Raw genomic sequence first — 182,771 nt, forward strand, 5'->3', positions numbered from 1 at the left:
CGCGCCGCCGGGGCACCGTGATAGGCATCGAAACCGACATTATCGAGGTTGGCAGCAAAGCCGAATTTCGAGCCGTCGGTGGCGTTGGGACGAAAATCCAGCAGCACGTTGCGCAGTCCGCCCGTCACCTTCAGGTGGTCGACGACCGTGGCGACGCTTTCGGGCAATGGCCCCAGCGCATTGAGCAGCGGCGTGATCGGCGTCAGATCGAGGCGGTCGGCCTGCAAGTGCCATAGCTCATCGGTTTTATCGGTGGCCACCGTCTGCTTGAGCTGCACACGGGATTCCCAGCGGGTCTCGCCAAAGTTCATCGCCAGCGAATCGAGAGTGACAATCGCGCCCTCGTCATCCCGCTGGTAATAGCCGTTGAGCGCCAGATTGCTGATCTTGATCGGCTTGCGCTCGGCATAAGCGCCGGTCACCTGTGGTGCGTTCAAACGGAGGGCGGCGCTTTGCAGAGCGCCGTCGTTCCAGTTCACCCACAACTCGCCGCCAGCCTTGATCTCGGAAAAATTCCACTGCTGGGTCACACGCTCCGGCAGCCACTTTGACCAGTCGCTTTGCGGCAGGCTGACGTAACCCTCCACCGAACTGTCCGGCAATTGAGAGGGGCGAATCCGCGTACGCAGGCTCATCGCCACCGGTTGCCCGTCGGGCAAGGTCAGACGAGCATCGAGACGCTGACGGCTGCTGCCGGTTTTCAGATTGAGGCCGACGTAGGTAAAGGTCATCGGCGCCTGATCCAGCGGCTGCACGGTCACCTGACTGTCGAGCACCGACAGTTGCTGAACCATCTGCGAGCGCTTGAACAATTGCTCGGGATCAAGCGGCTGGTCGTTCTGCACCGGCAGGCCTTCCAGCGCCCAGGTGCCGTCCTGCGCTTCCTTGACGCTGATCTTCAGGCCGTTCAGTTCCAGATGGGCGATGCGGACTTCACGCGCCAGCAGACTGGCCCAGAGATCAGGCACCACGCGCACCCGATCCAGACGCAAGGCATTGGCGCCGTCACCGACCATCACGTCATGGGCCAGCAGAATCGGTGCGAAGCCGCTCCAGTTGCCTTCCAGTTCGCCGATCTGCAACGGCATGCCGAGCGCAGCCGTGGCCTTGTCTTCGATATCGGTGCGGTATTCCGCCACCAGCGGCGCCAGTTCCCGACCGAGGCTGACGTACAACGCCATCAACACCAGGACCAACGCGCACAGGCCCAGCCCCCAGCGGGTCAGTGCGGCCAAAATGCGTGTCAGACGCTCCATGTCAGTTGGCTCCCATGGCAAAAAAACTACTAAAAGCTGAGGCCAGCCGTTGTGGATTAAATGTGCTGCAGGGGTTCAGAGCAGCACCACGTCATATTGTTCCTGCGAATACATGGTCTCGACCTGAAAGCGTATGGTGCGGCCAATAAACCCTTCAAGCTCGGCGACGTTACCGGATTCTTCATCGAGCAAACGGTCCACCACTTTCTGGTTCGCCAGCACCCGGTAACCCTCAGCCTGATAGGCGCGGGCTTCGCGCAGAATCTCGCGGAAAATCTCGTAACAGATGGTTTCCGGGGTCTTCAGCTTGCCACGCCCCTGGCAACTGCTGCACGGTTCGCACAGCACTTGCTCAAGGCTTTCGCGGGTGCGCTTGCGGGTCATCTGCACCAGGCCCAACTCGGTGATGCCGATGATGTTGGTCTTGGCGTGATCACGTTCGAGCTGTTTTTCCAGGGTGCGCAGCACCTGGCGCTGATGCTCTTCATCTTCCATGTCGATGAAGTCGATGATGATGATCCCGCCCAGATTGCGCAGGCGCAGCTGCCGGGCAATCGCGGTGGCGGCTTCGAGGTTGGTCTTGAAGATGGTTTCTTCGAGATTGCGATGGCCGACAAACGCGCCGGTGTTGACGTCGATGGTGGTCATGGCTTCCGCCGGATCGACCACCAGATAACCGCCAGACTTGAGCGGCACTTTGCGTTCGAGGGCTTTCTGGATTTCGTCTTCGACGCCATACAGGTCGAAAATCGGCCGCTCGCCCGGATAGTGCTCCAGACGATCGGCGATTTCCGGCATCAGTTCGGCGACGAACTGCGTGGTTTTCTGGAAAGTTTCCCGGGAATCGATGCGGATTTTCTCGATCTTCGGGCTGACCAGATCGCGCAAGGTGCGCAGGGCCAGACCGAGGTCTTCGTAGATCACACTCGGCGCGCCGATGGTCTTGATCTGCGCATTGATCTGATCCCACAGACGGCGCAGGTAGCGGATGTCCATGAGGATCTCATCGGCCCCGGCACCTTCGGCGGCGGTACGCAGGATGAAGCCACCGGCCTCCTTGATCCCTTCCTTGGCCACACAATCGCTGACCACCTGTTTGAGGCGCTCGCGCTCGGCTTCGTCTTCTATTTTCAGGGAAATGCCGACGTGGGCGGTGCGCGGCATGTACACCAGATAACGCGACGGAATCGACAACTGCGTGGTCAATCGCGCACCTTTCGAGCCGATCGGATCCTTGGTCACCTGCACCACCAGGCTCTGACCTTCGTGCACCAGCGCGCTGATGCTTTCCACCGCCTGGCCTTCGCGCAGGGAGATTTCCGAGGCATGGATGAATGCCGCACGATCCAGACCGATGTCGACGAATGCCGCCTGCATGCCCGGCAGCACCCGGACAATCTTGCCCTTATAGATGTTGCCGACGATCCCGCGTTTTTGCGTGCGCTCAACGTGGACTTCTTGCAGCACACCGTTTTCGACCACCGCCACGCGCGATTCCATCGGCGTGATGTTGATCAGAATCTCTTCACTCATGGCAGGGTCTCGTTCAGGCATGTTCACGATAATGGCCGCATCTTGATTCGTACGACGCTCATTGCGCGTTCAGGTTTTGCCAACAGGGTATGCCGAAATGGCCCAACAGTTCTGCGGTTTCGCAAACCGGCAGCCCGACCACGGCCGAATAGCTGCCATTGAGCCCGGCGACAAACACCGCGCCGAGGCCCTGAATGCCATAACCACCGGCCTTGTCCCGGGGTTCGCCACTGGCCCAGTAGGCCGCAGCTTCTTCGCGGCTGATCGGCCGGAACCGCACCAGACTGCGCACCACGCGCGACTCGCAACGCTCGCCTTCGAGCACGGCGATGGCGGTCAGCACTTCATGCTCCTTGCCGGATAACATCATCAGCATGGCGCATGCGTCGGCTTCGTCCACCGGTTTGCCAAGAATTTTGCCATCGAGCACCACCGCAGTGTCCGCGCCCAGAACGCAAAACGCCGCGTCGGACACCCGCGTGCGTCGACCGGCCTCGGCCTTGCCACGCGCAAGGCGTTCGACATAGGCCGAGGGCGACTCTTCAGGGAGCGGGGTTTCATCGATGTCCGCACTGATGGCGGAGAACGGCACGCCGATCTGCGTGAGCAACTCACGCCGACGCGGCGAACCAGAGGCGAGGTAAAGCGGCTTCATCAAGACATCTCCCTTGTCGAGGTGCGGGCACATGCCTGACCGAATCAGTTGATTTTGTAGCGCCGGCGCAATCCACGCAAAGCGAAGCTGACCCAAGGCCAGAGCAAGGCACTGACCAATGCCGGCAGTACCAGCGCCAGGGTTGGCTGACGGTTGCCAGTCAAGGCACTGAGCCACAATTGAACCAGTTGGGCGAGGCCGAAGATCACCAGGATCACCAGGCACTGCTGCCACATCGGAAACATCCGCAGGCGCTGCTGCAAGGACAGCACGAGGAAGGTGATCAGCGTCAGGATCAAGGCGTTCTGGCCGAGCAGATCACCCTGCAGCACGTCTTCGGCCAGCCCCAGGCAGAACGCAGTGACCATGCCGACCGTATGCGGCATGTACAACGCCCAGAAAGTCAGGAGCAAGGCCAGCCACAGCGGGCGGAGGATTTCCATGAACATCGGCAGCGGTGAAACACTGAGCAGGATGCCGACGACAAACGTCAGCCAGACAATCCAGCCGTTACGCGAAGCAGTAGCCCCGACCATTATTCTTGCCTCCCGGTATTGGCCGGCGCAGTGGCGGGCGGTTTAGCCGCCGGTCGCGCAGCCGGCTGGGATGCTGGCGGCTTGCTCGCCGCCGCTGGCTTGGCCGCAGGTTTGGCCGGCGTAGTGCTAGCCGCGGCAGCTGGAGCTGGAGCGGCCGGTGCAGCGGGTGTTGCCGCCGCTGCCGGTGCGTTGACGACTTTCGGCACCGTGGCCGGAAGCATCGGGCCACCGCCCTGTGCATCAAGATTTTCCTGGGCCTGGGCCGCATCGTTGGCGCGCTCTTCAGCGGTGCGGTTGTCACTGAATACCAGCAGCAGATAACGGCTGCGGTTCAACGCAGCGGTCGGCACCGCGCGGACAATCGCGAACGGCTGGCCGGAATCGTGGATGACTTCCTTGACCGTCGCCACCGGATAACCGGCCGGGAAGCGCTGACCGAGGCCGGAGCTGACCAGCAGATCGCCCTCCTTGATGTCAGCGGTATCGGCAACATGCCGCAGTTCCAGACGTTCCGGGTTGCCGGTGCCGCTGGCAATTGCCCGCAGACCGTTACGGTTCACCTGGACAGGAATGCTGTGAGTGGTGTCGGTCAGCAGCAGTACACGGGAGGTGTACGGCATCAACTCGACCACCTGGCCCATCAGGCCGCGTGCATCGAGCACCGGCTGACCGAGCACTACGCCATCGCGCTCACCTTTATTGATGATGATGCGATGGGTGAAGGGATTGGGATCCATGCCGATCAACTCGGCCACTTCGACCTTTTCGTTGACCAGTGCGGAGGAATTGAGCAACTCGCGCAGCCGCACGTTCTGCTCGGTGAGGGCGGCAAGTTTCTGCATGCGCCCCTGCAACAGCAGGTTCTCGGTCTTGAGTTTTTCGTTTTCGGCGACAAGCTCGGTGCGGCTGCCGAACTGACTGGCGATCCCTTCCCACAGCCGTCCGGGCAGGTCGGTGATCCAGTAGGCGTCCATCAACACCAGCGACGCTTGTTTGCGCGCGGGTTTGAGCAGGTCGAAGCGGGCATCGACCACCATCAGCGCGACCGACAGCACGGCCAGCACCAACAGGCGCACACCCAACGAAGGGCCTTTGGCGAAAAGCGGTTTAATAAGCCGCTCCTCCCAGGCAAATGTTCTGTTTATTCATACGGCATCAAACCGGCCTGGATGAAGACTGACAGAAGATAAACGCCAACAGGCAGCACTGCAAAGTGCTGCCTGTGCGCTCACCCACGTATTGCAAACCGGCGCTTATTCGCTGGAGAGCAGATCCATGGTGTGCTTGTCCATCATTTCCAATGCACGGCCACCGCCGCGAGCAACGCAGGTCAGCGGATCTTCGGCAACGATCACCGGCAGACCGGTTTCCTGGGCCAGCAACTTGTCGAGGTCACGCAGCAGTGCGCCACCACCGGTCAGCACCAGGCCACGCTCGGCGATGTCGGAAGCCAGTTCCGGCGGCGATTGCTCCAGCGCGCTTTTCACGGCCTGAACGATGGTAGCCAGAGACTCTTGCAGAGCTTCCAGCACTTCGTTGGAGTTCAGGGTGAATGCGCGTGGAACGCCTTCGGCCAGGTTGCGACCGCGAACGTCGACTTCGCGAACTTCGCCGCCCGGGTAGGCCGTACCGATTTCCTGCTTGATACGCTCGGCAGTCGATTCACCGATCAGGCTGCCGTAGTTGCGGCGCACATAGGTGATGATCGCTTCGTCGAAGCGGTCGCCGCCCACGCGGACGGATTCGGCATAGACCACACCGTTCAGGGAGATCAGCGCAATTTCAGTGGTACCACCACCGATATCGACGACCATCGAACCGCGTGCTTCTTCAACCGGCAGGCCGGCACCGATCGCTGCAGCCATTGGCTCTTCGATCAGGAACACTTCACGGGCACCGGCGCCAAGGGCCGATTCACGGATGGCACGACGCTCAACCTGGGTGGATTTGCATGGAACGCAGATCAGCACACGAGGGCTGGGCTGCAGAAAGCTGTTTTCGTGAACCTTGTTGATAAAGTATTGCAGCATCTTTTCGCAGACGCTGAAGTCGGCAATCACACCGTCCTTCATCGGACGAATGGCAGCAATGTTGCCCGGCGTACGGCCGAGCATGCGCTTGGCCTCGGTGCCGACAGCGACGACACTTTTCTGGTTACCGTGTGTCCGAATGGCCACAACCGATGGCTCATTCAGGACGATACCGCGCTCGCGCACGTAAATAAGGGTGTTGGCAGTGCCCAGGTCAATGGAAAGATCGCTGGAAAACATGCCACGCAGTTTCTTGAACATGGGAAAGGGACCCTAGGCAACGCGTGGGTAAAAAAGTGCGGCAAACTCTAACAACGACAGGGATTTTGGGCAAGGCGCCAATATGTTAAATTGGCCGCTTTTCTGTGCACCAAGCCCCACAATCGCGGCCTTATGACCGTAGAAGTGCGGTAGTGTTCCGACAATCTAACACACGGACGCCGTCCGTTCTGTTTTCCACTGGAGAATCCCGATGGCGCTAGAACGCTCCGACGTGGAAAAAATCGCACATCTGGCCTGCCTTGGCCTGAATGATGCCGATCTTCCGCACATTACTTCCGCCCTCAACAGCATTCTCGGGCTGGTCGACGAAATGCAGGCCGTCGATACCGACGGTATCGAGCCTTTGGCCCACCCGCTGGAAGCCAGTCAGCGCCTGCGCGCCGACGTCGTGACCGAGACCAATCACCGCGAGGCCTATCAGTCCATCGCACCAGCGGTCGAAAACGGCCTGTATCTGGTTCCGAAAGTCATCGACTAAAGGGAAAGAGCCTGCAATGCATCAAATGACTCTGGCCGAGATCGCCCGCGGTCTCGCCGATAAAAAGTTTTCCTCCGAAGAGCTGACCAAAGTCCTGCTGGCGCGTATTACCCAGCTCGATCCGCAGCTCAACAGTTTCATCAGCCTCACCGAAGAGCTGGCGCTCGAGCAGGCGAAAGCCGCCGACGCGCGCCGGGCCAACGGTGAGAGCGGCGCCCTGCTCGGAGCGCCGATCGCCCACAAGGATCTGTTCTGCACCCAGGGCATCCGCACCAGCTGCGGCTCGAAGATGCTCGACAATTTCAAAGCGCCGTACGACGCCACCGTGGTTGCGAAACTGGCCGCTGCCGGCGCCGTGACACTGGGCAAGACCAACATGGACGAATTCGCCATGGGTTCGGCCAACGAGTCGAGCTGGTACGGCGCGGTGAAAAACCCGTGGAACCTGGAACACGTGCCGGGCGGTTCATCCGGCGGTTCGGCGGCGGCGGTTGCCGCGCGTCTGTTGCCGGCGGCCACGGCCACCGACACCGGCGGTTCGATCCGTCAGCCGGCGGCGTTCACCAACCTGACTGGCCTGAAACCGACCTACGGTCGTGTTTCGCGCTGGGGCATGATCGCTTACGCCTCCAGCCTTGATCAGGGCGGCCCGTTGGCGCGCACGGCTGAAGACTGCGCAATTTTGTTGCAAGGTATGGCCGGGTTCGACCAGAACGACTCCACCAGCATCGATGAGCCGGTTCCGGACTACTCCGCCAGCCTCAACACTTCGCTGCAAGGCCTGCGCATCGGCGTGCCGAAGGAATACTTCAGCGCCGGTCTCGACCCGCGCATCGCCGAACTGATCCAGAACAGCATCCAGGAGCTGCAGAAGCTCGGTGCCGTGATCAAGGAAATCAGCCTGCCGAACATGCAGCACGCGATTCCTGCGTACTACGTGATCGCCCCGGCCGAAGCTTCCTCGAACCTGTCGCGTTTCGACGGCGTGCGTTTCGGCCATCGCTGCGAGAACCCGGAAAACCTGATCGACCTGTACAAACGCTCGCGCGGCGAAGGCTTCGGGCCTGAAGTCCAGCGCCGGATCATGGTCGGTGCCTACGCGCTGTCCGCCGGTTACTACGACGCCTACTACCTGAAAGCGCAGAAGATCCGTCGTCTGGTGAAGAACGACTTCATGGCGGCCTTTAATGAAGTCGACATCATCCTCGGCCCGACCACGCCGAACCCGGCCTGGAAGCTCGGCGCCAAGAACAGCGACCCGGTCGCTGCCTATCTGGAAGACGTCTACACCATCACCGCCAACCTCGCGGGCCTGCCGGGCCTGTCGATGCCGGCCGGTTTTGTCGACGGTCTGCCGGTTGGCGTGCAGTTGCTCGCGCCGTATTTCCAGGAAGGCCGTTTGCTCAACGTTGCCCACCAGTATCAGTTACACACTGACTGGCACACCCGCACCCCGCAGGGGTTTTGAAACTGCTGCGCTCGGTAATGCTGCGTTGAAAACTGGCTCGTAATGCTCATTGACTAAAGTCAACTCCGCTTACTCGCCAGTTTTCGCCTTGCCTTACCTTCGCTCGCGACGTTTCAAAATCCCCAGCAAAAGGCTAGGAGACACACATGCAATGGGAAGTCGTGATCGGGCTGGAGATTCACACTCAGCTCACTACCCGGTCGAAAATCTTTTCCGGTAGTTCCACCCAGTTCGGCTCTGAGCCGAACACCCAGGCCAGCCTGATCGACCTGGGCATGCCCGGCGTGTTGCCGGTGCTGAACCAGGAAGCGGTGCGCATGGCGGTGATGTTCGGTCTGGCGATTGACGCCGAGATCGGTCAGCACAACGTGTTCGCGCGTAAAAACTACTTCTACCCGGACCTGCCGAAGGGCTACCAGATCAGCCAGATGGAGTTGCCGATCGTCGGCAAGGGCCACCTGGACATCGCGCTGGAAGACGGCACCGTCAAACGTGTCGGCATCACCCGCGCGCATCTGGAAGAAGACGCTGGCAAGAGCCTGCACGAAGAATTCAACGGTGCCACCGGTATCGACCTGAACCGTGCCGGCACGCCGCTGCTGGAAATCGTTTCCGAGCCGGACATGCGTAGCGCCAAGGAAGCCGTGGCTTACGTCAAGGCGATCCACGCGTTGGTACGTTATCTGGGTATTTGCGACGGCAACATGGCCGAAGGTTCGCTGCGTTGCGACTGCAACGTCTCGGTACGCCCGAAAGGCCAGGTCGAGTTCGGCACCCGCTGCGAGATCAAGAACGTCAACTCGTTCCGTTTCATCGAGAAGGCTATCAACTCCGAGATCCAGCGTCAGATCGAGCTGATCGAAGACGGCGGCAAAGTGATCCAGCAGACCCGTCTGTACGATCCGAACAAGGACGAGACCCGTCCGATGCGTTCCAAAGAGGAAGCCAACGACTACCGTTACTTCCCCGACCCGGATCTGCTGCCGGTGGTCATCGAAGAGTCGTTCCTCGGCGAGGTGCGCGCCACCCTGCCGGAACTGCCACCGCAAAAACGCGAGCGTTTCCAGAGCCAGTTCGGTCTGTCGGCCTACGACGCCAACGTGCTGGCCACCAGCCGTGAACAAGCGGATTATTTCGAGAAAGTCGCAGCCATCGGCGGCGACGCCAAACTGGCGGCGAACTGGGTGATGGTCGAGTTGGGCAGCCTGCTCAACAAGCAAGGCCTGGACATCGACGAGTCGCCGGTTTCCGCTGAACTGTTGGGCGGCATGTTGCAGCGCATCAAGGACAAGACCATCTCCGGCAAGATCGCCAAAGTGGTGTTCGAAGCGATGGCCAACGGCGAAGGCACGGCGGACGAGATCATCGACAAGCGCGGTCTGAAGCAAGTGACCGACAGCGGCGCGATCTCGGCGGTACTGGACGAAATGCTCGCGGCCAACGCCGAGCAGGTCGAGCAATACCGCGCGGCTGATGAAGCCAAGCGCGGCAAGATGTTCGGCTTCTTCGTCGGTCAGGCCATGAAGGCTTCGAAAGGCAAAGCCAACCCGCAGCAAGTGAACGAACTGCTGAAAAGCAAGCTCGAAGGCTGACCACAATGGAGCCAGCATTTGTTACTGGCTCTGATCCCCTGTGGCGAGGGAGCTTGCTCCCGCTGGTCTGCGCAGCAGCCCCAAGTCGGCAATCGCACTCTTTCAGAAAGAATGCGGTTGCTGGTTTTGCGACCGCTTCGCGGCCGAGCGGGAGCAAGCTCCCTCGCCACAATTATTCTGGGAGCTTTCGAATGAAACGTCTGCTCGGCGCCTGCGCCCTGCTCTCCTTGCTCGCCGGTTGCGCCAGCAACGACATCATCGACCCGCACGGTTACGACCAGACCGGTGTCGCCTCCTATTACGGTGCCAAGCACCACGGTAAACGCACCGCCAGTGGCGAGCCGTTCAACCAGAATTCCCTGACCGCCGCCCACCGCCAATTGCCATTCGGCACACGGGTGAAGGTCACCAACCTGAAAAACGACAAATCCTGCGTTGTGCGCATCAACGATCGTGGCCCGCACACCCGTGGCCGCTTGATCGATGTCTCGCGTGAAGCTGCCGAACGCCTCGGCATGCTCGGCAGCGGCACGGCGCGGGTGCGCATACAGGCCCTCGACGACTGATGGAGCGCTGACCATTTTTGCTCTAGCCGACTTACCGCTGATCAACGTGATCGAGCTGCTCAGCGGCCTGATCCTGCTGATCCTCGGCGCCGAACTGATGGTGCGCGCCGCTGTGCGTCTGGCCGCGCGCCTGCATGTGCGACCGCTGATCATCGGTCTGACCATCGTCGCCCTCGGCAGCAGCGCCCCTCAGATGGCGGTCAGTCTGCAAGCGACCCTGACGCACAACCCCGACATCGCCGTCGGCAGCGTGATCGGCAGCAGTATCTTCAACATCCTCGTGACCCTTGGTCTGTCGGCGCTGATCATTCCGCTGCGGGTCTCGCGGCAACTGGTGCGTCTGGATATTCCACTGATGATCGGCGCCAGCCTGCTGGTGTTCGTCCTCGCCTGGAACGAACAGATCGGTCGCTTCGACGGCGTGCTGTTGCTCGCGGCACTGGCGTTGTATCTGGGCCTGCTGCTGCGCCAGTCGCGGCACTCGGCGCGCCCGCATTCGGAGTTGCAGCAAGCCCCGCAGGTGCCGTGGTTCAGCAGTCTGCTGATGATCGTTGTCGGCCTCGCGCTGCTGGTGTTCGCCGGGCATTTGCTGCTCGGTGCAGCGGTGGCGGTGGCGACGGATCTGGGCTTCTCCGAGCGGGTGATCGGCCTGACCGTGGTCGCGGTCGGCACCTCGCTGCCGGAACTCGCTACCTCGCTGATCGCGGCATTGCGCGGGCAACGCGATATCGCCGTGGGCAACGTGATTGGCGCCAACCTGTTCAACCTGCTCGGGGTGCTCGGGGTCACTGCATTGATCGCACCGACGCCGTTGTCGGTCTCGCCCAACGCGCTGGATTTCGACTTGCCGGTGATGCTCGGCGTCGCCGCGCTGTGCCTGCCGGTGTTCTATTCCGGCTACCGTGTGACCCGCGCCGAAGGTTTACTGTTGCTCGGTTTGTACGCGGCTTACGGACTGCACGTGGTGTCGTTCACCACCGGCATGCCGCTGGCCGGCAAACTGGAAAAGTTGATGCTGTTCTACGTGCTGCCGACGCTGCTGGCGTTTCTGTTGTTCACGTCCGTACGCGCCTGGCGCCGCCAACACCACAAGAGGGATGTGCCATGACCGATTCGCAGAAAACCGGGGTTGAAATCCGCCGTCAGGTAATGGGCGATGCGTTCGTTGATCGCGCGCTGGGCAACGCCACCGAATTCACTCAGCCGTTGCAGGATTTCGTCAATGAACATGCTTGGGGCGGCGTGTGGAATCGTGAAGGTCTGCCGCTGAAAACCCGCAGCCTGATCACCCTTGCTGCGCTGACCGCGTTGAAGTGCCCGCAGGAACTGAAAGGCCACGTGCGTGGCGCGCTGAACAATGGCTGCACGGTCGAGGAGATTCGCGAGGCGCTGCTGCATTGCGCGGTGTACGCCGGCGTGCCGGCGGCGATTGATGCGTTTCGCGCGGCGCAGGAAGTGATCGACAGTTACCAGAAACCCGAGTGATCGAACTGACGCTTTCGCGAGCAGGCTCGCTCCCACATTTGGAATGCATTTCCCTGTGGGAGCGAGCCTGCTCGCGAAGAGGCCCTTTCCGCCACTGAAGATCTGTCAGTCAGATCCACCCACCCCACTGCAACAGAAAGATCCCGATATTGGTGGTCACCGCCGCCATCAGCGTGGTCAGCACAATGATCGCCGCCGCCAGCTCATGATTGCCTTGCGCCGCCCGGGCCATGACGAAACTGGCCGCCGCCGTCGGGCTGCCGAAGTACAGAAACAGAATCCCCAGTTCCGCGCCACGAAAGCCCCACAGCCACGCGCCGAGCGTCGCCAGCACCGGCAGGCCGATCATCTTCACCAGACTCGAACTCAGCGCCATGCTGCCGCTCTTGCGCAGCGCCGCCAATGACAGCGTGCCACCGATGCAGATCAGCGCCAGCGGCAAGGTGGTTTGCGCCAGATACTGGCCGGAGGTTTCCAGCCAGCCCGGCAGGCTGATCTGGAAATAGGCGAACGGCGCCGCCGCAATCACGCTGATGATCAGCGGGTTGCTGAACACGCTTTTGCAGATGCTCCACGGATCGGACTTGATCACCGGGCTGTACACCGCGAGCACGACGGTCGACAGGGTGTTGTAAAACAGGATCACCAGCGCCGCGAGAATCGCTCCGAGGGAAATCCCGTAGTCGCCGTACATGCTCGCCGCCAGCGCCAGACCAATCACCCCGTTGTTGCCGCGAAACGCGCCCTGGGTGTAGATGCCGCGATCTTCGCGCGGGCACTTGATGATCGCCCAGCCCCAGGCCAGGGCAAAACTCACCAGCGTGGCGACTGCAAAATAGATCAGCAGCGCCGGTTGCAGCGCGGCGTGCAGATCCGCATGCAGGATCCCGAGAAACAGCAGCGCCGGCATGCTGACGTTGAACACCAGCGCCGAGGCGGTGTGGATGAAGTTGTCGTTGATCCAGTCGATGCGCTTGAGCAATACCCCGAGGAACAGCATGGCGAATACCGGCGCGGTGATGTTCAAGGTTTCGAGGAAGATTGCCAGCATGCCGGGGGAGCCTTTGGGTGAGCGTCGTCAGGGCTTAATGATAAGCCACTGAGTTGCTATTGAAGATCAAAAGATCGCAGCCTGCGACGGCTCCTACAGTGAAATTCGCATTTCCCTGTAGGAGCTGCCGCAGGCTGCGATCTTTTTTGACCTCAGGTAATCGGCGCCGGATTGAACAGGGTGATGTCGTTATGCAGCTTGTGCTTCTCCGCCCACGTCTGCTGCTTGCCGCTCGCCACATCCAGATAGTAGTGGAACAACTCCCAGCCCAATTCCTCGATGGTCGCGCGCCCAGTGGCAATCCGACCGGCATCGATGTCGATCAGGTCCGGCCAGCGCTGCGCCAGCTCGGTGCGGGTCGAGACCTTGACCACTGGCGCCATCGCCAATCCATACGGCGTGCCACGCCCGGTGGTGAACACATGCAGGTTCATGCCCGCTGCCAACTGCAAGGTGCCGCAGACAAAATCACTGGCCGGGGTCGCACAGAAAATCAAACCCTTCTGCTTGAAACGCTCGCCCGGGCCGAGCACGCCATTGATCGCGCTGCTGCCGGACTTGACGATCGAGCCCAGCGACTTCTCGACAATGTTCGACAACCCGCCCTTCTTGTTGCCCGGCGTAGTGTTGGCACTGCGATCCGCTTCACCTTTGGCCAGGTAACGGTCATACCAGTCCATCTCGCGCACCAGTTCCTGCGCCACGGTCTGGGTCTCGGCACGGGAGGTCAGCAGATAGATCGCATCGCGCACTTCGGTGACTTCGGAAAACATCACCGTCGCCCCGGCGCGCAGCAGCAAGTCCGAGGCATAACCCAGCGCCGGGTTGGCGGTGATTCCGGAGAACGCATCGCTGCCGCCGCACTGCATGCCGAGGATCAGCTCGGACGCTGGCACGGTTTCGCGACGGCGCTGGTCGAGCTTCTTCAACCGGACTTCGGCCAGCGCCATGATCTGCTCGATCATCTCGGTGAAACCGTGACTGGAATCCTGCAGGCGATACAGCCATGGCTCGCTGAGATCGACCGAAGCGTCGTCCTCGTGCATCACCTGCCCGGCCTGCAATTTCTCGCAGCCCAGACTGATCACCAGTGCTTCGCCACCCAGGTTCGGGTTGCGCGCCAGATTGCGCACGGTTCGGATCGGGATGTAGGCGTCGGTGGCGGTAATCGCCACGCCGCAGCCGTAACTGTGGGTCAGCGCCACCACGTCATCGACGTGCGAATACTTCGGCAGCAACTCGTCCTTGATGCGTTTCACCGCGTGATCGAGCACGCCGGTCACGCACTGCACCGTGGTGGTGATCCCGAGGATGTTGCGCGTACCGACGGTGCCGTCAGCGTTGCGATAACCCTCGAACGTAAAGCCTTCCAGCGGGGCCTGCGCGGCCGGCACTTCGGTGGACAGCGGCAAGCTGTCCAGCGGCGGCGCGGTCGGCATGCGCAGTTGATCTTCCTTGACCCAGCTGCCACGCGGAATCGGCTGCAACGCGTAGCCGATGATCTGGCCGTAGCGAACCACCTGGCCGCCCTCGGGAATGTCCTCGAGGGTGACCTTGTGGCTCTGCGGCACAAAATCCACGGTCACCAGACCGTCCGGAAACTCGGTGCCGGCCGGCACGCCCTGGTCGTTGACCACAATCACTACATTGTCCCGCTCGTGCAGGCGGATGTAGCGCGGCGAGTCGGAATGTTCAATCAACTGCATGACGCCGCTCCTCAGGAATGCGCTTGAGACAATTTGCCGGTGATTTCAGAACCACCGTTGGTTGGCGGCTCTTTGAGCACCACACGTTTGATCGGGCCGACAATCACCAGGTAGCTGAACACCGCGACCAGTGCGTTGGCACCGACGAACACCAACGCCCACTTGAACGAACCGGTGGAGCTGATGATGTAGCCAATCACGATCGGCGTGGTAATCGAGGCGATGTTGCCGAAGGTGTTGAACAGGCCGCCGCTCAAACCGGCGATCTGCTTCGGCGAAGTGTCGGACACCACCGCCCAACCCAATGCGCCAACGCCCTTGCCGAAGAAGGCCAGCGCCATGAAGCCAACCACCATCCATTCAACATCGACATAGTTGCAAGCGACGATGCTGCTCGACACCAGCAGCCCGGCGATGATCGGTGCCTTGCGGGCGAAGGTCAGCGAATGCCCTTTGCGCAGCAAGTAATCGGAAATCACCCCGCCAAGCACACCACCGATGAAACCGCAGATTGCCGGCAGCGAGGCGATGAAACCAGCCTTGAGAATGGTCATGCCACGCTCTTGCACCAGATACACCGGAAACCAGGTCAGGAAGAAATAGGTGATGCCGTTGATGCAGTACTGGCCCAGATATACACCGAGCATCATGCGGTTGGTCAGCAGCTGACGGATGTAATCCCACTTCGGCCCGTCGGCTTTTTTGCCTTGCTTGACGTCCATGTCGACCATGCCGCCGTTGTCGGCGATGAACTGCACTTCGGCTTCGTTGGCCAGCGGATGTTGACGCGGGCTGTGGATAACCTTCAACCAGACCAGGGAGAAGATGATGCCAAGAATGCCCATGACGATAAACACGTGCTCCCAGCCGAAGCGATACACGATCCAGCCCATCAGCGGTGCGAACAACACGGTGGCGAAGTATTGCGCCGAGTTGAAGATCGCCGAGGCGGTGCCGCGTTCCGCCGTCGGGAACCAGGCGGCCACGATGCGTGCATTACCGGGGAACGATGGCGCCTCGGCCAGGCCCACCAGAAAGCGCAGCATGAACAGCGCAACGATCGCCGTGGACATGCCGAACTCACCGACAAAGCCTTGCAGCACGGTGAACAGCGACCAGGTGAAAATGCTCAGGGCATAGACTTTTTTCGAGCCGAAGCGATCGAGCAGCCAGCCACCGGGAATCTGCCCGGCAACATAGGCCCAACCGAAAGCGGAGAAGATGTAACCGAGGGTGACCGCGTCGATACCGAGGTCTTTTTGCAGGCTGGAACCGGCGATTGCGATGGTCGCGCGGTCAGCGTAGTTGATCGTGGTCACCAGAAACAGCATGAGCAGGATCAAATAGCGGACGTGAGTCGGCTTGGACGATTGCATGTAGATGTACTCCCACTGATTATTTTTATGCGCGGGTGAATCTTCTTTGGTCTTGCATTTATTCCCTGTAGGAGCTGCCGAAGGCTGCGATCTTTTGATCTTCAAAAGCAAAGATCGCAGCCTTCGGCAGCTCCTACAGGGGGGCGGTGTCGGGGTCGACACCGCGTGCTCCTTCAGGAACCGATGTAGCTGGTCTTCACGACCGTGTAGAACTCTTGCGCATAGCGCCCTTGCTCACGTGAGCCATAGGATGAACCCTTACGGCCACCGAACGGAACGTGATAATCGACACCGGCGGTCGGCAGGTTGACCATCACCATCCCGGCTTGCGAATGGCGCTTGAAGTGGTTGGCGTACTTCAGCGACGTGGTGGCGATGCCGGCCGACAGACCGAACTCGGTGTCGTTGGCCATCGCCAGCGCCGCCTCGTAATCGGCCACGCGAACGACGTTGGCCACCGGGCCGAAAATCTCTTCACGGCTGATGCGCATCGAGGCTTCGCTGTCGGCAAACAGCGTCGGCGCGAGGAAGTAGCCTTCGGTGTCGCAGGTCACCAGACCACCGCCGCTGACCAGACGCGCACCCTCGGACTGGCCGATGTCGATGTACTTCATGTCCTGTTCAAGCTGCGCCTGGGAAACCACCGGACCAATATCGGTGCCGGATTTCAGCGCGTGGCCGACCTTGATCGACTGCATGCGCTCAGCCATGGCCTCGACGAATTTGTCGTGAATCCCGGCGGTGACGATCAAGCGGCTCGACGCCGTGCAACGCTGGCCGGTGGAGTAGAACGCGCTCTGCACCGAGAGCTCGACCGCTTGTTTGAGGTCGGCGTCGTCGAGAATGATCTGCGGGTTCTTGCCGCCCATTTCCAGCTGCACCTTGGCCTGGCGCGACACGCAGTTGACTGCGATCTGCCGACCCACGCCGACCGAACCGGTGAAGCTGATGCCATCGACTTTCGGGCTGTTGACCAGCGCTTCGCCGACTACGCGACCACTGCCCATCACCAGGTTGAACACGCCGGCAGGGAAACCTGCGCGGGAGATGATTTCCGCCAGTGCCCAGGCGCAGCCCGGCACCAGATCCGCCGGTTTCAGCACCACGCAGTTGCCGTAGGCCAGGGCCGGGGCGATCTTCCACGCCGGGATGGCAATCGGGAAGTTCCACGGGGTGATCAGGCCGACCACGCCGAGGGCTTCGCGCGTCACTTCAACATTGACGCCCGGCCGCACCGACGGCACGTAGTCGCCGGACAGACGCAGGCATTCACCGGCGAAGAACTTGAAGATGTTGCCGGCGCGGGTCACTTCGCCGATGGCTTCGGGCAGGGTCTTGCCCTCTTCCCGGGCCAGCAGGGTGCCGAGTTCTTCGCGACGAGCGAGGATTTCCGTGCCGATTTTATCCAGTGAATCGTGACGGGCCTGAATGCCGGACGTCGACCACGCCGGGAACGCGGCGCGGGCCGCATCGATGGCGGCGTTAACCTGAGTCAGGTCAGCCTTGGCGTAGTCGCCAATGGTGTCGCTCAACTCGGACGGGTTGATGTTCGCCGAGTAATCGGCACCGGCGACCCATTCACCGTTGATGTAGTTGTCGTAACGCTTGGAAGCAGCCACAGAAAATTCTCCTCTCTACGCAAAAGCCGCTGATTGCTCAGCGGCCTCTTGGGTCGGTGTTTATTGCGCGCCTTGCTTGTCGATCAGCGCAGCGAGCATTTCGTACTCTTCGCCGGTCAGGTCGGTCAGCGGCGCCCGCACCGGACCTGCGTCATAGCCGGCGATCTTGGCTCCCGCCTTGACGATGCTCACGGCGTAACCGGCCTTGCGGTTGCGAATGTCGAGGTACGGCAGGAAGAAGTCGTCGATGATCTTGCCGACGGTGGCGTGATCTTCGCGAGCAATGGCGTGGTAGAAATCCATCGCGGTTTTCGGGATGAAGTTGAACACCGCCGAGGAGTAGACCGGCACGCCCAGCGCCTTATAGGCGGCGGCGTAGACTTCGGCAGTCGGCAGGCCGCCGAGGTAGCTGAAGCGATCACCGAGGCGGCGACGGATCGACACCATCAACTCGATATCGCCCAGACCGTCCTTGTAGCCGATCAGGTTCGGGCAGCGCTCGGCCAGACGTTCCAGCAGTGGCGCGGTCAGGCGGCAGACGTTGCGGTTGTAGACCACCACACCGATGTTCACCGATTTGCACACCGCTTCAACGTGGGCGGCAACGCCGTCCTGGCTGGCTTCGGTCAGGTAATGCGGCAGCAGCAACAGGCCTTTGGCGCCCAGACGCTCGGCTTCCTGGGCGTACTCGATGGCTTGACGGGTCGAGCCGCCGACGCCGGCCAGAATCGGCACACTGGTCGCGCAGGTATCGACTGCAGTCTTGATGATTTCCGAGTATTCGCTGGCTGCCAGGGAGAAGAACTCACCGGTGCCGCCGGCGGCGAACAATGCCGACGCGCCGTACGGGGCCAGCCATTCCAGACGCTTGATGTAGCCAGCGCGATTGAAATCGCCCTGGGCATTGAAATCGGTGACCGGGAACGACAGCAGACCGGCGGAGAGGATGGACTTCAGTTCTTGTGGATTCATTTTTCGAACACCCTGGGTAGCAACATTTTTTGTGAGTTTTATGGTTCAGCCAGCGCTGAAGTTGTAGGTCATCGTACAACTTAAAAGATAACCGTCAACTGCATTTCATCGCTGCCCCGCACTTTTTGTCGGACAAGACTCGTTCTTGACGTAGGAAAAATCTGGGCTAGGCTCGATTTAACTGTATATCCATACAGCTAAAAATAAATCCACCGACGACATATCAAGGAGCCAGAAATGTCCGGACTTCACGCAAAACCACAGGAAAGACCCAAGCCGGTCATCGCCCGTTTCGATGATCTTTTCACGATCAATGGCCTCCACTTCAGCGCCGACAATCCGCATCTGCTGCTGCACATCGCCGACGCCCACAGCGATGTCGACCCGGCCACCGGCCTCGCCGGCAAAGCCTTGAGCATTCGACCGCCACTGCGCTTCGAAGGCGCGGAACACACGGCCATCGGCGACAACACCTTGCTGCGCTTCAGCGAAAACGCCGAACCGATTCGCGCGCAAAACGTGCCCTTGCACTTGCCCAACGGTCTTGCGCTGACCTACGGCCAGGTGGTGGCGCTGGCTGGAGATTTCTACGGCGTGGTTGATCGACCGATCAACGAAGGCGCGACCCCGGCCGATCGCCTGAACCGTTTCAAAGCCGCCTTCGACTCTCTCGCCGTGCTGCCGGACTCCCGCGCCGAGGCCACACAGATTCTCGCGGTCATGCAAAAAGAGATCGACGCGGTTAAACAGGCGATCAAAGACGGTAAACCAGCGCACGACGCCTACGACGCGCTCGGAGATACGTTGTCCGAAGAGTGGAACAAGATCACCGGTGGTGGCAGTTTTGTCTCCGCGCTGTTCCCGCTCGGGCGTTATCTGAAACTGGCGGCGAACAACGCCGACCACTTCGGCGAATGGGCCAGACTGGCCTACATCGCCGGGCACACCGCCGCCCTGCAAACCGCGGTCGCGGCCCGCGCCACTCACGATGCACAACAACTGGAACGGGCCTACGCGATGAACGCGTTCGCCGATCACTTTCTCACCGACCTGTTCTCTGCCGGCCACCTGCGGGTGCCGCGTAAAGAGATGGCGGCGGTGGTCACGCCGAGCGATCTCGGCTCGCTGGTAACCCGTTTCATGCACGACGAGGACAGCAAATTCGGCCTCAAGGTGCGCAACGCTCATGGCGATCAATGGCGCGCCTACGGCGACAAACGCTACTTCGACGCCAGCGATGCGGACAACCGCACCCAGGTCAATCTGGCGGTGCAGGCCTCGGCGGATGAAATCTTCGCCGCCTACCTCAGCGGCATCGTGCCCGCCCCTTCGACGTTTGCCGCGCTGCAACGGCTGCCGGATCTGACGGCGGTGCTGAATCTTTCCAGCAATTTCTCGCCGCTGTTCCGCGTCGAGGGCGGCAAGGTGCTGCGGCGCAAAGACGTGAACAACCTCAACGACACCGCCACAATCGATGACTGGTGGGGCTGGAGCACCTACCTGCTGCTCAAGGACTACCACCCGACGGGCAACGTCAATCAAGGAGAATGAGCATGACGATCACATTGAAACTGGAACTGGCGTCGGGGCAGTCGCTGCAAGGCGCACCGCTGGAGTTGCTGGCGGATGGCAAGCCAATTGCGCGAGGGGTTGTGAATCAATCAGGCGAGGTGGCGTTTGTTGCCAGGCCGGGGAAAGCGCAACTGGCGGTGAGGGTGGATCGCTCGATATTGCCGCGCTGAATTCACCGGCCCCTTCGCGAGCAGGCTCACTCCGACACAAAGATGTGATGAACACTGGGTGTGTGAACGACATCAATCATTGCAGGAGTGAGCCTGTTCGCGATAGCGGTGTATCAGCCCACATCTGACTCAGGCCTGCGGATTCATCCGCGCTGCGCCTGCGCCTCTTCATGCGCCTGACGCAACCGCTCACGGCTGTTGGTCAGGTGCAGGCGCATCGCCGCCCGCGCCGCATCGGCATCCTGACGGGCAATCGCCTCGTAGATTTCCTCGTGCTCACGGCTCAGGCGGTTCATGTAGTGCTGCTGATCATCGTGGGCCAGGCGCGCCGAGTTCAACCGCGTACGCGGAATGATGCTGGTGCCCAGGTGGGTCATGATGTCGGTGAAATAGCGGTTGCCGGTGGACAGGGCGATTTCCAGGTGGAAAGCGAAATCCGAGGCCACCGCATCACTGGCGTGGGCCACGCTGTCGTTCAGCGCATCGAGGGCGGCACGCATGGTCGCCAGTTGCTCGGGGCTGCGGCGTTGCGCGGCGAGGCCGGCAGACTCCACTTCCAGACTGATGCGCAACTCCAGAATCGCCAGCACATCACGCAGGGTGACGACCGTGGCCGGGTCGATGCGAAAACCGCTGGGGCTCGGCGTGTCGAGCACGAAGGTGCCGATGCCGTGGCGGGTTTCCACCTGGCCGGCGGCCTGCAACCGGGAAATTGCCTCGCGCACCACGGTGCGGCTGACGCCATGCTCCTGCATGATCGCCGACTCGGTGGGCAATTTGTCGCCGCGCTTGAGCAGACCGTCGCGGATCTGTTCGGTCAGCACCGTCACCAGCTCCTGGGCCAGGCTGCGGCGCTTGCGTGGGAGGCGTGGGGTGTCGATCGGGTTTTCCATAGTTAACGTCTGGTCTCGAAAATTCGGCTTGGTGAGCATCATAGCTCAGGCGGGTTGTACGATCACCGTCGAGTCAAAACACCGCCCCTGCCGCAGGCTGCGATCTTTTGATCTTAAAAACAACATCAAAAGATCGCAGACTGCGGCAGCTCCTGCAGGGGCATTGTGGTGTTTAAGCGGTCACGGCCTGTTCTACCAGATGCCCGCTGTCGATCCGCACATGCCGTGGATGGAAGCGTTTCAGGCTGCTGCGGTGGCCGACGCTGACGATGCTCAGGCCCGGCAACTGATCGATCAGCACCTGATACAGCGTCGCTTCGTCCTCTTCATCCATCGCCGACGTCGCTTCGTCCATGTACAGCCATTGTGGTGCGTAAAGCATGGCACGGGCGAAGGCCAGGCGTTGCTGCTCACCCGGCGACAGCATGCGCTGCCAGTGATTGGCTTCATCCAGGCGTGCGACCAGATGCGGCAGACGGCAAGTCTCCAGCACCTGCGCGTAACGCTCCGTCGCGTAGGTGTCGCCCGGTTGTGGATAACTCAAGGCCTCGCGCAGGGTGCCGATCGGCAGATACGGCTTCTGCGGCAGGAACAGATAACGCGCCGCCGGCAGGCGAATATTGCCGTGGCCCGCTGGCCACAAATGCCCCATCGCCCGCAGCAACGTGGACTTGCCGCTGCCGGAACGACCGCTGAGCATCACCCGCTCGCCCGGCTCCACCGTCATGTCGGCGTTGGTCAGCAGGTGACGACCATCGGCCAGATCCAGGCCAAGGTTGTGCACTTGTAATTCACTGCCCTGATTCTGCACATCGATGGCCGGAACGCGCTGCTCGTTATCGGTCATGGCCTGACGGAAGCTCAGCAGACGATCACAGGTGGCGCGCCAGGACGCGAGGCTCTGATACGCACTGATGAACCAGCTGAAGCTCTCCTGGACATTGCCGAACGCCGAGCTGATCTGCATCAGCTCACCGAGCTCGATCTTGCCGGCAAGGTAACGCGGCGACGCAACGATAAACGGGAAAATGATCGCAGCCTGGCTGTAACCGGCGGTGAAGAAAGTCAGACGCTTGGACACTTTCATGATGTCCCAGAAGTTATGCCAGACATTGCCGAAGCGGCCGCTCAAGCGGCGATTTTCGTTCGGCTCGCCGTTATACAACGCGATGCTCTCGGCATTCTCGCGAATCCGCACCATGGAAAAACGCAGGTCGGCTTCGAAGCGTTGTTGTTGGTTGTTCAGGCCGATCAAGCGACGACCGATCAAATGCGTCAGCCAACTGCCCACCACGGCGTAGACCAGCACGCACCAGAACATGTAGCCGGGAATGGTGACGCCATAGACTTCAATGCTGCCCGACACGCCCCACAGAATGATCGAGAACGACACCAGGCTGACGATATTGCGCAGCAGGCCAATCCCCAGCTCAAGGGTATTGGAGGTGAAGTTGTTGAGGTCTTCGGAAATCCGCTGGTCCGGGTTATCGGTGTAACCGCCCTGCTCCAGCTGATAGTAATTCTTGTCGGCGAGCCAACGGGAGAAATGCTTTTCGGTGAGCCAGGCCCGCCAGCGAATCGTCAGCATCTGGGTCAGATACAGCCGGTACACGGCACCGACAATCGCCACCGCTGCAATCGCGCAGAAATACAGAATCAGTTGCCAGAACGCCGCTTCATCTTTCTTCTGCAGCGCGTTGTAGAAATCCTTGTACCAGGTGTTGAACCACACCGAGATCCCCACGCTGAGCAACGACAGCGCGATCACGGCGATCAGCAATGTCCAGGCCTTGCCCTTCTCTTCACTGCGCCAGTAAGGCGTGATGATCCCCCACACCTTGCGAAAAAACTGCCCGCGCACAGCATCGTTGACCGCGGAATATTCAGCGTTCTGATTCATGAAAAAGGCTCGATAAAGAAAAGAACAGACACGCACCGATCATAGATGATCGGTGCGCGTTATCGCGAGAGCTGGCGATGGCCGTTCAGCGCAGGTTCAGCGACGAACCGGACGCTTCTGCAGTTTGCGCTGCAGGGTACGGCGGTGCATGCCCAGGGCGCGGGCAGTGGCGGAGATATTGCCTTCGTGCTCGGTCAGCACACGCTGGATGTGCTCCCACTGCAGACGGTCAACCGACATCGGGTTTTCCGGCACCAGGCTGTCGAGGTCGGCGTGCTCGGAGAGCAGCGCGGCCAGTACGTCGTCGGCGTCGGCCGGTTTGCACAGGTAGTTGCAGGCGCCGCGCTTGATCGCTTCGACCGCGGTGGCAATGCTCGAATAACCGGTGAGGATCACCACGCGCATTTCCGGGTCCAGTTCCAGCAGCTTGGGCAGCAGCACCAGACCGGAGTCGCCGTCCATTTTCAGGTCCAGCGCGGCGTAGTCCGGCAGATCGGCCTGGGCGATGGTCAGGCCTTCCTCGGCGGAACCGGCAGTGCTGACGCGAAAGCCACGGCGGGCCATGGCACGGGCCATCACTCGGGTGAAGGTCGCGTCGTCGTCGACCAGCAGCAAATGCGGCAGTTCTTCGCCTTCGACTTGGATTTCGTCACTCATGTTGGTCTCCTCGGGCGCCGTGGGGCAGGCGCAGCTCGGTGAGCGTGCCGCCTTCCTCATGACTATAGAGTTTCACTGAGCCGCCGGCGCGTGTCACGCTGGCCTTGCTCAAAAACAGGCCCAGGCCGAAACCTTTGCCCTTGGTGGTAAAAAACGGTTTGCCGATCTGCTCGGCGATGGCCAGCGGCACACCGGCGCCGTGGTCACGAATGCTGATGGTCAAGGTTTCCGCATCCCAGTCCAGCGTCACCTGGAGATTTTCCGGGCAAGCGTCGGCGGCGTTGTTCAGCAGATTGAGCAGCGCCTGGGTCAGATCCGGCGGCGGTGCCATGCGCGGGACTGCGCCCTGGCCGAGACGCTGGAAGCGATAACTGGCTTCCGGACGCATCAGGTGCCAGCGGTTCAGCGCTTCGTCGAGCCATTGGGTGACGTCCTGCATCTCCACCGCCATACGCCGGTTGGCTTCGGCGGCGCGCACCAGTTGCTGCAAGGTTTCTTTGCACAGTTTGACCTGATCCTGCAGCACCTTCAGATCGTCCTGCAGCATCGCGTCGGGGTGATCCTGCTGCATCTCCTTGAGCAACACGCTCATGGTCGCCAGCGGCGTGCCGAGTTCATGCGCGGCGCCGGCCGCCTGGGTGGCGACGGCGAGCAATTGCTGATCGCGCAGGCCTTCTTCGCGACGAATCGCGCGCAACTCTTCCTGACGACGCAGCTCTTCGGCCATGCGCGCAGCGAAGAACGTGATCACCGCAGCAGCGAGGGCGAAGCTCAGCCACATGCCGTAAATCTGCAGGTTCTCGCGGGCCACCGGCAGGGTTTCCAGCGGGTAGAAACGTGTGAGCATCACGGTGTACAGCGCCAGCGCGATGCCGGACAGAATCACCGAATAACGCCATGGCAGCGTCACCGCCGCGATGGTCAGCGGCACCAGATAATAGGAAACGAACGGGTTGGTCGAACCGCCGGAGAAATACAGCAACGCACTGTGGATCACCAGATCGCACGCCAGTTGCAGCGCATATTCGAGTTCAGTCACCGGCCACGATGTACGCAGCCGCACAGCAGTGAACACGCACAGCAGAATCGAGCAGCCGAGGGTCATCGCCAGTTGCACCCACGGCAACGGCAGCAGTTGCAGCCAGTAGGCCAGGCCAACAGAACCGGCCTGTGCGGCAAGCACCAGGGTGCGAATGAAAGTCAGCCGCCAGAGGTTCTGGCGAGTGGCGGAAGTCAGTTGTACGGGGGCGAGCATGAGCTCTCCTGATGAGCGCTCCAGGCGGATCGCACGGAGTATAACCAAGCCGCGGCTTTGAGAGGCGAAAGTGCGGCAAATGACCACATGGCGAAAACAATTTCGGCGGCTATGAGGACGCCTTCGCGAGCAGGCTCGCTCCTACAGGGGAATGCATTTCAAAAGTGGGAGCGAGCCTGCTCGCGGATGGCTGCGCAGCAGCCCCGGCTATCTGTATAGAAGTTGTAACTGGGCGAACCGGAGCATAAAAGCTAGAGTCTGATGGTTTCACGCAGGGACGAACCAACACCTGCGCATTATTCAAGGAGCTTTCATGCACACCTTTCGCCGCAGCGCCGCCCTTCTCGCCCTGACCGTCGGCAGTATCGCCAGCCTTCCGGCGCTGGCTGCCGATGAGCTGCACTACAATCAGATTTCCCTGCGCGCCGAAGTCAGCCAGGAAGTCGCCCGCGACCTGATGATCGTGACGCTCTACACCGAAGAGCAAAACACCGACCCGGCCAAACTCGCCGCCGACGTCAGCACCACCATGAACAAGGCACTGGCCCAGGCCAAGCAAATCAAAGACATCACCCTGCGCCAGGGCAGCCGCAACAGCTACCCGATCTACGACACCAAGGGCCAGAAAATCACCGGCTGGCGTGAACGCGCCGAACTGCGCCTGGAAAGCGCCGACTTCGCCGCCCTGTCCAAACTCACCGGCGAACTGCTGACCGACCTGAAAATGGGCGGCATGGACTTCGCCATCGCCGAACCAACCCGCAAGGCCAGCGAAGACCAACTGCTCAAGGAAGCCGTCAGCGCCTTCAAGGCCCGCGCGCAACTGGCCACCGATGCACTGGGCGGCAAGGGCTACAAAATCGTCAACCTGAACCTCAACAGCAACGGCTTCCCACAACCGTACATGCGCGCCCCGATGATGATGAAAGCCGCCGGCATGGCGGATTCGGCACCGGTCACGCCGGAAGTTGAAGCCGGCACCAGCCAGGTCAGCCTGACCGCCGATGGCTCGATTGAAGTGCTGATGCAGTGAATTGATATGGGCTGAATGAAAAACCGGCGATCAGAGGATGATCGCCGGTTTTTTTGTGCCTGGATTTTTGCAGACTCATCTGGCGCCATCGCGAGCAGGCTCACTCCTACAGGGGTAATCCATACCAAATGTGGGAGCGAGCCTGCTCGCGAAGAACGATGACGCGGTCTCAGGCTTGTGGATCAACCCGATCCAGCACCCGATTCACCGCCAGCTCGGCCAGCATGATGATCTGCTGAATCGCCAGCGCCGTATTGCGCTGCGGGCGACTGAGCTGATCGGCGAAATCACTGGCCATGGTGTTGGCCGACGCCAGGGACTCACAGGCATGCGCCAGCAGACTTTCGGTGTCGATGCCCGGATGGACGAGGAACATCGAACTGGGTGGACGCGGTTTTGCAGCTTCGGGGCTGAGGTAGAAGTCGAGGGCGCGCTTGATCGCTTCGCGGTTTTTTGCGAGGTCTTCGGCGTGGAGGGCTTCGGTGAGTGGGGTTGTTTCTGGAGGGGGATCGGGGACTGGCTTGGACATTGATAGCGTTCCTAATCAATAGCCATTCACTCGCCGTTTCTCACGCGGCGGAGTGGTGGCAGCAATGTGCGGGGTGAGAAACCGGTAGGAACAAGCCCGGCCGGACCGAAGCCCGCCCGCACACAGCCGCCATAGAACATTGCAGCAGCAGAAATGCCGGCGGCAATTATGGTGGTACTGATTGTGGATTAACAGTTCCTACGGGTTCTCACACCCGATCGCTGAATCTTCAGCGACATCTAAAGGCTAGAGAGCTGACGTCCGAGGGACAACCTGAAAACCTTGTGGGAAGGTTCTGGTTTGCTCACACACTTTTAAACACAACCCCACACACTGTAGGAGCTGCCGAAGGCTGCGATCTTTTGACTTTGACGTTGGCTCTGGCTCTCACAACTCAAAAGCAAGATCAAAAGATCGCAGCCTTCGGCAGCTCCTACAGGGGGACCGGGTTCAGTCAGTCAGAGACAGGTCGGCTGTCAGGCCGCCATCGCCAGCAAGCCAGCTCCCACAGAAGAGCAAAAGCAAAAATCAAGATCAAAAGATCGCAGCCTGCGGCAGCTCCTACAGGGAAGATAAGTACAACCCACATGCGGCGCAGCCGCCCCACTCCAGGATGAGCGCAAGCTCGGCTGCAGCTCTTGATCTTGATCCACGGGCGACGTCGGAAGGCTGAGTGGAGGGATTGATCCGGGGGTGGGAGCGCAGCGACCGTTTGGCGAAGCCAAACACAGCGAGAGGAGGTGCAGCGAAGCAAACCGTAGGCGCTGCCCCCGGATCAATCCCGGAGCGAAGGAACCCCGAGCTTTAGCGAGCGGGCCGAACGTAGGAGCAAGCGTTTTTGGTTACTTTTTAGGCGTTTGTAAAAAGTGACCCGCCGTAAGGGCGGAACCATAAGCCGCAGCACCCGAAGAAACGGATATGCCCAAACAGCGCTGGATATACCGAGATAGACGCACCCCCTCAAAAAACGATATTTCCGAACACCCCCGAATCCCCGCTAACCTCAAGGAACAACCACCTCCAGACCCACGGGCCAGACATGCAAAGATCCACCCTCAAACCACTCTTGATCACCCTGGCCCTGACCGCCATAACTCCAATCGCCAACGCAGCCACCACCCTGGTCTACTGCTCCGAAGCCAGCCCCGCAGGCTTCGACCCCAGCCAATACACCAGCGGCACCGACTTCGACGCCTCCGCCGAAACCGTCTTCAACCGCCTCACCCAATTCAAACGCGGCGGCACCGAAGTCGAACCCGGCCTGGCAACCAACTGGGACGTAAGCCCGGACGGCCTCCAGTACACCTTCCACCTGCGCCAAGGTGTGAAGTTCCACACCACCGACTACTTCAAACCCACCCGCGATTTCAATGCCGACGACGTGCTGTTCACCTTCCAGCGCCTGCTCGATCCGGATAACGCCTTCCGCAAGGCCTACCCCGCCGAGTCCCCGTACTTCACCGACATGGGCCTGAACACCACGATCAAATCGGTCGAAAAACTCGACGACAACACCGTGCGTTTCAACCTGAACAACGTCGACGCCGCGTTCGTGCAAAACCTCGCCATGAGCTTCGCCTCGGTGCAGTCAGCCGAATACGCCGCCCAGTTATTAAAGGAAGGCAAAGCCGCCGACCTCAACCAGAAACCGGTGGGCACCGGCCCGTTCGTGTTCAAGCGTTACCAGAAGGACTCGCAGATCCGCTACGCCGCCAACCGGGCCTACTGGAAACCCGAAGACGTGAAGATCGACAACCTGATCTTCTCGATCACCCCCGACGCCGCTGTACGCCTGCAGAAACTCAAGACCGGCGAATGCCAGGTCAGCGGCTACCCGCGCCCGGCCGACATTGAAGTGATGGAGCAAGACCCGAACCTGCGCGTACTCAAGCAGGCCGGCTTCAACCTCGGCTTCCTCGCCTACAACACCACCCATCCACCGCTGGATCAGCTCAAGGTCCGTCAGGCGCTGGACATGGCCATCGACAAACCGGCGATCATCAAAGCCGTTTACCAGAGTGCCGGACAGTTGGCGCAAAACGCCTTGCCCCCAGCGCAATGGTCATATGACCCGAACATCAAGGACGCACCGTACGACCCGGTGAAAGCCAAGGCGCTACTCAAGGAAGCCGGGGTTGCACCGGGTACAACCATCAACTTGTGGGCGATGACCGTGCAGCGTGCGTCCAACCCGAACGCGCGGATGTCGGCGCAGATGATCCAGCAGGATTGGGACAAGATCGGGATCAAGGCCAACATCGTCAGCTACGAGTGGGGCGAGTACATCAAACGTGCGAAAAATGGCGAACACGACGCGATGATTTATGGTTGGACGGGTGACAACGGCGATCCGGACAACTGGCTCGGCGTGCTCTACAGCTGCGCTGCGGTCAAGGGCAGCAACTACGCCAAGTGGTGCGACCCGGCCTACGACAAACTGGTGCAGCAGGCCAAGGTGACCACCGACAAGGCGCAACGGGTAAAACTGTATCAACAGGCGCAACTGATCCTTAAACAGCAGGTGCCGATCACACCGATCGCCAACTCCACGGTGTTCCAGCCGCTGCGCAAGGAAGTGACCGACTTCAAGATCAGTCCGTTTGGCCTTACGCCCTTCTATGGCGTGGGTATAAATAGGTAACACCAAGCCCCAAGGCGGCGCGCACAACGTGACTGCTGCACCGTTTTGGGGCTTGGTTTGCACCGTAAAAAACGGCCGCAAACGGTCAAATGCGTCAACTCTTATACAAATGCGACATTAAGGTACGTTCGTGCCACGCTTTGAGGCCGGCAGCCGCTCTGGATCTTGCATTGGGTATGGCCCCTGCATAAGTATCCGCAGGCACGACTCACGAGGTCGTACCTCAATATTAAAAAATGACAACAAATCATGAGGCCAACATGCTTAAACACGCGGTCATTCCGTTTTTAGTCGGCGCAGGCTTGTTAGCCTCCGCACCTTTCGCATCCGCTGCGACTAACCTGGTGTTCTGCTCCGAAGGGAGCCCGGCCGGTTTTGATCCAGGCCAGTACACCACCGGAACCGACTTCGACGCCTCAGCCGAAACCATGTTCAACCGTCTGAGCCAGTTCGAGCGTGGCGGCACCGCCGTTATCCCGGGCCTGGCCACCAGCTGGGACATTTCCCCGGACGGCCTGACGTACACCTTCCACCTGCGCGAAGGCGTCAAGTTCCACACCACCCCGTATTTCAAGCCGACTCGTGAGTTCAACGCCGACGATGTGCTGTTCACCTTTAATCGCATGATTAACAAGGATGACCCGTTCCGTAAGGCGTACCCGACCGAATTCCCGTACTTCACCGACATGGGGATGGACACCAACATCACCAAGATCGATAAAGTCGACGACCACACCGTCAAGTTCACGCTGAAAGAAGTCGACGCCGCGTTCATCCAGAACATGGCCATGAGCTTCGCCTCGATCCAGTCCGCCGAGTACGCTGCCCAGCTGCTCAAGGAAGGCAAGGCTGCCGACATCAACCAGAAGCCGATCGGCACTGGCCCGTTCGTGTTCAAGAGCTACCAGAAAGACTCCAACATCCGCTATACCGGCAACAAGGACTACTGGAATCCTTCCGACGTGAAGATCGACAACCTGATCTTCGCCATCACCACCGACCCGTCGGTCCGTATCCAGAAACTGAAAAAGAACGAGTGCCAGGTCACCCTGTTCCCGCGTCCGGCGGATCTCGCGGCGCTCAAGGCCGACAAGACCCTGAAGATGCCTGACCAGGCCGGTTTCAACCTGGGCTACATCGCCTACAACGTGATGGACAAGGTCAAGGGCAGCAACGAGGCTAACCCGCTGGCTGACCTGCGCGTACGTCAGGCACTGGACATGGCGGTGAACAAGCCGCAGATCATCGATTCGGTTTACCAGGGCGCCGGCCAGTTGGCCGTCAACGCCATGCCGCCGACCCAGTGGTCCTACGACACCACCATCAAGGACGCCAAGTACGATCCTGAAAAAGCCAAGCAACTGCTCAAGGAAGCTGGCGTCAAGGAAGGTACCGAGATCGTGCTGTGGGCAATGCCGGTGCAGCGTCCGTACAACCCGAACGCCAAACTGATGGCTGAAATGCTCCAGTCCGACTGGGCCAAGATCGGCTTGAAAGTGAAGATCACCAGCTACGAGTGGGGCGAGTACATCAAGCGCTCCAAAGGTGGCGAGAACCAGGCCATGATCATTGGCTGGAGCGGTGACAATGGTGACCCGGACAACTGGCTGAACGTGCTGTTCGGCTGCGACTCGCTCAGCGGCAACAACTTCTCCAAGTGGTGCGACAAGAAGTTCGACGGCCTCGTCAAGGAAGCCAAGCGCACGACCGACCAGGGCAAGCGCACCGAACTGTACAAACAGGCGCAACACGTCCTCAAAGATGCAGTCCCAATGACACCTATCGCTCACTCGACGGTGTACCAACCCATGCGCGCCAACGTGCAGGACTTCAAGATCAGCCCATTCGGCTTGAACTCCTTCTACGGCGTCAGCGTCAGCAATTAAGAAGATACAGCGGCGACGTTTCAGGCGGCGCCGCTGTTTTTTTTCTGCCGACTAGCCAGGAATTTGCCTACAGCCATTTCCACCCTGCTCTGACAGGGAGGTTCATGACATGTTGCTTTTTCCTACGAGTCTTTAGGACTCAGCGCATTTACTGCCAGACCCACGGCCCCTACCGTCGGGTTCTGACCAGTTTCTGCGTGGGCCATCGGCTTGCTGTACGTACTGGATTGAGCTCAATGCAACCTCAACGTCCCTGGAGGGGATCGCGGTGCATTGAACACCACAACAAAAAGAGGGAGCGTCATGCGCCATACCTTGGTTTTTTCCGCATTGCTGGGCGCCGGCCTGTTGGCCGCCACGTCCGCCAGTTACGCCGCCAGCGACAGCCTGGTGTTCTGCTCCGAAGGCAGCCCGGCGGGTTTCGATACCGCGCAGTACACGACCGCGACCGATAACGATGCCGCCGAACCGCTGTACAACCGTCTGGTCGAGTTCGAAAAAGGCGCGACCAACGTCGTACCCGGACTGGCAACCAAGTGGGATATTTCCGAGGATGGTCTGAAGTACACCTTTCACCTGCGTGAAGGTGTGAAGTTTCATACCACGCCGTACTTCAAACCGACGCGCGACTTCAACGCCGACGACGTGCTGTTCACGTTTAACCGCATGCTCGATCCGCAACAGCCATTCCGTAAGGCTTATCCGACCGAATTCCCGTATTTCAACGGGATGAGCCTGAACAAGAACATCGCCAGGGTTGAAAAGACCGGGCCGCTGACCGTGGAGTTCACGCTCAACAGCGTCGACGCCGCGTTCATCCAGAACATCGCCATGAGCTTCGCTGCCATCCTGTCCGCCGAATACGCCGACAAGCTGCTGGCCGAAGGCAAGCCGAGCGACATCAACCAGAAACCGGTCGGTACCGGACCGTTCGTGTTCAAGAGCTATCAGAAGGATTCGAACATCCGCTACACCGGTAACGAGCATTACTGGGACCCGAGCCGGGTCAAGCTGAAGAACCTGATCTTCGCGATCAACACCGACGCTTCGGTGCGCGTGCAGAAGCTCAAGGCCGGCGAATGCCAGATCACCCTGCATCCGCGCCCTGCCGACGTCGAAGCGCTGAAAGCCGACTCGAAACTGCAGCTGATTTCCAAGCCCGGCTTCAACCTCGGGTACATCGCCTACAACGTGCGCCACAAGCCCTTCGATCAGCTTGAAGTGCGTCAGGCGCTGGACATGGCGGTGAATAAACAAGGGATTCTCAACGCCGTTTATCAAGGCGCCGGGCAACTGGCCGTCAACGCCATGCCACCGACCCAGTGGTCCTACGACGACACCATCAAAGACGCCGCCTACAACCCGGAAAAAGCCCGCGAGCTGCTCAAGGCTGCCGGCGTCAAGGAAGGCACCGAAATCACCCTGTGGGCGATGCCGGTACAGCGTCCGTATAACCCGAACGCCAAATTGATGGCCGAGATGCTCCAGGCTGACTGGGCGAAGATCGGTCTGAAAGTGAAGATTGTCAGCTACGAATGGGGCGAGTACATCAAGCGCACCAAGAATGGCGAGCACGACATCAGCCTGATCGGCTGGACCGGCGACAACGGTGATCCGGACAACTGGCTGGGCACCCTGTACAGCTGTGACGCGATTGGCGGCAACAACTATTCCATGTGGTGCGATCCGGCTTACGACAAGCTGATCAAAGAGGCCAAGGTCGTCACCGACCGCGACCAGCGCACCACGCTCTACAAACAGGCGCAGCAGTTGCTCAAGCAGCAAGTGCCAATCACGCCTGTGGCCCACTCGACGGTCAACCAGCCGTTAAGCGCCAGGGTTGAAGGCTTCAAAGTCAGCCCCTTCGGTCGCAATGTGTTCTCGGGCGTCAGTATCGATTAACCCAACCGATTAGCCGCAACGCTGAGGGGGACCGTCTACCCCCTCACGCAAGCGCTTTGCCGAAATTCGCCAATCAGGTCTTTTGCAAACGTTTGCGATGTGTGAAATGAGTTCTAAACCAATAACCGGCCAACCCATAAAAGCCGGCATAAAAAGAAAGTAAAGGAGCTTCACCCATGAAACTGAGCAGCACCGCGATCCTGGCCCTGGCCATAAGCAGCATCACCGCTACGGCGTACGCAGAACCTGTAAGTCAGGAATTCGTACCGACCACTCTGGCCGGCAGCAGCGCCCAAAGCGAGGCCAAAGGCTTTATCGAAGGTCAAAGCCTGGGCGGCACCACACGCAACTGGTACGCCAACGAACTGAAGCGTCGGGATGACACCTTCAGCTACGTTAAAAACAGCGACAAGAACACATCGCCATTGGTGAAAACACCGACCCCACGTCGTATCAACTGGGTTCAAGGCACCATCGTCAACTACACCTCGGGCTTCACCCAAGGCACCGTCGGTGTCAGCACTGAAGTGGCCGCCTACAACGCCATCGTCCTGGACCGTGACCGCAAGGACATCGCCGGCGGCTCCAACCGCACCCTGGCGCACTCCGACGGCGACGCTGTCGACCAGTGGAGCAAACTGGGTCTGGCCAACGTCAAGTTCCGTGTTTCCAACACCACGCTGACCGCGGGTCGCCAGAACTTCAGCACACCGATCGTCGACGTTATCGGCAACCGTCCGCTGCCTTCAAGCTTTGAAGGGATCAGCCTGCACAGCGAAGAACTGAACAACCTGTCGTTCGACCTGGCCGGTTTCGACCGTGTTTCGCCTCGTACCGAGCAGAGCCTGTCGAAGTTCCGCACCGAGTACTCGGCCACTGGCGTTGAAACCGACAAGGTTTACACCGCTGGCGTGAACTACCAGCCTCTTAAGAGCCTGAAAACCAGCCTCTACGTAGCCAACGTTGAAGACTTCTGGAACCAGTACTACTTCGGCGGCACCCACGAACTGGGTGATAGCCAGGTGCTGAGCCTGACCACCGGCCTGAACTACTACAAGACCGTCGACGAAGGCAAAAAGTTGATGGGCAACATCGACAACGACACCTACTCGCTGTCGTTCGGCCTGACTCACCAGGCACACAGCCTGACCTTCTCCTACCAGCAAGTGAACGGTAACGAGTACTTCGACTACCTGCACGAAACCAACGGCATCTACCTGGCCAACTCCCTGCTGTCGGACTTCAACGGCCCGAACGAGAAATCCTTCCAGATCGCCTACGGCATCAACATGGCCGAATACGGCGTACCAGGCCTGAAGTTCAACATCTACCAGGCTCGTGGCTGGGGCATCGACGGTACTCACTACACCGGCACCGCCTACACCGATCCGGGCGCCAAGCGCGGCGACCTGAGCCTGATGGACGGTGAAAGCCACTACGAATACGGTGTCGGTGCTTCCTACGCTGTGCAGAGCGGCCCTCTGAAGGCCACCGCGATTCGCGCGACTTACACCACTCACCGCGCGAGCGAGCACCAGGCTGACGGCAACATCAACGAGTTCCGTCTCGTGACCACGATTCCATTCAACATCCTGTAAAAACCGCCAACCGACGGCTGGCTCATGACGAGTCGGCCGTTCGGTTTTTGTCTTCAACCGATTGCAGAGGGTTATCGATGAAAATGCTTCCCCTACGTGCGGCCGTTGCTGCCGCGTTGTTGAGCGCCGCCATCGGCGTCTCGGCCAAACCCTTGGTGGTCTGCACCGAAGCCAGCCCGGAAGGCTTCGATATGGTCCAGTACACAACTGCAGTCACTGCCGATGCGGTGGCCGAAACGATCTTCAATCGTCTGGCGGACTTCAAGCCCGGCACCACCGAAGTGATTCCGGCGCTCGCCGAGTCCTGGGACATCAGTGAAGACGGCCTGACCTATACGTTTCACCTGCGCAAAGGCGTCAAGTTTCACACCACCGAATACTTCAAGCCGACCCGCGACATGAACGCCGACGACGTGGTCTGGAGCTTCCAGCGTCAGCTGGACCCGAATCACCCATGGCACAAACTGTCGAGCGTGGGCTTCCCGTACTTTGAAAGCATGGGCTTCAAGGAACTGCTCAAAAGCGTGGAAAAAGTCGACGACAACACGGTCAAGTTCACCCTGACCCGCCGCGAAGCGCCGTTTTTGGCCGACATCGCCATGGCGTTTTCCTCGATCTACCCGGCCGAATACGCCGACCAGTTGCTCAAGTCCGGCAAGACCGGCGACCTCAACAACAAGCCAGTCGGCACCGGCCCGTTTATCTTCCAGCGCTACGCAAAAGATGCGCAGGTGCGCTTCAAGGCCAACCCGGACTACTTCCGTGGCAAGGCACCGGCCGACGCGCTGATCCTGGCGATCGCCACCGACAACAACGTGCGCCTGCAGAAGCTCAAGGCCAACGAGTGCCAGATCGCGCTGTATCCGAAACCGGACGACATCCCGAGCATCAAGAAAGACAGCAACCTGAAAGTCGACGAACTGGATGCGATGACCGTCTCGTACATCGCCATGAACACCCAGCACAAATACATCAGCGACGTGCGCGTGCGTAAGGCCATCGACATCGCCTTCGACAAGGAAGCCTACGTCAACGCGCTGTTCGGCAAAGGCAATGCCTCGGTGGCGGTCAACCCGTACCCGCCGACGCTGCTGGGCTATAACCACGACCTGAAGAACCCGCCACGCGATCTGGACAAGGCCCGTGCCCTGCTCAAGGAGGCCGGGGTTCCGGAAGGCACCGTGTTTACTCTGTTTACCCGTAACGGCGGCGGCCCGACCAACCCGAATCCGATGCTCGGCGCGCAGATGATGCAGGCTGACCTGGCGAAAGTCGGAATCAAGATCGACATCCGCGTCATGGAATGGGGCGAAATGCTCAAACGCGCCAAGGCCGGCGAGCACGACATGGTGTCGGCCGGATGGGCGGGCGACAACGGCGACCCGGATAACTTCCTGACGCCTATGCTCAGTTGCGAAGCGGCCAAGAACGGCGAAAACTACGCGCGCTGGTGCAACCAGAAATTCCAGGCACTGCTCGACGAAGCACGGGCTAAAGTAGATCCGGCCGAACGCGCCAGACTCTATGAACAGGCTCAGGTGCTGTTTAATCAGGATCAACCGTGGATCAGCATGGCCCACACCCGTATGTTTACCGCAATGCGCAACAATGTAGAGGGTTATCACATCAGCCCTCTCACAACCAATAACTTCGCCACCACCCAGGTGAAGTAGATAAGAAACTCCCGGCCTCCCTGACCCCAGGGTCGCCGGGCACGCCTAACCGGCTGATGAGGTACCACACACGATGTTTAGTTTTATTGCCCGCCGACTGGGGTTATTGATCCCCACGTTTTTCGGCATCACCTTGCTGACTTTCGCGTTGATTCGCATGATTCCGGGCGACCCCGTGGAAGTGATGATGGGCGAACGTCGGGTCGACCCCGAAATGCACGCTCAGGCAATGGAACGCCTAGGTCTGAACAAACCGCTGTATGCCCAGTACCTGGACTACATCGGCAAACTGGCCCACGGCGATCTCGGCGAATCCCTGCGTACGCGTGAAAGCGTATGGACCGAGTTCACCTCCCTCTTCCCGGCGACCCTGGAACTGTCCATGGCCGCCCTGCTGTTCGCCGGCATCCTGGGTCTCCTGGCCGGGGTGATTGCGGCTCTAAAGCGAGGATCCCTGTTCGACCACGGGGTGATGGGCATCTCCCTGGCGGGGTATTCGATGCCGATCTTCTGGTGGGGCCTGATCCTGATCATGTTCTTCTCGGTGAGCCTGGGCTGGACCCCGGTGTCCGGGCGGATCGACCTTCTCTACGACATCGAGCCGCGCACCGGTTTCATGCTGATCGACACGCTGCTGGCCGATGACATGGGCGCGTTCCTCGATGCCCTGCATCACCTGATCCTGCCGGCCATCGTGCTCGGCACCATTCCGCTGGCGGTGATCGCGCGGATGACCCGCTCGTCGATGCTCGAAGTGCTGCGCGAAGACTACATCCGTACCGCCCGGGCCAAAGGCCTGTCGCCGTCGCGCGTGGTGTTCGTGCACGGCCTGCGCAACGCGCTGATTCCGGTCCTGACCGTGGTCGGCCTGCAAGTCGGCACCCTGCTGGCCGGTGCAGTCCTGACCGAAACCATCTTCTCCTGGCCCGGCATCGGTAAATGGCTGATCGAAGCCATCGGCGCCCGGGACTACCCGGTTGTGCAAAACGGCATCCTGTTAATCGCCTGCCTGGTGATTCTGGTCAACTTCGTAGTGGACATCCTCTACGGCTTTGCCAACCCACGCATCCGTCATCAGCGCTGAGGTCCATACCATGAGCACTCCAACATCCTCAGTAGCCACTTCCGCGCCGAGCGCGGATCAAAGCCTGCTGTACCCGTCACCGTACAAAGAATTCTGGCAAGCCTTCTCCAGGAACAAGGGCGCGGTTGCCGGCCTGCTGTTCATGCTGCTGGTGATTTTCTGCGCGATCTTCGCGCCGTGGGTCGCCCCGCATAACCCGAGCGAGCAATACCGGGACTTCCTGCTGACGCCACCGGCGTGGCTCGAAGGCGGGCAGATGCAGTTCCTGCTCGGCACCGATGAACTCGGTCGTGACCTGCTGTCGCGGTTGATCCAGGGTTCGCGCCTGTCGCTGCTGATCGGTCTGTCGTCGGTGGTGATGTCGCTGATCCCGGGGATCCTGCTGGGTCTGTTCGCCGGTTTCTTCCCGAAAATGATCGGCCCGACCATCATGCGTCTGATGGACATCATGCTGGCCCTGCCGTCCCTGCTGCTGGCTGTGGCGATCGTCGCCATCCTCGGCCCTGGCCTGATCAACACCGTGATCGCCATTGCTGTGGTATCGCTGCCGTCCTACGTGCGTCTGACCCGTGCTGCGGTGATGGGCGAACTCAACCGCGACTACGTGACCGCCGCACGCCTGGCCGGTGCCGGTCTGCCACGCCTGATGTTCATTACCGTGCTGCCCAACTGCATGGCACCGCTGATCGTTCAGGCAACTTTGAGCTTCTCCTCGGCGATTCTCGACGCTGCGGCGCTGGGCTTCCTCGGCCTTGGCGTACAACCGCCAACCCCTGAGTGGGGCACCATGCTGGCCTCGGCCCGCGACTACATCGAACGCGCCTGGTGGGTCGTGAGTCTGCCTGGTTTGACCATTTTGCTCAGCGTGCTGGCAATCAACTTGATGGGCGACGGCCTGCGCGATGCGCTGGACCCGAAACTCAAGAACGCCGCCTGAGGAGATTCCCATGTCACTGCTAGAAATCAAGAATCTCAACGTTCGCTTCGGCGACAAAACCGCTACACCCGTTGTCGATGGCCTCGACCTGAAAGTCGACAAAGGCGAAGTCCTGGCGATCGTTGGCGAATCGGGTTCGGGTAAATCCGTGACCATGATGGCGCTGATGGGCCTGATCGAGCATCCCGGCATCGTCACCGCCGACTCGCTCAGCTTTGACGGCAAAGACATGCTCAAGCTGAGCAATCGTCAGCGTCGGCAAATCGTCGGCAAAGACCTGTCGATGGTGTTCCAGGACCCGATGACCGCGCTCAACCCGAGCTACACCGTCGGCTTCCAGATCGAAGAAGTGCTGCGCCTGCACCTGAAAATGTCCGGCAAGCAAGCGCGCAAACGCGCCATCGAACTGCTGGAAAAAGTTGAAATCCCGGGGGCCGCCAGCCGTATGGACGCCTACCCGCACCAGCTGTCCGGCGGTATGAGCCAGCGTGTCGCGATCGCCATGGCGATTGCCGGCGAGCCGAAACTGCTGATCGCCGACGAACCGACCACTGCACTGGACGTGACGATTCAGGCACAGATCATGGATCTGCTGCTGGCGTTGCAGAAAGAACAGAACATGGGCCTGGTGCTGATCACCCACGACCTCGCCGTCGTGGCTGAAACCGCCCAGCGCGTGTGCGTGATGTACGCCGGACAAGCGGTGGAAGTCGGTCAGGTACCGCAACTGTTCGACATCCCGGCGCACCCGTACAGCGAAGCGCTGCTCAAGGCGATCCCCGAACACAGTCTGGGCGCCTCACGCCTGTCGACCCTGCCGGGCATCGTTCCGGGTCGCTACGACCGTCCGCAGGGTTGCCTGCTGTCGCCGCGCTGCCCGTACGTGCAGGACAGCTGCCGCGCGCAGCGTCCGGCCCTTGATCCGAAAAGCAACAGCCTCGCTCGCTGCTTCTTCCCGCTGAACCAGGAGGTGGCGTAATGGCCGTCGTACTTACCGCCCGCGACCTGACCCGTCACTACGAAGTCTCCCGTGGCCTGTTCAAGGGCCACGCGACCGTGCGCGCCCTCAACGGCGTATCGTTCGAACTGGAAGCCGGCAAGACCCTCGCTGTCGTAGGCGAATCGGGTTGCGGCAAATCCACCCTCGCCCGCGCCCTGACGCTGATTGAGGAGCCGTCGTCCGGCTCGCTGAAAATCGCCGGCCAGGAAGTCGCCGGCGCCGACAAGGCCCAGCGCAAACAACTGCGCAAAGACGTGCAGATGGTGTTCCAGAGCCCGTACGCCTCGTTGAACCCACGGCAGAAAATCGGTGATCAACTGGCCGAGCCGCTGCTGATCAACACCAACCTGAGTGCCACCGAACGTCGCGAGAAAGTCCAGGCGATGATGAAGCAGGTGGGCTTGCGTCCTGAGCATTACCAGCGTTATCCGCACATGTTCTCCGGTGGTCAGCGCCAGCGTATTGCCCTGGCCCGGGCAATGATGCTGCAACCGAAAGTGCTGGTGGCGGACGAACCGACCTCGGCGCTGGACGTGTCGATTCAGGCGCAGGTGCTGAACCTGTTCATGGACCTGCAGCAGGAATTCAACACCGCCTACGTGTTCATTTCGCACAACCTGGCCGTGGTGCGTCACGTTGCTGATTCGGTGTTGGTGATGTACCTCGGCCGGCCAGTGGAAATGGGCCCGAAAGAGGACATCTACACCCGTCCCCTGCACCCATACACCCAGGCCTTGTTGTCGGCAACGCCAACGATCCATCCGGATCCGGACAAGCCGAAAATCAAGATCGTCGGCGAACTGCCCAACCCGCTGAACCCGCCACCGGGCTGCGCGTTCCACAAGCGCTGCCCGTATGCGACCGAGCGTTGCAGCACTGAGGAGCCGCTGTTGCGTGAATTGGATAATCGCCAGGTGGCCTGCCACTACGCCGAGCAGTTCCTCGACGGCGTCGTGTAGGCAGAGCCTGAGACCGACACCAAACCTGTAGGAGCTGTCGAGTGAAACGAGGCTGCGATCTGTTGATTTTCAGCATCAGGATCAAAAGATCGCAGCGTGCCGCAGCGCCTACAGGGATCGTGTCTATCCGAAAAATAATGGGTTAACCCAACCCCTTCGTCCTCGATTGCGCATCAGTCGTGGAAGAAGGGGTTTTCTTTTGCCTGCGATCTACGTCTGGCTGTCGCCTTCGTCGTCCGGCTCATCGGTGGTCGAGTCGTCATCATCGGCGCTGCCACCCTGCCCCTGATCGCCTGGCTCTGATTCCGACTTGGCGAGCATCAAGCCGTTGTGTCCGACCTGGCCGTTAAAGGCCTGGGAATCGTGATCCTCGCACTCGGCCCAGGCCGTCGCGGTGCCGAGGGACAGCATGACCATCACTTTCAAAAGCAATAAAAACCGTAGCAACCTGCTTTTCATAGCTGACTCCATCCATTTTCAGGTGAGACATGCGTGCCTGACTGGCGCTGTGTGAAATCTAGTTCCGATCCGGCGGCTTCACCAGATAGGACGCTAACGCGCGGGCAGAAATGCCCTTCGCAGACAGACAGGTTTCGAATAACACCTATCGCGGAATCAACTAAGCGGACGGGTCGCTTGCCACGTCAAGGGAATCGACATCAACACCAGTGCGGCGCTGGCCAGCCAGACACTGTGGCCACCGAAATTGCCGTACAACTGACCGCTGAGCACCGGCGACAACAACGCACTGGCGCTCCAGCTCATAAAGAACAGACCAAAGTACTGGCCGCTTTTGCCACGCTGAGCAAATTGCATCGCCAGCACATTCAGCGGCGGCATGAACAACGCCTCGCCCAAGGTCCAGATCACCGTCGACAGGCAGACGAACGCCAGCCCGGATCCGAACGGCAACATGCCCAATCCACCGGCCAGCAACAAACTCCCGGCGAGCATTTGCCGCCGCGTGCCCCAACGCTCGCCGCAGTGTGACAACGGAATCTGCAGCGCGATCACCAGCAACGCATTGAGCCCGAACTGCCAGCCGATCGCCTCGGTGCTCAAGTGGTAGTAATCACGCAGATAATTGCCCAGCGTGCTGTAGACCGTGTCGAATGCAATGCCAAGCACGGCCGTCGCCGCGAGCAGCCAGAGGAACGGCTTGTCGCGAAACGGCACGCTTGAGCCATCGACGGATTCGTCCTCAACCACCAACACCGGCCGCCGCCACGTCGTACGCATGAACCATAGCAGCGCCAGCATCGTCATCGCCGCACTGACAAAAAACACCCAACGGAAATCCGCCTGCGCCAGCACCCCGCCCGCCACCCCGGCAGCCGCCATACCCAGATTGCGCGCCACCCGGCTCAAGGCCTGCGCGCGAGAACGCTGCGCCACCTCGCAATATTCCATGATCAGCCGCTGATGCAACGTACGAATCGCCCCGTCGATCACACCGCTGAGCAACAACAAACCGGCGAGCCACGGCACCTGCGTCACCAGCCCCAACAGCATCAGCACCCACACCGACACGAAAAACAGCGCCGCCGTCAGCCGCGCCGTGCGCACATGATCACTGAGCCAACCGCCAAGCATCGAACCGACCAGCAACCCCGCGCCATAAGCCGAGAGCAACCAGCCGACGGTTTCAATCGCCAGCCCCAACTCCTGACGCAAGTACAGCGCCATGAAGAGTTTGACCATGGCGCTGAGGCGATTGATGAATAAAAGAGCTGCAAGGACCCAAGACATTGGGGAGAAATAGCCTTTCAGACGCATCAGTTGAGTCAGTCCTTTGATCATGTAACGTCCGCTGCGGCGAGGGTTCGCTGAACAGTAGACGGGTTGAATTGGAAAGTCGTGTGGGCGGAGGTTTTGAAATGTAAATGCAGAGCCGGATTACGCTCATGAAGCAGACAACTGACGGACATTTCCTCAAACGCACCACTCAACCGAGGTGAGTCGCCATTGCCGCAACAACATGGGTAATGTATCGCTGAACATTCGGAAAAAGGCTACTGCCATGGACCTGTCAAAAACTCTGCTGGATCTCGAACAATCTCTGCTATCGCAAGCTGTACGAAGCAATGCCGAAGATCTTTCGCGCTTGATCGCCGACGAGTTTGTCGAGATTGGTGCTCGCGGCGATAAATGGTCAAAGGCAGAAGTAATCGAGCAATTGCCACTACAGACCTTTACGCAGCGCACCATCAGTCAATTCAGCAGTAGATATCTGTCGGACGACATTGTGCTGGTGACCTATCACTGCCAGAACGTGGATAAGGCTCAAGGTGTCACGGTCAACACACTGCGTAGCTCGATCTGGCGCAAACAGGCCGAGCAGTGGCAGATGTTCTTTCACCAGGGAACACTGCTACCGGCGCAGTGAACCGGCACAACGGCCGGGATCAACAGCTCCCTACCCTAGCCATCGTCAATCGGGTGATATGACCCATGAACTGATGGCCAGCATCCAGTTTGTAGCGCTCAAGAGCATCGCAGCCACAAAAAAGGATCCGCCCCACAACCCTCTGTAGCCGTCGGTCGGTCGCTCGCTCGTTCGATTGAGTGCACTCAGTTAGAAAATGGTTGGCTGTCAGGTCGCCTTCGCCAGCAGGCTGGCTCCTACAGTGAGATTGAGTGCAGGCAGTTGGAAACTGGTTGGCTGTCAGGTCGCCTTCGCCAGCAGGCTGGCTCCTACAGTGAGATTGAGTGCGGGCAGTTAGAGACTGGTTGGCTGTCAGGTCGCCTTCGCCAGCAGGCTGGCCCCTACAGTGAGATTGAGTGCAGGCAGTTGGAGACTGGTTGGCTGTCAGGCCGCCATTGCCAGCAGGCTGGCCCCTACAGTGAGATTGAGTGCTGCCAGTTGGCGACTGGTTGGCTGTCAGGTCGCCTTCGCCAGCAGGCTGGCTCCTACAGTGAGATTGAGTGCAGGCAGTTAGAGACTGGTGGCTGTCAGGCCGCCATCGCCAGCAGGCTGGCTCCTACAGTGAGATTGAGTGCGGGCAGTTAGAAACTGGTTGGCCGTCAGGTCGCCTTCGCCAGCAGGCTGGCTCCTACAGTGAGATTGAGTGCAGGCAGTTGGAGACTGGTTGGCTGTCAGGTCGTCTTCGTTAGCAGGCTGGCCCCTACAGTGAGATTGAGTGCAGGCAGTTAGAGACTGGTTGGCTGTCAGGCCGCCATCGCCAGCAGGCTGGCTCCTACAGTGAGATTGAGTGCAGGCAGTTGGAGACTGGTGGCTGTCAGGCCGCCATCGCCAGCAGGCTGGCTGCTACAGTGAGATTGAGTGCAGGTAGTTGGAGACTGGTTGGCTGTCAGGCCGCCATTGCCAGCAGGCTGGCTCCTACAGTGAGATTGAGTGCAGGCAGTTAGAGACTGGTTGGCTGTCAGGCCGCCTTCGCCAGCAGGCTGGCTCCTACAGTGAGATTGAGTGCGGGCAGTTGGAGTGAGATTGAGTGCAGCCAGTTAACGCTTGGTCGGCTCGCAGGCCGCCATCGCTGGCAAGCCAGCTCCCACAGAAGAGCCAGAGCCGAACGCATGCTCTTCACCACTCAATGGCCGAGTGTCAGCTCGCCGAAAGCTTTTGATCTTGATCCACGGGCGACATCGGAAGGCTGAGCAGAGGGATTGATCCGGGGGTGGGAGCGTAGCGACCGTTTGGCGAAGCCGAACACAGCGAGAGGAGGTGCAGCGAAGCAAACCGGAGGCGCTGCGCCCGGATCAATCCCGGAGCGAAGGAACCCCGAGCCCCAGCGAGCGGGCCGAACGTAGGAGCAAGCCTTTTTTTGCTTACTTTTTTGAGGCGTTTGTCAAAAAAGTGAGTCGCCGTAAGGGCGAAACCCTAAGTAGCCATTACCCAAAAAACAGATATGTACACAAGAAAACCCAAAGCCTGGCCGGCCCAAAGGCCGCCAAGACCAAAGCCCAAAAAAAAGCCCCCAAGGCCTACACCTCAGGGGCTTTCGAACAAACCAGCTCAGCGCTTAATGATGCTCACGCGTCGCACGGAACTTCACATCCGGCCAACGCTCTTCCATCAACGCCAGATTAACCCGCGTCGGCGCGAGGTAGGTCAGGTGCCCACCGCCATCCAGTGCCAGGTTCTCCACAGCCTTGTTGGAAAACTCCTCAAGCTTCTTCTTGTCGCTGCATTCGATCCAGCGCGCGGAATAGACAGTGATCGGCTCGTAAGAGCACTCGACCTTGTATTCCTCCTTCAAACGACTGGCGACCACATCGAACTGCAGCACACCCACGGCGCCAAGAATGATGTCGTTGCTGCGCTCCGGGAAGAACACCTGGGTCGCGCCCTCTTCAGCCAACTGCTGCAGACCCTGACGCAATTGCTTGGACTTCAGCGGATCACGCAGACGCACACGACGGAACAGCTCCGGAGCGAAGTGCGGGATACCGGTGAAACCGAGGACTTCGCCTTCGCTGAAGGTGTCGCCGATCTGGATGGTGCCGTGGTTGTGCAGACCGATGATGTCGCCGGCGTACGCCTCTTCCAGTTGCTCACGCTCGGAGGAGAAGAACGTCAGGGCGTCGCCGATGCGCAAGTCCTTGCCGGTACGCACGTGGCGCATCTTCATGCCTTTCTCGTATTTGCCCGAGCAGATGCGCATGAAAGCGATGCGGTCGCGGTGCTTCGGGTCCATGTTCGCCTGGATCTTGAAGATGAAGCCCGAGAACTTCTCTTCCACCGGCTCCACGGTACGCTCGTTGGCGACACGGGCCAGCGGACGCGGGGCCCAGTCAACTACGGCGTCGAGCACGTGGTCGACACCGAAGTTACCCAGTGCGGTACCGAAGAACACCGGGGTCAGTTGACCGTCGAGGAACTCCTGCTGGTTGAACTCGTGGCAGGCGCCCTGCACCAGTTCCAGCTGTTCGAGGAAGCGCTCGTACTCGTCGCCCAGATGCGCGCGCGCCTCGTCGGAATCGAGCTTCTCGATGATCTTGGTTTCGGTGCGTTCGTGACCGTGACCGGCGGTATAGACAATGATGTAGTCGTCGGCCAGGTGGTACACGCCCTTGAAGTCACGGTAGCAACCGATCGGCCAGGTGATCGGCGCAGCCTTGATCTTGAGGACGGCTTCGATTTCGTCGAGCAGTTCTATCGGGTCGCGGATGTCACGGTCGAGTTTGTTGATGAAGCTGACGATCGGCGTGTCACGCAGACGGCAGACGTCCATCAGGGCGATGGTTCGTGGTTCAACACCTTTACCGCCATCGAGCACCATCAATGCCGAGTCGACCGCGGTCAGGGTGCGGTAGGTGTCTTCGGAGAAGTCTTCGTGGCCCGGGGTGTCGAGCAGGTTGATCATGTGTTCGCGATACGGGAACTGCATGACCGACGTGGTAATGGAAATACCCCGCTGCTTCTCCATCTCCATCCAGTCGGATGTCGCATGGCGGTCGGATTTACGGGATTTCACCGTGCCGGCCACTGCAATCGCCTTGCCCATCAACAGGAGCTTTTCGGTGATCGTGGTTTTACCGGCATCGGGGTGGGAAATAATGGCGAAAGTGCGGCGTTTCGCGACTTCGGCGGCCTGGTTGGTCATGGGAAATCGCCTGGCGGTGATTCAAAAAAGGGCGGCGAGTATAGCTTAAAAAGTGATCGCCAGACCACCGTCCCTCGGACCCGCTAAACCCTGCAGGAGCTGCCGCAGGCTGCGATCTTTTGATCTTGCTCTTAACAACAAAATCAAAAGATCGCAGCCTTCGGCAGCTCCTACAGGTGGCCAAACAGTGTCTAACGTGGGAACCTTTTAAAGCACGGAGACGTCCATCCCCTGTTACGACATTTCGTCAGGGGCTGAAAAATCAGCAAGTTAGCCTGACGAGGCTGCGCTCATGGCTCGCTTTCAGACCGCTTGTTGCCGGTGCTGAGGGAGCTGCTTCTCGCGAACGTTTATTTCCCGGCAGCCAGGCATGGCATGCCACTCGGGACGGCGTTCGCCGACTACAAGAAAAGGAGTCCGCCTGTGGCTATCCGCTATGGCAAAGGGCTGATGGGAGGTGCGGTGGTTATCGCGCTCCTGGCCCTGCTGGTCCACTGGATCGGCATCAACACGATCGAACACTACCGCGACGATTTGTTGTTTTACCTGCAAGCTCATCTGATTCTCGTCCTCGCTTCAATGCTGGCCGCCCTTGTCGTGGGCATCCCCGCCGGTATCTTCCTCAGCCGCCCGACCATGGTCGGCCGTGCTGAACGCTTCATGCAAATCTTCAATATCGGCAACACCGTGCCACCGCTGGCCGTACTGGCGATTGCCCTGGGGATTCTCGGCATCGGCAGTGGCCCGGCGATCTTCGCTTTGTTCCTCGCATCCCTGTTGCCGATTGTGCGCAACACCTACGAAGGCCTGAAAAACGTCCAGGGTTCGCTCAAGGAAGCCGCCGTCGGCATCGGTATGACACCGCGCCAGGTGCTGTGGAAAGTCGAATTGCCCAATGCGGTGCCGATCATCATCGGTGGTGTGCGCGTGGCACTGGCGATCAACGTCGGCACCGCGCCGCTGGCATTCCTGATCGGCGCCAACAGCCTCGGCAGCCTGATCTTCCCTGGCATCGCCCTGAACAATCAGCCGCAACTGCTGCTCGGCGCCGCGTGCACCGCGCTGCTGGCCCTGCTGCTCGATGGCGTGGTCACCCTCGCCAGCCGTCTCTGGCTGGAACGCGGTTTGCGCCCGTCTTAAGGCTCTTGCGAAGGAATATTTATGAAACGACTTAGCTTGATCTCAGGCCTGTTCCTGAGCAGTGCCCTGCTGCTTGCAGGATTGGCGCAGGCCGCCGAAAAACCGCTTATTCGCCTCGGCGCCCGGGTCTTCACCGAGCAGACCCTGCTCGCCGAAATCACCGCGCAATACCTGCGCGGCAAAGGCTACGACGCGCAGATCACTGGCGGTCTGGGCAGCAACCTGGCCCGCAGCGCCCACGAAAGCGGACAACTGGACATGCTCTGGGAATACACCGGCGTGTCACTGGTGGCCTACAACCATGTCACCGAAAAACTCGACAGCGAACAGTCCTACGCCCGAGTCAAAGAACTCGACGCGAAAAAAGGCCTGGTCTGGCTGACCCCGTCTAAATTCAGCAACACCTACGCCCTCGCCCTGCCGAAAAAAATCGCCGAGGAGTATCCGCAGATCAACAACATCAGCCAGTTGAACGAAGTCCTGCGCGCCGAAGCCAAGACCAATCATCTGGTGGCGCTGGATACCGAGTTTGCCAACCGCTCCGACGGTCTGGACGGCATGGTCAAGCTCTACGACATGAACCTCACCCGCAAGAACATCCGGCAGATGGACGCGGGGCTGGTCTACACCGCGCTGCGCAACGGCCAGGTGTTTGCCGGTCTGGTCTACACCACCGACGGCCGCCTGAATGCGTTCGGCCTGAAACTGCTGGAAGACGACAAGCACTACTTCCCCGACTACACCGCCGCGCCGGTCGTGCGTCAGGCCTACCTCGATGCGCACCCGCAACTGGCCGAGCAACTCAAGCCGCTGGCGCAACTGTTCGACGACGAAACCATGCGCCAGCTCAACGCGCGGGTCGACGTCGATCATGAGAGCCCGTCGAAAGTCGCCGCCGATTTCCTGCGCCAGCATCCACTCAATTAAGGAGGAAAAGTCATGGAATTTCTGAACGCCTTTTCCCACCTCGACTGGCAGCAGGTGATGCACCTGACCTGGCAGCACATCACTCTGGTCGGCATCGCCGTGACGCTGGCGATTGTCGTTGGCGTGCCACTGGGCATTCTGATGACGCGCTTCCCGAGCCTCGCCGGCCCTTTGCAGGCCAGCGCCACGGTGCTGCTGACCGTGCCGTCGATTGCGCTGTTCGGCCTGCTGCTGCCGTTCTACTCCAGGTTCGGCCAGGGCCTCGGGCCAATGCCGGCGATCACCGCGGTGTTCCTTTATTCACTGCTGCCGATCATGCGCAATACCTACCTCGCCCTGACCGGCGTCGAACCGGGTATCCGTGAAGCCGCCCGCGGCATCGGCATGACCTTCGGCCAGCGCCTGCGCATGGTCGAATTGCCGATTGCGGTGCCAGTGATCCTCGCCGGGGTGCGCACCGCCGTAGTGATGAACATCGGCGTAATGACCATCGCCGCGACCATCGGCGCCGGTGGCCTCGGTGTGCTGATCCTCGCCTCCATCAGCCGCAGCGACATGTCGATGCTGATCGTCGGCGCGCTGCTGGTCAGTCTTCTGGCGATCTTCGCCGACCTTCTCCTGCAGTGGCTGCAACGTACGCTGACTCCAAAAGGACTCCTCAAATGATCGAACTTCAAAACCTCAGCAAGACCTTCCAGAGCAACGGCAAAGATGTCAAAGCCGTGGACTCGGTGAGCCTGACCGTCAATGAAGGCGAAATCTGTGTGTTCCTCGGGCCATCGGGTTGCGGCAAAAGCACCACGCTGAAAATGATCAACCGCCTGATCAAGCCGACCTCGGGCAAGATCCTGATCAACGGCGAAGACACCACCGATCTCGACGAAGTCACCCTGCGCCGCAACATCGGCTACGTGATCCAGCAGATCGGCCTGTTCCCGAACATGACCATCGAAGAGAACATCGTCGTGGTGCCGAAACTGCTCGGCTGGGACAAACAGAAATGCCACGACCGCGCCCGCGAACTGATGAGCATGATCAAGCTGGAACCCAAGCAGTATCTGCATCGCTACCCGCGTGAACTGTCCGGCGGCCAGCAACAGCGTATCGGTGTGATCCGCGCCTTGGCCGCTGATGCGCCACTGTTGCTGATGGACGAGCCGTTCGGTGCGGTCGACCCGATAAACCGCGAGATGATCCAGAACGAGTTCTTCGAGATGCAGCGGGCGCTGAACAAGACCGTGATCATGGTCAGCCACGACATCGATGAGGCAATCAAACTCGGCGACAAGATCGCGATCTTCCGCGCCGGCAAACTGCTGCAGATCGATCACCCGGACACCCTGCTCGCGCACCCGGCAGACGATTTCGTCAGCAACTTTGTCGGCCAGGACAGCACCCTCAAGCGCCTGTTGCTGGTGAAGGCCGAAGACGCGGCGGACAACGCGCCATCGGTCAGCCCGGAGACTCCGGTGGCCGAGGCGCTGGAATTGATGGACGAGCATGACCGTCGCTACGTGGTGGTCACCTGTGCCGAGAACAAGGCACTGGGCTATGTGCGTCGTCGCGACCTGCACCGCCAGACCGGTACCTGCGCGCAGTTTCTGCGCGAGTTCAACGCCACGGCGGCGTACGACGAACATTTGCGCATCCTGTTGTCGCGCATGTACGAGTTCAATCGTTCGTGGCTACCGGTGATGGATGCCGAGCGGGTATTCCTCGGCGAGGTGACGCAGGAGTCGATTGCGGCTTACTTGAGCTCGGGTCGCTCGCGCGGGATGAAGACCAATATCGTCTCGCCGGCTGAGGCCGTGGTCGCCTGATCGATTAAAAAGTCGAACATCTACCCTGTGGCGAGGGAGCTTGCTCCCGCTGGGTCGCGCAGCGGCCCCTCTTTAAAAAAAGCGGGGACTGCTTCGCAGTCCAGCGGGAGCAAGCTCCCTCGCCACATTTTTTTGTGTTTTCAAAGACTGGAAAAAAATATCAACACCGAGGTGAGCTCTGTCACTGCTAAAGCACCCGCTACACTTATCAAAATCCCTCTCACACCCGCCTCTCGCCGCCAACGTCGCCGATGTTGCGCCGATCACACTTATCCACTAATTAGTCGACAAAAGCTGCGAACGTGCAGGTATTTTTAACACTCGAAAATTCTCGGGGAACATCTGTCCGTCATCTCGGTCGGCTACAAAGAGTGATATCCGCGACGCACGTCAGAAGCGTGCAAAAACGCGACATTTTTAGTTGATCTCAGGCCCCTCACGCCCTAAAGTTCGCGCCGAACGTCCATGCTGGAAACGATCCATCCGGCTCAAGTACTGACGACGAGACAGCAAGGCCAAGGGCAGTTACGCCCGTGGCCTTTTTGCTTTCGGCGACATGCCTTGGGAAGTAGGCGAACCAAAGTGGGGATACGGAGGGCGTTCATTTGCACCCATTGTTTTTACGAGTTTGCCCATAGGAGCTACCAGCATGTCGATCCAGGTCGAAGACTATTTCGCGCGCGAAACCTTTCAGAAAATGAAGGCGTTCGCCGACAAACAGGAAACCCCGTTCGTGGTGATCGACACCGCGATGATCAGCCAGGCCTATGACGACCTGCGCGCCGGTTTCGAATTCGCCAAGGTCTACTACGCGGTCAAGGCCAACCCGGCTGTCGAGATCATCGACCTGCTCAAAGCGAAAGGCTCGAGCTTCGACATTGCCTCCATCTATGAGCTGGACAAAGTGCTGAGCCGTGGCGTCAGCCCGGACCAGATCAGCTACGGCAACACCATCAAGAAATCCAAGGACATCCGTTACTTCTTCGAGAAAGGCGTTCGTCTGTACGCCACCGACTCCGAAGCCGACCTGCGCAACATCGCCAAGGCTGCACCGGGTTCGAAAGTCTATGTGCGCATTCTGACCGAAGGCTCGACCACCGCTGACTGGCCGCTGTCGCGCAAGTTCGGCTGCCAGACCGACATGGCCATGGACCTGCTGATCCTTGCACGCGACCTGGGCCTGGTGCCGTACGGCATCTCGTTCCACGTTGGTTCGCAGCAGCGCGACATCAGCGTCTGGGACGCGGCGATCGCCAAGGTCAAAGTGATCTTCGAGCGTTTGAAAGAAGAAGACGGCATTCACTTGAAGCTGATCAACATGGGCGGCGGCTTCCCGGCCAACTACATCACCCGCACCAACAGCCTGGAAACCTACGCCGAAGAGATCATCCGCTTCCTGAAGGAAGACTTCGGTGATGACCTGCCGGAAATCATTCTGGAGCCGGGCCGTTCGCTGATCGCCAACGCCGGCATCCTGGTCAGCGAAGTGGTACTGGTTGCACGTAAATCCCGCACCGCCGTCGAACGTTGGGTCTACACCGATGTGGGCAAGTTCTCCGGCCTGATCGAAACCATGGACGAAGCGATCAAGTTCCCGATCTGGACCGAGAAGAAAGGCGAGATGGAAGAAGTGGTGATCGCCGGCCCGACCTGCGACAGCGCCGACATCATGTATGAGAACTACAAGTACGGGCTGCCGCTGAACCTGGCCATTGGTGACCGTCTGTACTGGCTGTCGACCGGTGCGTACACCACCAGTTACAGCGCTGTCGAATTCAATGGCTTCCCACCGCTGAAATCCTTCTACGTGTAACCCGCTGTAATTTAAAAAAGGCCCATGTTTTCATGGGCCTTTTTTATTTCCTTCGATTATCACTATCGACTATTTAGTTACAACGCCGACCGTCTAACCCAGAACAAAACTTAATCAGCGCCGACAATTCGCGCCAATACGAAGCATTTCAAACAATCACAAACAATAACTAACAACCCGTCACACTCAATACATGTACTCAACTGCCACTTCGAATTTACCCTGAGGGTTCAAACCACACCTAAAGGGAATTTAAAGTGCAACCAAGCCAGAATCCGCTTATTACTAAAGATGACGTCAGAAAAATAAAAAACTACGTCTCCGCGACCAAAACATTGCCACGCAATATCGAGGATCTAGAAAAACAATTACAAACAAAACAGACAGGCATTGTCGGGCTTGAGCTGATCGACATTGTCGAACTCTATATATCGATCATCAATAACGCCAGTTCCTGGGCAGACATCGAATACTCGATGAAACGTGTGGCCAGTAGCCTGGCAACTTTTTCGGAGGACCTTGAAAGCTTCGGCCAGGACATTATCAATGCCATCATGACAATGCCGGGCTACGTCAACTATCTTGGCACCATCGATTCGCTGACCGAGGAAGAAATAAACAAACTTCCGCCATTGGAAATCGGCGAAGAGGAGAAAAATCGCTTTGGCTCCATTCAGGAGGCGCTGGCGTTCATCGCAAGTTCGATCAACCAGAAAAAACTCAGCAGCCAGGACGTCAGCGAGCGTCTGAAATACTTCAAGTCTGACCTTAACGATAAGGTTGCCGTCAATATTGGCAAGAAGTTGAAGTTGGCCGGCGATGAGCAAATCAACCAACAGTTGACTGAACTGAACGCGGCGATCGATCTGGCTCAGCAACGTATCGATGAAAAGGCCAAGGAAACAGAACCCAACTTTTTCGACCACATTCTTGGTTTTATCGTTGCTATCAACGGCAGCCCGTCAGTTTGGTATCAACATCTCGAACGTCAACAATCGATATATTTGAAGCCCTTGCTTGATCAACGAGAGTTACTGGCTGCGCAAGTCAAGCAGAAGAATATCCTTGCCGGCACACTCATGGAATTCCAGGCGGGTCTGGATAGCATGTCGCTCTATGTAGAGGGCGCGATCCAGAGCACTTCGCAACTGGAGACACTCTGGATTTCCATTACCGATTACATCAGTTCCTCGCAGAACAAAGTCATGGATATGCACGAGTTTCTGACGCTCAGAAGCTTTGTATCGAGTTTGAACGTTGTTCTGAAAAACTGGAAATCAGTGCAAATCAACGCAAACCAGCTTATCAGCGCTTTCGACTAAAAATCACTTAACCAACAAGGAAGAATTATCCATGACAACTGTTTCCTATATGCAACCCGACTTCTCCCGCCTGCAAGAAAGCCGCGAGGCTATCCGCTATCAGGCAATCGTAGGTTCTGCAAATCTCTATATCAAAGCCCTCAGCGATGAGTTGCTCGGTTTGAACGCTGCCATCGGTGAACTGGATCTCATGGCTGCCAACACCATCACGTCGGCCATTTCGACACTGGAGACTGACGAACTGCACGAAAACCTGCAAGCGTTGGGCAATATCAAGGGTGATGATGCCAACGCTGACGTCGAAAAAGCACGCCAAGTGTATTCGCAGATTGTCACGCAACTGATCAAGTTGAGCAGCGAGCAAATGACCCGCTTGCACTCGTCACTGCACAACGGTGTGTTTGGTGTACAGAGCATCACCATCAGCAATAACCGTTTCAGGCTCGAAGAATTGGCCGCTGCCAAAACCAGTCTGGACCGCGAATACAGTGCAGAAAGTATCCCACTGGCTCAACTGAAAGACGATGAGGCGGTTCTCAATCTGGCGATCACGGAGTTTGAAAAGCTGACATTCATTGATCGCGTCAAACCGTTGCTCGCACAACTGAAAGCCATCTTCGGCGGCAAGCCAAAAACCCCTGAAAGTGCAGCACTGGAAGCCGGACTGATTGTTGCCAACAAGTTTCTTGACGAAGCCAATGAGCTGATCAAGTACAACGACCTGATAAAGGCGCGGCAAATCATTCAGACCCGCCTCGCCCAGCGTGAGGAGCGTGTGGCCTCCCTGGCAAAACAACTGCGCGAAAACGACGACAAGACCCGCCAGTTGAACGACACGCAAAAGGTTGTGCCGCATCAGCAAACCTACGTCAGTGAGACCGGCAAACTGACGGACGCGTTATCTGCGTTTCTCGCTGCGGTCATCGCTACGCCGAACGAAGACGTTCAGCTGCATGGTGAACGAGTGCTCCAAAACAGCGAGGCCTTGCGCAATTACCTGATCCCGCTACAGGGTCGCTGGTTGCGCGGTTGACTGATGGCGCCTGCCCTTCATGACTGATGGAGGGCAGGCACCTCGGCGTCGAGGGTCGCCAGGCGCTGACGGTACTCGGCGCCCATGGCGCGTATCTGCGGATGCGCGGATGCCAGCAGCGATTCGCCGCTGATGCGCAAGAACTTCGCATTGCCAAGCAACAGCGCCTTGCGCAGCCATTGCAGCGCCTCTTCGATTCGCCCCGCTTGGGCCAGAATCGCGGCGTGACTGAACTGCCCACGGAAATCGCCGCCCTCGGCGGAGCGTCGATACCAGTCATGTGCCGCTGTCAGATCCCTCGGACACACCCGCCCTTCTTCCAGATAACGTCCCAACAGGTTCATTGATTTGGCGTGGCCGGCTTCAGCGGCGCGTCGATACAGGTCCAGTGCCTGAAGTTGATCCTCAGGTATCCCACGCCCGGTAGCGAGCAGATTGGCCAGGTTGTACATGGCCCAGTCCAGCCCATTATCTGCAGCGACCCGGTAATGCTGCGCGGCAACCGCAGCATTGGCGACACAGCCCCAACCATGCTCATGACAACGACCCAGCATGTTGCGCGCCATCAGATGCCCTTGCCCGGCGGCAATGCCAAACCAGCGTAGCGCCAGCGGCTGATCCTGAGCGATGCCACGGCCATCGAGCAGGATCTGTCCGAGCAGCGCCTGCGCTTCAACAATGCCCTGGCCGGCTGCAAGCAGAATCGCCTGCGCTGCGCGCGCCGGACTTTCTTCGAGCATGGCGCTGAGCTGCGGGCCGTCGAGCACTTCCTCGCGTCGCAGTTGAAAACTCATACCTCGACCCAGCGCCGCAGCAGATTGTGATAGGTGCCGGTGAGGCGGATCAGCGACGGGTGATCAGGCATGTCCTGGGTGAGCTGCTGGATCGCCCCGTCCATCTCGAACAGCAAGGCGCGCTGGCTGTCTTCGCGCACCAGGCTTTGCGTCCAGAAGAACGACGCATAACGCGCGCCGCGGGTGACGGCATTGACCTTGTGCAGGCTGGTGCCGGGATACAGCACCATGTCGCCGGCGGGCAGTTTCACCCGTTGCATGCCGAAAGTGTCCTGGATCTCCAGCTCGCCGCCGTCGTAATCCTCGGGTTCGCTGAAAAACAGTGTGGCCGACAGATCGGTGCGCACCCGCTCGATGCTGCCTTTGGGCTGGCGCACGGCGTTGTCGATGTGAAAGTCGAAACTGCCGCCCGCCGTGTAGCAGTTGAGTAACGGCGGGAATACCTTGTGCGGCAGCGCGGCGGACATGAACAGCGGATTTTTCCACAGCCGTTCGAGCATCGCTGCGCCGATTTCCTTGGCCAGCGGATGGCCTTCCGGCAGTTGCAGATTGTGCTTGGCCTTCGCCGACTGATAGCCGGCGGTGATCTTGCCATCAGCCCAATCCGCCTGCTCCAGCGCCTCGCGGATGCGCTGCACTTCTTCTTTGGCGAACAGGCCGGGGATGTGCAGCAACATGGCGATCGTACCTGATGGTAAAGGGGTGCCAATGGTATTGATTCTTATTGGCCGTGTAAAACCCGCACGACGGATGAATCGGCTAAAACCGTAAGGCTAAATTGTAAAGAATGTAAATTCGTCGCGAATAACAATGTTTCGCAATTGATACGAATACCCGTTTACCCTATATTCCGCGACCTCAAATCCTTGGGGAGGGGAATAAAAATGTCACGTCAACACGCACAATTGCCGGTCAGTTCACCACGTTTGCTCGCTTCGGCCATTGGTGTCGCCATCACTGCCGGTTCCGCTGGCCACATGGTGTTCGCCGCAGAAAAGACCGACAGCAAAGCCTCCGGCAATGCCATCGCTCTGGACGCTACCGCCATCACCGGCGAAGCTCAGGACCCGACGTCCTACCAGGTCGAAAAAGCCTCCTCGCCCAAGTACACCGCGCCGCTGGTCGATACCCCGCGCTCGGTCACCGTCATCCCGCAACAAGTCCTCAAGGACACCGGCGCCCTGAACATGCAGGACGCGCTGCGCACCGTGCCGGGCATCACCTTCGGTGCCGGTGAAGGTGGCAACCCGCAGGGCGATCGTCCGTTCATTCGTGGTTTCGACGCCCAAGGCGACACCTACCTCGACGGCGTGCGCGACACCGGTTCGCAGAGTCGCGAAATCTTTGCCGTGGAAAACATCGAAGTCAGCAAGGGCCCGAACTCGGCCATCGGCGGTCGTGGCGCGGCCGGCGGCAGCATCAACCTGGTGAGCAAGAAAGCGCACCTGGGCAACTCGTTCGACGGTGGTTTCACCTGGGGCTCCGACCAGACCCAGCGTTACACCCTGGATGGCAACTACCAGTTCAGCGACACCGCTGCCGGCCGCCTGAACCTGATGAGCCACGAGAGCAATGTCGCCGGCCGCGACAAGGTCGACTACGATCGCTGGGGCATCGCGCCGTCCCTGGCGTTTGGCCTGGGTACCGACACCCGCGTCAACCTCGACTACTACCATCTGGAAAGCAACGACACCCCGGACTCGGGCATTCCTTACACCATTCCAAAGGCGGGTTCGGCTGCCCGCACCAAGTCCAACCCGGACAAGCCGTACGCCGGTGGCGATCACAGCAACTTCTACGGTCTGGATCGCGATTTCCGCAAGGGCCGTACCGACACCGCGACCTTCGCCATCGAGCACGACCTGAGCGACTCGCTGACCATCAAGAACACCCTGCGCCACGGCACCAGCATGCAGGATTACATCCTCACCCAGCCGGACGACAGCAAGGGCAACGTCAACAATGGCAGCGTCTGGCGCCGTGCCAACACGCGGGTCAGCAACACCGAGACCACCACCAACCAGACTGACCTGTTCGGCAATTTCTACATCGCCGGCTTCAAGAACAGCTTCTCGACAGGTGTGGAATACACCCGCGAGGAAGGCCAGAAGTCTTCGTACAACGTCAACACCGACACCACGCCGCGCACCAGTGCCGTGACCAACACTTGCACCCCGTCGATGATCGGCGCGTCCAGCGGCTACAACTGCACCTCGTTGTCGAACCCGAATCCGAACGATCCGTGGAACGGCGCGATCTCACGCAACTACGCCGGCACCGACACCAAGGCCAACACTTACGCGCTGTATGCGTTCGACACCCTGGAGCTGTCCGAGCAGTGGCTGGTGAACATGGGCTTGCGTTACGACCACTTCGACACCGACTACAAGACCTACAACAACGCCGGCACCACCACCTCCAAGGGTGATGACACCAGCGAGTTCGTCACCGGTCAGTTCGGCGTGGTCTATAAACCGGCGCCGAACGGCAGCATCTACGCCTCCTACGCGACCTCCGCGACGCCACCGGGCAACACCCTGGGTGAAGGCCAGGAAGGCAACCCGCTGGGCGGCACCCCGGATCGCAATGGCAACCTGCTCAAGAGCGACATGGAGCCGGAAACCACCAAGAACTACGAAATCGGCACCAAGTGGGATCTGTTGAACGATCGTCTGTCGTTGACCGCTGACGTGTTCCGCACCGAGAAAGAAAACGCTCGCGTGCAAGTCGACACCACCTCCTACGAGAACGCCGGCAAGACCCGCGTGCAGGGTATCGAGTTGTCGGCCAGCGGCAAGATCACCGACAAGTGGCAAGTGTTCGCCGGCTACGCTTTCATGGACAGCGAACAAGTCGACGGCGGCCCGATGGGCAGAGCCAACGACGGCAACGAACTGCCGAACACGCCGAAAAACAGCGCCAGCCTGTGGACCACTTATCAGGTCACGCCAAAGCTGACCCTCGGTGGTGGTGCCTTCTACGTCGACGACGTGTACGGCAGCGTGGCCAACACCACGATGGTCGATTCCTACGTACGTTACGACGCGATGGCCGCCTACAAGCTGAGCAAGAACGTCGACCTGCAACTCAACGTGCAGAACCTGACCAACGAAACCTACTACGACAAGGCCTTCTCGACCCACTTCGCCAACCAGGCGGCGGGCCGTACGGCACTGTTGAGCACCAACTTCCACTTCTGATCCTGTAGGAGCTGCGGCACGCTGCGATCTTTTGATCTTGATTCTTAAAAACCAACATCAAAAGATCGCAGCGTGCCGCAGCTCCTACAAAGAACAAAGCCCCGGTCATTCATTTGAACGGGGCTTTTGTGCGTAATCAAAGAAGCTCTCGACAACCCACGGCATAATGCGCGCCGTGAAACATATTTCGAACGGACAAGGCGAGCGACGTGTTGAAGAAAACCCTGTTCCAGTTGCACTGGTTTTTCGGCATCACTGCCGGGCTGGTGCTGGCCCTGATGGGCATTACCGGTGCCGCCTATTCGTTCCAGGACGAAATCCTGCGGGCGCTGAACCCGTCGGTGTTGCAGGTGGAAAAGCAGGTCGCTGGCGTCCTGCCTCCCGTCGAGCTGGTGGAACACATCGAAGCGACTTCCGGCAAGAAAGTCGCGATGCTCTGGGTCGAGACCGACAGCGGCAACGCCGCACGCGTCTACTTCACCCCGCCCAAAGGCGAACGTCGTGGCGAGATGCGCTACTTCGATCCGTATACCGGCAAGTTCATGGGCGACGCGGTTGGCCAGGATTTCTTCGGCCTGATGCTGCAACTGCACCGCTTCCTCGCCATGGGCGATACCGGGCGCAACATCACCGGCGCCTGCACCCTGATCCTGCTGTTCTTCTGCCTCTCCGGGCTGTACCTGCGCTGGCCGCGACAGTGGAACAGCTGGCGCGTGTGGCTGACCCTCGACTGGAAGAAAAAGGGCCGCAGCTTCAATTGGGATCTGCACTCGGTGGCCGGCACCTGGTGTTTGCTGGTGTATCTGCTGCTGGCGTTGACCGGGTTGTCGTGGTCGTACGAGTGGTACAACAAGGGTCTGACCAAACTGCTTTCCGACGCGCCGCAAAACGAGCGCGTGCGCGGCGGTCGCGGGCCGGCGCCGGAAGGCCCGGCACCGACGGCCGACTACGCGGCGATGTGGAGCAGCATCTACAGCGCTGCCGGCCCGGGCCTGTCGGCCTACAACATCCGCATGCCGCCAGTGGCCGGGCAACCGGCGACCGTGTTCTATCTGCTCGACAGCTCGCCGCATGATCGCGCGCTGAATCAGATCACCCTCGACCCGGCCACCGGCGTCGTCAAACGCGTCGACCGCTATGCCGACAAGAGCTTCAAGGCGCAGCTGTTGACCAGCATTTACGCGCTGCACGTCGGCAGCTATTTCGGCCTGGTCGGACGAATCATCGTCACCCTCGCCGCCGTGTGCATGCCGCTGTTTTTCATTACCGGGTGGCTGCTGTATCTGGATCGCCGACGCAAGAAAAAGCAGATTCAGGACGCGCGCAAAGGTCTTCAGGCACCCGCCGCTGATGAACCGGCATGGCTGGTGGGTTTCGCCAGCCAGAGCGGTTTTGCCGAACAGTTGGCGTGGCAGACCGCCGGGCAATTGCAGGCCGCCGGCTTGCCGGTGAAGGTGCAGCCACTGGCGAATGTCAGCGCAGAAGATCTGCGCGAATCGAACCACGCGCTGTTCGTGGTCAGCACGTTCGGCGACGGCGAAGCACCGGACAGCGCGCGCGGTTTCGAGCGCAAAGTACTGCGCGATGCCGCCAGCTTCGACAGCCTGAACTATGCGGTGCTGGGCCTCGGCGACCGCCAGTACCAGCATTTCTGCGGCTTCGCCCGACGCCTGCATCAGTGGCTCGGCGAGCACGGCGGCAAGACCCTGTTCGCCCCGGTCGAAGTCGATAGCGGCGACCCGTACGCCCTGCGTCACTGGCAGACGCAGCTCGACCTGATCACCGGACAAGCGCCAGTCGACACCTGGCAAGCACCGAGCTACGACAACTGGACGCTGCTGCGCCGCCACCTGATGAACCCCGACAGCAGCGGCGCGCCGGTGTACCTGTTGGGCCTGAAGGCGCCGAGCACCAGCAGCTGGCTGGCCGGCGACCTGGTGGAAGTGCTGCCGCGCAACTGCCCCTGGGCCATCGAACACTTCCTCGACGGCCTCGGCATTCGTGGCGAAACCACGGTGAAGATCAACGGCCTCGAAGAGCCACTGGAAATCGCCCTCGCCAGCCGCCAGTTACCCGAACATCGTGCGCATCTGGTCGGCCTGCATGCGCAAGCGCTGGTGGATGCGATGGTGCCGCTGGCCATGCGCGAATATTCGATCGCCTCGATTGCCGCCGACGGCGTGCTGGAGCTGATCGTGCGCCAGGAACAACACGCCGATGGCAGCCTGGGCATTGCTTCCGGCTGGCTGACCGAGCATGCGTCCGTGGGCGGCAGCATCAGCCTGCGCGTACGGCGCAACAGTGGCTTCCACCTGCCGAACCAACCAGTGCCGATGATTCTGCTGGGCAACGGCACCGGCCTCGCCGGGTTGCGCAGTCTGCTCAAAGCACGCATCGCCGACGGTCAGCAGCGTCACTGGCTGCTGTTCGGCGAGCGCAATCGCGAGCACGATTTCCTCTGCCGGGCGGAGCTGGAAGAGTGGCTGATCAATGGTGATCTGACACGACTGGATCTGGCGTTTTCGCGGGATCAGGCGCAAAAGATTTACGTCCAGGATCGCCTGCGCGAATCTGCTGACGAACTGCAGAAATGGCTGGCTGAGGGTGCGGTGATCTACATTTGCGGCAGCCTGCAGGGCATGGCTTCTGGCGTCGATCAGGCACTCAACGACATCCTCGGCGCCACCGAAGTCGAACGCCTGATCGAACAGGGCCGCTATCGCCGCGACGTGTACTGACTGACTCCTGTAGAAGCTGCCGCAGGCTGCGATCTTTTGATCTTGTTGTTGAAAAATCAAAAGATCGCAGCCTGCGGCAGCTCCTACAGGTGGAGTGATCAGACGGGCTGCAATTTCTGCTCGAAAACCGCTACCCCATTCAAATCCCGCAACACCACACTCATCTCCCCGCTCTGCCCTTCGATGTTCACCTCGCCAAAGAACTGAAACCCGGCAAACGGTGAAGCATTCTGGGTCGGCGGGGCCTTCTGGAACACCACTTCCGGGCCGAAGGTCTTGTCCAGCGGATTAGGCCCGAAACTCCCGGCGTTCAGTGGCCCGGCGACAAACTCCCAGAACGGTTCGAAATCCTGAAACGCCGCACGGTCCGGGTGGTAATGATGCGCCGCGCAGTAATGCACGTCGGCGGTCAGAAACACGAAGTTGCGCACCTGCTGCGCCCGCAGAAAACCGAGCAGCTCGGCGACTTCCAGCTCACGTCCCTGCGCCGGGCCGGGATCGCCGTTGGCCACGGCCTCCCAACGTGCGACGCCCGGGCTGACCTCTCCGTCGGGCACGCCGAGGCCGATCGGCATGTCGGCGGCGATCACCTTCCACTGCGCCTTGGAGTGCTTCAAGCCACGCTTGAGCCAGTCCAGTTGCTCACGCCCCAAAAACGGTTTTGCCGCGCCGAGATTGTCGTCGTTGGCCCCGCGATAGCTGCGCATGTCGAGCACGAACACATCGAGCATCGGCCCGTAACCGAGCTTGCGATAAATCCGCCCGCCACCGTCGGCCGCCTGCAAACGCATCGGCGAATATTCCAGCCAGGCCTTGCGCGCACGGCCGACCAGGGTGTGGATATCTTTTTCCTGATAACGCTCGTCGAGCTGCTTGCCCGGCGACCAGTTGTTGACCACTTCGTGGTCGTCCCACTGCCAGATCTGCAGGACTTCGGCGTTGAAGCGACGGATGTTTTCGTCCATCAGGTTGTAGCGGTAATTGCCGCGATAATCGTCGAGGGTCTGCGCGACTTTGCTCTTGGCTTCGGTAGTGAGGTTGCGCCAGATCCGCCCGCCTTCGGTGGTCAGTTGCGCCGGCACCGGGCCGTCGGCGTAGATGGTGTCGCCGCTGTGGATAAAGAAGTCCGGCAGGCGCAGGCGCATGGATTCGTAGATGCGCATGCCGCCGATGTCCGGGTTGATGCCGAAGCCCTGGCCGACGGTGTCGCCACTCCAGACGAAACGGATATTACGCCGCGCCTTCGGAGCGCTGCGCAAATGGCCGAGCCACGGTTCGCTGGCGACGCCGGATTGTGCGTCCTTGAAATACACCCGATAGAAAATTGCCTGATCGGCGGGCAGCCCGGTGAGTTCGACGCGGGCGGTGAAGTCGGTGCGCGCATCGGCCAGTGGCGAGACTACACGGCGCGGGTGACGAAACTGACTGCGGGTGTCCCACTCGACCACCATCCGCGCCGGACGGTCGCTGCGGCTCCAGATCATCGCGCGGTCGCCTTTCAGGTCGCCGGACTGCACGCCGTCGGTGAGTTGCGGCCGATCCTTGACCGACGCGATCACCGCCGGCGCCAGCCCCGGCATCAGCAGCCCGGCACCGACAACCTGCATGACCCGCCGACGACCGATGTTGAAATCGCTCATGCTGTTCTCCCTGGAAAAAGGAAAACTTAAGCACGCCTGTATGAACTCGCCATGACACCACTAACCATTGTGGGAGCGAGCCTGCTCGCGAAAGCGGTGTACCAGTCAACATACATGTCGCTGGCAGATTGCATTCGCGAGCAGGCTCGCTCCCACAGGGGGATTTGCGTTGCCCGTCAGGCCTTCGCCGGTTCCAGCGCCAGCTCGACGGCTTCCGGGCGCTTGACCGTCGCATAGACAACGGCCGTCAACAAACTCCCCGCCACAATCGCCAGCAAATACAGCAACGCATGATTGATCGCATTCGGGATCGCCAGCACAAACAAGCCCCCGTGCGGCGCCATCAGTTTGCAGCCGAAGTACATCGACAAGGCGCCGGTCAACGCACCGCCGGCGATGCTCGCCGGGATCACCCGCAGCGGGTCTTTCGCGGCAAACGGAATCGCCCCTTCGGAGATGAAACACAGCCCCAGCACCAGCGCCGCTTTACCGGCCTCGCGCTCGGTCTGGGCGAACTTGCGGCGGGCGATGAACGTGGCGATGCCCAGCCCGATTGGCGGCACCATGCCGGCAGCCATGGTCGCGGCCATCGGCGCGTAACTCTGCGAAGCCAGCAGCCCGACCGAGAACGCATACGCGGCCTTGTTGATCGGTCCGCCGAGATCGACGCACATCATGCCGCCGAGCAATACACCGAGCAGGATCGCGTTGGTGGTGCCCATGCTGTCGAGAAAATGCGTCAGCGCCGCGAGCATCCCCGCGACCGGTTTACCGACCACGTAGATCATCACCAGACCGGTGATCAGGCTGGCGAACAACGGAATGATCAGAATCGGTTTCAGCGCTTCAAGACTTTGCGGCAAAGCGACGTAGCGACTGATGGCCTTGGCCGCATAACCGGCGATAAACCCGGCGACGATCCCGCCGATGAACCCGGCCCCCAGCGTACTGGCGAGCAAGCCACCAATCATCCCCGGCGCCAGGCCCGGGCGGTCGGCGATCGAGTAGGCGATGTAACCGGCGAGCAGCGGCACCATCAGCTTGAACGCGGTCTCGCCGCCGATCTGCATCAACGCCGCCGCCAGCGTGCCCTCTTCCTTGAACGCGGTGATGCCGAAGACGAACGACAAGGCGATCATCAGACCACCGGCCACCACCATCGGCAGCATGAACGAGACACCGGTCAGCAGGTGTTTGTAAACGCCGGTTTTCTCTTGCCTGGCCGGCGCCTTGCCGTCGCTCGCAGCGCTTTCCACCTGAGCTTCGGCGAGGGCTTTTTTCAGTGTGGCTTCGGATTGCTTGAGCGCAATGCCGGTGCCGCAGCGATAGATTTTCTTGCCGGCAAAACGCTCGGTGGCGACTTCGATGTCCGCCGCCAGCAACACCACGTCAGCCTCGGCAATCGCCGTCGCGCCGAGCGGGGTTTTCGCGCCGACCGAACCCTGGGTTTCGACGTGCAGTTCATAGCCCAGACGCTTGGCCGTCTGCTGCAACGCCTCGGCGGCCATGAAGGTGTGGGCCACCCCGGTCGGGCAAGCAGTGATCGCGACGATGCGTGGCGCACGTGGCGCAGCGGCAACCGGGGCGGCTTCGCTGGCGACGTAAACTTCGGCCTCTTCGGCACCGCGACGCAGCACCGCTTCCACATCCTGCAGGGCTTGCGCCGGGGCGATGCGGAATACGCGCTTGCCGGCAAAACGACGCATGTCGACGTCACCAGTGGCGACCAGCAACACCCACTCCGCCGCCTCAATGGTGGCGGCCGACAATTCGCGCTCCGGGTGCGCCGCATCGACCACTTCAACGCTGGTGCTCCAGCCCTGACGCTGGGCCGCCGCATCGAGCAGGCGGGCGCACAGCACACTGGTGACCATGCCGTTCGGGCAGGACGTGACAATGGCTAATTTCATGACAAACCCTCTTATTGTTCTGTCAGGGGACGCACGCGTACGCCCTGTTCGAGCTGCGCCAGTTGCGCCGCATCGTTGATGCCGAAACCGATCTGCGTCACCGCCATCGCGGCAATCGCCGTGGCCGTGCGCAGGGTCTGCTCGGGAGTATCGGCACTGAGCAGACCGTGGAGCATGCCGGCCAGCAGCGAATCGCCGGCCCCTACCGTGCTGGCAACAGTCACCTTCGGCGGCGTGGCATGCAGCGCCGAGCCGACGCTGAACCAGTTCACACCGTCGGCACCGTGGGAAATCACCACGTGCTCGATGCCCTTGGCGTGCAGGCACGCCGCTGCCTGCGCTTCGGCGGCGTGCGAAACCACATCGCAATCGAGCGCATCGGCGAGTTCTTCGGTGTTCGGCTTGATCAGCCACGGGCGCGCTTCAATGGCCGCGCGCAAGGCTTCACCACTGCTGTCGAGGGCGACCTTCAGACCGAGGCCGTTCAGGCGTTCGATCAACTCGCGCAACCACTGCGCGGTGACACCGCGCGGCAGACTGCCGGCGACCACCACCGCGTCATGCCCCGGGGCGATCTGCAGCAGACGCTCAAGCAACGCCTGCTGCGCCGCCGCGTCGACAACCGGCCCCGGGCCGTTGATGTCGGTGATGCGACCGTCGTGCTCGGCGACCTTGATGTTACTGCGCGTCTCCCCCGGCACGCGGATGAACGCGTCGATAAAGCCGCGCTTGGCGAACAGGGTTTCGAAGGCTTGCAGATTGTCTTCGCCGAGAAAGCCGCTGACCGTCAGTTGATGCCCGAGGTCTGCGAGTACCTGGGCGACGTTCACGCCTTTGCCGGCGGCGTGGGTGTGCATCTCGTCGCTGCGGTTGACCTGACCGGCCTCCAGGCGTGACAACTCGACCGTGAGGTCCAGCGCCGGATTGAGGGTCAGGGTGAGAATCTTGGCCATTACAGGGCCTCCACTAATGCACGCACTTCATTCGCGCTGCCCACGGTGAGGGCTTGTTGAGCAAGGGTTTGCGCCTGGGTCAGGCTGAGTTCGCGGATGCGTGCCTTGACCTCGGCGATGCTGCGACCGGACACGCTCAGCTCATCGACGCCAAGGCCGACCAGCACCGGCACCGCCAGCGGATCCGCCGCCAGTTCGCCGCACACACCGACCCATTTGCCATGGGCATGCGCGGCGCGCACGGTGATGTCGATCAGTTGCAACACCGCCGGGTGCAGGCCGTCCGCTTGGGCCGAGAGTGTCGGGTGACCGCGGTCGATGGCCAGGGTGTATTGCGTCAGGTCGTTGGTGCCGACACTGAAGAAGTCGACTTCCTTGGCCAATACCGGCGCCAGCAATGCAGCGGACGGCACTTCGATCATGATCCCCAGTTGCAAGTCAGCGACCGGGATTTCCAGGCGCAGACGCTCGGTCATGTCGCGGGCCTGACGCCACTCTTCGACGCTGCCGACCATCGGGAACATGATCCGCAGCGGACGGTTGTCCGCCGAACGCAGCAAGGCGCGCAACTGCGCTTCCATGACCTGCGGGCGCTGCAACGTCAGGCGAATGCCGCGCACGCCGAGGAACGGGTTTTCTTCCTTGGCGATCGGCCAGTACGGCAGCGGTTTGTCGCCACCGACATCGAGGGTGCGCACCACCAGCGGTCGCCCGGCAAGGCCGTCGAGAACGCGGCGGTATTCGGCTTCCTGAGTGGCTTCATCCGGCGCCTGCGGGTGGGCCATGAAAATCAGTTCGGTGCGCAGCAGACCGATGCCTTCCGCGCCCTGCTCCACTGCGGCGGCGACACCGGTGCTTTCACCGATGTTGGCGAACACTTCCACGGCGTGACCGTCAGTGGTGTGCGCCGGTTGATGACGTTGTTCGGCGGCAGCCTTGAGGCGCTGCTCACGGGTGTCGCGTTCTTCGGCGGCACGTTGCAGGGTCGCGGCATCGGCGTCGACGTGCAGGCGACCGCGCTGGCCGTCGAGCAGCAACGGCGTGCCCGGTGCCAGCAGCAACACCGCGGCACCCGCACCGACCAGCGCTGGAATTCCGAGAGCACGGGCGACGATTGCACTGTGCGCCGTGGCGCCGCCGCGAGCGGTGAGAATCCCCGCCACCCGCGCCGGATCCAGCCGTGCGACGTCCGACGGGCCGACCTCGTCCATCACCAGAATGTACGGTTGTTCAGGCTCGTTCGGCGTTTGCACACCGCAAAGTTGCGCCAGCACCCGGCGCCCGATGTCCCGCAGATCCGCCGCCCGCTCAGCGAGCAATGCGTCCTGCAGCGATTCCTGTTGCTTGGCCGCTGCTTCGATCACCGCCATCCACGCCGCTTCGGCGCTTTCGCCCTGCTTGAGGCGGGTGTCGACTTCGTCGGTCAGTTCCGGGTCGTCGAGCATTTCCTGGTGGGTGATAAAGATCTCGCGGATGGCCTTGGCCTTGCTGCGTTCGATCAGGCCTTGGATGTCACGGCGCACATCGCTCAGCGCTTGCTTGAGGCGCTCGCGTTCAATGGCGGCGGACTCACCGCGCAACGGGTAATCGATAGCCTGCTGCACCTGAATGTGCGCTGGCCCAATGGCGATGCCCGGTGCAGCAGGGATCGCCTGCAACTGCGCGCCGGACGCCGGGGCGATCAGCACCTCGGCGATTTCGGCGATGACTTCGCGTTGCTGGCTCACGGCCGGCAGCGGTTCGACTTCTTCGCCGAGGCCTTCTTCGATAGCGGCCAGCAGCGCCGGCAAGGCGTCGGCGGCGATGCTCGGTTCGGCGATCAACTCCAGCACCTGACCACGCCGCGCGCCGAGGCTCAGCAGCTTGCTCAGGCTTTTCACCGACACGGCGCTGTCTGCGCTGTCGACGATGCGCACACGGATTTCGCCGTCAAAACTCTTCGCCAGTTGCGCAAGAATCTTCGCCGGACGAGCATGCAGACCGTGGGCGTTGGCCAGGGCAATACGCGCGCTCGGCCAATCGGCGGGCAATTCGCCGCCGAGCACTTCAAGGACTTTACGACTGCTGGTGGCCCGGCCCAACTCATGGCCGCGCCCTTCAATGAGCAATGCGCACAGACGCTCAAGCAGCGCCTGATGCGCCTCACCCAAACTGGCCAGACAAAACAGACCGCTCAGTGGCTGACCGAGGTAACGCATCGGTTTGTCCGGGGTGACGAACGCCAGGCCCGGGCGCTTCACGGTTTGCTCGCTGTGCAGCCACCAGAGGCCATCGCCCAGCGGCAGCGCCTCGACTTGTTGCAACACACCGGCAAAACCGTTGCTCACACAATCGGCCTGCCGCAGCAGACGCGCACCACGCCAGACCAGTTCTTCGAAATCGTCAGCCGACACGCCGAGGCCGATCATCTGCGCATCCAGCGCCAGTTCCTGCGGCGCACCTTGCAACAGTTTCAGCAGCGCTTCCGGCGAGCTGGCGCGGCGCAGGGCCTGACCCAGATCGGTCTCGCCGAGGGCGCGAGTCAGCAGTTGCAACAGGCGCAGGTGTTCGTCGGATTTGGCGGCGATGCCGATCGCCAGATAAACGATCTGGCCGTCACCCCAATCCACGCCCTCGGGAAACTGCATCAGCCGTACGCCGGTGGCGAACACTTGATCGCGGGTCTCGGGCGTACCGTGGGGAATGGCAATACCCTGGCCGAGAAAGGTCGAGCCTTGGGCTTCCCGGGCCTGCAAGCCGGCGAGGTAGCCATCGGCGACCAGGCCATCGGCCACCAGATGATTGGCGAGTAGTTGCAGGGCGGCGGGTTTATCCATAGCCGATTGGCCCATGGATATCTGCTCTATAGTGAGCTCGAGCATGCGATCTCCTTTTTGGCACATGGATGCGCCAGGATATTGTTTTGAATGGTCACAGCTTAGGCGCTGGTCAGCCTGCTTTTCAGCGGAAGTTTTGGCGGTTTCACGGCAGAACCGGCCAAAGGCGTCTAAAACGTAGAAAATACGCTTGCTGAAACGTTTAATCTAGATTGATCGGCACGTTACTCGATAATGTCTCATCCTTGAAGTCCAACTTGTCGGATGCGCTGCGACAATAGTCGTCTGCCCGAATCGGGTAGGATTGGCGAAAATGTGGCGGCAAGCTCGAAAAAACAAGGAAATACCGGGTTGAAACTCAGTGATATCGCGCGGTTGGCCGGAGTGTCCGTGACCACCGCCAGCTACGTCATCAACGGCAAGGCCGAACAGCAACGCATCAGCAACGCCACGGTCGAGCGGGTGCGTGCGGTCGTCGAACAGCACGGCTTCACCCCCAATCCACAAGCGGCCGGGTTGCGCAGTCGGCACACCCGCACGTTGGGTTTTATTCTGCCGGACCTGGAAAACCCCAGTTACGCGCGGATCGCCAAACTGCTCGAGCAAGGCGCGCGCGCGCGCGGCTATCAGTTGCTGATTGCCAGCTCCGACGATGCGCCGGACAGCGAGCGCCAGTTGCTGCAACTGTTCAAGGCGCGCCGTTGCGATGCGCTGATCGTCGCCAGTTGCCTGCCGGCCGGTGACGACAGCTATCACCAGTTGCAGGCCAAGGGCTTGCCGATCATCGCCATCGACCGGGTCATGGAACCCGAGCACTTCTGCTCGGTGATCAGTGACGACCGTGAAGCCAGTCTGCACCTGACTCAGAGCCTGCTCGATCCGCAGCCGAAACAGATCGTGCTGCTCGGCGCGCGTCCGGAGCTGAGCATCAGTCAGGAACGTGCTGCCGGCTTCAAGCAGGCACTGGTCGACTTCAAAGGCGAAGTGCTGATCGAGCACGCCGAGTCCTTCAGTCGCGAATGCGGCAAGCAACTGATGGAAGAACTCCTGCAACGTCTGGGGCATTTGCCGGATGCGCTGGTGACCACGTCCTACGTGCTGTTGCAGGGCGTGTTCGATGCGCTGCATGACTTCCCGCTCAAATCCCGCCCGCTGCGTCTGGGCACCTTCGGCGACACGCAGTTGCTCGACTTCCTGCCGCTGCCGGTCAACGCCATGGCCCAGCAGCACCAGTTGATCGCCGACAAGGCCCTGGAACTGGCGCTGGCCGCCGTCGAGCAATCGCAATACAAGCCTGGCGTGCAGGCCATCGCGCGGACCTTCAAGCAGCGCATTCACCGGGACTGAACCGTGGAGCTGATCGACAGCCACACCCACCTCGACTTCCCCGACTTCGACGCCGATCGCTCAGCCTTGCTCGCCGAAAGCCGCGCCCTCGGGGTGCGGCGGATGGTGGTGCTGGGGGTTTATCAGGGCAATTGGCAACGGGTGTGGGAGCTGGTGCAGAGCGATGCCGACCTGTATGCGGCATTCGGTCTGCATCCGGTGTACCTCGATCAGCATCGCCCCGAAGATCTACGCGCACTCGGCGACTGGCTGACACGGCTGCGCGGCCATCGGCAACTGTGTGCGGTAGGCGAGATCGGTCTGGATTACTTCATCGAAACCCTCGACCGCGAACGCCAGCAGGCACTGTTCGAGGCCCAGCTGCAACTGGCGGCAGATTTCGAACTGCCGGCGCTGATCCACGTCCGCCGCAGCCACGCGGCGGTGATCGCCACGCTCAAACGCTTCAAGCTCAAGCGCGCCGGAATCATTCACGCCTTCGCCGGCAGCCGCGAAGAAGCACGCGAATACATCAAGCTCGGTTTCAAACTGGGTCTGGGTGGCGCGCCTACCTGGCCGCAGGCGTTGCGCATGCATCGGGTCCTGGTGGATCTGCCGCTGGCGTCGATCGTACTGGAAACCGACTCACCGGACATGGCGCCAGCGATGTTCCCCGGAGTACGCAATACCCCGGCGCACTTGCCGGCGATCTGTGCGGCGCTCGCCGAACTGATGAACATCAGCCCGAAACAACTGGCCGCGACCAGCACCGCCAACAGCTGCGAAGTGTTCGGTTGGTAACACAACCTCTGTAGGCGCTGCGAAACGCTGCGATCTTTTGCTCCTGGTTTTAAAAACAAGATCAAAAGTTCGCAGCCTCGTTTCGCTCGGCAGCGCCTACAGTCAGTTCGCGTGCGCCCTGTGGTGAGGGGATTCATCCCCGATGGACTGCGCAGCAGTCCCTGATCACTTACGGGCATGGGGAGACGCTTCGCGTCCCATCGGGGATGAATCCCCTCGCCACTGGGTCTTCCGCTGGGTCAGGATTCAGACGCGGAACGCGCTTATCAGTTGTTTCAGTTCCACCACCTGCGCCGACAGTGCCCGGCTGGCGTCTTCGGTCTGGTGCGCACCCTGCGCCGTGCGCTCGCCGGCGCGGTTGATCTCGACGATGTTCTGGTCGATGTCATGGGCCACGGCAGTCTGTTGCTCCACGGCGGCAGCGATCTGCTGGTTCTGATCGACGATCATGCCTACCGCGCCGAGGATGTTTTCCAGCGCCTGCTGAACCTTTTCCGACTGCCCGACCGTGCCGTTGGCCATCTGATGGCTGACGCCCATGGCTTTCACCGCCGCGCCGACGCCGCCATGCAGTTTGGCGATCATCTGCTCGATTTCTTCGGTCGATTGCTGGGTGCGCTTGGCCAACGTACGCACTTCGTCCGCCACCACCGCGAACCCTCGCCCCTGCTCGCCGGCCCGGGCCGCTTCGATGGCGGCATTGAGCGCCAGCAGGTTGGTCTGTTCGGCAATGCTTTTGATCACTTCCAGTACGCGACTGATCGACTGGCTGTCGCTGGCCAACTGGTTGATCACCAGCACCGATTGATCGATCTCGCTGGCCAGCGCGGCAATGCTGCCCTGCTGCGACTCCACCAGTGTGCGACCGCTGACGGTTTCATCGTTGACGCTGTGCGCGCTGCTCACCGCTGCCGCTGCGCTGCGTGCAACTTCCAGCGAGGTCGCTGACATCTGGTTCATCGCGGTCGCCACTTGCTCGATCTGCGTGCGCTGCCCGGCCACCGCCTGATTGCTTTGCGCCGAGACAGTCTGCACCTGCCCGGCCTGGCGTTCGACCTCTGCCACCGTATGGCCGACCCGCTCGATCAGGTCGTGGATTTTCCTCACCGTGCCGTTGAACACCTCACCCAGCTCGCCCAGTTCATCGCGGCTGCTGGCCTTGAAATTGACCGTCATGTCACCGGCGGCAACCTTGTCCATCATCGCGCCCAGGCGCTTGAGCGTGGTGCGGGTCGAGGCGTAGAAACCAGCGTAGAGATAGAAAATCAGCACAAACACCACCGCCAGCGCCACCGCTTGCAACACCATGTGCGTGCGGTTTTGCGCCAGGCGCTGCTGCAGTTGGGTATCAAGGAATTTCAGGGTCGCGTCATTGAGCTGGTAGGTCTGCGCCATCAGCCCGGTGACCTGATCGTAAAACGCCTGCCACGGGGTATCGAGGGTCTCGGCCACCACGACTTTCGCCTCAAACAGTTCACTGGCCTGTTTGAGCGACGCCTTGCTGCTGTCGGCCGGTGCGCTGAGGCTGGCGCGCGCGGCCTGGCTGGAGTCGAGGGCGTCCTGCAATTTCAACGCGTATTCGGCCTGGAGCTTTTCGATCTGCGCCAGCAACTCGTCGAAACGGGTGCTCGACGAACTGTTGAGAAAGCCCTGCCCCAACGAATACGACCCAATGGCCCGACCTTCGCCCAAGGTCTGGGACACGGCCGGGGTGATGTTGGTGAGCAGCTCGCTGAGCTGGCGGATGTCGCTCTGATTGTCGCGGCTCAAACCGGCCTGACTGGCGATGATCTGGCTGAAAATCTGCGCGTTGCCAAGCAGTTTGCCGATCATCGCGCTTTTGCTTTGCAGGGAGCTTTCCGCCTGTTGGGCCTTGAACGCGCTGGTCATTTCATCGCGTTTGCCGTCGAACAGTTTGATCTGCTCGGGATCGTCGGTCATCGCTTGCAGACCTTGCAAGCGTGCCAGCACGGTTTGCTCCAGGCTGCTGATCTGCGCTTCAAGATTGTCGGCTTTGCCGGACTGGCCGAGGGTGACGTTGATCTGCACCAGATTGTTCAGCGTCTCCAGATCCCGGCGCAGGCTCAGGCTGCTGCCCAGCAGATCGAGGCTCTGCAACTCGACCCGGGTGCCCTGAAATTCACGATAGGAGTCGCGCACCAGATAAAAATTGGTCACCAGCATCGGCACGAGGAACAGCACGCTGATCAGGCTGAACTTCATGCCGAAGCTCAGACGGTTCATCAGCGAGACGGCGGGATAGAGCAAGCTCTTCACTGGAAGTCTCCCTTGGCTTTTCTTGTTTTTATTGGCAGGCGCGGGGCGAAAGCAGATAGCCACTATCGGCGCTGTCTCTGTATAGCTCAAATCGGCGGGAGGTTTTGTAACTTAAGGTTAACGACAAAAAAGATCGCAGCCTTCGGCAGCTCCTACAGGAAAACCACGATCCCGGTGTAGGAGCTGCCGCAGGCTGCGATCTTTTGATCCTGCTTTAAAGTCAGTGGATCAGCACGGTCCACAAGGCAAAACCGGCATACCACAGCACCGCCGCGCGCAGCAGCAGTTCCCACAGGCAATCCAGCGTGTTGATGCCTTCAGGACCGACCACCGGCGGCGGGATCTCACCCGCTGCCAGCCCGACCTTGTTGATCAGCTGCGCGGCGCTGATGTTCCAGTTCAGCAGCTCATGCAACATCACCCGGCTGACCGCGACGAAGTTGCCGACCAGCGCAAGGCTGGCAGCCAGCAGGCGCACCGGCAACCAGTCAAAGGCGTGACGTAACTGGCCGGCACGTTCGGCGAGCGCCGGGTTCTGGCTGTTTTCTTCAGCCAATGCGAGCAAGCGATAAGCCAGCGCCGCGACCGGACCGAGCACGAAGTACCAGAAGATCACCGCGAAGAAACTCTGGTAAGCCTGCCACAACAGATGGCCTTGCACCTGATCCAGCAATTGCTCACCACTGTCGGCACAGATATCCAGATCACGCTTGGCCACATGCGCGGCCGCTTGCAGGTCTTCGCGCCGCCAGGCGTCACGAAATGGCCCGAGGCCACCGAGCAGATCACCGCGCCCCAGCGCGTAAATCACCACCAGCAAATGCACCGGCAATGCCAGCAAGCCGTACGCAACGGGTTCCAGTACCACCAGCAACAAGCCGAGCAGCGCCACCGGCAGCAACACCAGAATCGTCAGTACCAGCCATGGTCGCCGGGCCAGGCGCTCGCTGGTTTCGAGTTTGTGCAGTTCGCGGATCCATCCGCCATCGCGTTGAACCCGATGGCGCAGGGCCGAGAATTTCTCGATCCAGACCGCCAGCAGTAACACCAGAAAACTCATTGTCCTTCCTCTTGTGCCAGGGCTGCGCGGTAACGCGCCCAGTCGAATGCCGGGCCAGGATCGGTCTTGCGCCCGGGTGCGATGTCGCTGTGCCCGCAGATACGGGCGCCGGTGATGGCCGGAAATGCTGTTTGCAGCTGACGCGTCAGCGTGATCAGCGCCTGATACTGCGCATCGGTAAAGGGCAGATCATCAGTGCCTTCGAGCTCGATGCCCACGGAAAAATCGTTACAGGTTTCCCGGCCTTCGAACATCGACACGCCAGCATGCCACGCCCGCTCAAGACAGGAGACAAACTGGGTGACGCTGCCGTCACGCTCGATCAGAAAATGCGCCGAGACGCGCAGGTCGGCAATTCCTGCAAAATAGGGATGCTCGGTGACATCCAGACGATTCTGGAAAAATTCCTGCACCTTGCCGGTGGCGAACTGCGCCGGCGGCAGGCTGATGTTGTGGATCACCAACAGGGAGATTTCGCCCGCAGGGCGTTCATTGAAGTTGGGCGATGGGCAGACCTGTACCCCGTGACACCACCCGCTAGCGGGATCCAACTGCATACCGATTCCTTCAACGCCGACTGTGTTGGCGCCCAGTATGCCGTGATCGGCCCCCGGCGCGCGATCACTTGCCGCGATTGAGTCGCCGCAGATTGCCGAGCACCGACTCCAGCGCCCGATCGAACAGCAAGGTGTCATCCAGTGCTCGCACCGCGCCACGACGAAACTCAAGGGCCAGTTCGACGCGGCTGCGCTCCAGTACTTTCATCCCGGTACGGTCGACAAACACGTATTTGCCGGTGGCTTCGATGATTGCTGCCAGTTTGCAGCGCAGGCTGTGCTCGTCGTCTTCCTGGAACGCGACCCAACTGCCCAGGCGCAGTTGCTCCAACTGACGCAGCCCCGGGTCGTCATGCGCCAGGCCGCTGGCATTCAGGCCGATCGCGCCCTCATCAGCGCTGCGCAGGGTAATGTGCTGCGACACCTCCACCAACGCCGGCGCATCGGCCGGCGGCTGCTCGGTTGAGGGTTCAAGCACCCGCACATGCAGCGCTTCCAGCTCGCTGAAAAATTCGCTGGTGGCGAACGGATCAAACGCCGAACTGCTCAGGCCATCACGCAATGATTTGAGCAAACCGGGCACCAGCGCCAGCAACTGCAGACCGGCGTCCTCCTCGTCGTGACGCTGCACGCTCCAGATCAATTGTTCCATGGTCTGCACATCGGCCTGCCATTCAGCGCAGTGGTCGCCATGTTTGAGGCAGGTCAGCAGCAGCACTTTGCTCCACGCATCACGTACAAAGGTCACCACCGACGGCGGCAGGACTTTACCCAGCAACGCCTGATTCAGCACATGCTCGACTCGCTGCCGAGCCAGTTCGGTTTTCGCCCGCCCTTCCTCGGCATCGCGCAAACGCTGTTCGAGCAATTCGCTGCGCCGCCGCTCATCACTGGTGAAGGCCAGGAAATCAGCGAGCAACTCGGAGAAAATCGCCGGGTCGTCGACGAAGTCACTCAACAGGCGCTGCACCACTTGTTCAATGCGCAGATACAGGCTGTCGCGCGCTTCGCCATTGCAATCGCCCCAGCCCATGGCGGCATCGGCGATTTCATTGAGCAGGCGCCGAGCCGGGTGGCTGCTGCGGCTGAAGAAGCTCTTGTCGAGTACTGCCACCTTGAGCATCGGAATCTGCAAACGGGCGATCAACGCCTTGAGCGAACCCGGCAGGTTACGGTCTTCGAGGATGCAGTCGAAGACCATGGCGATCAGGTTGATCACGTCTTCATCCGCACCGTCGACGATGCGTGATTTGCCGCTCCTGACGCTGACCCGCGTCAGCAGCTGCTCAAGCTGATTGCGCAGATCGAAATCGTCCTGCGCCGCCAGCGCCGGGACGTATTGCTGCAAATGCGACAGCAGGCGCAGCAGGTCGCGGGTGGTAATCGGTTGCGCCGCCGCACTCGGTTCCAGGGTCGGCGCGACGCTGCCGCGCACGTGCAGCAGCAGTTCCTGCAACGCGGCGAAGACCTCCTGCACGCTCTCGTCGGCGGGCGCGGGTTCGTCACTTTCTTCACTGCTGATGCTTGCGGCCGCACGCTCGATTGCGCGGCGTGCAGGCGCCGGTTTCAACTCGGGCAACACGCCGGTGGCCACCAGCAATTGATTGGCTTCGGCGTACAACTGCTCGGTATCGGCCAGCACGTAGCGTTCGAACAGCTTGAGCAGGATCAGCTTGACCTTGATCTCCACGCCCAGGTTACGTCCGGCCTGCAGAAAGAACTCGCAGAGCATCGCCGGGCCGAGCGGGTTGTGTTGGTTATCGAAATCCTTGCCCAGCAACACGTTGAGCCGCGCGGTCAGCTGATCAAGGGCAAAACCGTCGCGCTTGAGCACCCGACCGACCATGGTTTCGACCGCCACGCTGCGCTCCATGTCATCGGTACGCGGTGCGCAATCCTCGAATATCAGCGTGCCGGGCAATGTGGGTTGTACGACTTCGTATTGAATCAGCGCGACGAAGGCTTCGAAGAATTGCTCGAGAAAACCCCGTTCGATGTTTTTGCGCTTGAGGCGCAGGTCGCGCATGGCTTCGAAAAAGATGTTCTGTTCGACATCGTTACGCGCCCGGTCGGCCATTTCGAACAGGGTGTCGTCAGCGTTATCAAACAACTCCTGCAAGCCGTGACGCAGTTGCTGGGCAGCCTTGTCGCGGACCTGAAGCAGAATCACAGGCAGGCGGGCGAGCGGCGAGTGATTCGCCTGATCGGTAGCAGCCTTGTGCAAAGGCACTACATTCCCGTCGTTCTGCATCCAAGCCTCCTGTAACGGTGATTTCACTGGTCGCAAACATCGAGTGCACCGACCACAACACACGTGTCGTGAACCAGCGCAAATCCCTGTAGGAGTGAGCCTGCTCGCGATAGCGGTGTGTCAGTCGCACCAATGTCGCTGCCAGAATTTCGCGAGCAGGCTCGCTCCTACAGTGGTGAATAGGGGCGTCAGATGAACGTCAAAGCTATGACGTCAAATGCAAGGCGAATTATCTTGCAAAACTTGTCCCCGGCGCTATAGCCGTCAGGGTTTCCCCTATGTCCGCGACACCTTCCAGTGACCACGAAAACGGCGCTTTGCTCACAGAAAATCGACCAGTTGCAGTCAGGCACGCGCGTTCTCGCCTTGGGTTGGCTCCTGCCATGCCCCTATAATCGGCGCACTTAGTTTGTGGAGCCCGTTATGCCGAATCTACATCTCGCCGATCTGACCGCCGAAATCGAAGCCAACGTGCGCCGTGCGTTGTTCGAAGATGTCGGCAGCGGCGACATCACCGCGCAACTGATCCCGGCCGAACGTCTGGCCAAAGCCACCATCATCACTCGCGACGAGGCGGTTATCTGCGGCACGGCGTGGGTCGATACGGTGTTTCGCCAGCTCGATCCGCGGGTCGCGGTGCATTGGCAGGTAAGGGACGGTGAACGGGTCAAACCCAATCAGCCGCTGTTTCATCTGGAAGGCCCGGCCCGTTCGTTGCTGACTGGCGAACGCAGCGCGCTGAACTTCCTGCAACTGCTGTCCGGCGTGGCAACGCGTGCGCAGTATCTGGCGGACTTCGTGGCCCAGACCCAGGTCAAGCTGCTGGATACCCGCAAGACCCTGCCGGGCCTGCGTCTGGCGCAAAAATACGCAGTGACCTGCGGCGGTTGCCACAACCACCGCATCGGCCTCTACGACGCGTTCCTGATCAAGGAAAACCACATCGCCGCCAGCGGTGGCATCGCGCAGGCCATCGCCGCCGCGCACAAGATCGCGCCGGGCAAACCGGTGGAAGTCGAAGTGGAGAGCCTGGAGGAGCTGAAGGAGGCGCTGGCAGCCGGCGCCGATATCATCATGCTCGACGAGTTGAGCCTGGACGACATGCGCGAAGCCGTCCGCCTGACTGGCGGCAAGGCCAAACTGGAGGCCAGCGGCGGCATCAATGAAAGTACGCTGCTACCGATCGCCGAGACCGGGGTGGATTACATCTCGATCGGTGCGATGACCAAGGATGTGAAGGCAGTGGATCTGTCGATGCGTCTGAGCCTCTGAGGCCGTCACGCCATAAAAAACGCCAGCCCGATTGAGGCTGGCGTTTTTGTATCAGACCACCAGATTATTCATCTCGCAGTACTCGTCCCACTCGACGCCCAACACTTCGGCCGCCTCCTTGTGCAGCTCCAGGCGCTTGGCCTCAAACTCTTCAGGGGTGCTGGTGTACTTGAGCGTCAACTCCCACGGCTGCAAGCCCTGGGCTTCAGCTTCGTCCTCGAATGCCCACTGGACCTGATCCTTCTGATCATCAGGACTCAAGTCCTTGATCTCTTCCAGCAGCTGGGGCGCGTCGAGCTTGTATTTCTCCAGCGCTTGTTCGTGACGTTGCTCTTGAGTTAATTCGGTCATGGCGTTCTCGCTGATCGTAAGAATGGAGGATGGATCTGGATCATCAAGGATCTCTCTGACGCGGATTGTCCGGCCTTCGGAACCATTCGGGATCATCTGAAAACTGCTAAGCGATGCTCATGCAGGCACCGAATATAGGACGTTTGCATGACGAATTACACGGCTCTTTACATCTCTCGCACAAAAACTTTGACCTGGGAGACATAAATCGCGGGATTGCGTGAGGGGATGGTGCCCGAGACAGGAATCGAACCTGCGACCTTCGCGTTACGAGTGCGCTGCTCTACCGGCTGAGCTACACGGGCGGTGGGCTAAACCTAGCACCGGTTTTCATAAAAGCAAAGATCGCAGCCTTCGGCTGCTCCTACAAAACAGGTGTGATACCGATCGTGTAGGAGCTGCCGCAGACTGCGATCTTTTGATCTTTAAGCCTGACAAAAAAATGCCCCGCCGTTTTCACGGCGGGGCATTTTCATTGCGCTAAAGCTGTGGGGTGATTAAACGCCCGAAGCCTTGGCCGCTGCCACGTCTTTGATGGACAGCTTGATACGGCCGCGGTTGTCCACGTCCAGTACCAGCACTTCCACTTCCTGGCCTTCTTTCAGGATGTCGGTGACTTTCTCAACGCGAGCGTCGCTCAGCATCGAGATGTGTACCAGACCGTCCTTGCCCGGCAGGATGTTGACGAATGCGCCGAAGTCGACGATGCGCTCAACCTTGCCGACGTAGATCTTGCCGATCTCAGCCTCTGCAGTGATGCTCAGAACGCGCTGACGAGCAGCTTCTGCGGCATCCTTGGTTTCGCCGAAGATCTTGATCGAACCGTCGTCTTCGATGTCGATCGAAGCCTTGGTTTCTTCGCAGATCGCACGGATGGTCGCGCCACCTTTACCGATAACGTCACGGATCTTGTCGGTGTCGATCTTCATCGCGATCATGGTCGGAGCGTTGGCCGACAGCTCGGTACGCGACTGGCCGATGATCTGGTTCATCTGGCCGAGGATGTTCAGGCGCGCTTCCAGGGCTTGGCCCAGAGCGATTTCCATGATTTCTTCGGTGATGCCCTTGATCTTGATGTCCATCTGCAGCGCAGTAACGCCTTTGGCGGTACCGGCTACTTTGAAGTCCATGTCGCCCAGGTGGTCTTCGTCACCCAGGATGTCGGTCAGAACGGCGAACTTCTCGCCTTCTTTAACCAGACCCATGGCAATACCGGCAACCGGCGCCTTCATTGGAACACCAGCGTCCATCAGGGCCAGGGAAGCGCCGCAAACGGAAGCCATCGAGCTCGAACCGTTGGATTCGGTGATTTCCGAAACCACACGGATGGTGTACGGGAACACGTCAGCGGCTGGCAGCATGGCCGAAACCGAACGACGGGCCAGACGGCCGTGACCGATTTCACGACGACCGGCACCACCCATGCGACCACACTCGCCCACCGAGAACGGAGGGAAGTTGTAGTGCAGCATGAACGGGTCTTTTTTCTCGCCTTCCAGGGTGTCCAGCAGCTGTGCGTCACGGGCGGTGCCCAGCGTCGCAACGACCAGAGCCTGGGTCTCGCCACGGGTGAACAGCGCCGAACCGTGAGTCTTCGGCAGAACGCCGACTTCGATGTTCAGCGGACGTACGGTACGGGTGTCGCGACCGTCGATACGTGGCTTGCCGTTAACGATGTTTTCGCGAACGGTGCGGTATTCGATTTCACCGAAAGCGGCTTTGACGTCAGCAGCCGAAGGCTGGCCTTCTTCGCCGGACAGCTTGGCGACAACCTGGTCTTTCAGCTCACCCAGACGTGCGTAGCGGTCAGCCTTGACGGTGATGGTGTAAGCCTGGGAGATCGCTTCGCCGAACTCGGCACGGATCGCGCCCAGCAGTTCGGTGGCTTCTGGAGCAGGCGCCCAGGTCCAGGTTGGCTTGGCAGCTTCAGCGGCCAGTTCTTTGACGGCGTTGATCACCACCTGGAACTCGTCGTGAGCAAACAGTACCGCGCCCAGCATCTGGTCTTCGGTCAGCTCTTTGGCTTCCGATTCAACCATCAGTACGGCGTCGGAAGTACCGGCAACGACCATGTCCAGGCTCGAAGCAGCTTGCTGCTCGTAGGTCGGGTTCAGCAGGTAGCCGGTGCTTTCGTGGAAAGCGACACGAGCGGCGCCGATCGGGCCGTCGAACGGAATGCCCGAGATGGCCAGGGCAGCCGAGGTACCGATCATCGCAGCGATGTCCGGATCGGTCTTCTTGCTGGTGGAAACGACGGTGCAGACAACCTGCACTTCGTTCATGAAGCCTTCTGGGAACAGCGGACGGATCGGACGGTCGATCAGTCGGGAAGTCAGGGTTTCTTTCTCGGAAGGACGGCCTTCACGCTTGAAGAAACCGCCAGGGATCTTACCGGCAGCGTAAGTCTTTTCCTGGTAGTGAACGGACAGAGGGAAGAAGCCCTTGCCCGGATCGGCTTGCTTGGCACCGACTACGGTCACCAATACGCTGACGTCGTCGTCAACGGTGACCAATACTGCGCCGGAGGCCTGACGGGCGATACGGCCAGTCTCGAGGGTAACGGTCGACTGACCGAACTGGAATTTTTTGATTACCGGGTTCACGGTGTCCTACCTTCTTTGTGGCTCTTGGGGGAACTGGTTTCTTGCGAAATTCTTGGGCAATGTCGGGAATCGGCCCGCTGACTGTCCGGGTAAAACGGTAGTGCAGATAAAACTTGAGGCTGGGAGCCTGCCAGCCACCAGCGGAAAACCGCTGATGCCTGACAGACAACCAACCTCATAGCGCAATCGCTGATTAGCGACGCAGACCCAGGCGGCCGATCAGAGCGCTGTAACGGCTCAGATCTTTGCCTTTCAGGTAGTCCAGCAGCTTACGACGCTGGTTTACCATGCGGATCAGACCACGACGGGAGTGGTGGTCTTTACCGTTGGCCTTGAAGTGACCTTGCAGTTTGTTGATGTTGGCGGTCAGCAGTGCAACTTGCACTTCTGGCGAACCAGTATCACCAACAGCTTGCTGGTAGTCGGCAACGATTTGAGCTTTTTCTTGAACGTCGAGAGCCATGAGGCAATCCTTTTATCAGGAAACTGTTTCAAAAACAGTTTCAACAGGCCAGGGACAAATCCCTGTATCTATAAATGAGTAGTGACCGTGCCTGTTAACAGCCACACTCGTTCGGTCATTCTGACCGAATCAGTCGACGCGGCGCGATGCGCCCGTCTTCGCTCACTTCACCGATACCGATGAAGCGACCATTGTGATCCTGTACCCGTACCATGCCGAACTTCGGAGCATCCGGGGCACGTACCGGCTGGCCGTTGAGCCAGTAGAACGCACTCGCTTCGGAGAAGTGCAGCAGCGGCCAATCCTGCAGGCCGCTGTCCGATGGCATCAGGAAGCGGTCGACCGCTTCGTTGCCGCCTTCGGCATGTACCGCTTCCAGCTCTTCGAGGGTCACGGTCTGCGCCAGGGTGAAAGGCCCGGCCTGGGTACGACGCAGTTCCGCGACGTACGCACCACAACCGAGTTGCTCACCGATATCCTCCACCAGGGTTCGAATATAGGTGCCCTTGCTGCAATCCACCGCAAGACGCGCAGTATCGCCTTCGAAGGCCAGCAATTCCAAGCGCGCAATAGTAACAGAACGCGGTTCGCGCTCCACTACTTCGCCTGCACGAGCCAGCTTGTACAGCGGCTGACCGTCACGCTTGAGCGCCGAGTACATCGGCGGTATCTGACTGATTTGCCCACGAAATTTCGGCAGAACCGCTTCGACATCGGCGCGACCAACGGTCACCGGACGCTCCTGCAAAACCTCACCCTCGGCGTCCGCCGTGGTAGTGGTCTTGCCCAGTTGCGCCAGGGTTTCGTAACCCTTGTCGGAGTCGAGCAGGTATTGCGAGAACTTCGTTGCCTCGCCAAAGCACAGCGGCAAGACACCGGTGGCCAGCGGGTCGAGACTGCCGGTGTGACCGGCCTTCTCGGCGTTGAGCAACCAGCGAACCTTCTGCAACGCGGCGTTGGAGGTGAACCCCAGCGGCTTGTCGAGCAGGATGATACCGCTGACGTTACGACGGATACGTTTGACCTGAGCCACCGAATTACTCCTTGGTGTCTTCAGGTGCAGCGACCACGTGCTGATTGTCCTCAGCCACGGCGCGCTCGATCAGGGCCGACAGATGCGCGCCACGCACGACGCTTTCGTCGTAGTGGAAGTGCAATTGCGGCACGCTGCGCAACTTCATTTCACGGGCCAGCTGCATGCGCAGGAAACCTGCGGCAGCGTTGAGCACCTTGATGCTTTGCGCGATGTCTTCGGCGTTGTCCTGCCCCATCACGGTGATGAAGATCTTCGCGTGACCGACGTCACGGCTGACTTCCACTGCGGTAATGGTAACCAGACCAACACGCGGGTCTTTGACTTCACGACGGATCAGTTGGGCCAGCTCACGCTGCATCTGATCGCCGATACGTTGGGTACGGCTGTATTCTTTTGCCATGATTTTGTTACCTGTTACTGCCCCACGGTGAAACCCGCAAGGTCTGAAAGCGGCAAACGCCCGGCCTGACAAAAGCCAGACCGGGCGTTGCGTTTAGAGTCCTGACGCCGTGGCGCGCATCTGCATGCGGCGGCTCGGCGTGGCCCTTGAAGTGCGCGAGTCAGAGGCTGCGAGCAACCTGAACCTTCTCGAAGACTTCGATCTTGTCACCGACTTTGACGTCGTTGTAGCTCTTCACGCCGATACCGCATTCCATGCCGGCACGTACTTCGGAAGCGTCATCCTTGAAGCGGCGCAGGGATTCCAGCTCGCCTTCGAAGATAACGATGTCTTCACGCAGTACACGGATCGGACGGTTACGGTGCACAACACCTTCGATCACCATGCAACCGGCGATCGCGCCAAACTTCGGCGAACGGAACACGTCGCGCACTTCGGCCACGCCCAGGATGTTCTCGCGAACATCGCTGCCGAGCATGCCGGTCAGGGCTTTCTTGACGTCTTCGATGATGTCGTAGATCACGTTGTAGTAACGCATGTCCAGACCTTCCTGCTCGACGATCTTCCGTGCGCCAGCATCGGCACGCACGTTGAAGCCGAACAGTACAGCGTTGGAAGCCAGTGCCAGGTTGGCGTCGGATTCGGTGATACCACCGACACCGCCACCGACTACGCGCACTTGCACTTCGTCGTTGCCCAGGCCGTTCAGAGCGCCCTGCAAAGCTTCCAGCGAACCACGGACGTCGGATTTGAGGACGATGTTGAGCGTCTTCTTCTCTTCCTGGCCCATGTTTTCGAAGATGTTTTCCAGCTTGCCGGCGTGAGCGCGAGCCAGTTTGACTTCGCGGAACTTGCCTTGACGGAACAGAGCCACTTCACGGGCTTTCTTCTCGTCGGCAACCACGCTCATCTCGTCGCCAGCGTCCGGCGTACCGTCAAGACCCAGGATCTCGACCGGAATGGCCGGACCTGCTTCCTTGATCGGCTTGCCGTTCTCGTCGAGCATGGCGCGCACGCGGCCATAGTTCGAGCCGACCAGCACCATGTCGCCTTGACGCAGCGTACCGTCCTGAACCAGCACGGTGGCCACCGGGCCACGGCCCTTGTCCAGACGCGATTCGACTACAACACCACGGCCAGGAGCCGATGGAGTGGCGGTCAGTTCGAGCACTTCGGCTTGCAGCAGAACGGCTTCGAGCAGTTCGTCAACGCCGGTACCCATTTTCGCCGAAACCGGTACGAATGGCGTATCGCCGCCCCACTCTTCGGAAGTCACGCCGTGAACCGACAGTTCGCTACGGATGCGATCGAGGTCGGCACCTGGCTTGTCGATCTTGTTCACCGCAACCACCAGAGGAACGCCAGCCGCCTGAGCGTGCTGAACAGCCTCGATGGTTTGCGGCATCACGCCGTCGTCCGCCGCAACCACCAGGATCACGATGTCGGTCGCCTTGGCACCACGGGCACGCATTGCGGTAAACGCAGCGTGACCAGGGGTGTCGAGGAACGTCACCATGCCGCGGTCGGTTTCAACGTGGTAGGCGCCGATGTGCTGGGTAATGCCGCCGGCTTCGCCTGCTGCTACCTTGGCACGACGGATGTAGTCGAGCAGGGAAGTCTTACCGTGGTCAACGTGGCCCATGACGGTCACGACGGGTGCACGGGAAACTGCCTCACCTTCAAACTTCAGGGACTCGGCCAGGGAATCTTCCAGGGCGGTGTCACTGACCAGGGTCACTTTGTGGCCCAGCTCTTCAGCTACCAGTTGAGCAGTTTCCTGATCGAGAACCTGGTTGATGGTCGCTGGAGTGCCCAGTTTGAACATGAACTTGATGATTTCAGCAGCCTTGACCGACATCTGCTGGGCGAGATCGCCAACAGTGATGGTCTCGCCGATCTTCACTTCACGCACGACAGGACCGGTAGGGTTCTGGAAACCGTGAGCGTTGCGCTTCTTCAGCTTGGCCTTGCCGCGACCACCACGACGGAAGCCATCGCTTTCTTCGTCGGTAGTGCGTGGCGCCACACGTGGAGCCGGCGCTTTTTCTTTGACCGATGCGCGATGCGGAGCGTTTTTGCGCTCGCCATCGCCACCACCGCGACGATTGTTATCGTCGGCACGTGGTTTGTCCGGGCGGCGCTGTTCGTCACGCTTGCGAGTGTCGGCAGCTGGCGCAGCAGCAACCGGCGCGGCGTCGCGCACAGGTTCAGCGACCGGCGCAGGAGCTGCAACAGCTTCGGCAGGAGCGGACGGCGCAGCAGCAGGCTGGCGACGCGCTTCTTCTTCAGCGCGCTGCTTGGCTTCTTCTTCAGCCTTCTGACGGGCAGCATTTTCTACTGCGCGACGCTCTTCCAGTTCACGCTTGCGCTCGGCTTCGATTTCTTCCGGGCTACGCTGTACGAAAACTTTCTTTTTGCGAACTTCAACGCTGATGCTCTTGCTACCAGCCACACGCAGGGTGCTGGTGGTTTTACGCTGCAGCGTGATCTTGCGTGGTTCTTCCACTTTCGCCTTGTGGCTGCTCTTCAAGTGAGTCAGCAGGGATTGCTTCTCACTGTCAGTCACATTTTCTTCGGCGGCGGTGTGCGGCAGACCTGCCTCACGCATCTGCTGCAACAGGCGCTCTACCGGTGTTTTGACCTCATCGGCCAGTTGTTTCACCGTGACTTGCGTCATGCACTTCTCTCCTCAGGCCGCGCCTAATTACTCGAACCAGTGGGCTCGGGCGGCCATGATCAACTTGCCGGCACGATCATCGTCAATGCCGTCGATGTCGAGCAGGTCGTCAATAGACTGCTCGGCCAGGTCTTCGCGGGTAATTACGCCGCGCACCGCCAGTTCCATCGCCAAATCCTTGTCCATACCCTCAAGCGAGAGCAGGTCTTCGGCCGGATGGGCGTCTGCCAGCTTTTCCTCAGTAGCGATGGCTTTGGTCAACAAACGATCCTTGGCACGAGCGCGAAGCTCGTTGACGATATCTTCGTCAAAGCCGTCGATGTTGAGCATTTCTTCCAACGGTACGTAGGCAATCTCTTCCAGGCTGGTGAAGCCTTCATCTACCAGCACCTGAGCCAGCTCTTCGTCGACTTCCAGCTCGTCGATGAAGTTGCGCAGGATGTCACCGGTTTCTGCTTGCTGCTTAGCCTGGATGTCCGATTCGGTCATCACGTTCAGGGTCCAGCCAGTCAACTGGCTCGCCAGACGCACGTTCTGACCACCCCGACCGATGGCCTGAGCCAGATTGTCTGCGCCAACGGCGATGTCCATTGCATGGGCATCTTCGTCAACGATAATGGCCGCCACTTCTGCCGGCGACATGGCATTGATCACGAACTGCGCCGGGTTATCGTCCCACAGGACGATATCGACACGCTCGCCACCCAACTCGCCCGACACGGCCTGGACGCGCGAACCGCGCATACCGATGCACGCGCCCTGCGGGTCGATGCGTTTGTCCTTGGAACGGACAGCGATCTTGGCACGCGAACCCGGATCACGGGACGCCGCCATTACTTCGATCAGGCCTTCAGCGATTTCCGGCACTTCGATACGGAACAGCTCGATCAGCATTTCCGGCGCGGTACGCGACAGGATCAGCTGCGGGCCGCGGTTCTCGGTGCGGATTTCCTTGAGCAGTGCACGCAGACGCACACCGACACGGAAGGTTTCGCGAGAAATGATGTCTTCACGGGCCAGCAACGCTTCAGCGTTGTTGCCCAGATCGACGATCACGTTGTCGCGGGTGACTTTCTTCACGGTGCCGGAGATGATTTCTCCCAGGCGCTCGCGATAGGCGTCGACCACTTGAGCGCGCTCGGCTTCACGCACTTTCTGCACGATGACCTGTTTGGCGGTCTGTGCAGCAATGCGGCCGAACTCGATGGATTCGATCTTTTCTTCGACGACGTCGCCGACCTTGGCGCCCGGATGCGTTTCGGCAACCTTGCTTGGCCAGGTTTCGATCGCAGGATCGTCGAGATCATTCTCTTCGACGACTGTCCAGCGACGGAAAGTCTCGTAGGAACCGGTGTGGCGGTTGATTTCCACACGCAGGTCAACTTCGTCTTCAAAACGCTTTTTGGTAGCAGTGGCCAGAGCCAGCTCCAGCGCTTCAAAAATCACGCTTGCCGGTACGCCCTTTTCATTGGATACCGACTCAACAACCAGCAGTACTTCTTTGCTCATCGTACGCCTCGCCTTTCGCAAGCCATTGGATCCGCGGGATCCGCGTCTCAGTCAAAACTGGGAATAATGTTGGCCTTGTCGATCATATCGATCGGCAACAGGAATTCATGGTCTTCTACCTGCACCACGACATCCTGTTCTTCTACACCGCGCAGAAGGCCCTGAAAGTTGCGTCGACCTTCAAAAGGCGAGCGCAGCTTGATCTTCACTTGTTCACCGGCAAATTTTGCAAACTGCTCAAGAGTGAACAGTGGGCGTTCCATGCCAGGCGAGGAAACTTCGAGGGTGTATTCAACGGAGATCGGATCTTCAACATCCAGAACACCGCTGATCTGACGGCTGACAATGGCGCAATCGTCCACCAGCACGCCACCCTCTTTATCGATATAAACACGCAACATCGAGTGACGACCTTGAGCCGAAAACTCGATACCCCAGCATTCATAGCCTAGGGCCACGACCACCGGGGCCAACAAGGCCTGCAACTCTTCTAGCTTGCTCGACACCTGAACCCCCTCGTGCATGTAAATGCATGCGCTGCAAAATAAAAAAATGGGCGAAACGCCCATCCTTGAAACGCCGTCGAACAGCGGCGCAGAAAGTGTCCAGCTAACAAAAAGCCCCTGAAAAGGGGCTCCTTAAACTGGTTGCGGGGGCCGGATTTGAACCGACGACCTTCGGGTTATGAGCCCGACGAGCTACCAGACTGCTCCACCCCGCGACAAAGCTGGGGCGGAAGTATACGACCGATCCCTTATAGGGTCAATGTAACCTTCCACCTGCAAGAAAGCCCGCAACAGCGGGCTCTCCTGACTAATTGGTACCGAGAAGGGGACTCGAACCCCTACACCCTATGGGCACAACCACCTCAAGGTTGCGTGTCTACCAATTCCACCACCTCGGCAAAACTACGTTTGAAACTCTTCTTACTTCTGCTCTTGAGCTGGAGGTACGTCAGTCGCTGGAGTAGCCGACTTTTGCTCTTGAAGCACCGGGACATCATCAGAAGCCGGTTGTTGTTGCTTAGGTACTTCCAACACTGCTGGATCTGGCAAACCTGCTTGAGTCAGCTGATGAGCCTTCTCTTTAGCAAAGTAACCTAACCCCAAGCTGGTTATGAAGAAACCGGCGGCAAGTATAGCAGTAAACTTACTAAGAAAGGTAGAGGAACCTTGGCTTCCGAACACAGTATTTGAAGCACCTGCTCCGAAAGACGCGCCAGCGTCCGCACCTTTACCCTGCTGCAGCAAAACCAGAGCAACTACGCCCAATGCACCCAGCAGATGAAAAACGACTACGACTGTTTCCAGCATTTTTTCAGTTTCCCGCGGCGCGACAAATCGCACCGAACTCATCTGCATTCAGGGAGGCTCCACCAATGAGCCCCCCATCGATATCCGGCATGCCGAACAGTTCGACCGCATTGGCCGCCTTCACGCTGCCGCCGTATAGAAGCCGCACACCTCGTGCGACTTCAGAATTCTCTGCCGCCAACTGCTCGCGAATGGCTTTATGCACATCCTGAGCCTGTTGCGGCGTTGCAGTCAGTCCGGTACCAATGGCCCAGACAGGCTCGTAAGCAATGACTGCCTTGGCAAAGGCACCAACACCCAGCTCCTCGATGATGCTGCCCAGCTGACGCCCGACAACCTCAAGAGTTTTTCCGGCTTCGCGCTGTTCGAGGGTTTCCCCTACACACAACACCGGAATCAAGCCACATGCCTGTGCCGCTGCGAACTTGCGATTCAGCATTCCGTCTCGCTCGCCCATTATCTGGCGGCGTTCGGAGTGCCCGACAAGCACCAGGGAACAACCTGCATCCACCAACTGACTCGGTGCAATTTCACCGGTCAATGCACCTTGCATGGATTCCACCGCAGAATTCTGCGCACCGACCGAAATCGATTTACCTTTCAAGCCATCAATCACTTGATTGATATGCAAGCAAGGCGGGAATACCGCGACATCAACACCGCTTGGCAAGGCCAGATGACGAAGGCCGTTGATCAGCTCAGCGACGCTGGCGCGGGTACCGTGCATCTTCCAGTTACCAGCTACCATAGGGCGACGCATGCTGTACCTCGTCGGTCAAAGTGGGCGCAGATGTTACCCAACACAATCATGGCTGGCAAGCCGAATCAGGCAGAAACTTCACTTACCAGTTTTGCCAGTTCTTCGGCATAGGTACGAACCTGAGTTTCATCCTCACCTTCGACCATTACGCGCACCAAAGGCTCTGTACCGGACTTGCGCAAAAGTACCCGGCCACGCCCCGCCATCGCCTGGGTGACACGCGCACTGGCTTCCTTGACAGCCGGATGCTCAAGCGGGCTTTCGCCGCCACCGAAACGCACGTTGATCAGCACCTGAGGGCACTTGCGCAAGGCCTGCCGCGTTTGCGCCAACCCTTCATTGCGAGCCTTCAGTGCCATCAGCACCTGGAGCGCAGCAATGATCGCATCACCGGTGGTGGTGTGATTGAAGCAGACGATATGCCCCGAGTTCTCACCACCGACCAGCCAGTTACGCTCGAGCAGCTCAGCGATCACATAACGGTCGCCTACGTTGGCGCGAATGAACGGAATCGAGAGCTCAGCAAGTGCCAGCTCCAGCCCCAGGTTGCTCATCAGCGTGCCGACTACGCCGCCCTGCAATTTGCCACGCCCGTGCAGATCACGCGCGATGATGAACAGCAACTCGTCACCATCAACGATGGCGCCCGTATGATCAACCATCAGCACCCGATCACCGTCACCGTCAAAAGCGATACCCAGATCAGCGTGCTCAGCGAGAACCGCGGCCTGCAGCTGACCCATATGAGTCGAGCCGCAATTGTCATTGATGTTCAGACCGTTGGGCTGAGCCGACAGCACGACCACTTCCGCACCCAACTCACGGAACACACTCGGAGCAACCTTGTAGGTAGCACCGTGTGCACAGTCGATCACGATCTTCATACCGGAAAAACTGGTACCGGTCGGTACACTGCTTTTGCAGAATTCGATGTAGCGGCCGGAGGCGTCATTGATGCGCGACACTTTGCCGATCTTGCTCGACTCAACCACAGTCATCGGGGTATCGAGCAATTCTTCGATCATCAACTCCAACTCATCAGGCAGCTTGGTGCCCTTGCCGGAGAAGAACTTGATGCCGTTATCGTCGTGCGGGTTGTGCGAAGCACTGATCACGATCCCGGCCTCGGCCTGGAACGTGCGCGCCAGATAGGCAATCGCCGGAGTCGGCATCGGACCGAGCAGCATCACATCGGCGCCCGCTGACGTCAGGCCTGCTTCAAGCGCCGATTCGAACATGTAGCCAGAGATGCGCGTGTCCTTGCCGACCAGCACCTTGCAGGCGCCCATCTTGCGAAAGGCCATACCCGCCGCCCAGCCGAGCTTGAGCATGAAGTCAGGAGTGATCGGATATTCACCGACACGACCACGAATACCGTCAGTACCAAAGTATTTCTTGCTCATAAGTGCTCCATCATTCTTATTCGGCTGATTCCACGGCCGCGAGCATGCGCACCACGTCTACCGTTTCCGCCACATCATGGACGCGCAATATACGCGCTCCCTTCACCGAAGCGAGTGCTGCGAGAGCCAGCCCACCATACAGACGCTCACCCACGGGGCGGTTCAACGCGTGGCCAATCATGCTTTTGCGTGAGACACCGACCAATAGCGGACGCCCCAGCGCGTGCAGAGCTTCCATATGCTTGAACAAGCTTAAATTGTGCTGCAGGGTTTTCGCGAAACCGAAACCGGGATCAAGAATGATCCGCTCGGCAGGAATACCCGCCACCGCACATTGAGTCATGCGCTCTGCCAGAAACTCTCCCACTTCCCGGGTAACGTCCTGATAATGCGGATTGTCCTGCATGTCACCCGGCTCGCCGAGCATGTGCATCAGGCAGACCGGCAACCCGGTCGCGGCTGCGGCATCCAGCGCGCCATCGCGGCGCAGCGAGCGCACATCATTGATCAACCCGGCACCCAGGCGCGCCGTTTCACGCATCACCGCAGGTGTCGAAGTATCAACCGAGATGACCACATCCAGCTCGCGATTGACCAACTCCACGACTGGAGCTACGCGCTCCAACTCTTCCAGGGGCGAAACCGCTCGAGCGCCAGGCCGGGTCGATTCGCCGCCGACATCGATCAGCGTCGCACCAGCAGCCACCATGGCTTCGGCGTGACGCAAGGCCACGTCGAGCTGGTTGTACCGGCCGCCGTCTGAAAAAGAGTCGGGAGTGACATTGAGAATGCCCATGACATGCGTCCGGGCCAAATCAAGAACCCGGTTGCCGCAAGGCAACCGGGTCAGGGACTGTACAGAAGTCATTTCAAACCTTAAACGTCAGCAGCCGGACCGCCGATCGGTGTTTCCGGACGCTCATCCTGGATCACTGGAGGCGGAGGCGTACCCGTGCCACCAGTCCAGTCACGCGGCTCACGAGGCGTACGACCCGCCATGATGTCGTCGATCTGCTCGGCATCGATGGTTTCGTACTTCATCAGCGCATCGGCCATGGCATCCAGCTTGTCACGGTTGTCCGTGAGGATCTGCTTGGCTGTGCCGTAGCACTGATCGATGATGCTGCGCACTTCGGAGTCGATCAGTTTGGCCGTCTCACCGGAGAAGCTTGCAGCCTGACCACCACCACCGCGACCGAGGAACACTTCACCCTCTTCTTCGGCGTACATCAGCGGACCGAGTTTTTCCGACAGCCCCCACTTGGTCACCATGTTCCGCGCAATCTGACTGGCGCGCATGATGTCGTTGGAAGCACCGGTGGTCACACCGTCGAAACCAAGGGTCATTTCTTCAGCGATACGGCCACCGTACAGCGAGCAGATCTGACTGATCAGCGCACGCTTGGACAGACTGTAGCGATCCTCTTCCGGCAGGAACATGGTCACACCCAGCGCACGACCACGCGGGATGATCGAAACCTTGTAGACCGGATCATGCTCAGGCACGACGCGACCGACGATGGCGTGGCCCGCTTCGTGATAAGCCGTGTTCTGCTTTTCTTTCTCGGACATGACCATCGATTTGCGCTCGGCGCCCATCATGATCTTGTCTTTGGCCAGCTCGAATTCTTTCATTTCGACGATGCGTTTGCCGCTGCGTGCAGCGAACAGCGACGCTTCGTTGACCAGGTTGGCCAGATCAGCACCGGAGAAGCCAGGAGTGCCACGTGCGATAACGGCAGGAGCCACGTCATCACCCATTGGCACTTTGCGCATGTGAACCTTGAGGATCTGCTCGCGACCGCGGATATCCGGCAGACCTACAACGACCTGACGGTCGAAACGGCCCGGACGCAGCAGCGCAGGGTCGAGTACGTCAGGACGGTTGGTGGCAGCGATCACGATGATGCCGTCATTCATTTCAAAGCCGTCCATCTCCACCAGCAACTGGTTGAGAGTCTGCTCACGCTCGTCGTGACCGCCGCCCATGCCGGCGCCACGGTGGCGACCGACGGCGTCGATTTCGTCGATGAAGATGATGCAAGGCGCGTGCTTCTTGGCCTGCTCGAACATGTCGCGTACGCGGCTTGCACCAACACCCACGAACATTTCAACGAAGTCGGAACCGGAGATGGTGAAGAACGGTACTTTGGCTTCGCCGGCAATCGCCTTGGCGAGCAAGGTTTTACCAGTACCCGGAGGACCGACCATCAATACGCCGCGAGGAATACGACCACCCAGGCGCTGGAATTTGCCCGGGTCACGCAGAAACTCAACCAGCTCGCCGACTTCTTCCTTGGCTTCGTCGCAACCGGCAACGTCAGCCAACGTGGTTTTCACCTGATCTTCGGAGAGCAGGCGTGCCTTGCTCTTGCCGAAGCTCATCGGCCCGCCCTTGCCACCGGCACCGCCCTGCATCTGGCGCATGAAGAACATGAACACCGCGATGATCACCAGGATCGGGAAGCTGGCCACCAGGAGTTGAGTCCAGATGCTTTGCTGTTCAGGCTGCTTGCCTTCGACCACAACGTGGTTGTCGACCAGATCGCCGATCAGGCCATTGTCCTGAATCGCCGGACGAATGGTCTTGAAGCTGTCGCCATCATTGCGTTTGCCGGTAATTACATAGCCGTCAACGGCTACGCGCTCGACCTTGCCATCCTTGACCTGCTGGATGAAGTCGGAATAGTTGAGGGTCTGCGGCTCGTTAGGGCTGGAGAAGTTGTTCATCACCGTCACGAGGACTGCCGCGATGATCAACCACAGGATCAGATTCTTTGCCATATCGTTCAATTAACTACCCTCTGAAGCAAGCTCCGCTACTGGCGCGCGCTTCGCATGATATTCACCGGCCTAACTTACTACATTACCTACAACTCTGGCAGGCGCCGTCTGTAACCCTTTGTGAAACACTTTCTACACAATATTCGCTTATGCACGCGGGGCAAAATACGAAAAACCTATCGCCCCGCCAAAAAACCTCGCTTTACTCGTTACCACCGCGGTAACCCCAAGCCAGCATGTATTGCTCGCGGGAGCTGCCACGGGAAGAATCCGGCTTGATCATCTGGATCTTGTCGAATTTCTTGCGGGCATCCTTCAGGTAAACATCAAACCCTTCGCCCTGAAAAATCTTGATCACGAAATTGCCACCCGGTTTGAGTATCCGCTCCGCCAGATCAAGCGCCAGCTCACAAAGGAACATGGCTTTGGGCATGTCCACTTCAGGCGTACCACTCATATTGGGGGCCATATCGGAAATCACAAGGTCAACCTGCGAATTACCCACCGCTTCAAGGATCCGCGCGAGCACTTCGTCCTCGGTGAAGTCACCCTGAATGAAGGTAACGTCCGGGATGCTGTCCATTTCCAGGATGTCAGATGCGATCAGACGCCCCTGACCGCCAATCAACCGACTGGTGACCTGCGACCAGCCGCCAGGCGCTGCGCCCAGGTCGACAACGCTCATGCCGGAACGGATCAACTTGTATTTTTCCTGGATCTCCAGAAGCTTGTAACTCGCACGCGAGCGGTAGCCATCCTTCTGCGCCTGCTTCACATAAGGATCGTTGACATGTCGTTTCAGCCAACCAAGGCTTGTCTTGGAACGCGCCATTGGGCACCTCGATAATAAGGGTCGTGATTAATTGGGCGGATCCACGAACCCTCGGGTAAAATGGCCGCCATTTTACAGAATCCAGACGAAAGGGTCAGATTATGCCGCTCACTCCAGAGCAGAAGAAACAGTACAAATCCATTGGCCACCACCTCAAACCAGTTTTGACGGTGGCGGACAACGGTCTGACTGAAGGTGTATTAGCCGAACTTGAACGCGCCCTGGCGGATCACGAGCTGATCAAGATCAAGCTCAATATCCTCGACCGCGAGTCGCGCCTGGCGCACATTGCAGAGCTGTGCAAGGTCGGCAAGGCTGACCTGGTGCAGGTCATCGGCAAGATGGCACTGGTTTATCGCAAGAACTTCAGCGTCAACAAGCAGCTGTCGAACGTTCATCGCTTCAAGTGATGACAAGGGTCAAGGGTGTGCTTCGCGCACCCTGCCACTCCATCCCGGCAGCGGTTGCAACACCAGCACCACACCGGAGAAGCCCAACACCAGAAAACTGAATTCCTGCCAGCGCTGCGCTTGCGGCCAGCCGACACGCACTGCGATAAACATCGCACACGCATACAACGCCATCAGCAACACCTGCCCGCGAAAATCCCGCCATAGACTGACAAGGCCATCGGCCTGTACCAGCACCAAAGCCTGAAAAGTCACGCATGCCGCGGCAAAACCCACCACCGGCACTTCGAATGCATCGGCAACCTCATCGATCAGCAACGGTGCCAGGCCAATCTTGCCCAATACCGGTCGCAAACCAAGATGAATCAACCAGAAGCCGCCGACCCACAACATCTGGGTCAGCTGCCAAAGCATGGCGCCCGCACGTAGCGGGCGCCGGCCTTCAGATGTGACGGACTTCGACAATCTCGTACTCGATAACGCCACTCGGCGTTTTCACGGCGACCACATCCCCCTCTTCCTTGCCGATCAAGGCGCGGGCCAGAGGCGAGCCAACCGAAATCTTGCCGAGTTTGAAGTCAGCTTCATCCTCACCCACGATGTGGTAAGTGACGCTTTCATCAGTCTCGACATTGGCGATTTCGACGGTGGTACCGAAAATCACTTTGCCAGTGTGAGGGATAGTCGTGACATCGATGATGACCTGATTCTGGATCCGGCCTTCGATGTCACGGATCCGCGCCTCGACCATGCCTTGCTGTTCGCGGGCAGCATGGTATTCGGCGTTTTCCTTCAGGTCACCCAACTCGCGAGCCGTACCGATATCCTGGCTGAGCTTCGGACGAACGACCTTGGTCAGATGAGCGTGTTCTTCTTCCAGGGCTTTCGCGCCCTGGACGGTCATTGGGTATTTGATCATGCCTTCAATCCTGCGTGTAGATCCTGCAAGCGGCGTACGGTCTTCTCGGGACCGAACTTCAGCGCTTCACAGATAGCTTCGCCCGCAGCAATGGTGGTGGTGCAGTAGATCTTGTGCTGCAGGGCATTACGACGAATGGAGTAGGAATCAGCGATCGACTGACGGCCTTCGGTGGTGTTGATGATCAGGGTGACTTCGTCATTCTTGATCATGTCGACCACGTGCGGACGACCCTCGGTCACCTTGTTCACACGGCGCACTTTCAGGCCTGCGGCTTCGATCAGCTTGGCAGTACCGGCAGTGGCGACCACTTCAAAGCCCAAGTTGATCAGATCACGGGCCACGCCTGCAACCAGCGGTTTGTCATCGTCACGCACACTGATGAACGCGGTACCGCCGGTCGGCAGCACTTCGCTCGCGCCCATCTGGGCCTTGGCGAATGCTTCACCGAAGGTGTCGCCGACGCCCATCACTTCACCGGTGGACTTCATCTCTGGGCCGAGAATCGGGTCAACGCCCGGGAATTTGGCGAACGGGAACACCGCCTCTTTCACGCTGTAGAAGTTCGGGATGATTTCCTTGGTGAAGCCGATTTCCTTCAGGGTCTTACCGGCCATGACGCGAGCAGCGATCATTGCCAGGGAAACACCGATGCACTTGGACACGAACGGTACGGTACGCGAAGCGCGCGGGTTGACTTCGATGACGTAGATGTCCTCGCCCTGCAGCGCCAGTTGCACGTTCATCAGGCCGACAACGCCCAGTTCCAGGGCCATTTTCTTGACCTGTTCGCGCATCTCGTCCTGGATGTGCGCCGGCAGCGAGTACGGCGGCAGCGAGCACGCGGAGTCACCGGAGTGAACGCCTGCCTGTTCGATGTGCTGCATGATCGCGCCGATCACCACGTCTTTGCCGTCACAGACCGCATCCACGTCCATCTCGATGGCGCAGTTGAGGAAGTGGTCGAGCAGCACCGGGCTGTCGTTGGACACTTGCACCGCATCACGCAGGTAGCGCTTGAGTTCGTCTTCCTTGTAAACGATTTCCATCGCGCGGCCGCCCAGTACGTAGGACGGGCGCACCACCAGCGGATAACCGATTTTCGCGGCAGCGCGAACGGCCTCGTCTTCGCTGCGCACGGTGGCGTTTGGCGGCTGACGCAGGTTCAGGCGCTCAACCATTTGCTGGAAGCGCTCACGGTCTTCGGCACGGTCGATGGCATCAGGGCTGGTACCGATGATCGGTACGCCAGCGGCTTCCAGGGCACGCGCCAGTTTCAGCGGAGTCTGGCCGCCGTACTGCACGATCACGCCTTTCGGCTTCTCGACGCGGCAGATTTCCAGTACGTCTTCCAGGGTTACCGGCTCGAAGTATAGACGGTCGGAAGTGTCGTAGTCGGTGGAAACGGTTTCCGGGTTGCAGTTGACCATGATGGTTTCGTAGCCGTCTTCTCGCAGTGCGAGGGCGGCGTGAACGCAGCAGTAGTCGAACTCGATGCCCTGGCCGATACGGTTCGGACCGCCACCCAGAATCATGATCTTGTCGCGACCGGACGGCGCGGCTTCGCACTCTTCCTCGTACGTCGAGTAGAGGTAAGCGGTGTCGGTGGCGAACTCGGCGGCGCAGGTATCAACGCGCTTGTAGACCGGGAACACTTCCAGTTTTTGACGGTGAGTACGCAGGTTCTTCTCAGTCACACCCAGCAGCTTGGCCAGACGCTGATCGGAGAAACCTTTGCGCTTGAGCTTGAACATCAGGTCGCGGTCGATGGCGGACAGACCGAGGGTCTTGACCTTCTCTTCGTCCTTGATCAGATCTTCGATCTGTACCAGGAACCACGGGTCGATCATGTTCATGCCGAAGATGTCTTCGACGGACATGCCGGCGCGGAACGCGTCCGCCACATACCAGATACGCTCGGCGCCCGGCACGGTCAGCTCGCGCTTGAGGATGCTCATGCTTTCCGGGTTGCTCAGGTCGAGCTTCTCGTCCAGACCGCAAACACCGACTTCCAGACCGCGCAGGGCTTTCTGCAGGGATTCCTGGAAGGTCCGGCCGATGGCCATGACTTCACCGACCGACTTCATTTGAGTAGTCAGACGAGCATCAGCGTTGGCGAATTTCTCGAAGGCGAAACGTGGCAGCTTGGTCACGACGTAGTCGATCGACGGCTCGAAGGACGCTGGAGTCTTGCCGCCGGTGATGTCGTTCGACAGTTCGTCGAGGGTGTAGCCCACCGCCAGCTTGGCCGCGACCTTGGCGATCGGGAAACCGGTGGCTTTCGAAGCCAGTGCCGAGGAACGCGATACACGCGGGTTCATCTCGATCACGACCATGCGGCCGGTGTCCGGGCAGATACCGAACTGCACGTTGGAACCGCCGGTCTCGACGCCGATCTCGCGCAGTACTGCCAGCGAGGCGTTACGCAGGATCTGATATTCCTTGTCGGTCAGGGTCTGTGCCGGAGCAACGGTGATCGAGTCACCAGTGTGCACCCCCATCGGGTCGAAGTTCTCGATCGAGCAGACGATGATGCAGTTGTCCTTTTTGTCGCGGACAACTTCCATCTCATATTCTTTCCAGCCGATCAGCGATTCGTCGATCAGCAGCTCTTTGGTCGGCGACAGGTCCAGACCGCGGGCGCAGATTTCTTCGAACTCTTCACGGTTGTACGCGATACCGCCACCGGTGCCGCCCATGGTGAAGGACGGACGGATGATGCACGGGAAGCCCAGACGCTCGAGGACGGCATTGGCTTCTTCCATGCTGTGGGCGATACCGGAACGCGGGCATTCCAGGCCGATGGATTTCATGGCCTTGTCGAAACGCGAACGGTCTTCAGCCTTGTCGATGGTATCGGCGTTGGCGCCGATCATTTCCACGCCGAACTTCTCCAGAACGCCTTCGCGCTCCAGGTCCAGGGCGCAGTTCAGTGCAGTCTGGCCGCCCATGGTTGGCAGCACCGCATCCGGACGCTCTTTTTCGATGATCTTGGCCACGGTCTGCCACTTGATCGGCTCGATGTACGTGGCGTCAGCCATGTCCGGGTCGGTCATGATGGTGGCCGGGTTGGAGTTCACCAGGATGACGCGGTACCCCTCTTCGCGCAGGGCTTTGCAGGCCTGGGCGCCGGAGTAGTCGAATTCGCAGGCCTGGCCGATAACGATCGGGCCAGCGCCGAGAATCAGGATGCTTTTAATGTCTGTACGTTTTGGCATGGGTTTGTCACTCAAATCCGCAGGTCAGTCGGCAAGCCGTCTTGATCGATTTCTGAAGCCCCGAGGGGCGCCACCGGTATCGGGGCCGCCCTCAAGGGCTTCTCGCTACAGTCTCAAGGCGAACGCTTAGCGTCGCTTGGCCATCTCGTTGATGAAGCGGTCGAACAGGGGCGCCACATCGTTCGGGCCCGGGCTCGCTTCAGGGTGGCCCTGGAAGCTGAACGCGCTCTTGTCGGTGCGCTCGATGCCTTGCAGGGTGCCGTCGAACAGCGACTTGTGGATCGCACGCACGTTGGCCGGCAGGGTCGCTTCGTCAACCGCGAAACCGTGGTTCTGGCTGGTGATCATCACGACACCGGTGTCCAGATCCTGTACCGGGTGGTTGGCACCGTGGTGGCCGTGGCCCATTTTCAGGGTCTTGGCGCCGGAGGCCAGAGCCAGCAGCTGGTGACCGAGGCAGATCCCGAAGACCGGAATTTCGGTTTCCAGCACTTCCTTGATCGCCTTGATCGCGTAGTCGCAAGGCTCCGGGTCACCAGGGCCGTTGGACAGGAACACGCCGTCCGGCTTGAGTGCCAGCACGTCGGCAGCCGGGGTTTGCGCCGGCACCACAGTCACGCGGCAGCCGCGCTCGACCAGCATGCGCAGGATGTTCAGCTTGACACCGTAGTCGTAGGCGACCACGTGATATGGCAGCTCGGACGCTTCGATGGTCGCGTGGCTGTCGGTCTTCAAGTCCCAGACAGTCGAGCGCCATTCGTACTTTTCCTTGGTGCTGACGACTTTCGCCAGATCCATGCCCTTCAGGCCCGGGAAGCCCTGCGCAGCGGCAATTGCAGCTTCTTCGGAAATATTGTCGCCGGCCATGATGCAGCCGTTCTGTGCGCCTTTTTCACGCAGGATGCGGGTCAGGCGACGGGTGTCGATACCGGCGATTGCCACAACGTTGTTGGCTTTCAGGTAGTCGGACAGGGACATCGTGTTACGCCAGTTGCTCGCTACCAGCGGCAGGTCACGGATGACCAGGCCAGCGGACCATACGCGGTCGGACTCGGCATCTTCCGGCGTGGTACCGGTGTTGCCGATGTGCGGGTAAGTCAGGGTAACGATCTGTTGGGCGTAGGAAGGATCGGTAAGGATTTCCTGATAGCCGGTCATTGCGGTGTTGAACACCACCTCACCAACGGTTTGACCGTCGGCTCCAATGGCTTCGCCGCGAAAAATGCTGCCATCAGCAAGGGCGAGTATGGCTGGCTTAGTCAAGAAGACCTCCCGTAAATAACGCATGAAAGGGCAATCGCAGGTTGTAAAAAAGCGGAGTGACGTATGGACACGTCACCCCGCTTCTTCACTGAATTATTCTGCGCGCTTTTAGTGGACACACTAAAGCTGTAGCTTACAGAAAAAGGCTTTTTTGGTCCACCGCTAAAGAGCCTAAAAGGCCGGAGAATGCGACAGGGCGTCACGCGGTGCAGAAAAACCAGCGCAAACCGGGCGTTTACGCTGGGTAAAACAGTCAATCAATGCAGCTCCAGCACGTCCTGCATGTCATACAGACCCGGCTCGCGAGCATCCAGCCACAACGCCGCACGCACCGCACCCTTGGCGAATGTCATGCGACTGGAAGCCTTGTGCGTGATCTCCAGGCGCTCGCCCTCACAGGCGAACAGCACGGTGTGATCGCCGACCACATCACCACCGCGAACGGTGGCGAAACCGATGGTTTCGCGCTCGCGCGCACCAGTGTGGCCTTCACGGCCATAGACCGCGACTTTCTGCAGATCACGATCCAGCGCATCGGCGATCACTTCACCCATGCGCAGCGCCGTGCCCGAAGGCGCGTCGATCTTGTGCCGGTGATGCGCTTCGATGATCTCGATGTCGGCATCGTCGCCCAGCACCCGGGCGGTCATTTCGAGCAGCCTCAGCGACAGGTTGACCCCGACGCTGAAGTTGGCCGCGAACACGATCGGAATATCCTTGCCCGCCTCGGCCAGCAGTTGCTTCTGCGCAGCGTCGAGCCCGGTGGTGCCGATGACCATGGCCTTGCCAGCCTTGCGGCAAAACGCGAGGTTTTTCAGCATCACTTCCGGCAGGGTGAAATCGATCAGCACATCGAACTCTTCAGCCACCGATTCGAGGTTGCCGGACAACGGCACACCGATGCGACCCAGCGAAGCCAGCTCACCGGCATCCACCCCGATCAGCGTACTGCCGGGACGAACGATCGCCGCGGTCAGGCCGGTCAGCGGCGCGCGCTGCTGCACGGCCTCGACCAGAATCTTGCCCATGCGCCCGGCGGCGCCCATCACAGCTATACGTCGCATGCCCGACTCCTTACAGATCGCCGAAGAAGCGCTTCACACCATCGAACCAACCAGTGGTTTTCGGCGAGTGACTGTTGTCATCCGCCAGCGAGCTGCGAAACTCTTCGAGCAGTTCGCGCTGACGACGATTCAGATTGACTGGCGTCTCCACCGCTACGCGGCACATCAGATCGCCCGCACCACCGCCCCGCACCGGCGCCACGCCTTTGCCGCGTACACGGAACTGCTTGCCGGTCTGGGTACCTTCAGGGATTTTCAGTTTGACGCGACCGTCGAGGGTCGGAATTTCCAGCTCGCCGCCGAGCGCTGCATCAACGAAGCTGATCGGCACTTCGCAGAACAGGTGTTTGCCATCGCGCTGGAAGATGTCGTGCTCTCGCACGTTGATCACCACGTACAGGTCGCCAGTCGGGCCACCTTGAGTACCCGCCTCGCCTTCGCCAGACAGACGAATGCGGTCGCCGGTATCGACGCCAGCCGGCACTTTGACCGACAGAGTCTTGTACTCTTCGACGCGACCGTCACCGTGGCAGGAATCGCACGGATCGGAAATGATCTTGCCCTGGCCATGGCAGCGCGGGCAGGTCTGCTGCACCGAGAAGAAGCCCTGCTGCATGCGCACCTGACCGATGCCGCCGCAGGTCGGGCAGGTCGATGGCGACGAGCCTTTCTTCGCGCCGGAACCATCGCATGGCTTGCAGTTGACCAGTGTCGGAACGCGGATATTCACGGTAGTGCCGCGCACCGCTTCTTCCAGATTCAGCTCCAGGGTGTAGCGCAGATCGCTGCCACGCTGGGCGCCGCCACGGGAACCGCCACGACCGCCACCGAAGAAGTCACTGAAGACATCGCCAAAGATGTCCGAGAAATTCTGCCCGCCGAAACCGGCGCCACCGCCACCCATGCTTGGGTCGACGCCAGCATGACCGTACTGGTCGTACGCCGCGCGCTTGCTCGAATCGGACAATACTTCGTAGGCCTCGTTGGCCTCTTTGAACAGTTCTTCCGACGCTTTGTCATCGGGATTACGGTCCGGGTGATGCTTCATCGCCAGACGACGATAGGCCTTCTTCAGGTCTGCATCGCTTGAACCACGCTCTACACCCAATACTTCGTAATAGTCACGCTTTGCCATAAGTCTTTTGCACTCTTGAGGACGTTCGGCAAACCCCTCCTGAGGATGGCCAAACTCGTTGAGCCCCAATACAGGCCCGGACCCAACTCACGTCAATTCAACGATCCTGGTCTTTGTTTCATTTGGTACTTGCGGCGCGAAAAGCAGGAGCATTCCCGGCCATACCAGCAGCAGGCGAACCTTGTCGCATGCTGTAAAAATTCGTGTATTCCAGATACGCCAACGCGGGAGCAAGCTCCCGCGCGGCGACATCCTACCAGTCACCGCCGCAAGGCAGTCAACCGGCCGACCAACAACTTACTTGTGGTCTTTGACTTCTTCGAACTCGGCATCGACAACATCGTCAGCCTTTTCAGCTTTCTCATCGTGTGGCGCCGCGCCTTCAGCAGGCTGAGCCTGTTCGGCGTACATCTTCTGAGCGACCGGAGCCGAGACTTTCGACAGCTCTTCGATCTTCGCTTCGATGGCAGCCTTGTCGTCGCCTTTCACAGCGGCTTCCAGTGCAACCACGGCAGCTTCGATCGCGGTCTTCTCTTCAGCGCTGACCTTGTCGCCCGCTTCGGTAACCATTTTGCGAGTCGAGTGAACCAGTGCATCACCCTTGTTACGGGATTCAGCCAGCTCAGCGAACTTGCGGTCTTCCTCGGCGTTCAGCTCGGCATCGCGAACCATCTTCTGAATTTCTTCATCCGACAGACCGGAGTTGGCCTTGATGGTGATCTTCTGCTCTTTACCGGTCGCCTTGTCTTTCGCGCCGACGTGCAGAATGCCGTTAGCGTCGATGTCGAAGGTCACTTCGATCTGCGGCACGCCACGTGGAGCTGGTGGAATGTCGGCCAGGTCGAACTTGCCCAGGGACTTGTTCTGTGCAGCTTGCTTACGCTCACCTTGCAGAACGTGAATGGTCACCGCGCCCTGGTTGTCGTCGGCAGTCGAGAACACTTGCGATTTCTTGGTAGGAATCGTGGTGTTTTTCTCGATCAGCGCGGTCATCACGCCACCCATGGTTTCGATACCCAGGGTCAGCGGGCTGACATCGAGCAGCAGAACGTCTTTCACGTCACCGGCCAGAACGGCGCCCTGAATCGCAGCACCCATGGCAACCGCTTCGTCCGGGTTCACGTCTTTACGTGCTTCTTTACCGAAGAAATCGGTCACCAGCTTCTGTACCAGCGGCATACGGGTCTGACCGCCGACCAGAATCACGTCGTTGATCGCGCCAACGTCGATACCGGCGTCTTTCATGGCGATACGGCAAGGTTCGATGGTGCGCTGAACCAGGTCTTCAACCAGCGCTTCGAGCTTGGCACGCGAAATCTTCACGTTCAGGTGCTTAGGACCGGTAGCGTCTGCAGTGATGTACGGCAGGTTTACATCGGTCGACTGAGCGGACGACAGCTCGATCTTGGCTTTCTCAGCGGCTTCTTTCAGGCGCTGCATGGCCAGCGGGTCACCTTTGAGGTTCATGCCGCTTTCTTTCTTGAATTCGTCAACGAGGTAGTCGATCAGACGAATGTCGAAGTCTTCACCGCCGAGGAAGGTGTCACCGTTGGTGGCCAACACTTCGAACTGGTGCTCGCCGTCAACTTCAGCGATCTCGATCACGGAAACGTCGAAAGTACCGCCACCCAGGTCATAAACGATCACGGTGTGATCGCCCTTGGCCTTGTCCATACCGTAAGCCAGAGCCGCTGCGGTTGGTTCGTTGATGATACGTTTAACGTCCAGACCGGCGATGCGGCCGGCGTCTTTGGTCGCCTGACGCTGGCTGTCGTTGAAGTAGGCCGGAACGGTGATCACCGCTTCGGTCACAGGCTCGCCGAGGTAGTCTTCGGCGGTCTTCTTCATCTTCTTCAGAATTTCAGCCGAGATTTGTGGCGGTGCCATTTTCTGGCCGTTCACTTCAACCCAGGCGTCGCCGTTGTCAGCCTTGGCGATTTTGTACGGGACCATCTTGATGTCTTTCTGTACGACTTCTTCGTCGAACTTGCGACCGATCAGACGCTTCACCGCGTACAGGGTGTTGTGCGGATTGGTCACTGCCTGACGCTTGGCCGACTGACCAACGAGGATTTCACCATCGTTGGCGTAAGCGATGATCGACGGCGTGGTACGCGCGCCTTCGGCGTTTTCGATAACTTTGGCTACGCCGTTTTCCAGCACGGAGACGCAGGAGTTGGTAGTCCCCAGGTCGATACCGATAATTTTGCCCATGTTCACTCTCCCGAAACTTTGGATTTTGTTGCCGCAGCAGTGGTGGCTAACTGCGGTAATACTTAAACACTTGACTTCTAAATGGGGGCCTTGCGGCTAATTTCAAGCCTTCTCGTCAATCGAAGGCGAAATTGGCGCAGGCGCCTTGCTGACCACAACCATGGCCGGACGCAACAGGCGACCATTGAGCTGATAGCCCTTCTGGAACACCTTCAGAACGCTGTTCGGTTCGACGTCGGCGCTTTCCTGCATGGCCATCGCCTGATGGTGAACGGCGTTGAACGGTTCGCCATGCGGATCGATCGCTTCAAGCTGATAACGCTTGAGGGTGTCGTGGAACATTTTCAGGGTCAGCTCAATGCCTTCGCGCATCGGACGGATGCTTTCGTCGTCCGGGCTCGACAGCTCGAGGCCGCGCTCCAGGCTGTCGACGATCGGCAGCAGGTCACCAGCGAATTTTTCCAGCGCAAACTTGTGCGCTTTTTCGACATCCTGCTCGGCACGACGGCGGACGTTCTGCAGATCGGCAGCTACGCGCAGCGACTGATCCTGCGCGGCGGCCAACTGCTCTTCGAGCACTTGTACACGGGTCGCCAGGTCGTCACCCGAAGTCTCGGGCGCCTGATTGGCTTCTGGATTTTGCGTATCTACTGTCTGTTCGTCAGCCATAGAATTCTCCTTTCAATTACGTCCGCGAGCTGTACTCGCGCTTCTGCCCCGATATATGGGGCCGCAAAATCAGGCTTCAAGGGCCTGCAATGATTAACCCTACAAAAAAGTGCTGCATTGTCATTCCCGCTCGGACTAAGCATTTGATCGGATCAAGCGAATCGAGCTAAGCGAGGGCATTGTCAGCCCGAAACAAAACACTGTATAAATAACCAGACCTAAAGCCTGGGAGCGGCCTTTATGCTGGTGCACCTGTCCGTACACAACTACGCCATCGTTGAACATCTCGATCTCGAACTTGATCGCGGGATGAGCGTGATCACAGGGGAAACCGGCGCCGGCAAGTCGATCATGCTCGACGCCCTGGGCCTGACCCTCGGCGATCGCGCCGACAGCGGCGTGGTTCGCCCGGGCGCCGACAAGGCCGACATTCTGGCCACCTTCGACCTGGTCGACATTCCCGAAGCCCATGCCTGGCTGGCCGAGCGCGATCTTGAAAGCGATGGCCCGTGCATCCTGCGCCGGGTTATCACTGCCGAAGGCCGTTCGCGCGGCTATATCAATGGCACGCCCTGCCCGCTCGGCGATCTCAAGGCCCTCGGCGAACTGCTGATCGATATCCACAGCCAGCACGAACACCAGTCCCTACTGAAAACCGATACACATCGCCGCCTGCTCGACGAATACGCCGGCGCTACCGATCTGGCCCGTCAGGTTCAACTCGCAGCGCAGCGCTGGCGTCAGACCCGCCAGGAGCTGGAGCGACTCTCCAACTCCGGCGACGAACAACGCGCGCGCCACCAACTGCTCAGCTACCAGCTCGAAGAACTGGAAAACCTCGGCCTCGGCGAAAACGAGCTGGAACAGCTGGAGCAGGAACACAAGAACCTGACCAACGCCGAAACCCTGCTCGGCATTTGCCGACAGGTGGTCGAGCAGTGCAGCGAAAGCGATTCCGGCAACGTACTGAATGCACTGACCGCCAGCCTCAATCGCCTGTCGAGCGTGAACAACTCGGTTGGCGCACTGGGCGAAGCCAGCAGCCTGCTGACCAGCGCGCAGATCCAGGTCGAAGAAGCCGTGGGCGAGCTCAATCGCTTCCTCGACAACTTCGATGCCGACCCGGCGCGCCTGCAATATCTGGAAGAACGCCTCGACGCGATTTACACCCTGGCCCGCAAACACCGGATACAGCCGACCGAGGTCGGCGAAATGCAGCAGAAGTTGCTGGATGAGATCGAAACGCTCAACGCCAATGACGAATCCATCGAGCGCCTGGGTGAAGAACTGGCGTCCTATGCGCGCCACTATCAGGAAAAGGCCCGAGAGCTGAGCGACTTGCGCCATCAGGCAGCCGGCAGCCTTGCCAGCGCCGTGGAACAGGAAATCCAGCGCCTGGGCATGCCGGGCGGGCGCTTCACCATCGAATTGCGCGCCAACAGCAGCGACGAACTACAGCCTAATGGCCTGGAACAAGTCGAACTGCTGGTCAGCGCCAACCCCGGCCAGCCGCTGAAGGCACTGGCAAAAGTGGCCTCCGGTGGCGAGCTGTCGCGGATCAGCCTGGCGATTCAGGTGATCACCGCACAGACCTCACGGGTGCCGACCCTGGTATTCGACGAAGTGGACGTGGGCATCGGCGGGCCGACAGCCGAAATCGTCGGCCAGTTGTTGCGGCGGCTTGGCGATCGCGGGCAGGTGCTGACCGTGACGCACTTGCCGCAAGTGGCGGCGCAGGGCCATCAGCATTTGTTTGTGCACAAGGTGCGTGGTGAACAGGCGACTCACACCGCCGTGTCCAAGCTGAGCAAGAACGACCGTATAGAAGAAGTGGCGCGGATGCTGGGCGGCATCGACCTGACCAAAGAGTCTTTGGCTCACGCAAAGAAAATGGTCGTTACCGCAAAAGTTTAAGCGCAGCAGAAAGCACGAAGGCGACCCTTGGGTCGCCTTCGTTCGTTTCGCGAACCTGAAATTCGCGCGACATGCTTACTTTTTCTTGCGTACGTACAGCACCAGATTGTGATCTACCAGATCAACACCGTGCTCCTCGGCGATTGCCTTCTGGAGCTTTTCGATTTCCGGACTGACGAATTCGACGACTTCACCGGTTTCCACGTTGACCATGTGGTCGTGGTGGCCACCGTCGGCCAGTTCGAATACCGCGTGGCCACCGTCGAAGTTGTGACGGACCACGAGGCCAGCGGCTTCGAACTGGGTCAGAACACGGTAAACCGTGGCCAGACCGACGTCCTCGCCCGCTTCCATCAACGCCTTGTAGACGTCTTCGGCACTCATGTGACGCTGCTCGGTAGAGTCGAGCATTTGCAGGATCTTGACCCGTGGCAGGGTCACTTTGAGGCCGGCTTTGCGTAGTTCGCTATTTTCAACCATGGTCAGCTTTCTCGCGATGCTGCTTCGCAGCTTCTCTTAATGCGGGTATGATCGGCGTTTACGTTGTCCCAGCCAAGATAGTGGAAGTCGCCCACCGATGCAAAACACCAAGCTCTTGCTAACCAGTTTCACCTTTGTGGGACTGCTCGCACTCGCCGGTTGTTCATTCCCCGGGGTTTACAAAATCGACATCCAGCAGGGCAATGTCGTCACGCAGGACATGATAGACCAGTTACGCCCGGGAATGACCCGTCGGCAAGTACGGTTTATCATGGGTAACCCTCTGCTGACCGACACGTTCCATGCCGATCGCTGGGATTATCTGTACAGCCTGCAACCTGGAGGCGGTGAACGCCAACAGGAACGCATGAGTGTTATTTTCAACTCTAACGACCAGCTTGTCAGCCTGTCCGGTGACTTCATGCCGGGCGTGAGCCGTGACGAAGCCATTCTCGGCAAGGACAGTGGCACCAGCGTGACCGCCCCTGCTGAAAACGCCGAGAAGCCGAAGCCGGAACAACCAGCCAAACCAGGCTCCTTGCTGGATTCGATCCAGAAGGACGTGGACGGTGTTGAAACCGTTCCGGTTCCGACGCCTGAGCCGCTGGACACCTCGCCGCAGTAATGTGCGAGGCAATAAAAAACCCGGAATCACCGGGTTTTTTATTGCCTGCTATTTGCTCAGCCTACTGATTTCGTGCCTTGGCTTCGGCAGCCTTGGCCGCCCGCAAGCGCCGAACCTCTTTCGGATCCGCCAGTAGCGGCCGGTAAATCTCGATGCGATCCCCCGCCTGACTCAAGCGAACCTGTGGATCAGCAACGACCTTGCCGAAGATCCCCAGCGGACATTCGTTCAGGTCCAGCTCCGGAAATTCATCGCCAATACCCGACTTGAGCACCGCCTCACGTACTGTCGCGCCCTCAGGGACGCGCAAAGTGCGCAGAACCTGACGATCCACGGCGGCATACACCACTTCAATCTCGATCACCGGATCAATCATGCATCTGCTTGGCACGCTGGCAGAACGCATCCACCAGCGTATTTGCCGCCTGATTGAACAGCGGGCCGAGTGTCGCGCGCACCAGCGGGCCGGCGTAATCGAAAGACAGGTCAAGACTGATCTTGCAGGCCTTCTCGTTCAAGGCCTTGAAGACCCAGACGCCATGCAGTTGGTTGAACGGCCCCTCTTCCAGGTTCATCTCGATCGACTGCCCCGGCACCAGCGTATTACGCGTGACGAAGTGCTGACTCAGACCGCCCTTGGCCACGCCAACGCTGGCGCGCATGTGCTCGGGCGAGCTCTCCAGCACCTCGGCGGACGAGCACCACGGCAGGAATTCCGGATAACGCGCGACGTCGTTGACCAGGTCGTAGAGGAATTGCGCCGGGTATGGCAGCAACGCCGATCGTTGAATATGTGTCGTCATGTAAGCGTTACTTCCAGAGCTGAGCGGCAAACACTACAAGAATGCCGATAGGCGCCACGTAGCGCATCAAGAACAAGGACAGGGCAAACAGCGCCGGGTTACGAATCGACAACTCGTCACGCACCGCATCACGCCCCATCACCCAACCGGCAAACAGCACGAAGCACAGGCCACCGAGCGGCAACATGATCCGCGAGGTGAAGAAATCGATCACGCCGAAGAAGTCCAGACCACCCGCCGCTCCCCATTGGTAGAGGTGGAACAGCCCGCCATCGTTCACGAAAAATTTGGCTTCCTTCCAGATATTGAAGGAGAAAACCGTACCCAGACCGACGAACCAGCAAATGAATGCCAGCCAGAAAGTCACCCAGCCACGGCTGATTTTCGTGCGTTCAACCAGATAGGCAACCATCGGTTCGAGCAAGGAAATCGCCGAGCTCCAGGCGGCAATTGCCACCAGGACAAAGAACACCACGCCCATCAACTGACCGAAAACCACGTTACCGAAGGCAAATGGCAGACTGACGAACATCAGGCCCGGGCCTTCGCTAGGGTTCAAACCGCCGGCAAACACAATCGGAAACAATGCCAGACCGGCCACCAGCGAAACGAAGGTGTCGAGCAACGCTACACCGACTACGGTGCCGGACAGCGAGGCTTCCTTGGTCATGTACGCGCCGTAGATCATGATCGAGCCAACGCCCACGCTCAGGGAAAAGAACGCATGGCCCATGGCGGGCAGCAAGCCGTCGAGGACTTTTTCCGGATGGAAATCGAACATGAAATGCACGCCTTCCATGAAATGCCCGGTGGTCATGCTGTAACCCAGCAGCACCAGCACCATCACGAACAGCAGCGGCATCATGATCCGCAGACTGCGTTCGAGCCCGGCGACCACGCCCTTGGCGATCACCACAGCCGACAACAGCATGAAAACTGTGTGCCAAAGTGTCAGGCGCCAGGGATCGGAGATCACATTGCCGAAATAAGCGCCGACCTGCTCCGCCGTGGCACCCTGAAAGTCCCCGCGCCCCATGTCGATGATGTAATCCAGTGACCAGCCGCCAACCACACTATAGAAAGACAGGATCAGCAACGCCGTGATCATCCCGGCAAATGCGCCCCACGACCACTTGCCCGAATGCCCGGCTTCCAGCGCCAGCACCTTCAGGGCGTTCGCCGGACTCTGTCGTGCGCGGCGGCCGATCAGGGTTTCAGCCAGCATGACCGGGATCCCGATCAGGGCGATACAGGCCAGAAACATCAGCACGAAGGCGCCGCCACCGTAGACCCCGACCATGTAGGGGAATTTCCAGATGCTGCCCAGTCCCACGGCCGAGCCGGTCGCGGCGAATATGAAAACCCAGCGGCTAGCCCAACTGCCGTGGACAGAAACCTTGTCTGTCGACATTGAATATCACGCCCAAGCGTTAGAAAAAGAGGCCGCATTGTCCGGGATTCACTCAACCTGCTCAAGCACGCAGCATCACCGTAGCCGAGGACCGTTTATCTCCATATAATGCCGCCCCTATGGCTAAACAGAAGAAACACCCAACAGGGACCATCGCGCAGAACAAAAAGGCGCGACACGATTACTTCATCGAACATCGTTTCGAGGCTGGTCTGGTCCTGGCCGGCTGGGAAGTAAAAAGTCTGCGGGCAAGCAAGCTGCAACTGGTCGACAGTTACGTCCTGCTCAAGGATGGCGAAGCCTGGTTGCTCGGCAGTCATATCACGCCGTTGATGACCGCCAGCACTCACGTCATCGCCGACCCAACCCGCACCCGTAAACTGCTGCTCAACAAGCGCGAGCTGGAAAAACTCGCCGCTGCCGTGCAACAGAAAGGCTACGCCTGCGTGTGCCTGTCCTTCTACTGGAGCAAGCACATGGTCAAGTGCGAGATCGCTCTGGGCAAGGGCAAGAAGGAATACGACAAGCGTGACACCGAGCGCGAACGCGACGCCGGTCGTGAGTTGCAGCGCGCAGTGCGCAACAAGGGCAAGGAAGAATAATTTTTTCTGCCTGAAAAGATCGCAGCCTGCGGCAGCTCCTACACAGGAATGAGAATGTCCCTGTAGGAGCTGCCGAAGGCTGCGATCTTTGTGCTTCTAAAAGCTACATTCCTTTGCGCCGCTCCGCCCGAGCCATGCGCTGAACTTCCTGCCGCACCTCCTCCAGCACTTCCTGCACATACAGAATGTGCCGACTGGAAACCTCGCGCGCCTGCTCCGCACGCCCCTCGATAATCGCCAGATACAGCTCCCGGTGCTGAGAGATCAGCATGTCGCGGGTTTCCGCGCGCTGTTTGTACATACCGCCGATATTGGTCACCACGTTGCGCTTGAGCAGATCGAACAGCCCGCGAATGGTGTGCAGCAGCACTGCGTTGTGGCTAGCTTCAGCGATCGCCAGATGAAACTTCGCATCCGCCGCGCCCTCCTCCGCCCGACTCACTTCGTCATGCCGCGTATAGCAATCCTGCAGCTCGTTGAACGCCACGGTAAGCCGCTCGCGATCCACGTCGGTAGCGCGCAATGCTGCGTAATAGGCGCACGATGCCTCCAGAGTGTGCCGAAACTCCAGCAAATCGCGCTGAGCTTCCGGGTTGCTCTCCAGCAGCAATAGCAGGGGATCGCTGAAGGTCGAGCCGAGCGTTTCCACTACATAGTTGCCGCCGCCCTGGCGACTGACCAGCAAGCCCTTGGCCGCCAGTTTCTGAATCGCTTCGCGCAACGACGGACGCGACACGCCGAACTGCTCGGCCAGGGCGCGCTCGGCCGGAAGCCGCTCACCGGACTTCAGTGTGCCCTCGAGGATCATCCCCTCGAGTCGCTCGACAATATCGTCAGACAAACGGCGCTGACGAATCTGATCAAACCCCATAACTCATTTCTCCACGATCCCGACCGCTCGCCGGGCTCTCTATTCTGGCCTATCGGGGACCCGCCGACACCTGTCAGAGCACATTCGCCCGACCGGATCAGATGCCATCTGCGCTGCTTATTCGACAAAAGTTTCAGGGCGACAAATTGACACACCGACATCAAGGCTTTTACCCTAGCCAACAGCGATTGTAAATTGGTATTACCAATTAACCAAGAACGCTGACAGTGCCTGACCAACAACAATTAGGGGCCACCCCATATGCAAACCTGGCAACAGCTCTATACCCCGCTCGGCAGTCTCGGCGTCTCCGCACTCGCGGCCGTCATCCCCATCGTGTTCTTCTTTCTGGCTCTGGCGGTGTTCCGCCTCAAGGGGCATGTGGCCGGCAGCATCACGCTCGCCCTGTCGATTGCCGTGGCGATTTTCGCCTTCCACATGCCGGTCGACATGGCCTTCGCCGCGGCCGGATACGGCTTTGCCTATGGTCTGTGGCCGATTGCCTGGATCATTGTCGCGGCGGTGTTCCTCTACAAACTGACTGTGAAGAGCGGTCAGTTCGAGGTCATTCGCAGTTCGGTACTGTCGATCACCGACGACCAGCGTCTGCAAGTGTTGCTGATCGGCTTCTGCTTCGGTGCGTTTCTGGAAGGTGCCGCCGGTTTTGGCGCACCCGTGGCGATCACCGCAGCACTGCTGGTCGGCCTCGGGTTCAACCCGCTGTACGCCGCTGGCCTGTGCCTGATTGCCAACACCGCGCCGGTGGCGTTCGGCGCTCTGGGCATTCCGATCATTGTTGCGGGTCAGGTGACGGGCATCGACGCGTTCAAGATCGGCGCCATGACCGGCCGCCAATTGCCGCTACTGTCGCTGTTCGTGCCGTTCTGGCTGGTGTTCATGATGGACGGCATGCGTGGCGTGCGTGAAACCTGGCCGGCAGCGCTGGTTGCAGGCTTGAGCTTCGCTGTGACCCAGTACTTCACTTCGAACTTCATCGGCCCGGAGCTGCCGGACATCACCTCGGCCCTGGCCAGCCTGATTTCCCTGACCCTGTTCCTCAAAGTCTGGCAGCCAAAACGTGCCGCCGGTCAACATATTGCCGGCGCCGTTTCGGCCTCGGTGGTAACTGCCAGCGCAGGAGGTTTCGGCCAGAAGCGCAGCACCGTGGCGTCGCCTTACAGTCTCTGGGAAATTTTCATTGCCTGGTCGCCATTCCTGATCCTCACCGTGCTGGTAACCATCTGGACCCTCAAGCCGTTCAAGGCCATGTTTGCCGCCGGTGGTTCGATGTACGCCTGGGTGTTCAACTTCGCGATTCCGCACCTTGATCAATTGGTGATCAAGACTGCTCCGATCGTCGCCACCCCCACCGCGATTCCAGCGGTGTTCAAACTCGACCCGATTTCCGCGACCGGTACCGCGATTTTCTTCTCGGCGCTGATCTCGATCCTGGTACTGAAGATCAACTTCAAAACTGGTCTGACCACTTTGAAAGAGACCTTCTACGAGCTGCGCTGGCCTATTCTGTCGATCGGCATGGTGTTGGCGTTCGCCTTCGTCACCAACTATTCCGGCATGTCTTCGACCATGGCGCTGGTGCTGGCCGGTACGGGCGCCGCGTTCCCGTTCTTCTCGCCGTTCCTCGGCTGGCTGGGCGTGTTCCTCACCGGTTCGGATACCTCGTCCAACGCCCTGTTCAGTTCGCTGCAGGCGACCACCGCCCACCAGATCGGCGTCAATGACACCTTGCTGGTCGCCGCCAATACCAGCGGCGGCGTGACCGGCAAAATGATCTCGCCACAATCAATCGCCGTGGCCTGCGCTGCGACCGGGCTGGTGGGCAAGGAATCGGATCTGTTCCGCTTCACCCTCAAGCACAGCCTATTCTTTGCCACGATTGTCGGCCTGATCACTCTGGCCCAGGCCTACTGGTTCACCGGCATGCTGGTGCACTAAACCTATAAACAAAACGGAAATAACCGACGCCGGCTGGTGATTCCGGCGTCAGCAATTCACCACCCGGTCTGTAAGGCTGCTGAAAGCAAGGCTCTTTATATTCAGCAGCCGCCACAGACGGATAACCGGGCCCACCCGGAGACACGCCTGATGAGCGAGCTTTTCTACAATGCTGTGCCCAACGCCACTCGCGTCGCACCGCCACTGCCAGAACCTCGGCAATACCCCAGCGAAAAACCGTCTCGGGTCTACCTGTTCGGCACCTGCGTGGTCGACCTGTTCTATCCCGAAGCCGGGATGGACGCGATCCACTTGCTGGAGCGCGAAGGCATCCGCGTCGAGTACCCGCAAGGGCAGAGCTGCTGCGGGCAACCGGCCTACACCTCGGGTTACACCGAGCAGGCGCGGACGGTAGCGCGCTCGCAACTGGCGCTGTTTGCCGGGGATTATCCGGTGGTGGTGCCGTCGGGTTCCTGCGCGGGCATGCTGCGCGAGCACTATGCCGACTTGTTCAAGGACGAGCCGCAAACGTTGAAACAGGTGCAGGCCCTCGCGGCCCGCACCTATGAGCTGGCCGAGTTTCTGCTGTTCGTTTGCAAGGTGCAGCTCAAGGACAGCGGCGAGCCGGTCAAAGTCGCGCTGCACACCTCGTGTTCGGCACGCCGCGAGATGAACACCCACCTGCACGGTCGCGAGTTGTTGGCGCAGTTGAGCAACGTGGAACGGGTCAACCACGACCACGAAAGCGAATGCTGTGGCTTCGGTGGGACATTCAGCGTCCGTATGCCAGACATTTCCGGCGCGATGGTGGCTGACAAGACCCGGGCGTTGAAGGAATCCGGCGCGCACAAGGTCTTGAGTGCCGACTGCGGCTGTTTGATGAACATCAACGGCTCGCTGGAAAAACAGCAGGAAGCACTGCGCGGGCAACACCTGGCGAGCTTCCTCTGGCAACGAACCGGAGGTGCGCAATGAGCACCTCCGCGATTATTCCTACGGTCGCCGTAGAAGAGGATTTCCGCACCCGGGCGCACAACGCCTTGGGTGATCAGCAGTTACGGAACAACTTCCGCACTGCGATGGATTCACTGATGACCAAACGGGCAGCGGCTTTCAGCGATGCCCACGAAAGAGAACACTTGCGCGCCCTGGGCAACTCGATCAGGGCGCGTGCGCTCTCCAAGTTGCCCGACCTGCTCGAGCAACTGGAAAAGAACCTGACCCGCAACGGTGTGACAGTGCACTGGGCGGAAACGGTGGACGAGGCCAACGGCATCGTCCTTTCGATCATCCGCGCTCACGAGGCGCGGCAAGTGATCAAGGGCAAATCGATGGTCAGCGAAGAGATGGAGATGAACCATTTCCTCGAGGCTCAAGGTGTTGAATGCCTGGAGTCCGACATGGGGGAATACATCGTCCAGCTCGACCACGAGAAGCCTTCACACATCATTATGCCGGCGATCCACAAGAATGCCGGTCAGGTCGCGTCCTTGTTCCACGACAAACTTGGCGTGGAGTACACCAAGGACGTTGACCAACTCATTCAGATCGGTCGCAGAGTCCTGCGGCAGAAATTCTTCGAAGCGGACATCGGCGTTTCCGGCGTCAACTTCGCCGTGGCCGAAACCGGCACCTTGCTGCTGGTGGAGAACGAAGGTAACGGGCGTATGACCACCACCGTGCCACCGGTGCACATCGCCGTCACCGGCATCGAAAAGGTTGTGGAAAACCTGCGCGACGTGGTGCCACTGCTGTCGCTGCTGACCCGCTCGGCGCTGGGCATTCCGATCACCACCTACGTCAACATGATCTCCGGCCCGCGCAAGGAACATGAACTCGACGGCCCGCAGGAAGTGCATCTGGTGCTGCTCGATAACGGTCGCAGCCAGGCCTTCGCCGACAGCGAACTGCGCCAGACCCTGAACTGCATCCGCTGCGGTGCCTGCATGAACCATTGCCCGGTTTACACCCGCGTCGGTGGTCACACCTATGGCGAGGTGTACCCGGGACCGATCGGCAAAATCATCACCCCACACATGGTCGGCCTGGCGAAAGTCCCGGATCACCCGAGCGCTTCGTCGTTGTGCGGTGCCTGCGGTGAAGTGTGCCCGGTGAAAATTCCGATCCCTGCCCTGCTGCGCCGTCTGCGCGAAGAAAACGTCAAAGCCCCGGACAGTCCAAATCAAGTGATGCGCGGTCAGGGCAGCAAGTACTCGCGCAAGGAACGCTTCATCTGGAACGCCTGGGCGAAACTCAACAGCTCGCCGACGCTGTATCGGTTGTTCGGCTTCTTCGCCACGCGCCTGCGCGCCCTGACCCCGAGCAATGTCGGGCCATGGACGCAAAACCACAGCGCACCGAAACCCGCCGCCCGCTCACTGCACGACATGGCCCGTGAGCACCTGGCCAAACAGGGAGACCGCTGATGAGCGCCAAGCAAAATATCCTCGCCAAGCTGCGGAAAAGTCTGACTGGCGCCACACCGATTGCCGACGACTTCGACGTCGATCTGGTGACCCAGCCTTACACCTACAGCGCCGAGCAACGCATTCCGCAACTGCGCAAACTGATGGAAGCGGTGCACACCGAGATCCATCTGACTACCGGCGCAGACTGGCCGGCGCTGCTCGCGCAATTGCTGCGTGATCGCCAACTGCCAAGCCTGCTGATCGCACCGACTACGCCCCACGGACTGCGCATCACACAGCACTGGGCGAACAATCCTGATCTGCCGACGCTGAAATCCTACAACCGGCCGATGGAAGAATGGAAAGCCGAGCTGTTCAACGACACCCCGGCCAGCCTCACTGGCACGCTCGGTGCGATCGCCGCCACTGGCAGCCTGATTCTCTGGCCCACTCGTGAAGAGCCGCGATTGATGAGCCTGGTGCCGCCCGTGCATTTCGCCCTGCTCAAGGGCAGTGAAATCCGCGACAACTTCTATCAGGTGCAACAGGAATTCGAGTGGGCCCATGGTATGCCGACCAATGCGCTACTGGTGTCCGGCCCGTCGAAAACCGCCGACATCGAACAAGTGCTGGCTTACGGCGCCCACGGCCCGAAAGATCTGGTGGTACTGATCCTGGAGGACCAATGACGCTTCCGGTGAACTTCCTGCGCGATGCGCAGCAACTGATTCCAGCGGAGCGCCGTTTCGACGATCCACTGTCGACATTGGCCTTCGGCACCGACGCCAGTTTTTATCGGCTGATTCCCAAACTGGTGATCAGCGTCGAGTCCGAAGACGAAGTGGTGGCGCTGCTGAAACTGGCCCAGCGTGATCAAGTCCCGGTGACCTTCCGCGCCGCCGGCACCAGCCTTTCCGGGCAGGCAATCAGCGATTCAGTGCTGATTGTGCTTGGGGATAACTGGAACGCTCGCGAGATTCGTGATCAAGGCCTGCAAATCCGTCTGCAGCCGGGCGTGATCGGCGCGCAAGCCAACGCGTGGCTGGCACCGTTCGGGCGCAAGATCGGCCCGGATCCGGCGTCGATCAACGCCTGCAAGATCGGCGGCATCGTCGCCAACAACGCCAGCGGCATGTGTTGCGGCACCGCGCAAAATACCTATCACACTCTGGCCGGAATTCGCCTGGTACTCGCCGACGGCACCCGTCTCGACACCGAAGACGCCGCCAGTGTCGCCGCGTTTCGCGCCAGCCACGGTGATCTGCTGGAGCGCCTGGCGACATTGGGCCGTGAGACTCGCGCCAATGCCGAACTGGCTGCGAGAATCCGCCACAAATACCGTCTGAAAAATACCACCGGCCTGTCACTCAACGCGCTGGTGGATTTCGACGAGCCTGTGGATATCTTGAGCCACCTGCTGGTCGGCTCCGAAGGCACCCTCGGCTTCATCAGCGCGGTGACCTACGACACGGTGATCGATCACCCGAACAAGGCCTCGGCTCTGATTGTGTTCCCGGATGTGGAAACCTGCTGCAACGCAGTCACCGTGCTGAAAAGCCAACCGGTGTCGGCGGTGGAATTGCTCGATCGGCGCAGCCTGCGCTCGGTGCAGGACAAACCGGGCATGCCGGATTTCGTACAGCAGCTGTCGAATAATGCCTGCGCGCTGCTGATCGAATCCCGCGCCGCCTCGTCCTCTTTGCTGCAGGAACAACTGGCGCAGATCATGGCTTCGCTGACCCGTTTCCCGGTGGAGAAGCAGGTCGATTTCACTGAAGACCCGGCCGAGAACGCCAGGCTCTGGGCGATCCGCAAGGACACCTTCCCCGCTGTCGGCGCCGTGCGTAAAACCGGCACCACGGTGATCATCGAAGACGTGACCTTCCCGGTCGAACAACTGGCTATCGGCGTCAATCGCCTGATCGAGCTGTTCGACAAACATGCCTACGACGAAGCGATCCTTTTCGGACACGCACTGGAAGGCAATCTGCACTTCGTCTTCACCCAAGGCTTCAACAGTCCGGAAGAAATCGCACGCTATCAAGCGTTCATGGACGACGTGGCGCAACTGGTGGCGGTGGAATTCGGCGGTTCGCTGAAGGCTGAACACGGCACCGGGCGCAACATGGCACCGTTCGTTGAGCTGGAATGGGGCAGCGATGCGTATCAGTTGATGTGGCAGCTCAAACGCCTGCTCGATCCCAACGGCATCCTCAACCCCGACGTGGTGCTCAGCGAAGATCCACAGATCCACCTCAAGCACCTCAAGCCGCTGCCAGCGGCTGACGAGATTGTCGATAAATGCATCGAGTGCGGCTTCTGCGAACCGGTCTGCCCGTCGAAAGGCCTGACCCTCAGCCCACGCCAGCGCATCGTGATCTGGCGTGATATTCAGGCGAAAAAACGCGCCCGCGTTGACACCACCGAACTGGAACAAGCCTACGAGTACCAAGGCATCGAAACCTGCGCCGCGACAGGCTTGTGCGCTCAGCGTTGCCCCGTAGGCATCAATACCGGCGAACTGGTGAAAAAGCTCCGCGCCCGTAACGCCACGCATCAGAAAACCGCTGACTGGATCGAAGGAAATTTCGCCAAGACCCTGCAAGGCGCACGCTTCACCCTGCACGTGGCCAACGGCGCACGGATGCTGCTCGGCGCACCGCGTCTGGCGAAGCTTTCGGCGACCCTGACACGTTTGTCCAAAGGCCAGGTGCCGCTATGGACCCACGCGATGCCGCAACCGGAAAAAGCCATTCGCTTCAGCCCGAGCGTGTCCGACGAACGTCCGCGCGTGGTGTATCTGGCGGCCTGCGTTTCACGGGTAATGGGCCCGGCAGCCGGTGACAAGGAGCAGATGTCGCTCTACGACAAAACCCGTGGCCTGCTGGAAAAGGCCGGTTACCAAGTGGTGTTCCCGGACAATCAGGACAACCTCTGCTGCGGTCAGCCTTTCGCTTCCAAAGGCTATGCCGAACAAGCCGAACACAAGCGTCAGGAACTGATCAGCGCCCTCCTCCATGCCAGTCGCGGTGGACTCGATCCGATCTATTGCGACACTAGCCCCTGCACCTTGCGCCTGGTGCAAGACGTGGGAAATGTGCGCCTGGATCTGTATGACCCGGTGCGCTTCATTCGTACGCATCTTCTCGATCGACTGGAGTTCACCCCGCAAGAGGCACCGATTGCGGTTCACGTGACCTGCAGCACGCAGCATCTGGGCGAGAGCCAGGCGCTGATCGATCTGGCGCGCAAATGCAGTAAAACCGTGGTAATCCCGGAAGGCATTCATTGCTGCGGGTTTGCCGGTGACAAGGGCTTCACCACCCCGGAGTTGAACAGCCATTCACTGCGCACGCTCAAGGACACGGTGCAGCATTGCAGCGAAGGCATTTCCACCAGCCGCACCTGTGAGATCGGCCTGACGCAACACGGCGGCATCGACTATCACGGACTGGTCTATCTGGTGGATCGGGTGACCCGGGCCAAGGCCTGCTGAAGAAAAATAGAACCCTTGCGTGCGACCGTAGTCCACAGAACAGACCCCGAAAATCGGGGTTTTTCTTCCACTCGGTTGCCCGTCCTGACGGCCAGCGCAGTCTGGATCCCTCAGTTCAAGGAGATACACATGAAACGTTCTGTACTGTTAGGTCTGTTCGTTACTGCCTCGATGATGGCCTCCACCTCGTTCGCCGCCGACAAGCCTGCCGACCTGTGCGATGCCAATATCCAAACCATCAACAATGCCAAGGGCCAGCTGTCATCGTCGCCGGAACTGAGCCAGCGTGCTGAAGCCAGCGTCAGCAAGGCACAGGCGCTGAAAGCCGAGGGCAAGATTGACGACTGTGTCGCGGAAACCTCGCAAACCATCGTGGAACTGCGCAAATCAACCGGTACCAACAACTGATTCACGCCCCGGCCAACCTTCGGGTTGGCCTCGGGGGTCGTTTGGCGTACACTGCGCAGGCTTGTTGCCTCACCTGATTTACGAGGCAATGAGTTCGGGGCCGATTAGGATTCGACGCCGGTGACGAAACTTTAGGTGCATGCCGACTTGGTAACAGAAGTCGTAAATCCACTGTTGCAACTTCTTATAGTTGCCAATGACGACCAATACGGTGCTGCTCTCGCTGCTTAATTGCAGCTGACATGCACTCCTGGCGCCTTCGGGCCCAGCAATCATCAGGGGATGTCTGTAAACCCGAAATGATTGTCATATAGAACAGAATCGCCGTGCAGTACGTTGTGGACGAAGCGGCTAAAACTTACACAACTCGCCCAAAGCACCCTGCCCGTCGGGTCGCTGAGGGTTAACTTAATAGACACGGCTACGCATGTAGTACCGACAGCGGAGCACTGGCGGACGGGGGTTCAAATCCCCCCGGCTCCACCACTTCATCATCTAAAGACGTCCACGGACGTCTTTTTTTGTGCCTGAAATCCAGTAAATGCGGGAGTTTCAGGGCTATTGGGGGCTTTCGAGGTTTTTTGAGTTCCAGGCGATTTGGTATTCCCAATGGTATTCCCGGCTACCCGGCGCTAATCTTGGGAATACCAAAAGGTGTCATGGAGTACTTCTCATGTGCGCTCAAACCACCCGCCTCTCCGACCGCCAGCTCAAGGCGGTCAAACCGAAAGACAAGGATTACGTCCTCACCGATGGCGACGGGCTCCAGCTGCGAGTCAGGGTCAATCGCTCGATGCAGTGGAATTTCAACTACCGGCATCCAGTAACCAAGAACCGAATCAACATGGCACTCGGCTCCTATCCCGAGGTTTCTCTTGCGCAAGCCAGGAAGAAAACCGTTGAGGCCAGAGAGCTGCTTGCACAGGGCATTGACCCCAAAGCTCAGCGTAATGAACTGCAGGAAGCCAAACGAGCGGAAACGGAACATACGTTCGAGAACGTAGCCACCGCGTGGTTCGAATTGAAGAAGGATTCCGTCACCCCGGCGTATGCCGAAGACATCTGGCGCTCGCTCACACTACATGTTTTTCCAAGCATGAAATCAACGCCGTTATCGGAAGTGAACGCCCCGATGGTCATCAAGCTGCTTCGTCCGATTGAGGCCAAAGGCAGCCTCGAGACGGTTAAGCGAGTGAGCCAGCGCCTTAACGAGATCATGACCTACGGGGTCAACTCCGGAATGATCTTTGCCAACCCTCTCAGCGGCATTCGAGCGGTATTTAAGAAGCCCAAGAAAGAAAATATGGCCGCGCTGCCACCTGATGAGCTTCCGGAGCTCATGATGGAAATCGCGAACGCCAGTATCAAGCGGACGACCCGCTGCCTGATCGAATGGCAACTTCATACCATGACCCGCCCCGCCGAGGCGGCCACCACTCGATGGGCAGACATCGACTTCGACAAACGCATCTGGACCATCCCTCCGGAGCGCATGAAAAAGCGGCGTCCGCATACAATCCCGTTGACCGAACATGCACTCTCATTATTGGAGACGCTTAAACCCCATAGCGGCCACAGGGAATATGTGTTCCCGTCGGATAGAAATCCGCGCACCCACGCGAATAGCCAGACCGCCAACATGGCGTTGAAACGAATGGGTTTTCAGGACCGCTTGGTCAGCCACGGCATGCGCTCCATGGCCAGCACAATCCTAAACGAGCATGGGTGGGATCCGGAGCTAATCGAAGTCGCGCTGGCGCATGTTGATAAAGACGAAGTTCGAAGCGCCTACAACCGGGCGGATTACATCGAACGCCGGCGTCCGATGATGGCTTGGTGGAGTGAACATATCCAGAAAGCAGCCACCGGCAGCCTGTCAGCATCAGCCATCAATCAAACCAGGGACCGCAACGTAGTGCCGATCCGCTGAGCATCCAAGGTTAACGATACCGCCGACAGTCCGTGTAGTGCCGCATGGCGACAGAAATGACGACTGTCGCTAAATCTCTGGTATGTCTGCGCTTGTTCAGCCAAGCCCCTGAGTATGGGAAGGCTCCGCATTCCCATACTCAGGGGCTCACGCTTAAAGGTCGATCAGGCAACCACGACTTTTGCCTTTCTACGGCGGATCAACCCTGCTGTTAACTCGTAGTAGTAGATGGTAACTGGAGCTGAGCATCGCAAATAGTGCTCCAGAAACCATCTCACGTGCTTTTCTCTCCAGAACCAGGGAGTCGCGCAACCCCAGCGTTCACGAATCACCTCGTGCATCCTTTCTGCTTGCCTGATGTGCCGCTGCTGCGTGGCATGTGCACCTTTGAGCACGGGGCGCAGGAACAACGCTATGTCGAACTCGGCCGTCATCGGCGGCATCCGATGTAGGCACTCACCACATCGATGCGGTTATGTCCCAACTCGTGGCTGATCTGCTTACGGGCTCGCTGATCAAGTGCTCGATCCTCTTGATGAACACGACCACCATTAACGGGTGCAGGAAAGCCGATTAGTTGCTCATAGCGCTCACAGGCGTAGGCCGCCCGCAGCTCATGAAAACCTTTCAATCCATACTCATGCAGGATGTCCCGTGCCGGTCGCACAACTGCCTGCATAAAGTCTTTATAGCTTTCGTCGGGCGCCAACAAATTCCGGCTGCCATTGGGTGAGGTCGCGCTGGCCCAATCCAGGGCATCGCGAACTTGATCCGTTGCCGTAATCCAGCGCGGTGCCGAGGCCCCTGATCGACCACCTTTGGTGCCATCCTGGATGTTGATCTTGCCCAGTTGCCGAACCTCACGTTGCAGTCGGGGCAGATCGGCCAGAATCGCTTCGCGCAGGCGCATACCAGTCTCACGGGCGAGGAGCACAATGGCACTCACCCTCGATTGCTGACGATCTGACAGCGCCCGCGCGATCAACTCGACCTGCGCACGTTCTTGGCCTTGCGGAGCCTCACTACGCACGCTTGAGCGCTGCAAGCCCAGCGCCTTACTCGGACTCGGGATTTTGACGTACTGATCACCGCGTAGCGCGGCCATCGTTCGGTTCACGCTGGACAGTCGGTTCTGCGCGGTGGCAATGCCGACGTTGCCCTGATCAACCTGCTCCCGCACGTGGACGGCGTACCGCATGAGGATCTCGCGGTCTATCTGGCGCGCGTCGTTGACCCTCGGTCCTTCATCGGAGCGACACCAATGCACGAACGCCTGCCAGCGATCACTATGGGCTTTGACGGTAGCAAAATGGCCGTCGCCGAACAGGTCTTTCAGTGCTTGCGGTCCAGCATAGCTAAGCTGGCGACCGAAGCCGAAATTGCGCCCCGCTCGCTTACCGACCCGAGCCATTTTTCTGTTCCTGATCAACTGCCGCGAGATCATGCAAAAGGGCTCGCCAGTGCGCACTTACAATCGCGAACTGAGCCCAATCAGTCGGGCGAAAACACAGCGTGTTGTCGGTGACGTAAAGATGCGCACCCTCCTCTTTCAACCATTGAATAATGGCTGTCGTAGAGGCGATAGCTTTATGGGTGGTGGCGACAGCGGCGACAACCCTTGTCCTGCCTGGGTTTGAGCGTGGCGACAAAGTGGCGACAGTAGCGGCGACAAATCGCGCTTTGGGCTCCTTTTGACGCTGAGCCAGATGGTTGCGCAGCGCTTCATCAAGATTAAACATGGCGCACCTCGAAGGTGTGGCCATCGGTGATCAACCACTGATGATCAATCAACTCGACCAGCAGCTTGGCGGCATGACGACTGCTCTTGCGGGCAAAGCGGGGACCGTTGCGATTCAATTCACGAATACTGAAACGCTTCCAATCTTTGACCTGTAGCCATCGCAGCAGCCGGTCTGCCTCCTCTTTTACTCGACACACTGGCTCCTGCTCAGTCAGGCGCTGGATCTCGGTGAGGTAGTAGCCGACTAAAGCGGAGGCCCGTTGGATATGGTCGACCTCCACGACGCTGCTCTCCTCCACAACTGCAAGAATGCCAGCGACGCGCAGCAGGTTATCGGCGGCCTTTGATCCGCTGGGCCGTACGCTGGCCAGTTCGCCAAACTCCCCCAGCTGAGCTTCGATAGCATCATGCAAATCAATCCAGCGACGACGCGCCAGCTGACTGAGGCTCAGCATTGACAGCTGCAAGGCACCGTCAGCGGAAAGTGACCACGGCTGATAAAACAGAGCCGAAAGGCGGTGATGATAGCGCTTTAGGGCGGCGTCTTTGGACAAATCGACAGCCTGGTAGCTGCGTTGTCCGGCCAGGCTAATGGGCCAGGTCACCAAGCAGCGCCCTAGAATCCCTTGCCCCTGCAGCAACGGGTCACTGAGTAACTGCATAGCCAAGTACGGTTGCAGCATTAGGTGCAGGCTCAAGCGTCGGTCGTAGGCTCGCAAGCTTTCACCAACCATGGAGCGCGCACGATCTATCGGACTGCCATCCCAGAGTGACGACAAGGTCGTAACCGCTTTCAAACGGTTATCCCGACTCATGGTGCTACTACCGAGGAATTGTCCGCCCTCGTCACAGAACAGTCCCATGCTCGGCAAGTCATGACAGAGCCCTTTGATCAGGGCCTCGATAGTCGGGTCCGTGGTGATCAGCCGAGGGGCCGAAGGCTCCGCTTCGAGCGGTGCGCTTTTTGTGGGGGCGGGATCGGCAGGATTGATACGCTGCGCCTGTCGCTGTGCGGCACGGTAACGGACAAGTTGTTCGCGATAGCGCTGCCACTGCTCACGCTCCCATTGCCGTGCTGGCAGCAATGCACATCGGTCTGCTGCGGTCTTGCGATCACCAGATGCGGCCACTGTGATCAGGTACAGCGACAGCGGATAGTTTCTCCCGTCGAGCTGTAAGCCTGCATGACCTTGGGTGGCCAGTGCCGAGGCGGACAATACCGATTGCGCGGCCAGTGCCCGGGGCACGCCGATGACCTCGGCCATGCGCTCAACCGCGGGCCCAAGAATTCCACCCAGTGCCTGGACAGGATAGGGCTCAGCCACAGGCTTCGCCTCGATTAACGGTCGGGGGGACCGTGGGAGTTCAAGCTTCGGATCTAACTGCTGCATGGGCCCTCTCCTCGTTCATTGCTAGTTGTCCTCACGTAGTCCCGCCACGGCTGTTGAGTGTTATCAGGGATCAAGGCCCCTGCGACCTGTGAGGTGTTCACTGACGCGGAACGAACGGCTCCTTACGACCGGGAGCAAGGGCATGACCCATGAATCTGGCCTCCTTAGACGCATCCGAAAATGCGGGCGGGTGGAGGCTGTGCCGACTGACGAGTTCGGCACCTGGAGATCCTGAGTGGGAGAAGGCAACGACATGGATACCTGGGGCATGCCTGACTATCAGTCAGGTGCAGCCTTTCCATTGGCTGCGGCACCGATGCCTGTGTCGTTGCGGATGGCGACGAATCGGATTTGTCAGGCCGATTGTCACGAGGAGAGTTGCGACAATGCCCTGTATGACGTGGCTTGCAGCAGTGGTACGAGTGCCCGTCTCTTTCCAGAAAAAAGAGACGGGCGCAGTCTGGCGCAGCGAATCACGTCGAGAGGTGAGGTTGCTGCAACGCAGCGAGGTAGGTCCATCGTCTGCCGCAGTGGACAGATCAGTCGAGTAGGCATCCATCACTCTTGGGGAGTGACCGTGCGAGCCGCCGGACGCTAATCGCACTTTGAGATAACCACCACGCAAGTGGCGTAGCCTTGAAGGTTCTGGCTACCTGGGCTGGTGCTGTCAACGACAGCGGTCCGTGCGTCAATTGTTATACCCACTCGAAAAGACGGTCAAGCATCACAGTCAAAGCGCTCAGAAAGTGGCGACTGTCGCCATTTTTGTCGCCACGCTCCAGGCCCCTTTCTGCGCGGGTTGTCGCCGGTGTCGCCGCTGTCGCCTCTTCTCTATTCCTGCTCTGACATTTCGGAACATCTCTGCGCGAGACAATAATCGTGAAGAAACCCTGGGGTAAACGACGGCGCCGCGATAATTAAATTCGAAGTGAGAGGGTGGAACGAGATAGTTCAAAAAAGAACGAGTGAACCCTCCGATCGGCGCGATCAAAGATCGCTGGATTGGAGGGTTTGGCGTGAAAAGCAAGTCCCAAACGTCAATTACAGACTCAAGCATCAAAGCTGGTTGATTTCGAGGTGACGGCTTCACGCTGCATGATCAGGGTCTGAAACCTGCTTCAAATGCTTCCCGCAGATCAACTGGACGACGATGCTTTCGGTTTTGCGCCAGCGCCAACCAGAGAGGTAATGATGAGCCTTCGAGCAACACTCAGCGCATCGCACGCCGTCCTCAATCATCGGGCGTAACTAATTGCCTCAGGGCGCTCAGATACCGGGACCGCCTTCAGCGGGCGGAATAGAAACGAACTCACCGATCGGTTGATGAACACGCTCCCGAGTCAGCGAAGAATTGCATCATCTTTCTCAGGTACGGAATGGTAACCTCGAACAAATAAGAAAAATATTGCGAAGCGTCTACCGCTGGTGTTTATCTGTTGCCTCAAGCGACAACACCAAATTCTGCCCGGGCTGAAATGGCACCTTCGTAAAAGGTGCGGCGTGGTTCAGGAAGCTCAGCGAGGATGCGGGAATTGCTACCCCGTAAATTATGTGATGGACGCTCTAAGGTATCGCTAGATACATAGGAGCTCACTGACTGGATGATTGGTTAACCGAGGGCAAGGAATGCATATCGTGGGCGGTCTTTACCGAGAGTTATGCGATATACCATTCTGGGACGCCACGATGGGTTCGGGAGGCCGCGCGGCGATGGCCATGATCGACCTATCACCAGGCTCTGAATTTCATACCTACGCCTCCCCCGCCGACGATGCTGCAATTCTGGCGCTTCAAAGCAGGGGGGTGGTTGCCACCACTGTTGCCCGTCCCTCGTCGATCGTCTTTGCCTATTTTCATCCTTTATCTTCTCCCCACGTCGAGCCGCCGCGAGAGGCCCTTAGTCGCCTGCCGGCATTGCAAGTGACAGGTGAAGCGGTGTTGCGATTCGGTTTTTTGGAGGGCGATGCAATCGTCACAGCCGACCGTGCTGTTTATGATCCACAGACATGGCGTAACCCACAGCCGTTTTCAGCAAATGGCTCGACTGCGGACGAATTAGCGCTGGTGCTCAACGAGCTTGAACTCCGTGAAGCTGCAGGCATGTACAACCTTGATCAAGCCGCACTTTGCCTGATAAACAAGGCGGGCGCTCAGGTGGTTGTTGTTAAAAGAGGGGCTTGCGGTGCGTCGGTCTATGACGCCGCGGGAAACGTCTCCCACGTGCCGGCTTACCGCTCAAGCAAGATTTTTAAAATCGGTACGGGAGACATTTTCAGTGCGGTATTTGCGGTGTATTGGGCGGAAAGAAAAATGCCTGCCGCCCAAGCTGCTGACTTAGCGTCGCGGTCAGTCTCGCTTTACTGTGAAACGCGCACATTTAAGTTTGACCCTCTTTCCCTTTCTCAGCGTCACCCCGTTGCTGCGAGAGTGGGGGCACGAATTTGTATTGAGGGGAGTACCGAGTCCATCGGCCAACGTTACACCCTGGAAGAAGCCCGTTTTGCCTTGCGCGAACTGGGAATGGAAGTGATGAACCCAGAAACGGAGCAAGAAGCCGGCGCTTGGAGCGCGGATGCCACGCTCGTCATTGATGATGGCCTATCCCCACAGGCGTTGATTCGAATTCGGAAACATCAGGTGCAAGGAAGGCCTGTCGTCGTGCTGCACGAGCGATCAAATACGACAATCTCGCTGAGCACGGATATTGAGACAACCGATGACTTCGCATCAGCCATCTACCTTGCAGCTTGGGCGGCAGGTGAAAGCGTAGCCTTGAGCTGATCACAACAATAAATGGCATCGCCCTAGGGTTGTGCAATGGAATGTAACCAGTGAGGCCCGACCAACCCATGGCGGACATTTACATCATTTATGCCAAGGAAAACCGTGACACTGCGGTGAAGATTCGAGACCTCCTCTTGTCCTCGTGGAGTGTCTGGTTGGACGACCTTATCGTTGGCGATTTCGACTCAGTCATAAAAGAGAACATTCAAAGTACGAGATGCGTAATCGCGCTGTATTCATCCTTCGCGAGTAAACCTGCCGTGAAGGGGGAACTCAGCCTTGCGGGTAAATACGGCAAAAAGGTCATTCCATTGATTCTGGATGACAGCGATCCGCCTTATCCGTATGGACACTTCAGCAGCGTTGATTTCCGCGCATGGCAAGGAGACGTAGATGCAGAAGCAGTGAAAATGCTGCAGGTGAAGATCGGCGAAGTCGTCAAACCTCGATGCCCGCCGACTCGGCTTGAGGCAGTTCATAACGGACTGTTGCCAATTCCGAACGTGTTCATGTCTGTTTCATCTCATGAGACCCAGTTCACACCCGCCGCGGCACTGAGCGTATTGAAGGCACACAACACTGGGTCAATCCTGGTGTCTGCATACGATCTGGTGAAATCCAAAGAGCGCAAAAAGATGGTCAAGGAAATTCAGGCCTATCGCAGGCAAGGTGGGTTCGTCCTGATTGATTCTGGGAACTATGAAGCCGATCGCATGGACGACAAGGATTGGACGCCCGCTCACTTCAAGGAGGCTTTGCTGGGGACACCGCATGACTGGGCGTTTTGCTTTGATAAAATGACGCCGAATAAGAATCCGGACAAAGCAGTTGAAGAGGTTGTTCGGGCAGTCAGACGAGATTCCAAGCATACCCAGGCCCCTGTACTGCCCATCGTCCATGTGTCGCAAGATGAACCCGGTTTAGCGCGCCTGCCTCAAATAGTGCGAGGCGTCTCCGAACAGCTCCGCCCTCCGGTTATCGCGATTGCTGAAAGGGAACTGGGGGCAGGTCTGGCGCTTCGGGCAAAAACGATGAAACGAGTAAGGACGGAACTCGACAAGCTGCCTTACTACCAGCCCATCCATCTGCTGGGCACCGGAAACCCATGGAGCATTGCAGTGCTGGTAGCTGCGGGAGCCGACACCTTTGACGGGCTGGAATGGTGCCGATTTTCCATCGACCCCAGACGGGGCCGCCTTCATCACTTCCAACATTTTGACTTTTTCAAGAATTCTGGGGACCGCACACCGTTTCTCGACATCGTGGACGCCAACCCTGATATTGAGTATGCGGGCCGGGTCGCCCTGTATAATCTCGAGTACTATGAAGAGTTTGGGCACATGATGCGTTCCATGATTGCAACTAAGGACGCCGAACTTTTCGCGACAGGCATCGTGCGAATGTTTAACGCCCAAGAGCTAAGAAAGCTCTTCCCGGAGATATTTCCATGACCAGCTATAGCGCCGAGGCGCTGTCTAGAGCGGTAGCCGCGGTCTGCCCTGACATCCGCTTGCGCATTGAGGAAGGTGTAGTGTCAGACGAACACCACCTTTGGTGGGAGTTGTCATGCTGCATCCTGAGCAGCCAGGTACCCTACCCGCTCGCCATGGCGGCAGCAGACGCAATCGACGCGCGCGGATTTCTTCATAAAACTGAAGGAAATCAGGAAGACCTCGCCGAGCGTTTGTTTGAGGTACTGAGTACCCCTCTGGATGTAGAAGGCAAAAAACGCAGCTACAGGTTCCCCAAAGCCAAAGCCGGTCACCTGGCATCGACTTGGGCTGCGGTAGCAGGCACTGGCGGCTCCCTGAAAGCCTTGATCAGCAGGGACGTTAACGACGTACGGGCATGGCTGGTTGCTCACGCCTGCGGCATTGGGCCTAAGCAAGCAAGCATGTTCTTGCGCAACTGCGGAGTCACTTATGACTTGGCAATCCTGGATCGGCATGTTCTCAATTACATGTCTGCACAAGGCATTTACTCAGGCGCTCAAACGTCCATTTCTGGGCTGAGCCAGTACGGTCGTCATGAACAGCGACTGCGCGACCACGCGCGGGAGATGGACTGTCCGGTTGGGCTGCTCGATTGGGCAATATGGATCGTCATGCGCGTCGCGAACCGCAAGCAGGAGGCTGTTTTAGTATGAGCATCGTGACACTCGTTTCCGGGGGCCTGGACTCCACACTGGTCGCAAAACTGGCGATTGAAGAAGGCCTGCGAATTTATCCGCTCTTCGTTGATTACGGCCAGCGGGCACGTGAGAGGGAGCTAGCTGCCTGCAGGCTGGCCATGAAGAAACTCGGCCTCCCCGAGCCCGAGATCGCCGATTTGTCGGGGTTCGGGAAATTGATACGTTCAGGGCTTACGGATCCGAATCTCCACATCATCGAAGACGCCTTCACACCTGGTCGAAATATGCTTTTCCTGCTGATTGCGGCTGCATATGCCCATCAGAAAAATGCAGATGCCATTTCAATAGGCCTGCTTCATGAAAGCACTAGCTTATTCCCTGATCAGACCTCTGGATTCCTGGCCGAGGCTGAGCGCATGATATGTCTTTGCATGGGCAAACAGATCAAGGTACTCGCCCCGCTGGCGCTGTTCACAAAACCTGATGTCGTTGTATTGGCAGCCGAAAAGGGTATTACGCAGACCTACTCCTGCCATCTGGGTGAGGAAGAGGCATGTGGTAACTGCATCGCCTGCAACGAATTCAAATTTGAGGAAAACCAGTAATGGGCGGAAGCAGCTCAGGTGGATGGAGCCGACTCGGCGATGTTAAATCGCTGGAGCAGAAAGCCAAAGCAGCGCTCAACGAGGGCAAGCGCAACGTATTCATCAGTTTCGCGACTGAGGATATGAATGAGGTCAATCTGCTACGAGCTCAGGCGAAAAATGACAATAATGATATCGAGTTCAACGACCACTCCGTGCGTGAGCCCTACGACAGCGTTCAGGCCGAGTACATCAAGCGCAAAATTTCCGAACGCATCAACCGCGCCTCGGTGACTGTTGTCTATATCTCCGACGACACTTCTCAGAGTAAATGGGTTAAATGGGAGGTTGAGAAGAGCCTTGAGCTTGGAAAGAAAGTGGTGGCGGTGCACTCGGGTAGTCGGTTCAACGGAACCGAACCCAAGTGGATCTCAGACCATGGGATCAAGACTGTTGCCTGGTCGAAACTCGCTGACGAGCTCAAGTAGACGAAGAACGCGCGAGGACATATGCCAGCTAACGTCTATCTGGACAGCCTGAAAACGTAAGCATCCATCCGTTCAGTTGTCCTTGCGCGCTTCCCACTGGGTATGTTCCCGCGAAAAGGCATTCTCAGCGTCGCCCACAAATTTCGACAAATCGTCATCTGCGACTAGCTCTTGCGCTTGCTCTCGGATGAGGGTGATTTCATGCGCCGTAAGAGCATAAGAGGCAGAGAGTTCGGTGAAGCGCTTCGCCTGCATCCACGTCAGTAAGCTGGCTGCGACAGCTATGAACACATCGGTAGGAAAATACTGGTACTGGACGTTGGCGACCTTAATTAACGCGCAGATGAAAGCGACCGCGTTCACCAAGATCAGGGCAGTGAAAAAATGCTTCGCCGCACGGGTGTTAAATCTTGCCTTTCGCGAATACCAATCCAACTGATCGTTGATACGAAACTCTACATACGTATCACGTCGCGAAGCGAAGTCACCGGCCCTTAGCTGCTTCATCACCGCTGTAAGTTGGTGCGCCGATAAATGACTGATCAGCTTGTCCGATACCCCCGGATTTTGCCGTACCACCTGCGTAAGCTTTTTTAAGAGGTGTTGCTTTGCAGTCTCATCGCTCTCGTGAAAAGGCTCTGCCCTAGAAACGTAGCGCCACGTTATCGTCTTGATGGACTCAGCGACTGCACGTCCAGAGTACCAAACCCGCTCCGGCCTCATGGCCGCTAGGTAAACGGAGCTGGCTAATGCCCCGGCGAGCAGCGCTGCTTGGATGGCAGCCGAGATCCAATGCGGATAATTGATAACGGACACGACCGCAGCTGCCACCAATAACACCAGATTAACAATCAGGGCGGTTAGGAAATGCGTCTGAGCATCCCCTGAGAGCTTGTCGGCCGCTTGGTAGAGACCCGGGAAATCAGAGCTTTGCATCAAACGGCCTCATAACCGAGATTTTTGTAAATGCTGTCTGGGAAATGGTAATTCCCGCGCTGGCTGTTGGTAGGGTGCCCTAGCGCATGAGCAATGATAGCGGCCGAGTAAGGAACGAAGATTGCTCCGACGTCCTGCATGACGGGTGGACAGAGGTCTGCGTTCAGGTAGCGACCTCCATCCAGGTTGACACCGATCAGATTGCACCCCTTCTCTATCGCAACTTGAATTTCCCAACGCACATATTTGTGTTTTGATCGGGTGTCTCTGCCGATCAAAAGCATGAAGGTGCCGGCCATGTCGATGCGCTCTCGGCATTTCCGTTTGATATAGTCCTCATCCTCTGACTCCAGGGCCATATTCAACTGGCAATCGGCGAAATTGAAATCTAAATGGGTGTTCTTTCGCCATGCGCCCATCAGCTCGTACATGTGCCGATCGGTGCTGCTGAAACCCACAAATGTTCTAGGTAATCCCATTACTTCTCCTTGATTATGTTGAGGCAACGCGCGAGCACTCGCGCACCAGCGGGCTCACTTTTCTGCAGGAGAGAGCGTTGCCAGCCGCTCTGGCCTGATGGCGAACAGCTCATCCTTGCCGGCCATATAGGTTTCGATTTCCCACTGTGCATCGGCTGCGCCCAAAAACTTGTGCTCGAACGCCCCGGCTTCGGTCGGATTTTCGATAGCGAAATAGCAATTGGCTAACGTAGCGTAGATCCAACGCTTGTCTGGGCGATCGAAGAAGTCCGAGGAGTCCAATAGGGGCAGCAGTGACTTCACAATCATCTGGCGAATTTTATGGGCGCACATGAAGTCGAACACCTTTTCAGAGTGTTCTGCCTGAACCTGGGCACGAAACTCGAAGCACAGCGCTAGGTTTTCACCATTGTAATAGTCGCGTTTCACCTCAAATCCGCGTCGATAAAACTGGATCGCTGCATCGAGCGACTCACGGTCGCCTTCACGCAACCAAAGTCGCTTGGTGATCGCACCGGCCACGCCCACAGTCTCGGGGTCGTTCGAGGCCTCAGGATCCAGCGAGCGGATGATTTCAAGCCCGGCGCGCAATGCCGAAGTCTCATCGGGGAGCTTTGCCTTGTACGTGGTTAATGCCAGTTTCTGCAGAATGTCAGGTTCGCCAGGCTTCATGTCCCTGGCTGCCGCGAACTCCTGGCTCGCTAGATCGTGTCTGCTTTGGCGCATGAACTTCTCACCTTCACGCATATGACGTGAAAAGCGCTGTTGTGCTTCCTCGGCTTCCCCCAGCAACTCTTCGTATTCTTCATCGGACATTCTTGGCGATAGGAGCTTGGGGAGAAATGTGTAAACGGGGCTGTCCACGGCTTGGGCAGCCATTACAGCGTCAATGAGTTCCCCAAGATCCTTAACTGCCCTTTTGGCTTCTCGCGCCAGAATATCGTCTCCGAAGTGCTGGTACCGAAATGTGCTGACATGGTTCAGGTCAAAGTACAGCTTGCCCTGATCCTCATTCATGATGATGGTTGAGTTGGGCCTGAGTGCGTGCCGCACGCCCAGCTCATAAACGGCATTTACGTTTCCAGTAGAAATGTCGGCTATGACCAGATCGGCCCTAAGGAGCATCTCGTACATTTTCACGTCGATGAACCCAGACTGCGTGATTTCATCGGCCCTGATACATCTCAAGCCTTGAGCAGTGACGGCAGGCTCGATAATGGTCTCGTAAGTGGCATTCAGATCAAGCGTGCGGCCGGTTTCATATTCGGTTTTCTTGCCGAAACCCATCACGACAAAGCATACCTTCATTAATAATCGTCCCTTGCCAGCAAAAAGTCCCAGGCAGGCTCGCAGACTGCTTGCCACCACCTTGTCGAAAACGTGCAAATACCTGCGAAAAGCATTAAGCGCTATCAGCCGGGCTGAGAGTAGGATCCATAGATATCAAAATGCCGCCTCCCGATCCACTGCCACGCCGGAGCGTCATGACAATTACTGTCCTGAATCCCTTAGCTAAATGGTGCTGGCACCGGCCACCTTACTCTCTGCCCTCACCGCTTGAACGGCATTTCTCGACTAGGCCGAATAAATAGGGGGGGTAATTGCGCTGACATCGTTCTATTGCCCGGCGGGACGTTCGAGGACCGTCACTACCCACGCGATGCGGAATCAAAGCTCCGCCAGACAGTAACACGCCATCATGATTGCAGAAAGCCATCACGTGCGAGACTATTTAGCCTGACGCTTGGATCCCAGGAGATGGAAAAGATGTTGGATAGACTCAAAGGCTCCAGCGGCCAGCCAGAAGCGCTACGACTGCTAAAGCGCCAGGAATTGGTACAGGAAGACAGCGAGCGTGCAGGCTTCCTACTAAGCAAGGGTGAGCTCATCGAGTTTGAGCCAGACACCCACCTCATCACTTATGGTGAAGCTTCGAGCGACGTATATTTTTTGCTCTCAGGCGACGTCAGGATTCTAAAGGGTAAGCACATATTGAATGAAAGCTTTCGCGCTGGTAATTGCGTCGGTGAGATCGCAGCCATTCAAGTCGTTCTGAGGACGGCCACAGTCATCGCAAACACCAGTGTGGTGGCGCTGAAAGTGGCACGGGAAGATTTTGTGTCATTTATCGATACCTTTCCTGCCGCGAGTAAGGCACTAGCTTTTGATTTGGCGGCTCGGCTGGAACGTAGAAATGATCGAATCGCCACGCCAGGCCGTAAGCACCGGATATTTGTGATTTCTTCCACCGAAGCGATGAGTATCGCGCTTACAGGCATACGCTTCTTCAGTCGCCATGATGAATTTGAATTTTGCCCTTGGCCGATCGAGACATTCCGGGCGTCAAGCTATCCGCTGGATGATCTAGAGGCTGAGCTAGAAACTGCGGACTTCGCTATTGCCATTGCTCAGGGCGATGACGTCACCGAATCAAGGGACTCTCGAAAGCCTAGCCCGCGAGATAACGTTCTGTTTGAACTCGGCCTTTTCATGGGTCGGCTTGGGCGCAAACGCACCCTATTGATGACTCAGGAGGGGTGTGACCTCAAGCTTCCAAGCGATCTCAGCGGGATGATGGTGGTGAAGTATTCGAAACAAATCTCAAGCACACCATCTGAGCAGCTCCAATTGTGGCAACACGCTAAGGATCATTTCGGAGCGCTTATCTAATGAACCACTCTGAGTTATCTCTGGTTGAAATCGCCGCGCGCGAAGGACTGAAAGCCGCGATACAAGGTTGGGAAAAGGTCGGGCACCTCATCAGAGCAAACGAGATGTTCGAAAGCATGGGGATGGAATCCTACGCCGCCGACAGCGCGATACCTGGCCACCCCTTTGTTGAACCGGGAAATCCAAAAGTAGATGAGTTTGTGGCGCTGGTGGTCGACATGCGCAAATCCTCAGCAAGGCTCAAGACTCATCTAAGCGGTACAAAGGTAAAAAGCGGCTTTCAGCGTATTTACTATGAAACCTCTGCCTTGCTTCCTGCGCTCGCTCAGACGGCGCTTTTCAAAAACGGCCACGTAACAGAATATCTAGGTGACGGTGTGTTGATCCTTTTCAAGGTCGACACAGACAACCGCGTCCAATCCGTGAAAGACGCTTATAACGTTGCAGCAAACTGCGTCAAAACCACTAGAAATATTGTTAACGACCTCATTCGCGAACAGTTGGATTTGCCACCATTGGATATCGGAGCGGGCCTGTCAATGAGCCAAGCTCTAGTGACGATGGTAGGCCTTCCTCCGAACCAGCAGCCGAAAGCAGTCGGAACATGCGTGTGGGAGGCATCGAAGTTGAGCGACGGAACCAACCAGGTTAACGTTGCCAAGACGTTGTATGACGCGTGGCCGTCAGAAAAAGGGGGTACCTTACGATTTGAGCCACTCAAGTCTTTGAAACACAACGTCGAGGGATTCAAGGTGGTAGCAGGCTCCTAACACCACGAGCAACAGGACATGCTTACCGCCCAACGGCTGGCATCGCAGACGCCAGCCGCACTCTCAATAGGGGCCAGAGTGATCCAAGCTCGAGTGTCTCGCAGAAGTTAAATTAGGGTGTAAGTTCGCAAGGTATTCCAATTGGTATTCCATATAAAAATAAAAACAGAAATTAAGCACAAAAATCAATAAGATAGCTTTTTGATTCAAGTTACCCCGGCCCACCAACTCTCGACGACAAAGCCCGCCCAGTGCGGGCTTTGTCGCATCTGGCGTTTCATTCCTGCTTCCAATGCCCATGCCGATGATGCACATCCGGAAAATGCGCATGCCTATGCCGTATCGGCGTGTGCACATGCCGATGGCTATGCGGCTCCACCCCATCCCACTCAAACCCATGTGTATGTTGGTGATGCTCATCGTGTGTATGCCGATGATCATGCTCAAGCGGTTCGTGCTGATGTTCATGAACATGGTTTTCCATCAGATGAATCCATACCCCCACGGCCATTAACGCCGCTGCGAGCAGGAACATCAGCGATATCGACTCGCCGAGCAGCAGAATCGAGATGCCTGCGCCCAGAAACGGTGCGGTGGAAAAGTAGGCGCCGGTGCGTGCGCTGCCGAGGCCGCGCAGGGCGAGGACGAACATTACCAGGCTGACGCCGTAGCCGAGAAAGCCGACCAGCATGATCGGCGCCAGCGAGGTGGCGGCGGGTAGTTGGGTGCCGATGAACAGGGCCAATGTGCAGTTGACCAGACCGGCCATGAGGCCTTTGCTGCCGGCGATGAACAGTGCGTCCGAGGCAGAGACTTTACGGGTCAGGTTATTGTCGATGGCCCAGCAAAAGCAGGCGAAGGCCACGGCCAATGGGCCGGTCCAGTCTTGCGCCGAGATGGCCTCTTGTGGCCAGGACAGCACGACGCCACCGGCGACGATGGCGAGCATGCCGATCACGATTCGTCGGTCGGCATTTTCCTTGAACACCACCCACGCCAGCAGCGCCGTGAGCACTGATTCGAGGTTGAGCATCAGTGACGCGCTCGCGCCGGACGTTCGGGTCAGACCGAACATCAGCGCCACCGGCGCCAGCACTCCGCCGAAGCCGATGGCACCGAGCAGCCATGGCCATTCACCGGTGCCGAGACCGGAAGGCTTCCAGCCACGATCGCGGGCAAAACGCAGGATGGTCAAGCCCAGACCGCTACCGAGATAGAGCAGCCCGGCCAGCAGAATTGGCGAAATCTGTATCCCCAGCAGTTTGGCGAGGGGTGTACTGGCGCCAAACAGCGCCGCCGCAATCAATGCGTAGAGAACGCTCATATTCATGCCGGAAACACTCGCTCGGGCCGATGGAATACCGGCACCTATCATGGCAACGATCATGGCAAAAATCAGGTGAGAATTATGTGAACAGCTGATTCGTCTCAGGGAACATCACCTCTGGCACGTGCTCAAATCCAGCAACATTTTATCCGCGCAATCTCTGGGCGGTCGCTCGAAGCAGGCTCTATGCTGCGAACATCGAGATGCAATGGAGTTGAAGATGAAGAGTTGGATCGCCGTAGCGCTGGCCGCGCTGATTTCCTTGTCCGTCCATGCGGCCGACGCCCCCACTGTGCACGCCGAACCGATTGCGTTCACTGCCAGCGCCGACAGCGCCCAGCGCAAACAGTCGATCAAGGGTGACCAGACCGCGCAGTACAGATTCAACGCCAAGGCCGGCCAGATACTGACCGTCGACTTCAAACCGTCCAACACCTCCGCTTACTTCAACATCCTCGCCAAGGGTGCCGATTACGCGCTGTTCAACGGCTCGATCATGGGCAATCACTTCCTCGGCACATTGCCCAGCGATGGCGAGTACACGGTTCAGGTCTACCTCATGCGCAACGCCGCACGGCGTAATGAAGTGGCCAACTATGAGCTGTCGCTGAGGCTGGTCAATGGCGATGCCATCAGCCGGCAACAGCCATTCGATCAGACGCTGGAATTGCACGGCATCGCCTTTCACGTCAGCACCGAGCAGGTCGATGGCAAACCGACGCTGCGCATCGCTCCCAAGGGGCTGGAGATCGACAACACGGTTATCAGCCAGGCGCTGACGGGTGATGTGGTGCGCGCCGAAGTCGCCGACATCAATAACGACGGCTCCCCCGAACTCTACGTTTTCACCCGCTCGCCCGGGCGCGGCATGCCGGGCGAACTGATCGCCTATTCAGCCAACAACAAGAAATCCCTGAGCGCAATCTACCTGCCTCCCGTCAGCGACAACCCGAAAACCGCCGAGGGTTATCAGGGCGAGGACTCGTTTGCGGTGGTGGAAAACACGTTGGTGCAACGCTTCCCGGTGTATGACAGTGCCGACGCTGGCGCCGGGCGTACGGGAAAGATGCGTCAGGTTCAGTACAAGTTGGTGGCAGGTGAAGCCGGCTGGATTTTGCGCGAGGACAAGGTCTCCGAGTTCTGAAATGACCTGGCTCGTCATGCCGATTTCGCCGCGGATCACCTGCCCTGAGCCGTTGCAGAGCGCTCGCTGCCGAGATGAATTTTTCTTCACTGCCCCGCTTCGATCAACGCGGTACAGTCCGCTCGCTCATTCAAGAAACTACGGTTCGCCCGCGCTCTCCCGCGGGCTTTTTTTTGCCTGGCGTTTGCTGCCGAAGCGATACACCCAGGTGTCCTGCACGCCGTGCTGCTGCGATTGCCGCGTCTGTGGGTGAACCCTGATCAGCGCAAACCCCGCCGCTTCAGCCAGACGCTGACTGCGGCTGTTGGCCGAGGATGTGGTCAGGTAAAAGGTGAACTCAGGCAGGCGCCTGACCAGTTGCTGGATAACTTCGCGCATGTAGCCCTTGCCGGCAAACGCGCTGTTGGCCCAATAACCGACGACATAGCGCTTGCGTCGACGCGGCACCAGGCCGATGCAGCCAACGACGGCTTGTCCGTCTTCAGTCACGATGAATAAGCGCCGCTCACCGGTCTCGCTGGTGAAGTCATCCCGCGCTTGCAGCATGGACGACAGCGCCCGCTCCTCACTGGTGTGTTCAACCGCCCACTCTAGAAAAGGCGCATGCTCGCGGTAACTGGCGTTCAGCGCCTCCCGCACCGGAGCGACCAGCGCTGGGTCCGGCGCCCGAACACACAGTGCCAACCCATTTACCGTCAATGCAAATTCCATTGCTTGTTCCTCCAACCCCAGAAATGCCGCAGTCGATAACCCTGTGCACTCAACCAAAGAAATTTACAGGACGCCAGCGCGGTTTGTTTTTTTCCGCCCCATGATCAATCCTGTCTCTCGACCCTGCCCACCGGAGCCCCCGATGTCACTGCTGAGCCTGCCCTGCCAACGCCTGACGCTCGCCATCCTCGCCCCGGAACAGGCCGAGCTGGAAAGTGACTTCTATGCACACAACCAGCGCCATCTCGCGCCATGGTCGCCGATCCGCACCACCGAATATTTTTCCAGCGAACAGATTCGCCGTCGGCTTGAAGTCCAGGCCAGTGCCTACGAGGCCGGACTGGCGATGCATTTCGCCCTGCTGACGCCGGATGGCCAACAGATGATCGGCGCGTGCAATTTCAGCGGGATCATTCGCGGCGCATTTCAGGCGTGTTATCTGGGTTATCACATTGACCACGCGCATCAGGGTCAGGGCCTGATGCAGGAAGGCCTGGAGGCTGGCATCGGCTACATGTTCGATACGCAGAACCTGCACCGGATCATGGCCAACTACATGCCCGGCAACGAGCGCAGTGCGCGCTTGCTGGAGCGCCTGGGTTTCGAGCGCGAGGGCTACGCCAAGGCCTACCTGAACATCGCCGGCCGCTGGCAGGACCATGTGCTGACGGCGCTGGTCAATCCGTTGTTCGAAACGCCGGAGAAGCGTTGGTCACGACAACTGGCTTGAGTTTCACAATTTGTTAAGCATTGGCGAAGTATGCTCAAGGCTCCTGCCCTTTCCGGTTGCCTGAAGTCCATGCCGCGTGCCGCCACTTCACTGTTTCTACTCGCCGCCCTGCTGTTTTTTTTCGCTTTGGGTAACCACCAGTTGCAAGGCTCCACCGAGGCCCGGGTCGCCGGGATCGCCATGGAGATGCATCTGGACGATGACTGGGTGACGCCGCGTCTGTTCGGCGAACCGTTTCTGGAAAAACCACCGCTGAGCCTGTGGCTGGACGCCGGCGCCATGCGCGTGTTCGGCGTTTCGCCGTGGGCGGTGCGGCTGGCATCCGCGGTTGCCGGGTTGCTCAGCGTGATGCTGCTGTACGGCATGCTGCGCCGCTTCGGCCGCCCGAAAGCGGTTGCCTGGACGGCGGGGATTCTGCTGGCGACCATGGCCAGTTACTGGAGCAACGTGCGCGGGGTCGGTGAGGATGCGCTGCTGGCGCTCGGCGTGACCACGGCGCTGCTGGCATTCTTTCAGGCGCAACGCGCACCGAGCGCGGGTAACTCGCTGCTGTTTATCGCCGGGATCGCCGTCGCCACGTTGAGCAAGGGCGTGCTCGGACTGGCGATGCCGGGGGTGGTGATTTTCGCCTACCTGCTGGCCGATAACCTGATCGACAAACGCCTGAAGTTCGGCGCCTGGCTGCGTCCCGGCCTGCTAACGGTTGTAGGTCTGATTCCGTTGCTGATCTGGCTCGCCGTGCTCTATCAGCGCGGTGGCTCGCACGCCGTCGCTGAAGTGCTACTGACCAACAGCGTCGGGCGCTTCAGCGGCTCGTTCGTCGAGGCCGGGCATTACGAGCCGTTCTATTACTACCTCGCCAAACTGCCGGAAGCGTTCCTGCCGTGGAACATTCTGGTGTACCTGGGCTTGTGGCATTTCCGTAAAGAATTGAAGGCCAACCGTTACCTGTTGTTTTTCAGCCTGTGGATCGTCGCGCAGTTCATCATGCTGACCCTGGCCTCGAGCAAACGCACGGTGTACCTGATGTCGATGACCCCGGCCGCTGCCGTGATCGCCGCTGAGTACGCGCGCGTGTTGTTCGAGCGCTTGCGGGCGCATGAAACCGCCGACCGCTTCATCGGAAAAGTCGCCCGTCATCGTCAGACGCTTGCCGCAGGGTTGCTCACGGTGGTGATCGTCAGCTACCTCGGCGCGGCCCAGTGGGCACTGCCCAACGCCGACAAGGAGCTGTCGTTCCTGCCGTTGACCCAACATATTCAGACCCTGCAAGCCAACGGTCAGCAGGTGGCGCTGTTCCAGGCCAATGAACGGGTCGGTGGCGCCAGCGTGTTCTACACCCAAAGCGTGCTCAAGGGCCTGGACACCGACGCACAACTGCACGACTTCCTCAGCGCTTCACCCTCGAACGTCGCGGTGATCTCGGCAGACAATGAACCGGTCGCGCCGCTCAGAGTGCTCAAGACCATGATGGTCGGGCGCCAGGCGTACTACTTCGTCGGCTACTGACGTCCTTCGCGCCAGACAATAAAAAACCCGCCGTCACTGGCGGGTTTTGTTTGGGCTGACGCTTTGCAAACTTCAGTTCACCGAGTACTCACTGAGTGCCAATCGGAGGCTTCGATGAAGCCAAGCACCCGCGGATCCGCTTTGTTTGCGGCAGACACAAACAGTGAGGAACCGTAGCCAGGGTCAGAAACCGGTGCGTTCAAGTCCTTTTCCAGCTCCGCCATGCACTCGCTGTGGGTCACCAGGATCAGGTTGCGCCCCGCAAGCTTGTGCGCCAGCGCTTCCTGCAGGATGTGGCCCTTGCAGCTGATAAGCCAGTCTTCGCCGCTGGCCGCGCGGTTGAACATATAACCGGCGGTCTGCACGGTGCGCAGCATCGGGCTGTTGTAGATATCGGCGTTATTCAGGCCCAGATGCTCGAACTGCGCACCGACACCGACCGCAACACTGCGTGAGCGGTCGGTGATGCCGTCTTCGCCACTCAGGCACGGCGCCGGCGAGTGATCGCAGCGCTCGACGTGACGCACCAGCACAATCATGTCGCCCTTGGCCCATCCGGCCGCCAGCGCCCGGGCTCCGGACACATTGCCATGGGCCAGGTCCGGCACCGCCGCCGGGGCGAGCAGCCACAAGGTCAGCGGAATCACCAATAACAAGGCGCCGAGCACGACCCAGGTATTGCGATAGCGGGCCAGTCCGCTCAGGGAAATCGAGCGTTTGACGCCGAACAGACTCAGTCTCAATTCCACATCGGGCCGCCTCGCCGGCATCCATCACAGTCAATTCGATGCGGCGAGGGTAGAGAAGCGGGCGTAAGTGACGAGTGAAACGCATGTGAAAAAAGTCTTGAAGTGCCCTTGTTACAAATTCCGTCGGACAAAAACCTTTCAGCTCTCGTGTTTGCGGCCGATACAGACCTGCTAACACCCTTGCTGGCTCAGAAAAACAACAATCTTCCAGCCTCACCGACGATCAAGTAGCTCTACGTTCCTGGAGGAATTGTGATGAATAGCTGGTTCGGCAACATCAGCGTGAACATGAAATTGGGTCTGGGCTTCGGCCTGGTCCTGGCCCTGACCTGCGTACTGGCCCTGACGGGATGGACCAGCCTCGGTGGCCTGATTGACCGCAGCAACTGGATGAGCGACATCACCCAGCTCAACGCCGGTCTGACCAAGCTGCGCGTGGTGCGCCTGCAGTACATGCTGACCAACGGCGACGAAACCGCCGCGCAGAATGTACAAACCACCCTCGAAAGCTTCGCCGCGCAACAACAGGCGCTGATCAACAAGTTCAAGAGCCCGGAAAACGTCAAGCTGCTCAAGCAGCAGGCCGCGACCATCGCCGAATACCAGACTTCGCTGAACAAGATGCGCAACGCCTACCGCACCGGCAACAGTGCCCGCGACGTGATGGGCAGCAACGCCGACACCGCTTACAACCTGATCGAAACGATCAGCAAGCGTGTGCAGCAAATGGACATGAGCGAGCAGCGCTTCGAGCAGTTCCAGGCCATCACCCAGGCCAAGGAAGCGTTCATCCTGGCGCGCTATGAAGTGCGCGGCTACACCGCCTCCACCAACGCCGAAACCGAGCAGAAAGCCGTTGGCCAACTGGACGCGGCGATTGCCAGCCTCAAGCAACTGAACGTGCATTTCGCCGCCACCCAGCAAGACGCCCTGCGTCAGCTGGAAACCGCTCTGACCAACTACCGCAGCGCGTTGCAGGCGTACAAGAACGCCAACAGCGAAGCGGTGCAGGCGCGTAAAGAGATGACCGATCAGGGCACCGCGATCGTCAACACCAGCGAGCAGCTGTACCAGATCCAGCTCGACCGTCGCGACATCGAAAGCGCCCAGGCCCGTACCTTCCAGCTGATCAGCACCCTGCTGGCGCTGTTGGTCGGTGTGATTGCCGCGGTGATCATCACCCGTCAGATCACCCGTCCGTTGCAGGAAACCCTGGCCGTGGTCGAGCGCATTGCCAGCGGTGACCTGACCCAGAACGTCACCGTCACCCGCCGCGACGAACTCGGCGTGCTGCAACAAGGCATCGCCCGCATGGGCGTGACCCTGCGCGACCTGATCAGCGGCATCCGCGACGGCGTCACCCAGATCGCCAGCGCCGCCGAAGAACTCTCGGCCGTGACCGAGCAGACCAGCGCCGGTGTCAACAGCCAGAAGGTCGAGACCGATCAGGTGGCCACCGCCATGCACGAGATGACCGCGACTGTGCAGGAAGTCGCGCGCAACGCCGAAGAAGCCTCGCAAGCCGCTGCCGCCGCTGACGGCGAGGCCCGTGAAGGCGACAAAGTGGTCAACGAAGCGATCGCGCAGATCGAGCGTCTGGCCAGCGAAGTGGTGCGTTCTACCGAAGCCATGAGCGTGCTGCAACAGGAAAGCGACAAGATCGGCAGCGTCATGGACGTGATCAAGGCCGTGGCCGAACAGACCAACCTGCTGGCACTCAACGCAGCGATTGAAGCCGCGCGTGCCGGTGAAGCCGGCCGTGGGTTTGCCGTGGTCGCCGACGAAGTCCGTGGCCTGGCCCAGCGCACACAGAAATCCACCGAAGAAATCGAAGGTCTGGTCGCCGGTCTGCAGAACGGCACCCAACAAGTGGCTGCCGTGATGAACAACAGCCGCGCCCTGACCGACAGCAGCGTGGCCCTGACCCGCAAGGCTGGCGACTCGCTGGAAAACATCACCCGCACGGTGTCGAACATCCAGTCGATGAACCAGCAGATCGCCGCCGCTGCCGAGCAGCAAAGCGCCGTGGCCGAAGAAATCAGCCGCAGCATCATCAACGTGCGCGACGTGTCGGAACAGACGGCGGCGGCGAGTGATGAAACCGCAGCGTCCAGCGTTGAACTGGCGCGCCTGGGTGGTCAGTTGCAGCAGATGGTCAGCCACTTCCGCGTCTGATCTTCACCTCTGCGCTGAACGAAAGATCGATTCGCGAGCAGGCTCGCTCCTACAGGTACGGCGTTGATCACGGATCATGTGAACAACGCCAATCCCTTGCAGGAGTGAGCCTGCTCGCGATGGCGTCAGCCCAGCCCCCTTCACGTCGCAGACAACCCGCCCTGCGGCAGCTCCTGCAGAGGTTGTCATACGCCTCTAGCGTGTCCCGCGTTGGCGCAACGCCGACGGCATGAAATACGCGTCTTCCGGTACCGGTTGCGAGAAGTCCACGGTGGAGGCTTCTTCGTTGTCGAGGTTCTGCACGTAGTAACGTCGTGCCTGCAAGTCGTGGAACACGTCCAGTGCGCTCCAGGTGGTGGGCAGGTCGTAGAAGTTTTTCAGGTAGGCCATCGACACCCGCCACAACTCCCCTCGCCCATCATATTGGTCGACCAGCGCCGCGCCCCAGCTGTCCTCGTCGAGAAACAACACGCGCTTGGAATAGACATGTCGCGCGCCCGGCTTCAGATTGCCTTCGACCACCCACACGCGGTGCAGCTCATAGCGAGTGAATTGCGGGTTGAGGTGGCCCGGGGTCAGCAGTTGTGCGTACTTCACGTCGGGGCTGCCGACCTTGTAGTTGTTGTAGGGGATGTAGATTTCCTGTTTGCCCTTGAGCTTCCAGTCGTAGCGGTCCGGCGCGCCGTTGAACAGGTCGGTGTCATCGGCAGTGCGCAGGCCATCGGATGAGGCGATCGGCGTGTCATACGCCAGGTTCGGCGCGCGGCGCACGCGGCGTTGGCCGGCGTCGTAGACCCAGGCCTGACGCGGGTCCTTGAGCTGATCGAGCATCTCGTGCACCAGCGCCGCACCACCGGCCAGTCGCGCCGGACTTTTCACGAAGGCGAGGTAGTAGAACAGGATGTTTTTCAGGTCAGCGTACTGCCCGCCCGGACGGTAGAAGTTGAACAGTGCTTCCTGCTGCGAGGTGACGAGTGCAAAGCTGCCGTTGCGCTGCACCGGTGCTTCGGAAGCACGACGCACCACGTAGATCCCGCGATAACGGGTGATGTGGTTCCACAGCACCTCGATGCCGTCCTTGGGCACCGGGAACGGTACACCGCCGTAGGCATCGGCGAATCCGCTGCCACCCTCCAGCAGTTTGGCCGAGGTCGCGTTCTTCAGAGTGTTGTCATACAGCCACTGCGGCGCCGAGCCCGAGCGGCGCGACGGATAGACCGGCATCTGGAACGTGTCGGGGTAGCTGGTGAACAACGCGATCTGACCGGGGCTGAGGTGGGCCTTGTACTGGTCGAGATTGGCCTTGGTGATGGTGAACAGCGGCTTGTCCGCGGCGTATGGATCCGGGTGATGTTGTCCAGGTTTGTAACCGGCCGGCGCCTGGGTGATGCCGCCGGTCCAGGCCGGAATGGTGCCGGCGGCGTTGCCGGCACGCTCGGCGCCCAGGGGCGTGAGGGTGGTTTTCAGTTGTTCGGCTTGTTGCGGGGTGATGGCGCCGAGTGCACTGCCGGCGCTCAGGCCCAGAACCAGCGCCAGCATGGTTTTGCTGAGTCGTGATGCGTAAAACATGATCGATCTCCGAGAGGGGAGTGAGGTCTGAAAATCACCGCAAGTCCCTTGTAGGAGTGAGCCTGCTCGCGATAGCGGTGTGTCAGACAACATTTACTGCGACTGAAAATCCGCTATCGCGAGCAGGCTCACTCCTACAAGGGGTGCGCCTGTGTTCTGGATATCAAAGGAAATACTTGAGGTTGAACCCGACGTTGTCGCGGTCGCGAATCCCGTTGTTCTGCCCGCCGCCCCAGAAGTTGGTGTATTGCACCTCGGCTTCGAGCTTGTTCTGGTAGTTGGCCTTGATCCCCAGGGTGTAGGCCTTGCGCCCGTCGATGGTGTTGCCGGCCTGATAGCTGTTGCCCTTGAAGTCATCCTTGTAGACGACGTAAGGCGAGACGTTGACCCCAGCGTACACGTCGTTCCAGGTGCCGTTGAACATCACCGTGTAGCTGTAGGAGTCGCGGTTGACCTGATCGTCACGATCACCGCCGGACACATAAGAAGTGTTGCCGGTACCCGCGTAATAACGCGTACTGCCATCGTAAGCGGTGTATTGCAGGCTGCTGCCGCGCAGGTGTTCGGAGGCCAGTTCGAAGATGCCGAACATCGAGTCGAACGACAGCGTCGGCCCGAAGTTGTAGATGCTGCCCAGCGAGGTGTTGAACGCCTCCACGCGCTCGGCGTTATTGATCTCGCTGTCGAGGGTGACCATCTGCCCGCCGACGTTGACGGGCTTGCCGGTCACCGCTACGGCGGCACCGTTGGCCAGGTCACCGATCAAATCGTTGGTGGCCGCCACACCGATCGGCAGGTTCGGTCGATAGGCGATTTCACCGAACACCGAAGCCTGGCCCAAAGTGGTGTTGAAGCTGAAACCGTACATGCGAATGTCTTCGGCATAACGCCGATGCGCCTGGATGTTGCCCATCACATCGGCCGTCGCCAGACCGTTGGCCAACGCTCCGGCCTGACTGCCGGCCACGCTGGAGAGCATGTTGGTCAGGGCATTCATGTCGATGCCCTTGTAGCCACCGAGGTCAGCGGCGATGGTCGGCTCCTTGGCGTGGTAGTTGACCAGATACAGGCCGAACTCGGTGCTGTTGAGTTCCTCGGCGATGTAGCGGAAGGCGAAGCCGAACTGACCGTCGTTGCGTGCGTTGTAGTCCTTGCCGATCGACGCCACCTTGAGCGTGTTGCCGTAGGCCGGCGTCACACCGTTGGCGTACAGGCCGGTGCTTTTTAGCGCCGGGCCGAGCAACGGGTTGTTGCCCAGTGCGCTGTACAGACCAATGACGTTGCCGAAGCCCGGCACCGGGGTATCAAGCGCGGTGCCGCCGAAGTTGTTGTAACCGGTGTTGCCGCCATCGGCGAACAGATCGGTCTGCGAGTAGAAAGTGCCAACCGGATCGATGCGGGTTTCTTTCCAGTTGGTCTGGTAGAAACTTTCCAGGGTCAGCGAATCGCTGAGGCCAATGTTGAAGCTCAAGGCCTCCACCGGCATCAGCACTTCCTTGACCTCGGCCCCCGGCAAACGGTACTTCGCCGCGTCCACCGGGTTGGTGGTGTTGATCCCGCCGCGATAGAAAATCCCCTCGCCCCAGTTGAACACCTGACGCCCGACCCGCGCAGTCACCGGCATCTGCGCCACGTCCCAGTTGCCGTAGACATAGGCGTCGAGCATCTCGATCCGGCTGCCGGCGATGTCGCGGGTCTGGCTGGTGAAACGGTCGTCCTGCGGATAGCTCTGACTCGGTTGCGACGGGTTGTTGTTGCGGTAGTAATCGTTGCGCTTGTCCATCAACTGGGTGTCGTAGAACGCCGTGCCGCGCAGGAACATCCCGTAGTTCTGGTAGTTGGCTTCCAGCTCCGAAGTGATCTTGTACACCTCGGAAACCAGCCCGGTATCGAAGTTGCGATTGCCGTCGTTGGTGTTGACGTCATCGTTGTTCTTGTCGCGCCCCTGCACCCGCCACAAACGACCATAGGACAGCGTCGTGTCGATCGAGCCGGTGACTTGATTGTCCAGCACGCTGAACTCGGCAGCCTGCACCGGATCCACCGCGCAGAGTTGCAGCAGCCCTGCCAGGCCGACACCGGGAAGTGCCACGCCGGTGAGGCGCAATCGAGTGTTGATCATGGGTTCCTCCTTGTTCTTATTGTTTTTTGCGTGGCCGCGATGGCTACGGTGCCAGCCCCGCGCGGACATAAATCCGGCTGTGCGCGCCGAAATGCCCGAGCAGTTTGAACAGCTGCTGATTGAGTGCCGGATGTTCGAAACGCTCGCGCTGCAACTGGTTGCCGCTGCTGAAATCACCGGTGACCGGAGCCGTCTCCAGCCACTGGCCGATGGCTTCATCGAACGCTGCCGAGTCCTCGACCGACTCGGCGCTGACCACTTCGCGCAAGTAGTCCACCGAGTACGGCGGATACTGTTGGTCTTGAGCGACATCGGCGTAGGCCGCGAGCATCGGATGCGCCTGACCGGTGCGCAGCACGCGACGCAGCCAGGTCGATTGATACTTCTCGATTTCCATGTGGCGGGTGGCGACGCGTTCGATCGAGGCTTTTTTATCATCGGCAAAACCAGCCAGCGCCTTGCCTTCCAGCAGCAACAGACTGGGCAGTTCGACCCCGGGCAGCGGCTTGGCGTGATACGGCTGGGTCAAGTCCTGCACGTGGTGCACGCCCCACCCGAGAAACCGGTAACCCCAGTAAGAATGGCCACTGGCGAACGCCAAACGCGCCAGCCCCAGGTATTGATAGGCGCGCCAGTCCGGCCAACTGCGCTGAAGAAATCCGGCAGCGGCATACACCACCGCGCTTTCATGGAAGAAGCCCATGTGGAACGGCGCCTGCGAGCTGTACTGAAAACGCGCATCGCCAAACGGCTGCAGGCCGAAGCCATACAGCGCGCCGACCTCGCCGGGGTTGTCGCTGAACAGGTTGATGTCGTGACCGTAATCCGGCTCGTCGGCAGCGCTTGCCAGTACCGCCAGCGGTGCGACTTTCTCGCCGTCCGCCACGCGAATGAAACGCTGGCGATTCCATGGCGAAAGCGTCTGCTCGACCATCACCTGATCGGCGCTGAGAGGTTCGCGTTCGGGCAGGTCTTGGCCCGGCAGCGGCTGAATGACCATCGCCAGATGAATGCGCGGATTGAGCCGCAACGCCGTGAGAAAGTCGTGGCGCAGATTGTCACCCGGCACCGCTGGCAACTTCAGATTGTCGGGGCGCGGCGGGTACTGGGTGAAGTGTTCACGGGCGAAGCTTTCCTGTTGCTCCAGCAGTGCAACCACGGCCGGATATTGCTCGGCGAGAAAATGCTCCAGCGGCTCGACCTCGACCGGCGGCGCATCACGCAGCGCCGGTAATTCCTGCAACGCCAGATAGCTGCCCACCGTGTGGTTCGACCAGCCCCACGCCGTCGGGGCCATTGCACAAAGCAGCAACAGGAGAAAGGTCAGCTTCATTGCTTTTAATTCTTATTGGAGGTGCTGTGGGGGTTGAGCCTAACAACCGCCCCCGGCGCTGACACTGTCCGATCTCACCAGAAAAAGTCTCCGATAGCGCCATTTCAGGATCACCACCCCCCTGTGTAGGAGCTGCTGAAGGCTGCGATCTTTTGACGTTGATTCTTTAAAAACAAGATCAAAAGATCGCAGCCTGCGGCAGCTCCTACAGGGGGATTGGTGGTGTTTCTTCAGGCGGGGTAACCGGTGATTTTGCGGATGCTCTGATAGAGCGGCTTGAGCTGGCGATACATGCGCAGGTACACCTCTTTGTACAAACGCTCATAGACCTGCTGCGCCTCGGGTTGCGGGGTGAACACCGTCCCGACTCGGGTCATCGCAGCAATCGCCGTGGGGAAATCCGCATACAAGCCCAACCCCACCGCACAACAAATTGCCGCGCCCAGCCCGGACGCTTCATACACATGCGGACGCTCCGCCGGCAGGCCAAAAATATTTGCCGTAAGCTGCATCGCTGCATCACTCTGCGAACCGCCACCGGCCACTCGCAGACGCTTGACCGACACCTTCGAACGCCTCTCGATGTTCTCCAGCCCCTGGCGCAAGGCATACGCCAGCCCTTCCAGAATCGCCCGGTAAATGTGCGCGCGAGTGTGCACGTCGCCGAAGCCGATCATCGCGCCTTTGGCCTCGACGCCCGGCTCACGAATCCCCGGCGACCAGTACGGCTGCAGCATCAGCCCCATCGATCCCGGCGGCACCGCGTTCACCAGCGCATCGAACAGTTGCTCGGGTTCAATGCCCTGCTCTTTCGCCTGCTGCATTTCGCGCAGGCCGAACTCGTTCTTGAACCAGCTGACCATCCAGTAACCGCGATAAATCATCACCTCGCAGTTGTACTGATCCGGCACCGCCGAAGGGTACGGCGGGATCAGCGGGACGATTTCCAGATAGCGCGAACGGGTGCTGGTAATCGTCGCGGTGGTGCCGTAGGACAGGCACACGGTGCTCGTATCGACCACGCCGGAACCGACCACTTCGCAGGCCTTGTCAGCGCCCGCGGCAATCAGCGGCAAGCCCTCGGGAATCCCGGTGTGGCGGCTGGCCTCAGCGCTGATGTAGCCGAGGGTTTCACCGGGTTTGTGCAAGGTCGGCAATTGCTCCGGACGTACCGCCAGCGCCTGCCATTTCCAGTCACTGGGCGCGGCCCATTTCAGGCGTTTGAAGTCGAACGGCAGATAGCCGACGCAACATCCGACAGAGTCGACAAAGCGCCCACACAGGCGATGGGTGAGAAAGCCCGAGAGCAGCAGAAACTTGTCGGTCGCCGCCCATACTTCAGGCTGGTGTCTGGCGATCCAGTTGGCCTCGGCCTGAGCACGAAAGTAATCCACGGTAGCCTGCGCGCCGACCAGTTTGAACAGCCAGCCCCACGGTCCCTTGATCCCGCCCTCGACTTCGCTCTGGCGTTGATCGAGCCAAAGAATGGCCGGGCGCAGCGGCTTGCCCTGAGTATCGACGTTGATCACCGTGCCGCGCTGAGTGGTCAGTGAGACGCCGGCAATCTGCGAGCGATCAATCCCGGTTTGCGCCCATACCTGCTGACAGGCCTCGCCGAGTTTCGCCCAGTAATATTCCGGGTCCTGCTCGGCCCAGCCCGGTTGCGTCGAGTAGTACGCCTGCAACTCGACCTTGCCTTTGCCGAGCAGATTGCCCTGCAAATCGAAGAGCAATGCGCGCACGCTCTGGGTGCCGTTGTCGATCGCCAGCAGGTAGCGCTTGTTCGAGTGGTTATCCATGGCGCTCTCTTCAAGGGGCATCAAGGCGTGGCATCCGGCAGGCCGTGATGGCGTTGCCACAACGCCCGGTAACGCTGCAGCTCTTGCTGCCAGTGTGCATCGTCCCAGCCCAGGCGAGGCTGGCAGAGTTGGCGGATGGCAACAAAATGCGCTTCGCCACCGCACGCCAGCAACAGGCCCAGACGGGTGCGGCGCAGCAATAGATCATCGAGGTGCAGAACCATTTCCGCCTCACAGGCGAAGGCCAGTTCTGCCCACAAGGTGTCGGTGTTGCCGACCGTTTCGTGGCCCAACTCGGTGATCAACTGCGCCAGTCGCGGCAGATCGCGACCGTGGCGTCCGGCCAGACGTCGCCACTGTTGCGGGCTGAGTCCGGGGATCGACAGTGGCGCTACGGCGGCAAAAACGGCGGCGCCATCATCTTCGAAATGGCGGCCAAGCATGTCGGCACAGGCCTTGAGCACTTCGATGGCTTGCGGACGAAATGTTGTCAGCTTGCCGCCGGCTAACGTGACGCAACCCGGCTCCTGCCACAGCACATGTTCACGGGTTTCATTCGACGGTTTGCCTTGCTGTTCACCCGCCGCGCTGCCCACCACCGGACGTACGCCGGACCAGGTCGACAGCACATCGTTCGCCGTCACTTCGGCACCTGGAAATTGTTGCGTGCAAGCCGCCAGCAGATAGTCGAGTTCTTCGGCGCTGATGCTCGCACTCTGGTCCAGATTCTCGCGATGATCGAGGTCGGTGGTGCCAATCACCGTTGCCCCTTCCCACGGAAAAACAAACACCGGCCGACGGTCACGCTCATGCAGAAAAGTGAAGGCCTGCGCCACCGGCAAGCGCCAGCCCGGCAACAGCAGATGACTGCCACGCAGCGGGCGCAATTGTCGCGGAGCCTCGGGCAAACGCAGGCGCTCAGCCCATGCCCCGGTCGCCACCGCCAGCACGCCGCAACGCAATTGCCGCGACCCGCCCGCCTCGCAATCCTCAACCTGAACCCCGCACACCCGGCCGTCTTCGCGCAGCAAATGTTCAACGCGCACCCCGTTAAGCACCACTGCGCCATCGGCCCGCGCTTCGTGCAACACGCGCATCACCAGCCGTGCGTCATCGGTCAGCGCATCAACGAAACAGGTGCCGCCGAGCAGGTGGTTTTCCTTCACCCCCGGCGCCAGAAAACGCAGTTGCTGCGCGTCATGAAAACAATGGCTGCGGCGTCCCGCCAACGCGTCGTACACCGACAACAAGCCACCGAGCACACGCGGCCCGGGAAAACCGCCGCGATAGTGCGGCATCATGAAACTCATCGGTTCCACCAGCCCCGGCGCTTCGTCGAGCAGGCGCTGGCGCTCGCGCACCGAATCACGGGTCAGACGCCACTGCCCTTTGGCGATGTAACGCAAACCGCCGTGAACCATTTTCGACGATCGGCTGGAGGTGCCCCAGGCGAAATCCCGTTGTTCCAGCAGCAGACAACGCCAACCGCGCCGCGCCGCTTCGCGCAGGATTCCGGCACCGCTGATGCCGCCGCCGATGACGATCAGGTCCCAGCTTGCGTCGGCCAATGTCGGCAAGGTTTGCTGGCGCCACGCAGCGTTCCAGTCCGGGTGCATGACCGTCACTCCTGCAACAGGGTGCCGGGGTTGAGGCGCCCGGCCGGATCGAAGTGCCTGCTCAGCGCCTGCAAGGTATCCATCGCCAGCGCGCCTTTTTCGCGCGGCAGGTACGGCGCGTGATCCTTGCCGACGCCGTGCTGGTGGCTGATGGTGCCGTGGTTGTCGACGATGGTCTGGCTGGCCGCGTGTTTGAGCGCCTGCCAGCGCGCCAGCGTCGTCGGATAATCCGCCGCCGGGCGAAACACGTAAGTGGTGTAGATGCTCGAACCTTCGCCGTAGACGTGAGACAGATGGGTGAACACATGCACCCGTTCGCCCTCCGCTGCCAAGGCATCGCGCAGACTGTTTTCGATGAGGTTGAGAAGGTTGTCGACGTTGCTCCAGTCGGTGGCGGTTTCCAGGGTGTCGACCACGTAACCGGCGTTCCACAGGTTCTCGCGCAGGTAGGGAAAACGGAAGCGGTTCTGCGCCCACTTCTTGCCAAGCAACGTACCGGTGAACACACCGCCGAAGGCTTTCAGATGCTGGCGCGCCTGGCTCAGCGACAGCGCATTTTGCCGACGATTGCCAGTCACGCCGAAGGTCAGCAGGCACTTGCCTTCACCGGCGCCGCGCAGGTTCAGATACTTTTCCAGCCAGGCGATTTGCTGCGGATGCCCGGCCAGCGCCAGTTGGGTTTCGGTCTCCACCGCGTTCGACAGGCGCAGCATCGACAGCGGCACTCGCGCCTGCGCCAATTGGCGGATCGCTTGCAGCGCTTTGCTCCAGCTCGGCAGGAACACCCCGTAAAAACGTTCATCAGCCGGCAGCGGGCTGACCCGCACCTTGACCTCGGAAATGATCCCGAAACGGCCCTCGCAACCGAGCACGACTTCGCGCAGATCAGGCCCCGCCGCCGAGGCTGGAAATGTCGGAATTTCCAACGGCCCGGCGAAGGTTTCCAGGGTCCCGCCGGCGAACAATTGCTCGATGCGCCCATAGCGCAGCGACTGCTGACCACTGGAGCGACTGGCGACCCAACCGCCCAGCGTCGACAACTCCCACGACTGCGGGAAATGCCCCAGCGTGTAGCCGCGAGCGCGCAGCTGACTTTCCACCTGCGGGCCACTGGCACCGGGACCGAGCGTCGCCAGTTGGCTCTGTTCGTCGAGGTCGATCAGGCGATTCATCCGCGCCAGCGACACCGTCACCACCGGCCGCGTCGAATCCGGCGGGTTGATATGCCCGGCCACCGAAGTGCCGCCGCCGTAGGGAATCAGGCACAGATCCTGCTCATGGGCCAGCGCCAGCAATTGGCGGATCTGCCCGGCGGTTTCGGGAAACGCCACCGCGTCCGGATAGTTGCCCAGCGCGCCTTCGCGCAGCGCCAGCCAGTCCGGCAGGCTCTGGCCCCGGGCGTGCAGCAGACGATCATGGGCGTCGACGCTGTACAAGGCGTGCGCCGCCAGCCGCGAAAGCGGCACCCGTGCCAATGCCGACTCCAGCGTGGCATCGGGCAACACGTGCCCGGCCCCCAGTCGTTCATGGAGAAAACTCGCGCCATGGGCCGGCAGTTCGACCACCGTGGTTGCCTCTCCCCAGCCGTTCCAGCGTCGCATGCGTGTGTCCTTCTTATGCAGTCTGATCAGTGATGTGGCAGGCCTCCATACTAGTCAGCGGCCGAAAAGTGTCACGGTCGCATCCGGCCAGTTCGAGTAGCCAATTGAGTCAAACGTCGCGCAAGTGCCAGCCATTTACTTTAGTCGGGGTTTCAAATTACCTTTCAGGCATTCATTCGCTCACGCAGGCCTTGATCAAGGGATTCGGATCATGCAATCGCTCGGCTTCACCTCGGTTCCGCCGCTGCTCAAATACGTGCGCCATGCCGAGCAACTGGGCATGGCCATCGAGCCGGCGTTGGCGGCAGCCGGATTGCAGGCGCAGCAACTGAGCGACAACAGCCTGCGCCTGCCGGGTGAAACCCATGAGCGCCTGCTCGACTATTTCTGCGAGCACTCGGGCGATCCGCTGTTTGGTCTCAATGCCGCGAACTTCGTCCTGCCCAATTCCTGGAGCGTGCTCGGTTACATCACCATGAACTGCGCGACTCTGGGCGACGCCATGAGCCGGATCATGCCGTTCGAAAAACTGGTGGGCGACATGGGCGTCAGCCGTGCCGAAGTGCAGGACGGCCACGTTCACCTGATCTGGACTTGCCGCTACGAGCGTCCGCGGATTCGTCGGCATCTGGTGGAAAACGTCCTCGGCTCCTGGCTGCAATATGCGCGCTGGATCGCCGACACGCAGATGTCGCCCGCCGCCGTGTGGCTGGAACATCCGTGCCCGACAGACGCCAGCCAGGCGCAATTCGAAGCGTTTTTCGATTGCCCGGTGCTGTTCGAGCAGGCGTATTCGGCGCTGATCGTGCCTCTGGCGTACCTGCAATTACCGCTGCGCCAGGCCGACGCGCAATTGCTGCGCACCCTGGAAGAACATGCGAAGGGGTTGATGGCGACACTGGAGGATGCGTCGCTGGAGCAGCGGGTCAAAAGCATCCTGCGCCAGTTGCTCAAGGAAGGCTTGCCGCGCAAGGAACAGGTGGCCGAGCAGCTCGCGGTTTCGGTGCGTACGTTGCAGCGTCAGTTGCATCTGGCGGGGACGTCTTATCAGCAGATTCTGGATGATTTGCGTCAGGAGCTGGCCGAGCATTATTTGCTCAACAGTACGTTGCCGATTCAGGACATTGCGCAGTATCTGGGGTTTACCGAGCCGCGGTCGTTCCATCGCACGTTCAAGAGCCGGCGCGGGATGCCGCCGGGGGAGTTTCGGCAGATGCATCGGGGGTGACAGGACTGGCGCCATCGCGAGCAGGCTCACTCCTACAGTGAGTCGTGCGGAACACAAAATCTGCGCTCACTGAAGATCAATTGTAGGAGTGAGCCTGCTCGCGATGGGGCCAGCCGCCATAACGCAATAAACATTTTTTAGCGCAGATGTTTAAGGACACTCAGCGTTACGCGAAACCACCCACAAATCCTTGCGCCGCTGCCTACGGCTACGCCAGAATCCGCCGGCTTGTGCGCCTTGGAGGCCGTCGGTAACTTGAGTCCATCACTGATTTCCAGTGATCGGGTTTAGTAGCCCGAGGTTCTTCCAGGGTGCATTGCACATCAAACAGTCAGGCATTTTCCGCCTGCACTCTATGGTGGCTGTGCGTAGGGCGCTTTCGAGCGCGCCGGTTTTCCCTGGGTCCCCGGTCTACTAACCTGCGCACAGCTGCCACCTCTTCTTATTAGTAGAGAAGCGGTGATGGCTCCTACTTCAGGACCCAAAATCATGTTCAAAGTTACACCCAACCCGCCATCCACCGACGCGGCCTCCCCCTACGAATCCCCCGATTCAAGGAAATTCCACGAAGCCGCCGAGCGCGCCCTCGACCACTACCTCGGCCCACCGAGGCCCGCCATCATGGCCACCCCATACCAGCCCAATCGTCTCTACATGGCCAATCCGGCCAGCGGCACCGAACCGTTGCTGGCCGACGCCTGCGAAAGCCTCGGCTCGGCCACCGTGATGCTCAACGACTTTGCCGGCCTGCTTGAAGGCTCGCACCGCAAGACCCTGCAAGGCATCGCACAAGTGGTGATGGTGGCGGAAATCGCCGTCAATCGGGTGCTGGATCAATTAGTGCCGACCGAATAACGAAAAAGCCCGCGGCCAGACCTTTGTGGTTTGGCAACGGGCTTTTTTGTCGGCTCGACTCAAACACTGATCGCGTTGGTAAACACCAACCGATTACCAAACGGATCAGCAATCGTCATGTCCTGACTGCCCCACGGCATCGCCTGAATCTGTGGGTGCGAGAACTTGTAGTCCTTGGCCAGCAACTGCTGCTGAAACGCCTCCAGCTCATCGGTCTCGATACGCAATGCCGAGCCCGGCGTCGCATCCCCATGATGCTCGGACAGGTGCAGCACGCACTCACCACGCGACACCTGCACATACAGCGGGAAGTTCGCTTCGAAACGATGCTGCCAGTCGATCTTGAAGCCGAGGAAGTCGACGTAAAATTCCAACGCCTTGGCTTCATCGAAGATCCGCAGGATCGGGGTGGTTTTGCCGAAGCTCATGGGGTGCTCCCTGACTTGTTTGGCCCAAAAGTGTAGCTGGGCGTGATGTCAGCAATTCGGCTTGGTTTCGACATTCTTTAATCTCAGAGTGCCACTATGAGACGCAGATCAAAAGATCGCGGCCTTCGGCAGCTCCTTCATTGGAATGCGATCTCCTGTAGGAGCTGCCGCAGGCTGCGATCTTTTGGCGTCATCACCATCAACGAAAACCTGCGCGCAGATCACCTTCGCGTGCCAGAAACCGCCCTTCCCGGCGACCATTCGCCTGCCCGTCGCGATAGCTCAACACGCCATTGACCCACACCCCATCAATCCCCTGCGCCGCCCGTTGCGGATCAGTGAAATCCGCCACATCGCGCACCGTCGCCGGATCGAACAACACCAGATCCGCCCAGTTTCCCTCACGAATCTCACCGCGTTCCTTCAAGCCAAACCGCGCCGCCGACAGGCCGGTCATCTTGTGCACGGCGGTGTGCAGCGGAAACAGCCCGACATCGCGACTGAAATGTCCGAGCACTCGTGGGAAAGCGCCCCACAGGCGTGGATGCGGGAACGGGTCTTCCGGCAGTCCGTCAGACCCGACCATCGACAGCGGATGCGCGAGGATTTTTCGGACGTCCGCCTCGTCCATGCCGTAGTACACCGCGCCCGCCGGTTGCAGGCGTTTGGCGGCGTCGGGCAGTGGCACATTCCATTCGGCGGCGATGTCGATCAGGTCGCGGCCGCTGACTTCAGGATGCGGCGTCGACCAGGTGATGGTGATGCGATGAGCGTCGGTGACTTGCTTCAGATCCAGTGTCGAAGAGCTCGCCGCGTAGGGATAGCAATCGCAGCCCACATGCTGGGTTTTCGCCGCTGCCTCCAGCGATGCGAGCAACTGCGGACTGCGCCCCCAGTTACCGACACCGGCGCATTTGAGGTGGGAGATGATCACCGGTGACCGCGAGTGACGGCCGATGCTGAACGCTTCTTCCATCGCCTCCAGCACCGGTTCGAATTCACTGCGCAGGTGGGTGGTGTACACCGCGCCGAATGCGCTCAGTTCTTCGGTCAGTTGCTTCACTTCGTCGGTGGAGGCGTTGTAGGCGCTGGCGTAGGCCAGGCCTGTGGATAAACCGAGCGCGCCGGCTTCAAGGCTTTCACGCAATTGCTCGCGCATCGCGGCAATTTCGTCAGGCGTGGCGGTGCGGAACAGGTCGTCGAGGTGGTTGCTGCGCAGCGCGGTGTGGCCAACCAACGCGGCCACGTTCAACGTGGTGTTCGCCGCTTCGACGGCGGCGCGGTAATCGCTGAAACGGGGATAAACGAACGCCGCTGCGGTGCCGAGCAGGTTCATCGGGTCCGGCGGATTACCTTGCAAACTGACTGGCGAGGCGCTGATCCCACAGTTGCCGACGATCACCGTGGTCACGCCCTGACTGAGCTTGGGCAACATCTCCGGCTGACGGATGACCACGGTGTCGTCGTGGGTGTGCACGTCGATGAACCCCGGGGCCAGCACGCGGTCGGCGGCGTCGATTTCTTCCGTGGCGCGGGCATCGTGCAAGTCGCCGATACGCTCGATGCGCCCGTTGAGAATCGCCACATCGGCGCGGTAGCCGGGCGTGTTGCTGCCATCGATGACGGTGGCGTTGCGGATCAGCGTGTCGTACAGCATCTCAGTCTCCCAGCGGCAGGTGATCGTCACCGCCACGGTATTCGTCGAGGGCGAGTTTGATCCGCCGCAGACGCTCTTGATTGTCTTCAGGATTGGCCAGCGCCAGCTCGGTCGCAAGCACATCGATGGCGAGCAACATGCCGTAGCGCGCCGCCGTCGGTTTGTAGATGAACGAAGTTTCCGCGCCTTGCAGCGGCAGAACGATGTCGGCCAATTCGGCCAGCGGCGAGTCGGCGCGGGTGATGGCCAGAATGCGCGCGCCATAGTTGCGCGCCAGTTCGACGGTTTCCAAAAGCTCCGGGGTGATGCCGGTCAGCGAGCAGACGATCAGCGCTTGCTCGGCACTGAGGCTGGCGGCGGTGACGCGCATCATCACCGCGTCGTGGCACACCGCAATCGGGTAGCCGAGGCGCACCAGGCGCACCTGCAACTCGTCGCTGCACAGGGTCGAGCAACCGCCCATGCCGAACGCATGAATCATCCGTGCCTGACCGAGCATTTTTACCGCATCGGCGAAGCGCGATTCGTCAAACCCGGCCAGATGCTGGCGCAGCGTGGTTTCGATGTCGCCGACAATCTGCCCGTAGAACGCCGACTGCTCGGGCGTGCCCGCCGGGTCGAGAAAGCGGCTGCCAACGCCGCTGGCCTGAGCCAGTTGCAGGCGCAGATCACGCAGGTCGCGGCAGCCCACCGTGCGGGCGAAACGCGACAGCGTGGCGGTGCTGACCTCGGCCCGTTGCGCCAGTTCTTCGAGGCTGGCGGAGGCGGCAAAACCGACGTCGTCGAGCATCAGCCGGGCGATGCGGCCCTCGCCCGCGCTGAAGGAGTCCTGACGGGCGCGGATCTGATAAAGGATGTCCATGGCGGCTGGCTCCGGTTACAGCAAATAAGAAAGACCGACGGTCAGACCGAAAGCGACCAGCGAGATCAGGGTCTCAAGCACGGTCCAGGTCTTGAACGTCTGCGCGACCGTCATGTTGAAGTATTCCTTGATCAACCAGAAGCCGCCGTCATTGACGTGGGAAAAGATCACCGAGCCGGCGCCGGTCGCCAGCACCAGCAATTCCGGGTGTGGATAACCCAGGCCGATGGCTACCGGCGCAACCACGCCGGACGCGGTGGTCATCGCGACGGTGGCCGAGCCGGTGGCCACCCGCATCAACGCGGCGAACAGCCAGCCCATGATCAGCGGCGACAGGTGAAATTCGTGGGCCAGACCGACGATCTGATCGGTGACCCCGGCGTCCACCAGAATCCGGTTCAGACCACCGCCGGCGCCGACCAGCAAGGTGATACTGGCGGTCGGTGCCAGGCACTCGTTGGTAAATTTGAGGATCGATTCACGATTGAAACCCTGGGCGATGCCCAACGTCCAGAAGCTCAGCAAGGTCGCCAGCAACAGCGCAATCACCGAGTTACCGATGAACAACAGGAACTGGTTGAACCCACTGCCCGGCGTGGAAATCAGATTGGCCCAGCCACCGATCAGCATCAGCACCACCGGCAACAGAATGGTCGCCATGGTGATGCCGAAACCCGGCAGCTTGTCGCGCGGTTCGCGGTCGAGAAATTGTTTTTCCAGCGGGTTATCCGCCGGCAACTGAATGCGCGGCACGATGAATTTGGCGTACAGCGGGCCGGCGATGATTGCGGTGGGAATACCGATGGCAATCGCATACAGCAAGGTCTGCCCGACCGAGGCCTGATACGCCTGCACCGCGAGCATCGCCGCCGGGTGCGGCGGCACCAGCGCATGCACCACCGACAGGCCGGCGACCATCGGCAAGCCGACCATCAGAATCGACACGCCCACACGCCGCGCCACGGTGAAGGCGATGGGTACCAGCAACACAAAACCAACTTCGAAGAACAGCGGCAGCCCCACCAGAAACGCGATGCAGACCATCGCCCAGTGCGCATTCTTCTCGCCGAATTTCTCGATCAAGGTGCGGGCCATCTGCTCCGCGCCGCCGGACTCGGCCATCATCTTGCCAAGCATCGTCCCCAGCGCCACCACCAGCGCAATATGCCCCAGTGTCTTGCCCACCCCGGCCTCATACGCCCCCACCACGCCCGACGGCGGCATCCCCGCCACCAGCGCCAGACCAATGGAAATCAGGGTGATGACAATGAACGGATTGAGCCGGTAACGCGCGATCAGCACGATCAAGGCGATGATGGCGACGGCGGCATACATCAGCAGCCAATAGCCGAAGGAAGGCGTCATGCGGTACTCCTCGGAAGGGTCACGTTCGAATGGGTTGTGAAACTCATAAATCATTTCGAGATCGAGTTTTCAAACCGCATGAAAGTAATTTTCGTGGAGAGGTAAGGCGTGTCGCTGCTGGATATGTCTTGTCGCGATTAATGAAAATCACGGGGCGGGATTTACACGGCTCTCGCGCAAACCCAAAGCCCTGCAGGAGTGAGCCTGCTCGCGATAGTGGTGTGTCAAAACACGATTGTTTGACTGACACGCCGTTATCGCGAGCAGGCTCACTCCTACAGTTTGATTGCATTCCGTCAGTCAGAATGTGGGAGCGAGCCTGCTCGCGAAAGGCTTGATGCGGTGCAGCAGGATTCACACCATTTCGTTACGAATCCAGTCCACCACCGACGTACGCTTCGGTACCCAGCCCAGCAGTTCGCGGGCGTGTTTGCCGCGTACGCGGCTGTTGGAGCCGAGGCCATAGTTGGCCATTTCGTAGCCCCATTCGGCTTCGGCGTCTTGCAGCGGCCAGTCTTGTGGCTTGCCGAGATTCAGCGCTTCGGCCATGGCAGTGGTCATGTCGATGAACGACGCTTCACCGCTTTCGACGAAGTAGAACGTGCCCGGTACGTTTTTGGTCAGCGCCAGCAGGTACAGGGCGACGACGTCTTCGATGTGCACGTTGGACCAGATGTTCTGGCCAGTGCCAACGTGGCGCACCACACCACTTTTGCGCGCTTGTTTGAGCAGACGCGGCAGCTGCACGCTGTCGCGATTGACGCCCAGGCTGTGGCCGTAGATCAGCGTGTTGCAGATCACTGCCGAGTTCACACCGTCCTGCGCGGCGGCGAGGATCAGGTTGTCGATGGCGACACGGGCAGCCTTGTCGACGGTCGGCTCCGGCAGGTTGTCTTCGTAGTAGATGACGTCGCTGGACTTGCCGCCCGACGCATCGCCGACGATGCTCGAACCGCTGGTGTGCAGGAACACTTTGTTCGAGCCGCGCAGGGCATCGAGCAACGCTTCGACCGCGCCGCGATGGTCGCTGCTGGCGGCGTTGATCACCGCATCGGCGGCGCGGGCCTGTTCCGCCAGCAGCGTGGCGTCTTCGAGGGCGCCGATCACCGGGGTGATGCCCAAAGCTTTCAGCTCATCAGCCTGTTCGGCGCTGCGCACCAGGCCCGTGACACGGTGCCCGGCCGGGACCAGACCGGTGGCGATGGAGCCACCGATAAAACCGGCGGCGCCGGTGATGAATACGTTCATGGAGAAACTCCCTGCGTGAATAAGTGATGCAACGAGTATCGACCGGCCACCCCGATGGAAAAACCCGCCCTCGCCCAAATCACTGTTGCGCAGGGGTCACGAATCAGCCCTTGAAATCCGCACTGGCGTACGCCGCGAGTTTGCTCTGGATGAAGTCGAGGAAGCACTGAATGCGCAGCGCCAGTTGCGAGTTCCGGTAGTACACCGCGTTGATTGGCTGGCGATAACCGCTGTTGAATTCCGCCAGCAGCACCTTGAGGCGCCCGGCGCGAATGTCGTCGATGGTCATGAAGTGCGACAGGCAGGCAATGCCCTGGCCTTCCAGCGCCAGATGGCGCACGGTCTCGCCGCTGGAGGCGCTGATGGCCGGGGTGATCGGCCAGCGGTCGCCATGCACGTAGCGCAGCGGCCATTGGTTGAGGCCTTCGTTGTGGGTGAAGCCGAGCAGGGTGTGTTCGCTCAAGTCGGCGACCTGCTGCGGCGCGCCGTGCTGCTCCAGATAGGCCGGACTGGCGACGATCAGCAGCGGACTGCAACCGAGCGAGCGTGCATGCAACGTCGAGTCGGCAAGGGTACCAATGCGGATGGCGATGTCGGTGCTTTGTTCCAGCAGGTCAATGATCAGGTCATTGCTGTTGAGTTCGAGCTGGATGTCCGGGTACAGGCCACGGAATTCGTCGATGTACGGCACGATGGCGTGCAGCATGAAGGGCGACGCGGCGTTGATCCGCAGGCGTCCGGACGGGGTTTGCTGGCGTGAGGACAGACGCTCTTCGAGCGCATCCATCTGGTCGAGAATCAGCTTGGCCTGCTCGAAGAAATACTTGCCCTCCTCGGTCAGGTCCATGCGCCGCGTGGTGCGGTTGATCAGCGTGGTGTCGAGCTTGGCTTCCAGCCGCGACAAGGTGCGGCTGACCGCCGAAGGGGTCTGGCCGACCTGCTCGGCAGCGGCGGAAATCGAACCGCACTCGATCACGCAGACGAAAATCTGCAACTCATCGGATCTGGCTTTCACGGGTGTCCTCTTTGAAATCGCCAAGATCGCAGCCTTCGGCAGCTCCTACATTGAAATCATTTCCCTGTAGGAGCTGCCGCAGGCTGCGATCTTTTGCTCTTACCGCCGATAGTAGCCCGAAACCATTCAAGCCTTGAGACCAAACACCTCTTTCAGATGCTGCTCATACCGCGCCACATCATTCTCGATGTTCGGCCGCTTCATCACGTCCACACACAGGAACGTCGGCAACCCGGTCATGCCCAAAAACTCATTGGCCTTGTGGAACGGGAAATACACCGCATCCACACCCTTGGCTTCAAAGAAATCGCTCGGGTCATCAAACGCCTGCTGCGGTGCGTTCCAGGTCAACGACAGCATGTATTGCTTGCCCTGAATCAGGCCGCCACTGCCGTACTTCTGCGACGCGTCGGAACGGGTCCGACCATCGCTGGCATAGAGGCTGCCGTGGCCTTCGGTGAAGACTTCGTCGAGGTACTTTTTCACCGTCCACGGCGCGCCCATCCACCAGCCCGGCATCTGATAAATGATCACGTCGGCCCAAAGGAATTTGGCCACTTCTTCGGCGACGTCGTAGCCCTCATCGATGAACGTGGTTTTGACATCCAGACCGCCGCGATCCAGCACGCTCAGCGCGGCTTCGTGCAGGGTGGCGTTGTAACGACCGTCGGAGTGAGCGAATTTCTTGCCACCATTGAGCAACAACACTTTTTTCATCAGAACGCCTCGCGCAGCCATGGGGCTGGGGAAAGATGGGAAAACGAATGGCGGCAGGTTAACCATCCACCTCGCGCGGAATAAGCCGCGTCGGCGCAAAATACATTTGATCAAAAAGCACGAATCGAATGCCGATTGTTGCAATAGCATTCTCGGCCATCTGCATTTGAGGAGTTGTTTTGATGAGTGAACGCCACGGTTTCATCCTGCACGCCAAGACCCGCCCGGAAAAAGCCGAGGCCTTCGAAGCGCTGTTTCGCGCCTATGTCGAGCCGAGCCGCGCCGAGCCCGGCTGCATCGAGTACCACATGCTGCGCGACAAGGAAGACCCGACGCTGTTCATCTTCTACGAGATCTGGGAAAGCCAGGCGCACCTGGACGTGCACTCGAACCTGCCGCACATGCGCGAATTTTTCGACAACCGCATGACGTACCTGGAGCGCGATTTCGATATCCGTCGGATCGACATGCTCAGCGCTTCTTCGGCTAGCCGCTGATCAGCAAGTGGGCGCCGAGTGCGCCCAGTCCGATAAAGAACACCCGCTTGAACAGCACGGCACTGATGCGCTGACGCAGCCATTGGCCGAGCCACATGCCCAGCATCGCAGGGATCAGCACCAGCAGCGACGCACTCAATTCGCCACTGCCCAGTGCGCCGCGCCAGAACAGGCCACCGGCCAGCGCCAGGGTCGAGACGGTGAACGACAGGCCCAGCGCCTGCACCAGCTCATTGCGCTGCAAACCCAGCGCCTGCAGGTACGGCACCGCCGGAATCACGAACACGCCGGTGGCCGAAGTGATGACCCCGGTGATCAGTCCGCACAGCGGACCGAGCCACGGCTCATGCCGAGGATTGACCTGCAGCGTCGGCAGCAGCAACCCGCTCAGCGCATACAGCAGCAACGCCGCGCCCAGCCCACGCACCACCCAATGCCCGCCTGCCATGCCGATCGACAACATGCCGACGGCGGTGCCGAGGAAGATCATCAGCAACAGCGGCCACAGGCGATTGATCAGCCCTTTCAGATGCCCACCAAAAGCCAGTTGCCAAACGTTGGTCAGCGTCGCCGGAATGATCAGCAGTGCCGCTGCCTGTGACGGCGCCATAGCCAGACCGAGCAGCCCCATGGCGACAGTGGGCAGGCCGAGGCCGATCACGCCTTTGACCAGCCCGGCCATGATGAAGGTGGCGATAACCAACAAGGACAGGGCCAATCCGAGGTTGTGGTAGAAATCTGCGAGTGCGTTCATGGCGCCACTGTGCGCTTTGGCGGGTGAGTTGAAAATCTGCCATATACTGAGGCTGCCTCTGCCTATGCAAGAGGCTGAATTATTCAATGGAGCGACCGGCCTCATCGCGAGCAGGCTCACTCCTACAGGTTTGTTCGCCACCCATTCTGTGCAGGAGTGAGCCTGCTCGCGATGAGGCCAGTCCTGCCCCTACAAAATCCGAGGCTGCCCATGCACTTCGACCTCACCGACCTGCGCCTCTACCTGCACATCCTCGACACCGGCAACATCACCGCCGGCGCCGCCCGCAGCCACCTCTCGCTGGCCGCCGCCAGTGCGCGCATCCGCGCCATGGAAGCCTCGCTGGGCACCGAGTTCCTGCAACGCGGACGCCGTGGCGTGAGCCCGACGCCGGCCGGCAAGGCTCTGGCGCAGCACGCGCGCATTCTCCTGCAACAGGCCGAACGCATGCAGCAGGACCTGGCCGAGTACGCCCAGGGCGTCAAAGGTCAGGTGCGGCTGTTGTGCAACACCACGGCGATCACTGAATACCTGCCGGAAGTGCTCGCGGACTTTTTGTGTGAGCATCCCAACCTCGACATCGATCTGCAGGAGCTGCCCAGCGCGCGAATCACCCACGCCTTGCGCCAGGGCGCAGCCGATATCGGCATCGTCTCCGATGCAGTGGACACTACCGATCTGCAGACCCAGCCGTTTCGCGACGATCCGTTGCGGCTGATCGTGCCGCCCGGGCATCCACTGGCCGGAGCCGCCGAAGTCAGCTTCAGCGATGCTTTGCACTACGATTTCGTCGGTCTGAGCACCGACAGCGCGCTGGCGATCTACCTCGAAGAACAGGCGCTGCACAGCGGCTCGCGCATGCAGGTGCGCATCCGCGCCGACGGTTTCGACGGGGTGCTGCGCATGGTCGCCCGAGGCGCCGGCCTCGCCATTGTGCCGCTGGCCGCCATCGAACGCGCGACGCCGCAAACATTCAGCAGCATCGCGCTGAATGAGCCGTGGGCGCGCCGCACCCTGATGCTCTGCGCCCGGGATTTCAGCGCCCTGCCCGGTTATGCCAAAGCCTTGCTGCAGGCCTTGGCTCTCCCGGAGGGCAAAGCGCGTTTCTGAGCAGCTTGATGTCGAGCACAGACAACTGAGCGGCAACCGGGCGCTATAGGGTGCGAGTTGGTTTCTTTGCCATCCGCCCACTGCCCGGAGTTCTCATGACCGCGACCGCCCCCATCACCGTTCTGCGCGACACCCACCCACTGCCGGTACTCGATGCCTGCAAATGGGAAAAACTCGAAGGTGACCCGCACACCGTCAACCTCAACGCCTACACCAGCGAAGACGGCAGCAAGATCATGGGCACCTGGATCTGCACACCGGGCAAGTGGCGGGTGGACTACGTGAAGTGGGAGTACTGCCACTTCCAGGAAGGCTACTGCATCATCACCCCGGACGGCATGGCGCCGATTCATCTGCGTGCTGGCGACATCTTCGTGGTTGAGCCGGGGATGAAAGGCACTTGGGAAGTGGTCGAGACCGTGCGCAAATATTTCGTCTTTGCCTGACAAGCAAAAGATCGCAGCCTTCGGCAGCTCCTACATGGACAAGATATACACCCTGTAGGAGCTGCCGAAGGCTGCGATCTTTTTTGCCTCACATAAAAAAACCGGGAAACCACCTGTGGCGAGGGAGCTTGCTCCCGCTCGGCTGCGCAGCAGTCGTAACCTCAGTAAATGCGGTTTTTATGAAGAACCGCATTGACCGGGTTTGGGTCTGCTGCGCAGACCAGCGGGAGCAAGCTCCCTCGCCACAAAAGCACTCTTGCCACCAGAGCATTGGTGATCCGAATTTACTGCGGCTTGCGATAGCTGTTGATAATCGCCGAGAAGTCCTTGCCGCCTTCCCCGCGCTGGCTCATCGCCTGATACAACTGCTGCGCCACCGCGCCGAGCACCACCGGCTGATGCGCCTGACGCGCCGCTTCGGTCGCCAGCCCCAGATCCTTGAGCATCAGTTCGGCACCAAACCCACCGGTGTAACCGCGCGAGGCCGGTGCCGTTTCGACGATCCCCGGCCACGGGTTGTACATTTCCGAACTCCAGCAACGCCCGGTCGAGCTGTTGATGATCCCGGCCAGCACCGAGGTGTCGATGCCCAGTGCATCGCCCAGCGCCATGGCTTCGCTGACACCGACCATCGAGATCGCCAGCAGCAGGTTGTTGCAGATCTTGGCGATTTGACCAGTGCCGACTTCACCGCAATGCACGATGTTGCGGCCCATCTGCGCCAGCACCGGTTGCAGGGTGGCGAACAGTTCCGGGGTGGCGCCGACCATGAAGGTCAGCGTGCCAGCGGTCGCGCCGCCAGTACCGCCGGAGACCGGTGCATCGGCCATGGCCACGCCTTGCTTGGCGGCTGCGGCCGCGACATCGCGGGCGGTCTGCGGATCGATGGTGCTGCAATCCACCGCCGGCACGCCTTTGCCGATACCGGCCAGCACCCCGTCCTCACCGAGCCAGACGCTGCGCACATGCACCGCCGCCGGGAGCATGGTGATCACCAGTTCGGCGTCTTCGGCTGCTTCTCGAGCCGAGGCGCGGGTGCTGCCGCCCAGTTGCTCCAGTTCCGCCAGCACCGTCTTGTTCAGGTCCACCAGATTCAGTGAATGGCCGGCCTTGATCAGGTTGCGCGCCATCGGCGCGCCCATGTTGCCCAGACCGATAAATGCGATTTTCATGGCTATTCCTCAGCGCAGGTTGATGGTGGTGTTGACGCCGTCGTTGACGCTGTCGTCATCGAACCAGCGCGCCGTGACCGTTTTGGTCTGGGTGTAGAACTGCACCACTTGCTTGCCGTACGGGCCGAGGTCGCCGAGTTTCGAACCACGCGAACCGGTGAAGCTGAAGAACGGCACTGGCACCGGAATCGGGATGTTGATACCGACCTGGCCGACGTCGATTTCCGTCTGAAATTTGCGCGCCGCTGCACCGCTCTGGGTGAACAGGCCCGTGCCGTTGCCGAACGGGTTGGCGTTGACCAGCGCGATGGCCTGATCGAGGGTGTCGACTTCCAGCACCACCAGCACCGGGCCGAAGATTTCCTGGGTGTAGATCTGCATGTCAGTGGTCACGCCCGAGAACAGGGTCGGGCCGACGAAGTTGCCTTGCTCGTAGCCCGGCACCTTGATGTCGCGACCATCGAGCTCAAGCTTGGCGCCTTCCTTGATGCCGCTTTCGATCAGATCGAGAATCCGCGCCTTGGCTTTCTTCGAGATCACCGGACCAACATCAGTGCCCGCCTCGCTGCCGGCGTTGACCTTGAGTTTCTGCGCCAACGCTTTCAGATCCGGCAGCCATTGTTTCGCCGCACCGACCAGCACCACCACCGAAGTGGCCATGCAACGTTGCCCGGCCGCACCGAAACCGGCGCCGACCAAGGCATTCAGCGCTTGTTCGCGATTGGCGTCCGGCAGCACCACTGCATGGTTCTTCGCGCCCATCATCGATTGCACGCGTTTGCCGTGCTTGCCGGCCAGGTCATAGACATGCGTACCGACCGCGGTCGAACCGACGAACGACACCGCTTTGATGTCCTTGTGAGTGCACAGGCCATCAACCACGTCCTTGCCACCATGAACCACGTTGAGCACACCGGCCGGAACGCCCGCCTCAATCGCCAGTTCCACCAGCAGCATGGTCGACAGCGGATCCTGCTCCGAAGGCTTCAATACGAACGTGTTGCCGCAAGCGATCGCCATCGGGAACATCCACAGCGGAATCATTGCCGGAAAATTGAACGGGGTGATGCCGGCGCACACGCCGATCGGCTGGCGCAGGGTGTAGGTGTCGACGCCACCCGCCACGTTTTCGGCGAACTCGCCCATTTGCAGGGTGCCAATGGAACAGGCGTGTTCGACCACTTCCAGGCCACGGAAAATATCGCCCTCAGCGTCTGCAATGGTCTTGCCTTGCTCGGCGCTCAGCACCACGGCAATGCGTTTGGAATGCTCGCGAATCAGTGCCTGCAGCTTGAGCATGATGCGCATCCGCGCGCCGATCGGGGTCAGTTTCCAGGTCTGGAACGCGCGGTGGGCGGCACTGATGGCGGCGTCGACTTCAGCGGCAGTGGCGAACGGGACTTTGGCCAGCACTTGCTGAGTCGCCGGGTTGACGATGTCGTGCCACTCGGTGGTCTGCGATTCGACCCACTCGCCGTCGATCAGCAGCTTGACCTTCTGGACCGTGGTTTCGTTGGGCGTAAGCGATGCGTTCATGCTGGTCTCCGAAACTTGTTTTTATCGTAGGAGCCAAGGCGAAGGGGTTCGCCTTGAGATGAGGCGTGTGTCACGAATTGGTTGTCGGACTGTTTTTGGAGTATAGATGTGCAAACTTCTAATAAGAACGCACATATAAGCCCGTCCATCATGCAAAAAAACATCACCTCCCTGGGGTCGCTGAACTGGGACGACCTGAAGTTTTTCCTCGAAGTCGCCCGCACGCGCAAGGCCAGCACCGCGGCCAAACGGCTGGCGGTGGACTACACCACCGTGTCGCGGCGCATCAGTTCGCTGGAAGCGGCGTTGGGCACATTGCTGTTCGAAAAATCGCGTACCAGCGGTTTTGTGCTGACCACCGAAGGCCAGCGCCTGCTGGGTTATGCCGAGTCGATTGAAAGCACGTTGCACATGGCTTGCGAGCAGGTCTCAGGCTCTGGCGTGGCGCTGTCAGGGCATGTGCGCATGGGCTGCACCGAAGGTTTCGGCAGCTTTTTCATCACCCCGCAGCTGAGCCACTTCGTCGACGCCTACCCGGCGATCTCGGTCGATATCCTGCCGCTGCCGCACTTCATCAGCCTGTCCAAACGCGAAGCCGATATCGTCATTGCGCTGGAACGCCCGGAGCACGGCCCGTACGTGTGCTGCAAACTCTGCGACTACCGCTTGCAGCTGTACGCGACCCAGGACTACCTCGACCACCACCCACCGATCCACCGCCCGGCCGATTTGGGCAAGCATCAATTCATCAGTTATGTGGATGACCTGGCGTTCAGCTCGGAGCTGCTGTACCTGGCGAACGTGCTGCCCGGCGCCAGCGCAAACCTGCGCAGCACCAGCGTGATCGCGCAGTTCGTCGCGGCGCAGCAAGGGCGTTCACTGGCGATTCTGCCGTGCTTCCTCGCAGCGCAGGATCCGCGTCTGCTGCCGGTGCTGCCCGAAGAAATCGACATCACCCGACAGTTCTGGATGTACTGCCGGGAGGATCTCAGGAAGTTAAAGCGGATCACCCTGTTGTGGGATTACATCCGTGAGGTGACTGAGCTGAATCGCCCGTTATTGATGGGTGAGACAAGAGACCTTTTATTTACAGCTTGAATGCCTACAGGCCGCAAAGAAGTTAGCTTCCGAGATGCCTGACTACCAAGAGCGAGAATACGATGACTGCAATAGCCATCTGGTGTAACGAAGAGGTTACCAACAATCCTTCACTCTGGATTGCGGCAGATAGCCGGGTAACTTCTGGGCAAGCCGTCCTCGTAGAGGACGCAGCTAAAATCATAGGCCTTCAAGTTTTATGCAGGTCACCTGCGGCCGACGGTTTTTTCTCAAATGTCTATCACGAACACACCATTGGCTATTGTTTCGCAGGGAGTACATTGATGGGGCAAAACTCATATTTGGGATTTGCGCCAATGCTGAACAATCTGATTTCCCCCACGCAGTATGTCCCCTCAATGGCTGACATTGCTCAACACGTATTGAGCTTTCTCCGTCTGACATTCGATGAATATAAGGTTAGGGCCGGACAAGGAGCAGTTTTTGAGGCCGCCATATTTGGTTTCTGCCCACGTAGCAACGTGCTATCGACTTATCATTTTCACCCCCAAATGATCGACACCACCCTTCAAATGACTTCGACAGCCTATGTAGGAATGAGATCTCGTGAGTTTGTTTACCTTGGGGACGAGGGAGCTACCATGCGCGAGAGGATTGCGAACGCCTTTGCTGGGGAAGATGCTCCCGATAGACCTGTCAACCGCGTTCCACGCTACGTGATCCAGGATCGAATAGATGATGAAGCCAGCGAAAGCATTGGTGGTGACATTCAGCTCGGAATAGCTGATCGATTAGGCTTCCACCCACTTACCCTATGCAAACCACGAGTACAAGGTCAGTCAGCCGCGTACATGAGCTATCTTGGACGTGATCTGACGGGAGGTATTGGACACGTTGGAGAAGCTACAGTCGGCATGCCTGGGATGGCATGAACACCTCTCGAACTTACGCAGCCCTTCCGCCCACTGTTGTGGGATTAGATCCGCGAAGTGACCGAGCGCAATCAGGGCCTGCTGATGGGGCAGACCCGCGAGATGCGGTTTGCCGATTAATCGGCGCTGACCACAATCGACACCCGGCGATTCTCGCTGCGTCCGGCGGTAGTGTCATTGGACGCCACCGGCTCGCTGCTGCCCAGTCCGCGCAACTGGATGTTCTCTTCCTTCATACCGACGGTGGTCAACACTTTGGCCACACTTTTGGCCCGACGCAGCGACAGTTGCTGGTTGTAGGTTTCTTTGCCCGAGGCATCGGTATGACCGTCGACCCGCACCCGCTCGATACCGACGCCGAGCAGCGCCTTGCCGATGCGTTCGACGATCTCGGTGCTCTGGTTGTTCAGGCTTTCGATATCGCTGCCAAACAGCACTTTGCCGGACAGGCCAAACTCCCAGCCCTCGTCGGTCGCCTCGAAGCCTTGTTGTTTGAGGACGGCGATCTGCGCCGGGGTCAGACCTTTTTGCGGTGCGGTCTGGCAGCCGGTCAGCGCCAGTACGGCGATCATCAGCAAAGCGGAAAACAATCGAGCGGGAAATGTGAACACGGGAATCAGCTCCTGGTTTGAAGATTGACGACCGGGCTCTCCGACCCGGCAGTGAATTGAGCACCACGCGACAGGCGCTTGGCCTGATACATCGCCGCGTCTGCCGCATTGAGCAAGGCGCCTGGCGTGACACCATGATCGGGAAAAACGGCTATGCCGATACTGAGCGACGTCACCACACTGGTATCGCCCGGTAGCGCGATGGGCACGTCCATGCTGGCGAGAATCTTGTCGGCAATGCGCTCGGCGTCTTCGATCTTGTGCAGCGGCGCGAGCAGTACGGCGAACTCGTCGCCGCCGAGCCGCGCCACCAGATCCTCTTCACGCAGCTGCGCGCGGATCCGATTGGCGACCGCCACCAGTACCGCATCGCCAGCGGCGTGACCAAAGTTGTCGTTGATGCCTTTGAAGCGGTCACTGTCGAGAAACAGCACCGCCACCCGTTCGTTGAGCTTGCCGGCATTGCGCAAGGCGCGAATCAACCGGCCCTCGAAAAACGCCCGGTTCGGCAGGCCGGTGAGGCTGTCGTGGCTGGCCTGATGGGCAAGAGTTTCGTTCTCGCTTTGCAGGTGGGTTTGCCACGATTCGAGTTCGTCGAGCAGGGCATTGAAGTCGTTGCCGAGGTTGTCGAGCTCGGCGATCTGCGCCGGCGGTACCCGGCGATCCAGTGCTCGCTCGCTGCGGGCAGCGTGGGCCACCGCCGCGAGGCTGCGAAGTGGGCCGGTAATGCTGCGCAGCTGTCGGCGCGCCAGATACAGCGCGACCCAGGCACTGATCGCGGTGCAGAGAATGATTCCCGCCAGACCGCTGAGCAAAAAGCGCATCAGGCTGCCGCCGTGACCGACCAGCAGGATGCGTCCGATTTCACGATCCTGATGGACGATCGGCAGGCTGATCGGCTTTTCCAGAATGGTCCGGGCCGCCTGCATTTCCAGCTCGGAAAACAGGCCGTTTTCGGGCCGCTGCCAACGTGCGAGCAACGTGCCCTGCGCATCGAAAACCTGAGCGTCCGCCACTTCTTCGGTGGACGCGATCAACGCCAGCGCTTCCGTCGCGGCAGCCTTGTCGTTGAACACTACCGCCGCTTCCACGGTGTAGCTGATCGAGCGCGCAATCAGGTGCAGGTTGTGATCGGCGTACACCCGCAGCGCGAGAACCCCCAACAGGGTCAGCGACACACTGGCCATCGTCACGGCCACCAGCGCGACAGTCAAATGTCCACGGCCGATGACCGAGCCCAGTGTCGGGCGTGTTCTGGAACCGAACAGTTTCATGGCGCCGCCGGTTTGCGGCGCGACAACTGCAACACGCTCGGGTGGATGCGTACGCCGCTGCGGGCGACGGAGTCGAGATTGACTTCGAAGGACACCTGCTCATCGCCGACGCGCAGGCAGAACAGGCTGCCGACCGTGCACTGATCGCCACCTTCGCTGATGCTCAGCACCGGATGGCCGATCAATGAAGTGAACAGCCGACTGCGTTCATCTGCGGTGAGTTTGCCGATGTACACCGCATCGCATTCGCTGACGATGGCCGGATTGTCGGCCAGCAATCGGCGCACAGCGACCGGACGACCAGTGGCTTGCGTGGTGCCTTTGACCAGATCGTCGGTGTACTCGGTGGGACCGACGATACACAGGCGCAACTGCGCAGGCTCGACCGGCCAGCGTGCGTAGCTGAGGATGCCCAGCACGACTTGCGTCACTGACCGGGCGCGTTGTTCGGCCATGCCCGCGGGCATTTGTGGCTGCGCCATGGCAACGCCCGTCAGCAAACAGAACAGACCGACAAGCAATACGTGCTTGCAGCGAACCACGCGCTCTGTCGCCCAGACTGCCACCTTCATGCAGGGATTCTCTTGGATCGTACCGAAATGATGCCGCAACGATAGCACAGCGGAGTAACACCAGCGAGACAGTGCCTTCTGACCGGCTGGTCAGTAACCGCCGCCAATCGCCAGATCTTTCATCCCCGAGCCTCGCCCCCCTCCTCCAGTTCCAGCATCAGTCCGCTGAGGCGCTTGACCTTGCGCTGCACGGCCTCTTCGAACACGCCTGCGCGAGTTTCGACCAGAGTGAACCAGTTTTTCGCGCGAGTGATCCCGGTGTAGATCAACTCCTTGGTCAGCACCGGATTCAGGGCATCCGGCAGAATCAGCGCGGTGTGCGCGAACTCCGAACCCTGGGATTTGTGCACGGTCATGGCGTACACCGTTTCCACGTCGTTGAGCCGACTCGGCAGCACGAAACGTACGCCGCCCTGCCCATCGTTACGCGGAAACGCCACGCGCAATACCGGTTTGCCCGCGTCGGGGCCCTCACGCTCGGGCAGCTTTAGCGCAATGCCGATGTCACCGTTCATCAGACCCAGGCCGTAGTCGTTGCGGGTCATCAATACCGGCCGGCCTTCGTACCATTGCTGGTCACTGTCGATCAGCCGCGCCTTGAGCAAGGCGTCGGTGATGCGCTGGTTCAAGCCTTCTACACCCCAAGGGCCTTTGCGCACCGCGCACAGCAACTGGAACGTATCGAATGCCTGCAGCACTTCACGCGCCCATTGAATCCAGTCCGGGTGTTCCAGCGGTCGGCCTTGTGGTGGTCGTTGATTTCGCAACACGCTCAGGTAATGGCGATAGCCCTGCGGACCGTCGCCATGGCCATCGAGCACCAGACGCTCGAACTTGTGGTTGTGTTCGCCATTGAGCGGCAGCGAGAACACGTCGGCGTAATGACCAGCGCTCAGCAATTGCCGCGCTTCCTCAGGCAACTGTTGATTGACACGCCGCGCGAGTTGCCCGATGCCGCTACCCTCGCCGAATCGTCGGGAGTGGCGCAACATCACCAGTTGCTGCGCCAGTGGATGCGAGCCGTCGTTGTCTTCGTGCAAACCGCTGTCCTCCAGCGATTCACCACTGACAGACTCCAGCCATTGTCGGGTTTGCGGGTTATACCAGCCAGCCTCGGCATCGCGGCACAGATCGCCGAGCACCCCACCGGCCTCCACAGAGGCGAGTTGATCCTTGTCCCCGAGCAGCACCAGACGCGCATGTGGCGGCAAGGCATCGAGCAGATTGGCCATCATTTCCAGGTCGATCATCGACGCTTCGTCGACCACCAGCACGTCCAGCGGCAAGCGGTTGCCCGCATGGTGGCGGAAGTGACGGGTACCGGGCCGACTGCCAAGCAGACGGTGTACGGTGGTCACGTCACAGGGAATTTTCTCGCGCACGGCTTCGGTGACTTTCAGCGACTGCACTTGCTGACTGATGGACTCGGTCAACCGTGCAGCAGCTTTGCCGGTGGGTGCCGCCAGACGAATCCGCAGCGGCTGACCGGCCTCCACGGCGGGTGCCTGGAGCAACGCCAGCAGGCGCACCACCGTGGTGGTCTTGCCGGTGCCCGGGCCGCCAGTGACGATGCTGAATGCGCCGCGCGTGGCAAGGGCGCAAGCAAGTTTCTGCCAGTCGACCACCGCATCCTGTTTTCTCGCCCCAAACAGCTCATTCAAGCGCTGCGGCAAGTCCGCCGGCGGCACTTCGCCCTGCGCCAGACGCAGACGCAAGGCGCTGTCGATCCGTCGTTCATAAGCCCAATAGCGGCGCAGATACAGGCGCTTCCCGGACAACACCAAGGGGCGTTCCTGCGCTGCGGCACTTGTGTCAGCCGCCAGCGCGACCAGTTGACTGCCCGCCAGCACCTTGCACCAATGAACGCCGTCGAGGGCTTCGAGCAATTGCGACGGCAGCAGCAAAGCCCCCCCTTGCACATCCCCTTCGGGTGGGAGCGACAAGGCGAAATCCGGAGCATTGAGGGTTTCGAACAAATCCAGACACACATGCCCGTGACCAAGCTGATGACTGGTCAACGCGGCGGCGAGCAGCACCAGCGGATCAGCCTCGGGCGACAACTCATGAAGGAACGCGACAAACGCCTTGTCCAGTGAACGCAGCCAGCCCCGTTCGACCCAGCGGGTCAGCAACAGCAGCAGATCGTCGGCGCGGGTCAGCGGTGACAAGGTCGACAGACTGTCGTCGGCCAACGGTGTCGGCAGCAGATCGGCGAAGGTTCGGTTCATAACAGGACTCCCTGTTCCCATGCGGGCTCGGCTTTGGCTGCAGGCTTGCCCTGGAACAAGCGATCCAGGCTTTCGATGAGCTCTCGTGGCGGACGGGCAAAATACACGCCGCGACTGTCCGCCCGCGTACCGCGCAGGAACAGGTACAGCGCGCCCCCCACATGCCGGTCGTAATCGTAGTCAGGCAGCCGCGCCTTGAGTTGGCGATGCAGTGCCAAAAGGTACAGCACGTATTGCAGGTCATAGCGGCTGTCGAGAATCGAGCGTTCCATGGCCTGCTCGGTATAAGCCATGTCGTCAGCACCCAACCAGTTGGATTTGTAGTCGGCCACGTAGTAACGGCCATCGTGTTCAAAGGTCAGGTCGATGAAGCCCTTGAACATCCCGTTGAGCTGCACCGGCTCGGCCGCCACCCGCGCGACGCCATTATGGGTGTGCTGGCGCACCAGCTCATCGAGTTTGAGCACGTCGACCTGATGGCTGGCGAACCAGAACTCCATCTCGACCCGGTACTGTGTCAGTTGCTCCAGTACCAACGGTGATCGGCCGGCACCTGCCGGCAACGGTGTCTTCAGCAGATGCTCCAGCCAGTCGCTCAACGTGGTGATCCAGCCCTTCCAGCCACGCAAGTTGCAGCGCCGGGCAATCGCGTCCTCCAGCGCATCGCGCTGAACGGCGAAACCTTCGTCGCCCGCCCATTCCAGCAAACCGTGGAGGAATGTCCCCGGATTGGGGCCGCGAGGGAAGCGATGGATATCGGCGCCACCGGCGATGATTTCTCTCGGGGCCTCAGGATCAAGGCGCTCATCATCAAACAGTTTTTGCGCCTGCGGACTGTCCGGCGCTTCATCAGTGCCGACACTCAATACATCACTGATGCGCAAGGCACTATAGGAAGCAATCCACCAGTTTTCACTGGCCTTGCGCTTGGGCAACAAGGTCGCGCTGAGCGTCGCTTCATTGCGCGGGGGCTGATAATGCTCATCCGTAGGTTGAGGCATGTCATCGATGGCAATGGCCGGGCAATCCTGTTGCAAGTCCTGCAGCCAGCGATTCAATCCGGTGGACTCGCCCAGCATCTCGCCACCACCCAGCAGGTATCCAAGTGCAGAAAGATGCAGCACTGAACTGTTGTTACTACCGCGTTTGAGATCGGTCACGCCCAGCCAGCAGGCATGCTGCGCGCGGGTCAATGCCACGTAGAGCAGTCGCAGGTCTTCGGCGAGACGCTCGTCATCGGCCAAGGCAATCAACTCGGCAGTCGGTTTCAGACTCAGCTGCGCCTTGCCTGACGCGTCGTGGTAATTGAGCGGCAAGCGGCTACCGTCCACTGGTTTTGCCGAGCAGATGAACGGCAGGAACACCAGTGGATACTCAAGACCTTTCGACTTGTGGATGGTCACGACCTTGACCAGTTGCTCGTCGCTTTCCAGACGCAGAATCTGTTCCTCACCCGCCTGGCCGGACAATGCCAGGTGTTCGGCCAGATGCCGGATCAGTGCCTGCTCGCCATCGAGTTCAGCAGCAGCCTGTTGCAGCAATTCCGACAAGTGCAGCAGGTTGGTCAGCACGCGTTCGCCGTCGCTGCGTGTCATGAGGATCTGTGGCAGCTGGAAGTCGTGCAGCAGGCGGCGCAACATCGGCAGCACACCTTGCTTGCGCCACAATTCACGATAACCACGGAACTGCATGACGCGGGCTTCCCAGACCAACTCGTCCTGGTTCAACCGCTCCAGCTCGACCAGTGGCAGATTGAGGGTGATGCAGGCCAGCGCGGCTTTCAGTGAGCGCTCGACGTCCGGCTCGGCGCAGGCCTTGAGCCACGACAACAAGTCATGAGCTTCCTGGGCGGCGAAAACCGAGTCCTTGTCCGAAAGGTAGACGCTGCGTACGCCTCGCGCAGCCAGTTCACCACGAACGGCCTGCGCCTCCTTGCCATCGCGAACCAGAATCGCAATGTCCGAAGGACGCAGGCCTCTGAACTCCTTGCCACTCTGAACAAATCCAGCGTTGCCGGTTTGCCCGCCGTTGAGCAACGCGGTGATCTGACTGGCACAGGCCGCCGCCAGTTGCTGGCGATAGACGGCACCCGACAGCGGCTGGTCGGTAGGCAGGTGCCAGACGTTCAGCGCCGCAACTTCCTGTCCGGCAATCTGTAGCCACTCTTTGCGACCCTGAGACTCGACGGGTTGAAACGGTACCGGGTTCTTGCCGGTTTTCTGCCGAAACAGAAACGCGCCGCGCCCCAGCTCTCGGGACTCGGCGCGTTCAAACACATGGTTGACCGCTTTCACCATGCCGTGGCTGGAGCGAAAGTTGGTACCCAGCGTGTGCAGTCGGCCGGCTGTAGCCTCACGTGCACGCAGATAGGTGTAGATATCGGCGCCACGGAACGCGTAGATTGCCTGTTTGGGATCGCCGATCAGAAACAGCCCAGTGTCCGGACTGTTGTCTTCGATGCGATAAATACTTTCGAAGATCCGGTACTGCACCGGATCGGTGTCCTGGAACTCGTCGATCAGCGCGACCGGAAACTGCTCGCGGATCAGCGTGGCAAGGCGCTCCGCGCCATCGGACTGCAGTGCCGCGTCAAGACGCAGCAACATGTCATCGAACCCCATCTCGGCGCGACGACGTTTCTCCTCCTCAAAACGCGCGCCTACCCATTTGGCCGCGTGTTGCAGGACTGCGGCATCAGGGGTCGGCAATGCATCGAGACTCGACTTGAGACCGGCCATTGCATCGAGTCCCGGATGGCTCGGCGCCTGGCCTTTCCAGGCTTCGGCCATACCGTCGGGCGTCAGCCGGGTGAAGCCGGTGCCGATGTCCAGTTGCTCCAGCGACTCGTCTTCAGCCCAGGCCTTGAGCTTTTCAAACCAGGGTTCAAAGTAACGGGCCTGCATCTTGCGGCCGTCGACGGCTTTGTTCGCAACGCCTTCATGACAAATGACGAGCAGCTCATCGGCCCATTGGCGCCAGGGCATCTTCAGCTCAAGCAAGGCCGCACGACGCTCCTGCAGACACTCGTCGATCAGTTCTGCCGGTGGCTTGCCTTCGTCGCTGTCGCGCTCGCTGGCAAACAGGCCACGCACTCGAGGCAGCAGCGCCGCGGGTCCGCCCCAGTTGTTGCGCACCCAGTTGAGGACATCGCCCTGCATCGGGTAGCAGAACAGGCGCCAGTAGTCGCGCAGCACCTCGCCGAGCAAATCGCTGTGATCGGTCTCGAGGGATTGAGTAAACAGGCTGCCGCTATCAAAGGCGTGCTCACGCAACATGCGCTGACACCAACTGTGAATGGTCGAAACGGCGGCCTCGTCCATCCATTGCGCGGCGATATCCAGACGATTGGCGCAACCGGACCATTGTTGCGGCGCATATTGTTCGCGCAGATCAGCAATCAGGGCATCAGGCGCCGGTATCTCATCACGGAAAAACCGGGCAGCCTCGGCCAGTCGTGTACGAATCCGCTCGCGCAGCTCCTTGGTTGCCGCATCGGTAAAGGTCACCACGAGGATCTGCGGAGGCAACAACTCACGACCGAAGCCATTCAGGTCGCCGCCATGGCCGAGGATCAGCCGCAGATACAGGGCGGAGATGGTGAAGGTCTTGCCTGTACCGGCACTGGCTTCGATCAATTGGCTGCCGTGCAGCGGGAAGGCCAGTGCAAGCGGAGTCTTCGAACTCATGAGCGCCCCCCTTCGCTTGCGAGTGAGCGCCAGGGCGCTTCGTATAGAGGGCGATATATGGCGTCGCACCAACCCGAAAATGTCTCATCGCTGAGTAGCGAATCAAAATCGACGAATTGCCGGGACAGCGCCGGGCTCTCTCGACGTTCGCCTTCGCTGGTCTGGCCATCCCCTTCATAGGCTTTGCGGGCCGCGGCTTGCGCCTTGAGCGGATCGGACTGGGACAGCCAGGCAAATGCCGTTTTTACTGCGATCGGCAGCGGCTGACGCATTCCAGCCTGCCAGGCGAGCAGCAGATCACCGAGGAAACGCAACGCCCGGCCCTGCTCCATGGGCTCGAGCAACAGCGTGTCATCACTGGCTACCAACGCAGTGGTCATCGACAGTCCGCTGGCACAAGCGACAAGATGATTGACCCACGGTTTGGTCAACCGGTGCCATTTTCGATTCTTGATCGAGCCGATGCTGTTGGGAATGGTCGTGACTGATAGCAGTCCTCCATCGGCACGCTGATGCAGGCTGGCGAGCCATCCTTCAAGGCGCAATCCCTGCAATTGGAGACTGATGGGAATTGCGCTGTTCAGCGGTGTTGGCCATAACGTGAGCAACTGCTGAAAGCGCTGAAGCAAATCCGGCAGCGGCTCGATCAACTCGCGCTGCAGGCACTCACCGAAACCGGCCATGGGCAGCAGACCACTGTTTTGCAGGCGACGCGCCTGCGCCTCGAGTGCCTGATCGATATTGTCCGGTTGCCGGAGTGCCGCGTCGAGCAAGCTGTCGCTGAGGGTATAGCGTTGCAATGCATCGAGTACGAAAGGCTCCTCGTCCGCCAATGGCGCTTCAGCGGCCTCGAAATACACCTTGAGTCGCTGCGTAAAGAAGTGGCGAACCGGGTTGCGCAGGAAGTCCTGTAGCAGGACCAGAGTGAGGGGTTCTTCCTGGACATAGGGATCGAGCAACTGCTCCGCAGTTTGGCTCTGAGCGGGTTGATGCAAGACCTGCCATTCTCTGGCATAGCTGAATAGCTGATTGCCCTCATGGAAGTAACGCGCGCTGAACGGTTGCAACGGGTGCTCCTCGGTTAACGCGTCCAGCAGATTCCCGCTTTCGTCGGCCAATCGCCAGCCACCGGCGAGATGGTCGCGCAGCTGCCCGATCAGCACCGACGCCGGGCGCTCGCTGTTGTCCCGAATACTGCGGCCGACCCAACTGATATAGAGCTGATTGCGCGCAGACAGTAACGCTTCCAGCAATAGATAACGATCATCCTCCCGTCGGGAACGATCTCCCGGACGGTAATCGCTACCCATCAGATCGAAATCCAGAGGCGGCTGCGCGCGTGGATAGTCACCATCATTCATTCCCAGCAAACAGACGAGTTTGAAGGGAATCGCACGCATCGGCATCAAGGTGCAGAAATTCACGGCACCGGCGAGAAAACGCTGGGACAAGCGGCCCTGATCCAGACCGGCAAGCCAGGCCTCACGTACCACTGTCAGCGGCAGTTCATCTCTCAGGCCTACCGATTCGCAGGTTTCCAGCCAGGTCTCGCGGAGCTCCTCAAGTTGGGTCAGCAAGAAGTCGTCATGTTCATTGCAGGCCTTGAAGAACAATTGCATCAGCGCCTGGAGACGTTGGCCCCACTCATTGGGTTGCGTCGGTTGCGTGAGCTCCTGATGCGCCAGTTCCAGCGCATCGAGCAACGCGACCAAAGGCCCGATCAGCGCAGCATCCAGCCCACCGATTTCATCATAGGGCTCGATGCCCGCACAGGCATTGGAGCTGCCGACAGCGTAACCGAGCAGCATCCGGCGCAAGCCAAAATGCCAGCTGTTTTGTTCGAGTTCATCCGGAAGCCCCAGACCTGCCCGTTGCTCGGCATTCATGCCCCAGCGCACGCCTGCGCCTTCAATCCAGCGATGCAGAGTCGGCAAATCACGTTCCTCAACACCGAATCGGGCACGTAAGGCGGGAACGTCGAGCAAATCGAGGATTTCACTCACCGGAAATCGACTGTCCGGCAACTTGAGCAGGTGCTCGACGGCAATCAGCAAGGGATCGCGACCGCGCTGCCCCTGATCGGCCAGGGTGAAGGGGATGAAGCGCGGATCGTGTCGCTCAAGCTGGCCAAAAACCGCGCGGATGTGCGGAGCATAGCTGTCGATGTCCGGCACCATTACGATCACATCGCGGGGACGCAATTCAGGGTTGGCGCTGAAGCGGGCCAACAACTGATCATGAAGAATCTCGACCTCACGCTGAGCGCTGTGGGCGATGTGAAAGCGGATCGACTCATCCTGCGTCAGATCGACAGCGGGCCAATGCTCACGCGTTTCATCAAGTGGTCGCAACTCCAGGATGTCGTCCTGGAGCTGATTCAGCAAGTTCTGCGGCAGCGTTTCGCTGAACAGGTCGATGCGCCCGTCACGAAATGCCGCGCGATAACTGTTTGGATCATCGTAGCTGTCGAGCAGGTTGATGTAGTCGCGACCTTGTTTGCCCCAGGCGGCGAGCAGTGGATGAGCATGTTGATGCAAGGTGTCAGGATCAAGTACGAACGGCATGCCGGTCTTGCGGCTCTGACGCTTGTATTGGTGGCGCAGCAGATCTTTGTCGGCGACGATATCGGCCCAGTGGTGACGGCAGGGGTTGTGTACACAAAGCAGGACCTGACTGAAACGTGCGAGTCCGGCCAGAGCCTCAAGCACTTGAGCCGGCAATGAAGAAATACCAAAAACGATCACACGTGAGGGCAGGCCTGCGGGGGCGACCTCGAGGGTGTTTATTCTTTCGATAAACCGCTGGTGAACACCCGCACGACTCTGGGCCATGCCTTGCTCGCCAACATCCTGCAATAGCGCTCGCCATAGTTCGGCCTGCCAGCAACTGGTCGGCGGCAGGGGTTTGATTTCGCCCCTGACGTTACGTAATTGATGGAAACCTTGCGCCCAGTCTTCAAGCCAATCCGCGCGATACACCTGATATTGGTCGAAAAGATCCGCCAGGCGTTCAGACAATTGATAGCGCTTGCGCAAGTCGGTGTCGTGGGTGAGAAAGCGCTGGAGCGGCTCGAAATGCGGACGGTCGATCAACTGGGGTAATAGACGCATCAATCGCCAGGTCAAGGGTGCCTTGTCGAGCAGGGATTTGGCAGGGATTTCATCTCGGCCCAGGACCATGCGGTAGAGCTGCCACATAAAGCTGCCGGGTAATTGCACGTCGATGGCTGCAGCAATTCCGCAACCACCGAGATCATCGTCCTGGGGATCCTCAGCCAATGCCAATTTGAGCCATTGGGCAATACCGTTGCTCTGCACCAGAGCGATTTCATTCTCCAAGGGCGCCAATGGATAGCGCCGCATAATGCTGACCACCAGGCTGCGCAGCTCGTCCAGGCTATTGCTCTGAACCACCATGAATGCAGCGTTGAGGGACGAGGCGTCCGGCATAAAAGCTTCCTTGGAAAAGTACAAAAGCCAAGGCAGAACCTTAGCACTGTCGGCAGGCTGTGACAGCCGGAAGGGCCTACCGCATGCTGTAGGAACTTTCCTGCGGGCAAAACAAAACCCCAACTGCTTTCGCAATTGGGGTTTCGGAATTTAATCTTGACGATGACCTACTCTCACATGGGGAAACCCCACACTACCATCGGCGATGCATCGTTTCACTTCTGAGTTCGGGATGGGATCAGGTGGTTCCAACGCTCTATGGTCGTCAAGAAATTC

At 59.6% G+C, this 182,771-nt stretch carries 146 protein-coding genes, 3 tRNA genes, 1 rRNA gene, 1 other RNA gene and 4 pseudogenes (1 of these 155 cut by a window edge); 62 read left to right on the top strand and 93 right to left on the bottom strand.

Features of this window, described 5'->3' with window-relative positions; all coding sequences use genetic code 11:
- From BW33_RS06475 to mreB, 6 genes are all read right to left on the bottom strand, one after another.
- A protein-coding gene (locus BW33_RS06475) for a YhdP family protein (protein ID WP_047597855.1) crosses the window boundary here: on the bottom strand, window positions 1–1,256 show its 5' end (the start). It extends 2,548 nt beyond the left edge of the window; 1,256 of the gene's 3,804 nt are visible here — the first part of the coding sequence; it begins with the start codon at window positions 1,254–1,256; its stop codon lies off the left edge, out of view.
- Between the two features lie 75 nt (window positions 1,257–1,331).
- Window positions 1,332–2,789 (bottom strand): ribonuclease G, encoded by a 1,458-nt coding sequence (rng, locus tag BW33_RS06480; RefSeq protein ID WP_047597856.1) that lies wholly within the window; start codon window positions 2,787–2,789, stop codon window positions 1,332–1,334.
- Window positions 2,790–2,847: 58 nt separating this feature from the next.
- Window positions 2,848–3,444 carry a Maf family protein gene (locus BW33_RS06485; protein ID WP_007961584.1) on the bottom strand — a complete coding sequence of 199 codons (597 nt, stop codon included), beginning with the start codon at window positions 3,442–3,444 and terminating at the stop codon, window positions 2,848–2,850.
- A 44-nt stretch (window positions 3,445–3,488) separates the two neighbouring features.
- Complete coding sequence (mreD, locus tag BW33_RS06490) at window positions 3,489–3,980, bottom strand: rod shape-determining protein MreD (RefSeq protein ID WP_007961576.1); 492 nt, start codon at window positions 3,978–3,980, stop codon at window positions 3,489–3,491.
- On the bottom strand, window positions 3,980–5,092 hold the full coding sequence (mreC, locus tag BW33_RS06495) for a rod shape-determining protein MreC (protein ID WP_081794182.1): 1,113 nt from the start codon (window positions 5,090–5,092) through the stop codon (window positions 3,980–3,982). The genes mreD and mreC overlap by 1 nt, the downstream gene beginning before the upstream one ends.
- Window positions 5,093–5,233: 141 nt before the next feature.
- A complete protein-coding gene (gene mreB / locus BW33_RS06500) occupies window positions 5,234–6,271 on the bottom strand; it encodes a rod shape-determining protein MreB (RefSeq protein WP_002555108.1) in 1,038 nt (345 codons plus the stop codon).
- 211 nt (window positions 6,272–6,482) lie between these two features.
- On the opposite strand from mreB, the gene gatC reads away from it, so the two are divergent.
- From gatC to BW33_RS06530, 6 genes are all read left to right on the top strand, one after another.
- Complete coding sequence (gene gatC / locus BW33_RS06505; protein WP_003221657.1) at window positions 6,483–6,770, top strand: Asp-tRNA(Asn)/Glu-tRNA(Gln) amidotransferase subunit GatC; 288 nt, start codon at window positions 6,483–6,485, stop codon at window positions 6,768–6,770.
- A gap of 16 nt (window positions 6,771–6,786) precedes the next feature.
- Window positions 6,787–8,238: an Asp-tRNA(Asn)/Glu-tRNA(Gln) amidotransferase subunit GatA gene (gatA, locus tag BW33_RS06510; RefSeq protein ID WP_047597858.1), complete on the top strand. Its 1,452-nt coding sequence runs from the start codon at window positions 6,787–6,789 to the stop codon at window positions 8,236–8,238.
- A 146-nt stretch (window positions 8,239–8,384) separates the two neighbouring features.
- Window positions 8,385–9,830 (top strand): Asp-tRNA(Asn)/Glu-tRNA(Gln) amidotransferase subunit GatB, encoded by a 1,446-nt coding sequence (gatB, locus tag BW33_RS06515; protein ID WP_047597859.1) that lies wholly within the window; start codon window positions 8,385–8,387, stop codon window positions 9,828–9,830.
- A 191-nt stretch (window positions 9,831–10,021) separates the two neighbouring features.
- Window positions 10,022–10,396, top strand: a complete 375-nt coding sequence (locus BW33_RS06520; RefSeq protein ID WP_047597860.1) for a septal ring lytic transglycosylase RlpA family protein — start codon at window positions 10,022–10,024, stop codon at window positions 10,394–10,396.
- A 46-nt stretch (window positions 10,397–10,442) separates the two neighbouring features.
- The gene (locus tag BW33_RS06525; RefSeq protein ID WP_047597861.1) at window positions 10,443–11,504 is read left to right on the top strand and encodes a calcium/sodium antiporter; all 1,062 of its coding nucleotides are present in this window, start codon (window positions 10,443–10,445) and stop codon (window positions 11,502–11,504) included.
- On the top strand, window positions 11,501–11,881 hold the full coding sequence (locus BW33_RS06530) for a carboxymuconolactone decarboxylase family protein (protein ID WP_003221648.1): 381 nt from the start codon (window positions 11,501–11,503) through the stop codon (window positions 11,879–11,881). Before BW33_RS06525 ends, BW33_RS06530 begins: the two co-directional genes overlap by 4 nt.
- A 109-nt stretch (window positions 11,882–11,990) precedes the next feature.
- Here BW33_RS06530 and BW33_RS06535 read toward each other — a convergent pair whose 3' ends face one another.
- The 5 genes and pseudogenes from BW33_RS06535 to kdgD form a co-directional block, all read right to left on the bottom strand.
- On the bottom strand, window positions 11,991–12,932 hold the full coding sequence (locus BW33_RS06535; RefSeq protein ID WP_047597863.1) for an AEC family transporter: 942 nt from the start codon (window positions 12,930–12,932) through the stop codon (window positions 11,991–11,993).
- Between the two features lie 152 nt (window positions 12,933–13,084).
- Complete coding sequence (gene garD, locus BW33_RS06540; RefSeq protein WP_047597865.1) at window positions 13,085–14,638, bottom strand: galactarate dehydratase; 1,554 nt, start codon at window positions 14,636–14,638, stop codon at window positions 13,085–13,087.
- A gap of 11 nt (window positions 14,639–14,649) precedes the next feature.
- A pseudogene (locus BW33_RS06545) lies at window positions 14,650–16,044 on the bottom strand (MFS transporter); the annotation flags it as partial.
- A 143-nt stretch (window positions 16,045–16,187) separates the two neighbouring features.
- On the bottom strand, window positions 16,188–17,633 hold the full coding sequence (locus tag BW33_RS06550; RefSeq protein WP_047597867.1) for an aldehyde dehydrogenase family protein: 1,446 nt from the start codon (window positions 17,631–17,633) through the stop codon (window positions 16,188–16,190).
- A gap of 60 nt (window positions 17,634–17,693) precedes the next feature.
- Window positions 17,694–18,605 (bottom strand): 5-dehydro-4-deoxyglucarate dehydratase, encoded by a 912-nt coding sequence (kdgD, locus tag BW33_RS06555; protein WP_007981458.1) that lies wholly within the window; start codon window positions 18,603–18,605, stop codon window positions 17,694–17,696.
- Between the two features lie 237 nt (window positions 18,606–18,842).
- On the opposite strand from kdgD, the gene BW33_RS06560 reads away from it, so the two are divergent.
- Both BW33_RS06560 and BW33_RS06565 read left to right on the top strand, forming a co-directional pair.
- Entirely contained in the window at window positions 18,843–20,156 is a 1,314-nt protein-coding gene (locus BW33_RS06560) for a hypothetical protein (protein ID WP_047597868.1), read from the top strand.
- Between the two features lie 2 nt (window positions 20,157–20,158).
- Window positions 20,159–20,347 (top strand): hypothetical protein, encoded by a 189-nt coding sequence (locus tag BW33_RS06565; RefSeq protein WP_047597869.1) that lies wholly within the window; start codon window positions 20,159–20,161, stop codon window positions 20,345–20,347.
- A 143-nt stretch (window positions 20,348–20,490) separates the two neighbouring features.
- Here the strand turns inward: BW33_RS06565 and BW33_RS06570 are convergent, their stop codons facing one another.
- The 4 genes from BW33_RS06570 to BW33_RS06585 all read right to left on the bottom strand — a co-directional run bounded on the left by BW33_RS06570 (window position 20,491) and on the right by BW33_RS06585 (window position 25,052).
- On the bottom strand, window positions 20,491–21,240 hold the full coding sequence (locus BW33_RS06570) for a FadR/GntR family transcriptional regulator (protein WP_041072876.1): 750 nt from the start codon (window positions 21,238–21,240) through the stop codon (window positions 20,491–20,493).
- A gap of 172 nt (window positions 21,241–21,412) precedes the next feature.
- Window positions 21,413–23,140, bottom strand: a complete 1,728-nt coding sequence (locus tag BW33_RS06575) for an ABC transporter ATP-binding protein/permease (protein WP_047597870.1) — start codon at window positions 23,138–23,140, stop codon at window positions 21,413–21,415.
- A gap of 96 nt (window positions 23,141–23,236) precedes the next feature.
- A complete protein-coding gene (locus BW33_RS06580; RefSeq protein ID WP_003221630.1) occupies window positions 23,237–23,797 on the bottom strand; it encodes a response regulator transcription factor in 561 nt (186 codons plus the stop codon).
- Window positions 23,790–25,052 carry an ATP-binding protein gene (locus BW33_RS06585; RefSeq protein ID WP_047597872.1) on the bottom strand — a complete coding sequence of 421 codons (1,263 nt, stop codon included), beginning with the start codon at window positions 25,050–25,052 and terminating at the stop codon, window positions 23,790–23,792. The genes BW33_RS06580 and BW33_RS06585 overlap by 8 nt, the downstream gene beginning before the upstream one ends.
- A gap of 313 nt (window positions 25,053–25,365) precedes the next feature.
- On the opposite strand from BW33_RS06585, the gene BW33_RS06590 reads away from it, so the two are divergent.
- Complete coding sequence (locus tag BW33_RS06590) at window positions 25,366–26,085, top strand: SIMPL domain-containing protein (protein ID WP_047597873.1); 720 nt, start codon at window positions 25,366–25,368, stop codon at window positions 26,083–26,085.
- 169 nt (window positions 26,086–26,254) lie between these two features.
- On the opposite strand, the gene BW33_RS06595 is transcribed toward BW33_RS06590, so the two are convergent.
- Entirely contained in the window at window positions 26,255–26,614 is a 360-nt protein-coding gene (locus BW33_RS06595) for a DUF6124 family protein (RefSeq protein ID WP_047597875.1), read from the bottom strand.
- A 1,039-nt stretch (window positions 26,615–27,653) separates the two neighbouring features.
- On the opposite strand from BW33_RS06595, the gene BW33_RS06600 reads away from it, so the two are divergent.
- The 9 genes from BW33_RS06600 (at window position 27,654) to BW33_RS06640 (ending at window position 40,294) form a co-directional block, all read left to right on the top strand.
- Window positions 27,654–29,255 carry an ABC transporter substrate-binding protein gene (locus tag BW33_RS06600; RefSeq protein WP_047597877.1) on the top strand — a complete coding sequence of 534 codons (1,602 nt, stop codon included), beginning with the start codon at window positions 27,654–27,656 and terminating at the stop codon, window positions 29,253–29,255.
- A gap of 260 nt (window positions 29,256–29,515) precedes the next feature.
- Window positions 29,516–31,141: an ABC transporter substrate-binding protein gene (locus BW33_RS06605; RefSeq protein WP_047597879.1), complete on the top strand. Its 1,626-nt coding sequence runs from the start codon at window positions 29,516–29,518 to the stop codon at window positions 31,139–31,141.
- 303 nt (window positions 31,142–31,444) lie between these two features.
- Window positions 31,445–33,043, top strand: a complete 1,599-nt coding sequence (locus BW33_RS06610) for an ABC transporter substrate-binding protein (RefSeq protein WP_047597881.1) — start codon at window positions 31,445–31,447, stop codon at window positions 33,041–33,043.
- Between the two features lie 176 nt (window positions 33,044–33,219).
- Window positions 33,220–34,641 (top strand): OprD family porin, encoded by a 1,422-nt coding sequence (locus BW33_RS06615; RefSeq protein ID WP_047597883.1) that lies wholly within the window; start codon window positions 33,220–33,222, stop codon window positions 34,639–34,641.
- Between the two features lie 77 nt (window positions 34,642–34,718).
- Complete coding sequence (locus BW33_RS06620) at window positions 34,719–36,314, top strand: ABC transporter substrate-binding protein (protein ID WP_047597885.1); 1,596 nt, start codon at window positions 34,719–34,721, stop codon at window positions 36,312–36,314.
- A 73-nt stretch (window positions 36,315–36,387) separates the two neighbouring features.
- Window positions 36,388–37,398 (top strand): ABC transporter permease subunit, encoded by a 1,011-nt coding sequence (locus BW33_RS06625; RefSeq protein WP_047597886.1) that lies wholly within the window; start codon window positions 36,388–36,390, stop codon window positions 37,396–37,398.
- Between the two features lie 10 nt (window positions 37,399–37,408).
- Entirely contained in the window at window positions 37,409–38,335 is a 927-nt protein-coding gene (locus BW33_RS06630; protein ID WP_047597887.1) for an ABC transporter permease subunit, read from the top strand.
- A 10-nt stretch (window positions 38,336–38,345) separates the two neighbouring features.
- Window positions 38,346–39,314 carry an ABC transporter ATP-binding protein gene (locus BW33_RS06635; RefSeq protein WP_047597888.1) on the top strand — a complete coding sequence of 323 codons (969 nt, stop codon included), beginning with the start codon at window positions 38,346–38,348 and terminating at the stop codon, window positions 39,312–39,314.
- Window positions 39,314–40,294 (top strand): peptide ABC transporter ATP-binding protein, encoded by a 981-nt coding sequence (locus BW33_RS06640; protein WP_047597889.1) that lies wholly within the window; start codon window positions 39,314–39,316, stop codon window positions 40,292–40,294. Before BW33_RS06635 ends, BW33_RS06640 begins: the two co-directional genes overlap by 1 nt.
- A 210-nt stretch (window positions 40,295–40,504) precedes the next feature.
- Here the strand turns inward: BW33_RS06640 and BW33_RS06645 are convergent, their stop codons facing one another.
- Window positions 40,505–40,753 carry a hypothetical protein gene (locus BW33_RS06645; RefSeq protein WP_047597891.1) on the bottom strand — a complete coding sequence of 83 codons (249 nt, stop codon included), beginning with the start codon at window positions 40,751–40,753 and terminating at the stop codon, window positions 40,505–40,507.
- Window positions 40,754–40,909: 156 nt separating this feature from the next.
- On the bottom strand, window positions 40,910–42,094 hold the full coding sequence (locus BW33_RS06650) for an MFS transporter (RefSeq protein WP_047597892.1): 1,185 nt from the start codon (window positions 42,092–42,094) through the stop codon (window positions 40,910–40,912).
- A gap of 220 nt (window positions 42,095–42,314) precedes the next feature.
- Here BW33_RS06650 and BW33_RS06655 point away from each other — a divergent pair, with 220 nt between their 5' ends.
- A complete protein-coding gene (locus tag BW33_RS06655) occupies window positions 42,315–42,680 on the top strand; it encodes a nuclear transport factor 2 family protein (RefSeq protein WP_047597894.1) in 366 nt (121 codons plus the stop codon).
- A 1,594-nt stretch (window positions 42,681–44,274) separates the two neighbouring features.
- On the opposite strand, the gene BW33_RS06660 is transcribed toward BW33_RS06655, so the two are convergent.
- Window positions 44,275–45,858, bottom strand: a complete 1,584-nt coding sequence (locus BW33_RS06660) for a peptide chain release factor 3 (RefSeq protein WP_047597895.1) — start codon at window positions 45,856–45,858, stop codon at window positions 44,275–44,277.
- 450 nt (window positions 45,859–46,308) lie between these two features.
- Here BW33_RS06660 and BW33_RS06665 point away from each other — a divergent pair, with 450 nt between their 5' ends.
- The 7 genes from BW33_RS06665 to BW33_RS06695 all read left to right on the top strand — a co-directional run bounded on the left by BW33_RS06665 (window position 46,309) and on the right by BW33_RS06695 (window position 53,913).
- A complete protein-coding gene (locus tag BW33_RS06665) occupies window positions 46,309–46,998 on the top strand; it encodes an ABC transporter permease (protein ID WP_177327464.1) in 690 nt (229 codons plus the stop codon).
- A gap of 21 nt (window positions 46,999–47,019) precedes the next feature.
- Window positions 47,020–47,925 (top strand): glycine betaine ABC transporter substrate-binding protein, encoded by a 906-nt coding sequence (locus BW33_RS06670; RefSeq protein WP_047597897.1) that lies wholly within the window; start codon window positions 47,020–47,022, stop codon window positions 47,923–47,925.
- Between the two features lie 12 nt (window positions 47,926–47,937).
- Window positions 47,938–48,591 (top strand): ABC transporter permease, encoded by a 654-nt coding sequence (locus BW33_RS06675; protein WP_047597898.1) that lies wholly within the window; start codon window positions 47,938–47,940, stop codon window positions 48,589–48,591.
- Window positions 48,588–49,745 carry an osmoprotectant ABC transporter ATP-binding protein OsmV gene (locus BW33_RS06680; protein WP_047597900.1) on the top strand — a complete coding sequence of 386 codons (1,158 nt, stop codon included), beginning with the start codon at window positions 48,588–48,590 and terminating at the stop codon, window positions 49,743–49,745. The genes BW33_RS06675 and BW33_RS06680 overlap by 4 nt, the downstream gene beginning before the upstream one ends.
- Before the next feature lie 649 nt (window positions 49,746–50,394).
- Window positions 50,395–51,558: a type III PLP-dependent enzyme gene (locus tag BW33_RS06685; protein ID WP_047597902.1), complete on the top strand. Its 1,164-nt coding sequence runs from the start codon at window positions 50,395–50,397 to the stop codon at window positions 51,556–51,558.
- Between the two features lie 257 nt (window positions 51,559–51,815).
- Entirely contained in the window at window positions 51,816–52,880 is a 1,065-nt protein-coding gene (locus BW33_RS06690; protein WP_047597903.1) for an alpha-xenorhabdolysin family binary toxin subunit A, read from the top strand.
- Between the two features lie 31 nt (window positions 52,881–52,911).
- Window positions 52,912–53,913: an alpha-xenorhabdolysin family binary toxin subunit B gene (locus tag BW33_RS06695; RefSeq protein WP_152546094.1), complete on the top strand. Its 1,002-nt coding sequence runs from the start codon at window positions 52,912–52,914 to the stop codon at window positions 53,911–53,913.
- 17 nt (window positions 53,914–53,930) lie between these two features.
- Here BW33_RS06695 and BW33_RS06700 read toward each other — a convergent pair whose 3' ends face one another.
- Together BW33_RS06700 and BW33_RS06705 are read right to left on the bottom strand one after the other, a co-directional pair.
- Window positions 53,931–54,707, bottom strand: coding sequence for a tetratricopeptide repeat protein (locus BW33_RS06700; RefSeq protein ID WP_047597907.1), 777 nt, complete (start codon window positions 54,705–54,707; stop codon window positions 53,931–53,933).
- Window positions 54,704–55,384 carry a Fe2+-dependent dioxygenase gene (locus BW33_RS06705; protein WP_047597909.1) on the bottom strand — a complete coding sequence of 227 codons (681 nt, stop codon included), beginning with the start codon at window positions 55,382–55,384 and terminating at the stop codon, window positions 54,704–54,706. Before BW33_RS06705 ends, BW33_RS06700 begins: the two co-directional genes overlap by 4 nt.
- A gap of 207 nt (window positions 55,385–55,591) precedes the next feature.
- Here BW33_RS06705 and BW33_RS06710 point away from each other — a divergent pair, with 207 nt between their 5' ends.
- Window positions 55,592–57,907 (top strand): TonB-dependent receptor, encoded by a 2,316-nt coding sequence (locus BW33_RS06710; protein WP_047597910.1) that lies wholly within the window; start codon window positions 55,592–55,594, stop codon window positions 57,905–57,907.
- Window positions 57,908–58,116: 209 nt separating this feature from the next.
- Window positions 58,117–60,645: a PepSY domain-containing protein gene (locus tag BW33_RS06715; protein WP_047597911.1), complete on the top strand. Its 2,529-nt coding sequence runs from the start codon at window positions 58,117–58,119 to the stop codon at window positions 60,643–60,645.
- A 98-nt stretch (window positions 60,646–60,743) separates the two neighbouring features.
- Here the strand turns inward: BW33_RS06715 and BW33_RS06720 are convergent, their stop codons facing one another.
- From BW33_RS06720 to ptsP, 4 genes are all read right to left on the bottom strand, one after another.
- Complete coding sequence (locus BW33_RS06720) at window positions 60,744–62,285, bottom strand: alkaline phosphatase D family protein (RefSeq protein ID WP_047597912.1); 1,542 nt, start codon at window positions 62,283–62,285, stop codon at window positions 60,744–60,746.
- 176 nt (window positions 62,286–62,461) lie between these two features.
- Window positions 62,462–64,195, bottom strand: coding sequence for a PTS fructose-like transporter subunit IIB (locus BW33_RS06725; protein WP_047597913.1), 1,734 nt, complete (start codon window positions 64,193–64,195; stop codon window positions 62,462–62,464).
- An 11-nt stretch (window positions 64,196–64,206) separates the two neighbouring features.
- Window positions 64,207–65,148: a 1-phosphofructokinase gene (gene pfkB, locus BW33_RS06730; RefSeq protein ID WP_047597914.1), complete on the bottom strand. Its 942-nt coding sequence runs from the start codon at window positions 65,146–65,148 to the stop codon at window positions 64,207–64,209.
- Window positions 65,148–68,009 carry a phosphoenolpyruvate--protein phosphotransferase gene (gene ptsP, locus BW33_RS06735; protein WP_047597916.1) on the bottom strand — a complete coding sequence of 954 codons (2,862 nt, stop codon included), beginning with the start codon at window positions 68,007–68,009 and terminating at the stop codon, window positions 65,148–65,150. Before ptsP ends, pfkB begins: the two co-directional genes overlap by 1 nt.
- A 306-nt stretch (window positions 68,010–68,315) precedes the next feature.
- Between ptsP and cra the strand changes: the two genes are divergently transcribed.
- Window positions 68,316–69,311, top strand: coding sequence for a catabolite repressor/activator (gene cra / locus BW33_RS06740; RefSeq protein WP_047597917.1), 996 nt, complete (start codon window positions 68,316–68,318; stop codon window positions 69,309–69,311).
- A gap of 3 nt (window positions 69,312–69,314) precedes the next feature.
- On the top strand, window positions 69,315–70,091 hold the full coding sequence (locus tag BW33_RS06745) for a TatD family hydrolase (protein WP_047597918.1): 777 nt from the start codon (window positions 69,315–69,317) through the stop codon (window positions 70,089–70,091).
- Window positions 70,092–70,337: 246 nt separating this feature from the next.
- On the opposite strand, the gene BW33_RS30395 is transcribed toward BW33_RS06745, so the two are convergent.
- The 5 genes and pseudogenes from BW33_RS30395 to BW33_RS06765 all read right to left on the bottom strand — a co-directional run bounded on the left by BW33_RS30395 (window position 70,338) and on the right by BW33_RS06765 (window position 76,236).
- Window positions 70,338–71,267 (bottom strand): methyl-accepting chemotaxis protein, encoded by a 930-nt coding sequence (locus BW33_RS30395; RefSeq protein WP_442965393.1) that lies wholly within the window; start codon window positions 71,265–71,267, stop codon window positions 70,338–70,340.
- Window positions 71,244–72,335 (bottom strand): annotated as a pseudogene (locus BW33_RS30400) (methyl-accepting chemotaxis protein); the annotation flags it as partial. The pseudogene BW33_RS30400 and the gene BW33_RS30395, both read right to left, overlap by 24 nt.
- A gap of 253 nt (window positions 72,336–72,588) precedes the next feature.
- Window positions 72,589–73,428 (bottom strand): regulatory signaling modulator protein AmpE, encoded by an 840-nt coding sequence (gene ampE, locus BW33_RS06755; protein ID WP_047597920.1) that lies wholly within the window; start codon window positions 73,426–73,428, stop codon window positions 72,589–72,591.
- Window positions 73,425–73,985 carry a 1,6-anhydro-N-acetylmuramyl-L-alanine amidase AmpD gene (gene ampD, locus BW33_RS06760; protein ID WP_003221563.1) on the bottom strand — a complete coding sequence of 187 codons (561 nt, stop codon included), beginning with the start codon at window positions 73,983–73,985 and terminating at the stop codon, window positions 73,425–73,427. Before ampD ends, ampE begins: the two co-directional genes overlap by 4 nt.
- A gap of 64 nt (window positions 73,986–74,049) precedes the next feature.
- Window positions 74,050–76,236, bottom strand: coding sequence for a DUF1631 domain-containing protein (locus BW33_RS06765; protein ID WP_047597922.1), 2,187 nt, complete (start codon window positions 76,234–76,236; stop codon window positions 74,050–74,052).
- Between the two features lie 423 nt (window positions 76,237–76,659).
- Between BW33_RS06765 and nadC the strand changes: the two genes are divergently transcribed.
- Window positions 76,660–77,508 carry a carboxylating nicotinate-nucleotide diphosphorylase gene (gene nadC, locus BW33_RS06770; RefSeq protein WP_047597924.1) on the top strand — a complete coding sequence of 283 codons (849 nt, stop codon included), beginning with the start codon at window positions 76,660–76,662 and terminating at the stop codon, window positions 77,506–77,508.
- A gap of 51 nt (window positions 77,509–77,559) precedes the next feature.
- On the opposite strand, the gene BW33_RS06775 is transcribed toward nadC, so the two are convergent.
- The 17 genes from BW33_RS06775 to rlmE all read right to left on the bottom strand — a co-directional run bounded on the left by BW33_RS06775 (window position 77,560) and on the right by rlmE (window position 93,639).
- Window positions 77,560–77,859: a DUF6388 family protein gene (locus tag BW33_RS06775; RefSeq protein WP_047598030.1), complete on the bottom strand. Its 300-nt coding sequence runs from the start codon at window positions 77,857–77,859 to the stop codon at window positions 77,560–77,562.
- A gap of 229 nt (window positions 77,860–78,088) precedes the next feature.
- Window positions 78,089–78,164, bottom strand: a tRNA-Thr gene (locus BW33_RS06780).
- A 192-nt stretch (window positions 78,165–78,356) separates the two neighbouring features.
- Complete coding sequence (gene pnp, locus BW33_RS06785; protein WP_007961443.1) at window positions 78,357–80,462, bottom strand: polyribonucleotide nucleotidyltransferase; 2,106 nt, start codon at window positions 80,460–80,462, stop codon at window positions 78,357–78,359.
- 193 nt (window positions 80,463–80,655) lie between these two features.
- A complete protein-coding gene (gene rpsO, locus BW33_RS06790) occupies window positions 80,656–80,925 on the bottom strand; it encodes a 30S ribosomal protein S15 (RefSeq protein ID WP_003221553.1) in 270 nt (89 codons plus the stop codon).
- 115 nt (window positions 80,926–81,040) lie between these two features.
- Complete coding sequence (gene truB / locus BW33_RS06795; RefSeq protein ID WP_024011571.1) at window positions 81,041–81,958, bottom strand: tRNA pseudouridine(55) synthase TruB; 918 nt, start codon at window positions 81,956–81,958, stop codon at window positions 81,041–81,043.
- 4 nt (window positions 81,959–81,962) lie between these two features.
- Entirely contained in the window at window positions 81,963–82,361 is a 399-nt protein-coding gene (rbfA, locus tag BW33_RS06800; protein ID WP_047597925.1) for a 30S ribosome-binding factor RbfA, read from the bottom strand.
- A gap of 160 nt (window positions 82,362–82,521) precedes the next feature.
- Window positions 82,522–85,038, bottom strand: a complete 2,517-nt coding sequence (gene infB, locus BW33_RS06805) for a translation initiation factor IF-2 (protein ID WP_047597927.1) — start codon at window positions 85,036–85,038, stop codon at window positions 82,522–82,524.
- 27 nt (window positions 85,039–85,065) lie between these two features.
- Complete coding sequence (gene nusA / locus BW33_RS06810; RefSeq protein ID WP_003221546.1) at window positions 85,066–86,547, bottom strand: transcription termination factor NusA; 1,482 nt, start codon at window positions 86,545–86,547, stop codon at window positions 85,066–85,068.
- A 47-nt stretch (window positions 86,548–86,594) separates the two neighbouring features.
- Complete coding sequence (gene rimP, locus BW33_RS06815) at window positions 86,595–87,053, bottom strand: ribosome maturation factor RimP (protein WP_007973115.1); 459 nt, start codon at window positions 87,051–87,053, stop codon at window positions 86,595–86,597.
- Between the two features lie 138 nt (window positions 87,054–87,191).
- Window positions 87,192–87,268: transfer RNA gene (locus tag BW33_RS06820), tRNA-Met, on the bottom strand.
- Window positions 87,269–87,365: 97 nt separating this feature from the next.
- Window positions 87,366–87,451, bottom strand: a tRNA-Leu gene (locus BW33_RS06825).
- A 22-nt stretch (window positions 87,452–87,473) separates the two neighbouring features.
- Entirely contained in the window at window positions 87,474–87,860 is a 387-nt protein-coding gene (gene secG / locus BW33_RS06830) for a preprotein translocase subunit SecG (RefSeq protein ID WP_027610782.1), read from the bottom strand.
- 4 nt (window positions 87,861–87,864) lie between these two features.
- The gene (tpiA, locus tag BW33_RS06835; RefSeq protein ID WP_008088336.1) at window positions 87,865–88,620 is read right to left on the bottom strand and encodes a triose-phosphate isomerase; all 756 of its coding nucleotides are present in this window, start codon (window positions 88,618–88,620) and stop codon (window positions 87,865–87,867) included.
- Window positions 88,621–88,685: 65 nt separating this feature from the next.
- Entirely contained in the window at window positions 88,686–90,023 is a 1,338-nt protein-coding gene (gene glmM / locus BW33_RS06840) for a phosphoglucosamine mutase (protein ID WP_047597929.1), read from the bottom strand.
- A 16-nt stretch (window positions 90,024–90,039) separates the two neighbouring features.
- Entirely contained in the window at window positions 90,040–90,891 is an 852-nt protein-coding gene (gene folP, locus BW33_RS06845; RefSeq protein ID WP_047597931.1) for a dihydropteroate synthase, read from the bottom strand.
- An 8-nt stretch (window positions 90,892–90,899) separates the two neighbouring features.
- Entirely contained in the window at window positions 90,900–92,807 is a 1,908-nt protein-coding gene (ftsH, locus tag BW33_RS06850; RefSeq protein ID WP_045122149.1) for an ATP-dependent zinc metalloprotease FtsH, read from the bottom strand.
- Window positions 92,808–93,009: 202 nt separating this feature from the next.
- Window positions 93,010–93,639, bottom strand: coding sequence for a 23S rRNA (uridine(2552)-2'-O)-methyltransferase RlmE (rlmE, locus tag BW33_RS06855; RefSeq protein ID WP_003221536.1), 630 nt, complete (start codon window positions 93,637–93,639; stop codon window positions 93,010–93,012).
- Window positions 93,640–93,740: 101 nt separating this feature from the next.
- Here rlmE and BW33_RS06860 point away from each other — a divergent pair, with 101 nt between their 5' ends.
- A complete protein-coding gene (locus BW33_RS06860; RefSeq protein WP_003221534.1) occupies window positions 93,741–94,049 on the top strand; it encodes a YhbY family RNA-binding protein in 309 nt (102 codons plus the stop codon).
- 9 nt (window positions 94,050–94,058) lie between these two features.
- On the opposite strand, the gene BW33_RS06865 is transcribed toward BW33_RS06860, so the two are convergent.
- The 8 genes from BW33_RS06865 to grpE form a co-directional block, all read right to left on the bottom strand.
- Window positions 94,059–94,463, bottom strand: a complete 405-nt coding sequence (locus BW33_RS06865) for a hypothetical protein (protein ID WP_047597932.1) — start codon at window positions 94,461–94,463, stop codon at window positions 94,059–94,061.
- 28 nt (window positions 94,464–94,491) lie between these two features.
- Complete coding sequence (gene greA, locus BW33_RS06870) at window positions 94,492–94,968, bottom strand: transcription elongation factor GreA (protein WP_003221530.1); 477 nt, start codon at window positions 94,966–94,968, stop codon at window positions 94,492–94,494.
- Window positions 94,965–98,186, bottom strand: coding sequence for a carbamoyl-phosphate synthase large subunit (gene carB / locus BW33_RS06875; protein ID WP_047597933.1), 3,222 nt, complete (start codon window positions 98,184–98,186; stop codon window positions 94,965–94,967). Before carB ends, greA begins: the two co-directional genes overlap by 4 nt.
- Before the next feature lie 126 nt (window positions 98,187–98,312).
- Window positions 98,313–99,449, bottom strand: coding sequence for a glutamine-hydrolyzing carbamoyl-phosphate synthase small subunit (gene carA, locus BW33_RS06880; protein ID WP_027610776.1), 1,137 nt, complete (start codon window positions 99,447–99,449; stop codon window positions 98,313–98,315).
- Window positions 99,450–99,706: 257 nt separating this feature from the next.
- Entirely contained in the window at window positions 99,707–100,513 is an 807-nt protein-coding gene (gene dapB / locus BW33_RS06885; protein ID WP_047597935.1) for a 4-hydroxy-tetrahydrodipicolinate reductase, read from the bottom strand.
- 10 nt (window positions 100,514–100,523) lie between these two features.
- Window positions 100,524–101,648 carry a molecular chaperone DnaJ gene (dnaJ, locus tag BW33_RS06890; protein WP_003221522.1) on the bottom strand — a complete coding sequence of 375 codons (1,125 nt, stop codon included), beginning with the start codon at window positions 101,646–101,648 and terminating at the stop codon, window positions 100,524–100,526.
- A gap of 297 nt (window positions 101,649–101,945) precedes the next feature.
- Window positions 101,946–103,862 carry a molecular chaperone DnaK gene (gene dnaK / locus BW33_RS06895; RefSeq protein WP_003221521.1) on the bottom strand — a complete coding sequence of 639 codons (1,917 nt, stop codon included), beginning with the start codon at window positions 103,860–103,862 and terminating at the stop codon, window positions 101,946–101,948.
- Between the two features lie 102 nt (window positions 103,863–103,964).
- Window positions 103,965–104,531 (bottom strand): nucleotide exchange factor GrpE, encoded by a 567-nt coding sequence (grpE, locus tag BW33_RS06900; protein WP_007961425.1) that lies wholly within the window; start codon window positions 104,529–104,531, stop codon window positions 103,965–103,967.
- A gap of 240 nt (window positions 104,532–104,771) precedes the next feature.
- Here grpE and recN point away from each other — a divergent pair, with 240 nt between their 5' ends.
- Complete coding sequence (recN, locus tag BW33_RS06905) at window positions 104,772–106,445, top strand: DNA repair protein RecN (protein ID WP_047597939.1); 1,674 nt, start codon at window positions 104,772–104,774, stop codon at window positions 106,443–106,445.
- 75 nt (window positions 106,446–106,520) lie between these two features.
- On the opposite strand, the gene fur is transcribed toward recN, so the two are convergent.
- Window positions 106,521–106,925: a ferric iron uptake transcriptional regulator gene (gene fur, locus BW33_RS06910; RefSeq protein WP_003221515.1), complete on the bottom strand. Its 405-nt coding sequence runs from the start codon at window positions 106,923–106,925 to the stop codon at window positions 106,521–106,523.
- A 97-nt stretch (window positions 106,926–107,022) separates the two neighbouring features.
- On the opposite strand from fur, the gene BW33_RS06915 reads away from it, so the two are divergent.
- Complete coding sequence (locus tag BW33_RS06915) at window positions 107,023–107,550, top strand: outer membrane protein assembly factor BamE (RefSeq protein ID WP_003221514.1); 528 nt, start codon at window positions 107,023–107,025, stop codon at window positions 107,548–107,550.
- A gap of 61 nt (window positions 107,551–107,611) precedes the next feature.
- On the opposite strand, the gene BW33_RS06920 is transcribed toward BW33_RS06915, so the two are convergent.
- The 3 genes from BW33_RS06920 to BW33_RS06930 are packed head-to-tail and all read right to left on the bottom strand — an operon-like array spanning window position 107,612 to window position 109,764.
- A complete protein-coding gene (locus BW33_RS06920; RefSeq protein WP_047597940.1) occupies window positions 107,612–107,926 on the bottom strand; it encodes an RnfH family protein in 315 nt (104 codons plus the stop codon).
- Window positions 107,919–108,353: a type II toxin-antitoxin system RatA family toxin gene (locus BW33_RS06925; protein ID WP_047597941.1), complete on the bottom strand. Its 435-nt coding sequence runs from the start codon at window positions 108,351–108,353 to the stop codon at window positions 107,919–107,921. Before BW33_RS06925 ends, BW33_RS06920 begins: the two co-directional genes overlap by 8 nt.
- A gap of 7 nt (window positions 108,354–108,360) precedes the next feature.
- Window positions 108,361–109,764, bottom strand: coding sequence for a sodium-dependent transporter (locus tag BW33_RS06930; RefSeq protein ID WP_047597942.1), 1,404 nt, complete (start codon window positions 109,762–109,764; stop codon window positions 108,361–108,363).
- 119 nt (window positions 109,765–109,883) lie between these two features.
- Here BW33_RS06930 and smpB point away from each other — a divergent pair, with 119 nt between their 5' ends.
- Window positions 109,884–110,366 (top strand): SsrA-binding protein SmpB, encoded by a 483-nt coding sequence (smpB, locus tag BW33_RS06935; RefSeq protein ID WP_003221505.1) that lies wholly within the window; start codon window positions 109,884–109,886, stop codon window positions 110,364–110,366.
- A 103-nt stretch (window positions 110,367–110,469) separates the two neighbouring features.
- Here the strand turns inward: smpB and BW33_RS06940 are convergent, their stop codons facing one another.
- Entirely contained in the window at window positions 110,470–111,237 is a 768-nt protein-coding gene (locus BW33_RS06940; RefSeq protein ID WP_047597943.1) for a GntR family transcriptional regulator, read from the bottom strand.
- Window positions 111,238–111,498: 261 nt separating this feature from the next.
- On the opposite strand from BW33_RS06940, the gene BW33_RS06945 reads away from it, so the two are divergent.
- The 8 genes from BW33_RS06945 (at window position 111,499) to BW33_RS06980 (ending at window position 121,435) form a co-directional block, all read left to right on the top strand.
- Window positions 111,499–113,193, top strand: a complete 1,695-nt coding sequence (locus tag BW33_RS06945; RefSeq protein ID WP_047597945.1) for a lactate permease LctP family transporter — start codon at window positions 111,499–111,501, stop codon at window positions 113,191–113,193.
- A gap of 150 nt (window positions 113,194–113,343) precedes the next feature.
- On the top strand, window positions 113,344–114,168 hold the full coding sequence (locus tag BW33_RS06950) for a (Fe-S)-binding protein (RefSeq protein ID WP_047597946.1): 825 nt from the start codon (window positions 113,344–113,346) through the stop codon (window positions 114,166–114,168).
- Window positions 114,165–115,619 carry a LutB/LldF family L-lactate oxidation iron-sulfur protein gene (locus BW33_RS06955; protein ID WP_047597948.1) on the top strand — a complete coding sequence of 485 codons (1,455 nt, stop codon included), beginning with the start codon at window positions 114,165–114,167 and terminating at the stop codon, window positions 115,617–115,619. The genes BW33_RS06950 and BW33_RS06955 overlap by 4 nt, the downstream gene beginning before the upstream one ends.
- Window positions 115,619–116,290 carry a LutC/YkgG family protein gene (locus BW33_RS06960; RefSeq protein ID WP_047597950.1) on the top strand — a complete coding sequence of 224 codons (672 nt, stop codon included), beginning with the start codon at window positions 115,619–115,621 and terminating at the stop codon, window positions 116,288–116,290. Before BW33_RS06955 ends, BW33_RS06960 begins: the two co-directional genes overlap by 1 nt.
- Window positions 116,287–119,097: an FAD-binding and (Fe-S)-binding domain-containing protein gene (locus BW33_RS06965; protein ID WP_047597951.1), complete on the top strand. Its 2,811-nt coding sequence runs from the start codon at window positions 116,287–116,289 to the stop codon at window positions 119,095–119,097. Before BW33_RS06960 ends, BW33_RS06965 begins: the two co-directional genes overlap by 4 nt.
- Window positions 119,098–119,226: 129 nt before the next feature.
- Window positions 119,227–119,505, top strand: coding sequence for a hypothetical protein (locus BW33_RS06970; protein ID WP_047597953.1), 279 nt, complete (start codon window positions 119,227–119,229; stop codon window positions 119,503–119,505).
- A 96-nt stretch (window positions 119,506–119,601) separates the two neighbouring features.
- Window positions 119,602–119,991, top strand: a transfer-messenger RNA (tmRNA) gene (gene ssrA, locus BW33_RS28310).
- Window positions 119,992–120,178: 187 nt separating this feature from the next.
- Entirely contained in the window at window positions 120,179–121,435 is a 1,257-nt protein-coding gene (locus tag BW33_RS06980) for an integrase domain-containing protein (protein ID WP_047597955.1), read from the top strand.
- 164 nt (window positions 121,436–121,599) lie between these two features.
- On the opposite strand, the gene BW33_RS06985 is transcribed toward BW33_RS06980, so the two are convergent.
- From BW33_RS06985 to BW33_RS07000, 4 genes are read right to left on the bottom strand one after another with little or no spacing between them, the layout of a single operon-like run.
- Window positions 121,600–121,869: a hypothetical protein gene (locus tag BW33_RS06985; RefSeq protein ID WP_047597956.1), complete on the bottom strand. Its 270-nt coding sequence runs from the start codon at window positions 121,867–121,869 to the stop codon at window positions 121,600–121,602.
- Entirely contained in the window at window positions 121,866–122,846 is a 981-nt protein-coding gene (locus BW33_RS06990) for an integrase domain-containing protein (RefSeq protein ID WP_047597957.1), read from the bottom strand. The genes BW33_RS06985 and BW33_RS06990 overlap by 4 nt, the downstream gene beginning before the upstream one ends.
- A complete protein-coding gene (locus tag BW33_RS06995; RefSeq protein WP_047597958.1) occupies window positions 122,830–123,174 on the bottom strand; it encodes a hypothetical protein in 345 nt (114 codons plus the stop codon). The genes BW33_RS06990 and BW33_RS06995 overlap by 17 nt, the downstream gene beginning before the upstream one ends.
- Entirely contained in the window at window positions 123,167–124,567 is a 1,401-nt protein-coding gene (locus tag BW33_RS07000; protein WP_047597959.1) for a YfjI family protein, read from the bottom strand. Before BW33_RS07000 ends, BW33_RS06995 begins: the two co-directional genes overlap by 8 nt.
- Before the next feature lie 1,710 nt (window positions 124,568–126,277).
- Between BW33_RS07000 and BW33_RS07005 the strand changes: the two genes are divergently transcribed.
- From BW33_RS07005 to BW33_RS07025, 5 genes are all read left to right on the top strand, one after another.
- Window positions 126,278–127,348, top strand: coding sequence for a carbohydrate kinase family protein (locus tag BW33_RS07005; RefSeq protein ID WP_236645201.1), 1,071 nt, complete (start codon window positions 126,278–126,280; stop codon window positions 127,346–127,348).
- Between the two features lie 68 nt (window positions 127,349–127,416).
- Window positions 127,417–128,802 (top strand): TIR domain-containing protein, encoded by a 1,386-nt coding sequence (locus BW33_RS07010; RefSeq protein ID WP_047597962.1) that lies wholly within the window; start codon window positions 127,417–127,419, stop codon window positions 128,800–128,802.
- Window positions 128,799–129,497 carry an 8-oxoguanine DNA glycosylase gene (locus tag BW33_RS07015; protein ID WP_047597964.1) on the top strand — a complete coding sequence of 233 codons (699 nt, stop codon included), beginning with the start codon at window positions 128,799–128,801 and terminating at the stop codon, window positions 129,495–129,497. Before BW33_RS07010 ends, BW33_RS07015 begins: the two co-directional genes overlap by 4 nt.
- Window positions 129,494–130,087 (top strand): 7-cyano-7-deazaguanine synthase, encoded by a 594-nt coding sequence (locus tag BW33_RS07020; RefSeq protein WP_047597966.1) that lies wholly within the window; start codon window positions 129,494–129,496, stop codon window positions 130,085–130,087. Before BW33_RS07015 ends, BW33_RS07020 begins: the two co-directional genes overlap by 4 nt.
- Entirely contained in the window at window positions 130,087–130,554 is a 468-nt protein-coding gene (locus BW33_RS07025; RefSeq protein WP_047597967.1) for a TIR domain-containing protein, read from the top strand. Before BW33_RS07020 ends, BW33_RS07025 begins: the two co-directional genes overlap by 1 nt.
- Window positions 130,555–130,626: 72 nt before the next feature.
- On the opposite strand, the gene BW33_RS07030 is transcribed toward BW33_RS07025, so the two are convergent.
- From BW33_RS07030 to BW33_RS07040, 3 genes are read right to left on the bottom strand one after another with little or no spacing between them, the layout of a single operon-like run.
- The gene (locus tag BW33_RS07030; RefSeq protein WP_047597969.1) at window positions 130,627–131,490 is read right to left on the bottom strand and encodes a DUF4231 domain-containing protein; all 864 of its coding nucleotides are present in this window, start codon (window positions 131,488–131,490) and stop codon (window positions 130,627–130,629) included.
- Window positions 131,490–131,969, bottom strand: coding sequence for a TIR domain-containing protein (locus BW33_RS07035; protein ID WP_047597970.1), 480 nt, complete (start codon window positions 131,967–131,969; stop codon window positions 131,490–131,492). Before BW33_RS07035 ends, BW33_RS07030 begins: the two co-directional genes overlap by 1 nt.
- A 54-nt stretch (window positions 131,970–132,023) precedes the next feature.
- Window positions 132,024–133,334 (bottom strand): TRAFs-binding domain-containing protein, encoded by a 1,311-nt coding sequence (locus tag BW33_RS07040; protein ID WP_236645202.1) that lies wholly within the window; start codon window positions 133,332–133,334, stop codon window positions 132,024–132,026.
- A gap of 393 nt (window positions 133,335–133,727) precedes the next feature.
- Between BW33_RS07040 and BW33_RS07045 the strand changes: the two genes are divergently transcribed.
- Window positions 133,728–134,639, top strand: coding sequence for a TIR domain-containing protein (locus BW33_RS07045; protein ID WP_052032690.1), 912 nt, complete (start codon window positions 133,728–133,730; stop codon window positions 134,637–134,639).
- Complete coding sequence (locus BW33_RS07050; RefSeq protein WP_047597973.1) at window positions 134,639–135,409, top strand: hypothetical protein; 771 nt, start codon at window positions 134,639–134,641, stop codon at window positions 135,407–135,409. The genes BW33_RS07045 and BW33_RS07050 overlap by 1 nt, the downstream gene beginning before the upstream one ends.
- Window positions 135,410–135,686: 277 nt before the next feature.
- On the opposite strand, the gene BW33_RS07055 is transcribed toward BW33_RS07050, so the two are convergent.
- Window positions 135,687–136,739, bottom strand: coding sequence for a DMT family transporter (locus BW33_RS07055; RefSeq protein ID WP_047597974.1), 1,053 nt, complete (start codon window positions 136,737–136,739; stop codon window positions 135,687–135,689).
- A gap of 217 nt (window positions 136,740–136,956) precedes the next feature.
- On the opposite strand from BW33_RS07055, the gene BW33_RS07060 reads away from it, so the two are divergent.
- Entirely contained in the window at window positions 136,957–137,880 is a 924-nt protein-coding gene (locus BW33_RS07060; RefSeq protein ID WP_047597975.1) for a hypothetical protein, read from the top strand.
- A gap of 138 nt (window positions 137,881–138,018) precedes the next feature.
- Here the strand turns inward: BW33_RS07060 and BW33_RS07065 are convergent, their stop codons facing one another.
- Window positions 138,019–138,591, bottom strand: a complete 573-nt coding sequence (locus tag BW33_RS07065) for a GNAT family N-acetyltransferase (RefSeq protein ID WP_047597976.1) — start codon at window positions 138,589–138,591, stop codon at window positions 138,019–138,021.
- Window positions 138,592–138,733: 142 nt separating this feature from the next.
- Between BW33_RS07065 and rimJ the strand changes: the two genes are divergently transcribed.
- Together rimJ and BW33_RS07075 are read left to right on the top strand one after the other, a co-directional pair.
- Window positions 138,734–139,321 (top strand): ribosomal protein S5-alanine N-acetyltransferase, encoded by a 588-nt coding sequence (rimJ, locus tag BW33_RS07070; protein ID WP_047597977.1) that lies wholly within the window; start codon window positions 138,734–138,736, stop codon window positions 139,319–139,321.
- Window positions 139,322–139,351: 30 nt separating this feature from the next.
- Complete coding sequence (locus BW33_RS07075) at window positions 139,352–140,830, top strand: ArnT family glycosyltransferase (protein WP_081794183.1); 1,479 nt, start codon at window positions 139,352–139,354, stop codon at window positions 140,828–140,830.
- 77 nt (window positions 140,831–140,907) lie between these two features.
- Here BW33_RS07075 and BW33_RS07080 read toward each other — a convergent pair whose 3' ends face one another.
- A complete protein-coding gene (locus BW33_RS07080; RefSeq protein WP_047597980.1) occupies window positions 140,908–141,579 on the bottom strand; it encodes a histidine phosphatase family protein in 672 nt (223 codons plus the stop codon).
- A 288-nt stretch (window positions 141,580–141,867) separates the two neighbouring features.
- Between BW33_RS07080 and BW33_RS30405 the strand changes: the two are divergent.
- Both BW33_RS30405 and BW33_RS30410 read left to right on the top strand, forming a co-directional pair.
- Window positions 141,868–142,896 (top strand): annotated as a pseudogene (locus BW33_RS30405) (methyl-accepting chemotaxis protein); the annotation flags it as partial.
- A gap of 261 nt (window positions 142,897–143,157) precedes the next feature.
- Window positions 143,158–143,754 (top strand): annotated as a pseudogene (locus tag BW33_RS30410) (methyl-accepting chemotaxis protein); the annotation flags it as partial.
- 195 nt (window positions 143,755–143,949) lie between these two features.
- Here BW33_RS30410 and BW33_RS07090 read toward each other — a convergent pair.
- From BW33_RS07090 to BW33_RS07115, 6 genes are all read right to left on the bottom strand, one after another.
- A complete protein-coding gene (locus tag BW33_RS07090) occupies window positions 143,950–145,323 on the bottom strand; it encodes a DUF1329 domain-containing protein (protein ID WP_047597983.1) in 1,374 nt (457 codons plus the stop codon).
- Window positions 145,324–145,486: 163 nt separating this feature from the next.
- Window positions 145,487–147,445: a DUF1302 domain-containing protein gene (locus BW33_RS07095; protein WP_047597985.1), complete on the bottom strand. Its 1,959-nt coding sequence runs from the start codon at window positions 147,443–147,445 to the stop codon at window positions 145,487–145,489.
- 43 nt (window positions 147,446–147,488) lie between these two features.
- Window positions 147,489–148,778: a phospholipase gene (locus tag BW33_RS07100; RefSeq protein WP_047597986.1), complete on the bottom strand. Its 1,290-nt coding sequence runs from the start codon at window positions 148,776–148,778 to the stop codon at window positions 147,489–147,491.
- Window positions 148,779–149,008: 230 nt separating this feature from the next.
- The gene (locus BW33_RS07105; RefSeq protein ID WP_047597987.1) at window positions 149,009–150,577 is read right to left on the bottom strand and encodes an FGGY-family carbohydrate kinase; all 1,569 of its coding nucleotides are present in this window, start codon (window positions 150,575–150,577) and stop codon (window positions 149,009–149,011) included.
- A 20-nt stretch (window positions 150,578–150,597) separates the two neighbouring features.
- A complete protein-coding gene (locus BW33_RS07110; protein WP_047597988.1) occupies window positions 150,598–152,193 on the bottom strand; it encodes a glycerol-3-phosphate dehydrogenase/oxidase in 1,596 nt (531 codons plus the stop codon).
- A 5-nt stretch (window positions 152,194–152,198) separates the two neighbouring features.
- Window positions 152,199–153,794: an FAD-binding oxidoreductase gene (locus tag BW33_RS07115; RefSeq protein ID WP_047597989.1), complete on the bottom strand. Its 1,596-nt coding sequence runs from the start codon at window positions 153,792–153,794 to the stop codon at window positions 152,199–152,201.
- 211 nt (window positions 153,795–154,005) lie between these two features.
- On the opposite strand from BW33_RS07115, the gene gliR reads away from it, so the two are divergent.
- On the top strand, window positions 154,006–155,022 hold the full coding sequence (gliR, locus tag BW33_RS07120; protein WP_047597991.1) for an AraC family transcriptional regulator GliR: 1,017 nt from the start codon (window positions 154,006–154,008) through the stop codon (window positions 155,020–155,022).
- A 489-nt stretch (window positions 155,023–155,511) separates the two neighbouring features.
- A complete protein-coding gene (locus BW33_RS07125; protein WP_047597992.1) occupies window positions 155,512–155,877 on the top strand; it encodes a DUF6124 family protein in 366 nt (121 codons plus the stop codon).
- 59 nt (window positions 155,878–155,936) lie between these two features.
- Here BW33_RS07125 and BW33_RS07130 read toward each other — a convergent pair whose 3' ends face one another.
- The 7 genes from BW33_RS07130 to BW33_RS07160 form a co-directional block, all read right to left on the bottom strand.
- Window positions 155,937–156,305, bottom strand: a complete 369-nt coding sequence (locus BW33_RS07130; RefSeq protein ID WP_047597993.1) for a glyoxalase superfamily protein — start codon at window positions 156,303–156,305, stop codon at window positions 155,937–155,939.
- Window positions 156,306–156,504: 199 nt separating this feature from the next.
- A complete protein-coding gene (locus BW33_RS07135) occupies window positions 156,505–157,962 on the bottom strand; it encodes an N-acyl-D-amino-acid deacylase family protein (RefSeq protein ID WP_047597995.1) in 1,458 nt (485 codons plus the stop codon).
- 1 nt (window position 157,963) lies between these two features.
- On the bottom strand, window positions 157,964–158,824 hold the full coding sequence (locus BW33_RS07140) for a MurR/RpiR family transcriptional regulator (protein ID WP_047597996.1): 861 nt from the start codon (window positions 158,822–158,824) through the stop codon (window positions 157,964–157,966).
- A 15-nt stretch (window positions 158,825–158,839) separates the two neighbouring features.
- Entirely contained in the window at window positions 158,840–160,189 is a 1,350-nt protein-coding gene (locus tag BW33_RS07145) for a GntP family permease (RefSeq protein WP_047598034.1), read from the bottom strand.
- 354 nt (window positions 160,190–160,543) lie between these two features.
- The gene (locus tag BW33_RS07150) at window positions 160,544–161,437 is read right to left on the bottom strand and encodes an NAD-dependent epimerase/dehydratase family protein (protein ID WP_047597998.1); all 894 of its coding nucleotides are present in this window, start codon (window positions 161,435–161,437) and stop codon (window positions 160,544–160,546) included.
- 103 nt (window positions 161,438–161,540) lie between these two features.
- A complete protein-coding gene (locus BW33_RS07155; protein ID WP_047598000.1) occupies window positions 161,541–162,452 on the bottom strand; it encodes a LysR family transcriptional regulator in 912 nt (303 codons plus the stop codon).
- 126 nt (window positions 162,453–162,578) lie between these two features.
- Window positions 162,579–163,169, bottom strand: a complete 591-nt coding sequence (locus tag BW33_RS07160) for an NAD(P)H-dependent oxidoreductase (protein WP_047598002.1) — start codon at window positions 163,167–163,169, stop codon at window positions 162,579–162,581.
- Between the two features lie 182 nt (window positions 163,170–163,351).
- On the opposite strand from BW33_RS07160, the gene BW33_RS07165 reads away from it, so the two are divergent.
- Complete coding sequence (locus tag BW33_RS07165) at window positions 163,352–163,666, top strand: putative quinol monooxygenase (RefSeq protein WP_027614144.1); 315 nt, start codon at window positions 163,352–163,354, stop codon at window positions 163,664–163,666.
- On the opposite strand, the gene BW33_RS07170 is transcribed toward BW33_RS07165, so the two are convergent.
- Complete coding sequence (locus BW33_RS07170) at window positions 163,656–164,420, bottom strand: sulfite exporter TauE/SafE family protein (protein WP_047598005.1); 765 nt, start codon at window positions 164,418–164,420, stop codon at window positions 163,656–163,658. The genes BW33_RS07165 and BW33_RS07170 overlap by 11 nt on opposite strands.
- 210 nt (window positions 164,421–164,630) lie before the next feature.
- Between BW33_RS07170 and BW33_RS07175 the strand changes: the two genes are divergently transcribed.
- Both BW33_RS07175 and BW33_RS07180 read left to right on the top strand, forming a co-directional pair.
- Window positions 164,631–165,530, top strand: a complete 900-nt coding sequence (locus BW33_RS07175; RefSeq protein ID WP_047598007.1) for a LysR substrate-binding domain-containing protein — start codon at window positions 164,631–164,633, stop codon at window positions 165,528–165,530.
- Between the two features lie 95 nt (window positions 165,531–165,625).
- Window positions 165,626–165,976 (top strand): cupin domain-containing protein, encoded by a 351-nt coding sequence (locus BW33_RS07180; RefSeq protein WP_003221437.1) that lies wholly within the window; start codon window positions 165,626–165,628, stop codon window positions 165,974–165,976.
- Window positions 165,977–166,260: 284 nt separating this feature from the next.
- Here the strand turns inward: BW33_RS07180 and mmsB are convergent, their stop codons facing one another.
- Window positions 166,261–167,148 (bottom strand): 3-hydroxyisobutyrate dehydrogenase, encoded by an 888-nt coding sequence (mmsB, locus tag BW33_RS07185; protein WP_047598008.1) that lies wholly within the window; start codon window positions 167,146–167,148, stop codon window positions 166,261–166,263.
- A gap of 9 nt (window positions 167,149–167,157) precedes the next feature.
- The gene (locus tag BW33_RS07190; protein ID WP_007962100.1) at window positions 167,158–168,684 is read right to left on the bottom strand and encodes a CoA-acylating methylmalonate-semialdehyde dehydrogenase; all 1,527 of its coding nucleotides are present in this window, start codon (window positions 168,682–168,684) and stop codon (window positions 167,158–167,160) included.
- 150 nt (window positions 168,685–168,834) lie between these two features.
- Here BW33_RS07190 and BW33_RS07195 point away from each other — a divergent pair, with 150 nt between their 5' ends.
- Both BW33_RS07195 and BW33_RS07200 read left to right on the top strand, forming a co-directional pair.
- Window positions 168,835–169,782 (top strand): LysR family transcriptional regulator, encoded by a 948-nt coding sequence (locus tag BW33_RS07195; RefSeq protein ID WP_047598011.1) that lies wholly within the window; start codon window positions 168,835–168,837, stop codon window positions 169,780–169,782.
- A 62-nt stretch (window positions 169,783–169,844) separates the two neighbouring features.
- Complete coding sequence (locus tag BW33_RS07200) at window positions 169,845–170,675, top strand: hypothetical protein (protein WP_047598013.1); 831 nt, start codon at window positions 169,845–169,847, stop codon at window positions 170,673–170,675.
- 116 nt (window positions 170,676–170,791) lie between these two features.
- Here BW33_RS07200 and BW33_RS07205 read toward each other — a convergent pair whose 3' ends face one another.
- The 7 genes from BW33_RS07205 to rrf form a co-directional block, all read right to left on the bottom strand.
- Window positions 170,792–171,247, bottom strand: a complete 456-nt coding sequence (locus BW33_RS07205) for an OmpA family protein (RefSeq protein WP_177327466.1) — start codon at window positions 171,245–171,247, stop codon at window positions 170,792–170,794.
- Between the two features lie 44 nt (window positions 171,248–171,291).
- Window positions 171,292–172,560: a diguanylate cyclase domain-containing protein gene (locus BW33_RS07210; RefSeq protein ID WP_047598017.1), complete on the bottom strand. Its 1,269-nt coding sequence runs from the start codon at window positions 172,558–172,560 to the stop codon at window positions 171,292–171,294.
- Window positions 172,557–173,132 (bottom strand): YfiR family protein, encoded by a 576-nt coding sequence (locus tag BW33_RS07215; protein ID WP_047598018.1) that lies wholly within the window; start codon window positions 173,130–173,132, stop codon window positions 172,557–172,559. The genes BW33_RS07210 and BW33_RS07215 overlap by 4 nt, the downstream gene beginning before the upstream one ends.
- A 119-nt stretch (window positions 173,133–173,251) precedes the next feature.
- Window positions 173,252–175,360, bottom strand: coding sequence for an exodeoxyribonuclease V subunit alpha (gene recD / locus BW33_RS07220; protein ID WP_047598020.1), 2,109 nt, complete (start codon window positions 175,358–175,360; stop codon window positions 173,252–173,254).
- Window positions 175,357–179,046, bottom strand: a complete 3,690-nt coding sequence (recB, locus tag BW33_RS07225) for an exodeoxyribonuclease V subunit beta (RefSeq protein ID WP_047598021.1) — start codon at window positions 179,044–179,046, stop codon at window positions 175,357–175,359. The genes recD and recB overlap by 4 nt, the downstream gene beginning before the upstream one ends.
- Window positions 179,043–182,495, bottom strand: a complete 3,453-nt coding sequence (recC, locus tag BW33_RS07230; RefSeq protein WP_047598022.1) for an exodeoxyribonuclease V subunit gamma — start codon at window positions 182,493–182,495, stop codon at window positions 179,043–179,045. The genes recB and recC overlap by 4 nt, the downstream gene beginning before the upstream one ends.
- A gap of 154 nt (window positions 182,496–182,649) precedes the next feature.
- Window positions 182,650–182,765, bottom strand: a 5S ribosomal RNA gene (rrf, locus tag BW33_RS07235).
- Between the last annotated feature and the right edge of the window lie 6 nt (window positions 182,766–182,771).

The organism is Pseudomonas sp. RIT288 (genome assembly GCF_000631985.1).
Classification (GTDB): domain Bacteria; phylum Pseudomonadota; class Gammaproteobacteria; order Pseudomonadales; family Pseudomonadaceae; genus Aquipseudomonas.

Excerpts from the sequence above, each read along its gene's own strand:
- rng (WP_047597856.1), bottom strand. The coding sequence starts at position 2,789 with ATGAGTGAAGAGATTCTGATCAACATCACGCCGATGGAATCGCGCGTG.
- BW33_RS06485 (WP_007961584.1), bottom strand. The coding sequence starts at position 3,444 with ATGAAGCCGCTTTACCTCGCCTCTGGTTCGCCGCGTCGGCGTGAGTTG.
- mreD (WP_007961576.1), bottom strand. The coding sequence starts at position 3,980 with ATGGTCGGGGCTACTGCTTCGCGTAACGGCTGGATTGTCTGGCTGACG.
- mreB (WP_002555108.1), bottom strand. The coding sequence starts at position 6,271 with ATGTTCAAGAAACTGCGTGGCATGTTTTCCAGCGATCTTTCCATTGAC.
- gatC (WP_003221657.1), top strand. The coding sequence starts at position 6,483 with ATGGCGCTAGAACGCTCCGACGTGGAAAAAATCGCACATCTGGCCTGC.
- gatA (WP_047597858.1), top strand. The coding sequence starts at position 6,787 with ATGCATCAAATGACTCTGGCCGAGATCGCCCGCGGTCTCGCCGATAAA.
- gatB (WP_047597859.1), top strand. The coding sequence starts at position 8,385 with ATGCAATGGGAAGTCGTGATCGGGCTGGAGATTCACACTCAGCTCACT.
- BW33_RS06520 (WP_047597860.1), top strand. The coding sequence starts at position 10,022 with ATGAAACGTCTGCTCGGCGCCTGCGCCCTGCTCTCCTTGCTCGCCGGT.
- BW33_RS06530 (WP_003221648.1), top strand. The coding sequence starts at position 11,501 with ATGACCGATTCGCAGAAAACCGGGGTTGAAATCCGCCGTCAGGTAATG.
- BW33_RS06535 (WP_047597863.1), bottom strand. The coding sequence starts at position 12,932 with ATGCTGGCAATCTTCCTCGAAACCTTGAACATCACCGCGCCGGTATTC.
- garD (WP_047597865.1), bottom strand. The coding sequence starts at position 14,638 with ATGCAGTTGATTGAACATTCCGACTCGCCGCGCTACATCCGCCTGCAC.
- kdgD (WP_007981458.1), bottom strand. The coding sequence starts at position 18,605 with ATGAATCCACAAGAACTGAAGTCCATCCTCTCCGCCGGTCTGCTGTCG.
- BW33_RS06560 (WP_047597868.1), top strand. The coding sequence starts at position 18,843 with ATGTCCGGACTTCACGCAAAACCACAGGAAAGACCCAAGCCGGTCATC.
- BW33_RS06565 (WP_047597869.1), top strand. The coding sequence starts at position 20,159 with ATGACGATCACATTGAAACTGGAACTGGCGTCGGGGCAGTCGCTGCAA.
- BW33_RS06570 (WP_041072876.1), bottom strand. The coding sequence starts at position 21,240 with ATGGAAAACCCGATCGACACCCCACGCCTCCCACGCAAGCGCCGCAGC.
- BW33_RS06575 (WP_047597870.1), bottom strand. The coding sequence starts at position 23,140 with ATGAATCAGAACGCTGAATATTCCGCGGTCAACGATGCTGTGCGCGGG.
- BW33_RS06580 (WP_003221630.1), bottom strand. The coding sequence starts at position 23,797 with ATGAGTGACGAAATCCAAGTCGAAGGCGAAGAACTGCCGCATTTGCTG.
- BW33_RS06585 (WP_047597872.1), bottom strand. The coding sequence starts at position 25,052 with ATGCTCGCCCCCGTACAACTGACTTCCGCCACTCGCCAGAACCTCTGG.
- BW33_RS06590 (WP_047597873.1), top strand. The coding sequence starts at position 25,366 with ATGCACACCTTTCGCCGCAGCGCCGCCCTTCTCGCCCTGACCGTCGGC.
- BW33_RS06595 (WP_047597875.1), bottom strand. The coding sequence starts at position 26,614 with ATGTCCAAGCCAGTCCCCGATCCCCCTCCAGAAACAACCCCACTCACC.
- BW33_RS06600 (WP_047597877.1), top strand. The coding sequence starts at position 27,654 with ATGCAAAGATCCACCCTCAAACCACTCTTGATCACCCTGGCCCTGACC.
- BW33_RS06605 (WP_047597879.1), top strand. The coding sequence starts at position 29,516 with ATGCTTAAACACGCGGTCATTCCGTTTTTAGTCGGCGCAGGCTTGTTA.
- BW33_RS06610 (WP_047597881.1), top strand. The coding sequence starts at position 31,445 with ATGCGCCATACCTTGGTTTTTTCCGCATTGCTGGGCGCCGGCCTGTTG.
- BW33_RS06615 (WP_047597883.1), top strand. The coding sequence starts at position 33,220 with ATGAAACTGAGCAGCACCGCGATCCTGGCCCTGGCCATAAGCAGCATC.
- BW33_RS06620 (WP_047597885.1), top strand. The coding sequence starts at position 34,719 with ATGAAAATGCTTCCCCTACGTGCGGCCGTTGCTGCCGCGTTGTTGAGC.
- BW33_RS06625 (WP_047597886.1), top strand. The coding sequence starts at position 36,388 with ATGTTTAGTTTTATTGCCCGCCGACTGGGGTTATTGATCCCCACGTTT.
- BW33_RS06630 (WP_047597887.1), top strand. The coding sequence starts at position 37,409 with ATGAGCACTCCAACATCCTCAGTAGCCACTTCCGCGCCGAGCGCGGAT.
- BW33_RS06635 (WP_047597888.1), top strand. The coding sequence starts at position 38,346 with ATGTCACTGCTAGAAATCAAGAATCTCAACGTTCGCTTCGGCGACAAA.
- BW33_RS06640 (WP_047597889.1), top strand. The coding sequence starts at position 39,314 with ATGGCCGTCGTACTTACCGCCCGCGACCTGACCCGTCACTACGAAGTC.
- BW33_RS06645 (WP_047597891.1), bottom strand. The coding sequence starts at position 40,753 with ATGAAAAGCAGGTTGCTACGGTTTTTATTGCTTTTGAAAGTGATGGTC.
- BW33_RS06650 (WP_047597892.1), bottom strand. The coding sequence starts at position 42,094 with ATGATCAAAGGACTGACTCAACTGATGCGTCTGAAAGGCTATTTCTCC.
- BW33_RS06655 (WP_047597894.1), top strand. The coding sequence starts at position 42,315 with ATGGACCTGTCAAAAACTCTGCTGGATCTCGAACAATCTCTGCTATCG.
- BW33_RS06660 (WP_047597895.1), bottom strand. The coding sequence starts at position 45,858 with ATGACCAACCAGGCCGCCGAAGTCGCGAAACGCCGCACTTTCGCCATT.
- BW33_RS06665 (WP_177327464.1), top strand. The coding sequence starts at position 46,309 with ATGGGAGGTGCGGTGGTTATCGCGCTCCTGGCCCTGCTGGTCCACTGG.
- BW33_RS06670 (WP_047597897.1), top strand. The coding sequence starts at position 47,020 with ATGAAACGACTTAGCTTGATCTCAGGCCTGTTCCTGAGCAGTGCCCTG.
- BW33_RS06675 (WP_047597898.1), top strand. The coding sequence starts at position 47,938 with ATGGAATTTCTGAACGCCTTTTCCCACCTCGACTGGCAGCAGGTGATG.
- BW33_RS06680 (WP_047597900.1), top strand. The coding sequence starts at position 48,588 with ATGATCGAACTTCAAAACCTCAGCAAGACCTTCCAGAGCAACGGCAAA.
- BW33_RS06685 (WP_047597902.1), top strand. The coding sequence starts at position 50,395 with ATGTCGATCCAGGTCGAAGACTATTTCGCGCGCGAAACCTTTCAGAAA.
- BW33_RS06695 (WP_152546094.1), top strand. The coding sequence starts at position 52,912 with ATGACAACTGTTTCCTATATGCAACCCGACTTCTCCCGCCTGCAAGAA.
- BW33_RS06700 (WP_047597907.1), bottom strand. The coding sequence starts at position 54,707 with ATGAGTTTTCAACTGCGACGCGAGGAAGTGCTCGACGGCCCGCAGCTC.
- BW33_RS06705 (WP_047597909.1), bottom strand. The coding sequence starts at position 55,384 with ATGTTGCTGCACATCCCCGGCCTGTTCGCCAAAGAAGAAGTGCAGCGC.
- BW33_RS06710 (WP_047597910.1), top strand. The coding sequence starts at position 55,592 with ATGTCACGTCAACACGCACAATTGCCGGTCAGTTCACCACGTTTGCTC.
- BW33_RS06720 (WP_047597912.1), bottom strand. The coding sequence starts at position 62,285 with ATGAGCGATTTCAACATCGGTCGTCGGCGGGTCATGCAGGTTGTCGGT.
- BW33_RS06725 (WP_047597913.1), bottom strand. The coding sequence starts at position 64,195 with ATGAAATTAGCCATTGTCACGTCCTGCCCGAACGGCATGGTCACCAGT.
- pfkB (WP_047597914.1), bottom strand. The coding sequence starts at position 65,148 with ATGGCCAAGATTCTCACCCTGACCCTCAATCCGGCGCTGGACCTCACG.
- ptsP (WP_047597916.1), bottom strand. The coding sequence starts at position 68,009 with ATGCTCGAGCTCACTATAGAGCAGATATCCATGGGCCAATCGGCTATG.
- BW33_RS30395 (WP_442965393.1), bottom strand. The coding sequence starts at position 71,267 with ATGACGGTCAATTTCAAGGCCAGCAGCCGCGATGAACTGGGCGAGCTG.
- ampE (WP_047597920.1), bottom strand. The coding sequence starts at position 73,428 with ATGAGTTTTCTGGTGTTACTGCTGGCGGTCTGGATCGAGAAATTCTCG.
- ampD (WP_003221563.1), bottom strand. The coding sequence starts at position 73,985 with ATGCAGTTGGATCCCGCTAGCGGGTGGTGTCACGGGGTACAGGTCTGC.
- BW33_RS06765 (WP_047597922.1), bottom strand. The coding sequence starts at position 76,236 with ATGCAGAACGACGGGAATGTAGTGCCTTTGCACAAGGCTGCTACCGAT.
- nadC (WP_047597924.1), top strand. The coding sequence starts at position 76,660 with ATGCCGAATCTACATCTCGCCGATCTGACCGCCGAAATCGAAGCCAAC.
- BW33_RS06775 (WP_047598030.1), bottom strand. The coding sequence starts at position 77,859 with ATGACCGAATTAACTCAAGAGCAACGTCACGAACAAGCGCTGGAGAAA.
- rpsO (WP_003221553.1), bottom strand. The coding sequence starts at position 80,925 with ATGGCTCTCGACGTTCAAGAAAAAGCTCAAATCGTTGCCGACTACCAG.
- rbfA (WP_047597925.1), bottom strand. The coding sequence starts at position 82,361 with ATGGCAAAAGAATACAGCCGTACCCAACGTATCGGCGATCAGATGCAG.
- infB (WP_047597927.1), bottom strand. The coding sequence starts at position 85,038 with ATGACGCAAGTCACGGTGAAACAACTGGCCGATGAGGTCAAAACACCG.
- nusA (WP_003221546.1), bottom strand. The coding sequence starts at position 86,547 with ATGAGCAAAGAAGTACTGCTGGTTGTTGAGTCGGTATCCAATGAAAAG.
- secG (WP_027610782.1), bottom strand. The coding sequence starts at position 87,860 with ATGCTGGAAACAGTCGTAGTCGTTTTTCATCTGCTGGGTGCATTGGGC.
- tpiA (WP_008088336.1), bottom strand. The coding sequence starts at position 88,620 with ATGCGTCGCCCTATGGTAGCTGGTAACTGGAAGATGCACGGTACCCGC.
- glmM (WP_047597929.1), bottom strand. The coding sequence starts at position 90,023 with ATGAGCAAGAAATACTTTGGTACTGACGGTATTCGTGGTCGTGTCGGT.
- folP (WP_047597931.1), bottom strand. The coding sequence starts at position 90,891 with ATGACTTCTGTACAGTCCCTGACCCGGTTGCCTTGCGGCAACCGGGTT.
- ftsH (WP_045122149.1), bottom strand. The coding sequence starts at position 92,807 with ATGGCAAAGAATCTGATCCTGTGGTTGATCATCGCGGCAGTCCTCGTG.
- rlmE (WP_003221536.1), bottom strand. The coding sequence starts at position 93,639 with ATGGCGCGTTCCAAGACAAGCCTTGGTTGGCTGAAACGACATGTCAAC.
- BW33_RS06860 (WP_003221534.1), top strand. The coding sequence starts at position 93,741 with ATGCCGCTCACTCCAGAGCAGAAGAAACAGTACAAATCCATTGGCCAC.
- BW33_RS06865 (WP_047597932.1), bottom strand. The coding sequence starts at position 94,463 with ATGCTTTGGCAGCTGACCCAGATGTTGTGGGTCGGCGGCTTCTGGTTG.
- greA (WP_003221530.1), bottom strand. The coding sequence starts at position 94,968 with ATGATCAAATACCCAATGACCGTCCAGGGCGCGAAAGCCCTGGAAGAA.
- carB (WP_047597933.1), bottom strand. The coding sequence starts at position 98,186 with ATGCCAAAACGTACAGACATTAAAAGCATCCTGATTCTCGGCGCTGGC.
- dapB (WP_047597935.1), bottom strand. The coding sequence starts at position 100,513 with ATGCGACGTATAGCTGTGATGGGCGCCGCCGGGCGCATGGGCAAGATT.
- dnaJ (WP_003221522.1), bottom strand. The coding sequence starts at position 101,648 with ATGGCAAAGCGTGACTATTACGAAGTATTGGGTGTAGAGCGTGGTTCA.
- dnaK (WP_003221521.1), bottom strand. The coding sequence starts at position 103,862 with ATGGGCAAAATTATCGGTATCGACCTGGGGACTACCAACTCCTGCGTC.
- grpE (WP_007961425.1), bottom strand. The coding sequence starts at position 104,531 with ATGGCTGACGAACAGACAGTAGATACGCAAAATCCAGAAGCCAATCAG.
- recN (WP_047597939.1), top strand. The coding sequence starts at position 104,772 with ATGCTGGTGCACCTGTCCGTACACAACTACGCCATCGTTGAACATCTC.
- fur (WP_003221515.1), bottom strand. The coding sequence starts at position 106,925 with ATGGTTGAAAATAGCGAACTACGCAAAGCCGGCCTCAAAGTGACCCTG.
- BW33_RS06915 (WP_003221514.1), top strand. The coding sequence starts at position 107,023 with ATGCAAAACACCAAGCTCTTGCTAACCAGTTTCACCTTTGTGGGACTG.
- BW33_RS06920 (WP_047597940.1), bottom strand. The coding sequence starts at position 107,926 with ATGATTGATCCGGTGATCGAGATTGAAGTGGTGTATGCCGCCGTGGAT.
- BW33_RS06925 (WP_047597941.1), bottom strand. The coding sequence starts at position 108,353 with ATGACGACACATATTCAACGATCGGCGTTGCTGCCATACCCGGCGCAA.
- BW33_RS06930 (WP_047597942.1), bottom strand. The coding sequence starts at position 109,764 with ATGTCGACAGACAAGGTTTCTGTCCACGGCAGTTGGGCTAGCCGCTGG.
- smpB (WP_003221505.1), top strand. The coding sequence starts at position 109,884 with ATGGCTAAACAGAAGAAACACCCAACAGGGACCATCGCGCAGAACAAA.
- BW33_RS06940 (WP_047597943.1), bottom strand. The coding sequence starts at position 111,237 with ATGGGGTTTGATCAGATTCGTCAGCGCCGTTTGTCTGACGATATTGTC.
- BW33_RS06945 (WP_047597945.1), top strand. The coding sequence starts at position 111,499 with ATGCAAACCTGGCAACAGCTCTATACCCCGCTCGGCAGTCTCGGCGTC.
- BW33_RS06950 (WP_047597946.1), top strand. The coding sequence starts at position 113,344 with ATGAGCGAGCTTTTCTACAATGCTGTGCCCAACGCCACTCGCGTCGCA.
- BW33_RS06955 (WP_047597948.1), top strand. The coding sequence starts at position 114,165 with ATGAGCACCTCCGCGATTATTCCTACGGTCGCCGTAGAAGAGGATTTC.
- BW33_RS06960 (WP_047597950.1), top strand. The coding sequence starts at position 115,619 with ATGAGCGCCAAGCAAAATATCCTCGCCAAGCTGCGGAAAAGTCTGACT.
- BW33_RS06965 (WP_047597951.1), top strand. The coding sequence starts at position 116,287 with ATGACGCTTCCGGTGAACTTCCTGCGCGATGCGCAGCAACTGATTCCA.
- BW33_RS06970 (WP_047597953.1), top strand. The coding sequence starts at position 119,227 with ATGAAACGTTCTGTACTGTTAGGTCTGTTCGTTACTGCCTCGATGATG.
- BW33_RS06980 (WP_047597955.1), top strand. The coding sequence starts at position 120,179 with ATGTGCGCTCAAACCACCCGCCTCTCCGACCGCCAGCTCAAGGCGGTC.
- BW33_RS06985 (WP_047597956.1), bottom strand. The coding sequence starts at position 121,869 with ATGACGGCCGAGTTCGACATAGCGTTGTTCCTGCGCCCCGTGCTCAAA.
- BW33_RS06990 (WP_047597957.1), bottom strand. The coding sequence starts at position 122,846 with ATGGCTCGGGTCGGTAAGCGAGCGGGGCGCAATTTCGGCTTCGGTCGC.
- BW33_RS06995 (WP_047597958.1), bottom strand. The coding sequence starts at position 123,174 with ATGTTTAATCTTGATGAAGCGCTGCGCAACCATCTGGCTCAGCGTCAA.
- BW33_RS07000 (WP_047597959.1), bottom strand. The coding sequence starts at position 124,567 with ATGCAGCAGTTAGATCCGAAGCTTGAACTCCCACGGTCCCCCCGACCG.
- BW33_RS07005 (WP_236645201.1), top strand. The coding sequence starts at position 126,278 with ATGGCCATGATCGACCTATCACCAGGCTCTGAATTTCATACCTACGCC.
- BW33_RS07010 (WP_047597962.1), top strand. The coding sequence starts at position 127,417 with ATGGCGGACATTTACATCATTTATGCCAAGGAAAACCGTGACACTGCG.
- BW33_RS07015 (WP_047597964.1), top strand. The coding sequence starts at position 128,799 with ATGACCAGCTATAGCGCCGAGGCGCTGTCTAGAGCGGTAGCCGCGGTC.
- BW33_RS07020 (WP_047597966.1), top strand. The coding sequence starts at position 129,494 with ATGAGCATCGTGACACTCGTTTCCGGGGGCCTGGACTCCACACTGGTC.
- BW33_RS07025 (WP_047597967.1), top strand. The coding sequence starts at position 130,087 with ATGGGCGGAAGCAGCTCAGGTGGATGGAGCCGACTCGGCGATGTTAAA.
- BW33_RS07030 (WP_047597969.1), bottom strand. The coding sequence starts at position 131,490 with ATGCAAAGCTCTGATTTCCCGGGTCTCTACCAAGCGGCCGACAAGCTC.
- BW33_RS07035 (WP_047597970.1), bottom strand. The coding sequence starts at position 131,969 with ATGGGATTACCTAGAACATTTGTGGGTTTCAGCAGCACCGATCGGCAC.
- BW33_RS07045 (WP_052032690.1), top strand. The coding sequence starts at position 133,728 with ATGGAAAAGATGTTGGATAGACTCAAAGGCTCCAGCGGCCAGCCAGAA.
- BW33_RS07050 (WP_047597973.1), top strand. The coding sequence starts at position 134,639 with ATGAACCACTCTGAGTTATCTCTGGTTGAAATCGCCGCGCGCGAAGGA.
- BW33_RS07055 (WP_047597974.1), bottom strand. The coding sequence starts at position 136,739 with ATGAATATGAGCGTTCTCTACGCATTGATTGCGGCGGCGCTGTTTGGC.
- BW33_RS07060 (WP_047597975.1), top strand. The coding sequence starts at position 136,957 with ATGAAGAGTTGGATCGCCGTAGCGCTGGCCGCGCTGATTTCCTTGTCC.
- BW33_RS07065 (WP_047597976.1), bottom strand. The coding sequence starts at position 138,591 with ATGGAATTTGCATTGACGGTAAATGGGTTGGCACTGTGTGTTCGGGCG.
- rimJ (WP_047597977.1), top strand. The coding sequence starts at position 138,734 with ATGTCACTGCTGAGCCTGCCCTGCCAACGCCTGACGCTCGCCATCCTC.
- BW33_RS07075 (WP_081794183.1), top strand. The coding sequence starts at position 139,352 with ATGCTCAAGGCTCCTGCCCTTTCCGGTTGCCTGAAGTCCATGCCGCGT.
- BW33_RS07090 (WP_047597983.1), bottom strand. The coding sequence starts at position 145,323 with ATGTTTTACGCATCACGACTCAGCAAAACCATGCTGGCGCTGGTTCTG.
- BW33_RS07095 (WP_047597985.1), bottom strand. The coding sequence starts at position 147,445 with ATGATCAACACTCGATTGCGCCTCACCGGCGTGGCACTTCCCGGTGTC.
- BW33_RS07100 (WP_047597986.1), bottom strand. The coding sequence starts at position 148,778 with ATGAAGCTGACCTTTCTCCTGTTGCTGCTTTGTGCAATGGCCCCGACG.
- BW33_RS07105 (WP_047597987.1), bottom strand. The coding sequence starts at position 150,577 with ATGGATAACCACTCGAACAAGCGCTACCTGCTGGCGATCGACAACGGC.
- BW33_RS07110 (WP_047597988.1), bottom strand. The coding sequence starts at position 152,193 with ATGCACCCGGACTGGAACGCTGCGTGGCGCCAGCAAACCTTGCCGACA.
- BW33_RS07115 (WP_047597989.1), bottom strand. The coding sequence starts at position 153,794 with ATGCGACGCTGGAACGGCTGGGGAGAGGCAACCACGGTGGTCGAACTG.
- gliR (WP_047597991.1), top strand. The coding sequence starts at position 154,006 with ATGCAATCGCTCGGCTTCACCTCGGTTCCGCCGCTGCTCAAATACGTG.
- BW33_RS07125 (WP_047597992.1), top strand. The coding sequence starts at position 155,512 with ATGTTCAAAGTTACACCCAACCCGCCATCCACCGACGCGGCCTCCCCC.
- BW33_RS07130 (WP_047597993.1), bottom strand. The coding sequence starts at position 156,305 with ATGAGCTTCGGCAAAACCACCCCGATCCTGCGGATCTTCGATGAAGCC.
- BW33_RS07135 (WP_047597995.1), bottom strand. The coding sequence starts at position 157,962 with ATGCTGTACGACACGCTGATCCGCAACGCCACCGTCATCGATGGCAGC.
- BW33_RS07140 (WP_047597996.1), bottom strand. The coding sequence starts at position 158,824 with ATGGACATCCTTTATCAGATCCGCGCCCGTCAGGACTCCTTCAGCGCG.
- BW33_RS07145 (WP_047598034.1), bottom strand. The coding sequence starts at position 160,189 with ATGACGCCTTCCTTCGGCTATTGGCTGCTGATGTATGCCGCCGTCGCC.
- BW33_RS07150 (WP_047597998.1), bottom strand. The coding sequence starts at position 161,437 with ATGAACGTATTCATCACCGGCGCCGCCGGTTTTATCGGTGGCTCCATC.
- BW33_RS07160 (WP_047598002.1), bottom strand. The coding sequence starts at position 163,169 with ATGAAAAAAGTGTTGTTGCTCAATGGTGGCAAGAAATTCGCTCACTCC.
- BW33_RS07165 (WP_027614144.1), top strand. The coding sequence starts at position 163,352 with ATGAGTGAACGCCACGGTTTCATCCTGCACGCCAAGACCCGCCCGGAA.
- BW33_RS07170 (WP_047598005.1), bottom strand. The coding sequence starts at position 164,420 with ATGAACGCACTCGCAGATTTCTACCACAACCTCGGATTGGCCCTGTCC.
- BW33_RS07175 (WP_047598007.1), top strand. The coding sequence starts at position 164,631 with ATGCACTTCGACCTCACCGACCTGCGCCTCTACCTGCACATCCTCGAC.
- BW33_RS07180 (WP_003221437.1), top strand. The coding sequence starts at position 165,626 with ATGACCGCGACCGCCCCCATCACCGTTCTGCGCGACACCCACCCACTG.
- mmsB (WP_047598008.1), bottom strand. The coding sequence starts at position 167,148 with ATGAAAATCGCATTTATCGGTCTGGGCAACATGGGCGCGCCGATGGCG.
- BW33_RS07190 (WP_007962100.1), bottom strand. The coding sequence starts at position 168,684 with ATGAACGCATCGCTTACGCCCAACGAAACCACGGTCCAGAAGGTCAAG.
- BW33_RS07195 (WP_047598011.1), top strand. The coding sequence starts at position 168,835 with ATGCAAAAAAACATCACCTCCCTGGGGTCGCTGAACTGGGACGACCTG.
- BW33_RS07200 (WP_047598013.1), top strand. The coding sequence starts at position 169,845 with ATGACTGCAATAGCCATCTGGTGTAACGAAGAGGTTACCAACAATCCT.
- BW33_RS07205 (WP_177327466.1), bottom strand. The coding sequence starts at position 171,247 with ATGATCGCCGTACTGGCGCTGACCGGCTGCCAGACCGCACCGCAAAAA.
- BW33_RS07210 (WP_047598017.1), bottom strand. The coding sequence starts at position 172,560 with ATGAAACTGTTCGGTTCCAGAACACGCCCGACACTGGGCTCGGTCATC.
- BW33_RS07215 (WP_047598018.1), bottom strand. The coding sequence starts at position 173,132 with ATGAAGGTGGCAGTCTGGGCGACAGAGCGCGTGGTTCGCTGCAAGCAC.
- recD (WP_047598020.1), bottom strand. The coding sequence starts at position 175,360 with ATGAACCGAACCTTCGCCGATCTGCTGCCGACACCGTTGGCCGACGAC.
- recB (WP_047598021.1), bottom strand. The coding sequence starts at position 179,046 with ATGAGTTCGAAGACTCCGCTTGCACTGGCCTTCCCGCTGCACGGCAGC.
- recC (WP_047598022.1), bottom strand. The coding sequence starts at position 182,495 with ATGCCGGACGCCTCGTCCCTCAACGCTGCATTCATGGTGGTTCAGAGC.